Origin of the sequence: Micromonospora sp. NPDC048905 (genome assembly GCF_040649655.1) — a bacterium.
Classification (GTDB): Bacteria; Actinomycetota; Actinomycetes; order Mycobacteriales; family Micromonosporaceae; genus Micromonospora.
This window is the reverse complement of sequence record NZ_JBEZFV010000002.1, coordinates 1-227,818: the sequence shown is the minus strand read 5'-3', so window position 1 is coordinate 227,818 and position 227,818 is coordinate 1. Positions and strand designations below refer to the sequence as shown.

Genomic DNA, 227,818 nt, shown 5'->3' with positions numbered 1-227,818 from the left:
ACTCGTCCGCGGGGTGCGGAGTGGCGGCCACGAGACCTGAGCCGTGCCGACGCAGCGCGCAGGCCAGGTGTGTCGCCTCGACGGCCGCCTGCCGCTCCCGCGTGGTCAGTCCGGCCTGCTCGGCGAACTGCTCCGCCAGCGCCGTCACACCGACGTCGCTGTACGGGCGCAGCGCCAGGCGGCCGTCGCGGATCTCGGCCACCCGGCGGGTCAGCGCGTAGTCGATGTCGCGCACCGCCGTGAGGGGCCGGCGTAGGGCGCTGTCGAGTTCCAGTTCGGGCAGGGCCGCGATGAGGTCCCGCCAGAGCGGTTCCAGCCGCCGGTAGGAGCGGAAGTCCTCCCACCGTCGCGTGATCCGCAGGGTGGGTCCCCATGCCGGCATGGTGAGGCCGATCGTGATGAGCAGCGCGCCGATGGTCACCAGGACTGCGGCGATCTGCCGCTCGCCGGTGGGTTGGTAGCCGGCCCAGTAGGCGATGAGGTACACGATCTTGTTGGTGCTGTAGAGCAGCGCGAAGGCCGCCCCCACCGCGGTGATGCGCAGGCCGCGCCGCAGCCAGGGTCGACCGCAGATCTTCGCGAAGCCCCAGCACAGCCGGGTGATGTCGAAGCAGTAGGCGAAGAAGCCGAGCATCAGGAAGATCAGCAGGTAGGCGGTCACGACGGGGTCGGTCGCGTACTCGACGGTCAGGAGCACCGGGTCGTCGTAGCCGAGGGTGTAGGCGAAGAGGCCGGCCATGACGAGGAACGCGAGCCCGGTGACCCACACCCACACGCGGGCCCGGGCGGCGGCCTTCGTCGGGGGGAGCGCGAGGTGCAGGAGCATGATCTCGGCATTGGCGGAAATGGTCAGCGCGCAACCGTGAGAGATGACCTTGGCCAGGTTGGGCAGGCCGGACGCCTGATCAATCGCGGTCGCGATCGGTGGGATGGCGGCGGTGATCCCGGCGGCGAACGCCCCGAGGCCCACACAGATCGCACGGCGGGCACGGCTCGGGTGCCGGCGCTGGAGTCGCACCATGTAGCCGACGGCGATCCAGCCGGCCACGGCGCACACGGTGTACAGGGCGGTGTCCATCGTCGTGCCCTACCAGTGCGGGTGCTCGAGTGAGTGCCGCAACCGGCCGTACAGCTCGGCGTCCTGGCTGTCCAGCGGCTCGTCGTCCACGTCGCCGCGCCCGCCACGGAGCCGCCGCAGGAGCACCGAGCCGATCATCTCCGCCTCGCGTTCCTCGGCCGCGGCGTAGTTGCTGCGGCCGAGGCTGCGCTGGACCAGCTGCGGGTCGAGATCCGGCAGCAACAGTCGGGACGCGTTCGCGTCCAGTACCTCGGTCGCCTGGTGACCGGCGAGCAGGTGACCCAGCTCGTGGCCGATGATCAGCTGTTGGTGCAGCGGCGAGGTGTCCTGCTCGAAGAAGATGGCGTCGAAGTCGCCGGTCGGGACGCACATTCCGCACACCGTCTGCGCCGGCAGCTTGATCGGCACCAGGTGGATGGGCCGGCCGCGGCGTTCGCCGAGCGCGTCGCACAGTGTCTGGATGTCGAATGGCTCCGGCACCTCGAGCTCGGCGACGATCCGCTCGCAGCGCTTGCGCAATCGGTACAACTTCACGTCAGCGTTCCCCTGCTCGTCGACGTACTCCCACCGAAGGATGTGCACCACTATCTGCGCTCGCCGGGCGCGGATCCGTTTGCGGCAGCATTCTCGGCCACGGCCCGCAGGCGCACCACCATCTGCTCGATGAGCTGGGTGTCGGTCGCGGAGAGCCCGTTGTCGGCGAGCACCTGGCGCAGCGCCACCTGCTTGACGTCCATCCGACGCAGCTCGTTGAGGAGCGTGATCTGGTCCTGTATCCGCCGGGCCGCCGCGTCGTCGACGAAGTAGCCCGAGTTCACGCCGAAGGCGGCGGCCAGGGCGCGCACGTGCGAGGTGCGGGGATCACGTGCCACACCGCGCCGCAACTCTCCGATGTAGGCGGCGCTGATCGTGACGCCCGTCTCGGCCGCGGCGTCGTTGATCCTGTCGGCGATCTCTTTGTTGGTGTATTTGCGACCGGGCTCGTCGGAGTCACTGAGCTCATCCCGGGTGGGGCGGATCTCGTCGAACAGGTATTCGAGCCTCGCGGCCAGCGTGTCGAGGGGCGGCAACTCCCGCTCTGCGTGTCGATCGTCGGCCATGATTCTTCACCCTCCAGGCACCGAAACGACAGTGTCGCAGATGCATGCCGTTACAAAACAGATGTTGACACGTGCACGGAACGTGAGCGTATGCTCGCTCCTGTTTGGAGCAACGCGTGTTGAGCGCTCAGCCAAAATGCTCAACACCCGTTGCGTGGCGGGCGAACCCGAGGTCCGCCAGCCGAACGGGGAGGAGCCGTGGGAGGGGTCAGCTCCGCGAGGAGCAGGACGGGGGGACTCCTCCTGCAGCACTGCTGACGCGGCTCGCCGGTGGCGGAGGGGCGGACGCCACCGGCACCCGCACCCCCGGACGCCGGCCAGCTCATCCTGCTGCCGTGGCGTCAGATCCAACTCCAGGGACGGATCGCGGTCCGAGCCCGTCGGCGCCACCGGGTCCGGCGCGGGTGGAGGAACATCCCGATGTCCTCCAGGGCATCCTCGGCGGTGCCACTGATGTGGGGCAGTGCGAGCGCTCGGCGCAGGGCGGCGACCACCCGGCGTTCGTCCAGTCGACGATAGACCCTCGCGAGATGCCCGAGACACGTAGCGGCGAGGGCGCTGGCCTCGTGATCCTCGTGTTCGAGCAGCCGAAGATGCAGCTCCTGCGCCTCCCGCCAGTCTCCGTCGCCGTACAGCGCGGTGCCGACCATGGCGGCCAGCGCGGCGGGCAGATCACCACGGTCGAACGCGGCGTACACCTCGGCCGGTGTCGACGGCGGCGGATTGAGGAAGACGCGTTGCTCATCGGCCACCGCGACATCCTCCTACGTCCGCGCCGGGCGAGGCGGCCCGAGTCGATGGCCGGCCCAGCCGGGGCGTCGGGTTGTCGGAGGGTGCCATCAGGATGTGGGTCATGAGTTCACAGCTGGGCACGGTCGTGGTCACGGGTGCGGCAGGTCGGATCGGCTCCGCGGTCCGCCAACAGCTACGTGGCGATGTTCGCGAACTCGTGCTGGTCGACCGGGTTGCGGTGCATCCACTAGCACCGACAGAGCGGGCGCTTCAACTGGATCTGGCGGACCTGGACGCTGTCGTCGCGGCCCTGGCGGGGGCGGACGCCGTGGTGCATCTGGCCGGGCTCCCGGATGAGGCGCCCCTGGCCGACCTGCTGGACAGCAACGTGTTGGGCGCCTACCACGTTCTGGAGGCGGCCCGCCGGCAAGAGGTCGGGCGAGTGGTGCTGGCCAGCAGCAACCGTGTCACCGGGTTCTACCGGGTCGGGCAGGTCGTCGCACCGGACGCGCCGGTTCGGCCGGACGGGTTCTACGGGGTGAGCAAGGTCGCCGTGGAAGCGCTCGGACGCCTGTACGCCGACAAGTTCGGGGTTTCGGTGGTTTGCCTGCGCATCGGCAGTTTCGAGGACGAGCCGGCCGAGACCCGGTATCTGGCCACCTGGTTGAGCCCACGCGACGGCTGTGGCTTCATTCGCGCGGCCATCACCGCGCCCGACGTCCACTTCGCGACCGCCTACGCCGTTTCCGCCAACACCCGCGGGTTCTGGGACACCACCGCCGGAGCGCGGCTTGGCTATCTGCCGGTGGACAACGCGGAGAGTTTCGCCGATCAGGTGCCCGGTTCGGATGCGCCGATCGACGTGGCCGCCTTTCAGGGCGGTGCCTACACCAGCGCCGAATACTCCCTCCGCCACGTCGCGTCGTCCCCTGCCACGGGTGCGTACGATCAGCCGTCGTGAAGCTGGGCCGGTTCGGCCGACAGGTCACCAACCGTCCGTGCTCTCCGGCCGCGCCTGTTTCGCCCTGGCCTCGGTGAACGGGTCGAGATCCTGCAACGCGTCCTCCAGGTGCGCGACCGCGGCGATCGCGACGGTGTCGACACCGGCCCCGGTCAGGGCGACGATGCGTCGGGCGAGCCGGATCGCGTCATCCGGGCTGGCGGCCTGAAACAGCAGCGGCACCAGGACGCGGACGGCCGCGCACCGGCCGTCGACGTCCTCCAGCAGGCGGGGATGGCGCTCGACGAGTCGGGTGAGGCGGTGGTCGAGCACCGCGTCCAGCATGGGCCGGGCCCGCCGCCGCAGGGCGGCCCGCAGCTGAGCCCTGCCGTTCGGCCGGCGGAGCAGGTCGGCCGGGTCGGCGCCGGCGGCGAACTCGGCCACCAGCAGCGGGCCGGGCAGGGGCCGCTGCCGCAGCAGGCGCCAGGCCCGGTCCACGGCGCGGGAGCCCGCTTGGTCCGCGTCGAAAGCCGCCACGATGCCCTGCGCGGCGCCGGGCAGATTCCGCAGTGTCGCGGCCTGGTCGTCGGTCAGTGTGGTGCCGCAGGGCGCGAGGGCGACCGCCCCCGAGGCCCCCGACCGGGAGTAGGACAGCCACACCGCGAGGACGTCGGCCGGCCCTTCGACCAGGACCGGTGTCCATCGCGCGCTGAGACGCTCCTGCTGCTCGGCGATGCCGAACAGCAGGTGGCCCTTGTCGTAGATCGCGGTCCGAGGGCTGTTGATGTACTTGGGTACGCGCACCACCGAAGCAGGGCGGCATCGGCCGAGGAACGCCACGGCCTGCCCGGCGGGATTCCGCACGGGGAACATGATCCGGTCGCGGAAGACGTCGATCAGCCGGTTCGGGTCGGACCGGGTGCGCTGTGCCAGGCCAGCACTGACCAACTCCTTCGCCGTGAAGCCGGCGGTGAGCAGGTGGTCGGTCAGCGAACTCCACTCGGGTGGGGCGTATCCGACCCGCCACGGCCACTCCCGTCGCACGAGGACACCGAGGCCGCGTTGGGCGAGATAGGCGCGCGGGCCGTCGGTCTGTCTCAGTTGGGCGCGGTAGTACGTCACCGCGGCCTCGACGGCCGCCAGCAGCCGCGCGAACTCGGGACCGCTGCCGGGTACCGGGGGATGATGGGATTGAGGAGCACCCATGGCCCACCTCCGGCATCCACGCTAGCGTCAACCGGTCCTCGCTCGCCACGACCGCTGTGCGAGGCCTCCCGCGCGACGAGGTCACGGCGAGCGCGGTCTACTGCCGCTGGGGCACCCCGCCGGCCCAGAGCGCGGTGACGAAGTCGTCGGCGCTGATGCTCGTCGGTCGGTCGCTGACCTGGCCGTCGCCAAGTTCGATCACCCGCCAGACGCCGTCGTCGCGACGGGCGAGGTCGATGGTGACGAACGGCAGGTCGAGGGCGGCGACCAGGGGAGTGAGCGTGGTGAGGTCCAGGCCGGTGGGTGGGAGGTCGTCGGGGGTGTCGGGGTGAGCGCCGACGAGTACGCAGGCGCCCCCGATCCACCAGGTGCGTGCCTCGGCGGTGGTGAGGCGCTCGAAGGCGCGCAGGACGAAGCCGCCGGTGAAGTCGTCAGCGCGGAGTTCCCGGAATCGGGTGGCGACCTGCCAGGCGGCCTCGGGGTCGGTGAGGTCGGGGATGAACGCTGCCTCGTGCCAGTGGTGTTTCATCGACTTCGTGTAGTCGCGCAGCACGGCGGCGCCGCCACCGAGCCTGGTCCGGGCCTGGTCGAAGGCGGTCCGCTCCGCGCCTGTCGTCCAGGTGGAGGTGGGGGTGACCGCGGCGAGGCCGTCGTACCAGCCGGGAAGTTCGTGGGCGCGGCGGTACTGCTCCGCGCTGGTGCGCAGGGTCACGTCCCGGGCGGTGAGGGCGTCGGCGAAGCCCGCGTACCTGTCGCTGTGGAGCATCCACCCGCGGTAGACGGCGACGCCGCCGGCGGGCACGGCCGTGACCGCGGCCTGCGCATCGTCGCGGGCCACCGCGTCGTGGTCGACCACCGCGACGTCGATCCCGGCGGCGCGAGCCGCGTGCGCCTCGGGCGCGAAGTGGTCGTCGGGCCGGCGCGGCCGGAGGGGGTGCGCGGGGACCAGCAACATCATCCGGGCATCCTGCCGCAGCCACCACAATGAACGACACCCGATATTCGATCGGCATCACTGCGTGGCACCCCCCGACCGACCCACAAACCACACGCGCTCTGGGGCACAATTGCCGGATGATGCCCCCGAACTGCCTGGTCTGTGAATCGACCGGCAGCGCGACCGAATTCACTGTGGTGTACTTCGCCGTGAACGCTCAGGAGGAAGCAGGGTTGGCGGCCCGCGCGGCCGCAAGTTGGGTCGGCCACCCGGAAAACGCCTACTGGTTCTGCGCCGAGCACCTCCATCTCGGCACGGACCGCGAGGCGATGCACTGGCGCGAAGCCGTTGCCGAAATCATGGCCATCTCCACCAGACGAACACGTCTCCCACCCCAACGGTAGATGTCAGGAGTCCATCGGCCGAGTCCTGGGCAGTCAGGAACGGCGGCTGGCCCGCACGACGACGTCGTGGATCGAGACTGCGTGGCCGCCGTGCCCCGGCATGGCCCGGTGTGACTCCCGAGCCGTCACGACCTCCCAGACGAGCGGGTCGAGGCGCGCGGTGATGTCGGCGGCGGTCACCGAGGCCGAGGCGGGCGGCTCGGATTCATCGTGCCCATGCCCAGCGCCGGAGGCGTGATCCTGGTGGTGGAGGTGGCCGACGATGAGCAGGGTGCCGGCGGGGGCGACCCAGGACGCGATGCGGTCGTAGAAGTCCAACTGCGGTATCGCGGGATGCGCGTAGTGGGTGGTCACCAGGTCGTACCGTGTGTCCGGCTGCCACCTGGACAGGTCCGCCTCGACCCAGCGCACCCGGGCGGCGACGCCGCTGGCGGCGGCGCGCTCGGCCGCGCGGGAGAGTGCTGCGGTGGCGATGTCCGCCGCGGTGACCTGCCAGCCTTCGGTGGCGAGCCAGATGGCCTCGGCCCCGCCGCCGCAGCCCACGTCGAGGGCCGTTCCGGGCGGAAGGTCGCTGACCTCCCGCACCAGGTGCGGATTGGGTGGGCTGGTGGCCATGGCGGTGGCACGATCGCCGTCCCAGATCTGGTCCCAGTACTCCTTGTCGAACGAGTGCGTCATCGCGCGTCTCCCTTGGTGGTGTGGCCGGCGTGGCCGCAGCCGCTCAACAGTGACCAGGAGCGGACGGATCCGCAAAACTTTTTGCCAAATGGCAAACTGGGGCCATGGACGAGTCAACGGACCGCACCCTCGACGCCGTCGGGCCGCGGCTCAAGCAGCTGCGGCAGCGCCGCGACATCACGCTGACCGACCTCGCCGCGGAGACCGGCATCTCGACAAGCACCCTCTCCCGGCTCGAGGCCGGCCTCCGGCGTCCCACCCTCGAACAGTTGCTGCCCCTGGCCCGCGCGTACGGCGTCACCCTGGACGAACTCGTCGACGCGCCGCCGACCGGCGACCCACGCATCAACATGCGTCCGCTGCCCACGAGCGACGGCTCCACGATCCTGCCGCTGACCCGCCGGCCCGGAGGCATCCAGGCCTACAAGTTCGTCCTCCCCGCCGGGCGCGACGACGCCGAACCCGACCTGCGCACCCACGAGGGCTACGACTGGGCGTTCGTCCTCAACGGCCGACTTCGACTCGTGCTCGGCGAGCACGACCTCATCCTCGAACCGGGCGAGGCCGCCGAGTTCGACACCCGCACCCCGCACTGGTTCGGCGCCACCAGCTCAGGACCCGTGGAGTTCCTCAGCCTCGTCGGCAAACAGGGTGAGCGCGCACACGTCCGCGCCGCCCCCCAGCGGCACGAATCCAGTTAGCGACGCGTCCGCCGGCGTCCGCCGGCAACCAGCGCGGCGGGGCTGGTGGGCTCCGGGCGAGGGCGAACACCGCGATGCCGGGGTCCGGTTCACGCCACGTCACGCGGCGGACGACCGGGGTGTCACGCGTCGCGGCGACGGAACGTCAGCGCGGCCAGCGTGAGAGCGGAGACCGTCCATACGATCGTGGCGGCGGCGCCGTGCGGCGGGTCGAGGGCGGCCGTGTCCGGCAGGTAGGCGGCGCTGGCGGGGGATCCGGCCCGCAGCAGCGGGCCGGCGACGAAGTACAGACCGAGCAGCGCTATCGCGGCGGGCACGGCACGGCGGACGACGGTGGCGACTGCCGCCGCCAGCAGTGTGGTGAGCGTCAGGTACGCGGCCGCGGCGGGTATCCGGGCCGCCTCCCCGGCCGGCAGGGAACTGGTGGCCGCCGTCGCGGTGGCCACCGGGAGCGTCAGAGCAGCCAGCGCGAGGGCTTTCGCCGCCTGTAGTGGCAGACGGCGGGGCATCGCGAGCAGCGTGGTCCGGATCTGGTCGCCCTCCTGGTACTCGGACGTGGCGGCCAGCAGGCCGAGCACCAGGAAACCGGCCTGGGTGTAGCCGAGTGGGGCCAGGGCGGCGTCGCCGAGCTTCCCGCCGGAGGACTCGGCGGACGCGTACGCGTACGTCAGCAGGACGGTGGCGGCCCAGGTCAGCAGCGCGGTCCGCCGCAACGACGGCAGGGTCAGCAGTTTCCGCAGTTCGGCGCGGACGGTGTTCACGCGTCGCGCCGCTGGAACAGGACGGCGCCGACCGCGAGCAACGCGGCGATCCAGGCCGTCATCACCAGACCGGCGGTCACCGGAGGAACCTCGACGGGGAAGTCCGACCCGCGGATGAACATCTGCGCTCCGACGATGTCCGGCAGGTAGGAGGCGAGGTCGGTGACCTTTGTCAGCAGGTACGACACGGACACGACGGAGCTGTTGATGATCAGCAGGGTCAGCGGCACGATGCCGTTGCGGGTGATCAGCGTGATCGCGTACGCGAGGAGCGCGGTGAGCGTCCAGTAGAGGATCGCGGCGGCGACTCGCGCCGGAGCGGGTATCGGCACATGTTCGCCGTGCAGCGCCTGGGTGAGGGTGAGGGTGGCGGCGGTCGTGACAGCTGCCTGTGTCGCGACGACGAGCACCAGCGCGACAGTCTTCGCCGCGAGCAGCCGCAGCCGGTGGGGGACCGCGGCGAGCGTGGCGGTGAGCTGGCGGGCACCGGGGGCGTCCCGACTGGTGGACGTGTATTCGCTGCTCACCACGATGACGCCGAGGACCATCGGACCGATGAGGCCGATACCCAGGTCGCGCAGGCCCAGGTCGGATGTGTCGGTGAGCGTGCCGGCGGCGATCGCGCGGCGGGTGTACGGCGCGTTCAGCAGGACGACCACCGGTGCGACAAGTGTGCCCAGCACCAGACCGACCCAGGCGGTGGGCAGGCCGAGCAGCTTGCGGAGTTCGGCGCGGACCAGGTTCACCACGGGCCACCCGCCTCGGTGGCGGTCAGCGCGAAGAAGGCGTCTTCCAGGGTGCGGTGACCGCCGGTGACGTCGGCGAGTCTGCCGTGCGTCACGATCCGACCCTTGTCGATCACGACGACGTCGTCGGCGGTCTCCGCCAACTCGCCCATCAGGTGGCTGGACAGCAGGACGGTGCGGCCCTGTGCGGCGCTGTCGCGCAGGAATCCGCGCATCCAGCGGATCCCGGCCGGGTCGAGCCCGTTGACCGGCTCGTCCAGGACCAGCACCTCCGGGTCACCGAGCAGCGCGGTGGCGAGCCCGAGCCGGCGGCTCATGCCGAGGGAGAAGCGGCCGGCCCGCTTGCGCGCGTCGCCGGTCAGGCCCACGGTCTCAAGCACCTCGTCGGCGCGGGAGTCCGGGAGGCCGTTGCTGGCGGCCACCCAGCGCAGGTGGGCACGGGCCGTGCGAGCCCGGTGCGCGCCACTGCCGTCGAGGAGGGCACCGACAGTCGTCAGCGGGCGGTCCAGTGTCCGGTACGGGCGTCCGCGGATCAGCGCGGTCCCGCTCTGCGGCCTGTCCAGGCCGAGCAGGATCCGCAGCGTCGACGTCTTGCCGGCTCCGTTCGGCCCGAGGAAGCCGGTGACCCGGCCGGGTCGGGCCTCGAAGGTGACGTCGTGCAGGATCCGCGTCCCGTTCTTGGTCTTACTGAGGCGATCAATCGTGATCATGGGTCGAGTCAACAGGTGCTCAGGCCCGCACACATCGGACCGTCCTCGGATCCCGCCGGCCCGGTCGGTCCACGGACCGTCAGACCCTGGTCTGAGAACTACAGTCGGGGAGGTGAACGTCCACCCGCGCCCCTCCGGGCGGACCAGGACCGTACCGGTGGTCGCCGCGGTGGTCAGCGTGCTGGTGATGGCCATGTGCACGGTTGGCACGCAGGGTCCGCTCGCTGTCGTACTGCCGTCGTTGATCGTCGGCGGCGCTGTCGCGGCCGCGATTTGGGCGGTGCGGCGGTCCCGCGCCGACCGCACCGCCTACGAGTCGCGGTTGACCGCCTGGGCCGCCTCCGAGGCGGTGCTCGCCGAGCGGTTGCGGATCGCCCGCGACCTGCACGACATCGTCTCGCACGGACTGGGTCTCATCACGGTCCGCGCGGCGGCCACCCGGCACCTACCCAAGCCGACCGAGGTGCAGGTGGCACTCACCGACATCGAGGACGCGAGCCGGCACGCCACCGCCGAGCTACGCCGCATGCTCACCGTCCTGCGGGAGCCGTCCGCCGCCAGCCTCCGTGCGCCGGTGGACAACCTCGACGACCTGCCCGGCATCGTGCACGGGGCGTCGCTGGCCGGGGTCCGGGCGCGGCTGACGGTCGAGCCGCTCGGCCCGGTGTCGCAGGGCGTCCAGGTCGCTGTCTGCAAGACCGTGCGGGAGGCGCTCAGCAACGCCGCGCGGCACGCGGGGCCGACGGACGCGCGGGTACGGGTGTACCGGGACGGGACCCACGTGGTGGTCACGGTGGCGGACACCGGCCCGTCACTCGACGGTTGGCGGGCCTCGCCGGGCGCCGGACACGGGCTGGCCGGGTTACGGGAGCGGGTCGCTAGTCTCGGCGGCACCCTGTCGGCGGAGCGCGTCGACGGGGGTTTCCGCCTGACCGCGCGGATCCGGGACGAAGCGGCGTGAGCGACATCCGGGTGCTGCTGGTGGACGACCAGGCGCTGCTGCGCCACAGCCTCGCCATGATCATCAACAACGAGCCCGACCTGGCCGTCGTGGGCGAGGCAGGTGACGGCGCGCGGGCCGTGGCGTGCGCCCGTACCACCCGCCCCGACGTCGTCCTGATGGACGTTCGGATGCCGCACCTGGACGGCCTCACGGCCACCCGGCGCATCTGTGCCGACCCCGCTCTGTCCACCGCCCGCGTCCTGGTCCTGAGCATGTTCGAGCTCGACGAGTACGTCTACGAGGCGTTGCACGCGGGAGCGTCCGGTTTCCTGCTCAAGGACGCCCGCCCCGACGAGCTGATCGAGGCGATCCGTCGTACGCACCGCGGCGAGTCGCTGTTCGCGCCGTCGATCCTCACCCGGCTCGTCGCGCACTACGTCACGGCGCCCCGACCTGATCGACCGACGCCGGCGCTGCGGCGGTTGACCGGCCGTGAGGTGGAGGTGCTGACGTTGATCGGTGGCGGCCTGTCGAACGACGAGATCGCCACCGCGCTGGTCATCTCGGTGAAGACGGTGAAGACGCACATCACGCACCTGATGGCGAAGCTGGCCGTACGGGATCGGGCGCAGCTCGTGATCGCGGCGTTCGACGCGGGCCTGGTGCGGCCACGCCGCTGAATCGAGCTACGTCGGCGGCGCGAGGATCACCTGTCCGAGTTCCTGGGTGCACCGGGTGAGCGCGACGTAGAGGCCGTTCCAGCCGCGCGGTTCGGCGGCGATGCCCTGGGGATCGACGAGGAGCGTCGCGTCCCACTCCAGACCCTTGGCCTGGGTCGCGGTGAGCACCGGCACGTCGTTCAGCACGGCCAGGAGTTCGTTGACGCGGTCGGCGGGGGCGATGACGCCGACCGTGCCGCCACGCCACCGTTGCCGAAGCTCCCGCACCGCCTCGACGGCCGTGTCGGCAAGCTCGGCGGGGGTGGTGGTGAGCTCCCAGGGGGCGATGCCGGAGGAGCGTACCGCCCGCGGCGGCGCGTTGTGGCTGCCAGCTTTCGTCAGGACCGGCCCGGTGAGATCCATGACCTCCCGCGGGGTCCGGTAGCAGATGGTCAGTGTCGCGGCGGTCCACCGGTCTCCGAAAACAGCCTGTACCGCTTCCGCCCAGCTGCGGTGCCGGTGCGCCGCCTCCGCCTGGTCGATGTCACCGACCGCGGTGATGGAGCGACTGGGACAGCGTCGCACGACCATCTGCCACTGCATCTCGGACAGCTCCTGCGCCTCGTCGATGACGACGTGGCCGTACACCCAGCCGCGCTGTCGGCGGGCGCGCTCGGCGACGAACTCGCCCTGTGGTTGCGGGGCTGCGACCTCGCCCAGCAGGTCGGCGAGGGCGTCGAGCAGGGCGATGTCGCTCGGTGCCCACGGGGTCGGCTCGGCCGAGACGGCGGTGATCTCCGCCGGGGACAGCTGCGGGGCGAACCGGGCCAGCAGGGTGCGGTCGGTCAGAAGGGTGCCCAGCAGGGTTTCGGGGTCGAGGGTGGGCCACCAGGCCTCGACGAACCGGGCGATGCTGGCGCTTCCGGCGATCCGTGAACGAAGATCCTCGACCTCCTCCTCGGAGAACACGCCGTCGACGTCACTGCCGGTGGAGGCCCGGCCGGAGTGGTGCTCGCGCGCCATGCCCCGATCGACGCGGGCGAGGATGTCCTCGAAGCCCTCCTCCATCTCGTCCATCAGCGTCTCGCGCTGCTCGACGACGGCGTCGGCGAGGAGGTGGTGCAGCTGCTCGGCGAAGACCGCGCGGGCGCGATGGTACGGCCGGCCCTGCACGGCCGAGGCGAGCGCCTGCGCCACCGTCTCGGCGGGAATGGCGTAGAACTCGCCCTGCCAGCGCAGCTTCAGCTCACGGGGCCGGGGGAGCAGCGACGTGACGTAGCTTTCCAACGTGGACTGCCAGAGGGCGCGGCCCTTGATCTCGGCGAGCTGTCGGCTCTCGTCACGGCCCACCTGGATCCCCGGCAACAGGGTGTCGCAGGTCGCCGAGACGACGGCGGTCTCACCGAGCGCGGGCAGCACCTGGGCGATGTACTCGAGGAACCGTGGCGAGGGGCCGAGGACCAGGACCGCCTGGTCGGCAATTGTCCGGCGGGCGAACAACAGGTAGGCGACCCGGTGCAGGGCGACCACGGTCTTGCCGGTGCCGGGCCCGCCCTGAACGATCAGCGGACCGGTCGCCTCGGCCCGGATGATGTCGTCCTGTTCGCGTTGCAACGTGGCGATCGCCGTCGACATGCGGCCGGTGCGTCGCTGGTCAAGGGCGGCCAGGAGAGCGCCCTCACCGACGAGTTCCGCCGACAGGGTCCCGTCCAGTGGCTCGTCGTCGACCCCGACGACCGTCGATCCGCTCGTGCGGATGTGCCGGCGCCGGGCCTGGCCCTGCGGGTCGACGGCCGTCGCGGTGTAGAAGGGTCGCGCCGCGGCCGCACGCCAGTCCACCAGCAGGGGCTCATCGTCCTCGCCGTCGTCGCGAAGACCGATGCGGCCGACGTGTCGCACGGTGCCGTCGAGGCCGTCGAGGCGGCCGAAGACCAGCCCTTCCCGTGCTTGCCGCAGCTCTTCGTACCGCTGACCGAGCATGCGCTGCCGGGCCTGTTCCACCGCGTCCAAGGCTTCGGCCGAAAGCTCCACCCGGAGGTGGTCGGCCAAGCCGTCGCGCCGGGCCGTGGCCAGGTCGAGAAATGCCTGTTCCTCAGCGACCGCTGATCGCCGGGCGACGTCGTCCGTGGCAGTTGGTGATTCGCCCTCGGGTGTGCCTTCGCCTTCGCCAGCAGTGCCGTGGTGCAGAGCAGAATCCTGGCGCATTCGCAATCCCTGTGCTTGTGGCCCCGGGCCGCGGATGAGCCCGCAGCCTATTCCCGGGCGAGCATAGAACTCATTCTCATCCTCGGCCAGGAATCCTGTCACCAGAGACGGAAATCTCAATGCCTTGCGAATGCGGCCCCGGTGGCATCCTCCAATCCGTATTCGCTTATTGACAGTTCGGTCCTTATCTGATCTGAACGCGGACATTCCTATGGCCCCGTTGGTCACGCGGTAACCGGGGCACCCGCCGGTTGATCGATGTGACTACCATCCCCTCGTGATCGAGGAGCTGATCGAGAAAGCGGCCGTCGAGGATGACGACGCCCTCGAGGAGTTGTCCGCGATCGCGGACGCGGACCCGGGAACGCTGACTCCGCATCTCGGAGACCTGCTCGATCGTGACGTGCTGTGGCCGGCGACGTTGTACCGGACGGCGGAGGTCGACGTGGTCCGCCGGGTCATCGAGCGGATCGACGGCGGCACGACGCCGGACGACCTCAACGAGCTTCTCGTCATCCTGGCGCACACCGCTCACCCGCTGGCCGTGAGCGCCCTGCGTCGCTGGACGACACAACCACCGGCCGGCGCCGGGGAACTGCACGTCAGTGCACTGAGGTACGCCGAGGAGGGCGGCTGGACGGTCGGGCCGGACGGCAGCTGCCGGGACCTGTGCGGCGGCATCGCGTACCAGTGGGTCATGCGCGAGACACCGCGGCGCGTGGACGGCCCCACCTGTCCGTGGTGCGCGTCGCCGTTGTGGACGGCCGCGGAGCTCGACACCGCGGAACCTGCCGTCGGCGCCGCGCTGGCCCACACGGGTTGGTCCGGCCGGCTGGTCATCGAGACCTGCTATTGGTGCGTCGGCTACGCGACGCTGTACAGCCAGGTCACTCCGGCCGGCACCACCAAGTGGTGGCCCGGCAACACCCGCCCGAGCTACCTCGGTTCCACCGAACCGGAGGACCTGCCGACGCTGGTGCCGGTCCTGGGGTCGGCGCGGGAGAGTCCCTACCAGGCCAGCGCGTGGGGTCGGGGCGGTTCGACGCTGGGCGGCGCCCCCGACTGGATCCAGGACGCCGAGCACGCCGACTGCCCCGGTTGCCGCCAACCGATGGACTACGTGGGTCTGCTTGGCGGCGCGGACCTGGACGAGTACGGCGAGGGCGCCTACTACCTGCACCTGCACCAACCGTGCGGGTTCGCCGCCGTGAACTACCAGCAGAGCTGAATGCCGTTGGCGGCGGACGGTGGGATGCGTCGCGTCAGGTGGTCGGAACGACCGCCTGCGGACTCCGTGTCGGGTCGCTGGCCGTCGGACGGGAGGAAACCATGCTGGACAGACCGACGGCCAGACGGGTCAGGGCGAGTGCGATCGCCAGGGCGACCACGGCGATGGTGGCGTGGCCGATGTCGGGTGCCCACAGCTGGAGTTTGGCAAGGTCAGCGCCCTGCCAGAAGGACGGTAGCGTCCAGGCGACGCCGGCTGCCACAGCGGCGGAACCGCCGGTCCAGGCGGTGGTGGCGATGAGGGAACGGGCGCGTGAGCGGGCCGGCGGGATGGTGCCGTGCCGGAGTCGGCGGATGAGGCGGGTCCAGGACCAGGCCAGGACGGTGATCAGCAGCACGGCGACGCCGAGCAGGCCGGTCAGCGCCCAGCGGTGAACCGGGTCGGGGGCGGCGGCCGTGGGCGTGGCGCCGTGCAGGATCCGGGCGAGATTGAACGCTCCGGCGCTGAGCGGAGCATCCATCGGCAGACCGTAGATGTTGGTCATGATGATGACGGCCAGGTTCGACTCGGGTGCGAGCACGAGGTGGGCGAAGTAGTCCGGGGTCGCGCCGGCGTGCCAGACGATGCGGGTGCCGACGCCGTCGAGGGTGCTGTTCCTCCAGCCGAACCCGTAACTGCCGTGACCTGTGGACACGGTGCCGGTGTGCATCTGTGTCGTGCGGTCGGCGCCGAGAATCCGAGTGTTGCCGTAACGGCCGCCGTTGAGCTGCGCGATCGCGTAGTGGGTCAGGTCGTCGAGGCTGGCGGCGAGGAAGCCGTACGGCACTCCGGCGGTGTCGAACGGCGCGGCGAAGCGCCGTGGTTGGCCGAGGTAGTAGCGGTGCCCGGGCGGAATTCCGACCGCGCGGGCCTCGTCGACGGTGGCCGCGGAGTGCGTCATCTGGAGCGGGTCGAGCACGTGGCGGCGCAGGTAGGCGCCGAAGGTGTCGCCGGTGACGTCCTCGACGAGCGCGCCGAGAATCATGTAGTTGGCGTCGCTGTACTCGTGGCGCTGCCCGACGGCGGCGGTGGGTCGCAGGGTGGCCAGGTCCCGCACGGACCGGGTCAGGCCGCCAGGTCGGTTGTCGTAGCGGTCGGTCAGGCCGGTGCTCCAGACTTCCGGTAGGCCGCTGGTGTGGGTCAGCAGCTGGCGGACGGTGACCGTCCGCGCGGTGTGCGCGTCACCCAGTGCCAGCCAGGGCAGGTACGTGGCCGCCGGGGTGTCGAGGTCGACGCGGCCGGCCTCGACCAGTTGCGCCACGGCGAGTGCGGTGAACGACTTGCTCGTCGAACCGAGCAGGAATGGTGTCTGTGCGGTCATCGGGCGGCCGTCGCCGTCGACGCCCCAGGCGCCGCTGCGGAGGACCGTGTCGCCGCGCACCACCGCGTACGCCAGCCCGGGTGCCCTGGTCTGCTCCTGGTAGGCGCGCAGGTAGTCCTCGGCGGCGGCCAACTCGTCGCCGGGTGCGACGCGGTTGAGCAACGGGTCGGCGGCGACCGGCGCGGCCGTCGTGGCCAGCACGGTCAGGCAGCCGGCCACCGCGACCAGACGCCCGGCCTGCCGTCGTAATCGGATCCATCCGCTCATGTCGCACGCCCTTCCGCGTCAGCCGATCTGGCTCAGGAGCTTCTCCAGCGCGGACAACCGATGCCTGACCTCGCCGAGTTCTGCCCGCACGCGCGTGAGTTCGTCCGCCACGGCCTGGCCTCCGTCGGCGCTCCGTTCGGCCAGCAGCCGGTAACCCTCCTCCCGCGTCGCGGCGTAACGGGCGCGATAGAGGCCGAGCCCGACGAGACCGGCGACGACGATCACCGTCGCCACGATCACCGCCGAGGCGATGGTGGAGGTCTGCGCCATGTCCGACGCCATCAGCTGGGTCATTGCTCACTTCTCCTGTTCTCTGGCCGGCTCCGCGCCGGTCAGGGTCTGCGCGGCCAGCGCGACCGCCGCCAGGTCCAGGGACACCGTGAACGGCGTGGCCTGGAAATATTTCACCGAGCTGCCGTCCGGTGCGGTGACCAGTTCGCCGGTCACCAGATCGGCTGCCTCCAGTTTCTGCAGGTGCATGTAGAGCAGCGGTCGGTTCATCTGCAGCCGCCGTGCGAGCTCGCTGACGTAGGTGCGCCCCTGGCTGAGCGCGGCAAGGATCCGCAGTCGGTGCGGGCTGGCCAGCGCGGCCAGCAGCGACACCAGCTCGTCACCGGTCCGCAGGGTGCCGCTCATCCGGGGATCCTTCCTCGGCACTGGTGTCAGATTTCTCTGACACGGGGGTGTAAAGGAATTCTGACACCGCGCTTCGGTGGGTGTCAACGCCGTCCCGGGCACCGCGGGCACTCGCCGGCCCGGATCCGGCCTCGTCGGAGCGGGACGGAGCTCTGTGGGCCGGGGCCGCCAGATAGGTTGCCCACATGTCACCGATCCCGCCGCCGCTGCTGCCCGAGACCCGACGTGCGCTGGTTCACCGGCTGGCCACCGGTCAGGCGGCGGGTCGGGCGCCTTCAGTCGTCGCTGCCGTGGTGCGTGCTGGCCGTCCGGTGTGGGTGGACGGGTGGGGAACGGTGGACGGCCAGGTGCCGGATGGCGACCTCCAATACCGGATCGGCTCGATCACCAAGACCTTCCTGGCGGTGCTGGTGCTGCGCCTGCGCGACGAGGGGCGACTCGCGCTCACCGACCCGCTGGCCGAGCATCTGCCCGGCACGGCGGCGGGCCAGGCCACGATCGGTGCGCTGCTGGCGCACACCGCCGGGCTGATCGCCGAGGCGCCCGGCCCGTGGTGGGAACGAACCCCGGGCACGCTGCGACCCAACCTGGCCGACGTGCTGGGCAGCGATCCGCACGTGCATCCGGCTGGACAGCGCCTTCACTACTCCAACCCCGGTTACGCGCTGCTCGGCGCGCTGGTGGAACAGGTACGGGGTCAGGCGTGGGGCGAGGTGCTGCGGCGCGAGGTACTGGAGCCACTCGCGATGACCCGCACCACCCTGCTGCCGGTCGCACCGCACGCCACCGGCTGGGCAGTGCATCCCTGGGCCGATGTGCTCCTTGCGGAGCCCGCGGTGGACACCGGTCTGATGGCGCCTGCCGGGCAACTGTGGTCGACCGTGACGGATCTGGCCAGGTTCTCCGCGTTCCTCATCGACGGCGACGACCGGGTGCTACACCCGGACACCGTCGCGCAGATGCGCACTCCGGCGAGCCCACCGGAGGCGGCGGGCTGGGACAGCGGCTACGGGCTCGGCATGCAGCTGCTGCGCCGCGACGGCCGGCTGTTGGCCGGGCACACCGGCTCGATGCCGGGCTTCGTCGCGGCCGTGTGGGTCAGCCCCGAGGACGCTCTGGGCGCGGTTGTCATGGCCAACGTGACCGCCGGCCTGTCCGCCGGCACTCTCGCCGCTGATCTGCTGCACACGGTCGCCGAGCGGGAGCCGCGGATCCCTGCGCCGTGGCGACCGCTGCCCGCAGTTGACCCACAGCTACTGGACCTCGCCGGCCCGTGGTACTGGGGGCCGGCCCCTTATCTGCTGCGCCCGCAGGCTGACGACTTCGTGGAGTTGGTCCCGCTGGCCGGCGGGCGCGGCACCCGGTTGCGCCCCACCGGCGACGGTGGTTGGGAGGGGCTCAACGGCTACTTCGCCGGCGAACGGCTGCGAGTGCACCGCGACGCGGCGGGCGTCGTCACCCACCTCGATCTCGGCACCTTCGTCTTCACCCGGCAGCCCTACGACCCTGCGGCGCCGGTGCCCGGCGGTGTCGACCCGGCCGGTTGGCGGGCCGGCTGACCTCGCGAGCGCACCGACCTCGTGGGCGCTGCGGCTCCGCCGAGGTTGGCGAGAACGGCCGGCTCAGGATGTGCCCCGGGGGCCAAGCCACAGCCGCAGCGGGCGTCCGTCTTCGGTGTGCACCAAACCGGTCTCCTCCGCGTAGGCCAGCGCCTCGCCCAGTTCCACCTCGCTCACCAGCAGCCGTTGCGCCAGTTCTGCCGGCGTGGTCTCCAACGGAGTCCGGGGTGTCCAGCGCAGTACCGCTTCGAGATCCTGGGCGACAGCGTCGTAGCGGCAACGCAAGTCCCGCTGCCGAACCGCCGCAACCTCATCCGGAGGCAACGACAGAACCGTGTCGATCCGGGCGGGTTGGCCAGCCCGGTAGGCGTTTCCCTCGCACACCAGAATGCCGGCAGCGACCAGCAGCGGGAACACGTCCCGCTTGCGACGTACGGGAGGCACGCCCAGTTCGGCCACGATCTCGGCGAGCCGGCGCTGCTCCGCAGCCTCCCGGGCGCGGTACCCGGGCGCGACGTGGCCGGTGGCTGACGGACGCGGCCACAACGGTTCGTCCAGCCAACCGACCGGATACGACGGAGGCGAGTGGAAGCCGTCCTCGACCTGCTGCGGGGTTACCGGTCGACCGAGCCGCCGCGCCATGTTGGCGGCGATGTCCGCCACCTCCGTCACCCAGCGCGGCAGCGCCGAGTGCCAGCCGTTGTCCGGGCCTCCGATCGCCGACTGGCCGCGGGCCAGCCAGGCAGGCGGCTCAACTACCGGATCGGCCCAGAACCGCAGCACCCAGGTGTAGCCGGACGTGCTCTCCGTGCCCGCCTGCCCGCGCGCCACCCGCACCCGATACCACTGCGCAGCACCGAGGTCGAGGTCGGCGGGACCGACGCCGCCGGTCAGTGTGGTGACCGACAACCCACCAGAGCTCGAACGGTACGACGCCTCCAGGACATCGTCGAACTCCTCGTGATCAGTGGGCGGCGGACCGTCGTGCAGCTCGAGACGTACCGCATGATCAGCCAGGCCCGGCGCCTGAGCGGTGACCCAGCCGGCGCCGGTCCCGGCGAACGTCCCGGTCGGCCGACCGCCGCGATCACGGTGCCGGGGCACCTCCGGATCCTCGTGACCCCACTCCACGCTCGGATCCACCAGAACAAGGAGTGAATACTCGGGACGGTAGTCCTCGATCTCGACTGCCTGCACCAGTGTCACGATGCCAAAATAGTCGACGGTCGACCCCTGGCTCCGCAGGTGCGACCGCGAGGTACCGCAACGTCGTGGGTTCGCGAAGCACCCACCGCCAGGCGCAGGTCGCGCAGGTCCACGTCTGGCCACGGGGCAGAGGTGGGCTGGTCAGCCGTACTGGTCGGACTCTCCGGTGGTGGGTGGCAGGTGGGCGTCCGGCTCAGGCCGGGATCAGGCTGGCCATCTTGTCGGCGGACTTGAGCCCCGAGCCGGTGAGTACGACGACGGTCGTCTGATCGGGAGTGATGGTGCTGTTGGAGATGAAGTGGTCGAGTGCGGCGACCGCGACGGCGCTGGTCGGCTCGGCGTACAGCCCGCGGGCGGCCAGGGCGCGGACCGCGGCGTGGATTTGCTCCTCTGGAACGGCGACACCCGCGCCGCCGCAGCGACGTAGCGCCTCGACGGCCTCGGGGAGCCGTACCGGGGTGGCGATGGAGGCACCCTCGGCGATGGTAGGCACGCGCTCGCCGCGCCCGGCCCGGTCGACACCGTTGAGGGTGTCGGCGATGGTGGACCAGTGCTCGGGCTGCCCGACGAGCAGCCGGGGTAGTCGGTCGATCTGTCCCGCGGCGAGCAACTCGGAGAAGGCGATGTCACAGCCGAGGATCTGGCTGCCGGCTCCGGCGACGAGCACCACGTTGTCCGGGGCGGTGAAGCCGAGGCTCTCCCAGATCTCGTACGCGATCGTCTTGGTGCCCTGGAGGAACATCGGGTGCCAGTTGTGGCTGGCGTACGGGATCTGCTCCGCCTGTCGGACGGCCTCCGTGCCGACCTCGTCGCGGGTGCCACCAACAAGCTCGATCTCCGCGCCGAAGGCACGTGCTTGCAGGATCTTCGGTGCGCTCGTCGCCGCCGGTGCGATGATCTTGGCACGTAGGCCGGCCGCGGCGGCGTAGGCGGCGACCGCGGCACCGCCATTGCCGGAGCTGTCCTCGAGCACGCGGTCAGCACCCTGTGAGCGCAGGTGCGACACCATCACCGACACGCCGCGGTCCTTGAACGACGACGTGGGGTTGAACCACTCCAGCTTGAAGTGCACCCGGTGCTCGCCCCAGCCCAGCGCGACCATCGGTGTGAGGCCCTCGCCGAGGCTCACGCGGTAGTCAGGGTCGACGGGCAGGACGGAACGGTAGCGCCACAGCGACCACTCGCCCTGGTCGATCTGCTCCGGCATCAACCCGGACAGGGGTGACAGCATGAGAGGGCTGTCGTCGTCGCCGCGCCAGCGCCGGTCATGGAGCGGGTAGCTGTTGCCGCTCCTGTCCAGCAGCAGCGGTTCGCTGTAGTTCCCCATCACGTCCTCCGTGCACAGCGGTGCGGCGTTCCATCAAACCAGGCACGTCCGTCATTGGCTGCCCCAATGTCCTGATCCGGGTCGGCCTGCTCCTGATCAGGGAACCACTGCAACCACAAATCTCGGCCCTCCAGCGCCGTCGCGGTGCCAGCGGGCAACCGTCGACGGGGCGGGCTGAGGGTTGCGATATCCTGCAGGCGCCCACCCCGGCGTCGACCACAGTCGCGTCCGTCGGCTATCGATGGTCCATGGGGCGCCCCAGATCCAGGGAGATACCGATGCCGGAGCCTGAGCCCGCTCACGACGACCACGAGGCGGATGCCGAAACCACGGCCGAGGCCGACCAGCCTGCCGCTCCCGCGAATCGGGCTGCCCGACGCGCGAAGGGCAAGGTCGCCTCACCCCAACCGCATGGAAAGGGTCAGCACTTCGGCGGCCGGGGCTCGGTCCAGAGCCCGCGCCAGTGGGGTAACCGGCGAAGCGGCTGACCGTCGGCCTGTTTGGCCTGCCGGCGCCGGCCGGCTCTGCCGCGGCGCGCTGCCAGCGCGGGAGCGCGCGTGGTGGCGCGGCCGGAGCGCTGGGGGTATCTGCACCTAATGTAGGACTTCTTCGCATAAGACCGGTTAACGCGAGTCCTGCTCCACTACGTTCATGTCGGGAGCGACACCCGATTTGTCGCTGTCTGCGCGGATTGTTACGTGCGGAGACATGGTGTAGGGAGAAGGGCTAGGTAGCTCGATGTCCAACCATCGACACCCGAACGTCAGCGAGGTAGCGGCAGATCAACCACCTCCCGCCAGGAGGCGGCGGGCACGGTGGCTCGTCGCCGGAGTGGCCGGGGTGGCTGGGCTGGCCGCCGTCAGCGCGCCGACAGGGGTGACCGGAGCGCTCGGAGCGAGCGGCAGCAGCCTGGTGAACGCCGGGGAGCAGGTCCTCGCCGGCAGCACCAGCCGGCTGACCGGCGACGACAACAAAGGGCAGGACCGGGGCGGCACGGACCACAAGGACGACGACCACCGGGGCGGCGAGGGCGACCACGTCACGGACGTGCCGTGTGGCGCCAACGAGCTGATCGCGGCGCTCGTCCGCGCGAACGCCGGCAACGGGGCGACCCTCAAGCTCGCCGGGAAGTGCACGTACACGCTCAACGCGTCCGCACCTCAACCACCCGTGCCCCACGGTCCCATCGGCCTGCCGATCATCACTCAGCGGGTCGCGATCGACGGGAACGGCGCCACCATCGTCCGCGCGGCCAACGCCGCACCGTTCCGGATCCTCGAGGTGGGCGCCGGCGGCGACCTCCAGCTCCGCGACGTGACCATCAAGGGTGGCCAGGACACGAGCGGGATCGGCGGCGGTGGGGGTGGAATCCGGATCGACATCGGCGGCCGGGCCACCATCGAGAACACCGACGTGGTCTTCAACCGGACCAACGGCTCGGGCGGCGGCATCGCCAACTACGGCGATACCAGGATCCTCGGCCGCAGCGACCATGGCGAGGGCAAGGACCGCGACGGCAAGGATCGGGACGGCAAGGACCGGGACGGCAAGGACCGCGACAAGCACGGGGACGACGAGAGCAAGATCAGTGACAACGCGGCCCTGTACGACGGTGGGGGCGTCTACAACAACGGCAACCTCACCGTGCGGAACACCAGAATCAGCGACAACAACACGATCGGCGTTGTCACCGTCCTGCCGATCGGTGGCACGGGTGGTGGGCTGTCCAACTCCAGCGTCGCCGTGCTCGACAACGTGCGCGTGCACCACAACACCTCGGGCTTCCGGGGTGGTGGCATCCGCAGCGGAATCAACGCCACCACCACGGCGAGGAACATCGAGGTCAGCGAGAACGCGACAGGCAGCGAAGGCGGCGGAATCTTCAGCGACGGCATCTTCCACCTGGAGCACAGCAAGATCAGCCGGAACAGCGCCGGCCAACGCGGCGGCGGGATCTTCAACCAGATCGGCCGGTTCGTGGTCGAGGACAGCCAGATCAGCGAGAACGCCGCCAGCACGTTCAGCACGATCGAGCACGGCGGCGGCGTCTACGTCGGCAGCGGCATCGTCGTGCTGCGGCACACCCACATCAACCGGAACAAGGCCGTCGGCACGAACTCGCGCGGCGGCGGGATCTACAACAGGGGCACCGTCAACCTCACCGAGTCCACGGTGACGGAGAACGTCTCGGCCCTGGCGCCGGGCGGGGTCTTCAACGAGGGCGGTCAGGTCACCGTGGATGAGAAGTCGGTCATCAGCGCGAACCGGCCCACCAACTGCACGCCCAGCGCGCCGCCCGTCCCCAACTGCTTCGGCTGATCATCTGGCCGCTCGGCTCGTCGAGGGCAACAGCACCGACAGCGGTACGGGGCATCCGGTCCCGTCCGGGTTCGATCACCTGATCGGGTCCGTGGCGGGACCGGATGCGTGTGCTGTTCCGGTGGTTGGGGAGCCGGGGCCGACAGCACGTGGCGACGTGAGGTGTCGTCGGAGTCGTCGATCAAACGGACGGTAGCGCCTCGATCGCTGATCGTGTCACCATCTGGTGGCAGGGGTGGACCGCCTGACGGTCGGAGGTTCCATTGGCAGGCATGCGGCGGATCAACCAGTCACAGAACAACGACCGTTCCCTGATCCTCTTCCGGGCCATCGCGGTGGCACACCGCTACACGCAACGCGCCCAGGCGGTCAGTCTGTTGATGTCACTGGCCGTCGCGAGTCTCGGCGTGGTGGCGAAGGTGGCGCTACCCCCGCTGCAACCCGCTGTCTCGATCATCGGTGCGCTCTGGGCCGGCGTCTACGCGGTCGTACTGGCTCCCCTGATCGGTCGGCACCTGCACGTCAGCGCGACGTTGCAGGAGATGCTGGACACCGACCTGTTCGACCTGCCGTGGAACGCGGTCCTGGTCGGTGAGCGGCTGTCCGAGGACGAGTTGAGCCGTCTCAGCCGGCGCTTCCGCGGCGACGAGACGCGGTTGCGGGACTACTACCTCGTCGCGACCGTCGCCGCTCCGTACGACGTGCTCTTCTGTCTGGAGCAGAACCTGGCGTGGGGCTCGCGGGTCCGGCGACGCTTCGCTGCCGTGCTGCTCGGTGTCGTCGCGGTCTGGTGTGTCGTGGGCGTGACCGTGGGCCTCACGACCGAGAGCACGGTCGGTAGCCTGGTCGGCGTCTGGTTCGTGCCATCGCTGGGTCTGCTGCTGTCGTGTTCGGACATGGCCCGCGCGCAGATCCTGACCACCCGCGACCGCACCCGGGTCCTCGGCCTGGTGCGCGCGGTCACCGAGGAACCGTCGGACGTGATCGCGGACGACCAGGCGTTCGCCGTGTTCGCCCGGCAGGTGCAGGATGTGCTGTTCGTCGCCCGCCGGCAGCAGCCGCGGATGCCGCAGTGGTTCTTCCACCTCTTCCACGACGACGATCTGACCGACTTCCGCTACAAGATGCAGGTGCTCGAACAGCGGGTTGGCGCTCCTTCCTAGCGTCACCCCTGGTCCGTGGCACCGGCTCGGCTGCTGCTGAGGTGTGAGCTGGGTAACTGTCGTTCATGGGGGGCCGGGCCGTCTCGTCTCTGTTGACAGGTTCAAGTGGACGGAGACGTCATGAAGATCTTCCTCGCCGGCGCGTCCGGCGCGATCGGCCGCCAACTGGTCACCCAACTCGTCGCACACGGTCACGAGGTCGTCGGGACGACCCGCTCGGCCGCGAAACTCGACGCCCTGCGGACACTGGGCGCCGATCCGGTCGTCGTCGACGCGCTGGACCCCGGTTCGGTGGCGGATGCGGTGGCGAAGGCCGAGCCGGAGGTCGTCGTCCATCAGCTGACGGCGTTGAGTGGGCCGCCGGACTTTCGACACGCCAAGCGGATGGCCGCCGCCACCGATCGGCTGCGCACCGTGGGCACCGACCACCTCCTCGCCGCCGCGCGCGCCATCGGGGTACGCGCGTTCGTGGCGCAGAGCAACGCCTCGTGGATGGAACGCACCGGCGGGCCGGTGGTCGACGAGAACGGCCGGATCGAGCCCCGCCCGCCGGCCGACGCCGAGGAGAGCGTGGCGGCGCTACGCCACCTGGAGACCGCCGTCACCACCATCACCTGGGCCGAGGGGATCGTGCTTCGCTACGGTGGCTTCTACGGCCCGGGGACCGGTGTGGAACTCGCGCCGGACGCCCGCATGGCCAGCCTGATCCGCCGCCGGAAGGTCCCGGTCGTCGGCGGCGGCACCGGGGTGGTGTCGCTCGTGCACATCGTCGACGCCGCGACGGCCACGGTCGCGGCCGTCGAACGCGGCCGGCGCGGGATCTACCACGTCGCCGACGACGATCCGGCGCCGGTGGGTCAGTGGTTGCCGGAACTGGCCCGCGTGCTCGGCGCGAAGCCGCCGCGCCGCCTTCCGGCGTGGCTGGTGCGCGCGGTGGCCGGCGCGGCTCCGGTGGATCTGATGACGCGGGCCCGAGGCATCTCCAGCGAGAAGGCCAAACGGGAGCTGGGGTGGACGCCTCGGTATCCGAGCTGGCGCAACGGTTTCGTCGAAGGGCTGGGCTGAGCGGTGTCGTCCGCTGATCTCTACGGCGAGCTGCGTCCGCGGGCGTTCGCCATCGCGTACCAGATGCTCGGCAGTGTGAGCGAGGCCGAGGACGTGGTGCAGGAGGCGTTCCTGCGGATGCACCAGACGCTGGGCCGCAACGAGCAGCTCACCTCGCCGCGCGCGTACGTCGCCACGCTCGTCACCCGGTTGTCCATCGACCACTTCCGCTCGGCGCGGGCGCGGCGGGAACGGTATGTCGGGGAGTGGCTGCCGGAGCCGGTGGTCACCGACGCCTCACCCGCCGACCAGGCGGAGACCGCGGACGCACTGTCGCTGGCGTTCCTCGTACTCCTGGAGACCCTGTCGCCCCGGCAGCGGGCCGCCTTCCTGCTGCGGGAGGTGTTCGACTATCCGTACGTCGAGGTCGCCGGCATCCTCGGCACCGACGTCGACAGTACCCGGCACCTGGTGGCGAAGGCCCGTGTCCGCCTCCAGGAGCGTCGGCCTCGCTACCACGCCTCGCGGCGGCAGCGCGACGAGTTGGCTCGGCGGTTCGTCGCCGCCACCGAACAGGGTGACCTGCCGGCGCTGGAGGCGCTGCTGGCACAGGACGTGGTGCTGCACGGCGACGGGGGCGGGAAGGTTCCCGCGCTGGCGTCGCCGATCAACGGCCGGCAGCGGGTGGCACGGCATCTGGCGACCGCGATGTCCGTGGTGGCGCCGCACGGCGGGGTACGGATGCGGATCGCCGAGGTCAACGGCCGGCCCGGTGCGCTGATCTTCGACTCTCGGGACCGGCTCTTCGGCGTGGTGGGCCTCGACATCGCCGACGGTGCGATCCAGGCGATCCACTCCATCGTCAACCCCGACAAGTTGCGTCATCTCGACCCGGTCAGCGACCTCGGTGCGCGGATCCGCGCCGGCCGCCGTCAGCACTCCTGAAGCGGGGCGCCCGGTGTCACCCGGGCGCCCCTCGGCGACTGTCAGTACGGGTATCCGGGGATGTTGAGCCGCACACTGTAGAGGCCGGAGTCGTTGCGCTGGCCGGAGGTGATGTAGAGGGTCTGCCGGTCGGGACCGCCGAAGGCGACGTTCGTGGTGCCGGAGTTGCCGGCCCGGATCGTGCCGAGCTGGGTGCCGGTGGGGGAGTAGACGTGGACCTGGCCATCGAAACCCGACGTCCAGTACACGTTGCCGGCACAGTCGATCGTCCCGCCGTCCGGACCGCCGATGTAGTTCACGAAGACGCTGCGGGCGCCGGTGCTGCCGTCGGCAGCGACCGCGTACTTGTAGATCTTGTTCTCGGAGTACGCGCCCACGTAGAGCGCCGTCCCGTCGGGTGAGAGCGAGATGCCGTTGGGCTGGCGCAGCCGGTCGTCGACGAGCGACACCTGACCGCCGGAGACGCGGAAGACGCTTGTGCGACCGTTCATCTGGTCGGCGCGGTTGCCGCGCTGGAAGTTGGGATCGGTGAAGTAGGCGACGCCGTCCGACCGGACCGCGACGTCGTTGGGTGAGTTGAACGCCCGGCCCTGGTAGTTCGCCGCGACGGTGCTGCGGGAGGAGTCGCTCAGCCGGTAGGCGGACACGTTTCGCTGGTCGTGGGTGGCCGCGATGATCTGCTGGGAGTCGGCGCTGAGTGCCAGGCCGTTGCTGCCGGCGTTGGCGATGAACGTGTCGAAGGTCGCCGGCGGGGTGAACCGGCGGATCGTGGACGGCTGCACATTGTATTGACCCGTGCCGGCGGCCATGTCGGACATCAGCAGGTAGCCGCCGTCGGCGACCCAGACCGGCCCTTCGAGGAACGAGAACCCACCCTGGATCTTCGTGGCCGACAGGGAGCTCGCCGGCAGCGGTGATCCGTATCCGACCCCCGTCGGGCAGACCCCGGACGGTGCGCCGGGCGGGCCGGCGAGCGCGGCGTGAGCGCCGACCGGAGCGGCGTCCACGGCTGTCGAAGGTGTGGCGGCGGCGCCGGTGGCGAACGGCGCGGAGCCGACCGCGAGGCACAGTCCGGCGAGTGCGGCAATGGTGGGACGCCAGGTCATCTAATGCTCCAATCGGCGTCGGCCGTTTGCGTGGACCGGCGGTAGGCGGTGTGCGAGGACGCGGGGGACCAGCACGTTGCGGGTGCGGGCAGTCGATGTGTCACCCGGCAGCCTAGGTGACGATCGAGTGTGTCGCATCTGTTTCGCGGCGGTTAATTTGCACGCTATTACAAAGATGCTGGTCAATGCATAAACGATGGGCGGAATATTCGCCCGGTCGTACCGCGCTGGTCCCGGACTCTGGATCGTTTCAACGACCCGGGTCCATGGGTACGCTCCCACCCGCTGAACCCTCGATCAACGGAGACCTATCGTGATCATGGCATTGCTGCTCGACCTCGCCAACATCGTCGGCGGCTTCCTGCTCGCCGTCGCCGTGCTGCGGCTGCTGCCGCGGGTCGGCGACGACCTGGGACGCCTCGCCGGTCGGGCCGCCCCGATCGCCTGGGTGGTCGGCGTCGTGGCGCTCGTGACCGGCGGCTACTACCTCATCGTCCACCTGGTGTCCGGACCCCGGGTGTTCCACTTCGAGGTGGTGGGGATCGGCGTCGGGCTCGCCCTGCTGTGGGAGCGGCTGACCGGACGGCCGGCGCCACGTGGCGAGCAGCCGGCCGGAGCGACCGGGGTCCGCCTCCTGCTCGCGATCTTCGGTCTCATCGCGATCGTCGTCGGCATCCAGGGGCTCTTCACCCCGGACGGCTGACCGGGCCACCCGCGCCCGACGCGGCCGTGCGGTGGATTCGGCCGGTCCGTCGCTCGTACCGTGTCCCGGTCAGGAGCGGGACACGAGGCCGGATTCCCAGGCCCAGGCGGCGATGCGGACGCGCGTGACGCTTCCGAGCTTCAGGGAGATGTGGGCGACGTGGGTCTTGACGGTGCCCGGCGAGACGTGGAGTTCCGCGCCGATCTCGTCGTTGCTCAGCCCGCGAGCCACGAGCGTGGCGACGTCCCGTTCGCGGGCGGTCAGGGGCGGGTCCGCCTGGAGGGCTTCGCGATCGGTTCTGAGCCGTTCCAGCAAGCGGACAGTGACTTCGGGGCTGATCAGGGCATTGCCCGCCAGCGCGGCTCGGACGGCCTCGACGAGCAGCCCGGGTGCCGAGACCTTCAGCAGGAAACCGCTCGCCCCGTCCCGCAACGCCCGGCCGATGTAGTCATCTTCGTCGAAGGTGGTCACGACGATCACCTTCGTCCCCAGCGCGGGGGTGGTCGTGACGCGTCGGACGAGTTCGAGGCCGTCCATGCCGGGCATCCTGATGTCCGCCAGCAGCACCGCGGGGCGCAGGCGGCAGACCAGGTCCCAGGCCAGGTTGCCGTTGCCGGCCTCGCCGACGACGGTCAGGTCGGGCTGCGCCGACAGCACCATGCGAAAACCGTGCCGGACCATGTCGTGGTCGTCGGCGATCACCACTGTGGTCATGGCGTCGCCTTCCCGATACCCAGCCGCAGGCGCGTCAGCGTGGGCATCGACTCAGTGTAGGGGGAGGGTGACGCGTACCTGCCACGATCCCTGCTCGCGACCGGCGCGCATGGTGCCGTCGAGCGCGTCCACCCGGGCACGGAGGGAGGCCAGGCCGGTGCCCTGACCCTCCGCCCGTGGTGGCGTCGCTCCGGCCGTCAGTTCGTTCGCGACCACTAGGTCCAGGTGTCCCTCCCGTTGGGTCACCGACACCCGCACCGCGACGGCGGTGCGGGCATGCCGGGCGACGTTCGTGAGGGCCTCGACGATCACCCGGTACGCCGTGGCCTGGACCGCGGCGGAGATGTCGCCGTGTCCCGCCACCGCCATCGTCAGCTCGACCCGGATCGGGTGGGCGTCGACGAGGTCGGGTACGTCGGCGAGGCCGTACTGGTGGGTCGGGTGTCCGTCGTCCCGCATCAGCCGGATGCTGCGGTCGAGACGCCGCAGCGCCCGGGCGGCGGCCTGCTCGACCTGCGCGACGAGCGCTCCCGGGTCGCTCGCGCCGACCACCCGAGCCGACTGGGCCAGGACCGCGATGCCGGCGATGTCGTGCGCGACGTAGTCGTGCAGATCCGCGGCGAGCTGGCGGCGTTGCTCGGACCGCGCCTGCTCCACAACGGTCGCCCGCAGCTCGTCGAGGCCGCGGAGGTAGCGACCGAGCAGCGCTCCGGCCAGCACCGTGGAGGCACCCAGGGCACCCAGGAACAACTGCTCGCCGACGGCGGCGTCGGGCAGGAGTCGGAACCCGACCGCCGACCCGGGCAGCAGCAGGAGCACCCCGGTCAGCCGGCCGGCCCGGCCGGCGCCGCGGCTCAGCGCGACCGCGAGGGTGGTCAGCGCGCCGACGTCGATCGTGGTCCACAGCAGGAGCTTGCTGGAGTCGTTGCCGTCGTCGACGAAGTCGTAGCCGAGCCACCGCCACGCCCAGAGGCTCCCGCCCAGCGAGACGACGGCCGCCAGAGCGGCGAGCGGCACCCGGGGCAGTCGGGGCGCCCAGATCGCCAGTGTCGCGGCGAGGACCGACACCCAGGCGGTCAGCCGCAGCGGGGTCGGCTGGCCGTACCAGGGCGCCAGGACGGTGACGATCCCGGCGGCCAGCGCGGCGAGCCGCTTCACGCCGGTCAGCATCTCACGACGAGACCAGATCAACTGTCACGCCCGATTCCACGACGATCGTGCCGGCCTGCGCCCCGTTGACCCGGTGGTCGAAGAAGCTGACCAGCGCGCGGCGGACAGTGCGGTAGGCCAACGCGTGCACCTCCCCGACGTCCCGCCACACGACTGGTTCGACGCGGGGGTAGCGCTCCGCGATCTGTGCCAACATCACCCCGTCGTCGGTGAGCGACCGCGGAGACGCGCCGGGGATGGTGACCCTCGCCCGCCAGCCGGAGCGCGGGAGGTCGCGGCGCACGCTGATGGGCGAACCTCCGATGATGAGCAGGGGCACCATGCCGGTGTCGGTGACGTCGGCGGTGCCGGTCAGGTCCGCGACGGCGGAGACTCCGGGCAGCCCGGCGAGGTGCGCTCGTTGTCTGGCGTCCGAGCCGGTCCACCCGAAGAGGCCGACCCTCCGCAGGTCCATCACGCGGCTCACCGGCCGGTCCAGGCTGGAGAGTCTCCTCGTGACGTACTCGAGGTCGGCGATCCTGGTGGTGTCGGCGTCGAGACGCCCGACGGTGGCGACGGCGTCGGTGGGTTCGATCACCCGCCGGGTGGGATAGAGGTCGACCACCGGCGCGTCGAACGGGTGGTCGACGGTGACGACCACGTATCCGCGGCTCGCCAGTTCCTCGGCGATGCTGGTGTACGCCGACCGCATCACCCCGGGTGGTGGCGAGCCGACCAGGACGGGGAACGAGCCGGTGGCCGGCGGCGCCCACTCGTGGGAATGGGTGCGGAACATCCAGTTGACCTCGTCCGGTAGGAGTCCCAGGCGTCGCTCTTCGCCGGGCGCCCAGGCCAGGTGGCCGAACTCGGTCAGCGCGGGCGCCACCGCGTAGTGCGCCAACGGCCGGGACCCGGAGTCGGCCGGGTAGTGCACGTCGAGCATCAACGTCCGGTCACTGTCCGGGCGCCAGGGGTCGCGGCGGTCCTGGTCCACGAGCCGCATCCGTCGTACGCCCACGTCGTGCGATCCGGTCGGCGCTGGCAGGGCAGGGCTGAACGTGGCTCGCCAGCCATCGGTGTCGCCGTGGCGGGGTAGCACCATCATGGCGGTCCCGGCGAGGAGGAACCCCACGAGCGCGGATGTCAGCTGTCGCCTTCGCATGGGTCGATCCTGCACAGGCGACACGTGCCGGCGCCTCTCCCGACCGGTAGAGGTCGAGCGGTTCGAGGCCGCCGGCCCACCCCGTACGGCAGATGTCGAGCCCGTCCCCGGTGGCCGACACTGACCGGCATGACAGCATCGGTGGCACGCAACGGCGGGCGGCGGTCCTGGCGGCGGTGGGCAGCGGCCGCGGCGAGCGGATGGGCCTGGTTCCTCGTCGTGCTGGGCATCTTCTGGTCCTCTGGCGGGGCCGGCTACCCCTTCGGTCACAACGACCGCACCGGGCCGGACTACTCGTCGCTCCTGGCCGGCCTGGAGCGTGCCGTGGGTGGCCCGCTCATCACCGTGTTCGGTGTGGTGGCGCTCGTCGTGGCCGGGCGGCTCGACGGACGGGACCGCCGACCGACTCGACGTCGAGCCGGGATCGTCGGTGGTGTCGGCGTCGTGGCGGTCATCGTGTGCGTCGTGCTGGACGGACGGATGATCGTGATGTTGCCGCCGTTGGGCGTTCTTCCGATCGGTTGGCTGTGGGCGGACTGGCCGACGCTGTTCCAGGTCGTCGCGGCGGCCGGCGCGGCCCTGTTCGTCCTGGCGAGCGTCGCCTACGCCGACGCCACGAGCGACCACGACCCGGGTGCTCTGCGACGTCGTCGCGCCGCCTGGATCCGGGCGGGCCGGATCGCCACCTTCGTGGCGATCGCGTGCCCACTGCCGTACGCGGTGATCCGGGTGGCCTGGTCTCGGGGCTGGGCTCTCGGGGCACCGGAACCCTTCGTCAGGTCCCTGCTGCGCAACCAGCCGGAGAACGTGTACATCGAGCCGACCCTCGCGTCGTTCGCCACGGCGGGCGCTGTGCTGACCGCTGGACTGCTCTGTCGCTGGGGCAGGGTGTTTCCACGCTGGATCCCGGTGCTGCGCGGCCGCGTCGTACCGATGTGGTTCCCGCTGCTGCTCGGCGGGTCGGCCGTCGCCGGCATCTTCGGATTCGGCCGCGGGCTGCTGCTGGCGCAGATGGGCGTGCACCTGCCCGGTCAGCTCGATACGTTTCAGTTGTGGGGAGAACCGGTCCACGACTGGGCGTACTGGGGAGCCGGCGGCCTGGGCTGGTGCCTGTTTCCACTGTGGTCGATCTCGTTGGCGGTCGCACTGACCGGCTACTACCACCGCTACGCCCCGTCCGCGGGAGAGGTGCCGAGCGCCGGAGCCGATTTCGCGGCGATATCTGGGGATGGTGGCGGCGGGGACGCGGTGTCGCTCAGACGCCGGCGATGGTGAGCAGACGCTCCATCTCGGCAACGGGCAGCGTCGGTGCCGCGGCGGCTGTCCGCGCCACAAACTCGCTGTCATCCGCGAGGAGGGCGCGGCGCGCGTCAGCCGGTAGCCGCGGATGCCCGGCGACGGCCTGGCGGACCGTGCTGTCCGGGTCGGCGGCCAGGCGTTCGATCAGCTCGACGGGCAGGTCCGGATCTCGGGGAGCCAGACTGCGCATGCGAGGATCCGGGTCGCTGGCGAGCCGGCGCAGGGTCGATGCCGGGAGCGGGAGGACGTCGGCGGGACGCCAGTCGGTCTTCTTGTCCGACCGGAACCCGCGATCGATGCGCTCGGCGGTGGCCGGGTCGACCAGGTGTGGGGCGTGCCTGGCCATTGTCGTACGGACGCCACTGTCGTCGTCGTCGAGCAGGCGGAGGACCGCGTCGGCCGGCAGCGCCGGGCTGTGTGCCGCGGAACGCCGGAAGCAGATGTAAAGGGAGGACACGTGGGGCAGCGGGTCCGCGGTGACCCAGTCCAGCCGCAGGTGGCGCAGCTCGGAGACGGCCAGGTGGTCTTCGAACTGCTGCAACACCTCGTCGTCGTCGAGGTCGCCGCCGAGGACGTCGGTGAGCGGGCGCTCGCCGCGCTGGATGTCCGCATAGATGCCGTGACGCGTCGGCTCGGGCGTGTCCGGGCGTCGGAAGATCCCCACCCGCACGTTCGCGCTGGGATCATCGGCGAGCACGTCCCGCACCGACGGGGGGAGCTGCGGGTGCTCGGCCACCTGCCGGCGGACCTGGTGGTCGGGGTCAGCGGCCAGCCGGGCGGCCAGGGCCGGTGTCAGGATCGCGTGGCGTACGGCGCCGGTGCGGGTGACCGGATCGGCGAGCAGGCCCGGAACGAGGTCGGGCGGCGGCACCGGATGCGGTAGCCGTGCGTAGTAGGTCGAGCAGGCCGCCGCGCGAACGCTGTCGACGGGGTCGGTGAGCAGGACCCGCCGGACCGCCTCGGGTGCCTGCGTCCACCACCGTGCGAGCGTGGCCCGGACCGTCGGCTCGGGATCGGTGGCGAGGCGGGCGAGCAGATCGGCCGGTACGTCGTCGCGTTGCGCGAGGTATTCCCGTGCTCGCGGCCCCGGATCGTCGATCAGCCGTTCGTGCAGCTCGCGGGGCGCGTCCCAGGCGCCCACGACCAGGGCAGCTCGGACCGCCGGGTCGGCGTACGCCGTCAGCCGCATCCGGACGGCGTGCGGCAGGTGGCGGTTGAGTGCGAGTGAGTGCAGCAGGCGGTGATCGTCCGACGCGAGGATCTCCTCGATCACGTCCGGGGGCAGGTCGGCGTGCCTGGCCACGCCATCGGAGCAAGGGCGGTGGCGCACCAGCCGGCGGACCAGCTCGACCGGTAGCGCCGGGTTCTCGGCGAGACCGTCGAGCACCTTCGGCAGGTGGACCGGAGTCGGCCCGTCCTCAGCCACCCGCTGCCCTCCCCGGATCCGTCGTGCCGGCACGAGTCTCGCATGACCCGCGTGGATCGGGTGCCCTCGTCGAACCGGCCACTGTCACGGGGCTCAGCCGGCGTCGCCCGTCGTCGCCTCTCCGGCGGCTGGTCGCGGGGAGGGCCGGCGGAACGGGTCGTCCCGGTTTGGCACCGCCTGCTGGCCCCGATCGGTCGATCGCGCCGCGGGCTGCGACGGCATCCGTGGCGACTCGCCGGTCTCGGTGACCAGGCGCTCGGTCTCCTGCACCAGATAGTGCGGCCGGCGCTTCGTCTCGTAGTAGATCCGGCCGATGTATTCCCCGATCACCCCCAGGATGGTCATCTGGATGCCGCCGAGCCCGATCACGCTGACGATGATGGTGGTGTACCCGGGAACGTCGATGCCCTTTTCGATGGCGTCCGCGACCACCCAGGCCATGTAGACGAGTGCGATGAGGGTGAGGAACATGCCGCCGTAGATCGCCAGGCGCAGGGGCCGGTTGTTGAACGACAGCAGGCCGTCGAACGCGTAGTTGAACAGCTTGCCGAACGTCCACCTGCTCTGCCCCGTCTGCCGGGTCTCGTTGCGGTGGGCCACCACCACCGTGCGGAAGCCGATCCAGGAGAACAGTCCCTTGGAGAACCTGTTGTATTCCGGCATCGCCAGGATCGCGTCCACGGCCAGGCGGGACAGCAGCCGGAAGTCGCCCGCCCCGTCCTGCAGGCGCACGTCGATCCACCAGTTGATCACACGGTAGAAGGACCGCGAGGCGACCATGCGGACGAACCGGTCACCCCGCCGGTCCCGGCGGGCGATCACCTGGTCGAAGCCCTGCCGGTAGAGAGCCACCATCTCGGGCAGCAGCCGTGGCGGGTGTTGCAGGTCGGCGTCCATGATGACGACCGCGTCGCCGGTGGCCCGTTGCAGGCCGGCGAGCATCGCCGCCTCCTTGCCGAAGTTGCGGCTCAGCGACGTGTAGCAGACCGCCGGGTCGGCGGCGGCGAGCCGGCGCAACGCCTCGAGGGTGCCGTCCTCGCTGCCGTCGTCGACGTACACCACCTCGACGTCCAGGTCCGACAGCTCGGCGAGCGTGGCCGTGACGGTCTCGTGCAACCGCTCCACCGACGATTCCTCGTTGAAGCAGGGCACCACGATGGACAACCGCACCCTGCTCACCCCGCCCGGCCGGTGATCGGGCATCCGCCGTCCGGGCTCGCGGCGCCTTCCCGATCAGAGGCGGTAGAGCAGCGTGCCATCGAGATCCTCCCGAGTGATGCCCAGCCCGTCGATGGGCCGGGCCGCGATGCCGTCCCACGGCGTCCCCGCCGTGCGGTCCGGCACGGCCACCACCGACCGCACGCCGATCCCGCGCAGGTACGCCACACTGCCGGCGTCGGGGAACGATGCCACCGCGATCCGGGTCTGCGCCTGGCTGACCGGCTCGAACCCGGCCAGCCCGTTGGTCACCCGGGGGAACCCGTCGGTCGTCCACAACATGTACGTCAGATCGCCCACGCCGCCCGCGGGCAGCACCAGGATCGGGTCCTGCGCGGCCCGCATCGCGGCCGGTGGCGCCGTCACCGTCGGGTGGGGTGTCCGGTTGACGCCCTCCAGGGTGACCAGGGCCAGCGGCACCAGCAGGACCACCGGCATGAGCGCCCGCGTCCAGCGGCGGGCCGAGGGCTGGTCCGACGATGCCGAGGTCTGACCCGATGATTCGGCCAGTGCCGTCACCGCTCCGGCGGCGAGCAGCGCCAGCAACAGGCTGGTCCAGTGCATCATCCGGCCCGGGGTGCGCAGGGCGTCCCAGCCCGGCAGGGCGGTGGACAGGGTCAGGTAGCCCGGGTCTCCGTCACCGCCGAGGGTCGAGCCCAGGCCCAACAGCACCGTGCCGAGCACCCCGAGGCCCAGCGCGACCCGGTGCCGCGCCCGGTACGTCGAGATGAACAGTCCCGCCGCGGCCAGCGCGATGAGCGTGATCCCCGGCAGCAGCGCCATCTCCGGCGGCCAGGACAGCTGTTCGCGTGCGGCGGCGTGTCGCTCACCCCACAACCACGAGTCACCCGGTGCGGTCACGAACCCGATGAGGGGAGGGGAGAACATCTTCGTCCACTCCAGCCCCCGCTCGGCCTGCGGGTTGAGGTCGACGACGCGCAGGTAGACCAGACCGAGCAGCACCGTCACCGCGCCGAACACGGCACCGCCGCCCAGATCCGCGAACAGCAACCGCCGACCGAACGGCGGGCGCTCCCGTTTGCGCCACCAGGACCAGCCGTAACAGCCGGCTGCCACCAGCACCGCGGCCAGCAGGAAGTAGACAAGGGGTAGCCCGATGCCGAAACCGAGCGTGACCTGCCAGGCGGCGACGAGCCACCCGGCCAACGCCCAGCCGGGCCGCCGTCGCTCCGGCCGGTAACCGTGGCGCAGCGACCAGCCGTGCCCACGGGCCAGCATCGCCAGGCACAGCGCGATGCCCCCGCTGGACAGGATGTTGAGGTGCCCGGCGTGCGCCAACCGCCAGGGCGCGAACGCCCACGCGATCCCGGCGACCGCGCCGCCCCACCGGTTCGCGCCGAGCTGCCGTGCCAGCACGTACGCCCCGAAGGCCGCGAGCGCGTGCAGCAGCACGTAGAGCACGTTGTACCGGATCACGGCCGCCTCGAAGCCGGAGCCGAGCATCCCGATCGGGGCGTACCCGAGCAGGGTGTCGCTGTAGGCGTACGTGTATTTCTCCGGGAAGAACGTGTTCGAGTCCCAGAGGTTGGCCGGACTGTTCAGGAGAGCGTGGCCCGACCAGGCGACCTGCCACGCCTGCAACGTCGGGTCGCCGAGATCGTTGGGGATCGTGCTCGCCGGGTGTCGCATCGTCGGCCAGGTCAGCACGACCGACAGCAGCAGACTGCCCAGTGCTGCGAGGGTCCATTCGTGACGCGCCCAGCGCCACCGGCCCCGCCCGTCCGGTGTCCGGTCGTCGTCGGCGATCTGGTCCGGGCTCGCGTCTTCGGCGGTTCGCTGAGCGGCGGTGGAGCGGGTATTCACGGAATAGATCCTCTCCGATGACCTGGGCATTGTCCAACATGTGTCCGAAGCATGGTTCCACGGGGTGGCGTGGCCCGCCCATCGTTACCAACGCAATCGTGGCGGCGCACGACGCGATCGGGCCCGGCCGGCCGGGCGGTCGCCGGCTCATTTCGCACGGCGTCCGGCGAGGGCTGGCGGGCCGCCCACGATTGTCCTAATCTACTAGGCACCTAGTAGATTGAGGTGACGAGGTGATCGAGTTTCACCTGGACCTGCGATCCGGTGTCGCGCCGTACATGCAGCTCATCCAGCAGGTACGGCACGCGCTCCGGCTCGGTGTCCTGAACGAGGGCGACAAGCTGCCCACCGTCAAGGAGGTGGTGGCCCGGGTCGCGATCAACCCGAACACGGTGTCCAAGGCGTACCGCGAGCTGGAGTACGAGGGGCTGGTCATGGCCCGGCCAGGGCTGGGCACGTTCGTCACCCGCACGCTGGGCGGCGACTCGCTGAGCAAGCACGAACCGCTGCGGCAGGACCTGACGCGCTGGCTGACCGAGGCTCGGGAGGCGGGCCTGGACGACGAGAGCATCGAGGCGCTCTTCCTGAGCAGTTTTCGGGCGTTTTCGGAGGCCCGAGCATGACTAGCGCGCTGATCGCGGGCGGTCTGACCAAGCGGTACGGACGGCGTACCGCACTCAAGGACTGCACCCTGGACATCCCGGCGGGCCACGTCGTGGGCCTGGTCGGGCCGAACGGCGCCGGTAAGTCCACGCTGCTGCAGTTGGCCTGCGGGCTGCTCGATCCGACCGCAGGGCGGATCGAGGTGCTCGGTGCGCGGCCGGTCAGTGGGTCGCCGCGGGTCGGGTTCGTCGCGCAGGACACCCCGGTCTATCCCAGCCTGACCGTCGCGGACCACCTGCTGATGGGCGCGCACCTCAACCCGTCCTGGGACGCTGCGCTCGCCAAGCAACGAATCGCCCAGGTCGGCCTGGACCCGGCACAGAAGGCCGGCAAACTCTCCGGCGGCCAGCGCGCCCAACTGGCCCTGACCGTCGCCGCGGCGAAGCGGCCCGATCTCCTGTTGCTCGACGAGCCGGTGGCGGCACTCGACCCGCTCGCCCGGCGCCACTTCCTGCAGGGGCTGATGGAGCTGACCGCCGAGCAGAGCATGAGCATCGTCATGTCCTCGCACCTGGTCGCCGACCTGGAGCGGGTCTGCGACTACCTGATCGTGCTTGTCGAATCTCGGGTACGGGTGGCCGGCGACGTGGACGACCTGCTCGCCACCCACCACCGCCTGGTTGGCCAACGGCGCGACACCACCGACCTGGGCGTCGGGCGGGCACTGGTGGAGCAGAGCCACACGGACGTGCAGTCGACCCTGGTGGTACGCAGCACCGCGCCGATCGACGACCCGTCCTGGCAGGTCGACCGGCTCGACCTGGAGGACATCGTGCTGGCGTACATGAGCGGAGCCGCCGGCAACGGGCCGGACCGGGTGCTGGAGGGACAGCGATGATCTGGATGACCTGGCGACAGTTCCGGAGCCCGGCCCTGGCCACCGGCGCCCTGTTGGTGGTGGTTCTGGGCGGCCTGGCGCTGACCTGGTCGGAGGTGACGAACCTGGCCTCGCAGACCGGATACACCGGCTGCCAGGGTGATGCCTGCCGCGCCGCGGGCCGAGCCTTCCTCCAGGCGCTGCAACCGGGGTGGGCGAGCGAGTTCCACATCGCGGCCATCGCAGCCCTGTATCTGTTGCCCGCCCTCGTGGGCATCTTCTGGGGGGCGCCGCTGGTGGCCCGGGAGTTGGAGTCCGGCGCGTACCGAATGGTCTTCAGTCAGTCCGTCAGCCGTGGCCGCTGGCTGCTGGTCAAGCTGGCGGTGGGCGGCGGGGCCGCCGCGCTCGGCGCGGGCCTGCTCAGCCTGATGCTGAGCAGGTGGGCGCAGCCGATCGACGGAGCCACGGCGGATCGGATGAACCCGCTGATTTTCGGGGCCCGAGGAATCGTGCCGGTCGGCTACGCGGCGCTGGCGTTCCTGGTGGGTGTCACGACCGGGCTGCTGCTGCGCCGGACCCTCGCCGCGATGGCGGTGACCCTGCTGGTCGTCGTCAGCCTCCAGATCGCCGCGCCGTTCGTGGTGCGTCCCTGGCTGGCCCAGCCGAGCACGATGGTCACCCCGCTGCGGGTGGACGGGGAGTACGGGCTGTCGATGAGCCCCGACAGCGGGGAGATGAGGATCCAACTCGAGCCCGACCGCAGAGGCGACTGGGTCCTGTCGAGCACCACGATCACCGCGACCGGAGCGGAGTTCCGAGGTCCGGCGGACATGACCCAGTGCGGCCCGTTGGCCCCCCGGGACCGCGAGACGTGCCCGAGGTGGCTGGAGAAGCAGAACCTCAGACAGGAGGTGGTCTACGTGCCCGGCTCGAGGTTCTGGATCCTGCAATGGCGCGAGTTCGGCGTGCTGTTCGCGCTGACCGCCGCACTGTCGCTGTTCTCCCTCTGGTGGATCAGGCGCCGGCTGGTCTGACCGGCTTCAACCTATCCCTGGCAGGATGTGGTTGCGGCGAGGCGAGGTCGCAATACTTCGAGTCATGAACGCGAGAGGACAGCTCGGCGACTTCCTCCAGGCCCGACGCTCCCAGTTGAGCCCGGAGGACGCCGGCGTGGTGACGTACGGCGACCGGCGCCGCGTCCAAGGGTTGCGCCGGGAGGAACTGGCCCTCCTGGCCGGTGTCAGCGCCTCGTACTATTCGCGCCTGGAGCAGGGGCAGGCCGTCAACGCCTCACCCGAGGTCCTCGAGGCGCTCGCCCGGGCACTGCGACTCGACGAGGCGGAACGTCGCCACCTGAGCGAACTCGCGGCCGGGACCCGTCGCCGGTCCGCCGTGCGGCGTCCGCCGCCGGAGCGGGTGAGCCCTGCGGTACGCCAACTCGTCGCGACGCTCGGTGACGTACCCGTGCTGGTGCTCGGTCGTCGTGCCGACGTGCTGGCCTGGACCATCGGGGGCCATGCCCTCTTCGCCGGTCACCTGGACCACCGGATCCCCGAGCGGCCGAGCCAGCGCCCGAACATGGCACGGCTGGTGTTCCTGGACGCGCACACCCGCGACCTGTACGTGGACTGGCCCGCCAAGGCCCGCGCGGTGGTGGCGACGCTGCGGATGGTCTCCGGGCAGCACCCGAACGATCCGTTGCTGGCCGCGCTGGTGGGGGAGTTGACGGTGCGGAGCCCGGAGTTCGGCACCATGTGGGCTGACCACCGGGTCAAGGCCGGCGGCGGCAGCCGGTACGAGATGCGCCACCCGCTGGTCGGCGCGATGACCGTGACCCAGCAGGCCCTGCAGACCGAGGACGGTCAGACGGTCGTCGTCGCCACCACGGAACCCGGCTCGGCGTCGCACGCCGCGATGACGCTGCTCGTGCACGGCGCCGTCACCTCCCGCGCCGGCACGCGCCAGCAGCCGGTCATGCGCGACTAGCGCCCCTTCTTCCACCGCGCGAAACGAGGTGCTCCGAAAGGAGCGCCGGACCCTTCGCGCCCACGACAGCCGAATCAATTCGGCTATTTCGAAAGGAACAGAAATGCGCAAGAGAATGATGACCCTCGCAGTAGCTCTCGCGGCGGCCGGGGTCGGCGTCGTGACGGTCGCACCGTCGGGCGTCGCCCAGGCGGGGACCGCACGGCTGACCGCCGTCGAACTGGCGGCGCCGTCGACCGCGCCGCTGCCCTCGCGGATCGCGGTCCACTTCGATCTGGCGAACGGGCAGATGCCGGAGAACATCGCGCTGGGTCCGGACGGCACGGCGTACGTCACCTTCGCGGCCGCAAGACAGGTCGCCGCCGTCAGCCCGTCCGGTGCGACGCGGATCCTGGCGACCCTGCCCGCACCGGCCGACGGCGGCGTGAACACGCCGGTGCTCGCGTTCGCGTTGACCACCGGCATCGTCCGGATGAGCGACGGCACTCTCTACTTCCTCTACGCCAGCGGTGACGCCGCCACCACCGGCCTGTACCGGCTGCGCCCCGGCCGGGCACCGCAGCGCATCGCCGCCCTGCCGGCTGCCGGACTGCCCAACGGCCTGGCGTACGACGCGGTGACGCGCAGGTTCTACCTCACCGACTCGGTGCTCGGCACGATCTCGACAGTCCCCCTGGAAGGTGGCCGTGCCGAGACCTGGTCCTCGGCACCCGAACTCGCCTCGACGGGTTTCCTCGGTGCCAACGGCCTCAAGGTACGCCCCGACGCGATCTGGGTGACGAATCTCGACCAGGGAACGTTGCTGCGCATCCCGCTGCGGCACGGCCGTCCCGGACCCGTCCGGGTGGTGGCGACCGGCCTGGTCGGCATCGACGACTTCGCCTTCGTGGGCGCCGGCGACCACCAGGTCGTCGCCGCCCTCAACGGGCCGAACACGCTGGTGAGCATCGACGCCGCCGGCCGTTCGCGAACGCTGGTGAGCGGTGCCGACGGGTTGCAGAACCCGACCTCGGTGGCCGTCCGTGGCCGCACCCTCTACGTGCTCAGTGCCGCGTACACCACCGGCGTCGACCCCAACCTGGCGCTGGTCACCCTGCCGTCGTGCTGATCCGTCAGCCCTACTGATCATCGGGGTGCCCGCCACCGTCACGCGACGGTGGCGGGCGCTCGGCTTTCGTCATCGGCTCGGGTTGGTCGCGGGGCGCCAGGCCAGCCAGCCGCGGCAGAGCACGTAGGCCGCGGCGACCACGGCAACCAGCCCGATGTCGATGATGGCCGAGAGGCGTGCCTCGGCAACGTCGCCGATCGCCAGGCCGAACACCACGAGGGCGGTCTTGCCGGCGAGCACGATCTCCCAGACGCCGGCCGACTGGCGTGGCCGGAACGCGAGCAGGGCGAAGAGCCCGGCGAAGATGGCGAAGCTGGAGACTCGCCAGCCCTCGATGAACAGGCGGTCGTCGGGGGCGTCGAGGGTCAGCAGGAGCCCGTTGACGAACGCCACGACGGTGGCGAGGGCGGCGACGGCCGCGAGCCCACGACCGATGCGATCGGCGGGGCGGGCGAGGGCGGTGTGGTCGGTGCGGAGCGCGGTCGCGGTCGTCATGAGAATTCCCATCTCTGCGGTACGGATTTGAACTTACATCCGTTAACTTACATGCTCACCTAACAACTGTAAAGTTTTGAGCCGTGCCCTGGCGGGATGTCCACGGCTGTGGCGGCCCGCCACCGCCCACGGGCGGTTGGTCCGCCACTCGGCGCGACCCGTGCGTAGGCGGTGACGGAGGTCGGCCATACGCTGACATCGGTAGAAGGACGTGAAGCTCCGCACCTCACCGGGCGGCGCGACCCGCTCCGTCACGACTCTCAGGGCTGGGTAAGGCATGCGCGTCATTCCGGGTAGGACCCCGAAGTACATGGTCATCCGCGACGACCTGATCAAGCGGATCGGCAGGGGCGAGTTCGCTCCCGGCGACGCGCTGCCCGGCCAGCGACACCTGAGCGAGGAGTACGGCGTCAGCCTCATGACGTTGCGGCAGGCTCTGGACGAGCTCTGTGACCGGGGACTGGTGGAGCAGTTTCCGGGCAAGGGCACCTACGTCCGGGCGATGCCGGTCCCGTACTCGATGGGCAATCTGCGTAGCCTCGCCGATGACCTGCGCGCGCGCGGCATCGAGGTGCTGACCCGGGTGCTCGGCCGCAAGACCGTCGCGGTGCCCGACGATGTCGCCAAGCGGTTGGGCATTCCCACGGGCGACGAGGTGCTCCGGCTGGAGCGGATCCGGGTCGTCCGGGGCGCTCCGCTGATTCATCAGGTGTCCTACCTCCCACAGCCGTTCGGTGGTCTGCTCCGGGGCGTCGACTTCGAGAAGAACGAGCTGTACGCCGTGCTCGCCGAGCGGGCGGGCGCGGTGGCCGTGCAGGCCGAGGAGACGATCTCACCGGTGCTGATGCCCGAGCGCATCGGCCACCTGCTCGGACTACCCGAAGGCGTTCCGGCGATGCGGAGCGAGCGGATCACTCGCGACGCCGACCGACGCCCGCTGGTTGTCGACGTCGCGATCCTCGCGGGAAACAGCGTGGTGATCATGAATATTCGCGAGGTCAGCGGCCATCAGGTCAGTTACGCGGTCGGCGACGGCACCGGGCTGTCCGGAATCGGCAGCGCACCGCAGGGCTGACGGGAGGGGTGGCGGACCATCCCGCGCGCCCACCGAAACTGTTCTAGAACCATTTTCCAACAGATCTAGAACAGCGACCGGTTTCCCTGCTATACAGACCTTGTCGTTCTAGAACTGTGAGGTGATGTGTCGTGGACCAACTCCTGCGCTCCGCACGCCCAGCCGCCCAGGTCGACCCCCGTCGGCCCTCGGCGCTCGGCAGGTTCGGTGACTACGGTGGACGCTTCGTGCCGGAGTCACTCGTTCCGGCCTGTGTCGAGGTCGAGCGGGCCTTCGCCGAGGCCTGGACGGACCCGCTGTTCCGGGGCGAACTCAACCACCTGCTCTCCGTCTACGTCGGCCGGCCGACGCCACTGACGCCCGCGGTGCGACTCTCCGCGGAGTTGGGCGTCAACCTGTTGCTCAAGCGGGAAGACCTCACCCACACCGGATCCCACAAGATCAATAATGTGTTGGGTCAGGCGCTGCTGGCCCGGCGGATGGGTAAGCGGCGACTGATCGCCGAGACCGGCGCGGGCCAGCACGGCGTGGCCACCGCCACCGCCGGTGCCCTGTTCGGCATGCCGACCACAGTCCTGATGGGCGCGAAGGACATCGAACGGCAGCAGCTCAACGTCTTCCGGATGAAGATGCTGGGTGCCGAGGTGGTGCCGGTGACCTCCGGCAGCCGAACCCTCAAGGACTCCTGCAGTGAGGCGCTGCGCCACTGGGTCACCTCCGTCGACGACACCTACTACTGCTTCGGCTCGGTGCTGGGTCCGCACCCGTACCCCTGGATGGTCCGCCAGTTCCAGCGGGTGATCGGCGACGAGGCCCGCGCGCAGTGCGCGGCCGACCTCGTCGCCGGCACCCCCGACTACGTCGTGGCCTGCGTCGGTGGCGGGTCCAACGCCGCCGGCACGTTCGCCGGCTTCATCGACACGCCGGCCCGGCTGGTCGGTGTCGAGGCGGCAGGTGGCGCCGCGATCAGCGCCGGCACCCCCGGCGTGCTGCACGGCTTCCGCTCCCTGGTGCTCCAGGACCAGCACGGGCAGATCAGCGAGGCCCACTCGATCGCCGCCGGTCTGGACTACCCGGGGGTGGGACCGGAGCACGCGTACCTGGCCGATTCGGGCCGGGCCACCTACGTGACCGTGGACGACGCCGAGGTGCTCGCCGCCACCCACCGGCTGGCCCGCACGGAGGGCATCCTCTGCGCGCTGGAATCCGCCCACGCGGTCGCGTGGGTGATCCGTGCCGTCGGTGACGGCACGGTCCCCCCAGGTTCGACGGTGATGCTCACGCTCTCCGGGCGGGGCGACAAGGACATGGCCACCCTGATGGAGCTGTCGTGAACGCACTGGAGACCCGTACCCGCGCCGCCAGGGCGGCCGGCCGCAAGCTGCTCGTGCCGTACGTGACCGGCGGCGTCACCGGGAACTGGACCGACCTGTTGCGGGCCGCCGTGGACGCGGGCGCCGACGCCATCGAGATCGGCCTCCCGTTCTCCGACCCCATCCTGGACGGACCGGTCGTGCAGGAGTCGTCGCACCGGGCACTGCTGCGGGGCGTCACCACCCGGCAGATCCTCGACGAGGTCACCCGGCTCACACTGCCCGTGCCGCTCATCGCGTTCACCTACGCCAACCTGGTCCTGCACGCCGGAGCCGACCGCTTCTGCGCCGCGCTCGCCGATGCCGGAGTGGACGGTCTGATCGTGCCGGACCTGCCGGTCGACGAGATCGAGCCGGTCTCCACCGCGGCGGCGGGCAACAGGGTCGACCTCGCGCTGCTCGCCTCCCCGGCGACCACGCCGCAGCGCCTGCACGAGATCGCCACGCGCAGCCGGGGCTTCGTCTACGCGGTCAGTGTCATGGCGACCACGGGCGAGCAGTCGACGGTGGGCGCGGCCGGCGAGCGGTTGGTGACGTCGCTGCGACAGGTCACGGATCTGCCCGTGGTCCTCGGCTTCGGGATCTCCGGTCCGCAGCAGGCGGCCCAGGCCGGTGGGTACGCCGACGGTGTCGCGGTGGGCTCGGCCCTGATGCGTCGGGTGCTGGACGGGGCCTCGGCGGTGCAATTCGGTGACTTCCTGACGCAGCTCCGGACGGCGCTGGACGAGACCGGCGGCCGGTGGCGGGCCGCCCCCCAGGCGGTGCGAACGACTCCTGTTGCCCGATGATCGGTGCATGAGCGCGGCTACCTGGCGGGTGGCGGGTCGGACACTTCCCGGCCCGAAGATCCTGGCACTGTGGATGCTGGCGACCGTGCCGGCGCCGCTGGTCTTCTTCGAGTGGACACATCGCTGGGAGGAGGACCCGGGGGTCTCAGCGGCGTTGTGGTGGATCGTCGGGGCGGTGCCCGTGCTCGCCGCCGTGGTGGCCTCCCGGTGGACCTGGTCCGCCTCCCCGCGTCGCAGCGCCTCGGCCCCGATGGCCGCCGTGGTGGCGGCAGCGCTGGTCAGCGCGGTGTTCGTGGCCGCGACGATGGCCGTCTACCGGTGGGTCATCCCGCTCACCGGTGTCGCCCCGTGGCGAGGGGTGGTGATCGCCTGCGTACCGCTGGTGATCTGCGGCGCGGTGGTCGGCCACCTCCTTGCCCGAGGTCGCCCACGCCGCAGCCACCCGTCGGTGCGACACGGTCTGGTCACGGGCGGGATCACCGTCGTCGTGGGTGCCCTGCTGGCCCAGCTGACGGTGCAGTTGGGGGCCGAGGGCAGCACCGTGCGCTACGGCGAGTGGGAATACGGGGCAGTGGGGCCGTACGCGAGCTCAGCCAGCGAGTCCGGGCACCTGACGTTGCCGGCGGCGGGCCGGTACGCGATCTACGCGGTGGGTTTCGCACCTGCCGATCCGGACTGCGAGGTCACCGGCGCTGGCGCGAACGCCCGGCGGGCGCAGCCGGTGACGATCCCACCCGGCGGCTACGGAGGCGACGCGGCCTCCTACGCCTGGGTCGCCACCGTCGACGTGCCCAGCGCCGGTGCCTACTCGCTGTCCTGTCGAACGTCCGGCCCGGAGACGTCGTACACGGTCGGGGAGGTCCCGGAGATCCGCGGGGCGGTGGGTGCGCTGATCCACTGGCCACTGATCGCGATCTGGCTGCTCGGCGCCGCCCCCGGTCTCGCGACCATCGCGGCCACCGTCCGGCGACGCGCCGGGCGCCGCCCGGCGGGTGACGTGACCGTCGAGGTGTAGCGCGTCCAACGGCGGCGGTGCCGTCGACACCATCCGCTCGGCGGTCGTGACAGCCGACCTGGTCCCCGATGTCCTCCGGGATGCCGAATGGACTGCACGCGAGAGCGCTGCCTTCGCCGAGCTTCCGCCACTACCCGTCGCATGCTCGTGACGATCCGCGTGCGGACGCTCCCCGTACTCTTAAGGTTCTTTGAAGTTTCGTGGCTCAGCTTGGGAGTTGGCAAAACGGCTCACTAACCTCATCCCGTCCGGATCGTCGCTAGCTTGACGATCCGGGCAAAGTCCCCTGAGGAAGGTTGCCAACGCCAATGAGGCTGTCCCGCCGTACCCTGCTCGGCACCGCGGTGGCCGGCACCGCCGTCTCCGTCGCCGGAGTCTCGTTCGACGCCTACGCGGCCGAACCCGCCGCCGCTGCGGTCAGCCCGCCCGGCGATGTCGTCGGAAAGATCACCGTCGGCTACCAGGGGTGGTTCACCGGGGCCGGCGACGGGAGCCCTCTGGCGGGCTGGTGGCACTACGGCCAGGACTGGCAGAAGACGCCCTCGCCGGTCAACGAGGCCCTCAAGTCGTGGCCGGACGTGCGCGACTACGAGCGGGTGTACAAGACCGGATACCAGAACCTGGGCAACGGGCAGCCGGCCTCGCTGTTCTCGTCCTACGACCAGCAGACCGTGGACACCCACTTCCGCTGGATGCAGGAGAACGGGCTGGACACCGCGGCCCTGCAACGCTTCAACCCGGTTGGCGGGGAGGGCCCGATCCGCGACGCCGTGACGATCAAGGTGCGCAACGCCGCCGAGCGGTTCGGGCGCAAGTTCTACATCATGTATGACGTCAGCGGCTGGACGACGATGCAGCAGCAGATCAAGGACGACTGGGTCAACAAGATGAGGGCGTACACGACCTCCCCGGCGTACGCCAGGCAGAACGGCAAACCGGTCGTCGGGATCTGGGGTTTCGGCTTCAACGACGAGAACCACCGGTGGAGCGCGGCGGCCTGCCTCGATGTGATCACCTGGTTCAAGGCACAGGGCGTGTACGTCATGGGCGGCACGCCGACGCACTGGCGCAACAGCGACGGCACCCAGGACTCGCGGGCCGGATTCGCCGACGTCTACCACGCGTACGACATGATCTCGCCCTGGATGGTCGGCCGGATCGGCGACCAGGCCGGGTCGGACTGGTTCTACACCAACGTCACGCTGCCGGACGTGCGGGACTGCGTGGCGCACGGCATCGACTACCAACCGTGTGTGTTGCCCGGGGACCTGCAGGAGCGGCAGCGCGCACACGGTGACTTCATGTGGCGACAGTTCTACAACGTGATCCGGGCGGGCGCTCCGGCGATCTACATCTCGATGTTCGACGAGTACAACGAGGGCAACCAGATCGCCAAGACCGCGGAGAGCGCCGCGTTCGTCCCGGTCGGCTCGACGTTCCTGCCGCTGGATGAGGACGGCACGGCATGCTCGGCGGACTACTACCTGCGGCTCACCGGTGACGGTGGCCGGATGCTCAAGGGCGCGATCGCGTTGACCGCGAACCGGCCCACCGCCCCGGTGATCGGCGCGACCCCGCCCACCACCACGGCCGTCGGCGTCCGCTCCCGCGCCAACGGCCTCTTCGTGGGCGGCTCACCGTTGATCGCCTCGCTGACCACCGCGTCGGAGAAGTTCACAGTCGTCGACGCCGGCGGTGGTCTCGTGGCCCTCAGGTCCGCCAGAACCGCCAAGTACGTCTGCGCGGAGCAGGCCGGCGCGGCGGCGCTGGTGGCCGACCGGGACGTGGTCGGCGGTTGGGAGACGTTCACCCAGGTGGCGAACCCGGACGGCAGTGTCAGTTTCCGCAGCAGCGCGAACGACAGGTACGTCTGCGCGGACAACGCCGGCGCCGACCCGTTGATCGCGAATCGCACGGCGGTCGGTCCGTGGGAGTCCTTCGACCTCGTGTAGCCGTACCGGGACGCGCTGCGCCGACCTCGCCTGCTCGCCACCCATCATCCGATGTATACGGCGTTGAAGCGCCGCCAGCGGGCTCCTCTCCGCTGCCCCCGGCCTGTCGGGTCCCGTCGGTGCGCTGCCAACCTCCAGCGGAAGCCTGCCGGCGGGTGGGCAGCTCGCGCTGATCTCGTCATCGATCGATCGTTGCCGATTGTGTGGCGCCGGAGTAACCTTCGCGAAACACATCAGATGTCTGCCCGACTCGGGGCTCGACGCTGGCCTGCTGCCCAAGGTCGTGGTCGGTCCGGGCAGCGGACCCGTCTCGGTTACCACAGTTGTCACGCATCGGGGTGGCCGGATCGGTCACCGTTTGGAGGATCGATGTCAGACCTGACCCGACGCCAAGCCCTCAAGATCGGTGCGGCCGGTGCGGGCGGTGCCCTCCTGCCGCTGCCCTGGACGGCCGTGGCGAAAGCGGGCTCGGTGGCGCCGCCGCAGGTGCTGGCCGCCGGTGACCTCGCCCTCTGGTACGACGAGGGCGCCGGCACCGACTGGCTGCGGGCGCTGCCGATCGGCAACGGCCGGCTCGGCGCGATGGTGTTCGGCAACGTCGACACGGAACGACTCCAGCTCAACGAGGACACCGTCTGGGCCGGCGGCCCGCACGACCCCAGCAACACCCGGGGCGCGGCGGCGCTGGCGGAGATTCGGCGGCTGGTCAACGCGAACCAGTGGACCCAGGCTCAGGACCTCATCAACCAGACCATGATGGGCAACCCGGGCGGGCAGTTGGCCTACCAGACCGTCGGCAACCTCCGGCTCGCCTTCGGCTCCGCCAGCGGCGCGTCCCAGCACAACCGGACGCTCGACCTCACCACCGCCACGGCCACGACGTCGTACGTGCTGAACGGCATCCGGTACCAGCGCGAGGTCTTCTCCAGCGCGCCGGACCAGGTCATCGCGATGCGGCTGACCGCCGACCGCAGCAACTCGATCAGCTTCACCGCCACCTTCGACAGCCCGCAGCGCACCACGGTGTCCAGCCCGGACGGCACGACGATCGGCCTCGACGGCATCTCCGGGAACATGGAGGGCGTCACCGGGCAGGTCCGCTTCCTCGCACTGGCCAACGCCACCGTCACCGGCGGCAGCGTGTCCAGCTCCGGCGGCACCCTGCGGGTCACGAACGCCACCAGCGTGACCCTGCTGGTCTCGATCGGCTCCAGCTACGTCAACTACCGCAACGTCGGAGGCGACTACCAGGGCATCGCCCGGCAGCGCCTCACCGCCGCGCGGGCCAGCAGCTACGACCAGTTGCGCAGCCGGCACGTGGCCGACTACCAGGCGCTGTTCGGCCGGGTCACCCTCGACCTGGGCCGGACCTCCGCGGCCGACCAGACGACGGATGTCCGGATCGCCCAGCACAACAGCGTCAACGACCCGCAGTTCTCCGCGCTGCTGTTCCAGTTCGGTCGGTACCTGTTGATCTCGTCGTCGAGGCCCGGCACCCAGCCGGCCAACCTCCAGGGCATCTGGAACGATTCGCTGGCCCCGTCCTGGGACTCGAAGTACACGATCAACGCCAACCTGCCGATGAACTACTGGCCGGCCAACACCACGAACCTGGCCGAGTGCCACAACCCGGTCTTCGACCTGGTCCGAGACCTCGCCGTCACCGGAACGCGGACCGCCCAGGTGCAGTACGGCGCCGCCGGTGGCTGGGTCACCCACCACAACACCGACGCGTGGCGGGCCACCGCGGTGGTGGACGGCGCGTTCTGGGGCATGTGGCAGACCGGTGGTGCCTGGCTGTCCACGTTGATCTGGGACCACTACCTGTTCAACGGCGACATCGAGTTCCTCCGGACGAACTACCCGGCCATGAAGGGCGCGGCGCAGTTCTTCCTCAACACCCTGGTGACCGAGCCGACCCTCGGCTACCTGGTGACCAACCCGTCGAACTCGCCGGAGCTCAGCCACCACGCGAACGCCAGCGTGTGCGCCGGTCCCACGATGGACAACCAGATCCTGCGGGACCTGTTCGACGCGTGCGCCCGCGCCAGCGAGATCCTCGACGTCGACAGCACCTTCCGCGCCCAGGTCCGCGCCACCCGGGACCGCCTCCCACCCATGAAGATCGGGTCACGCGGCAACATCATGGAGTGGCTCTACGACTGGGTGGAGACCGAGCCCAACCACCGGCACATCTCGCACCTGTACGGGTTGGCGCCCAGCAACCAGATCACCAAGCGCGGCACCCCGCAGCTGTTCGAGGCCGCCCGCCGGACCCTGGCGCTGCGCGGCGACGACGGGACGGGCTGGTCGCTGGCCTGGAAAATCAACTTCTGGGCGCGGATGGAGGAGGGCAAGCGGGCCCACGACCTGATCCGCTACCTCGCCACCACCGCCCGGCTCGCGCCCAACATGTTCGATCTGCACCCGCCGTTCCAGATCGACGGCAACTTCGGCGCTACCGCCGGCATCGCCGAGATGCTGTTGCAGAGCCACGCCGGCGAGCTGCACGTCCTGCCCGCGCTGCCACCGGCCTGGCCGAGTGGGCGGGTCGCCGGTCTGCGGGGTCGGGGCGGGCACACGGTCGACGTCACCTGGGCGAGCGGTCAGGCCACCGAGATCCTCGTGCGGCCGGACCGGGCCGGCACCGTCCGCCTGCGGTCCCGGATCCTCACCGGCACCGTCAGCGTGGTCGACACCGCCGACGGTACGGCGGCCCGGGTCACCCGGATCGAGTCCGACCTGATCGAGGTCACCGTGCAGGCCGGGCGCACCTACCGGGTCACCAGCACGGGCGTCGCCCTGCCGACGCTGGAGCAGAGCTTCAGCAACGTCGGCATCACCAGCGACAGCAACACCAACGTCGGCAACTTCGACGGCGGTGGGGCGTCGCTGTCGGCGCAGGCCCTGGCCGCGGCCGGTGCCAGCCCGGGCGGCACGGTGAGCCGCAACGGCGTCAACTTCCGCTGGCCCAGCGTCAGCTCGGGCGCCGCCGACAACGCCATCGCCTCGGGCCAGACAATCAGTGTCACCGGCACGGGCCGGACGCTCGGCTTCCTCCTGACCGGCACCTATGGCGCCCCGTCGGGCACGGGCACGGTGGTCTACGCCGACGGCACCCGCCAGACGTTCACGCTGAGCACGCCCGACTGGTACGGCGGGCCGAGCTCCGCGGGAACCGCCGCCATCGTGTCCGCTTACCAGAACCGGCCCAACAACCAGCGGCAGAACACCGCCGCCTGCATCTACTACGTGGGTGTGGCGTTGCAGAGCAAGGCGGTCGCCTCGGTCGTGCTGCCCAACATCAGCGCCCGGCCGGCGACGAACGTATCGACGATGCACATCTTCGCCATCGCCATCGGGGGCTGACGGCGACGGAACCCGCTCGGGGGAGCGAGACCGGGCCCGTCCCACCTGGGGACGGGCCCGGTCGCGGCTTATTGCACCTCTCTCCGATCGGCGGCGTGGTTCATCGTTCGCCGTTCTCCGCGACGTCGGAAAATGCGGCGAGACGTAGCCGCGCGGCTACGTGGCCGGTGAACCAGGCGAAGAAGTCGCTGTTCAGGCCATGGCCCGCACGGACCGCGGCGTGCCACTCCGGCCGGTCGAGTACCGCGAGGTACTGCTGCACGATGTGGTCCCGCTGCTCGGTGGTGCAGCCGCACCGGTTCGGAGGCTTGGCCGTCAGATAGTTGGCGATGATCGCGGCGTCGACGTACCGGTTCGCTGTCGGCGGCTGCCGGGCGAGGTGAGCAGCGTGCGCCGCCAATACGGCAGGTGCCGGCGGGTAGTGCTCGAGAGTCATGCCCATGCCATCGCAGTCGGCCATGATCCTCAGTAGCCGGCCGGTGTGGTCGATCAGGTCGTCGTCGCCATCAGTGCTGGTGATCGCTTCGTGCAGGTGCGCTGTGGTGGCCACCTTGCCGGCGAAGTAGCCGTTGAGGTAGTCGCCGTCGCAGGCGCGACGCAGGAGCCAGGCCCGGGACTTTGCGGCGCCCTGTCGACACAGCGCCTCGACGACGTAGACCCGGCCCCAGCCGGCGACGCGCTCGGCGAGCCACTGCAGCGCTTCCGTACCTCCACGGCGGCGCTGCAACGCGTCGGCGGCCAACGGCCCGAAATGGTTCGACAGCAGGCCGATGGTTTGGATCAGCGGGATGTCGTCCTCGGCCCCGTCTGCGGCGAGCAGCGCGAGCCCGACCGTGGCGGCGTTGCGATCGTTGCCGTGCCGCACCAACCACCGGCCGGTCTGCCGCATGCGCTCCCGATCCGCGCGCAGGGCCGCGGCAACGATGTGGTCGTTGCGATGGATCGGGACGTAGACATCGCGGAGGGTGCCGACAAGTTCACTCGCCCGTGCGTCCGGCTGGCTGAAGTGCCGGTCGAGGATGACAGCGACATCGGCCCCATAGAGTCGTCGATCCCGCGCACGCCGGTATGACGGCCGCGAGCGGTGACGGTCTTCGTCCGGATACGGCTCGCCGTCGCGAGGCAGGACACCGTCCGGATGTCGCTGATGGAGACGGAGAGCATGTGCGAACAGAGCGATCTGGGGTCCGAGCAGTCCAGGCTCGGTCGTCACGCTCACCGGCGGACGGAGGACTCGATTCTTTCGATCACGGCCGCGATAATCCCACCCTCGCGGGCCTTCCAGCAAGCGGCGGCGCCCGTCAAGCGCCTTCGAGCCGATGGTCGACGCCGGAGGAGAGTGCGGATTAGCTGCGGCTCCCGAGCAGGTCACGCTGGTACGAGCCGCGTCCCGGGCCGGGTCCGGCATATCACCGGACCCGGCCGACGTGCGGAACACCTAGCGGATGCGCTCGCCCCGGCTCTCGATCCGGAAGTAGTCGAAGGCGACGTCGAGGTCGGTGGAGGTGCCGGCCCGGTTGAAGGCCAGCAGCCCGGCCTTCGTCGCCTCGACGGTCAACGTCGTGGAGCCGATGTAGCGGTAGACGCTCCCGTCACGCGAGTAGTAGGCGCGGTAGGTGTCCCCGACCTTGGTGAGTCGCAGCCAGATCGCGCCGTCGGCTCCGACGATCCGCTGGGCATCCGCGCCGGTGATCTCCACGGTCGACGTCGTGCCGTTCTGCTCACGCAGGAAGACGAGCCGGACCTTGTTGATGGCCGCGGTCGCGTTGCCCATCTCCCAGGCGAGCTTGACGTAGTTGTTGTCGTCGGCGTACCCGATGACACCGCCCTGTTCGTTGTTGGCGGCCAGCGGGCGGGAGAAGACGACCTTGGACTCGGCCGTCCAGTCACCCTCGACGTCCTGCAGGGCCAGGTTCTTCGCGGTGTTGGTGCTGGTCTGCAGATCACCCTGCTGCGCGGTGATGACCAGGGACCCGTCGGCCAGACGCCGCCGGCTCTCGTCCGGCCGGACCCACTGCCACTGCGGGCCGAGTTGGGCCGAGTCGAACTCGTCGCTGCCGGTGCTCGTGGTGTTCAGGTCCACGGTGTAGACCGACGATGCCGCGCCGTTGGTGACGGTGACCCGAGCCTGCCCGGTGGGGCTGGTCGCCTGCTCCACCGCGACCGTGGCGGCGGGGTCGGCGGCGCTGGCGGTGACCGTCGGGACGGTCGTGGTGCCGGCCGCCGTGAGGGCGTTGTACCGCAGCACCGTCGGCGTGAAGGAGGCCAGGCGCGTGCCGTCGACGCGTAGGGCCGTCAGCGTCGTGTCGGGCACCAGGTTGAAGACGTAGTTCTTCACCAGCGGGCCGAAGAAGCTCTCCGTCGTGACCTTGACGACCGCCTGCCCGGGAACGCTCGCCGCCTGGGAGACGATCTGGTAGCGCGCCTTCCGGTCGGCCGTCCGCACCTTCGTGATGGTGGGGGAACCTCCGGCCCGCACCGGAATGGTGTACGAGGTGTCGGACAGGTTGAAGCCGCCGAACGTCTTCCCGTTCACGACGATCGTCGCCGAGAGCGGCGCGTCGTCGACCGGGATGTCCCGCCCGCTGAACTCCTTCCAGTAGTTCACCGACGTGTCCCGCCAGTCGGCGGCGTCCGCCTCGTGGACGGCCAGCTTGGCGCGTACCTCCGCGAACCGGCGTGCGTCGATGTCGGCCTGGAGTGTCTCCCAGGTCTCCCGCATCCACGTCACGTACTGCACGCCCATCTGGTAGCGGTAGACCAGCTCGTCCCAGAACGGTCGGCCGCTGTCCATCCGATGGCCCCACGGCACGTGGTGGAACCACATCAGCAGGTTCTCCGGGACCGAGTCGATGTTGCCGTAGCGCTGCTGGAGTCGGGGGAAGTACTGGGCGGCCAGGTTGCTGCCGGTGGGGGAGCGGTCGTAGCCGAGGCCCACGCTGTCGGCCTGGTTGTAGTAGACCGGACTCCAGTCGTCGCGGCCCGCCCAGTCGGCCGGGTCGGGACGGTAGTGGACGCCCTCGGCGAACTGGTGGCCGATGCCCAGCGGCGTCTGGTAGCTCACCAGCGCCTCCCACGAGCCCATCATCATCTTGCGGATGGTGTCGACGACACGCCTGTCGTTGCCCCAGGTCATCCGGACCCAGTCGGTCGCGATGTCCGCCGAGTCGAGCGACCAGTTCCACGCCTGCCGGCCGAACGCGAACAGGTTCGCCTGGGCGAAGTGGTGCCCGGTCAGGTTGTCGGCGTTGCCGAGGTTGGCGACACCCACGATGGCGGTGTCCGGGTGGTGCTGGGCGCTCCCGTCGACGATGTCGCCGACCAGGCGCTTCGTGAGCAGCTTGCCGTTCGCGTCGGTCGCGTACGTGTCGGTCTTGAGGATCTCCTCGTACATGGGCCCGAGGTAGGCCAGCATCCAGTTCTGGCCCGTGTACTCCTGGGTGATCTGGAGTTCCAGGGCCTGGTTGGTGTTCTCCATCCGGCCGAACATCGGGTGGATGGGCTCCCGGGCCTGGAAGTCCAGTGGCCCGTTCTTGGTCTGCAGGAACACGTTGTCGGCGAAGCGCCCTCTGCTGCCGTCGGGTTGGACCTCGTCGTCGATCGGCCCGAACTCCAGGTAGGCCCGCTTGAGACGGTCGTTGTCGACCTCGGCGTTGTAGACGAAGGTCCGCCAGTGCACTGTCATTCCGAGTGGCGCGACCGCCGCGCCGATGGCGTTGGCGCCGTCGCCGTGGTCGTACCCGAAGTCCTGTGGCCCGGGCTGGCCCTCGGAGTTGGCCTTCACGGTGAAGCCCATGAAGTCCGGGATGGCGGCCTGGATCTGCTGCGCCCGGCGCTGCCACCAACCCCGGAAGTCGGCGCCGTACGGGTCGAGTTGGCTGTTGGTCAGCGTGTCCGGTGCGAATCGGCTGTCCGTGGGCGCGGTGTAGCGGATCGACAGGCCCAGCTTGATGCCGTACGGACGCAGCGCGTCGGCGAGGGCGGCCTCCTGCGCGATCCGAGCGCTCGTCAGGTAGGCGTTGTCGGCGTTGACGTTGTTGATGGTGATGCCGTTGATGCCCAGCGACGCCAACGCGCGGGCCACGACGACGTAGCGGTCGAGGATGACGGGCAGGTTGGCGCCGGCGCTCGCTCCGGTCGCCGCGAAGTTGAAGATCGCCCCGCTCTCGCCGTTCAACCCGCCGATGCCGGAGGCGTTGTTGCCGGCGTAGAGGCGCTCGGTCTCCCAGTTGTTCAGCAGTCGATGCTTGATCTTCGGTGACTCCGCGACACGGAGGTGGTCGATGGGCTTCTGCGTCTGCATCAGCCGCAGGAACGCGTACGTCCCGTAGAGAGCGCCGAGGTCGGTGTTGCCGGCGATGACGGTGAACCGGTCCCTGCCGCGCGACAGCGAGCGCACGAGGTAGCCCTCGTCGCCGACCCGGGCCAGGTCGCGGGCCGGGATGAGGCGGCGCACCAGCGGTGAGCTTGCCGGCGTGCCCACCACGACCGCACCATCCGGGACCCGGTCACCGCTGACGGTCGTCACGGGTGTCGAACGGCTGAGGAGCCCGCCGAGCCCCCGCACCAACTCGTCCCGGGCCGCGCCGAGCGTGGTCTCGGCCAGCTTCTCGGTGGAGCCGGGCGCCATGGCGAGGTCGGCGGTGTGCCGGTGGACCCGGTTGGCGTCGGCGTTCTCGACCACGATCGTCGTGACCGTGCGGAGGTAGTCGCGCAGCAGCTTCGCGTCGCTGACCGGCACGTATCGTAACCACAGGTCGGAGCCGCTGTAGTCGTCCGGCGACTCGGCGGCGGTGGCGGGCGTGGTGGCGACGGCGAGGGTGGCCGCGACCGTGGCGAGCGCCGTGCCGAGCACGATGAGGACTCGCCGCAGCCTGGGCACCGGACCTCGGTTCATTGCCTTCTCCTCTGTTGTCCGACGGAGACGTCGATCGGGACGGCACACGCACGTAGTGACGCAGTTGAATGGAAGGTGCGCCGATCCTGTCCGGGGTGCCCCGGCCTGGGCAAGGAGTTGTCGTTTCTTGTCGCCGGGTGGCCTCACCACAGGTGCGCCGCCGGGTTGGGCGCCGGCCGCTGCCGGACCCAGGGCGGTCGGGCTCGACCCGGGCTCGGGTTGCGGGCGGCCGTGGAGTGGCGGACCACGAGGCGTACCGGCAGGACCATCGGTCGACCGGTGTGCCCGGGTGCCCCCTCGATCATCGTGAGCAGGTGTCGGGTCGCGGCCGAGCCCTCCGCGTACATAGGTGCCGCGACAGTGGTCAGCCCGGGTGTGACGAGGTCGGCCGCGACGATGTTGTCGAAACCCACGATGCTCACGTCGCCCGGAATGTCGACGCCCCGCTGACCGAGACCGCGGATGAGGCCGATCGCCATCTGGTCGTTGAAGGCGAGGACGGCGGTTGCCGGCCGCGCGCACAACTCCTCGGCGGCCCGCTCACCGCCCGCGATGGTCGGGCTGAAGGGGCCGATCTGACGTACTTTGATCTCCAGCTCCATGCCGGCCTCGAGCAGCGACCGCCAGCGGATGCCGTTCGGCCAGGAGGCCTCCGGCCCGGCGACGTACGTGATGTGGTCGTGCCCCAGCTCACCGAGGTGTTCGACGGCCCGCCGCACACCCCGGGGGTTGTCCGTCACGACGCAGGGCACGTCGGCGATGGCGCGGTTGAGGACCACCACCGGCCGTTGCTTGGCGAACATCCGGATGGCCGAGTCGGACATCCGGCTGCTGGCCAGCACGATGCCGTCGACAGTCGACATGGTGCGTTCGATCGCTTCCCGTTCCCGCCGGTCGGACTCCTGGGCGTCGATCAGCACCGTGGTGTACTCGCCGTCGGTCGCCGCCTCCTGCGCGCCGCGCACGATCTCGGCGTACACCGGGTTGGTGATGTCGGCGATGACCAGCGCGATCATGTGCGTGCGTGCCGTGCTGAGGGTGCGGGCGAGGGGGCTGGTCCGATAGCCCAGCCGTTCCGCGACCTGCCGGACCCGCTCGGCGGTCTCGGAGTTGACGCGGCTCGGCCTGGAGAAGGCACGGGACACGGTGGACGGTGAGACGTCGGCTTCGCTCGCGACGTCGTAGATCGTGACCCTCTTGTCGGGCGGCCTGGTGTGGTCGGGCATCTGCATGCTCCTCCCGGCTACGCGCCGTGATCATGGTATGACGACGGTGAGTGCTCGGCAATGCCCTCGCAACAAACCGGTGTCTCGGACGCATTCGCGCGAGGCAATACATGGCAACCCATTGCCGTCGCGCCACGCCGGCTGCCTGAATCAGCGGGGATGACACCTGGCGGAGGGAACAGCTCATGGGTATGACGCGGCGCGGCGCTCTTGCGGTCACGGCATCGTCGCTCCTCGTGGGCGCGGTCGGGTGCGGAGCACCGGACGGTCCCGGCAAGGACACCGGCGACACCACGGGTGAGGTGCCGCAGCGACCCGGTCGGGCGGTGACACTCAACGTCCTCGACGTTGCCGGCAATCTGCAGCTGACGCAGGGGATGATCGACGACTTCGTCGCCAAGAACCCCGACGTGATCTCCCGGGTGACCTATTCGAAGGCGCCCGCACCGGAACTGTCCGGCAAGATCAAAGCTCAGCAGGGCGCGAACCGGGTGGACATCGGTCTCGTGCTGACCGGCGTCGACGGGCTGGCCGCGGGCATCGAACAGGGCCTCTGGATCGACCTGCTGCCGACGTTCCAGGACCGCCTCGGCGGCATGGGCAACTACCTGGCACCGGCCGCCGCGATGCAACAGCTCGCCGGCAACGCCGGGGTCACCGTCACCTACTACCCGTCCGGCCCGCTGCTGGAATATCTGCCGGCCCGCCTGGCCACACCGCCGAGCACCGCGGAGGCCCTGCTCGCGTGGGCCCGGGCCAACCCCAGGAAGTTCCAGTACGCCCGGCCGGCCAACTCCGGCCCCGGCCGCACCTTCCTGATGGGTCTGCCCTACATCCTGGGCGACGCCAACCCCAAGGATCCCACCGCGGGGTGGGACAAGACCTGGGCCTTCCTCAAGGAACTGGGCCAGTACGTCGACTACTACCCGTCCGGCACCACCGAGACGATGAAGAACCTCGCCAACGGCACGGCTCACCTGATCGTCAGCACGACCGGCTGGGACATCAACCCCCGCGTGCTGGGCACGGTGCCGAAGGAGGCCAGGATCGCCACGATCGCCGGCTTCCACTGGGTCACCGACGCGCACTACGCCGTGCTGCCCAAGGGCGTCTCGACCGACACCCAGGCGGCGGTCCTGGCCCTGCTGGCGTTCATGCTCACTCCCGAGCAACAGGCCAAGGCGTACGACGAGGGCTACTTCTACCCGGGCCCGGCGGTGAAGGACGTCGGGCTCACCTCGGCGCCGCAGAAGAGTCAGGACGCGATCCGGGAGTTCGGCCGCCCCGAGTACGAGGCGCTGATCGCCGGCAACCCGACCGAGGTGCCGCTGGACGCGAAGAGCCTCGTGGCGGCGTTCAACCGGTGGGACCGCGAGATCGGCGGCGGGAAGGTCAAGCAGGGATGAGTGCCTTCTCCCAGCTGCGGTTGGACGGGGTGTCCCGTCGGTTCGGCGGTCAGGACGCGCTCACCGAGCTGGACCTCACCATCGAGACGGGCGAGTTCATCGCGTTGCTCGGCCCGTCCGGCTGTGGCAAGTCGACGGCCCTGAACTGCCTGGCCGGGCTCCTGCCGTTGACCCGGGGGAGCATCTGGCAGGACGAGCGGCGGATCGACACACTGCCACCGGAGCGCCGGGGCTTCGGCATGGTGTTCCAGAGCTACGCCCTCTTCCCGCACCTGACGGTGCGGGCGAACATCGCCTTCGGCCTGCGCATGCGGCGGCTGCCGAAGGAGGAGACGCGCCGGCGTACGGCGGAGGCGGTGCGGCTGGTGCGGCTGGAGGACCACGTCGACAAGCTGCCCGGTCAGCTGTCCGGTGGTCAGCAGCAGCGCGTCGCCATCGCCCGTGCCGTCGTGTTCGAGCCGTCGCTGGTGTTGATGGACGAGCCGTTGAGCAACCTCGATGCCAAGCTGCGGCTGGAGATGCGGACCGAGATCCGCCGGCTGCACCAGTCGCTGGGGCTCACCACCGTGTACGTCACGCACGACCAGGAGGAGGCGCTCTCCCTGGCCGACCGGCTGGTGGTGCTGCGGGAGGGGCGGGTGCAGCAGATCGGGTCGCCGCGCGAGTTGCACACCCGCCCGGCGAACTGGCACGTCGCCGACTTCATGGGCTACCGCAACCTGTGGCGGGGCCGGGTGGTGCGGTGCGACGGCAATCGGGCCACCGTCGAGTCGTCCGGTCAACGCCTGCTCGGCGAGGCCGTCGGCGACCTGGCCGACGGTGCCGACGTGGTGGTCGCGGTACGCCCCGAGGACATCCGCGTCGGCGAGGCCGGCGGGACCGCCAACGCCCTGTCCGCGACGATCGAGGTGGTGGAGTACCAGGGTCGCGAGTTGGCGGCCGAGGCGCGCACCGACACCGGACAGTCGCTGCACCTGCGTACCGAGCAGCGGATCGCACCCGCTGACCAGGTCAAGCTCGCCATCGACCCGCAGCGGCTGCTGGTCTATCCGGCCGGCGCGACAGCGGAGACCGACCGCCTCGCCGACGCGTCGGTGGCGGCGCGGTGAGCGTCCCCGGGCCCGGCCGACCGTCGGCGCACTGGCAACACCGTCTCGCCGAACGGGGCATCGACCGTCAGCTCCTCCTCCTGGTCCCGGCGCTGGTCTTCGTCGTCGCCCTGTTCCTCTATCCGTTCTTCTACGGGTTGACGCTGTCGTTCCAGCCGACCAACGGCGGGCCGTTCAGCGACTACGCCCGGTTCTTCTCCGACGCCTACGAGCGGGGCACGATCTGGATCACGCTGCGGATCGCGCTGCCCGCCGCGCTCCTGAACGTCCTCGCCGCCGTGCCGATCGCCTACCGGATGCGCGGCCGGTTCCGGGGCAAACGGCTGGTCACCACGCTGCTGGTCGTGCCGATCACGCTCGGCACCGTCCTCACCGCCCAGGGGCTGCTGAACTTCCTCGGCCCGACCGGCTGGTTCAACCGGATCCTGCTCGCCACGCACCTCGTCGACGAGCCGGTACGACTGACCCACAACTACTGGGGCGTGTTCTTCTCGCTGGTGATCACCGGTTTCCCGTTCGCGTTCCTGCTGGTGCTCTCCTACCTCTCCGGGATCGACCCCACCCTGGAACGGGCGGCCGCGACGCTGGGGGCGGACTGGCGTCGCCGGTTCACCCGGATCACCCTCCCGCTGCTGATGCCCGGCCTCGCCACGACGTTCTGCCTGACCTTCGTGCTGGCGTTCAGCGTGTTCCCGTCGGCCGTCCTGGTCGGCAACCCGGCCGGTGAGACGCGGGTCATCTCCCTCGCCGCCTACCAGGCGGCATACGAACAGTACGACTACCCGTACGCGTCGGCGATCGCCATGATCATGGGCTTCGTCGAGTTGGTCGTCATCGCGGTGGTGCTGGCCGCGCGCAGTCGCTTCTACACCGGCGCCACCGGAGGCAAGGGCTGATGGCATCGATCACCCAGGCGCCACCGGCGCGACCCACCGCCACCAGCACCGACCGGCGTCGGCGCCTCGCCGCCCGGCCGGCCGCCTGGATCGTGTGGGGCGTCGTCATCTTCTTCTTCGTCAACCTGCTGGGCGTCGTGGCGTCCGTGCTGGTCAGCTCGTTCGGCAAGCGCTGGTTCGACACCTGGCTCCCGGACGGCTACACCACGAGCTGGTACGGCCGGGCCTGGGACGAGTTCGCGCTCCTCCAGGTCATCGTCGTGACGCTCGAGGTCTCCGTACTCGTCGTGGGCCTCTCGCTGCTGATCGGCGTGCCGGCGGCCTACGTCCTCGCGCGGCGGTCCTTCCCCGGCAAGCGGCTGATCTTCCTCGTGTTCCTGCTGCCCATCCTCATGCCCCCGATCACGTACGGCATCCCGCTGGCGACGGTCCTCTACAAGTTCGGGCTGGCCGGAAACATGTCCGGGGTGGTGCTCGCCAACCTCGTACCCTCGGTGCCCTTCGTCATCCTGACCATGACCCCGTTCATCGAGCAGATCGACCCGCGCATCGAGAGCGCCGCGCGGATGTGCGGCGCGGGCCTGCGTACGGTGTTCCTCCGGGTCCTCACACCGCTGCTCGTGCCGGGCATCCTCGCCTCGGCGATCCTCGTCCTCGTCCGGACCGTCGGCATGTTCGAGCTGACCTTCCTGACCGCGGGTCCCGACTCGCAGACCCTCGTCGTGGCGCTCTACTACTCGATGTCCGCGTCCGGCATCCGGGCCCAGCAGTCGGTGGACGCCATGGCGGTCATCTACACGTCGATGATGCTCGTGCTGCTCGTCGTCGCACTGCGCTACGTCAACCCGACCCAGCTCGTGGCCCAGGTCAAGGAGGACCCCGAGCACTGACGGCCGGCGACCGGCCCGGTCAACCGCCCACCACGTCCCGGTACGCCCCGGTGGCCTGCCAGCCGACGTCCGGGCCGGCCGCCACCTCGTCGAGGATCTCGCCCACGCGGCCCGCCACCGTGCGGAGTGCGGGCAGCTTCGCGCGCAGCCCGCGGTAGGTCGTGGCGAGGGTCGGGTCGACCGCGACCGGCTCGGCGCGGGCACTCGCAGGACTGAGCAGGGTGACGGCCTCGGTGAGATCGGCGGCGAGGCCGATCGCGTAGAGCCCGAGCGCGGCCGCGCCGAGGGCGGCGTCCTCGTCCTCGCCCGCCGCCTGGGTCGGACAGTCCAGGACCGCGGCCATCACCGCACGCCACAGCGGAGACCGGAACGCGCCCCCGGCCAGGCGAACGCTGCTGACCGGTGTCAGCTCGGCCAGGCGGTCCCGGACGCCGCCGAGGTGCAGGCACACACCCTCCAGCGCGGCGCGCACCAGGTGACCTCGGGAGTGCTCGCTCCGCAGGCCCAGGTACGCGCCCGGCGGGCCGGGATCCACCGCCGACGCCCGGTCGGCCAGCAGATAGGGCAGCATCACCAGGCCGTCGCTGCCCGGGGCGACCCGTTCGGCGAGCGCCAGCAGCTCGGGCGCGGCGAGCTGGTCGTCGGACGCCGGGCGAGGATCGGGTTCGAGGGCGCCACCGGCCCACCGCACCACGTTGCCGCCGTTGTCGACAGTCGCGCCGATCACCCAGGCGTCCTCGGTCAGCGCGGCGCAGGAGAAGACCTCCGCCGGGTCGACGAGCGGAGCCGCGACGACCGTCCGCAGGGCCCCGGTGGCCGCTAGCCGCAGACCGGCGACGGTGCTGTCGATCGCCGCCATGCCCAGGGTGCTCGACGGCCCGTCGGCCGCGCCCACGACGACAGGTGTGCCGGACGGCAGGCCGACCGCCTGCCCGGCCGCCGAGGAGAGCCGCAACACGCCTGTCGTGGGCAGGACCGGTGGCAGTTGGCTGCCGGACACCCCGACCAGATCGAGGGCGCCCGCACTCCACACCCGCCGGTGCACGTCGAACATGCCGGTGCCGGACGCCGACGACAGCTCGGTCACCAGCGTCCCGGTGAGCCGATGGACCAGGTAGTCCTTCAGGCCGATCCACCACCGCGTCGCGGCGCAGAGGTACGGCTCGTGGCGGGCGAACCAGATGAGCTTGCACAGCGGGCTTCCCGGGTGCACGGGCGTGCCGGTGATCCGGTGCAGCTCCCGGCTCTGGCCGGAGACCCGCAGGTCGCGGGCCACCTCCGCGGAGCGTGTGTCCCGCCCGGTCAGCAGCGGCGTCACCGGGCTGAGTGTCGCGTCCAACCCGATCACGCCGTACCTGGGGGAGCTGACCGCGAGGGCCACGACCTCCGCCCCGGCAGTGTCGGCGACACATGCGGACACCGCCGCCAGGGTGGCCGCCACCAGCACGTCGGGGTCCTGGACGTGCCAGCCGGGCAGCGGTTGGAGCAGCGGGTACGCCCGCGTCCGAACGTGTCGGGCCGAGCCGTCCAGCGCGAACGCGCCGGCCCGCACGGCGGTGGTGCCCACGTCGACCCCGAGGATGACACGACGCTCCAGCCCCATCAGCACATGGTCGAGCGGTGTTCGACGGGTGGGCAAGCGGTTGCGCACAGTTGTCGTGTCGGGTGGGCCGCCGAGTGCGGTGTGGTGCCGGTGACTGTTCGAGGCGCGGAGTGCTTCTGCTCCCCACTGGTGCCGGCGGTGGCGCCAGAGCCCGGGGTCAATGGCCGACGACGCGGCCGAGGAAGCGCTCACCAACCTCGGCGATGTCGTCGGTGGTCCACTCGAGGGCGGGGGTGGCGACGGTGACCTCGGTCATCGCCATACCCGGCACGGCGGTGTCCTGCCACCCGGCGACGAACCACACCTTGTCCTCCTCGGCGAGTGCGAGCGCGGCGTCGTTGAGCGCCTGCGCCGGGTGAGGCAGCCAGAGCCGGAATCGATGGGTGTGCGGCGGTTCTGGATACACCCGCGCGCCGGGAAGCGCGCTGAGTGCCGCGGCGACTGTTCGCGCGTGCCGCACGTAATCGGGGATGCGTGGCAGCTCCCGGTCGAGGCCGGCGAGTGCGCTCAGAGCGGCTGGCCACTGCTGGAACACCTCGCCGCCGCAGCGGTGCCGCCAGATGCGGGCGTAGGAGGCGAGCTGCGTGGTGCCCGCGAGCGCCGCCCCGCTGATACCGCCGATCGTCTTGTAGAACGAGACGTAGGTGCTGTCGGCGAGGTCGGCGATCTCGCTGAGGGTGTGTGCCAGGTGTGGGGTGGATTCCCAGATTCGGGCACCGTCGACATGTACGCGGGCGCCGATGGCGCGCGCTGCGGCGGATGCGGCGGCGAGCTCGTCCCAGGAGGGGAGGACGAAGCCGGCGTCGCGCAGCGGGAGTTCGATGACGACGGTGCTCACGGGTTCGGCGAGGGCGTTGATCTCCTCGGCCGTGGGGTTGCGGGGCGCGGTGGTCGGCCAGGTGCTGCGCAGACCGCTCAGGTGGGCGTAGGCATGCCGTTCGTCCATCTCCAGGTGGCCGAGCGGGTGGAGAGCGACCGTCGGGTGCCCGGTGCGGTCAGCGCCATAGCGCAGCGCGACCTGCTGGGCCATCGTGCCGGTGGGGAAGAAGACGGCGGCCTCGGTTCCCAGTAGTCCTGCCACGCGTTCTTCCAGCGCGTTCACCGGACCGTCGCCGTAGAAGTCGGGCTGACCGTCCAGATCACCGCCCGCGTCCATGTCCGCGAGCCGCTCCCTCATTGTCGTGGGCCGGATGCCGGAAAGAATCTGGTCACAGGCGCGCAGCGCGGCAAGCCGACGCTGCCTGGTGTTGGCAGACATCGGCGGATCGTCGCATGTCAGCGCAACAGGGACCAATCGGTTTTCGGCGGCGGGCAATCAGCGTCAACGAACGACCTGCCCCAGTCGGAATCGGCCTGGCTGGACGACATCGGCGTAGGTCCCGAAGCAGGCTGCCCGCCCGAGCCCGGCCACCGGGATGCGGTAGTGCCGGGCCAGGGCGCTCAGCACCGAGAGGTCAGCCGGTAGTTCGGCCTGGGAAAGCCCGGGGACGATGCACCTCGGGGTGGGCAGGACCACCCGGAGGACGACATCGCCCAGGCGAAGTTCCTGCCCCGGTTCCGGGTCACGCGGTGCGTCGATGACCAGGTTCGGACGAAACCGCGTCGCGGCCACACTGCCACCTCCCATGCGCCCACCCAGCAGAGACAGCGCGCCGGTGGTCACGATGTGAACGGCGCCGAAGTCGACGAACCGGCCCACCCGCCCCGCGCCCGCGATCGCCGTGATGGTGTCCTGACCGGGCCGGGCGCCGTCCATCCAATCGGGCACCATGCCTACGTCGTCAGGCAACGTCCGGTGCAGTCTCGCGTCGGGCGGCAACTCGCGGCTCGACCGCACCGGGCGGCCCAGGTGCTTGCTGAGCGCGGCATCTGCCGCCGCGCTTCCGGCTGGCACCGATGTGCCGTCGACGTGCAGCGTCAGGGTCGTCTCCGGGGCGTCGTCCCGCATGCTCGTGCCGACATCGAGCAGGCGCCCCCATCGTCGTGGGTGTTTGGCGCTGCCGACCGTCCCGTCGCCGCGGTCGATACAGGCCCACGTCCGGTCGCCGCGCAGACCGGTCTGCTCGACGTCGGCCGCGGTGAGTGCCTCCCCCCGGGCGCTCTTGAGCGGGTAACGCCGGATCGCGACAACCGTCTGCATGACGGTCATGCTGCCTCACCGCGTCACCACTCGGAGACGGGTGGCGCGAGGAATACCCGCTCCATGCCGGCGAGCGGGCGTTGCGGTTCGACATTCCGGTGGCCGCTAGCCGCAGACCGGCGACGGTGTTGTCGATCGCCGCCATGCCGAGGTCGTGCTGACCGGGGCGGCCTGCTCGGTGCAGTTCTCGGGGGACCGGGCGTTGATACTGCGTCTGGTGTCTGTCGGCGAGACCGACCCGTACAACGACTGGATCTGGCTCACCGGGTACGTGCTCGACGCGAAGGGGCTGGCCACGGCCAAGCGCGACCTCTACGTCCTGGGGGCCGGGTTGCGCGTCCAACGGCGTGTGCAGCCGGCGCGGTCCAGTTTGCGCGCGATGGCCTGAGAGCGTGCGGGTTCGCAACCGGGGATGGCTGCGCTCGACGTCTAAGAAGGAAGCGTGGAACCGTGCGCCAGGTGGCGGGGTTGCACGATGGATTCCGGATAGCCGGCGCCGGGCGTGAAGGGGATCGCTGTCATCGGGCGTAGAGGGGTGTCAGACGCATGACGCTCCCTGGAGGACAACGATCCATGACTGGAACCCTCTCGTGACCGGGCCACCCGTGTGTGCGGTCGCTCCCGGCTCCCGGGCCGGCACCGACCCGCCCGACGACCTCGGCGCGGTGGCCGACGTCGTCCTGATCAGGCTGTCGCGCGCCGAGCCGGAGAGGTTCGCGCTGCTCTTCGACAGGTACTACCCGGAGATCCACCGGTTCGCCGCGAACCGGCTCGGCCCGACCGCCGCCGACGACCTGGCGGCGGAGACCTTCCTGATCGCCTTCGCCAAACGGACCCGATTCGATGCGGGAGACCCCGCCGGCGACGGTGCCCCGGCCGAGCACGCACCGGGCGGGCACGTCCGGGCGTGGCTGTACGGCATCGCCACGAACCTCGTCCGCCGCCAGCGGCGTAGCGAGCAGCGGCGCTACCGGGCAATGGCCCGGGCACCGCAGGACCAGTCCGTCGTCGGTCACGACGAGCGGATCACCGCGATGGTCAGTGCGCAGAGCGTGCACCGCGATCTGGCCAGGGCACTGGCCTCACTCTCGGCCCGGGACCGGGACGTACTCCTGCTCGTCGCGCTCGGCGAACTCACCTATCACGAGGTCGCGGCAGCCCTGGAAATTCCGTACGGCACGGTCTGTTCCCGGCTCAGCCGGGCGCGTCGCAAGGTGCGCGAGGCGCTTGGCGACACCGATCCGAGCGGCCACGATCGAGACCTGGGGGACCTGTGATGGACGACGTGCGGATGATTCGCGACGTACTGGGGAAGGCTCCGGCACCGTCCGCCGAGGCGACGGCGCGGGCCCGGGCGGCCCTGCTCGTGCAGGCTCGGGCCGAATCCGTGGCGTCGCCGTGGCGTCGCCGTTTCGCAGCGGTGCGTATCCGGCCGGCGGGCCGCAGTGGCCGGCTCGGCGCCCGGTGGTGGCACGTGTCGCTCGGCGGGCTCGGCATCTCGGCTGCGGTTGCCACGGCGCTTGTCGTGCCGGCGATCCTCGGGCCGGCGACGGTTCCCGGCAGCCCGGACCGGGGTGGGGTGGGCAGCCTCCCCGCCACGGTCCCGATCGGCGACGGCGACGACGCCGGGACGGTGCTGCGGCTGGTCGCCGCGAACGCCCGGCTCGACCGGGCCGCCGAGGCCCGGCCGGGGCAGTTCATCTACCGGGTGGGCGAGGAACGGTCCCTGTCGCTGATCGGCGATATCGACGGCGCCGGGCCGCTGGCCAGGGTCTGGCTGGCTCGCCGGCACGAGATGTGGTCCACCGTGGAGGGCCTGCGGTCGGCGCGGACGCGCATCACCGAGGGGGTCAGCCGTACCCCGCTGACCCCGGCCGACGCCAAGCTCGCCCGCGAACTCGGGTACGACCTGACCGCACCGCCGGAGGTCGAGGAGTACGGGCCGGCGCCCGACTACCAGCCGCCCGCCGACTGTGCGAGCTGCCCGGCGGTCCGGGACCCGGGCGACGTGTACCGGCCGACGCCGGCGTACCTGGCGAGCCTGCCGACCGATCCGGCCCGGCTACTGGCCACCCTGCGGGAGGCGGTCGGCGACCAGAACAAGCACTCTCCCGACGGACAGGTCTTCACCAGGGTCCTGGACCTGCTCCGGGAGGTCGCCCCGATCGTGCCTCCCGACGTTCGGGCGGCCCTCTACCAGGCGGTCGCACTGATTCCCGGAGTCGAACGGGTCGAGGGCCGGGTCGAACTGGCTGGTCGGCAGGGTGTCGCGATCGGCCGCGACGGTGAGTCGACCGGGAACGATGCCCAGCGGGAGGAACTGGTCTTCGACGCCGCGGGGCGTGAACTGCTCGGCTTCCGTTCGGTGCAGATCCGGACGGAGCGCGGCATCCCGGCCGGGACCGTGGTGGCAGTAGAGGTGCCCACGTTCACCATCGTCGACCGGGTCGGTGAGGTCCGATGACCGCCGGGAGAGGCTGGTTCCGGGTCGGCGGTGGACGGCGACTACTGGCCGTCGCACTGTCCGTGGCGTCGCTCCTCACGGTTGTGCCGTCGTACGCGGCGGCCGGTGCCCCTTCCGCCGGGCCGACGCGGGCAGTCGGCGACGGCGCGACGGCCGGTGCCGGGCGGGGCGTGCCGAGGACCGCCGGCACGGTGACGCTGATAACCGGGGACGTGGTCCGGCTGGATCCGGAGGGCGAACCCTCGGTTGCGCCGGCTGCCGGGCGGGACGGGACCGCTCCGGTCCGGCCCCGGGCCGTCTCGTACGCCCGCTACCAGCGTGACGGCGCCTGGTACGTGGTCCCCACCGACGCCGTACCCCTGCTCCGGGCGGACCTGCTCGACGAGCGGCTGTTCGACGTCACCGGCCTGTTGGCGCAGGGCTACGACGACAACGCCAGTCCGGTGCTGCCGTTGCTGGTCCAGTACGCCGACCCCGGCCAGGCCCGGCGGGCGGTCCCGTTGGCGGGAACGGGGGCCCGCCGGGTGCTGCCCGGGTTGAACCTGACCGCGAACGACCAGCCGAAGGCGACGGGTGCCCGGTTCTGGGCGGACCTGGTCCGCCAGGCGAACCCGGCGGCCCGGAGCATCCGCGGCGGCGTCCGGAAGGTGTGGTTGAACGCCCGTTACCGGGCGAGCCTGCATCGGAGCGTGCCGCAGATCGGCGCACCCACGGCGTGGCAGGCGGGCTACACCGGCAGGGGTGTCACGGTCGCGGTCCTCGACTCCGGGTACGACACCGACCATCCGGACCTGGCCGGTCGGGTATCGGCGGCGCAGGACTTCACCGGGACGGGGAGCGTCGAGGACCGGTTCGGCCACGGCACCCACGTGGCGGCGACCGTCGGGGGCTCGGGGGCGGCCGGTCGGCATCGCGGTGTCGCCCCGGACGCGAAGCTGGCGGTGGGCAAGGTGCTCGACGACTCCGGCGATGGATCCGAGGAGTGGATTCTCGCCGGCATGGAATGGGCGGCCACGAAGGCCGGTGCGAAGGTGGTGAACCTGAGCCTCGGCGGCGGCCCGAGCGACGGCACCGACCCGGTCAGCCAGGCGGTCGACCGGCTCAGCGCGGAACACGGCACCCTCTTCGTGGCCGCGGCCGGCAACCGGGGGGCGTACGCGCCGGTGTCGGCTCCGGCCAGCGCCGACGCCGCCCTCGCGGTCTCCAGTGTGGACCCCGCCGATCGGATCAGTGAGTTCTCCAGCCGGGGACCCCGGGTCGGGGACGGGGCACCGAAACCCGAGCTGGCCGCGCCGGGGGAGGCGATCCTGGCCGCCCGGGCGACCGGGGCGTACCCGGGGATCGCCGGCCACCCCGACCACGTGCCACTCTCCGGCACCTCGATGGCCGCACCGCACGTTGCCGGGGCGGCGGCGATCCTCGCGCAGCGGCACCCCGAGTGGACCGGTGCGCAGCTCAAGGCGGCCCTGGTCGGCGCCGCCGCGCCGGCCCGGGAGTCCCGGGTCTTCGACGTCGGCGCCGGTCGGATCGACGTGGCCCGGGCTGTCACCCAGCCGGTGCGGGCCGAGGTGGCGTCCCTCGCCATGGATCTGCCCTGGGGGGCGCCGGGCGGCACCCGGCAACTGACCTACCGCAACGACGGGTCGACGCCTGTCACGCTGCGGCTGGCGCTGAGCCTGGCCGACACCGCCGGCCAGCCGGCCCCGCCACAGCTGGCCACGCTCGGCGCGACGACCCTCACCGTGCCGGCCCGGGGCAGCGCCGCCGTCCCGGTGCGGATCGCCGGGCGGCAGCGGGCCGGGACGTACGGCGGGGTCGTGGTCGCCACCGCCGGTGAGACAAGCGTCCGCACCCCGGTCGGGGTGCGGCAGGCCGCCGAGACGCACGAGGTCACCGTCCGACTGCTGGACCAGCAGGGCCGGCCCAGCGACAGCGGCACCACGATGGTCGTCGGCATCGACGCCCAGAACGCCGGTTTCCGGGACTTCGTGTGGGGATCGGGTTCGGTGTCGGTGCCCGCCGGGCGGTACGCCCTGCTGTCCAGCGTCTATCTGCCGCCACCGCCGAACGGCGGGCTCCGGACCGCCGTACTCGGTTATCCGGGTCTGACGCTTGCCGACGACACCACGGTGACCCTGGACGCCCGGTGGGCCCGGGCGGTACCGCTGGGCGTGGCCGACCAGCCGGCCGCGACCGAGGGGCTGCGCGAGATCGTCATCGGCGGGCGGTGGTTTGGCGACCCGACCAACACCGGCATGGGGAACATCGTCGAACCGGGCTTCGGCGAGGTGCTGGTGGGCAGCGCACCCGGGGTGAGCGCGGAGGAGTTCAGCCTCACCGACATGGCGGTTCTGGAACGGCCGATGCTGCAACTGTCGGCGACCGCACCGGAACGGTTCCCGGTTCGGGTCGGCTGGCTCTGGAAGCCCGGGCCGACACCACCCTTCGAGGGGACCGCGCGACTTCCGGTCGTCCGGCTCGTGGTCGGTCCGACCGGAGAACTGCCCGACGTGGACGTGGCAGACGCGCTCGCCGTGCTCACCTCAGCTAATGACGAGGCGGAACCGTTCGCGCTGGCCCCGGTGGTACGCCAGCTCCAGCAGCGGGGCGCCCGGATGGTGTTGCTGGCGACCGGGCAGTTCGGTTGGGCGGGCGATCCACTCGCCCTGCCGACCATCAGCTCGGGACCCGGATACCCAGGGATCGACCGATTCGTCGAACTCGCCGGTGCGGGGACACTCACCGCGACCGTGACCGGGCAGCCGGTCAGTCCATACCGTTACCAGCTTGGCTACCAGGTTCGGGGCGGGATCCCGGCGGACCTGGCGTACCGGCCGACGACCGGGGAACTGGCCGCCGTCCTGACCAGCTACCACGACGCGGGCGAGGGGGTACGGCAGGTCCGCGCGAGTCTCCGGCTTGGCGACGAGTACCACGGGTTGTTTGCGTCGAGCCCGGTGTTCGCGCCACTGCGACGTACCGAGTACTACACGCCGGGCAGTTGGCGAATCTCGCTCGGAAACGACATCTTCCCGGCGGTGGCGAGGACGGAGCTGAGGCTGCGGCCGGGAGCCAACCCGGCGACCAGTTGGGATAAGGCGGTGGTGGGGCCGGCGTTGACCGGGCCGACCGTGGACAACGTCGGCAAGCCGTGGGTGAGCCGACAGGGGGACGTTGTCGACGTGATGTTGCCGATGTTCAGCGACTCCAGCGGCCATCCGAGACCCGTTGACGCGTTCGATGACGGCACCACGGGCAGCACCAGCCTGTACCGGAACGGGCAGCTTCTCGGCACCGTCGCCGAGCCCGGCCGGGGGCAGTTCGCCGTACCGGCCGCAGCGGCGACGTACCGGCTCACCGCCTCGGCGACGCACCACTCGCCGACCTGGCGGTCGAGCACGACGGTCAGCGGGTCGTGGACCTTCCGGTCCGCCACGGCTTCGGGCCGGCTGCCGCTGCCGCTGCTGGGAATGCTCCTCGACGCACCTGTCGACCTGCGCAACACCGTGTCGGTCGGTGACCGCCGACCGGTGCGGATGTCGGTGCACCGGCAGGACGGGGTGGCCGGGCGGCCGGTGGTGACGGTGACTGTCGCCGCCTCGTACGACGACGGCCGGAGCTGGCACGCGGTGCCGGTCAGCCGGGACGGTGAAGGCTGGCTGGCGCTGGTGCCACACCGCCGTGCCGGTCACGTGTCGCTGCGGGCGAACGCCACCGACGCGGACGGCAACGCCGTGGAGCAGACGGTGCTCCGGGCGTACCGGGTCGGCGGCTAACGCGGTGGGTGGGGATTCCGTCGGTGCGGAATCCCCACCGTCTCCGGCCCGATACCCCGTGGGCAACGGGCCGTACGCGAACGGACTCGCTGGCAGGTCACGTAACGCCCGGGGGCGTTCAGACCAGGAACTCCTCCCGCATCCGCGCGCCCAGGTTGATGCCGCCGACGGCCCGTGGCCCGGCCGGATCGTGCACGGCGACCGTGTTGTTGCGGCGCATCAGCTCACGGACGGCGGGCGGCAGTCGCGGCGGGTCGTCCATGGCCACGAGGACCTGCCCGGCACTGGAGATCAGCCCATCGGCCAGGGCGGCGGCGTCGGTGTCCACCCGCACCCGGCCGTACTCCCAGCCGGCGGTGGTCAGGTCGAGCACCTCGAACACCCGGGTCAGCAGCGGGTTCGGGTCGGTCACCCGGTCGAGCCGGGGCGCCCGACTGCCGACCACCGTGACAGCGGCGGCCACCTGCGCGTACGGGTGGAAGCCGGACGGCAGTGCGAACAGCGGCCAGCGCAGCGCGGGACCGGCCTCCTTCCACAGCGGCCGGTAGTTGCGGCGGTGCACCAGCAGCCGCCGGCCCGTCCGTCGGTGGATCTCCTGTGCCTGGGACTGCAGGTCCACATGCGCCTCGTCGGCGACCTGACCCACGATCTGGGCTGCCACCACCAGGCCGTCGTCGCTGTCCAGTGTCGCGGTGAGCGCCTCGACCTGCTCGGTGAACCGGATCCGCGCGTGGGGACCGTACCGGTGCTGCACGTCGCGGAGCAGCGCCTGCTGTCGTGCCGGATCGAGCTGGACGCGCCTTCCGCCCAGCAACCGCCGGAGCCAACGCATGTCGCCTCGTTTCAGCAGAGCCGTCGTCGGTCGGCGGCAATGCTAGTGCGTCGGCCCCACCCCGTGTGCCTTCGGGTGCCCTCGAAGCGCGTTGACGATCATCGACGACGCGGCGTGACAAGCCCCGACTCGTACGCCCACACGACAAGTTGGGCGCGGTCACGGCAGTGCAGCTTCGCCATCGCCCGATTCACATGTGTCTTGGCGGTCAACGGGCTGATCACCATCCGCGCGGCGATCTCGTCGTTGGTCAGCCCGCCCGCGACCAGCTCGACGATCTCCCGCTCGCGAGGGGTGAGCACGTCCCGCCCCGCCGCCGGCTCGGCCGGCGGTGGGCCGGACACGAACTCGCTGATCAGCGTCCGCGTGACGGCCGGCCCGAGCAGTGCGTCGCCGCGGGCCACGACGGCGATGGCCTGTAGCAGGTCGGCGGGGTCCGCGTCCTTGAGCAGGAAACCGCTGGCACCCGCGCGCAGGGCGGCGAAGACGTAGGAGTCGAGCCCGTAATTGGTGACGATGAGGACGTGGACCGCGGCGAGGTCCGGGTCGGCGGCGATGCGGCGGGTGGCTTCGATACCGTCGAGCCCCGGCATCTGCACGTCCATGAGCACCACGTCCGGGCGCAGACGCCGCGACAGGTGGACGGCGGCGGCACCGTCGCTGGCCTCGCCGACGAGCTCCAGGTCGTCCTCCGCGTCGAGCAGAGCGCGGAATCCGGCGCGCATCAGCGCCTGATCGTCGGCGAGCAGGACCCGGATCATGCGGGCTCCAGCGGGAACGTGGCCCGTACCGTGAAACCGTCATCGTCGGCGGCGGCACGCAGGGTGCCGCCCAGCCCGCTCACCCTTTCCCGCATGCCACGCAGCCCCACGCCGGGTGTCACCGGGTGAGCCGGTGCTGCCCGGCCGTCGTCGGCGACCGAGATGGTGAGCTGCGCCGGGGCGTACTCGACGTGGACGTGCGCGGTGGCGGGGCCGGCGTGGCGGGCCACGTTGGTCAGCGCCTCCTGGATGACCCGATAGCCGGCCTGGTCGACCTCGTCGGGCAGCTCCCGGGGCTGACCGGCGACGTCCACCCGCACCGGCACGCCAGCCGCCCTGGTCCGCTCGGCCAGCTCGTCGACCCGGGCCAGCCCCACGCGGTCCTCGTCGGCGGGTGAACGCAGGACGTGAAGCGTGGTGCGCAGCTCCCGCATCGCGGCGCCGCTGGCCTCCTGGATCGCCAGCAGGGTGGCCGACGGCTGCTCGCCGTGTTTGCGGGCGAGGTGCACGGCGATCCCGGCCTGCACCTTGATCACCGAGATGCTGTGGGTCAGGGAGTCGTGCAGGTCGCGGGCGATACGCAGGCGCTCCTCCCCGGCGCGGCGCAACGCCATCTCCTCGCGGGTGCGTTCGGCCTCGATCGCCCGCTGCTCGACCTGCTCCAGGTACGCCCGGCGCTGCCGCGCCACGAGCCCCGCGATGTTGGCCGCCACGAACCAGCCAAGCATCAGGGCCGTCCAATCGACGATCAGCCGGGCGGGACCGGTGGTCGGCCTCGACCAGATGTCCCGGGCGAGGAACCCACCGAGGAAGGCGAAACTGGCGGTGGCGGCGGCCAGTCGGTGCCCCCGCCAGCCGGCGACGTACACCGCGCCGAGCACGGGGAACGCGGCGGAGACCCCCGGACGCACCCGGATGTGGACGGCCAGCATGGCGGCGGTGACGACGCCCAGCGCCACCACCGGATACCGCCGGCACGCCGCCACGGCTACCGCCATGGCCACCACCAGGGCGACATCGAGCGCCCCGACCGTGGCGTCCGGGGTGAGCGCGGCGTTGCCGAGCAGGAGGGCACCGAGGACCAGGCCACCGAGGGCGTACGGCAGGTCGCGACGCATTGTCGAACTGTAGAACGGGTTGTCCGGGTGGGGCATCCACCGACCGCGGTAACCGGACGTACCGCGGACGCGGTAGCGCCGCCCGGTCAAGTGTCTGCGACGGCACGACGTTTTCCCAGCTCGCCGGCACCAGCATCAAGTCCATGACATACCGCTTCACCACCCCAGTGAAAGCCTCGGCCGCGACCGGCCGGACCGCGGAGGTCTACCGGCAGATGTCGGACGACTTCGTCGGGCCACTGCCCACCTTCCAGGTGCTCGCCGCCGTGCCGGAGGTGCTGGCCGCGACCTGGGCACTGATGCGCGAGGCCCTGCTCGCCGGGGACGCGTCCCGGGTCGAGCGCGAACTCGTCGCGGCGGCGGTGTCCCAAGCCAACCGCTGTCAGTTCTGTGTCGACGCCCATGCGATGCTGCTGCACGCGCTGGGCGAGCCGAAGCTCGCCGAGGCCGTCGTCCGGGACGGGACACCGACCGGGGCACGGCATGCCGAGCTCGTCGGTTGGGCGCGGGCGAGCCGCAGCCCCAGGGCCACCGGCTGGACCAGCCCGTACCGCCCGGAGATCACCGGCACCCTGCTCGCCTTCCACGTCATCAACCGGATCGTGTCCGCGTTGCTCGAACCCGACCTGCTCCCCGGCGGACTGCAACGCTCCCCAGTGGTGCGGTCGGTCGGCGGCTGGCTCGCCGCCAGGGCGGCCCGGGAACCGAAGGAACCCGGCCGAAGTCTCGCGCTCCTGGACGCCGGCACGACGGCGTCACCCGGTTGGGCGGGGGACAGCCCGGTCGGCGTCGCGTATGCGGCCCTGACGGACGCCGCCGGGCGCGGCGGGGACCTGCTGGGCGACGTGGCACGCCAGACCGTCACGGCCACCGTGCGGTGGGAGGACGGGCGGTTCCCGGCCCGGCCCGCGGACTGGGCCGTCGACCTGGTCCGGGACGTACCGGGTGCCGACCGCGTCGGTACGCGGATCGCCCTGCTGGCGGCGTTCGCGCCCAGCGCGATAAGCGTCGGTGACGTCGCTCTCTGGCGGCTCTCCCATCCCGCCGACGCCGACCTCGTGCGGCTTGTCGCGTTCGGGGCGATCACCGCCACCGAGCACATCGCCCAGGCACTGACCTCGACGCACCCTCTGGGAGACCACCATGCGTAAGGCATTCGTCATCAGCAGCGCCCTGTTGCTCGTCTCCTTCGTCCTGCAGTTCCTCTTCGCCGCCGTGGGCGGGTTCGCCAGACCCGGGGGCGACGACGCGTACGTTCTGCACAGCGTCAACGGCATGGCGGTCATCCCGGCCCTCACCCTGCTCACCGCGCTGTGCGCGGCACTGGCCAGGGCGTCGGGCCGGCTCATCGGGTTGGCGCTTCTGCCGATCGGTCTGGTCGTCGTGCAGGCGCTCCTCGCCATGATCGCCAACGCGGCCACCGACGCCGCGGGCGTCAGCACCCCGCTCGGCCCGATCATCGCTGGGCTGCACGCCCTCAACGGGATCATCGCGGTACACGTCGTGGTCGCCGTCCTCCAGGGGGCACGGAAGCTGTCCGACCCTGAGTCGGCCGACTCCACCGGCGCCGTCGTCCGCAGCGGAGAGCCGGCATGACCACCGGCTCGCTGCTCGCGGTCGATCTCGTGCTCGCGGTCCTCGTGACCGCCGGTTGGCTGGGCGGCGCGGCCGGCGGCCGGCAGTCCGCTGTGGCGGGACTCGTTCGACGTCCGGCCGGGGAGGTGTGGGAGGTGGCGTTCCGGGCTGACAACCCGGGGGTGTGGGCCAACCACTGCCACAACCTGGCGCACGCCGACGCCGGCATGACGACGCACCTCAGGTACTCGTGATCCGCCGGGCGGCACCGGGGATCGAAGGTTGTGAGTTCAAGGTTGAGGGTATGGGAGCGCTCCCGTAACATACCTGTCGCGGCCTGTTAACGCTCACAAACGCGACCGCGCCAGCGACCGCCGCCAATGCATGGCCGCCGTCCCCTCAGGAAGGTGCTCTATGACCAGATCCAGATTCACCAATGTCGGTCTGGCGTCGGCCGGCGTTGCCCTGCTCGTGTCGGCGACGGTTGTCGCGGCGCTGCCGGCCGGTGCCGCAGCGGCCGGCTGTTCGGTCAACTACGCCGTCTCGTCGCAGTGGCAGGGCGGCTTCGGCGCCAACGTGGCGATCACCAACCTGGGTGATCCGGTGACAAGTTGGACGTTGACGTGGTCGTACGCGGCCGGGCAGACCGTCACTCAGTCGTGGAACACGTCGCTGACGCAGAGCGGCTCCGCGGTCACCGCGAGGAACGTGAGCTACAACGGCTCGATCGGCACCAACGCCACGGTGTCGTTCGGTTTCAACGGATCGTGGACGGGCAGCAACCCCGCGCCGACAAGCTTCGCCCTGAACGGCGTGACGTGCGGTGATGGCACGCCGCCGACGACCCCGCCGCCGACGAGCCCGCCCCCGACGAGCCCGCCGCCGACCACTCCGCCACCCACGACGCCGCCTCCGACGACCCCGCCGCCCACCCCGTGCGACCTTCCCTCGACGTACCGCTGGTCGTCGAGTGGCGTGTTGGCGACTCCGAAGTCGGGTTGGGTGTCGCTCAAGGACTTCACCGTCGCGCCCTACAACGGCCAGCAGTTGGTCTACGCCACCACGCACGACTTCGGGGACCGCTGGGGTTCGATGAACTTCAGCCTCTTCAACAACTACTCGCAGATGGCCTCGGCCACCCAGACCGGGATGAACTCGGGGACCGTCGCGCCGTCGTTGTTCTACTTCGCGCCGAAGAACATCTGGGTGCTCGCCTACCAGTGGGGTGGACCGGCGTTCTCGTACCGGACCTCGACCAACCCGACCAACCCGAACGGCTGGTCGGCGCCGCAGACGCTGTTCACCGGGAGCATCACCGGTTCGGGCACGGGGCCGATCGACCAGGCGCTCATCGCCGACGACACGAACATGTACCTGTTCTTCGCCGGCGACAACGGCAAGATCTACCGGGCCAGCATGCCGATCGGGAACTTCCCCGGCAACTTCGGCAGCAGTTACACGACCATCATGAGTGACACACAGAACAACCTGTTCGAGGCTCCGCAGGTCTACAAGCTGAAGGGTCTGAACAAGTACCTCATGATCGTCGAGGCGATCGGCTCGACCGGCCGCTACTTCCGCTCGTTCACGGCGACCAGCCTCAACGGTACGTGGACGCCGCAGGCCGCGACGCAGAGCAACCCGTTCGCCGGCAAGGTCAACAGTGGTGCCACCTGGACCAACGACATCAGCCACGGTGAGCTGCTGCGCACCAACGCCGACCAGACGATGACGGTCGACGCCTGCAACCTCCAGTTGCTCTACCAGGGTCGTTCCCCCAGCTCCGACGGCGTCGACTACGGCCTCCTGCCGTACCGGCCGGGTCTGCTCACCCTCCAGCGCTGACACTCCTGATCCCGGGCGGGCTCGGCGAAACGCCGAGCCCGCCCACCCCGTCCGCCGGCACGGGCGCGAAACGCCGAAGTCTTCATGAGGGGCGGACGCTGACGGGAGAGTTTGGGATGATGCGCCGGTCTACCTGCGACATCACCTGAGCTGAAGGGATTCCCCGCGATGGCAAAGGTCATCTCCACACTGTTCATCTCGGCCGACGGGGTGGCCGAGATCGACCCCGACTGGCACTTCCCGTACTTCGACGAGAACATGGGCCGCGCCGTCACCGAGGACTACGAGACCGCCGACGTGCTGCTGATCGGCCGGGAGACCTACGACAGCTTCGCCGGCGCCTGGCCCGAGCGTGAGGCCGCGGGCGGGGAGGACGCACCGTTCGCCAAGCAACTCGGGGACGTGCGCAAGGTCGTCGTGTCGCGCCAACCGCTGGAGTTCTCCTGGCGCAACTCCGAGCTGATCGCCGGTGACCTCGTCGGTGCCGTCACGTCGCTCAAGGCCGATGACGGGGTACGCGGCATCCTCGTCCCCGGGTCCATCTCCGTCGTGCAGCAGCTGCTGGCCGCGGGGCTCGTCGACGAGCTGCGCCTGCTGGTGCATCCGGTGGCGGCGCGGAAGGGCCGCAAGCTGTTCGACGAGGGTGACACGGCGTACCACCTGCGGGTGGTGGCGACCGAGGCGTTTCCGACGGGCGTGCTGCGCGTGATCTACGCGCCGGCTGCGGCACCGGGGAAGGCCGGCTACGACGACGTCAGGGACCAGGTGCCGGCCGGGCAGTAGCCACCGTCGCGGGAACGTCGTAGGCCCGTGTGACGATCGTCGTCGTGACTGGATGGACACACAACGACCGCCCCGAGGGCGCCCGGTTCCTGACCGATCGGATCCCCGAGCCGGGGCGCACCGCGATCGAGGACGCGCTCTGGGCCTGGATCGTTCGGGGGGTGACCGACGCCGACGAGTTCGTCCACGTCTTCGACGACGAGGACGAGCGTTGCGGCGCTACCGGCGAGGAGCTCGCCGCGGCGTACACGAAGGCGTTGGCTGCTCGGCAGGAGCAGAAGCGGGGGTGGGGTGAGGTGCGCGGCAATCTCACCCGCGCCTTCGCCGAGCTCAACGAGTTGGGTGTGGTTGCCCGGGAGGACTTCGGCTGTTGTGGCAGCTGCGCGAGCGCCGAGATCGATGACGAGTGTGACGAGTCCCGGCACTGGCACGGCTATCTCTTCTACCACCAGCAGGACACCGGGTGGTTGGTCGCCAGCGAGGACGGGGAGGTCTACCTCGGCTACGGCGCCTACCCGACTGTCGGCTTCGACGAGGCCGCCTTCGCCGAGCTGCCGGAGGCCGAGCAGCAGGCCAGCTACCGGGCCGACCTGGATCACCTGCTGGACGACATCGTGTTCCCGGTGCTGCGCAGGCACGGCATGCGGGTCGAGTGGGATCGCGACCCCGCCCGGCGGATCCGGGTCACCGGCGCCCAGTGGTACGCGCCCCTGGTCTGAGCACCACCGCGCCATCCCACACCTCGGAACGTCAATTAATGAGGGTCATCAATATTGACGTTCGTCGTCGTCGGCGACAGGATCTCGGCACCACCACCCCCGTGATCCCTCTGGGAGGCGTCATGACCCGTCCCCGCCTGCCCCGCCTGCGGGCAGCCACCCGGCTGGCCGCACTCACCCTGGCCGCCGCCGGCGTGCTGCTCACCGTCGCCACACCCGCCAGCGCCGCCGTCCCCGCCGGCCGGTACGTCGCGCTCGGCGACTCGTACACCTCAGGTCCGCTCATCCCCACCCAGGTCGACCTGAACTGTCTGCGCTCCAACCGCAACTACCCGTCACTGGTGGCCGCAGCCGCGGGCTCGTCGTCGTTCGCCGACGTGAGCTGCTCCGGCGCCACCACCGACGACATCCTCTACGGGGGCAGCGGCGCGTTGGGCGGCACGCTGCCACCGCAGCTCAGCGCGGTCACCTCCACCACGGCCCTGGTGACGGTGCAGATCGGCGGCAACGACATCGGCTTCTCCGGCATCATCGGCGAATGCGCGGAGGCGAGCCTCAGCAGCCCCCTCGGGTCACCGTGCAAGAACCGCTACACCGCCGGAGGCGTCGACCAGTTGCAGGCACGGATCACCGCCGCCACGCCGAAGGTGACGGCCGTGTTGCAGGCGGTCCGGCAGGCCGCGCCGAACGCGCGGGTCGTGGTCCTCGGGTACCCGGCGATTCTGCCGGACAGCGGTTACGGCTGCTGGCCGGTCGTTCCGATCGCCTACCAGGACGTGCCGTACCTGCGCGGCGTCGAGAAGTCGCTGAACGCGATGCTGGCGAGCACGGCGACCGCCAACGGCGCCACCTACGCCGACGTCTACGCCCCGTCCATCGGGCGCGACGCGTGCAAGAGCAGCGGCACCCGGTGGATCGAGGGGCTGGTGCCACAGAACTCGGCCGCCCCCTTCCACCCGAACGCCCGAGGTGAACAGGGCATGGCAACCGCCCTGCTCAACAGACTGAACAGCTGACCGCTCGAAACCGGGCGACCCGGCCCCGTCGCGCCGCGACGGGGCCGGCGTCGGCGATCGGGTGCTTGGGATCGGCGGATCCGGGGTACCGGAGGTCTCATGCCGGATATGGGGCAACTCGTCGGAGACCGTTACCGCCTGGTCGAAAGCATCGCCAGCGGCGGTATGGGGGACGTCTGGCGGGCCGTCGACGAAACCCTGGACCGCTGTGTGGCGGTCAAGATGCTGCAGGCCCGGTTGGTCAGCGACGCCGGCTTCGGCGAGCGGTTCCGCCGCGAGGCGCGCGCGATGGCGGCCCTGCGTCACCCCGGTGTCGCCCAGGTCTACGACTACGGCGAGGTGTCCCGGTCCGGAGAGCCGGTCCTCGCCTACATCGTGATGGAGTGTGTGCAGGGGCAACCCCTGTCGGAGCGGATCGCCGAGGTCGGCCGGCTGGACGTGGCCGAGACGATGTCGATCGTCGCGCAGACCGCCCGTGCCCTCCAGGCCGCCCATGACGCCGGGGTCGTCCATCGTGACGTCAAACCCAACAACCTGATCATTGAGCCGGACGGGCACGTCGTACTCGTTGATTTCGGGGTTGCCGTGACCTCGGAGGCGGCGAGCCTGACCGGGACGAACCAGGTCGTCGGCACCGCCCTGTACATGGCACCGGAGCAGGTCTCGAAGAACGAGACGACGCCGGCGATCGACATCTACGCGCTGGGGGCGGTCGCCTACCACTGCCTCGCCGGTCGGCCCCCGCACCAGGGCGAGAACGCCGTCGCGGTGGCACTGCGGCACCTGGAGGAGGAACCCGCGCCGCTGCCCGACGGCATCCCGGCGGCGGTCCGGCGGTTGGTGGCCACCGCGATGGCCAAGGACCCCTCCCGCCGATTCCCGTCGGCGGCGGACCTGGCCATCGCGGCGCAGCCCTTCGCGGGCGCCTCCGCGGAGGTGCTCCGGGCCGCCACCGAGGTGACGGCGATCCAGGCCGGTGTGGCACACCCGGCCGTGCGGCGGCCCGGTGTCGGTGCCGCGCCGAGTCGGGCGACCGGCCCTGGACCTCGGACGCTCGCGGTGCTGTTCGGCGCGTTGGCCGCCGGGGCTGCCGTACTGGTGCTCGCCGATCCCACCGGGATGATGTCCGGCCCGACCGGGCGACCCTCGACGCCTCCCGCGGTGCCGCGCTCGGTGGCGCCGCAGGGAGACCCCGGCCCCGGTGGCGGCGGTGGCCAACCGGCCACGAACAGTTCCGCCGGCGTGCCGGTTCGCGCCTCCGGATCTCCGACCCCGACGGCCTCCCGTCCCGCCGGCGCGGGGCCGGCAGGGCAGTCCGCACCGCCAGCCGACAGCGGGGTGGATGCCTCCACCCCCGCCACGTCCGAGAGCGCCGACGCGGAACCGACGGCGGATCCGACGGACGGACCGACGGCGGCACCGACGAAGGAGTCGACGGGCAAGCCGACGGAGGAGTCGACCGGCGGGCCGGCGGAAGAGTCGACGCAGGGGCCGACGGAGGACCCGTCCGGGGAAGCCGGGGAGGACCCGTCCGAGGGACCGACGGTGGGGGAGTCGGCAGCCGGCGGCACCACGGCGCCGCAGGGCTGACCGACGACGGCCATCGATCCCGCCGCCCGGCCCCACGTGGTACCCGGACGCGGACTGGCGTGGCGGCCGGAGCCGCCACGCCAGTGGTGTGCTGTCAGACTCTGATCAGGCTCAACTGGTACGGCAGGTGACCGTCGGCCAGTTCCAGTTGCCGTTGGCCATGACCGTTATCCCGAAGTTGTTGCCGTTGCCGTTCGGTGTCGCGGTGACGGTGCCGCTGGTGCCGCTGACCGAGGCGTTCCAGCTGTTCTGGATGCTCTGGCCGCCGCCCAGGCCGAGGCTGACGACCCAGTTGTTGGTGCCGCTGACCGCGACGTTGAGGTTGAACCGGTCACCCCACTGCTGACCGGCGGAGATCGTCGCGTTGCAGTTGCCGGTCCCCGGGTTGCCGGTGGTGGGTCCCGAGGTCGGGTTGCTGCCCCCGCCCTCCCGGACGGTGATGTCGGAGCTGCCGCTGCTCTGGTAGCCCTCGGTGGCCATGACCTGGTAGCTGTGGTTGGTGCCGAGGTTCAGGCCGGCGCGGGCCCAGGCGTCGAAGTGGTTGGCGGTGGTGATGGTGCCACTCGAACGCTTCTGCTGGCGGACGCTCCAGAACTGGTAGAACGTCTGGTTGCCGTCGATCGACGGGGCGTTGACCCGCTGGCTGCGAAGGATGTCGTACGTGCCGCCGTCAGTGGTGACCGTGCCCATCCGGGTGGCGCCGCTGCTCGGGTTGTAGCTGCCGAAGTTCTCCACCACGTAGTACTCGATGAGCGGGTTGCGCGTCCATCCGTACAGGGCGAGGTAGGTGTTGTTGTTGCCCGGGTTGTAGGTGCCCGAGTAGCTGACCGTCCGTCGGTTGCCGGTGGCCCAACCCTTGCCGCCGACCCAGTTGTTGGTGCTCCGGTCCCAACTGCTGGAGTATCGGCCGTCGGCGCGCAGCGTCATGCTGGCGTTGCCGCTGTCCTTCCAGAACGAGAAGTAGTACCCGTTGTGGGTGCCGGTGAGGCTCGAGGTGAGGGTCCGGTCGGCCTCGGCGTACGCGTTGGTGGCCGTCATCGTGCCGGTGACGGCCAGGACGACGGAGCATGCGGCGCCGAGAAGCAGCCGCATGCGGCCGCGCCTTCTCGGTGTGGTGTGGCTGGTGTCGGTCATGTAACTGTGCCTCCTGGTGACGGCTGGCGGGGGCCAGCAGTGCGGTACGGCCCGCGGGGTGTGTCGGTGGCCTGGGACGGCCCTCCGCGTCGTACCGCGTGGTGGTGCCGGTCGTTCTTCGCGACGACCGGAGGAGTGGGTCGCGGTGACTGTGCTGACGGCGATTGAGCCCCGTCGATGGCGACCGTATTTACCAGGCCGTCGACTTGTCAACAATTTTCGGAAACACAGCCGCAACCTCGCGGTGACCGAAGGTCTGCTGCGGACCGATGTCTAACCAGGTCAGTAATCGATCAGAAGCCCTGGTTCCCGTGGCTGAGTGGCACTGACCGAAGAGGCTGCCGGAAGCGGTGTTCGGAAACTTCCGGAGACTTTCCGGACCCCAATCGGTCCGGCGGTCGACAGGTGCCGAGCCGGCCGGGCACCCGGTCAGCCCCGGCGGGCGTTGAGCCGGGCGGCCTGGCGGGTCAGGTGGTCGCGCTCGGGCAGGTTGGACGCCTTCCGGGCCGCCTCGGCGTACAGCCGGGCGGCCGTCGCCACACTGCCGTCGCGCTCGTGCAGGTACGCGGCGACCGCCGTGAACCGGGGCAGCGCGTCGTCCAGCGCCGCGAGCGCCGCGAGACCGGCGCGCGGGCCGTCGGCCTCACCGACGGCCACCGCGCGATTGAGCCGGACGATCGGGCTGTCGGTCAGCCGCGCGAGTTCGTCGTACCACTCGACGATCTGCACCCAGTCGGTCTCCTCGGCGGTGGGCGCGTCGGCGTGCAGGGCCGCGATGGCGGCCTGGGCCTGGAACTCGCCCAGTCGGTCGCGGGCGAGTGCCGCCTGGAGGATCTCGACGCCCTCGGCGATCGACGCGGTGTTCCATCGGCCGCGGTCCTGCTCGGCCAGCGGCACCAGGTTGCCGTCGGGTCCCGTCCGGGCGGCGCGGCGGGCGTGGTGCAGCAGCATGAGGGCGAGGAGCCCCGCCACCTCGGGGTGATCGATGGCGGCCGCGAGCTGCCGGGTGAGCCGGATCGCCTCGGCGGCGAGGTCGACGTCGCCGGAGTAGCCCTCGTTGAAGACCAGGTAGAGGACGCGCAGCACCGTGGCGACGTCGCCGGGCTGGTCGAAGCGCACCCCGGAGACGGTGCGTTTGGCCCGGCTGATGCGCTGCGCCATGGTCGCCTCCGGCACCAGGTAGGCCTGGGCGATCTGGCGGGTGGTCAGCCCGCCCACGGCGCGCAGCGTGAGCGCGACCGCGGACGCCGGGGTCAGCGACGGGTGGGCGCACAGGAAGTAGAGCTGGAGCGTGTCGTCCACCGCCGGGGTGGGGCCGGGTGGGGGCTCCTCGTCGACGAGGTCCTCACGCCGACGGCGGGCCGCGTCCGCCCGGGTCGCGTCGAGGAACCGGCGCCAGGCCACGGTGACCAACCAGCCCTTCGGGTCCCGTGGCGGCTCGACCGCCCAGACGCGGACCGCCTCCACCAGCGCGTCCTGGACGGCGTCCTCGGCCGCCGCGAAGTCGGCTCCGCGGCGGACGAGGACCCCGAGCACGCTCGGCGTGAGACTCCGGATCAGCGCCTCGTTCACTCCGTGATGGTGGGCGGCTCGGTCAGGAACGGGCGCAGCTCGAGCCACTCGTGGATCGGCCTGCCGTCCTTGCCGGGGGCGGCGGACAGCTCCCCGGCAAGCTCGACGGCGCGTTCGTAGCTGTCGACGTCGATCGTCATCCAGCCGGCGATGAGGTCCTTGGTCTCGGCGAAGGGGCCGTCGGTGACCGGCGGGCGACCCTCGCCGTCGTAGCGAACCCAGGCGCCCTCGGGGGCGAGGGCCTGGCCGTCGACGAACTCGCCGGTCTGCTCGAGCCGTGCCGCGAAGTCCCGCATGTACGTCACGTGCGCCGTGATCTCCTCCGGCGTCCACTGGTCCATGGGTACGTCGTTGACCGCGGTCGGGCCGCCGCGGTAGTGCTTGAGCAGCAGGTACTTCGCCATCGTGTTCTCCTCGGTGCGGGTGCGGGTACGGCCGTTCGTGGCCACGTGCACCCCGGGGACGGAGCCGGTCGGCGGTTCTCGACACGGCCGCCCGGACTATTTTTACTCTCGCCGCGCAGCGCGGCGGAAATCGGTCGACACGGCGGCGCGGAAACCGGCGGAAACTTGATTGGTTCCAGAATAGTGGGCTAGTGTCGCCGGGTGATGGTCGACTTCGAGGCGCAACTGCGGGCCGCCTCGCTGCGCGTCACCCGGCCCCGACTGGCGGTGCTCGCGGCGTTGCGCGATCACCCGCACATCGGCACGGACGCGGTGATCGCGCTGGTTCGGGCGGATCATCCCACGGTCTCCCACCAAGCGGTGTACGACGTGCTGCGCGTGCTCACCGACGCTGGTCTGGTGCGGCGCATCCAGCCGGCCGGCGCGACCGCCCGCTACGAGTCCCGGGTCGCGGACAACCACCACCATGTCGTGTGCCGCTCCTGCGGCGCGATCGCCGACGTCGAGTGCGCCGTCGGTCACGCCCCCTGTCTCACCGCCTCGGTCGACCACGGTTTCGTGATCGACGAGGCGGAGGTCGTCTACTGGGGCATCTGTCCCGACTGCGCGACCGAACGCATGCCCCAGAGATCCGCAAGCTCGGAAGGAAGTACATGAGCGACACCCAGGACAACGGCCCCACCAGTGCGCAGGGCGTGGACCAGAAGGCAGCCGCGGGTTGCCCGGTCGCGCACGACTCGGTGACCGCGCACGGCAGCGAGAGCGAGAACCCGGCGATCGACTCGCCGACTCCGAAGACCGGCGGTCGTCCGCGCACCAACCGGGACTGGTGGCCCAACCAGCTCGACCTCTCGGTGTTGCACGCCCACTCGTCCAAGGGCAACCCGCTGGGGGAGAACTTCAGCTACGCCAAGGAGTTCGCCAAGCTCGACGTCGAGGCCCTCAAGCGCGACATCACCGAGGTCCTCACCACCTCGCAGGAGTGGTGGCCGGCTGACTTCGGCCACTACGGCGGCCTGATGATCCGGATGAGCTGGCACGCCGCCGGCACGTACCGCATCGAGGACGGCCGCGGTGGAGCCGGAGACGGTGGGCAGCGTTTCGCGCCGCTGAACAGCTGGCCGGACAACGCCAACCTGGACAAGGCCCGGCGGTTGCTGTGGCCGGTCAAGCAGAAGTACGGCCAGCAGATCTCCTGGGCCGACCTGCTCGTGCTCGCCGGCAACGTGGCCCTGGAGTCGATGGGCTTCAAGACCTTCGGCTTCGGCTTCGGTCGTGAGGACGTCTGGGAGCCCGAGGAGATCTTCTGGGGTCCGGAGGACACCTGGCTGGGCGACGAGCGCTACGCCTCCGAGAAGGAGATGGCGGCCGGCGTCGGCTCGACCGAGATGGGTCTGATCTACGTCAACCCGGAGGGCCCGCGCGGTAACGCGGACCCGGCCGCGGCGGCGCACTTCATCCGCGAGACCTTCGGCCGGATGGCCATGAACGACGAGGAGACCGTCGCTCTCATCGCCGGTGGTCACACCTTCGGCAAGACCCACGGTGCCGCCGTCGCCGACAACCACGTCGGCCCGGAGCCCGAGGGCGCCCCGCTGGAGTCGCAGGGCCTGGGCTGGCTGAGCACCCACGGCAGCGGCAAGGGCGCCGACACGATCACCAGCGGTCTCGAGGTGACGTGGACCGACGTGCCCACGCAGTGGAGCAACCGCTTCTTCGAGATCCTGTTCGGCTACGAGTGGGAGCTCACCACCAGCCCGGGTGGCGCGAAGCAGTGGGTCGCCAAGGACGCCGAGGCGATCATCCCGGACCCGTTCGACCCGGCGAAGAAGCACCGGCCGACGATGCTCACGACCGACCTGTCGCTGCGCGTCGACCCGGCGTACGAGAAGATCTCGCGTCGCTTCCTGGAGAACCCCGACCAGTTCGCGCTGGCCTTCGCCAAGGCGTGGTACAAGCTGTTGCACCGCGACATGGGTCCGATCGAGCGTTTCCTCGGGCCGTGGGTGGCCGAGCCGCAGCTCTGGCAGGACCCGGTGCCGGCCGTCGACCACGAGCTCGTGGGTGACGCCGACGTTTCCGCGCTCAAGGCGAAGGTCCTGGACTCCGGTCTGACGACCGCTCAGCTGGTCTCCACCGCCTGGGCGTCCGCCGCGAGCTTCCGCCACACCGACAAGCGCGGTGGCGCCAACGGCGCGCGGATCCGTCTCGAGCCGCAGCGCAGCTGGGAGGTCAACCAGCCGGAGCAGCTGGCGACCGTCCTGACCACCCTGGAGGGCATCCAGCGGGACTTCAACGCCGCCGGCGGCGCGAAGATCTCGCTCGCCGACCTGATCGTGCTGGCCGGTTCGGCAGCCGTCGAGAAGGCGGCGCGGGACGCCGGTGTCGAGGTGACCGTGCCGTTCCGGCCGGGCCGCACCGACGCCACCCAGGAGCAGACCGACACGGAGTCGTTCCGGGTCCTCGAGCCCCGGGCCGACGGCTTCCGCAACTACCTGCGGTCGGGCGAGAAGACCCAGCCGGAGGTGCTCCTCATCGACCGTGCCTACATGCTCAACCTGACCGCGCCGGAGATGACGGTCCTCGTCGGCGGTCTGCGGTCGCTGGGCGCCAACACCGGCGGCAGCCAGCACGGCGTCCTCACCGACCGGCCGGGCGTGCTCAGCAACGACTTCTTCGCCAACCTGCTCTCCCCGGGCACCCGGTGGAGCGTGTCGAAGTCCGACGAGCACGTGTACGAGATCCGTGACCTGGCCACCGACGAGGTGAAGTGGACCGCCACCGCGGTTGACCTCATCTTCGGGTCCAACTCGCAGCTGCGCGCGCTCGCGGAGGTCTACGCCAGCCAGGACGCCCGCGACAAGTTCGTGGCCGACTTCGTGGCCGCCTGGACCAAGGTCATGGAGCTGGACCGGTTCGACATCGCCTGACAGTCGGACACCGACGGGCCCCGCCGATCGCCATCGGCCGGGGCCCGTCGGGCTCTGGGCGGCGTCACCGCCACCTCGATGCCGGCGGCCCTATCGACGGGCGTCACGTGTGGCGGCTAACCTGTGGCCCCACAGACCATCGATGTGAGGAGATGCGATGGCGCGCCGCACCGGCCGGCCCTCCTACCTGTCCGACAACCCCGATGTGCGTCGCCGCCGGGCCACGCGCCTCGTGGCGGTCACCGGGGCGATCGCACTGGTCACCGCCCTGGTGGGTGGACTGATCGGCTACCAGGTGGGCCGTCCGGACGCCACCGAGGCGTCCATCGCGAGCATCAAACAGGCCGACGCGAAGCGGGACGCGCAGCAGATCGTGCAGCTGACGGAGACGGCCCGCACGGTCAGCGGCCAGGTGGCTCCCGTCCTGACCGCCCTCAAGGCGGACACGGCAGCCGGGCGGGCACCGGATCCGGCGCAGGCCCGGCGGTGGCAGGAGACCATGCGGGAAGCCGCCAAGCCGTTCGCCGACCCACCGTCGGGCAGCACCGCCACGAACGTGGCGCGCGGCGGGCTGCGCGGGGCGATCCAGCAGGCCGGCCTGGCCGTCGACTCCTACGCGCTGGCGGCCAGCGTGCCGGCGGCACAACGCGCCGCCCTGTTGGACCTCACCGCGCGGCAGGCGGCCGAGGCCGTGACGATCTGGTCGGTCGCCGCGACCCAGCTCGACCAGGTGAGCGTCGATGCCGGCCACGGCCATCAACACGTGTTCCTCAGCACAGATCCCGACGGCGGGGCCTTCACTCCGGACGGCGCGCCCGAGGGCACCGGCGGCTGACGCCTCGTTGCTGCCCGGGTGTCGGATTCTCCAACCGCCGATGCTCGCCCCACCGGCCGAACGACCCCGGCGCGATCTGGGCCTGACTCGCCGAATCAGGTACCGTCGCCTGTCTCAAGTCTCAGCACCAACCTGGCTTCCGGTGACCGGCGAGCCGAACCGGAGGGACACAGCAGTGAGGTTCCAGAGCGTTGTTCGGCAGGCCGGACTCGTCGTGGCGGTCGCCGCCCTCGCCGTAACCGCGGGATGCGCCAAGAAGGACGACAGTGAGGTCCAGGCGAGCGGGGTCAAGCTGGTCGAGGCGGGCAAGCTGACCGTCTGCACCCACCTGCCGTACCCGCCGTTCCAGTCCAAGGACGCCAGCGGCACGGTGACCGGCTTCGACGTCGAGATCATGGACCTGGTGGCCAAGGACCTGGGCGTGCAGCAGACGATCATCGACACCCCGTTCGAGGGGATCAAGTCCGGTCAGGACCTGAACACCGGCAAGTGCGACGCGGCGGCCGCCGGCATGACGATCACCGCGGAGCGGCAGAAGGTGATGAACTTCTCCGACCCGTACTTCGACGCCACCCAGGCGATGCTGGTGAAGACCGGCAAGACCTACAAGACGCTCGACGACCTCAGGGGCAAGAAGCTCGGCGTCCAGGCGGCCACCACCGGTCGGGACTACGCCAAGAAGTTCGAGGCGGAGAAGGGTCTCAAGCTCGTCGAGTTCGAGGACCTCGCCGCCGAGCAGCAGGCCGTCGCCAACGGCCAGGTCGAGGCGGCCATCAACGACCTGCCGGTCTGGAGCGAGTACCTCAAGAAGAACCCGGGCGGGTTCCAGGTGGCCGCCGAGTTCGACACCGGTGAGCAGTACGGCTTCTCGGTGAAGAAGGACGGCAACCCGGAGCTGCTCAAGAAGATCAACGAGGCGCTGGCCAAGGCCAAGCAGGACGGCACCTATGACACGATCTACGAGAAGTGGATCGGCAAGCGGCCGAGCGCCTGATCGAAGCTCCCCCCAGCAGGGCACGCGAACCGCGTGCCCTGCGCGTCGGTAAACCTCCGGGAAGGCAACGAGCGAACGTGAAGCTGCGACGCCGCCAGCGGGAGCGGTTGTCCCTCGGGCTCCAGTACCTGGTCTTCATCGCCGTCATCGCCGCGGTGCTCTTCGCCGCGGACTGGGACAGGTTGGCCGACGCGTTCTTCCGCGTCGACATCATCAAGTCGATGTTCCCGACGATCATCACCGTCGCGCTGCGCAACACCGTCCTGTACACGCTTGGCGCGTTCGCCTTCGGCCTCGTGTTCGGCACCGTCCTCGCGCTGATGCGGCTGTCCCGGGTCGCGCCGTACCGCTGGGTGGCGACGGCGTACATCGAGCTCTTCCGGGGTCTGCCCGCGCTGCTGGTGCTCTTCCTCGTCGGGTACGGCATCCCGATCGCCTTTCCGGAGCGGGAGATCCCGGGCGGGGTGTTCGGCTCGATCGCGATCGGTCTCGGCCTGACCGCCGCGGCGTACATGGCGGAGACCATCCGGGCCGGCATCCAGGCGGTCCCCAAGGGGCAGATGGAGGCGGCCCGTACCCTCGGCATGTCGCACTTCACCGCCATGCGCACGATCGTCATCCCGCAGGCGTTCCGGATCGTGATCCCACCGCTGACCAACGAACTCATCCTGCTCACCAAGGACTCGTCGCTGGCCTACGTGCTGGGCGTGACGGCGCAGACCATCGAGATCACGAAGTTCGGTCGGGACATGCTCAACGACCGGGTGAACGCGACCCCGCTGCTGGTGGCCGGTCTCGCCTACCTGATCATCACCCTGCCGCTGTCCCAGGTGGTACGCCGCCTCGAACTCCGCTACGCCAAGGCCCGGTGACCCGTATGACGAGCACTGCTCCCCGCCCGGCCGTCGAGATCCGCGACCTGCACAAGTCCTTCGGGTCCCTCGAGGTGCTCAAGGGCATCGACTTCGAGGTCGGCCAGGGCGAGGTGGTCTGCGTGATCGGGCCGTCCGGGTCCGGTAAGTCGACGCTGCTGCGCTGCGTCGACCTGTTGGAGGAGCCCACGGCCGGCCGGATCTGGGTCAACGGGGTCGAGATGACCGATCCGGACGTCGAGGTCGACGCGGTGCGCCGCGGCATCGGCATGGTCTTCCAGGCGTTCAACCTGTTCCCGCACCTGACCGTGCTGAACAACCTCACCATCGCCCAGCGGCGGGTGCTGCGGCGCGGCCGGGCCGAGGCGGAGCGCGTCGCCCGGGCCAACCTGGACCGCGTCGGGCTGACCGACAAGGCCGACGCGTTCCCGGCGCAACTCTCCGGCGGACAGCAGCAGCGGGCGGCGATCGCCCGGTCGCTGTCGATGGAACCGAAGCTGATGCTCTTCGACGAGCCGACCTCCGCGCTCGACCCGGAGTTGGTCGGCGACGTGCTCACCGTCATGCGCAAGCTGGCCGAGGACGGCATGACGATGATGGTGGTGACGCACGAGATGGCGTTCGCCCGCGACGTCGCCGACCGGGTCGTGTTCATGGACGGGGGCGTGGTGGTCGAGCAGGGGCCGCCGCAGGAGGTGCTCGGCAACCCGAAGCACGAGCGGACCCGTGCGTTCCTCTCCCGGGTCCTCGATCCGACCCGTGTCGCGCAGCTCGGTCAGCCCGACCAGGCGCCGGAGCCGCCGCAGGCGTCGGGCCTGCCGGCGGACGACCGCCGTCAGCTCTGACGATCCCTCCCGTACGTCTGTCCGCCGGGCCGCCTCATCGCTGAGGCGGCCCGGCGTCGTTCTGTGCGCCGTCGGATGGGCGACGGCAGGTCAGGATCATGTCAATCGAAAGACGTCGTAATGTCAAGGTAATCTTTTTGCAACCAGACCTGGACTTTCGTCGATGGACTACATAAGTTGCAGACATCCACCGAAAGCTCTGAGTCTTCCGAGCAAAGTCCGCGACGAGCCTCACCTCAGTCGTGCTGCCGCCCCCGTGCTCGGCGGTCGTTGCACCCTGTCCTCGTCGCGTCTTCGCCCGGTCGGGAACGGAGACCCATGGACGACCATGCCGTTGGCTCCCAACGTCATCTGTCCCGCAGATCCCTGATCGCCACCGGGGCGCTCGCCGCCGGTGCGCTGGGGGCAGCCGCCCCCGCGATCGGCACCGCGTTCGGCCCCAGCCCCGCACGGGCCGCCGCTGGTGTCACGAAGAAGGTCACCATCTACGCCGAGCAGTTGCCCGGCGGCCTGTTCGGCTACGGCCTGGCGCCCGGCCAGGCCACCGTGCCAGGTCCGCTCCTGGAGATGTACGAGGGTGACACCCTGGAGATCACCCTGGTCAACACCACGAACCAGCGGCTCTCCATCCACCCGCACGGGGTGGACTACAGCACCGAGTCGGACGGCAGCCCGTTGAACGCCTCGTTCAACAACCCGGGCGAGACGCGGACGTACGTCTGGCGCTCGCGGGAGATGGTCGCCGCGGCGGGCCGGCGGTTCATGCCGGGCAGCGCCGGCTACTGGCACTACCACGACCACGCCATGGGCACCGACCACGGCACCGCAGGCGTGGCCAAGGGGCTGTACGGCGCGCTCATCGTCCGCCGGCGGGGCGACATCCTGCCGGAGAAGCAGTTCACCGTCGTGTTCCACGACATGTCGATCAACAACCGGATGGCACCGGAGACGCCCATGTTCGAGGCGAACCTGGGCCAGCGGGTGGAGTGGATCGCCATCGGGCACGGCAACCTGTTCCACACCTTCCACCTGCATGCCCACCGCTGGGCGGACAACCGCACCGGAATGCTGGAGGGGCCGGCCGACCCGAGCCTGGTCATCGACAACAAGGACCTCAATCCGGGCAGTTCGTTCGGCTTCCAGGTGCTGGCGGGGGAGGGAGTCGGACCGGGGGCGTGGATGTACCACTGCCACGTGCAGAACCACTCGGACGGCGGCATGGCCGGGATCTTCCTGGTGCGCAACGCCGACGGCAGCATGCCGCCGGGCGCCGAGGAGGCGATCCACCGGTTCCAGGGCCACACCCACACGCACGGAAGCTGACCCAACCGAAAGTGGGGACGGGGATGACCAGACAACCACGACGAGTCCTTGCCGCGATAGCGGCCTTCACGGCACTGATCCCGGCATCGACGGCGGCAGCCGCACCGGGAGCGGCGGCCGCGCCACGACCGGCAGCCGCCCCGCAGGCGGCGCAGCAGACAGCGGTCCTCGTGTTCCATGGCCCGGCGGCCGAGCAGCAGGACCCGGTGGCGCGCGCGGTCGACACCATCAAACAGCTTGGTGCCGGTCATGACATCGATGTCACGGCCACCACGGATCCCGGTGTCTTCACCGCGGCCGGGCTGTCGGCGTACCGCAGCGTGGTCTTTCTCTCCGCGACGGGCGCCGCGCTCAACCGCGACCAGGAGTCGGCGCTACAGGGCTACCTGAAGGCCGGCGGCGGGTTCGTCGGCATCGCCGACGCCGCCCGCGCCCAGGTCGACTCGGCCTGGTTCACCGGCCTGATCGGCACCCGCCCGGCGGGCGCCATTCCGGCGGCCGAGCCGGTGGCGGCGGTGACCGCCAGCGGCGAGAACCCGCCGACCGAGACCAAGGAGAAGCTGACCGACGGCGACGCCAACACCAAGTGGCTGGTCCGCACCCCGACGGCCTGGGTGGCGTACCAACTGGCCGCGCCCAAGCGGATCACCGGGTACGCGTTGACGTCGGCCAACGACTTCGTCGGGCGGGACCCGAAGGACTGGACCCTGCAGGGTTCCACCGACGGGCAGAACTGGTCCGATCTGGACCGACGCACCGGGCAGACCTTCGGGGACCGGTTGCAGACCCGCCGGTTCGACATCGCCACGCCGCAGGAGTTCAGCCGCTACCGGTTGAACATCACCGCGAACAGCGGTGAGCCGCTGATCCAGCTCGCCGATCTGCGCCTGTTCACCGGCAGCACCAGCACGCCCGAGCCGCCCGCGGTGAACCGCGCGGTGGTCGACATCCTGGACCGGAAACACCCGGCCACGGCGTCACTGCCGTTGACCGTCACCCGCTCCGACCGCTGGGAGAACTGGGACCCGAACCCGATCGGCACGGTGCACACGCTCGCCCAGGTCGAGGAGCGGCACTACAACCCGGGGCCGGCCGCCAACGGCGCCTTCCACCCGGTGTCCTGGTGCCGGGACTACGACGGTGGCCGGTCGTTCTACACCGGCATGGGCCACACCGAGGGCAGCTACGGTGAGGAGGCGTTCCGCGCCCACCTCGCCGGGGCGCTCAACTGGACCACCGGCCGCGTACGCGGCGACTGCCAGGCCACCATCGCCGCGAACTACAAGGTGGAGCGACTCACCGCGGCCAACCAGACCGGGCAGCTGGACCAGATCGGCGAGCCGCACGGGCTCACCATCGCGCCGGACGGCACGGTCTTCTACGTCGGCAAGGCGGCGTGCCCGAGCGGACCGATCGCGGACTGGAACGACCCGAAGGTCGGCCTGGGCTGCGGCACCATCCACTCCTGGGACCCGCGGACCAAGCAGGCCAAGCTGCTCACCACCCTGGAGGTGATGGGCAACCGGGGCAGCGGCTCCGAGCTGGTGAAGAACGAGGAGGGCCTGCTCGGCATCGTGCCCGACCCCGCGTTCGCCGAGAACGGCTGGCTCTACGTCTACTGGATGCCGCACGAGTCGATCGACCGGGTCAAGCGGGTCGGGCAGCGGATCGTCTCCCGGTTCACCTACGACCGGCAGGCGCAGACCATCGACCAGGCGACCCGCAAGGACCTGTTGCAGTTCCCCGTGCAGATCCACAGCTGCTGCCACGCCGGCGGCGGGATGGCGTTCGACGCGAAGGGCAACCTCTACGTCGGCTCCGGCGACAACAACTCCTCCGAGGGATCCCAGGGCTACTCCGGCAACAACTGGACCCAGGAGTACCAGGGCATCTCCTTCCAGGACGCCCGCCGTACCTCGGGCAACACCAACGACCTCGCTGGCAAGATCATCCGGATCCACCCGGAGGCCGACGGCACGTACACCATCCCGGAGGGCAACCTCTTCCCGCCGGGCACCGAGAAGACCCGCCCGGAGATCTACGTGATGGGCGTGCGCAACATCGCCCGCCTGCAGATCGACCCGGAGCACCAGTGGCTGACCGCCGGCTGGGTCGGCCCGGACGCCTCGTCGCCCAGCCCCACACTCGGCCCGGCCAAGTACGAGACCGCCACCATCATCACCTCGGCCGGCAACCAGGGATGGCCCTACTGCATGGGCAACCGACAGCCGTACCGGGACCGCAGCAGCACCGACGCGAGCGTGCTGACCGGCTGGTACGACTGCGACAACCTGAAGAACGAGTCCCCGCGTAACACCGGCCTGGTGGACATCCCGGCGGCCCGGGACAACATGATCTGGTATTCGCCGGACGGCGGCGGCCCGGTCTTCCCGAAGCGCACCGACGGCAGCGACCTGCCCACCTACGTGGCGGCCGACGCCACCTACACGCAGCCGTACCTGCGCGGCGGCGGGCAGGCCATCATGTCCGGCCCGACCTACCACCGCGACCGGGTCGACCCGAACAGCACCGTGGCGTGGCCGGCGTACTGGGACGAGAAGTGGTTCATCGGCGACCAGTCGAACGCCGCCAACCGGGTCGCGGTGACCGTCGACCCGGCCGGCGTACCGACGGCCACGCCACCGGTCTACGCCGAGACGCTGCGCGCCATCATCCCGAGCGGTAACGGCGACACCCGGCTGCAGAGCTGGATGGACGCCAAGTTCGGCCCGGACGGCGCGCTCTACCTGCTGGACTACGGAGGCGGGTTCTTCAGCCTGCACCCCAACCAGAAGCTGATCCGGATCACCTACGCCGGCGGCGCGCCCACCCCGGCACCGGCGGCGACCTCGGTGGCCGTACAGAACAAGCCCCTGACCATCGCCTTCGACGGCGCGCGCTCCGGCGGCGTCAGCCACCGGTGGGAGTTCGGCGACGGCGCCACGTCCACCGAGGTGAACCCCCGGCACACGTACGCCAAGGTCGGCACCTACACCGCGAAGCTCACCGTCACGTACGCCGACGGCGAGAAGGCGACGGTGCAGACCACTGTCACGGTGGGCTGCGCGGTGCCGGACGACCGGCAGAACGTGTGGCTCGGCGACACGGACACCGGGGTGCCCAGCCGCACGGTCGGGCAGGGCTGCACGGTCAACGACCTGATCGACGACGAGAGCACCTGGGCCGACCACAACAGTTTCGTGCGCCACGTGACCACGGTGACCCGTGCGCTGCAGGACGACGGTCTGCTCAACGCCCGCGAGAGCGGCACGCTGACCCGGCTGGCCGCCGCGTCCGAGATCGGGCGCACCGGACACACCGGGTACGAGCCGCTCTTCGACGGCACCGCCGAGTCGCTGCGCGGCTGGCAGCAGGCCCCGACGGGATCGTTCAGCATCCAGCCGGACGGGTCGCTGCGCTCCAGTGGCGGCCTGGGCATGCTCTGGCACACCAAGGAGCTGGGCGACTTCTCGCTGAAGCTGCAGTTCCGGGACATCGCGCCGGGCACCGGACGGGCCAACACCGGAGTCTTCGTCCGGTTCCCGGACCTGCGAACCCCTCTCGACCAGCGGCCACCGGACAGTTGCGGCACGGTCGGGTCGGCCCGGACCTCGCCGGCCTGGATGGCGATCTACTGCGGACACGAGATCCAGATCTACGACGGGGAGACCGGTGAGCCGCAGAAGACCGGTTCGGTCTACAACTTCGACTCGGTGCCGCTCGCCCAGGCCGGCGTCACCCCGAAGAACGTGTGGAACGACTACGAGATCCGCGTGGTCGGCCAGCACTACACGATGATCCGCAACGGCGTGGTGATCAACGAGTTCGACAACACGCCGGGCAAGCAGTCCTCCCGTGCCGGCGATCCGCCGACCGATCTGCGGCAGTTCCTGCGCGGCTTCATCGGTCTGCAGAACCACGGTGACAACGACCTGGCCGAGTTCCGCAACATCCGCGCGCGGGAACTCTAGGAGAAACGATGACCCGACGACTCACGGCCGCGCTGTCGGCGCTCCTGCTCACGGTGATCCCGTTTGCCGCGCCGCCCGCCAGCGCCGCCCCGCGTGTCGCCGCGGACCAGGTGTTGACCTGGACCGCCGACGACAACACCACCCGCTACAAGTCCGTCCCCGCCCAGGCGGTGGCCGGCGCGACAACAATCATCTGGGAGAACAGCGCGGCCACCGGCAACACCACCGGGATGCCGCACACGCTGACCTTCGACACCAGCACCGAGGGCTACAACCACGACGTCACGCTCAACATCCTGGCCAACCCGTTCGACGCCAACGATGGCCGCCACCAGGCGACGGTGAACCTGACGCCGGGCCGGTACCGCTACTTCTGCGCGATCCCGGGCCACAGCCAGATGGTCGGCGAACTCGTCGTCACCGACGGCGGAGGCGGCGGCGACACCACGGCGCCGACCGTCGACGCCGTCGTCTCGGGCGACCGCGACGCCGACGGCAACTACCTCGGCGCGGCCACGGTGACCGTCACGGCCACCGACACCGACTCCGGTGTGGACACCATCGAGTACCAGGTCGACGACACCAGCTTCCAGCCGTACACCCAACCGGTGCCGGTGACCGCGGTCGGCGACCACTCGGTGCAGTTCCGGGCCACCGACCAGGCCGGCAACACCAGCGCGGTCGGCTCGGTGTCGTTCCGCATCGTCGAGCCGACCGAGGAGGACACCACCGCGCCGGTGGTCACGGCCGCGCCGGCCGGCGAGCAGGACGGCGACGGCAACTACCTCGGTACGGCCACCGTCACGCTGACCGCCACCGATGCCGGGTCCGGTGTCGCCACCATCGAGTACGCGCTGGACGGCGGAGCCTTCACCGCGTACACGGCTCCGGTCGTCGTGACCACGGTGGGCATGCACATGCTGCACTACCGGGCGACCGACGTCGCGGGGAACACGTCGGCCGAGCAGATGGCCCACTTCACCGTCGTGGAGCCGCAGGCCGAGGACACCACCCCACCCACTGTCGCCGCCACGGTGGCCGGTGACCGGAACGACGACGGCGCGTACGTCGGCGGCGCGACAGTCACCGTCACCGCCACCGATGACGGCTCGGGGGTGGCGTCGATCGAGTACGCCCTCGACGGCGGTGGCTGGACCGCGTACGGCAGCCCGGTCGTCGTCCGGACCGTCGGCGCGCACACCCTGCGGTACCGGGCGACCGACACCGCGGGGAACGCCGCCGCCGAGCAGTCCACCACGTTCACGGTGGTGGCCGACGGCAGCGACGGCTGTCCCGCCTCGGACACCCGGGCCACCGTGATCATCGACGGTGACGACACCGGAGTGGCGAACGTCGACACCGGCGACGGCTGCACCATCAACGATCTGATCGACGAACACGCCGACTACCCCGGTCACGCCGACTTCGTCCGGCACGTCGAAGCGGTCACCACCGCGCTCGTGACCGGCGGCACGCTCAACCGGCGACAGCAGGGCGCCATCGTCCGGGCCGCGGCCCGATCGGACGTCGGCGCATGAGTCCTCGAATCTCATCGACAGGGAGTACAACGATGCCCGGACGTACCGTCGCCAAGCTGGCCACCGTGAGCGCCGTCATCGCCGCCTCGGTGCTGGCGGTGGCGCCCACCGCACACGCCGACCTGGTCACCCACTGCATCGGCACCGGCGGTGCCGTGACCGTGCCCAACGACCTGCTCGTGCCGGCCGGCGAGTCCTGCGCCCTGACCGGCACCACGATCACCGGCAACGTCACCGTCGCGGCCGGCGCCAACCTGGTGGTTGCCGGCGGCCGGGTCAGCGGTGAGGTACGCGTCGCCGCGGACGGCTACCTCGACGCCACCGCGACGACGATCGACGGCCAGGTGGTGTTGGCCGCCGGCGGGTACGGCGTCTTCCTCAAGGATGCCAGCAGCGGCAACGTGACGGTGCGGCCGAAGGGCACCGCGACCGTCGACAGCTTCCTGTTCGTGGAGGAGTCGACGATCGTCGGGACGGTCACCGCCGGCGCGGGTGAGGTCCGGCTCGACCGGGGCACGCAGGTGCAGCGCAACGTCAGCAGCATCGGCACCTACTACACCGACGTGCACGACTCGTTCGTCGACGGCACCCTCTCGGTGCTGAACAGCGCCACCGGCAGTGTGGTGTGCGGCAGCGCGGTGCGCGGTCGGGCCACCTTCGCCGGCAACCTGGGTGGTGTGCAGCTCGGCCCGAACGGCACCCTCGACAGTTGCGCGTCCGGCGGCTACTGGGGCACGGACGTCAGCGTCACCAGCACCACCGGCGGTGTCACCGTCGACGACAACATCATCAACGGTCAGTTGACGGTGACGGGCAACGACCCGGCCGCCCAGGTGGCCGCGAACAACCGGATCCGCGGCGGCGTGACCGGTGACCAGGCGGCGGCGGGCACCAACCGGGCGGCCCGGGTGGCAGTTCCGGACCGCGATGAGGCGGGCGACGAGCGGGCCGAGCTGCGTCGTACCTCGGCGGTTCAGGAGGCCACCGCGGCCGGCACCGCCCGCCTGTAGCGGATTTCGCGCCGGGCCGGACGCCCTCGGCGTCCGGCCCGGCAGCGGAGGGTACGGGCTTGCTGTGCCTGTCTACCCTCCGGTCATGGCGTACGAGCCGATGATGGTGCCCAGCCCGAAGCCCAACCGCACAGCTCGGACGGTCCTGATCGTCGTCGCCGCGTTGCTGTCGGTGTGCTGCGTGGTGGGCGTCTGCGCCGGCTTCTGGATCTACCGCGGCGTCCGGGACAACGTCGAACCGGCCCGGGCCGCCGCCACGGCGTACGCGGACGACATGCAGGCGGGCAACTACCCGGCCGCGTACGGGCGGCTGTGCGCCAAGGTGCGCAAGAACCTGACGCAGGAGGATTTCGCCCGGATCCAGGCTGCGCAACTGCGGTTCAGCAGTTACGAGATCACCGGCCTGGTCGTCAACAACTACAACGGCCGGGTCACCGCGACAGCCACCGTCGAGGTGGTCCAGGAGGCCACGGGCGCGCGGTTCACGCAGAACATGGCGCTGGTCGAGGAGGACGACAAGTGGGTCGTCTGCCAGTGACGTCGCCGCTACCGCCCGGTCGGCTGGTAGAACTCGCTCGGGTCGTTGGCCAGGGACGCCTTGACGTACGCGCTCCACTCGTCGGCGAGGACGTCGATCCGAACCGGTGCCCTGCGTGATCGGTTGCCTCCTGGCAGGTTCACCGACGAGCCGTACGCGAGCTACGCTCAAACCTGACGCTGACGTGAGAGACAAGGTTGTGTGGCGGGTGTCACCGACCGGGGGGAGGGGCCGTGCGCATCGGTGAGCTGGCCGCGCAGACCGGGGTGTCCGTGCGGGCCCTGCGCTACTACGAGGAGCAGGGGCTCCTGACGGCCGCTCGCAGCAGCGGCGGGCAGCGCCACTACCCGCACAGCGCGGTCGACCGGGTCCACCTGATCCAGACGCTGTACGCCGCCGGCCTCGCCAGCCGTACCATCCTGGACCTGCTGCCCTGCGTCGACGCGAACGTCAACACCCCGGAGTCCCGGGCCATGCTGCGCGCCGAACGCGACCGCATCGATCAGCAGATCGCCCAGCTCCGGCAGGCCAGGGACCGGCTCGAGGCGGTCATCACCCTCAGCGAGAGCCCGGCGAGTGGCTGCACCCGGACGGAGGTCGACGCCCTCGTGTCCGCGACGGTGCACCACTGAGTAACCGGCAGCAGTCGCGGGGTGCCGTCGGCACGCTCAGGTCTGGGCCAGCTCGGGGATGCCGTAGTGCTGGTCGAGGACCTGCATGGCGGCGCCCGCGGCGATGGCGTCCGCGCCGAGACCGGACAGGCTCACCCGGGTCCGGAGCCAGTCCACGCGTCGCGCGTCCGCCTGGACGGCCTCGGTGACGGCCGCGAGATAGGTCTCCGGGTGCCGGAGGAGATCCGCGCCCGCCAGCACCACGTGGGCGAGGTCGAGGGTCTGGAGCAGGTTGACGACGCCCACCGCCACGACGCGGGCGGCACGTGCCAGGTCGCCGGCCTCGGTGGCGTGGCGGTGCACGATCTCCAGGCAGCCGCGCCGGCCGCAGACGCAGCGGGGACCGTCCAGGTCGACAACGGTGTGGCCGAACTCTCCCGCGTTGGTGTGCGCGCCCCGGTGGGCCGCGCCGCCCAGCCACAAGCCCCCGCCGATCCCAGACTCGATCATGATGAGCGCCGCGTCGCCGAACGTCGCGCCGTGTCGCCAGGCTTCGGCCGTGATCCCCGCGGTGACGTCCTTGTCGAGGTGGACGGGTAGGTCCAGGTGCTTCTCGGCGATCTCGCGCAGCGGTACGTCGTGCCAGTGCCGCAAACCGTGGGCGCCGCGGACCAGGCCGTGGGCGTGGTCCAGTGGGCCGATCATGCCGATGCCCACGCCGGTGAGTCGGTTCCGGACGTCGGTGCTGCCGATCATCGTGTCGATGCCGGAGCGCAGGGCGTCGAGCAGGTGCGGCGGGTTGAAGTCGCCGGGCAGCGGGCTGACCGCCGAGCGGCGCACGGTGCCGGCGAGGTCGACCAGGACCAGCCGCAGTGTGCGCCGGGCGACGTGGGCGCCGATCGCGTACCGGCTGTCGGGCACGAGTTCGTAGACGACGGCGGGCTTGCCGACGCCCGGCCGGCGGGCACCGGTGGGACGGATCAGGCCGTCGGCGCCGAGGCGGGCGATCACCTTGGAGACCGCCTGGGGGGTCAGGCCGGTGGCCTGGACCACCGTCGAGCGCTCGAAGCGTCGCGCGGTGCGACCCACGCCCAGCACCAGTGCCTGGTTGTAGCCGCGCAGGAACCTGACGTCCGCAGTGATGCGAGTCATCTCGACACCCTATTACGCAACGCTGTTGCTAAATTTTCTCGGTGATCGAGTTGAGCAGAGGTCGACGGATGGCGGCGCTTGTCGCCCTGGCACTGGGTGGCGTCGCGATCGGCCTGACCGAGTTCGTGGCGATGGGCCTGCTGCCCGACATCGCGCGCGGTCTGCTCTCGCGGGAGTACGCCCAGTCGTCATCCGGGGCGGTCGCCCGAGCGGGTTGGATGATCACCGCGTACGCGCTCGGCGTGGTCGTGGGCGCGCCCCTGATCGCCGCGCTCAGCGCACGCCTGCCCCGCAAGAAGCTCGTGCTCGGGCTGCTCGTCCTCTTCGCCGTCGGCACTGTCGGTTCCGCGCTCGCCCCCACCTTCGACCTGGTGCTGGTGGCGCGGTTCGCAGCGGCGCTTCCGCACGGTGCGTACTTCGGCGCGGCCGGCCTGCTCGCCGCGTCACTGATGGGCCCCGGTAACGAGGCCCGGGGCTTCGCCACCGTGCTCAGCGGCCTGACCGTGAGCAACGTGGTCGGCGTACCCCTCATCACGCGGCTCGGGCAGGCGACCAGCTGGCGCGTCGCGTACCTGGTCATCGCCGGTGTCTTCGTCCTCACCCTGCTGGCGGTGCTGGCGGTCGTCCCGGAGGTCGCCGCGGCGGTCGACGGCTCGCCGGCCGCCGAGTTGCGGTCGCTGCGCACCTCGCAGGTCTGGCTGGTCGCCGCCACGGGCGCGGTCGGGTTCGCCGGGTTCTTCGCGGTGGACAGCTACATCGCACCGGTCACCACCGACGTCGCCGGGCTCTCTGCCGCGACGGTGCCGTGGGCGCTGGTCGCGGTGGGTCTCGGCATGACCGTCGGCAATGCCCTCGGTGGGTGGTTCGCGGACCGCGACCTGCGGCGCAGCATGGTCATCGGATTCGTCGCGATGATCGTGAGCATCACCGCGTTCAGCCTCGTCGCGTCAAACCCGGTCGGCCTGTTCGTGGGCGCGTTCCTGGTCGGTGCGACGAGCCTCTACCTCGGTCCGGTCCTGCAGGCCCGCCTGATCACCGTCGCACCGGGTGCGCAGTTGATGGGTGCGGCGGTCAACCAGTCGGCCATGAACATCGCCAACAGCCTGGGCGCCGCCCTGGGCAGCGTCGCCATCGCCGCCGGGCTCGGTTACCTCGCGCCCGCCCGGGTGGGCGCGGTCCTCGCGGTCCTCGGGTTGGTCCTGGGGCTGGTCAGCTTCGCCGTCGGCCGACGGACGCGCGAGCGGGTCCCGGCCACCGTCTGAGGTGGCCGGGCGCCCGCGGCGGGCGGTTCAGAAGTCGTCGACGTTCACCGTCACCCGATGGGCGCTCGACCTCCAGTTGGGCACGTTGACCACCGCGTGACCGCCGCCGCGTTGACCCACGGTGATCCCGACGAGGCCGAGGTGCGCCGGGGCGGCCGGGATGAACACGTCCACGCCGGTGATGAACGTCTGGCTGAAGAACTCCGGCAGCGGAGCAGTCAGGTCGGTCACGCCGTCGCTGTGGTCGTCGAAGGCGAAGATGGCGATCGTCCTCTTGACGCGTGGCGTGTTCGCCGCGTTCAGGACATCCCTGCCGTTGATCCACAGGCGGTCGCCGGCGTCGCCCTGGTCGCCCCACCACTCCTTCTGGCGCTGGATCGTCAGCGCGGTGTGCCGGTCGCTGGTCTCGACGAGTGCGCTGAGGCCCTCGCCGGGCACGCTTGTCGTCAGGCGCAGGAACGAGTCCGAGCGGCGGAACGGCTGGACGTAGAAGTGGTGCGTCGCCGCGCCCGGGCGCACGACCGCGAACTCGTAGCGGGCCGTGGCGAGGACCGGGACGGGACCGAACGAGCCGTCGCCGCTCAGCGGCACCCGGTGCGCGGGCCGCTGCGACAGTCGACCGCCGGTCAGCGGGCTGACCGGGTAGACCTCCAGGGTCGCGTCCGTGACGCCCACGTTGCTCGGGAAGAGCACCGCGCGGCCGGACACCCGGGCGGTGCCGAAGAGTTGCGGCACGATCCGCGTCGTGTGCGGCGCTCGACCACGCAGAAATCGGAAGATCTCGTCGAACGACTCCGGCGACGACACGGTCTGGGTGTGCGACTGGTCGGGCAGGTGCACGTTCGTCGCGCCGACGATGGCGCGGGCCGGATCGCCCTCACCCCAGATCGCGAGGGTGGGCACCCCGCCGGGAGGGGTCGCCGCAGTGCGTCCGTCCAGGTTCACGTAGTGCGCCACCCGGGCGGCCCGCGCCGGTGAGCTGGTGAGATAGCCCTGCATGACGAAGGTGCCCAGGGAGTGCGCGAGCAGGTCGACCTGATCCGCGCCGGTCGCGGCCAGCAGGCGGGAGATCCGTGCGTCGAGTCCCGCGTACACCTGGGGCAGGATCGTGGCGATGTTCGGTGAGTCGTACTCGTGGGCCTCGATGATGTCGATCGGGTAGCCGTTGCTGGTCAGACGTTTGGCCTGGGACTGGAACTGCGCGGCCGACCCGGCGCTGCCGTGCACGAAGACCACCGGACGGTACGCCGGCGGGGGCGCGGCCTCGGCGGCACGCGGGACGGGGGCGACGGACAGACCGGCGGCGAGCGTGACCCCGGCCACCGTGGCGAGCAATCTCCGGCGAGACGTGTGCATCGGTCCTCCACCGTACGAGACGAAGTATTTGCACTGCTAGCGCAAGTATCGTGTCAGGGTGAGGTTCGGCGGTCCATACCTGCCGCCCGTGGTCAGCTGACCTCTCTGGCGAGCAGGTCGCCGACCGCGGCCCGGACCGGATCCGGATTGGCCCAACTCCAGTTGGGGTGCGCGCGGTTGGTGAGCAGGGCGAGGACGAGTTTGCGGTTGGGGTCGACCAGGAGCGAGGGGCCGGCGAAGCCGGTGTGGCCGAAGGTCCGGGCCGAGGCGAGTCGGCCCATGAACCAGCTCTGGTTGAGGACGACGCCGAGGCCGTGCGCGGCGGTCCGGTTGGGTCGCTCCGGGTCGACCGCGGGTTTCCCGGCGTTCTGGTTGGTGAGCATCCGGCGCACGGTCGCCGCGGCGAGGATCCGCTTGCCCTGGTGGGTGCCCCCGTCGAGGAGCAGTTGGCCGATGACCGCGAGATCGGTGGCGGTCGCGAAGATGCCGGCGTGGCCGGCGATGCCGCCGAGGTGGTTGGCGACGTCGTCGTGGACGGTGCCCCGGAGCAGGCCCCGCGACGAGCGGGCGTCGGTGGCCACGAGCCGATCGGCCTTCGCGGTGCCGGACAACCAGGTGTTGGGGTTGAAGCCGGTGTCGCGCAGGCCCAGGGGGCCGGTGAGGTTGCTCTTGAGCGCCTGGTCGAGCCGCTGACCGGTGGCCTTCTCGACGATCCGGCCGGCGACCATGAGCCCGACGCTGGAATAGCGGAACGTGTCCCCGGGCACGGCGCCGGAGACCAACCCGGTGGTGAGCACGGCGTTCCAGCGGGCGGCGCTGTCGGCAAGGCCGGTGACCTTGGCGCCGACCGGCAGGCCGCTGGTGTGGGTCAGCAGCATCTCGACGGTGACGCGTTCGGTGCCGGCTCCGGTGAAGCCCGGCAGGTAGTCACGGACGGGTGCGCCCAGGTCGACGCGGCCCTTGTCGACCTGCTGGAGCAGCAGGATGGCCGTGTAGACCTTGGTCACCGAGGCGAGGTCGAAGATGGAGTCGGGACGCATCGCGACCCGCTGGCTCGCCGTAAGAAGCTTCGGGCCCGCGCCGTAGCGCAGCGCCTCCCCGACGGCGGTGTGCACGGTCGTCTTCCCATCGACCAGGACGACGGCGACCGCACCGGGGAAGCCCTTGTGCGCAACGGTCTGCGAGGTGGCGGGGAGGTGTTTTCGGAGCAGCGCCGTCACGCCCTGCGCGTACCGGGCCTGGCCGGCTGGCACGGCACCGCCACTCGGCGACGCGGCGGCGCTCGGCGATCCGGACGGGGCGGTGGTGTCACCGGCCGAGCCGAAGCCCACCCGGTTTCCGGCGGCGTCCGTCGCGGTCACCGCGCCGCCGGGATCGCCCGGACCGGGCTTCGGCGGACCGTCGTCACCGCAGCCGGCGAGGGCGGAGGTCGCGACGGCCAGACCGGCCCCGAGCAGAGTACGACGCGCAATGGGCATGCCGGGAATCGTGACAGTTGACATCGACGTGCGCCAACCGAGCCCTCCAACCTCGGTCACGCCCCGCCACCGGCCAACAGATGGTCACCATGCAGACACGTTCGGTAAATGTGCGGTGGTTGTGCAACGATCGGCGGGCGCCACACCGACCGACCATCCATACCCTTGGAGAGCACGATGCCCCTCTCCCGCGCCCGGATCTTCGCCGAGCTGAACGCGGTGCGGCCCCCGGATCAGCCGTCCCCGGTACTGGGCACGGCAGTCGTGGTCGGCGGCAGTGTCGCTGGCCTGCTGGCCGCCCGCGTGCTCTCCGACTACGCCGACAGCGTCGTCATCATCGACCGGGACGACCCGCAGGTGAGCGGCGCGCGCCCCGGCGTACCCCAGGGGACGCAGCTGCACGCGCTGCTGCCCGGCGGCTCCCTCCAGTTCGAGCGACTGTTTCCGGGCTTCCGCGAGGAGGCCCTGGCGCGCGGGGCCGTCGAGGCGCCACCCGCGTCCCGGCGCAACTACCTCGACGGTCGCCTGCGGGTCGTCGTCCCCGACGACGCCGACAGCCTGGCCGGCAGCCGGCCGCTCCTGGAGGGACTGATCCGGCAACAGGTGCTGCGACTGCCGAACGTCAAGACGGTCACCGCCCGTGCCACCGGTCTCGTGTTCGACGGCACCGTGGTCACCGGGGTCCGTTGCGACGTCGGCGGGGTGCCCGGCGTGGAGAGCGGTGACCTCGTGGTGGACGCCATGGGACGGTCGAGCAAGCTGTCGGCCTGGCTGGAGCAGGCCGGCTGGGAGCGGCCGGCCACCCGGCGGATGACCGTGCACCTCAACTACGCGACGGCCCTGTTCCGGCGCCCGCCGACGGCCCCGGCCTCGACCGTCGCCCTGGCGCTGAACACCCCGAGGATGGCCTCGGACGTCGCCGGCGCCGCGTTCTTCGCCATCGAGGACGGTCGGTGGATGGCCATGATGGCCGGCTACGGTGCGAACCGCCCCGGCGCCACGGCAGAGGACTTCGTCCGCCGACTGCGGGAGCAGTTCCCCCCCGAGTTCGGCGACGTCGCCGACCAGGAGATGATCGGCGACGTCCAGACCTACCACCACGCCGACAGTCGACGGCGCGAATTCTCCGCGCTGCGGCGCTTCCCGGGCGGGCTCGTCAGCGTGGGCGACGCCGTCGCCTCGTTCAACCCGGTGTACGGGCAGGGCATGACGGCGGCGGCCCTGCACGCGGCCTGCCTGGCGACGTACCTGCGCGGTCGCCCGGATCTGACCGCCCCCGCCCGGGAGTACCTCGCGTTGCAGAAGGTCGTGGTCGACGCCGCGTGGTCGACGTCGACCACGGCCGACCTCGCGCTGCCCCACGTCGACGGGCCCTACCCGCGCGGACACCGGATCACCAGCTGGGCCAGCCGCCAGATCATCACCGCGACCGTCACCGACGTGGCGATCGCCCGACGGTTCAACCAGGTCGTCTCCATGCGGGAACACCCACTCACGCTGGCCCGGCCCGGCGTGCTCCTCGGCGCACTACGGGCCAACCGGCGTGCCCACTGACGAGCGGCCGCGCTAGCGGGGCAGCTTGCGCAGGATGTCGACGACGAATCGGTGGTCCTCCAGCTGGGGAAGCCCGGACACGCCGACCCAGCCCACCACGCCGGTGCCGCGTACGCGCAGCGGCACCGCACCGCCGGCCGCCGCGTACCGGGAGGCCGGCAGACCGAACTTCTCGGTAAGCGTCACCTGCTTGTCGTGACACAACCGCGCCATGTAGAGCGAGGAGTGCTCGAACCGCATCACCACCCGGCCCTTGCGGCGCAACCACCCGTCGTTGTCCGCCGTCGACCCGGGCAGGCCACAGTGGAACAGCTGGCGACCGGCCCGCCACACCCCCACCGAGACCGGCAACCGCTGGTCCCGGGCGGCGGCGACGGCGAGCTGCCCCAGCTCGTACGCGTCGGTCTCGGACAGGCCCGCGAGCTCCAGCTCGGCCTCCTCGCGGAGCAGCTCGTCGAGCGTCGGCCACGATTCACGATCGGCTGTCATGACTCTCCTTCTCGTCGCACCGGGTGGTCACCAGGCGCAGGGCGCGTAGTCCTTCAGGAAACAGCCGTACAGGTCCTCACCCAGCTCGCCACGGACGATCGGGTCGTACACCCGGGCCGCGCCGTCCACCAGGTCCAACGGGGCGTGGAAGCCCTCGTCGGCCAGCCGCATCTTCGTCGGGTGCGGGCGTTCGTCGGTGATCCAGCCGGTGTCGACGCTCGTCATCAGGATGCCGTCGGTCAGCATCTCCTGCGCGCTGGTACGGGTCAGCATGTTCAGCGCGGCCTTGGCCATGTTGGTGTGCGGGTGTCCCGGCCCCTTGTAGCCGCGGCCGAACTGGCCCTCCATCGCCGACACGTTCACCACGTACTTACGCCGGGCCGACGCGGCCGCCATCACCGGGCGCAAGCGGCTGACCAGCACGAACGGCGCGGTGACGTTGCACAGTTGCACTTCGAGCAGCTCCACCGGGTCCACCTCCTGCACTCGCTGGACCCAGCTGTTGACCGAGTCGAGGTCGGGCACGAGACCCCCGGCGTCGATGGCCGTGGACGCGGCGATCCGCTCCGGCGAGGCGGAGCCGCTGGTGAGTGCCAGCGCGGTGAGCGCGTGCGGGGTGAGCGCCGTCGACTGTGGCCCGGCGGTCAGGCTGCCCACCGGGCCGCCCGGACCGTCCGGCTTGGCGAACGTGATCAGCTCCGGCAGCGGGCCGTCCGGCAGGGCCGCGGCCTCGGCGGCGATGAGCTGCGCGTATGCCCCGGGGGACCGGCGGACGGTCTGCGCCGCGTTGTTGATCAGGATGTCGAGGGGACCCTGGCTGCTGACGTCGTCGGCGAGGGCGATCACCTGGGCGGGGTCGCGCAGGTCGATGCCGACGATGCGCAGCCGGTGCAGCCAGTCCCCGCTGTCGGGCATGGCGGCGAACCGGCGCACCGCGTCGTGCGGGAACCGGGTGGTCACCGTCGTGTGCGCGCCGTCGCGCAGCAGCCGCAGCGCGATGTACATGCCGATCTTCGCCCGGCCGCCGGTGAGCAGCGCGCGCCGGCCGGTCAGGTCGGTACGGGCGTCGCGGCGCTCCCGGTTGAGCGTGGCGCAGGACGGGCAGAGCTGGTGGTAGAAGGCGTCCACCTCGCGGTAGCGCTGCTTGCACACGTAGCAGCCGCGGGCGTTGTGCAGGAAACCCGCCGTCTCGCCCGCGGCGGAGGACGCGAGCGGGATGCCCTGGGTCTCGTCGTCGATCCGCCCCGGGGCGCCGGTGGCGGTGGCCTCCGTCACCGCGCGGTCGGCGGCGAGGATGGCGTCGCGCCGCTCCTCTCGCCGCCGCTGCTTGATCACCTTGTAGAGCCGGGCGGTGGCGCGCTGCACCCGCACCACGTCCGGGTGGTCGGAGGGCAGCTCCTCCAACGCCTCGAAGACGCTGAGGCAGGCCTCCAGCCGGCTTCGGTCAATGCCCTCTTGACCGTTTTCGGTAATGTTGTCCACCGTCATGCGTCTGTGTCTCGTCCCGTATCCCGTGCCGGCTCCAGCCGGTCCACCCCAAGTCCGACCCGAAACGGTACGCGCCTTGCGGCATTCGACGCACCTCGCGGCTGCCCGGCGTGGTGCGCCTCGCTGCCCGGCGTGGTGCGCCTCGCTGCCCGGCGTGGTGCGCCTCGCTGCCCGGCGTGGTGCGCCTCGCGGCGCGGTCAGTCCGCGTCGACGTGGCCGAGCCGCCAGTAGCCCATGAAGGCCACCGCCCGCCGGTCCAGACCTCGCTCGGCGACCAGGTGCCGGCGCAGGTGACGGATGACGCCCGCCTCCCCGGCCAGCCACGCGTAGAGCGGAGCCGAGGCCACCTCCTCGGGCACCTCCCAGAGGATCTCGGTGTCCAGGTTCACGTCCGGCACGGGCTGGGCGGCCGACGAGGCGTCGGGGGCCAGCAGCTCCCCGGCCGCGGCGACGACGGCGGGCACCAACCGGCTGCCGTACCCGTCGGTGCCCCGGGCCAGCCAGCGCATCTCGATGCCGGGGGGCGTCACCAGCGGCAACACGTCGGCGGCGTCGGGCACCTCCAGCACGACAGTGCCCCGGGCGTCGAGGGGTAGCCGCTCGCAGATGCCGCTGATCGCCGGCACGGCGGTCTCGTCCCCAGCCAGCAGCAGGGCGCCGCCGGTCGACTGTCGAAACTCGACCCCGCCGTGGTTTCCGTCGAAGCCGGCGTCCGGCCCGACCAGGGCGATCTCGTCGCCGACGCTGGCGCGCCGAGCCCAGCGCGTCGCCGGGCCACTGTCGCCGTGCAGCACCAGGTCGACGTCGACCTCGGCCAGGTGCGGTCGGACCGCCCGCACGGTGTAGGTACGGATCGGGTTGCGCAGGTGGTCCGGCAGCGCCCGCCAGGTGGCGTACCAGTCCGCGCCGTGCGGCAGGCTCGCCCGGCGCTGACCGGGCAGCGGCAGCGCCAGTTTGATCCGCTGGTCGTAACCGTTGTCCGCGAACCGGTCGAGGTCCGCCCCGGTGAAGGTCACCCGGGTGAAGGACGGGCTGAGTCGGCGTACCGCGCGGACGCTGACGGTGAATACGCGCCAGGGCGCGATGGGCAGGGTCTCGGTCATGGTGCCTCTCCGGGCTCGGGCCGGCATCTACCGGGGGTTGTTCGCCACGGCGCGGGAGCGCCACAGCAGCCAGACGAAGTACGGGGCGCCGATCATGGCGGTGACCAGGCCGGCGGGGACCTGGGCCGGTGCGATGACGGTCCGGCCGAGGGTGTCGGCGACGCTGACCAGCGCCGCGCCGAGCAGGGCGGCCACCGGGAGCACCCGGGAGTGCCGCCCGCCGACGAGCGCCCGCGCGGCGTGCGGGGCGACCAGGCCGACGAAGCCGATGACCCCGACGGCCGAGACCGCGGTGGAGGTGAGCAGCGCCGCCGCGCCGAGCGCGACCAGCCGGGTACGTTCCAGCCGGACGCCCAGCACCCGGGGGGTGTCGTCGTCCAGCGCCAGCAGGTCGAGTTCGCGACGGGCGGCGACCACGGCCGGGGTGAGCACCAGCAGGGCGATCAGCACCGGCAGCACCTGGGTGGGCGTCCGGCCGTAGGTGGAGCCGGACAGCCAGGTCAACGCCTTCCCGGTGTTCCACGGGTCGAAGGCGACGACCAGGTAGGTGATGACCGCCATCCCGCCCTGCCAGGCGCCGAACCCGATCAGCACCAGCCGGTCGGAGCTCAGCCCGCCGCGCCAGGCCAGGCCGTAGACCAGGGCGAACGCCAGCATCGCGCCGAGCCCGGCGACGCCGGAGACGGCCCACACCCCGGCCAGCGGCACGAAGGTGAGCAGGGAGATGGCCCCCAGGCCGGCGCCGGCGGTGATGCCGAGGATGCCCGGTTCGGCCAGCGGGTTGCGGCAGACCGCCTGGACGGTGGTGCCGGCCACCGCGAGCGCCGCGCCGGCCAGGACCGCCGCGGCGACGCGCGGCCACCGCTGGTCCAGCACGAAGGTGTACGCCGGCCCGGTGCTGCCGTTGACCCAGTTGACGACGTCACCCAGCAGCACCCAGGTGTCACCGGCCAGCATGCCGACCGCCACGGCGGAGACGGTCACCACGGCGGCGACGGCGACGACGCCGCGGTGGAACGCGGCGGAGCGGACGGCCGCGTGCCCGCCGGGTGGGCGGTGGGTGGGGCCCGCGTCGCGGTGCCGGCGGGCCAGCCAGATGAGGATCGCCGCGCCGAACAGGGTGGTGACGACACCGGTGGGGATGTCGACTCCGGCCTGCCCGCCCATGACGGCGCGCAGCAGTACGTCGGAGCCGAGCACGATGACGACGCCGGCGATGCCGGACAGCGGCAGCAGGATGCGGTGCCGGTGCACCCCCGGCACCACGGGGGCGAGCAGCCGGACGATCACCGGGGCGCACAGGCCGACGAAGCCGACCGGACCGGTGAGGGTGACGGCCGCGGCGGACAGCAGCACAGCGAGGACCATGACGGTGAGCCGGGTACGCCGCACGTCGAGCCCGAGCACGGTGGCGGTGTCGTCGCCGAGGGCGAGGATGTCGAGGCGGTGCCCGAGCAGCATCAGCACGACGATGGCGCCGACGATCACCGGCGCCAGTTGGGTCAGCGCGGTCAGGTCGCTCTGCACCAGCGAGCCGTTGCCCCACGCGAACAGGCCGATGGTGGCCTGCTCGAAGAGGAGCAGCAGCAGGGTGGTCACCGACCCGAGCGCCAGGGCCGTCGCCGAGCCGGCGAGGATGAGCCGGGTGGTGCCGGCCTGCCCGCCGGAGGACATCGCCATCACCAGGCCGGCGGCGGCCAACCCTCCGCAGAAGGCGAGGCCGCCGGCGGGCAGCGCGGGCAGCGAGACGCCGAACGCGGCCACCGACACGATCGCCAGGTGTGCGCCCGCGTTGACCGCGAGGGTGTCGGGCGAGGCGAGTGGATTGCGGGCGATCGACTGCAACGCGGCACCGGCGAAGCCGAGCGCGACGCCGATGGCCAGCCCCGCGAGCAGTCGGGGCAGCCGGGCGGCGATCAGGACGCGGGCCGTCTCGTCGTCGGCGCCGGTCGCGAGCCGCAGCAGATCCAGGGCGCCGACGTTCGAGGTGCCCTGGGTGAGGTGCACCGCGCCGACCACGAGCAGCAGCAGGGTCGCGGCGACGAAGACGACGGCGACGCGGGGCGCGGCCGGGCGGCCGTCCGGAGCCGGCCGGGTGGCCGGCTCCGGACGTGGGGGTGCGCTGAGCACGCTCACACCGCGTACGTCTTGACGAGTTCGTCGATGTACTGCTTGCCGGACAGCGGTCCGCCGAAGGTCCAGATGCCGTTGGGCATCTTGTGCAGGTTGCCCTGCCGGACGAAGGGCAGCGCCTTCCAGATGGCGTTGCCGGCGAGACCGTTGGCGAACACGTCGTCGCCGTCGGATGCGCTGTAGAAGAAGCGCAGGTTGGGATCCTTGAGCACCGTCATGCCTTCGACGTCGGTCTGGCCGAGGCCCCACACCTCGTCGGTCTTGCCGGTCCACGCGTTGGTGAGACCGAGCTGGATGCCGATCTGGGAGACGAGCGCGCCCTTGCCGAACATCCGGATGCTGACGGTGCTGCCCTCCTTCCAGCCGTCGGCGATGGCGAACGGCCGGCCGGCGGCGCCCGCGTCGGCGATCTTCTTCTTGCCGTCGGCGATGGCCGCGTCGAAGTCGGTGAGCAGCTTCTCCGCCGCGGTGGTCTTGCCGACGGCCTTGGCGATCATGGTGAGGTCGGTGCGCATCCGGCCGAGGTTGTCGGTGGCGTCACTGCCCTTGGCGACCACGACGGGGGCGTACTTCTCCAGCTGACTGATCAGGTTGGCGCCCCGGTCGTCCTCCATCACGATGAGGTCGGGTTGGAGGGCGACGATCGAGTCGACGCTGGGCTCACCGCGAGTGCCGACGTCCTTGACGCTCGGGTCGAGCTTCGCGGCGGTGACCCAGGTGCCGTACCCCTTCGGGTCGGCGACGCCGACGGGCATGACGCCGAGGCTGACCAGCATCTCGACCTCGCCCCACTCCAGCCCGACGACCTTGGTCGCCGGGGCCTTGAGGGTGATCTCCTTGCCGCGGCTGTCGGTGAGGGTGACCGGGCCGCCGGCCGCCGAGGAGGAGGTCTCGGGGGCCGCGGCCTTCTCGGTGGTGCCGCAGGCGCCGAGCGTCAGCGCGGCCACGACGGCGAGGAGGGCGGTGAAACGGGTACGGGTCATGACGGTCTTTCTCTGCTGAGGATGAGGGGTGTTCAGACCAGGGCGCGGATCGGGTGCCGCCCGACCGGGCGGGTGGTGACCAGTCCGCTGACCGGATCGGTGGTCACCTCGATGCGGATCCCGTAGGTCTCGGTGAGGGCGTCCTCGGTGAAGACCGTGGCCGGGGTGCCGGTGGCGCGCACCCGGCCCTGGTGCAACAGGACGATCTCGTCCGCCACGGCGGCTGCCTGGTTGAGGTCGTGCAGCACGACGCCGACGGCGACGTCGTGGTCGTTCGCGAGGTCCCGGACCAGGTCGAGGATCTCCACCTGGTAACGCAGGTCGAGGAACGTGGTGGGCTCGTCGAGAAGCAGCACCGGGGTGTCCTGGGCCAGGCAGGTGGCCAGCCACACGCGCTGCAACTCGCCTCCGGAGAGTTCGTCCACGGGGCGATCGGCCATCGTCGCGACGCCGGTGACGTCCATGGCGCGGGCGATCGCGGCGGGACCGTGCGGGTCCTCCGCCCGCCAGCGCCCCCGGTAGGGGTGGCGGCCGTACCCGACGACGTCGCGGACGGTGACACCGCTGGGCACCGGCCTGCTCTGGGCCAGCAGGGTGACCCGACGAGCGAACTCGCGGGCCGGGAGGCTGGCGGCCGTGACGCCGTCGGCGAGGTGCACGGTTCCGGCCTCGATCGGGTGTAGCCGGGCCAGCGCCCGCAGCAGCGTGGACTTCCCGCTGCCGTTGGGCCCCACCAGTGCGGTCACGGCGCCCGCGCGGAGGTTGATCACGGCACCGTGCACCACCGGCACACCGTGGTAGCCCAGACGGAGGTCGACGCCGGACAGGCTGCGACCCCCGTTGGCCGACGCCAACTCGTTCTGCATGAGGTTAGGCTAACCTAACCTCGTTGTGGCCTGTCAAGCCGGTCACGCTCCCGTCGACAGCCGGGCGGACCGGTGGTCGTCGGTCCCGTGGGCGCGTGAGGGATGCTGGGTCCGTGCACATCGCGACCCTCGGCCCACTCGCCGTCGACGGCCGGCCCGTTCGGGGTGAACGGCTCGTGGCGGTGCTCCGCGCGCTCGTCGACGCGCGTGGGCGAGCGGTCTCCGTGAACCTGCTCGTGGACGCCGTCTGGGACGGCACGCCACCCGACGACGCGACAGGCGCCGTCCAGGCGCTCGTGTCCCGGGTTCGTCGTCTCGGGCTGCCCGTGGTCGCGGTGCCGGGCGGATACCGGCTGCCCGCCGAGGAGGTCACCGTCGACGCGGTCGAGGCGCGCGCGCTCGTCGACCGTGCGCGGACCGTGTTCCACTGTGGCGACGTCCGGTCCGCCCGCGGCCTGGCCGATCAGGCGCGTGCCCTGTTCCCCGAGGTCCCGGAGCTGGTCACCAGCGAGGACACGCGCCTGTTCGCGGATGTCACGGCGCTGCGCGCGCAGGCGGCACTCGCCGGTGTGGGTTCGTTCGACGAGGTCGACCTGGGCCGGCTCGTCGCGCGTACGCCCCCGGACGAGCCGTCGGCAGCCCTGCTCGTCCGGGTGCTCGCCGCCCAGGGGCGGGAGGCGGAGGCGCTGGAGGTGGTCGAGCGGCTGCGCGCCGAGCTGGCCGACCGGTACGGCACCGACCCGTCGCCCGTGATCACGAGCGTCCACCTGGCGTTGCTGCGCGGTGAACTCACCGCAGCGCCCGTCGCGGCGCCGCCCCGGCAACCGGCGCGGATCACGCTGCCCACCGCGTGGCGCCGTCCCATGGCCCCTCTGGTCGGGCGGGAGCGGGACCTGAGGGCCGTCACCGACGCGCTCGCCGAGACACCTGTCGTGACGATCGTGGCGACCGGCGGGGCGGGCAAGACCCGGCTCGCCGCCGAGGTGGCGAGACGCGCCGCCGCGGCCGGGCGCTCGGTGCGCGTCATCGAACTCGCTGGCCTGCGCTCGCCCGACGAGGTGCTGCCCACGGTGCTCGCCGCGCTCGGCGGTGCGGACACCACGGCGACCGGCGGCAATCTGGGTCTGGAGCGGCGGGTGCTCAACCCCGAGGAGCGGCTGCGCGCGGTGGCGCCGGACCTGGACGGGCTGGTGGTGCTGGACAACTGCGAGCACGTGCTCGACGCGGTGGCGGCCGTCGTCGCGGACCTCGTCGCGGTGACGTCCCCCGAGGTCGCGGTGCTCGCGACGAGCCGCGCCCCACTGGGCCTGGTCGGCGAGGTGGTGCACCGGCTGACCGCGTTGCCGGACAGCGACGCGCTCGCGCTCGTCGAGTCCCGGGCCCGGGCTGGTGGCGCCGTGCCGACCTGGGACGCCGAGCGGGTGCTGGCCCTGTGTCACCGCCTCGACAACCTGCCGCTGGCACTCGAGTTGGCCGCCGCGCGACTGCGGCACATGCCGATCGACGACGTGCTCGCCGGCCTGTCCGACCGGTTCGCGCTGCTCGACGACGCCCTGCGCGGCCTGCCGGAGCGGCACGCGAGCCTGTGGGCGTTGGTCGACTGGAGCAGGGAACTGCTCGCCGCGGACGACCGCCACCTGCTCCAGCGGGTCGCGGTCATCCCCGCGCCGTTCACCGCGGACCTCGCCGCCGCCGTCGCGCAGACCCCGGACGTCCGTCGCGGCCTGGCGACCCTCGTCGAACAGTCCCTGCTGACCCTGGTCGAGGGGGACGGTCCGCCGCGCTACCGGATGCTCGAAACGGTCCGTGAGTACGGCGAGGCCCGGCTGGACGCGGCAGGTGACCGGGACCAGGCGATGGCCGGCCTGGTCAGCTGGGCACGGGAGCAGGCCGTCGCACTGGCCGGCCACTTCATCGGCCCCGGCCAGGTCGAGGCACTGCACCGGTGCGCCGCCGAGCAGGACAACCTGGTCGCGGGCCTGCGGTGGGCGATGGGAGCGGACGACGAGCCCGCCGCCGTCGACGTCGCCACCGCGCTGTTCCACCTCTGGTCGGTGCGGGGCCTGCACCTGGAGGTGCTGGCCTGGGCGCGCGGGCTGCTGCACATCGACGACCCGCAGCGACGGACGCGCTCGGCGATCCTGCGCGGCACGGCCAGCGGCCGGCCACTGCCCAACGCCGAGCGGCTGGCCTGGATGTGCGTGGTGATCAGCGTCAACGCCGGCGTCAGCGCCGACCTGCGGCCCGCCGTGCTCGCCCGCCGGGCGCTGCGGACGCTGCTGGCCGAACGTCCCGCCGAGGTGTCGTCGCGACTGACCGCCCTCGCGTCGGCGCTGCCCGGCTTCGACGCGTCCGATGTGGAGCAGAGCCTGAAGAGCGCGACCGAGATGGTCGCGCACCCGGACCCGTACGTGCAGGGGCTCGGGCTGTTCGCGCGCGCGGCGGTACGGGAGAACGGCGGCCTGCCGGAGGCGTCGATCGGCGACGCCGAGCAGGCGTACCACCGCTTCGAGGCCGCCGGCGACCACTGGGGCATGGCGATGGCGGCCGGTGCCGTCGGGCAGTTCCTCGTCCCGAGCGGGGATGCCCGTTCGGCCGAGTGGCTGACCCGCAGCGTGCACCACATGGAGTTGGTCGGCGCCACGCAGGACGCGCGGTCGATCCGGGTCCGGCTGGACGTGCAGCTGGCCCTGACCGGCGACGCGGACGCGGAGCGGCGACTGGGCGAGACGGCCGCGCTGGGTCAGGCCGAGCAGATCGACGCCGCGCAGGCGTTGCTCGGCCTGGCGCATCTCGCCTGGCAACGCCAGCGTTACGACGAGACGCTCGCCCACGCCGACGAGGTGATGCGCGTCCTCGCCGGCTGGGTCGGGCCGCACCCGCAGCCGCGCGTGATGCTCCGGGCCACGGCGGCGATCATCTACCTGCGGGTGGCCCAGGCCGGGCGGGTGTCGGGCACCGACGTCACCGTCCAGGCGGCCGCGATGCTGTCGCTCGCCCGCGACGACGCGCTGACCTCGCGGGACCTGCCGGTGATCGGGGCGTGGGCGTCGGGCGGCGCGGAACTCGCGGCGTACCGGGGTGACGCCGACACCGCCCGCGAACTGGCCGTGCTCGCGAAGCGGATCGGCACCCAGATCGAGATGTTCTTCCCCTTTGAGAACGGCGAACGGCTCAACGCCATCCTCGGGAACGAGGAGCAGCGTGAGCCGTTGCTGGCCGCGTGGCGCGAGCGGCCACCCGTCGCGGCCGTCAACCGGATCCGCGAGCTGATGGACGACCTGCTCGCGTAGGTCAGATCTTCTTGCGGTACGCGCGCAGCGCCAGCGGCATGAACACCGCCACGAAGCCGGCGCACCAGGCGAGCGTCCACCAGACGTGGTTGCCGAGTGGGGTGCCGAGGAACAGTCCGCGTACCGATGCCACCAGGTGGGTCATCGGGTTGACGTCCACGAACGCCTGCATCCAGCCGGGCAGGGTGTCCGCGCCGACGAACACGTTCGACGCGAAGCTCAGCGGCATGATCAGCGCGAACATCACGCCCTGCACGGCACCCGCGGTCCGCACCTTCATCGACACCAGCACCGGCAGCCAGCTCAGGCAGAGCGCGAACAGCACCGCGAGCAGGCACCCGGCGACCGCCCGGAACAGGTCGGTCTCGATCCGGAAACCCATCACGTAACCGATCGCGAGAGTCGACACCGTGACGATGACGTACCGGACGACATCGCCGAGAACCGCCCCGACGAGTGGTGCGGAGCGGGGGATCGGCAACGACCGGAACCTGTCGAAGATGCCCTTGGCGATGTCGGTGTTCAGGTTGACGCCGATCGCGATGGCGCCGGTGGCGATGGTCTGCGCCAGGATGCCGGGCAGCAGGAACTGCAGGTAGTCGTGGGTCGATCCGGCGACCGCGCCACCGAAGACGTACACGAAGATGATGAGGAACAGCACCGGTTGCAGGGTGACGTCGATGAGCGCTTCGGGCGTACGCCAGGTCTTGATCAGGCTGCGTTTGGCGAGCGCCAACGAGTGCCGGACCAGCCGGAACGGCCGCGGGTTCGGGGCCGTCGTCGACAGTGCGCGGCTCTTCGTGGGTGCCGTGTCGATCAGAGTGCTCATGCCGCGACCTCCGTGGGGCGGGTGGTGTCGTCGTCGGATGCCGTACGCCCGGTGAGGGTGAAGAACACCTCGTCGAGGCTCGGCAGGTGCAGGGAGAGTTCGGTGACCGCGATGCCGGCGGCGGCGAACCGCGCGACGCTCTCGGTCAGGGCCGCGTCGTCGCTGACCGGCACCGCGAGCACGCCCTTCCGGATCTCGTCGGCGGTCGCGCCGGAGCCGACCTGGGTCAGGATCTCCGCAGTACGGGGCAGGTGCGCCGCGTCGGTCGGCCGGACCTCGAGGGTCTGCCCGCCGACCACCCGCTTGAGCCCGTCCGGCGTGTCGTGGGCGATGACCCGGCCGTGGTCGATCACCGTGATCGCGTCGGCGAGCGCGTCGGCCTCCTCCAGGTACTGCGTGGTGAGCAGCACCGTCGAGCCGTTGCCGACAAGCGAGCGGACCACGTTCCACATGTCCTCGCGCTTGGCCGGGTCGAGTCCGGTGGTCGGCTCGTCCAGGAAGATCACGTCGGGGGAGCCGACGAGGCTGGCGGCCAGGTCCAGTCGTCTCCGCATGCCGCCGGAGTAGGTCTTCGCCGGGCGGTTCGCGGCGTCGGTCAGGTCGAACCAGTCGAGCAGTTCGGCGGCCCGCCGCCGGGCACCGGTGCGCCCCAGTTCCAGCAGGGTGCCGAACAGCTCCAGGTTCTGCCGCCCGGTCAGGTCCTCGTCGACCGAGGCGTACTGGCCGGTGAGGCCGATGCTCTGCCGAACGCGCTCGGCGTCCCGTACCACGTCGAAACCGCCGATCCGGGCGGTTCCGCCGTCCGGGGCCAGCAGGGTGGAGAGGATGCGTACGGCGGTGGTCTTACCGGCGCCGTTGGGGCCGAGCACCCCGAGCACCGTCCCGCGAGGAACCGCGAGGTCCACGCCCTGTAGCGCCCTCGTCTTCCCGAACGTCTTCACGAGGCCCTCGGCCTCGATCACCAGGTCAGCTGTCATGCGCCCAGCCTGCACGGCGCGGCTGACACCGCCCCGACACGCCACCGACACCGGCTGACACCGGCTGACACCGGCGGTTCCGGCCCGGCGGTTCCGGACCCGGCGCGGTGATCGACTCGACTTCCCGAAAGACGCGGTATCCACCCGCCCGCGACACCGCGACTTTAAGAAGACCGAGTCGATCAAGCCGCGTGCGCACGTACCAGGTCAGATCGCCGGACCGTCCGTGTTCCGGATCATCTGCCGGAGCACCTTCAGGGCCGTCACGTAGTCGGCGTCGGCTATCCCCTGGTGGATGCGGGCACGGATCGCCGGAGCGTGCTGCTTGAGGTCGAGGCGAGCCGCCTCGCCCGCGTCGGTGATCCAGAGTCGCTGCTGGTCGTCGCGCGTGAGCCAACCCCGATCCAGCAGAACGCCGGCCTCGGCCTCCAGATCGTCCTCGGACCTCAGGTAGGTGCTCATCGCCATCTCGAGTTCCGGAATGGTCATGCCGTGACCGTCCGGCGAGATGTCGTTGCCGGACAGGTTGCGAAGCAACCAGAACTGGGGCTGGGTGAAGCCGAACTCGGCGTGCCGGGCCCGCGTGAAGGCGATGAGTGCCTCGTAGGCCACGCCGGTCCAGTACGCGGCGGGCTGGGTCGCGAGTTCGACGTCGGACAGGGGCTGGGTTGCCACGGGTGGCCTCCTGGGAGTGCTCGACTGAGCGCGACCCTAGAACCTCAAGTCAGGACGAGGTCAATGAGGAGACCCGGCTGTTCCCGTGCACGAGCGCTACGGCGTAGGTTGCGGAAGTGACAAGAAGTGAGCGAATCGCGGACCAGTTGGACCGGCACTGGCAGAAGAACCTGCGGCCCCGGCTGGACGGTCTTGCCGACGAGGAGTACTTCTGGGAGCCGGTGCGCGGCTGCTGGAGCATCCGTCCACGTGGCACGTCGTCCGCGCCGATGTCGACAGGTCCAGGGGAGTGGACGATGGACTCCGCGTCCCCCGGCCCAGTGCCCGCGCCGGTGACCACCATTGCCTGGCGGCTGGCGCACATCATCGTCTCCTGCCTGGCCTATCGGGTCGAATGGCACTTCGGCGGCCAGGAGGCCGACTCGCTCGCCTACGCGGGGACCGCCGACGAGGCGCTGAAACAGCTCGACGAGATGTACGGGAGATGGAACGCGGGGGTCCGCGAGCTCTCGGACGTCGACCTGGAGAACCCGCCCACCGCGGGTCCCGAACGGTTCCCCATGGAGGGCATCGTCCTGCACGTCAACAGGGAGCTGATCCATCACGGCGCCGAGATTTCCCTGCTACGCGACCTCTACCGCTGGCAGGACGGAGCGTGACGCTCCGCTGGGCGATTGTCTACGGGTAAAGGAGGGCCCGATGGGCCGCACGGTGTTGAGCATGAGCGTGTCGTTGGACGGCTTCGCCGCCGGCCCTGACGTCACCCGCGAACAACCGATGGGCAGGGGCGGCGAGCGGCTGCACGAGTGGCTGTTCCAGGCTGACGGGGATCGTGCTGTGGCCGCAGACGGCGTCACCCCGGTCGGGGTCGACGCCGCGCAGGTACGAGAGCGTCATGCCACGACCGGCGCCGTGGTGATCGGCAAACGGACGTTCGACGTCGGTGTGGACCTGTGGGAGGACACCCCGTTCCCGGTGCCGTGCTTCGTGGTCACTCGCGAGTCACGCGACCCGTTGCGGATGAAGAGCGACGTCTTCACGTTCGTCGACGACGGACTCCACAGCACGCTGCGCCAGGCGCGACAAGCAGCGGGCGACCGGAACGTCCTCATCATGGGTGGACCCACCACCGGACGAGAGTTCGTCAAGGCCGGGCTGGTGGACGAGATCCACCTCCAACTCGTACCGGTGTTGCTCGGTGCCGGCACACGCCTGTTCGACCACCTCGGCACCGCCCACATCGAACTCCTACGCACCGCGGTGATCGAATCACCACACGTCACGCACCTGCGTTTCCACGTCCCGAGGTGACCGCTCGGCGTCGGCCGGCCGCAGGGTGGACTCGACGTCCGCCGTGCAGACCGGCCGGCGCTCGCACGGCCGCGCCGATTGTCGAAGTCGGGATATGCTGACGGCGGCAGAGCGCCTGCCCGTGCCCGATGTGGTGGCCCACGCCCGACCGCATGCTTGGGGCCAAGAGTCTCCGACTCCGCGCCGCTGTGTCGACTCCCGGCGTGCCAGCCACGCCGCCTGCTCGGTGGAGTGCGTGGGGCTGCACCGGAGGCATCATGTCCGATCACCAACCACGGCGGACCCCAACCCCGGGCCGTGCCCGCAAGCGCGCCATCCGGGAACACGCCGCCCAGGCCGGTGTCGCCTACTCGGTGGCTGCCCGTCACCTTGCGTCGGTGGGTCTGCGCCCCGGCGAAACCCTCGCCACGTACGGGCGGACGATCTATCCGATCGGGTTCGACCCGCATCGCCAACTGCTCGTCGAACGCCGTGAGCGGCGGTCGTTGGAAGAGCGGGTGTCGGACACCCGGCTGGGCGCCACCCTGCCGCATGGTCGCGCGCAGCACCTCGCCGAGCGCTTCCCGCCCAGCCGTGGGCGGACGGGCAGTGGGGTGGGATCGCTCTACCACGGCGAGGGCCGGGTGGAACTGCTCGCGATGCTGTACATCGTGATCGCGGCCGAGTCGCCGGGGCTGCTGCCCGAGGTGGGGGACCTCGCCTGGATCGCGGAGCTGGGCGAGGACACCGCGCTCGACACGGCCTGCGCCGAAGTGGATCGCGAGGCCCGCCGGCTACTCGATCGGGAGCCCCTGGCGCTCTGGCCGATCATCGAGGCGGCGCTGACCGTCTGCGAACACAGCACGGACTGGCAGGTCCGCCAGGAGGCGATCCGGCAGGGCGCGCTCCTCCGCACGATGATGACGCCGCGGGTCGGGTACGCCGGTGAGCCGTACGTGCCGGGGCTGCCCGTCGCCGGTGTCCGGCAGGTCCTCGACGCGCTGCTCATCGTCGCCGACGACGGACACGCGCCGGGCACCTGGGTACGCCTGCGCAGGTCGCCGGACGGCGCGGGGTTGGCCACGATCATCGGGGCCACGTGGGGGTCGTCGGGTCCGCCGGTGGGTTATCTCGTGTGGCCCGACGCGGCGACGGCACCGCTGGCGGCCCGCGCCGACGACCTGATCGTCCTGCCCGACCAGGAGTCGACGCCACGCTGAGCCTGGGCCGGCTCGGTGGTGGGCCGGGTGGTGAGGGTCGACGCGGCGTTCCAACGGTCGTCCTCATCGTCCCCTGCGGGACGGTTCGCACCTGTCCGCGCGGGAGCCTGTCCACACGTCGTTGCCTGGGCCGCCCTTGGGTGATCAGGTGACGGTCAGGCGAAAGCCCTGCCGGGAACCGCCCTGCGGACCGGGACCGACGACTTCGGCGGGGGCGGAACGAAGGCGTTCGTAGAAGGCGCGCCGCGAACAGCACCCCACCGATTGGGAGGCAGCATTATTCGATCTATGCGCTATCTAATGCGGCGGGTCTCGCTGATCGGTCCGGGACCGGTGCGGGGGCATGCTCCACGCTGAGTTCAGGGCCTGTGAAAAGCTCTCAGTATGAGTGAGTCGGCGTGGCCCGAGGTGGTCGCAGCGGTGGCAGTGGCGCCTTATCCCGTCGAGGTGTTGCCTACGAACCCGGGCAAGGCTGAGCTTTGCTTGACAGCGCTTGGGATGTCGGCGCGCTCATGGCTAGGTGCCGTCACGGAGCATTCAGGCGGCTTGTTGGTTGACCACGGCTGGCTGCGGGTGTTGGGAAGTGGTAGCGGCCGCTTGCCGGATATTGTCGCCGAGGCGGATCCCGCTGCCGGTGTACTGGTCGTGGGTTATGACGTTCTGGGCGGGCAATTTGCTTGGTTTCAGTCCCAGCCAGGGGAGCCGCCAACCGTCCACTACTTCGGACCAGATGATCTCGGATGGCAGGATCTGGAGCAGGGGTATGCCGACTGGCTACACGCCGTGCTCTCCGGATCGCTGACCCGGTTCTATGAGACTTTGCGCTGGCCTGGCTGGGAGGGCGAGGTCTCGGGAGTGGCCCTTGATGAGGGCATTCACACGTGGCCGCCGCCCTGGGCCGTCGAGGGCAAGGACCTGAGCGTCGTGTCGCGAAAGGCGATTCCGATTGCGGAGTTGGTGTCCTTTCACCACGAGACTGCGCGGCAGTTGAGCGAGCCGGGTCTGGCATGATGCGTTCGTCTGGCCGTGTGGCGCGATCGGTGGATGAAGGTCCAACGGACGGACGGCGTCATCAGGCGCGCGTCAGCGGCTGGCCGCCGGGACGCATTCCTCCGCTCCTCCGCGGGTCGACTATCTGAGATCGATCAGGTAGTCCAGTTCAACTCGGTCAGCACGCATCACGATGTGCGCCACCTCGGCTACCCAATCGTCCACGTAGGTTTGCCTGGTGATGACGATCACGGGCACTCCACCAGGGATGCGCAGCGCCTCGGTCTCGTCCGGGGTCGGCAACCTCCAGGCAGGACGTTCGCGAATGCTGGTGACCGTGTGCCCGAGGCTGTAGAGCTGCGACGTGTTGCCACCGGGCCAAGGCTCGTTCGCAGGGTCGGCTACCGGGGTGCCAGCGACCGTGTCCAGCAGTAGGCGTGAGACGGACATCTGTTGCGGAACACCATGGGTACGGAAGAGGAAGTGACGTTCGAGGAGCATCGTTCCCGGCTCCAGGTTGAACAGTTCGGCTACCGCCGCACTGGCTGGCACCTCCCGGAAGTCCGCATCCACGCTGTAGGCCGACCACGTCACCTGCTGGTCAACAGTGAACGACGTGCCGAGTTCTCCGCTTCGGACCTGTTCCAGCTCTTTGCGGTACCGCTCTGAGGCCACCCGGCGCACCGGCACGATCGGACGCGCGTATGTGCCCCGTCCCACCTCCGTCAGCACCAGGCCTTCAGAACGCAGCAATGCCAGAGCCTCACGAACGGTTCCGCGTGCGACTGAGAAGTCAACCATCAATGCCGACTCACTGGGTAGCAATGAGCCAGGCGGGATGAGGCCATCCTCGATGCGGCGGCGTAGCTCGTCGGCCACCTGACGGTATCGACGGGGCTGCTGGTGCGGGGTAGGCACGTTGGTCACCGTACTCCCGATCTTCCTGAGTCTGCCTTCATGCCACGACACGCGATCAACCTGTATAGACAGGCTGCACAGACAGGTCATAATGTGACATCAGGCCGGCACGGAGAGTGACCTAGGGGTAGGCGCCCGTGCCGGTCTCTCAGAAGCGAGGGAAGGCCACCGTGCGCCGATGGAAATGGTTCCAGAGACCTGGTGAGCCGATCGATGTGGTCGTCCGCTCCGCTGACCAGGTCGTGGCGTGCGGTACTCCTGCGCCGCCCCTGGAAACCGGAGATGGCGACCACCCGGATGCGGTTAGCGGTCGGCATGATGCTTGAGCAGCCTCGCCCGGAGCCCCCGTTCACCGTGATCATGCCGGCTTTGTCGTCGACCTCCACAATCGCGGTACGTGCCCGCGCTGCCAGCCCGATGGCTGTCCGAAGCTGAGGGCTGCCGGGCGGGCGCTGAAGGTGTGGCGCGCAAGGAAGCCGCATGAAGACAGGTGACATGCTGCGGCTGGACCGAGCTGTCAGCGTTCAGTTCCTGCACCCCATCACCGTACGAGTCATCAGGGTCCTTGATTGGATCACCTACGACGGATGGGCCTGGATCGACTGCTACCAGCTCGGCCCGAGCGGTGACGCCGTCGCGCGACGCTCGCTGTTCATCCAGCCGGCGCGAGTGCAGTACGTACCGTCTGCGCTGTTCCAGGGATGCCGGGCACGGACGCAGACCGGCCGGGCTCCTGGGGAGGGAGCCCGGCCGGTGCGGTCGGTGCCTCCGTAGCGCTGTCCGCTGCGCAGCGGGGGGAGGTGCTGCGGCGGAACAGCTACGGACGGCGCGACCGCTCTCCGCGCAGTGTCCGCCTGCTCAGCTCGGCAGGCGACCCCGCGTGGAGACGAAGTGGTACGACATGGCGGCGAACCCGGGGTCGCGCAGCAGCCGCCGGAAGGCGTTCAGTTGCTGGGGCGACAGCCCCGCCGCCAGCAGATCCGGCTCCAGTTGGCGGGAGTTGGTCTCGTAGAGCGACGTGCCGGTCGACCCGCCGGCCCAGCTCTGCGAGTGGGTGATGGTGTCGACGTCGGTCAGCCCGGCGAGGGCCATCTCGGTGTGCACGTCCTGCGCCCAGCCCAGGTCGGCGCCGTGGTCCTCCAGGACACCCATCATGGCGTCCATCACCTGAGCGAAGAGCTTCGCGGCGTCGTCACTGGGCGCGGTCAGCACCCGTTGTGGCGCGGTGCAGTCGAACTCCTCGACCACCAGCCACCCGCCGGGCGCGAGGGCGCCAGTGAGCGTGCGCAGGACCCGTCGTCGATCGGGGAGGTGCAGCAGCACCAGCCGCGCGTGGATCAGGTCGAACGCGTCCCCGGGCGGCGGTTCGGTGCGTACGTCGTGCCGGCGTACGTGCAGGTTGCCCTCCGCCGTGAGGTGCGTGGGGTCGATGTCGGTGGCCAGCACGTGGCCCTGGTCGCCGGTCGCGCGGGCGATCCGCCGGGCCATCGAGCCGCCACCCGCCCCGACCTCCCAGCAGGTCGCGCCCGGTCGCAGCACCGGGCTGGCCAGTCGACGTGTCGTGATCGGGTCCAGGAAGGACTCCAGCGCGTGCATCTGGGGAACGGCGTCGGGTGCGCCGTTGTCGAACGTGTACGCGCCATCGCTCGTCGCGGTTGTCATGGGTGTCTACCTCTCCGAGAAGGGTGACTACGGGGTGTCGGCCCAGAGCCGAGGGGCCGCTCGGTTGGGTGGGGGCGCCGGGGCGGCGGCGACGCTCAACATCGCCGCGAGCGGCGCCGGGTCGGCGCGAGCCTCGGCCGTCGGCCGGTCGTAGACCACCCGGCCGTACTCCAGCACCGCCACCCGGTCGGCGAGCTCGATCGCGTACTGGAGTTGCTGCTCCACGAGCAGCACGGTCAGACCGTCGGCGGCGAGACCGTTGACGAGTTCACGGACCCGCGCCGCCAGATCGGGCGAGAGACCCTCACACGGTTCGTCGAGCAGCAGCACCCGTGGTTGTCCGAGGAGAGCCCGGGCTATCGCCAGCATCTGCTGCTCGCCGCCGGAGAGTTCGCAGCCACGGTGTCGCAGCCGCACCGCCAACCTCGGCAACAGTTCGAGGGTCCGGGCCACCGTCCAGCCCTCGCCACCGGGGGCGGCGGCCCGCCACGGCGCGGCCGCCAGGTGCAGGTGCTCGGCCACGGTCAACCGGGAGAAGACCCGTCGGCCCTGCGGGACGAGGCCGACGCCGGACTGGGCGATGCGATGCGGTTGTCGGCCGGCGACGTGCACGCCTCCGATCTCGACGCGACCGCTGGAGGCACGTACCAGCCCGGCGATCGTGTGCACGAGCGTGCTCTTGCCCGCACCGTTGCGGCCCACCACAGCCTGGATGCTGCCCGGGCGTACCCGCAGGCTGACCTCGTGCAGCACCATCCCTCCGGCGTAGCCGGCACACAGCCGATCCACCGACAACATCAGGCCACCCCGTCGGCGTAGGCCTGCCGCACCAGCGGCGAGGTACGGATCTCGTCCGGCGTCCCGGCGGCCAACGTGCGACCGTCGCGCAGCACGGTCACCGTGTCCGACAGGGCGTACACCAGGTCGAGTCGATGTTCGACGAGTAACACGGCGACCGCGCGGGGCAGTGCCTGGAGCAGTTCGACGAGCCGGCCGACCTCGACGGCGGACAGCCCGGCCGCCGGTTCGTCCAGCAACAGCAGGCGGGGGCGACCGGCAAGGGCCATCGCGATCTCCAACTGGCGTCGTTGCCCGTGGGCGAGGTGCCCGGCGGGCACCGCCGCGACATCGGCGAGGCCCATCTGGTCCAGCAGTGGACCGGCCCGGTGTTGAGCGTCGCGCCGGCGTCCGCCCGGCCACCACCTGCGCTGAGGGATGAGCCGCGGCAGCGCGGCCACCACCACGTTCTCCGTCGCGGTGAGCGTCGCGAAGACCGCGGGGCGTTGGTGGATGCGGTTGATGCCCCGCCGCGCCCGGGTCGCCGGGCCGAGCCGGCCGATGTCCCGCCCGTCGAACCGCACCGTGCCGCGCTGCGGTTTCGTGGACCCGCCGATCACGTTGAGCAGGGTCGTCTTACCGGCTCCGTTCGGGCCGATCAGCGCGTGTCGCTGGCCGTCGTGCACGCACAGGTCCACGCCGTCGAGCGCGGCGAGCGAGCCGTACCGCACGCTGACCTCCTGGGCGTCGAGCAGGTTGGTCATCGGCGCAGCTCCCCGACGGTGGTCTGTTCCTGGGCGACGGACGGGTCCGGCTGGGGTGCCGGGGCGTCCGTCGGGCGCAGCCTGCCCCGGGCCCGGTTGACGCCGCTGGGCAGCAGGTAGACCGTTGCCACGAACAGCACCCCCAGCACCAGCGGCGCGTGGCCGGGCAGCACCCCGAACAACCAGTCCCGGGCCGCGATGACCAGCGCCGCGCCGACCAGGGCGCCACCGACCGAGGCGGTGCCACCGATGACGACACCGAGCAGCAGCAGCGCGGACGTGTCGAAGCCGAAGTCGGCGGGGGAGATGTACTGCTGGGCGACGACCAGGAGCGAGCCGGCCGCACCGGCGATCGCCCCGGCGGCGACGTGCGCGCCGGACACGTAGAGCGGCACCCGGTGCCCGCTGGCCCGCAGCCGCGTCTCGTCGTCCCGCGCGGCGCGCAGCAGCAACCCGGCGCGGGTCCGCAGCAGCACCAGCACCGCGCCGACAAGCGTGGAGACGACGACCAGCGCGTACAGGTAACGCGCCTGGTCGCTGGCGAGCGGCGGGAGCCCCCAGAACGGGCGGACCGCCGCGATGCCGGCCAGCCCGTCCGTGCCACCGGTCACCGACCGCCACCGGCCGAGGACGGTGACGGCGAGTTCACCGATGGCGAGCGTGATCATCAGGACGATCACCCCCCGGGCGTGCACGACGAGGGGCACGGTGAGCGCGGCCAGCACCGCCCCGGCGGCCGCCGCGACGGCGACCTGCACGACGCCGACGTCGGAGATCTGGCTGCCCACCACGGCGCAGGCGTAGGCGCCCGCCGCGTACGGCGCGGTCTGGCCGAGGGTGGGCATGCCGGCGACGCCGGTGAGCAGGGCCACGCTCACCCCGACCAGGGCCAACGCCAGCGTCCGGGCGAGGATCGCCGTGGTGTAGTCGTCGACCACCCAGGGCGCCACGACCAGGCCGACCAGGACGAGCGCCGCGACGGCGCCGCGCGCCCGCCGAACCACCGCGTCCCTCATGCCGCCCTCCAGTTCGCGGCGAGGCCTCGGGCCCGCACCGCCAGCACCGCCGCCATGGCGGTGAAAAGCAGGAACGGCGCGGCGGACGGCAGCAGCGCCACTCCCAGCGTCTGGATCTCGCCGATCGCGAGCGCCGCCAGCAGGGTGCCCCCCATCGACCCGAGACCACCGAGGACGACGACCACCAGGGACAGCAGCAGCACGGTGTCGGCGGTGTCCGTGCCGGGGCCGATGATCGGCGCGCCCAGGACCCCGGCCGCGCCGGCCAGCGCGCCGGCGGCGGCGAGCACACCGGTGCGGATCCGCGCGGGACTCACGCCCAGGCAGGCGACCATCTCCGGGTCGTCGACGGCCGCGCGGACCAGCATCCCGGCCCGGGTGCGCCGGACCACCAGGTAGAGCGCGGCGGCGAGCACCGCCGCGACGACGATGAAGACCAGCCGGTACGCGGCGTAGCGGTGCCCGGCGAGAACCACCGCCCCCTCCAGGACGGCCGGCACCTGGACCCGCGGATCGTCGGGGCCGAAGCCGGCGACGAGCAGGCTGCCGCCGGCCAGTGCCACCCCGAACGTCAGCAGCGCCTGACCCAGGTGGTTGCCGGTGGCGACCGGGGTGAGCAGCCCGGCCACCAGCGCACCCGCCGCGGTGGCGGCCAGCACACCGACCACCAACGCCAACGCCAGGCTGGCCCAGCCACCGTCGAGCAGCGCCGCGGCGGTGTAGCCGCCGATCGCGTAGAGCAGGCCGTGCGCCAGGTTGAGGATGTTGGCGACGCCGAAGCAGAAGACCAGACCCGACGCGGCGACGAACACGAGCAGCCCGTAGGCGACCCCGTCCAGCGCCGGGATCAGGTACGGGTCGATCCGGTTCAGGCCGGCCGCCACCGCGGTCACCGGCCGACGGTCGCGAGGTCACCCACGACGGTGTTGGACAGCGCCCGGCCGTCCTGGCGGACCTGCCGCAGGTACCACTTCTGCACCGGGGAGTGCGTGGTGGTGGAGAACTGCCAGGTGCCACGCGGGCTGGCGATCTGGCCGAGCTGGCCGATGGCCGTGTTGATGGCCTCCGGGGTCGGGTTGCTCCCGGCGGCGCCGATCGCCCGGTCCAGCACCGCCGCCGCGTCGTACGAGGCGAGCGCGTAGGTGGTCGGTGAGCCGTCGTGCTTGGCCTTCCACGCCGCCACGAAGGCGCGGTTCTCCGCGTTGTCCAGGTCGGGCGAGTAGTTGAGCACCGAGAAGATGTCCCGCGCGGCCTCGCCCTGCGCGTTGAGCACGCCGCCCTCGGTGAGGAACCCGGCCGCGTACAACGGGACGTCCTTGATCTCGGACTGCGCGTACTGCTTGACGAAGTCGACGGCGGCGCTGCCGGCGTAGAACGTGTAGACGGCCGCCGCACCGGAGGCCTTGATGCGGGCGAAGTACGGGGTGAAGTTGGTGGTGGCCGGGAACGGGGTGAAGGTGGTCTTGCCGTCGTCGTTGGCGAGCTTCCCGCCGATCTTTCCGAACGCGTCGGTGAACCCGCGCAGCTCGTCCCAGCCGCCCTGGTAGTCCGGGCCGATCGCGTACACCGAGCCCTGCACGTTGTCGCGGACGTGCTGGGCGATCGCCGCCCCGGGCTCGTCGGAGAGGTACGAGGTGTGCCAGACCCGGGAGACGTCCTTGAGTTCCGGTCGCCCGTTGGAGCCGACAAGCGGCACCTTGGTCTCGTCGAGCAGCGGGGTGACTCCGGCGACCGAGCCGCCACCGACGATGCCGGTGAGCGCGGACACCCGGTCCTGCTTGAGCAGCTTCGTCGCTGCCGGCACCGCGGTCTGGGCGCCGTTGCCCTCGTCGGCGACGACGAGGTCGACCCGTCGACCGCCGAGTTTGCCGTCGTGGGTATCCAGGTAGAGCTGGAAGCCGTCGCGGATCTCCGTACCGACCGCCTGGTACGTCCCGGACAGCGACGCGAGCAGGCCGATCTTTATCGAGCCGCTGGCGCTCGTGCCCGGCGCGTCGTCGCCGCAGGCCGTGTTGGCGGTCAGGACGACCGCGAGCAGCGTCGCGGCCAGGGCATGGCTGCGCCGAAAGGTGGTGTGAGGCATGTCTTCTCCAGGGGAAGTGGGTCTCCGGCGTGGGGGCGCCGGGGCGGTCAGCGGCTGCGGGCGAGTGCGGCCCGGGCCGCGGGGGTCAGGGCGTCCCCGATCCGGTTGGCCAGCTCGGTCATCTCGTAGGAGACCTTGCCGACGTCGCACTCGGGTGCGGCGAGCACCAGCAGCGAGGCGCCGTCATTGAAGGCCATCGAGAACATGAACCCGCCTTCGAGCTGCGTGACGTTGGAGATCACCGCGCCGGCGTCGAAGAAGGCCGCCGCCCCCCGCAGCAGGCTGACCAGTCCGCTGCCCGTCGCGGCCAACTGGTCGGCCCGGTCCGGGGGCAGGTCACGGGTGGAGGCCACCATCAGGCCGTCGCTGGAGATGGCGATCGCATGGCTGACCTCGGTCGCCCGCGCGGCGAAGCTGTCCAGCAGCCAGCCGAGATCCTGTTGGTCGCTCACGTGCTCTCCTGTCGCGTCATGAGTTGCCGAGGTTGATCGGGGTGCGCCTCCGGTTCGCCACACCCCGCGCGTACGCGGCCATCGCCGTGGCCACCTGGGCCGGATCGCGGTACTCGGATCGTTGCTGCTGCTGGGGCACGGTCACCGCGCCGGGCACGAGGTGCCGTTGCGGCTCCCGTTTGGGCAGGCCGGCCGTGGTGGTCGTGGCGACCTCGGGGGTGTGTGCCTGGGCGGCGGTGTGCCAGGCGTCGTCGGCGGGACTGGACCACTCTCGGCCGTCGGCGCCGTCGGCGGCATCCGTCTGGAACCAGTGGTTGACCTGTTCGAAGATGAGCAACTCCTCGGTGGGCGCGTCACCCCGGTCCGGGGGAGGGGGAGGCCGTCGGAACACCGGCGCCGCCGGCAGGGACCGCTCGGCCGGTGGGCGTCCGGCGGTGGGCTCGGGACGCGGCTGGTACGGCGGCGGCGGGTTGGTCGTGCGCGCCGCCCGCCGCGAGAGGCGGCCGGGCGCGAGCAGGTACTCCTCCGGTGGCAGCGACCGGATGATCGCCGCGGGCAGCGTCGCCTCGGCGAGGGTGCCGCGTCGGGGGCCGCGTCGCAGTTGGACGGTGGCGCCGAGCCGGGACGCGAGCTGGCCCACGACGACCAGTCCCATCGCCCGTACGGCCGCCACGTCGATGGCCGGCGGGCTGGCCAGGAGTTCGTTGAGCTGCTGCATCCGCTGCCCGGACAAGCCCATGCCCTCGTCGCTGATCTGGACGATGACGCGGTCACCCAGGCTTCGACCGCTCACCCAGGTCTCGCTGCCGGGCGGCGAGTACGTCGTGGCGTTGTCCATGAGTTCGGCGAGCAGGTGCACGACCTCGTCGACGCTCTTCGCCGCCACGGCGACGTCTCCGTCGATCATGCCGAGCCGGATCCGCGCGTAGTGCTCGATCTGGGACAGCGCCGCCTGGAGCACCTGTTGCAGCGGGATGTCGCGCTGGCGTACGCGACCGACACCGACGCCGCCGAGCACGAGCAGGCTGGCGTTGATCCGTCCCATCCGGGTCGCCAGGTTGTCCAACGTGTAGAGCTGGTGGAGCCGGTCGGGATCGGTCTCGTCCCGTTCCACCAGGTCGACCTGGGCCAGTACGGCGTCGACGAGTCGCTGTTCGCGGCGGCTGAGGTGGATGAAGATGTCGGCGGTGTTGGCGCGCATGACGGCCTGCTCGGCGGCGGTCCGCACGGCGGCCTGGTGCACCGCGCTGAACGCCTGGCCCAGCTCGCCGATCTCGTCGTCGCTGGACGGTTCGAGGGCTTCGGAGGCCTGTTGGCGGGCGAGCCTGTGCGGGTCGACGGCGGCGCTGCCCGGTTGCTGGAGCTGGGCCACCACGGCGGGGAGTTGTTCGAACGCCACGGCGTTCGCCGCGTCCCGTAGTCGCCGCAGCCGCCGGGTGATCTGCCGGGCGACGGCCCAGGTCACCAGGGCGGTGAGGACCAGTGCCAGCAGGACACCGACCGCCTCGGCCACGGCCCGGCGGCGCTGGTCGCCGTGCGCGGCCCGAACGTCGGCGCCGACCGCGGTGTCGACCCGTGCGCGCAGGTCGGCCAGGCGAGCGGCACGCGCCTGGGTGGTGGACACCCAGCCGGCGGTCTCCAGTTGCAGTCGTGACCCCGGCTGCGCCCGCGACACCTCGTCCTGCATCCGTTGCAGGGCGAGCGCCTCCTTGCCGGTCCCGGCCTGCTCCCACCAGACGCTCCACTCGGGCGGGGCCAGGGCCAGGAAGGACAGGCTCGACTCGGTGTAGCTGGTCCGGGCCGCGGTGATGTCCTGCTGCATGGCGGGGGTGAGGCCGCCGCCCACCGCCGCGCGCAGCACGGCAACCTGCTGTTGACCGATCGCCTCGGCCGTCTTCGACAGGGCTGCCGAGGCGCGGATCCCGTCGGCGAGGGTGGCGTCGACCACGCCGTGCGAGATGTTCTCCCGGAAGCTGATCAGGTCGGCGATCGCGATCCGGTAGCTGAAGGTCATCGCGGACACCGAGGCGTGCGCCGCGGTGCGTACCTGGGTGCGCAGCGGGGCGAGACTGTCCAGGGCCGCGTCGACGCGGCGCAGGAGGGCGCGGTTGGCACCGACGTCGGCGGGCAGCCGGTCGCGCTGTGCGCGGTAGCGGGCGACGGCGTCGTCGGTGGCGGCCAACTCCACGCCGAAGGTGTCCTGCTGCTCCGGCGTGGGGTAGGTGAGCAGGGCGGCGGCGGCGATGCGTTCGCGTTGCAGCCGGTAGGCCAGGTCACCGGCCTCCGCGCCGACCTGTGCCAGGATCCGCAGGTCGCTGGCGCGCATGGTCTGGCGTGCGCTCTCGGTCAGCGCGAGACCGGCGAAGCCGATCACGGCGACGAGTGGTGCCGCGACGATGAGGCGCATCCGCCCGGCGATCTTCCAGCCGCGACGGCGCGTCGGGTAGGGTCTGGCCGCGTGGGACCGGGTGCTCGACGCCAAGATTGACTCCCACGACTCGTCGATGACGGTCTATCCGCACGTTGCCGAATGCAAGTCCCATTCGGCCGGACGCCGCGCTCGTAGACCAGACCTGGCCGTGGTACAAACTGCCCGTACCAGCATCTGTACCCAATGTCAGCGGCCGATGACACCGCGAGACCGATCCGGACGGTGCGGTCAGCGCTGGTCGTCGAGGGGGTCCACCCGTTGCTGTCGCCGCTGCGCGTCGTCCGGCTCGGGTGGGCCGTTGAGTACCTGACCGATCAGTTCACGCAGCTCGTCGATCGCGTCCACCACGGCGCCCGGGTCGCGCGCGTCGCGTCGAGCCCGCTGGCGCGGCACCGGCGGATCCCGCCGAAGTGGTTGCGGGGCGCGGGGGCCGCGGCGGCCGTCGGCCGCCAACTGCTCGGCAGCCACCTGTGGCCACAGCGCCGCGAGCCGGCCGCCGGTGCCGAGCACGTCGTCGCAGCGCAGCGCGAACTCGTGACTGCCGAACCGGCGACCCGACTCGACAGCTGCCACCGTCTCCCGGCTGAACCGCACCCGATCCGCCAGGGCCCGTTGGGTCAGGCCCCGCCGAACGCGGCAGTTGCGCAGCTCCCAGCGGAACCGCTCGCTGGCCGCAGAGGGAGCAGCGCTCGACGGGGACGTGTGCTCCATGCGCTCACCTTCGTGGCTACGGGGAATCAGCAGCGGACACCAGATCGAGATTCGCCGATGAGCTGAACATTCATAGGTGGCAATTCTTAACCCAGGATGCGATGGGTGTGAAGACGTTCACCGTCCTGAATCGTCGGGCATAGCGGAAAAGGTGCGTGGCGGGGCCGAGCTGCGCCGGGTGCGGTGGGCGACGCCGCCCGGCCCGCACTCACCCAGGGCGCCGGCGAGCCTGCCGGCGCACACCCACGTCACGCGGCGGCCGCTTCCGGGGTCGCCGCACCGCGCGTCGCCGGAACGTCGGCGGGTGCCACGATATCGATTACCGCGAGCAGCGTGTGGTGGGCGCGAAACGCGACATTGGGCTTGTACGAGCGCTGTTGCGCGGTCGCCAGGCGGAGTCCGGGAATGGCTTCGGTGAGTCTGGTGATGGCGATCTGGGCCTCCAGCCGCGCCAATCCCGCGCCAATGCAGAAATGCGGGCCGTGGCCGAACGACAGGTGATTGCCCACGTCCGCCCGGTCCGGAGCGAACTGGTCCGGGTGGGCGAAAACCGCGGGGTCACGATTCGCCGCCCCGATCAGCAGCAGACAGCGTGCCCCGGCGGGAATCGTCACCGTCCCCACGGTGACGTCGCGGCTTGTCACCCGCAGCCAGCCGTCGATGGCGGGCGCGAACCGCAGGGTCTCGGCCACGAACGCGGGAACAGCCCTCGGGTCGGCGGTGAGGTCCGACCAGTGCCGAGGACTCGACAGGGCCTGGTCGAGGGCGTGCGCGAGCAGGCCGGCGGTGGTCTCGTGGCCGGCGACCAGGAGGTTGAAGGCCAGGCTCGCCACCTCCGGCACGGTCAGCACGGCGTCGTCGCCGTCCCGGTAGGCCAGAGCCCGGCCAATGAAGTCGTCACCCGGGTGCCCACCGTCGACGCGCTGGCGGACCAGCTCCTCGCAGTAGTGCCAGAAGTCCAGCAGGCCCTGCGCCAGGCGTACCTGCTCGGCCGGGTCCGGTTGCCCCCAGACGAGAGCGATCTGACCGTCCGCCCAGCTCCGGATCCGTGCGACGTCCCCGTCGGGCACCCCGAGGATGTCCAGGACCACCAGCAGCGGTAGCTCGGTGGCGAGCTCCGGGATCAGGTCGACCCGCTCGCCCTGGCGGGCGGCGAGCCGGGAGACCAGCTGGTCGACCCTCCGCCGGACGATCGCGCCGTACTCGGCCTCGACCCGCTCGGCGGTGTTCGCGAAGGTCGCCCGCAGGGCCCGGCGGGTGCGGGGGTGCACCGGTGGGTCCGCGGCGGCCGTGGTGGGTGGCGCGCCGAGCTGCATGAGCACGCTCGTCGCCTCGGGGCACACCTGGTAGACCGGGGCGAGGGTGAGGGCGTTGGTGAACGTCGTGGTGTCGGCGAGGGCGCGTCGGACGTCGGCGTGCCTGCTGATCAACCACAGGCCGAGGTCCTCGGCGTGGTGCACCTCGCCGGGGTCGTCGAGGATCCGCCGCCACGTGCTTGCCGGATCGGTGAGATAAACTCCGGCGAACGGATTCAGCCGCATGGAACGCCTCCTGGTGAACGCGGCGATAAAACCGGCAGCGCCTCCATGTGGTGATCCGCGTCAGTCGGGCCGATAATGGCGCGCATCTGCCTCTGGCTCTTTACGGTGCGCTGAGTGACGGCGCAAGTCAAGATTGGCAGACATCTATTTATTGTCGATCTGATTGCGTATTGCAATGGACCGCTGAGGTCGGCCGGATGCAAGTTGCGGCCCGGTCCTTGCCGCCGCTTTGCCGTTCTCCCTCCTGACCGGGGAAACGACCTCGGGGACGGCAGGTGACGCTCGCGTCCGGTCGCTGCCCGCGCGGGAAGGCCCGGACCCGCCACAGCGGCCCGCGCGTCGCGGGAGGCTCTCCGCCAGGCCGGAGCCTCCCGCGACGTCCTACCGCGACATGGTGGCCGCCGGCGCGGTCAGGGTGCCCACGGGGTGGCGATGGCCCAGGTGCTGTCGGCGGCCCACCACGTCGGTGTGTTGTACGCGTCACCGCCGGTGCCGTTGCTGAGCCAGATCTCCGAGTCGTAGTGCCGCAGGTACCTGCCCCGGAAGTTGTACGACTCCAGCGACACGCCCGTGCCGGTCAGTCCGACGCGTGCGCACCAGGTGGCGTCGGCCCGCAGGAGCGCCGAGCCGTCGTCGGGTGAGTTGCGGACCCGGGAGCTCTGGTGGCGCAGATACTGTCCGGGGAAGTTGACCGACTCGAACGAGTAGCAACCGGTGCCGGCCAGCCCGGCCCGGATGGTGTACGTGGCGTCGGCCTTCAGAAGGCTGGAGCTCGCGGCGTCGACCACCTCGGTGTAGGCCAGACTGTCCCGGTGCCGCAGGTAGCGGTTGGTGAAGCCGGGCGTGGTCACCTGCAACGACCGCCGGACGTTGACCGGCAGGGCGACCGGCGCCGAGCTGCCGACGGTCTTCGAGGCGTTGATCAGGGCGGTGTTGGCGGCGCGCACCCGCGCCTGATCCATCTTGATCACCTGCCGGTCGTAGGTGAGGAACCCGTTCAGCTCGCCCTCCAGATCGGTGATCTCGGTGTAGATCGACGCGCTGAGCCCCTTGCCGAGCATCAGGTTCTGACTGCCCTGCACCAGCCCCACGTACCGGTCGGTGAGGGCGCTCGAACTGGTCTGCCACTCGTAGGCGAAGAAGCCGCCGCTCGGGCTGTACTCGTGGCCCGGGGTGTGCAGGCCCAGGCCGCCGAACTCACCGAGCACGGCGATCCGGCTGCTCGACGGTACGGGGGAGTCCGGCCCGAGGTAGACGTGCCAGTCGTCGATGTCGCCGTTGGCGGGGTCGCCGAGGGACTGACAGCAGTTGTGGCCGCTGTGCGGGTTGACCAGCCGGGTCGGGTCCTGGTTCTTGATGTTCTGCGCGACCCGCCGGGTGTCGCCGAGGGATCGCTCGCCCCAGCCCTCGTTGTAGGGCGTGTACGCGATCACGGCGGGCGAGCTGCGGTGCTCGTCGACGATCTCGCGTGCCTCGGCCTCGAACTGCGCCTGCTGGACGTCGGTCGGGTCGATGTCCTGCGCGGTCAGCGACGGGATGTCCTGCCAGACCAGCAGGCCGAGGCGGTCCGCGTGGTAGAACCAGCGCTGCGGTTCGACCTTGATGTGCTTGCGCACCATGTTGAAGCCCAGGTCCTTGTGCTTCTGCAGATCGAAGGCGAGGGCGGCGTCGGTCGGCGCCGTGTAGAGGCCGTCCGGCCAGAAGCCCTGGTCGAGGGTGCCGACCTGGAACACGAACTGGCCGTTGAGCTTGGGGCGTAGCACCCCGTTGACCAGGCCGGTGGTGATCTCCCTCATGCCGAAGTAGTGCGCCGTCCGGTCCACTGTGGCGTTTGCGACGTTCCGCAGGCTGACTCGAAGGTGGTAGAGGAACGGGTCGTCGGGTGACCAGCGGCGCGCGTTCGGCACCGGGACGCTGAACTCGGTGAAGCCGCCGGTGGCCGTACCGACAACTGTGCTTCCGTTCAGCGCCTCGGCGAACACGCGGTGGCCGCTCACGTCGCCCCGGGTGAAGACCCGGACCCGCAGGGTGTTGGTGGCGAGGTTCGGGTAGACGTCCACGCTGCTGATGGACGCGGTGGGCACCGGCTCCAGCCACACCGTCTGCCAGATGCCGGAGCTGGGGGTGTAGAAGATCCCGCTTGGCGTCTTGGTCTGCTTGCCGATGGCCGGCAGGCTGCCGTTCTGTCGGGTGTCGGTGGGATCCCAGACCTTGACGACGATCTCGTTCGTCCCGGCGGTGAGCTGGGGGGTGACGTCGAAGGTGAACGCGTCGTAGCCGCCGGTGTGCGCGCCGACCCGGACGCCGTTGACCCAGACGGTGCTCTGCCAGTCGACGGCGCCGAAGTGCAGCAGGGTCCGCCGACCCGACCAGTTCGCCGGGATGGTGACGGTGCGCCGGTAGAACAGGTAGTTGCGGTTGTCGTTGGCGGCTCGCTGGATGCCGGAGAGGGCACTCTCCACCGGGAAGGGCACGTTGACCCGCTCGGGCAGGTTGACACCGAACTGCGGGGCGTCGTCGGTGGCCGACTGGCGCAGCTGCCACTCGCCGTTGAGATTGAGCCAGTCCGGCCGGGTCATCTGGGGGCGCGGGTACTCGGGCAGTGGTGTGCCGACCAGGGCCTGGCTGGTCCAGGGTGTGGTCAGTGGCGGCGTCTTCGCCGGTGCGGCGTGCGCCGGCCGGCTCGGCGCGGCAAGTACGCCGACGACCAGGGCGAGGATGAGCAGCAGCGGCAGGGCGGGGCGGATGGGGACCTGACGAGTCATGCCGTCTCCGGAGGGCGAGTCGCCGCGGGCGGTGCAGCCGGGCCCGAAGCGCGTGGGTGGTGGGCATCGGGTGGTCATTGACGAGGACGGGCGCCATCGACGGATGCCGGTGGGATCTCCATGCGCCGCCGCCGACGCGCGCATCGACATCCGCCATTGCGTCTGCCACGTTACAGGGCCGCGATGGGTCCACCGTCAACGCTTTTGCGCCGATCTGAGATCCATAGCCTCCGTGGTACGACCCAGAGAGGATGACCCCCTAGATCCATAGTTCTCAATATGATGACCGCTATCGCGAATAGGGTGCGCTCACGAGGCGTGCCATCCTGATGCGGAGGACTGCATGGTTCGCTGGCGTACCCTCACTGGCCTGTTGGCCACCGCGTTGGCCGCGGTGACCGCGGCCAGCCTCACTCTCACCGCGCCGGCCGCGGCGGCCGACAACCCCATGACGCCGAACGTCGTCGGCGGCACCCGCGCCGCTCAGGGTGAGTTCCCGTTCATGGTGCGGCTCTCGATGGGTTGCGGCGGGGCGCTGTACAGCCCCCGGCTGGTGCTCACCGCGGCGCACTGCGTGGGGTCGACCGGCACCAACACCAGCATCACCGCGACGCTCGGGACGGTCGACCTCCAGTCGTCCAGCCGGATCACCGTCCGGTCCAACTACGTCTACCGCGCTCCCGGCTACAACGGCGCCGGCCGCGACTGGGCGCTGATCCGGCTGGCCACCCCGGTCACCGGGCTGAGCACGCTGCCGATCGCCAGCACGACCGCCTACGACAGCGGCACCTTCACCGTCGCCGGGTGGGGCGCCGCACGGGAGGGCGGTGGCCAGCAGCGGTACCTGCTGAAGGCGAACGTGCCATTTGTCAGCGACTCCACCTGCAACGCCAACTACGGCGGCGACCTCATCCCCGCCCAGGAGATCTGCGCCGGGTACGCCGGCGGCGGCACGGACACCTGCCAGGGTGACTCGGGCGGCCCGATGTTCCGCCGTGACGCCTCCAACGCCTGGATCCAGGTCGGCATCGTGAGCTGGGGCAACGGCTGCGCCCGACCCAACTACCCGGGCGTCTACACCCAGGTGAGCTACTTCGCCTCGACGATCGCCTCCGCCGCGGCGAGCCTCGGCGGCTGACCGTACGACCGCTCGGGCGACCCGGACGACGATGTCCGGGTCGCCCGTCGTGCCGTCGGGGTGGGCGGCGAGTGGGCCACCCGACAGATTCGGCGGGCCGTGTGTGCGACACCGGCCGCGACGGCGATGATGGGCCGGTGAAGATCCTGTCCATCCAGTCGTCGGTCGCCTACGGTCACGTCGGCAACTCCGCTGCGGCCTTCCCCCTGCAACGCCTCGGGCACGAGGTCTGGCCGGTCCTGACCGTGCACTTCTCCAACCACACCGGGTACGGCGCGTGGCGTGGGCCGATGCTGCCGGCGGCAGATGTCGCCGAGGTGATCGCGGGCATCGCGGATCGCGGTGTGCTCGGCAGCGCCGACGCGGTGCTCTCCGGCTACCAGGGCGACCCGGCCATGGGCGCGGTGATCCTGGACGCGGTCGAGAAGGTCAAGGCCGCCAACCCGGCCGCGGTGTACTGCTGCGACCCGGTCATGGGCGACGTCGGACGGGGAATGTTCGTCCGTCCGGGCATCCCGGAGTACCTGCGGGACACCGTCGTACCGTGCGCGGACATCATCACCCCGAACCAGTTCGAGTTGGACTTCCTCGCCGGCCGGACGACGACCTCGCTGGCCGAGGTGCTCGACGCGGTCGACGTCGTGCGCGCGACCGGCCCCCGCCACGTCCTGGTGACCAGCGTGTTGCACAGCGACCTGCCGCCGGGCTCGCTGGAGGTGGTGGCCGTCTCGGACGAGGGCGCCTGGGCGGTGACCACCCCGCTGCTGCCGATCAACCCGAACGGCGGGGGCGACGTCACCGCGGCGTTGTACCTCGCGCACCTGTGCACGACCGGCTCGCCGGCGACGGCGCTGGAACGCACCATCGCCTCCGTCTACGCCGTGCTGGAGGCGACCCTCGCGGCGGGCACCCGGGAGATCCAGCTGATCGCCGCGCAGCACGTGATCGCCGATCCGCCGGCCCGGTTCACCGCCCGCCGGCTGCGCTGAGGCGGCGGGTCGGGAGACGCCAGCGGCGGCCCCGGGCCGCGACGATGGTCAGCGGGCCGGGACCGCGTCCCGAGCGACGTTCAGCGGCCCTCGGGTACGGCCATCTCGCCGAGCAGCGACCAGTCCTCCTGCGCCACGGTGGCGTTGACGATGCGCGGCGTCTCGGCCAGGTGCGGCGGCAGGGTCTCCTGCGCCGCGCGGAAGTGGGCGGACTGCACGTGGGCGGCGCCGGCCTGGTCATCGCGGAACGCCTCGACCAGCACGTACTCGGTCGGGTCGTCCACGCTGCGGGACCAGTCGAACCACAGACAGCCCGGCTCGGCGCGGGTCGCCTCGGTGAACTCGGCGGCGATCTGCGGCCACCGGTCGGCGTGCTCGGCCAGGACCCGGAACTTGGCGGTAATGAAGATCATGGGCTCAGGCTACCCAGCCGGATGGGCGCGGGCGACGACCTCCTCGGGAGTCAACGGCGCCTTCGGATGGTGGGTCAGGCACAGCGGGGTACGGACCTTGACGAACGAGAATCCCTCCCCGGCGGCGTAGAACTCGCCGCTGTTCAGCAGGCCGATGTCCGGAAGCCGCCCGCCCTTGGCCTCGGCGAGCTGCCGGGCCGCGTCGATCTGCGCGGGCGCGTTGAGCAGCCCGAAGAACTGCGTCGTCGCGTTTCCGGAGATCTGGTTGTGCAGACCCTTGGGCGCCTGGGTGGCGAAGACCAACCCGAGCCCGTACTTGCGGGCCTGCGAGGCCAGCGCGATCGTGCTGGCGGTGCAGGCCGTGGTGCCCGTCGACGGGGCGAGCGTCTGCGCCTCGTCCATCACGAACAGCCCACCCAACGGTCGGTCCCCGGCGGGATGCCGTTTGATCCACGCGAAGAGCGCCATCTGCAACTGGTTGACGAAGCTCTGCCGCTGGTGGTCGGAGGTGAGGCCGACGAAGCTGATCACCGACACCCGGGCCCGCCGCCCCGGCGACGGCGTCAGCAACAGCCCCGGATCTGCCGGTGCGCCGACCCCACCGAAGAGCGGATCGGTCACCATCGCCGCCTTGAGCGCCTCGGCCAACTCCTCGGCGAGCTTTCCGGCGCGGGCCAGCCGACTGACCCCCTCGGGCAGGTCGGTGAGGAACTCGGTGAAGCCGGGCAGACCGACCAACCCGCTTCGCGCGTACGCCTGGAGGGCCTCGGTGAGGACGGCCTTGCCCTGCTGGGCGAGCCTGCTCGACCGATCGACGCCGGCGCGGGGCGCGAGCGCCTCCACGGCGGAGCGGACCGCCTGGTCGAACTCGTCGGGCCAGTCCCGCAGTGAGGTGAAGTCGGGCAGTGGTTGGAAGCTCAGCGGCCGACCGGCGGTGACGCGGGGCGTCCACACCACCACCTCGGTGTGTGCCAGGTAGTCGGTGGCGCGTTCGGCGTCGCCGGTGCCCCAGCCGCTCGGCGGTGTGGGCCAGGCGTCTCCGAGCCGGGCGAGGTCGTTGTTGGGGTCGAGCACGATCGCGGAGACCCCCTCGCGGGCGCACTCCTCGACCAGGCGACGGATGAGCACCGTCTTGCCCGAACCGGACCCGGCGAACACGACGGTGTGTCGGCGCAACGATTCCAGGGACACCGTGAACGGACGGCCGCCGTCGACCGTCCGCCCGAGCCCGATGGTCGCACCGTTGGCGTCGACCACGAGGTCGCCGGAGTCAGCGGGTCCGGCCGCGGCGGTCGGGCCGGTCGACCACCCACCGGTCCCGTCGTCGACCGGCGCGCTGGTCGGGCCGGCCTCGCCGCCCGCCGGAAGCCCGGTGCCACCCGCCGGAAACGCGTCGCCAGCCGTCCGAGGCTCGACACCAGCCGACGGAGGCTCGGCACCAGCCGACGGAGGCTCGGCACCAGCCGACGGAGGCTCGGCACCTCGCGGCGGCGGCGGCCCGTCGTCGGGGGCTGCCGGCGGCGCGTCCTCGCGGGGCTGCTCGGGGCCGGGCAGGACCGCCCGGAACAAATCGGTGCCGCTGGCCGGACGACGCGACACCAGCCACTCCTGCAGGGCCGTGGACGGCTCGTTCGCCAGCACCCGCAGCGCCGCGAAGACCCGCAGGTCCGCCTCCGGCACCCCGCGCCGCACGCCGCCGGCCGCGTCGAAGCCGGTCAACACCTCGGTGGTACGCCTGCCGGTCGGCCACCCGCCGTTGCGCAGCAGGATCAGTCGCCGTTGGGGCAGGTCCCGGTCCAGTCCGGCGAGCGTGCAGGCGGCCTTGACCCGGGCGGTCACCGCGATGGCGTTCGGGTGCGCGACGGCGCGGAAGCACCAGTGCGCCTCGTTCTCGGTGGCCTCGTCGAGCACCTCGATCAGCCGACCGTGCAGAGCGGGCTTGCGCCCCGGCGGCGGGTCGTACTTGTAGGTGGCACCGGTCGGCGCCTGCTCGGCGATCCAGGCGGCCAGGCCGGCGGCGAGCAGCGGCGGCATGTGCTCGTCCTCGCCGGCCGGGTCGACGGCGGCCGACACATCCGCGGCCTCGACCAGTTCGGCGAACCGTTCGTCCAACTCGCGCAGGCGGCGTTCGACGGTCGTTGGATCCGCCGTCGCACCGCGCCCGGTGCTCGCCGTCGGCGTCGAGTCGGTGCCGTCGATAAGGCGGTCGAGTTCGACCATCTCGTCGTGGTCGCGGCACCAGGCCACATGCCGGTCCACCCGGCGCAGCAGGGCGCGTGGCGTCAGGGTGGGCGCGTCGGCGAAGGCGGCGGGGGCGATCGGCCAGGTGGGATGGGGTGGCACGAAACGCGGACCCCCGAACGCGGCGGCGAGGCGCTTCGCCACGATGGCCTGCCCGATCTCCGGGGTGGGGATCCGGTCGGGCAGGGTCGCCGTCCGGAACCGGTCACCGACCGGAGTGGGCACCGTACGCGTCATCAGCACCCAGGTGTCCGGCAGACACGAGACGACGACAAGCGTACGACGGGTGATGTCGCGGAGCTTGAGGAGGCCGTCGGCGATCGGACCGAGCACCCTGGCCTGCCCGTCCTCCAGCCCCTGATGGTGGTTGAGCAGTGAGGTGCTGGTTTGCGCGAACAGCGTGTCGAGCTGATCCACGGCGATCACCGTAGGGTCCAGGGTCAGGGCCATCAGCCGGGAGATGTCCTGCACGATCTGCTGCGGGGGGCGGATGGCGCCGCTCAACCCCCACGCCGCCCGCGCGGCCGGGTCGCCGGGTTCGGAGATCAGGTGGGCGTACCCCACGTCCTGTGCCTCGAAGTCGATGGCACCGTGCAGGACGAGCGCCCGAGCGGTGTCCTGGGCGTCCCGCCCGACCTCCCGGTCCCGGGCGCGCAGTGCCCGGATGAAGGCGTCGAGCTGCGCGCGGGTCACCGGTCGGGCACCGGCGACCGCGTCGCGGACCTCCACCGGCAGGCCGAGCTGTGGGGTGAGTCGGCGCAGGAACGTCTTCAGCTGGGTGCCCCAGCCGACGTGGGCGCGACCCATGCCCTCCACCAGGGCCAGGGCGACGCTTTCCCAGAACGTCTTGCCGCTGACCATGTCGACGAGGAAGAAGTAGCCGCCGTCACGCTGGATCCGCTCGCGCACCGCCCCGAGCAGGTGCGTCTTTCCCGCGCCCGCGCGGCCCTGCATGGCCACGCCGAGCGGCATGCTCGTGTCGTCGGTGCGGGCCCGCGCCACCCCGCGCAGGATCTCCGCGGCCACCTTCTCGTGCAGCTCCGGCACGTTGTGCGGGCTGGGTCGCCAGACGTCGTCCGGGGTGACCGCCGGGTTGAGACTCACCGCTTCCAGCGCGGCCCGCTGGTCGTCGGAGATCATGCCGGGCCGATCGCCAGGGCGTGGTTGTCCTCGTTCCCGATGCGAACGGCCGCGGCCCGGTCCCGTGCGGTCAGTGACTTGGTGTTCGCCACGGGGATGATGCGGACGTCGTCCCGGCCGACCATCGCCCGCAACGCCGCGTCCAGGGCGGCCCGGTCGGTGTCGGGGAGCCGGTCGCGGACGTCGGCGAGGCCGACCCAGTCGCCCGGCGCGGTGGCGAGATCCCGGTACGCCGAGCGAACCAGCGCCTCCACCTCCGCCGCTGCGGGTGCTGCCGCCGTCGCCACCGTCGTTGCCGCCGTGGGTGCCGTCGTCGCTGCCTTCGCCGGTGCTTCGGATCGCGGCTCGCTGGCCGCCGGGGCCGTTGCCTCGGTGTGCTTGAAGAAGTCGCCGTGGCTGACCCGGAGCCGGTCCAGCGAGCGGTGCAGGTTGGACAGCACGACGAACAGCGACCGGGTCGTCGAACCACCCTGCTTCGGCGGCGCGGCGGTGTGCAGCTGACGTGCCACCCGCCAGCCCTCGTCGGTCAGCTCGTGCGCGAACGGCCGGTGCGTCCGATCGGTCTCCACCAACCCCAGGTCAATGAGCTTCTTGTTGTCCTGGCCGGTCAGCGTGAAACCGGCCAGCTCCTTCAGCTCGACATTGGTGACTCGGCGCGCCTCGACCATCAGCACCACGAGGGCGTTGATCTGGTTCGGCGTCAGGTGCGGGACGTCCGCCGGGCTGGTCATGATCTCTCATCTCCATCGGTGTGCGTGCCGTCCGCGCGTCGCCGGGCCAGCAGCTGACGGATCCCGTCGACCACCGCCGGCGCGTCGGTGAGCACCTGCTCGTTGGTGAAGCGGAGCACGTCCAGCCCGAGGAGTTGCAGCTGCACGTCTCTCCGCCGATCGTTGGCGAAAGCGATTCGCCCACGATGCTCCGGGCCGTCCACCTCGACCGCAAGACCCTCGACGGGCCAAAAGAGATCCAGTCGGTACGACACACCCAGCACGTGCCACTCGTAGGTGTGGTTCCACCGCCGGCCCCGCGCCCACTCGTGCGGTGCGAGCGCGCGTTCCAGTGCCTGCTCGGCCGCGCTGTCGCCCCGCGGGACGCCGGCGATCGGCGGCCAGGCCAGCACCGTCGGGCCCAATCGTGCCGACGTGGCCGGCGGCCGGTCGGTCGAACTGGCCAGCTCGGCGAACCGTCTGGGCACCCGCACCGGCACCGACCGCACCCGGTCGGCATGGCGCAGGAACCCGCCGGCCAACCACACGGTGAAGCCGCCGTGCCGCACGAGCCACTCGGCGGCGGCCACGAGCGTCCGCTCGGCATCCGCGCCCAGGTCAGGCAGGGCGATGACAAGGAGACAGCCCTCCCTGTCGTACGCCTCGGCGAGCACGCGGGCGAGACCGGCGGCGCGTACCCCCGGGGCGAAGCGGGACCGGCCGGCGGGGCGGCGCGGACCGCGCAGCCCACGCTCGGCGAGGTCGGCGAGAAACGGGCCGAAGTGCCAGGACCGGGCTGCGGCACGGGAGGCGAGGGCGCGTACCGCCGCCACGCCGAGTGTGCCGTCGCTGTCGAAACGGTCCGCGCCGGCCAGCCAACTGGGGAACATGGCGAGCGCCGCGGTGTCCAACTGGTCGAGGAGGTCGTCCACCAGGTCGCCGAGCGGACCCACCACCGTGGGCCGGTAGTGCACGACTGCCGGCGCCTCCGGCGGCAACGGGTCGAGTGCCACCCGCAGCACCTCGGGGTCGACGGCCGGCAGGTGACTCACCCGCCGCATGGGCGGGGCCGCCCACCAGACCCCGTTGGCCCCGCCGCCGGCGCGGACGGGTTCCACCATGCCGGCACCTTATGACACCGGCGGGGCCGATCGGTGTCCCGTCGATGTGCCGGCCCGGGTGCCGCGACCGCAATCAGCGCAGTCGGCGGATGTCGCCGAACGCCCGGTAGAACCCGCCGCGGCTGGACTCGCGGACCTCGGTCACCAGGTAGCGGGCGCCCGGCTCGCGGATCCCCTTGGGGAACTGCACCGACCAGTCACGCCGGTAGCCGTCGGACAGCACCTGGACCCGTAGCCGCCCCCGATCGTCGAGGCACTGCACGATCACGCCTCCGCCCGCGTCGCTCGTCACCTCGACGATCGTCGGCTCGACGGGCCGTGGCGCCTGGCGGGGGGCCTTGACGTCGCGTACCTCGGGCACGTCCCCGGCCTGGGCCGCCCGGATCGCCGGTTCGCTGGCGTCGATGCAGGCGAGGTGGCCGCCGGTGGTGACGACGTAGAGCCGGTCGTCGTGATACTGCATCGAATACGCCGAGCCGCAGCCGGTGCCGAGCTTCCACAGCCGCGTGCCGGCGGCGTCGAAGCAGTAGATCGAGGACTGGCTGTCACCGGCGAAGACGTAGCGGCCGCCCTCGGCCGTGGCGCAGGAGAAGACGGGGGCATCGCACAGATAGGTGCGTTCGTGGCGACCCGCCTTGGACAGCCGCACCACCTCGCGGCTGCTGGTGCCGGCGAACACACTGCCGTGCTCCTGCCAGCCGAAGAGCACCGAACCGGTCCTGGTGTGCCACAGTTCGCTGCCGGTCCGCCACTCGTAGCCGGTCACGCCCTGCGAGTGGCCGTGGTAGATGGCGTCGTCGTCGCACCGCACCATCCAGGCCGAGCGCCCCCGCCCGGGCCGACGCCACAGGAACTCGTCCTCGTGGTCGACGGCGGTGATCCCGCCGTCGGCGTCGGAGACGCCGAGGACGCCGTCGTGGATGTCCAGCCAGTAGATGTCGATCTCCGGGGCGATCGCGTACGCCACCCGGGGGACCTTGCCGGAGAGGTCGTAGACGTTGCCGTCGTCGCAGCCGGCGTAGACCCAGGCGTCGTCGGCGACGATGCACTTCACCCCGTCGGGGAGGCGGACCTGGCCGCGCACCTGGGCGTCGTGGTCGAGCGTGGTGATCACACCGTGCTCGTTGCCGACCATGCAGTGCTGCCCGTCGACGAAGATGCCGAAGGCGGGAGCGCCGGAGTCGTAGCGCCAGAGCACCGGGGCGGTGTGGGCGGTGGAGCGGGTGCTGACGATCTGCCGCCGGGAGACGGTGCGCTTCTGTCGGACGCCGGGGACCGCCGGAGAGTAGCCCTTGCGGACCTTCTCCCCGATCTTCTTCGCCGCGGCCGCTCGGGCCCGGGCGTTGTCCGGGTAGGCGCTGGCCTTGACCTGCCCCTGGTCGCCGATCCGACCGTACCGCACGGTCAGCGTGGCGTCGTCGACGATGACCTCGTAGAACTTGTGCGCACCGTCCACTTCGGACAGTTCGAGGTAGGTCGTCTCCTGGGACATGGGGGCCTCCGAGGGGTCAGCGATCGGCCTGAGCGGCCGGCGCGGCGACAGTGCCCACACGCTAACGGCTGCCCCTGACAGAATCGGCGCCCGGCCACCTCAGTGCGTCGTCCCGGAGCACCGCGTGCGCACCGACGGTCTGGTTGACGATCTGCGTCACCCGTACGTCGACAGCGACGCTGGCCAGCGCCACGGCATCCGGGCGGCTGAGCCCGTGCAACCGCCGCATGAGGGTCAGCATCGAGTCCAGGGCCATGAACGTGGCGTCGTCGAGAGACGCGCCGACACCCAGGGTCAGCCAGGCGTCCGCGATCCGGGCCACCGGCCCGGTGACCGGAAAGTCGTGGCGGACGTCGAAGGTCAGCGTCACCTCGTCCATCGGACATTCGATCGCGGTGCCGCCCACCTCGCCGTCGCCCTGTGCGGCGTGTCCGTCCCCGACGGAGAACAGCGCGCCGTCGACCGGGATCGGCAGCAGCAGGGTGCTGCCGGCGGTGAGGTCCTTGCAGTCCAGGTTGCCACCAGAGGCGCGCGGCGGGATCGTCGAATGACGCCCGGACTCGGCGGGTGGCATGCCCAGCACACCCAGGAAGGGTCGGAGCGTGACGGTGTGGCCGTGCTGGTTGCGGCCGGTCATCGTCACAGGGTCCAGGTCCCAGGAATGCACCACACCTTCCTGCTCGATGCCGTACCGCCGGTTGAAGCCGCTGGGCCAGCCGCCGGCCACGGTGGTGCCCCAGGTGGCCGGGACGACCGCGTCGATGCGTACCGCAAGGGTCTGACCGGCGCGGGCGCCGCGGACGGCGACCGGACCGATCAGCGCGTGCCCGTGGTCGGCTCGGTGCTGCGGCGCCCGGGGCCGGTCCCGGTTGTTCCCGCCGGGATACGGGCCGGCCGACCACCAGCAGTCCAGGGTGCGGTAGGTGACGGTGTCGCCGGGGTCGATGGTGAGCACGGGGGCGAAATCGGGGGAGAAGTGGCCGTGCAGGGTGTCGTCCCCGGGCGTGAGGGTGTGTCGCATCAATGCATGCTAGTGACACCTGACCCGCGCTGCGGGGTGCGCCTGTGCGGCGGGTGCCGCGGCACCCGCCGCACGGCGAGGCGGTCCGAGTGGGGTCAGCCTGCGGTGCAGGAGCGGATCTGCGGACGGGCGCTGCTGTTGCCGTTGGTCATCGTGGTGAAGCCGAAGGTGTTGCCGCTGCCGTTGGACCGCATGGTCATGACGGTGCCGCTGCTGTCCCAGGTGGCGGTGCCGTTCCAGATGGTGGAGACGCGCTGCGGTGCGGTGATGGCCACCACCACGGTCCACGTGCTGGCGCCGCTGACCGTCACCGACGTGTTGTACCGGTCGCCCCAGACGTTGGGGGTCGTCGCCGTCGCGGTGCAGCTGCCGTTGCCGGGCGGTGGGGTCCCCGTGCCGGGCGGCGGGGTGCCGGTGCTCGGCGGCGGGGTCGTGCCGTCGGGCGCGACCGCCCGACCGGTGGACGGCGAGATCATGCCGGGGCACAGGTTGCGGCTGGTCAGATTGGCCATGATCTGGGGAATCGCGTCGCGGGTGTTCTGGATCCCGTCGTGCATGAGGATGACCTGACCCGCCTGGAGGCGGCTCGCGTTGGACACGATCTGGCTGACGCTCGCGCCGTTCCAGTCCTGTGAGTCCACGTCCCAGATCACCTGGCGCATGCCGAGCGACGACGCGACCGACTGGAGGGTCGAGTTGGTCTCCCCGTACGGAGGCCGGAACAACTGCGGGCGGACGCCGGTGGCCGACTGGATCGCCGAGCTGGTCTGGGACAGGTCGGACTGCATCTGGGACTGGCTCATCGAGGTCATGTGGGCGTGGTTCCAGCTGTGGTTGGCGACCCACATGCCGGCGGACACCTGCGCCTGCGCCGCCGACCGGTTGTTCTGGACGTTCTGCCCGACGTTGAACATGGTGGCCCGTACGCCGTTGCTGCGCAGCACGTTGAGCAGCGCGCCGGTACCGCCGGTCGGTCCGTCGTCGAAGGTGAGGCCGACGTAGCCGTTGCAGGTGGCGGCACTCGACGGGGCCGAGGTGGCGGCGAGGACGACGCCGCACATCGCGGCGGCGGTGGTGAGGGCGGCCAGTGCCGCGCGCAACCGCCTCGACCGCGGGGCCGTGCTGGGGGAGACCTTGCTCATCTGATGCCCCTTCTCGCCGGCCGGACGCGCCCGGAACGCGGGCGGCACGGTCCGGTCAGGTGTGGGTGAGTGGGGAGGCCAAGCCGCATTCGTCGTGAAGCCGATTGCATTGACCTCGATGGATCGGAGTATTACAGCGGGATTTCCGATGCGTCAACAAGTTCCGGAAATGCTCCGGAACCGGTCAACGACAGCGTTCGGGATCGATCCCATGTTCATCGGGCGGTAACGGCCGGGGCACGTCGTGCGTAGCCACAATGGATCATTCCGGCGGATGCGTTGCCACCCGGAATGATCCGGAAGGGAGGCCGGAAGTATCGGTGGTCCCTGATCGGTCTCGCCCCGCCGTGATCGACTCGGCTTTCTGAGCCTCGGTGTGTCGCGCCAACCCGGACACCGCGACTTTCTGAAGACCGAGTTGATCACAGCGCTCCACGGCGCACGGCGCGGCACGGCGCACGGCGCGGCACGGCGCACGGCGCGGCACGGCGCACGGCGCGGCACGGCGCACGGCGCGGCACGGCGCACGGCGCGGCCGTCGGCGTTCGGACATTGATCGGCTCGGTGTGACGGGAGTCGGGGCATCGAGACACCGTGGATGCCCCGACTTCCGCTGACGCGAGTGGGTCATGCCGGGGAGTGGGCGCGCGGCGCGCCCAGTCGGAGCTGCCAGCGTGCCCCCCGACCGGTGAGCCGGACGATCGCCAGCGGCTCCACGTCCACCTGCCGGTAGGTCGCCAACGGCAGGTCGAGGGCGTGCACGACCGCGACCCGGATCACCAGCGGGTGGGTGATCGCGGTGATCCGCCGACCGATGCTCCGTTGCCCGTCCAGCCAGTGACCGACCCGGTCCCGTACCGCGGCGACGGACTCGCCGCCGTGCGGCGCGCAGTCCGGTGCGGCCAGCCACTCGTGCAGTGCCTGCGGCTGCTCGACGGCGATCTCCTCGAATGCCCGCCCGGTCCAGTCGCCGTAGTCACAGTCGGCCAACGCCGGTTCGATGGTGGGGTGCAGGCCGAGGGCGTCGGCGGTCTGGGTGGCCGCCGCCGCCGGACTCGACAGGCAGGCGTCGCCGGCACTCAGGTGCCCGCGCCGGTCCTGGCCGGCGTCGGCCAGGGCGCGGACGGCACGCAGGCCGCCCTCGTCCAGGCCGTCGTCGGGCCCACCGAAGCGGGCCCGACGCAGGGCGACGGTGTGACCGTGGGCGACCAGCCGGAGGCTGGTGGCGGTCACCTGCTCGGCAGCGCCGTGGCGGTCCGGCGACGCAGCTCGTGGTGCATCAGGGCCGCGAACACCAGGCCGATCCCGGTCCACAGCACCACCTGCGTGCCGAGCGAGGCCAGCCGGAAGTCCCACAGCAGGGCCGCCGGGAAGTCCGCCGGGACCTCCTGGAAGGAGGGCATCACCACGTAGGACACCACGGCGACCAGCAGGAACCCGCCAGCGGCCGCGGCCGCGCGCTGCCACAGCGGCGCCGTGCTGCCGACCGCGCGATAACCGAGGGAGCCGGCCCACACCGCCACCAGACCGAGCACCACCATCAGCAGGTAGGTGACGGTGCGCTGGTTGATGGTGGCCGGGTCGCCGACGGCCGGCGGATTCGCCGGATATTTCACGAACGGCACGATCACCGCGCCGAGCAGCGCCGCGCCGGCCAGCAGCAGTCCGGAGCGGCCGTCGTCGTAGGTCCGTCGCCGGCGGGACAGCAGGACGTACGCGGTGGCCAGCAGGCCGCCCATCGCGGCGCCGAACAGGCCGGTGGCCAGGAACAGGCCTCCGCGCTGACCGGTGCGGCTGACCAGGGCGTCCTGGTGGTCGTGCCCGCCGGCCGCGGGCTCGGCGTGCGTCGCCGCCTCCTCGATCGCGATGGCCGCCTCGACGCGCGGTTCGCCGGCGACGTAGGCGAACGCCCCGGCGAGCAGGCCGGCGATCAGGCCGGCGAGCAGGCCGCGGACGAGGACGGTGACGAACGGAGGAGCGGTGGTGGACGTCAGTGGCACGGGACACCCAGCAGGTGCCGGCCGTCGTGCATCAGCTCGTGCAGGTACATCCCGCTGCGCGAGACTGCTCCCTGATCGAAGGCGACGAGGTAGGCCAGCAGGCTGAGCATCACGACGGTGGCCAGCACCGTCCACAACAGACGGGAATCGCCAGCGGGACGGACCAACGGCTGGCTGGACGTGGAAGTAGACATAAGATCACGAACCTCCCCAGGGATGACGCGTCCCCATCGCAAGGCTGCGGACGACCGAGCGTCCTGGCTCGCGGCCCCGTTGAGGCGGGACCGCTTACAGTGGCGCGACCGCGCCGGAATCACACCGGCTTCCCTCGCGTCTCCGCAGATAGTGGGTCGACGGTATCGGTGTCGCCGCAGGTGGTCAACCCGGGACCTGGGCGGCCCAGTAACTCGCAACGAGCTGCGGTATCGACAAGCTTGAATTCTAAAGATATGATGCTTGGTTGCGCCAAAGCATCCGCTCGGCGACCCCGTCGGCGTGCTGTTACCGCTAACATGGTCAAACTGCCGGATCGGTTCCGTAACAACGAGTCGAGCCGGACGTCAGACCAATGACTGGGCGGGGTGGGGGAGAGCACGTGAGCACGCCAGGACATGTCCGATGACGAGCACCGAGGCCGCGTCGGGCCAGGGCATCGTCGACGCGCACCACCATCTGTGGGTCCGGGCCCGGCACCCGCAGCCCTGGATCGATCCGCACACCATGGCCGCGATCGACCACGACTTCACCCCGCTCGATCTCGCTCCGGTGGCCCGAGCCGCCGGAGTCACCCAGACCGTCGTGGTGCAGTCCATCGCGGTCCGGACGGAGACGCCCGAGCTGCTGGGCATCGCGGCTGACGATCCCCTCATCGCCGGGGTCGTCGGCTGGGTCGACCTCGCTGCCGACAACGTCGGCGATCGCCTCAACCGGCTCCGGTCAGCGCGCGGCGGAGAGCGACTGGTGAGTATTCGCGACCTCGTCCAGTCCGAGCCCGACCCGGCGTACCTCGACCGCCCGGACATCCGGCGGGGCATCGCCGCGGTGGGCGCCGCCGGCCTGGCCTTCGATCTGCTGGTACGCGACCACCAGTTGCCGGCGGCCACCCGGCTCGTCCGCGACCTGCCCGAGATGCGGTTCGTCCTGGACCACCTCGGCAAGCCCTCGCTCGGGCACGCCGGCCTCGGCGACTGGCCGCGCGACCTGCGGGCGCTCGCCGCCGAGCCCAACACGACGGCGAAGCTCTCCGGTCTGGTGACCGAGGTGGACGGTCCCTCGTGGACGACGGCCGACCTCCGGCCCGCCGTCGAGCACGCGCTCGACGCATTCGGCCCGGACCGGCTGATGTTCGGCTCGGACTGGCCGGTGTGCCTGCTCGCCTCCTCGTACGCGCGCTGGGTCGAGGCCCTCACCGAACTGCTGGACCCGCTGGGCGACGACGAGCGGGCGGCGATCTGGGGGCGGACGGCCCGTCGGGCGTACCGGCTGGACCCGGCGTGACGCCGCCGCGGCTCGCCGACTGACGGGCCGCACCTCGGGCCGGGCCTGTCGCTGAGCCGCAGGTTGTGCCAGTTTGATCAGACGTATGCCGGGCCTGTGCCGGGTCACCCCGACAACATGCCCGTAAGACCTTGGCAACATGAGTCAATGCGTGGCAAGGTAACGCCTGATCGAGGGAAACATCCGACCTATCTCGACGGGTGTGCGGGCACGAGCCCGCGCACCCCGCCGAGGAGGCGCGGTGGCTCAGAGGTTGCCGGCTCGCCGGGGAATCCCCCGTCGCGCGCCGACGCCACGCTTGGGGAGGTCAGATCCGACGATGAGTACCGTCGAGGCATCCGTCGGCACGCGGCGCGGCGAACTCAGCGACTGGTTCCGCGAACGGATCTCCCACGCCGTCTCCGAGCTGACCGCCGCGACCGCGCTCGTCGTCCTGTTCGTCGCGCTGACCGTCGCCAGTCCCTACTTCCTCACCGCGGACAACCTCTTCAACATCGGAGCGCAGACCGCGGTGATCGCCATCATCGCCACGGCGCAGACGATGGTCATCATCACGAAGGGCATCGACCTGTCCGTCGGATCGGTCGCCGCGCTCGCCGGCGTCGTGGGAGCGATGGTCGTCCGCGACCTCGGCTTCTCGCTCTGGGCGGCGACGGTGGTCGCGATCGGCGTCGGCGCGCTGGCCGGCCTGCTGAACGGGCTGCTGGTGACCGTGGCCCGGATCCCGCCGTTCATCGCGACGCTGGGCACGATGTCCGTGGGCCGCGGCCTCGTCTTCATCATCACCGGTGCGGTCGGCGTCTACGGCCTGCCCCGATCCTTCCAGCTGCTCGGTAACGGGGAGATCCTCGGCATTCCGTTCGCCGTGGTGATCACCGTCCTGGTCGCGGTGGGGGTCGCCTTCCTGCTCTCCCAGACCCGCTTCGGCCAGTACACCTACGCGATGGGCTCCAATCTGGAGGCGGCCCGCCGCTCGGGCATCCGGGTGGGGCGTCACCTGACCGGCGTGTACGTGCTGGCGGGCGTCCTGGTCGGGCTGGGCGGCATGATCGCCGCGTCCCGGGTCAACTCCGGCCAGCCGAACTACGGGATCTCCCTGGAGCTCGACGTCATCGCCGCCGCGGTCATCGGCGGCGCCAGCCTGTTCGGTGGCCAGGGCCGGATCGTCGGGACCATCATCGGCGCGTTCCTCATCGCGCTGGTGCGCAACGGCGCTGTCCTGCTCGACATCAGCATCCACTACCAGCAGGTGATCGTCGGCCTGATCATCTGGGCCGCCGTCTACTTCGACCAGTACCGCCGCCGGCGGCTGGAATCACGGGGTTGACATGCCATTCCGAGGCTCCGAACGAGGAAGGACACACACCATGGCGCACACCACCACCAGCCGGCGGACGCGACGGTCGATCCTGGGTGTACGAGCGGTTCTGGCCGCGGCCGCGGCGACCGCTCTGCTCAGCGCCTGCGGCGGGGTCGAGGTTCGCGACGGCGGCGACGGCGCGACGAAGGACGCGAGCGGGCCGTTGAAGCTCGCCGTCGTGCCGAAGGCCGTCGGTGCCGACTACTGGAACACCGTGAAGGCGGGCGCGGAGTGCGCCGCGCAGCGCGCGGGGGACGTCACCGTCCAGTGGGACGGGGTGACCGCCGAAACCGACGTCGAGGGCCAGGTCAACCTGATCCAGAACTTCGTCACCAAGAAGGTCGACGGCATCGTGTACGCGGCGACGGACTCCAGCGCGCTGGCGCCCGCGACCGACAAGGCGCTCGCCGCGAACATCCCGGTCGCGATGATCGACTCTGGCACCAGCCCGCAGCCGTCGAACGTGCCGCTGTTCGCCACCGACAACCGCGCGTCGGCCACCGAGGCGGCGAAGCTGCTCGCCACCGAACTCGGCCCCGGCAACCACCAGGTGGCGCTCGTCGAGTTCCAGCCGGGATCGCAGACCAACACCGAGCGGGTGGACGGCTTCAAGGCCGGCCTCGCCCAGTATCCCAACCTCAAGCTGGTCGGCCAGCAGCCCAGCCGCAGCGACGTCAACGAGGCACGACGCGTCACCGAGAACATTCTCACCGCCAACCCCAACCTCGCCGGCATCTTCGCGGCCAACGAGCCGAGCGTGCTCGGTGCCGCGCAGGCCATCCAGGCGGCCGGCAAGTCCGGCAAGGTGGTCATCATCGGCTGGGACGCCGCCCCGGACGAGATCGCCGGGGTGCGCAGCGGCCAGATCTCGGCGTTGGTCGTGCAGAACCCGTTCAAGATGGGCTACTTCGGCGTCGACAAGATGGTCAAGCACCTGCGGGACAAGGCGCCGCTGGCGTCGGCCGACACCGGCGTCACGTTCGTCACCAAGGAGAACATCGACTCCGCGGAGATCAAGGCGGTGCTCGAGCCCAGCTGCGCCAACCCGCCGGTGCAGTGATGGGCGCGACCCCGACGGCTACCGCCGCCAGCGACACGCAACCGACCGCCGAGCAGCCACCGGTCCTCGAAGCCCGTGGCATCGTCAAGCGGTTCGGGCACGTCGAGGCGTTGCGCGGCGCCGACTTCACGGTCCACCGGGGTGAGGTCGTCGCGCTGATCGGCGACAACGGCGCCGGAAAGAGCACGCTGATCAAGACACTGTCCGGTGTGCACCCGCCCGACGAGGGCGAGATCCGGGTGGATGGCCGTCCCGTCCAGTTCTCCACGCCCGTCGACGCCCGACGTGCGGGGGTGGAGACCGTCTACCAGGACCTGGCCGTCGCCGACGATCTCAGCGTGGCCGCCAACCTGTACCTCGGTCGGGAGATCCTGCGCTCCGGACCGCTCGGCCGGCTGGGGCTGCTCGACAAGCGCGCCATGCGGCAGGGCGCTGCCGCGGCCCTCGACGAACTGGGCGTGCGGATCCCCCGGGTCACCACCCCGATCGCGATGTTGTCCGGTGGGCAGCGACAGTGCGTCGCGGTGGCGCGCGCGATCATCTGGGCGACGAACGTGGTCATCCTCGACGAGCCGACCGCGGCGCTCGGTGTCGTCCAGACCGGGCGGGTGCTCGACGTCGTCCGGCGGGCTCGGGACGCCGGCATGTCGGTGGTGTTGGTGAGCCACAACATGCCGCAGGTGCTCGAGATCGCCGACCGGGTCGAGGTGCTGCGGCTCGGCCGGCGGGCGGCCCGGCTGCGCGCGGACGAGGTCACCACCGACGACCTGGTCGCGGCGATGACCGGAAGCACCGGCGGAGAGCGGGACGACCGCTGACCTCGTCGGCCGGGGCGCGCGCGATCACATGATCGAGGGCGCGCCCCGGAGCCGCCGGGCCCCGGGCGGGTGCGCGGCGCGCCGTCGTACGCCGAGGTGGTTGCTCAGAACCGCGCCGGCTCGACGTTGGCGTCACCGTCGGCGGGTTGCCCGTACAGCGATTCCTCCACCCCGATCAGGTGGTTGGCCATCCGGATCCGGGCACGCTCGGGGTCCCGGGCCACCAGGGCCTTCAGGATCGCGACGTGCTCGTCGTGGGTACGCCGGTCCGCGCCCTCCTCGTGCAGGCTCCGCCAGAGCCGCCCGCGCAGGGTACGCCCGGCGAACGCCTCGATGAGACCGACGAGCACCGGATTGTCGGCGTGCACCGCGATGATCCGGTGGAACGCGATGTCGATCTCCATGATCCGTTCGTGCTCCTGCGGCGACCGACCGGCGATCCGCGCCGCCTCGTCGAGCAGTTCGCCCGCCTGGGCGAGGGCCTCGTCGGTGATCCTGGTCGCCGCCAGGCGGGCGGCCTCGCACTCCAACAGCCGCCGGACGATGTGCACGTGCCGTGGGTCGCCCTGGCCCTGGAAGTCGACCACGAAGCCCATCGGGGCCAACAGCTGCGGCGCGTCGAGGTTGGTGACGTAGGTGCCGTCACCCTGGCGGATGTTGACGATGCCGAGGATCGACAGAGCCGACATCCCCTCGCGCAGCGAGCCCCGCGAGACGCCGAGCGACTCGGCGAGGTCCTTCTCGATGGGCAGCCGGTCCCCGGGCTTGAAACGCCCTTCGAGGATCATCCGTTTGATGCCGTTCACCACCTCGTCGGTGCGCGACATGACATCCCCCTAGCGGCCGGCGGGGGTGGCCGTCCCACCCGCGATCACGTACGGCTCCGAAGATGACACCGTAGTCGGGTCCGTCGCCGCCCAGTAGCCGCCGTCGGGGAACCGGTAGAGCTCGACCGACTCCTGGCGCATCCGGGTGGAGTAACCGGGCTGGCTGGGCAGGACGTAACCGCTGCCCGAGCCGGTGTCCTGGATGATGCACGGGTCGGTGAAGTGCTCGTGCAGGTGGTCGACGAACTCGGTGACCCGGTTGGTGAGATCTCCCGAGATCGCGACGTAGTCGAGCACCGACACGTGCTGGACCATCTCGCACAGCCCGACACCGCCGGCGTGGGGGCACACGGGGATGTCGAACTTCGCGGCGAGCAGCAGCACGGCGACGATCTCGTTGATGCTGGCCAACCTGCCGGTGTCCAGTTGACAGAAGTCGATGGCCTCGGCCTGGAACAACTGCTTGAACATCACCCGGTTGTGGCAGTGCTCGCCGGTGGCGACTCTGATCGGAGCGACGGCGCGGCGCACGGCGGCGTGGCCCAGAATGTCGTCGGGGCTGGTCGGCTCCTCGATCCACAGTGGCTCGAACTGCGCCAGGGCCTTGACCCACTCGATGGCCTGACCGACGTCCCACACCTGGTTGGCGTCGATCATCAGGTTGCGGTCCGGACCGAGGATCTCCCGGGCGATGCCGCACCGGCGGATGTCGTCGTCGAGGTTGGCGCCCACCTTCAGCTTGACGTAGCCGTAGCCGGTGTCCACCGCCTCCTGGCACAGCCGGCGCAGCTTGTCGTCGCCGTAGCCGAGCCAGCCTGCCGAGGTGGTGTAGGCGGGGTAGCCGGTCCGGTCGAGCTCGGCGAGACGGGCCGCCTTCGTGCTCTCCTTGGCCCGCAGGATGGCCAGCGCCTCGTCCCGGGTCAGCGCGTCGGACAGGTAGCGCAGGTCCGCGATGTCGACGAGCTGCTCGGGGGACATGTCGACGAGCAGCCGCCACAGCGGCTTGTCGGCGACCCGGGCGACCAGATCCCACGACGCGTTGAGGACGGCGGCCAGCGACAGGTGCACGACACCCTTCTCCGGGCCGAGCCAGCGTAGTTGCGAGTCGGAGGTGAGCAGACGGTAGACCGCGCCCATGTCCGCCGCCATCGTCGCGACGTCCACGCCGACGAGGCGCTGTGCCTGATGGACGGCCGCCGCGACGACGATGTCGTTGCCCCGGCCGATGGTGAAGGTCAGGCCGTGGCCCGCGAGTGGCGCACCGCTGCTGTCGACGCCGTCGGTGTGCAGGACGACGTAGGCCGCCGAGTAGTCGCCGTCCTTGTTCATGGCGTCGGAGCCGTCAGCGGTCAGGGAGGTGGGGAAGCGGACGTCCTCGACAGTGACGGCGGTGATCTGCGGCATGCGCTCCTCGCCCGGTTAGGCTAAAGATCAGATGATCTCTGGGAGTATACGGAGGGTCGATCCGACGCGTCAACGACGTCGATCCGTCGGGTATCGAAGACATCCAATGTTTCTGCGTGCTGGAGATTCGTCGGTGCGCGGTCCCCGTGATCGCCGTACCCGATCCGCGAGCCCTGAATGCGGTGGTACCAACATTCGCCGCGCTGGTAGGCACCTTCGACGGGCGGCACCTCGTCGTCGGCCCGGGCACTGCTGCGGCACCGCCGGCCCGATGGGGACGGTGGTGCGAGATATGAGGAGTGGTTCAGAAGATTAGATGTCCACTCCGGATAACTACATTGACGCCTAAGTATAGGTAGGGATCCTTACATCTAAAGACTTAATACATCACACCTTTCCGAATGTCGACACCTGCTCGTGTACCGCGCGCCGCGCGGGTGTCGGTCCACCGCGCCCCGGCGCGACTCGGCCTGGTCGGCGTGGCCGGTGATGACCGTCACGGAGGTCGCCGTCGACACGCCCGAGACCGACATGTGGGGTGTGACAACCGCAGCGTCCCTATATATGGTGTCGAACGCAGCTGGTTCGGCCGCTCATCCGGAGTGGTCGAGGCAAGAGGGAACCCGGTGGAAATCCGGGACTGTCCCGCAGCGGTGAGTGGGAACGACAGCCGTCAGAAGCACTGGGCCACGAAGCGGTCTGGGAAGCGACGGCCAGTAGGAGACCGGCCAACCCGGTCGTGCCCACGAGTCCGAAGACCTGCCAGCGCGCCGCGTACCCGCACCCGGGTGGGCGGCGGTCCGAGGCCGCGTGGGACGGCCGACGCCACCTGACCCACGCCGTGCCGGCGTGGCGTCCGTTGGTGTCCGTCTCCACGCGTTCGAGGGGCCATCAGGTCTCGAACTCGCGAGGAGTGAGTGGTGACAGTCACCGAGGCAGTCCCGGTCAGCGGCGACGCGGCCGTCCGGCGCACGCCGATGCAGGTGCGCAAGCGCAACGGCACCACCGAGTCCGTGGACGTCAACAAGATCGTCCGTGCGGTCGAGCGGTGGGCCGACGACCTGGCCGACGTCGACCCGATGCGGGTCGCCACCCGCACGATCAGCGGCCTGTACGACGGCGCGACGACGGCCGAGCTGGACCGGCTCTCCATCCAGACCGCCGCCGAGATGATCGGTGAGGAACCGCAGTACTCGCGCCTCGCCGCCCGGCTGCTGTCCGGCTACGTCGACAAGGAGGTGCGTCGACAGGGCGTCACCTCGTTCAGCGCGGCGATCCGGATCGGCCACGCCGAGGGCCTGGTCGCCGACGACACCGCCGCGTTCGTCGCCGCCCACGCCCCGATGCTCGACCACGCTGTCGATCCCGACGGCGACCGACGATTCGAGTACTTCGGCCTGCGCACGGTGTACGACAGGTACCTGCTGCGTCACCCCACCAGCCGGCTGGTGCTGGAGACCCCGCAGTACTGGCTGCTCCGGGTGGCCTGCGGGCTGTCCCAGACGCCGGACGAGGCGGTCGGCTTCTACCGGCTGATGTCCAGCCTGGCCTATCTGCCCAGCTCGCCGACACTGTTCAACTCCGGCACCCGACACACCCAGATGTCCTCCTGCTATCTGGTCGACTCTCCGCGCGACGAGTTGGACTCCATCTACCAGCGGTACGCCCAGGTCGCCAACCTGTCCAAGTTCGCCGGCGGCATCGGCATCGCGTACTCCCGGGTCCGGTCCAGGGGTGCACTGATCCGCGGCACCAACGGGCAGTCCAACGGGATCGTGCCGTGGCTGCGCACACTGGACGCGAGCGTCGCCGCGGTCAACCAGGGCGGCCGGCGCAAGGGCGCGGCCTGCGTCTATCTGGAACCGTGGCACCCGGACATCGAGGAGTTCCTGCAACTGCGGGACAACACCGGCGAGGACGCCCGCCGCACCCACAACCTCAACCTGGCCAACTGGATCCCGGACGAGTTCATGCGCCGGGTCGAGGCCGACGAGATGTGGTCACTGTTCGACCCGCACGAGGTACCCGAGCTGCCCGACCTGTGGGGGGAGCGGTTCGACGCCGCGTACCGGCAGGCCGAGGCGCAGGGCCGCCACGTGCGGCAGGTCCCGGCGCGGGAGCTGTACGGCAGGATGATGCGCACCCTCGCCCAGACCGGCAACGGGTGGATGACCTTCAAGGACGCCGCGAACCGACTGTGCAACCAGACCGCCGAGGACGGCAACGTGGTGCACCTGTCCAACCTGTGCACCGAGATCATCGAGGTGTCCAGCGACGCCGAGACCGCCGTGTGCAACCTCGGCTCGGTGAACCTCGCCGCGCACCTCAGCGACGGCGGCATCGACTGGGAGCGGCTGCGCGCCACCGTCCGTACCGCCGTGACCTTCCTGGACCGGGTCATCGACATCAACTACTACCCGACCGAGCAGGCGGCGGCGAGCAACCCCCGCTGGCGGCCGGTGGGGCTCGGGCTGATGGGCCTTCAGGACGTCTTCTTCGCGCTGCGGCTGCCGTTCGACTCACCGGCCGCGCGGGAGCTGTCCACCCGGATCAGCGAGGAGTTGTACCTGACCGCGCTGGAGACCTCCGCCGACCTGGCGCGTCGCTTCGGCGCGCACCCGGCGTACCCGCAGACCCGGGCCGCGCGGGGCCAGCTCCAACCGGACCTGTGGGGTGTCGAGGGTACGCAGACCGCGCGCTGGGACGCGCTGCGCCAGCGGGTTGCGACGGACGGGCTGCGCAACTCGCTGCTCGTGGCGGTCGCGCCGACCGCGACCATCGCCTCGATCGCCGGGTGCTACGAGTGCATCGAGCCGCAGGTGTCCAACCTATTCAAGCGCGAGACCCTGTCGGGGGAGTTCCTCCAGGTCAACACCGCTCTGGTCCGCGAGTTGAAGGCCCGCGGTCTGTGGACCGAGCGGATCCGCTCGGCGATCAAGCGGGCGGAGGGGTCGGTGCAGGACATCGCCGAGCTGCCGGCCGGCGTCCGGGAGTTGTTCCGCACCGCCTGGGAACTGCCGCAGCGGGCGCTGATCGACCTGGCCGCCGCCCGTGCCCCGTTCATCGACCAGTCCCAGTCGCTGAACCTGTTCCTGGCCGCGCCGACCATCGGCAAGCTCTCCTCGATGTACCTGTACGCCTGGAAGGCCGGGCTGAAGTCCACGTACTACCTGCGCTCGCGGCCCGCCACCCGGATCCAGCAGGCCACCGTCAGTGCTGTCGCACCCGTCGCCGTCGCCGTCGACGCGGAGGCGCTGGCCTGCTCGCTGGAGAACCCCGAGTCGTGCGAGGCCTGCCAGTGACCGCCCGCACCGCCGACGCCAACACCACCGACACGAGGACCACGCACATGCTGCTCGACCCCGGGATGGACCTCACCCTCCGCCCGATGCGTTACCCGCACTTCTTCGACAGGTTCCGCGACGCCATCCGCAACACCTGGACGGTCGAGGAGGTCGACCTGCACGCCGACCTCGCCGACCTGGACAAGCTGTCGCCGGCCGAGCGGCACCTGGTCAGCCGACTGGTGGCGTTCTTCGCCACCGGCGACACGATCGTCGCCAACAACCTGGTGCTCAACCTCTACCAGCACGTCAACAGCCCCGAGGGTCGCCTCTACCTGTCCCGGCAGCTGTTCGAGGAGGCCGTGCACGTCCAGTTCTACCTCAACCTGCTCGACACGTACGTGCCCGACGAGACCGAGCGCTTCGAGGCCTTCGCCGCCATCGAGAACATCCCCTCGATCCGTCGCAAGGCCGAGTTCTGCTTCCGCTGGATCGACTCCCTGAACGACCTGCGGGAGCTGCGGACCCGGGACGACCGCCGGACGTTCCTGCTCAACCTGATCTGCTTCGCCGCGTGCATCGAGGGGCTGTTCTTCTACGGCGCCTTCGCGTACGTCTACTTCCTGCGCTCCCGTGGCCTGCTGCACGGTCTGGCCTCGGGCACCAACTGGGTGTTCCGCGACGAGTCGATGCACATGGCGTTCGCGTTCGACGTCGTCGACACCGTCCGCGCCGAGGAACCCGACCTGTTCGACGACGACCTCGCCGACCAGGTGCGGCAGATGCTCGTCGAGGCCGTCGAGTGCGAGGTGCAGTTCGCCGAGGACCTGGTGGGCCACGGCGTGCCCGGCCTGACGTTGGCCGACATGCGGGAGTATCTCCAGCACGTCGCCGACCGCCGCCTGGCCCAGCTCGGCATCGCCCCGCACTACGGGTCGAGCAACCCGTTCGGCTTCATGGAGTTGCAGGACGTGCAGGAGCTGTCCAACTTCTTCGAGCGGCGGGTGTCGGCGTACCAGGTCGGGGTGGAAGGCACCGTCGCCTTCGACGACGACTTCTAGGCGGCGACCGACCCACGGCCGCGGTCTCGCCGATCATGGAGTTGTGGTGCCTGATTTGGTGTCGTGCATGCACTTTGTCACCCACCACAACTCCATGATCGACGAGGCAGTGCGGGGTGGATGACAGTCACTCCGTCGCGGTCTTTGAGGATCGTCATGACCCGGTTGATGCGCGATGCGGACGCTTGATGCCCACTGGACTCGGGCACTTGACCAGCCGTGGCGTTCAGGCGGCTGCCTCGAGTGCACGAGTCAGAGCGAATGCGGTCAGCTCGATTGGTCGTTGGGTGTTGTGGCGGACGCCGCATCGATCATGTTGCAGAAGTAACGATGGACGCCGAGCAGTGCGGCTAGTTCGACGACGACTTCTAGGCGGCGACCGCGCCAGGGGCCTGGCGTCGCTTGGTGAGCCACCGCATCACGTGCAGCGGGTGCGACGCCGGGTCCGGAATCGGGTGGAAGACGTGTTCGACCTCGCCGTCGGCGATGATCAGCGTCAACCGCTCGTAGAGCGTCATGTCCCCGGCGGTGCGGGTGGGCAGCCGCAGCGCGTCGGCAAGCGTCAGCCGCGGGTCGGGGATCAGCGGGTAGGGCAGCCGCAGCCGGTGGGCGAGTTCCCGCTGGTACCCGGTCGACTGCGCGGACAGGCCGTACACCCGGGCCGCGCCGGCGGCGCGGAGCTCCGCGTGGTGGTCGCGGAACCAGGCGGCCTGCTCGGTGCTGCCCCGGGCGCCATGGACCTCCAGCAGCCCGTTGGGCAGGTCGACACCCGGCCGCCCGGTCAGGGGGTACACGAAGATGACGGTGCGCCCGGCGCCGAGCGCGCCGAGGTCGACCGGGCGGCCGTCGGTCCCGTAGAAGGACAGGGGCGGCAGGCGGGTGCCGACCAGCGCGGCGGGGTCGGTGCCGACCGCCGCGCTGCCGGGCACGACCTGGGTCGCGGCCGCGTCGAGGCGGGCGTCCAGCGCGTCCCGCTGGGCGGTCAGTTTGCCGATCCGCTCCTGCAGGCCGGTGATGGTGCTGCGGTACGTCGCCACCGCCGCCGCGCAGACGTCGGCGTCGTCGGCGCCACTGGCGATCGACTCGACGAACGGTCGGGTCTCCTCGACGGTGAGGCCGAGCGCCATCAACTCGCGGATCTGGGCCACCAGCCGCACCGCGATCGGGTCGTACTCCCGGTAGCCGTTGCCCAGCCGCCGGGGCACGACCAACCCTGCCGACTCGTAGTACCGCAAGGCCCGGACCGTGGTCCCGGTCCGTCGTGCCAGCTCACCCACCCGCATCCCGCGACCCTAAACCCGCACCCCGGGGTACGGGTCAACGTGTCGATCGTCGCGGTGCCAGGGCCGCCGTTTCCTGCCAGTCTGGCGGCGAAAAGGCAGCTTGAACAGGGAGTGTGTGATGACGGCAATCAGTCGGGTGTGGGCTCGGCAGATCCTCGACAGCAGGGGCAACCCGACCGTGGAGGCCGACGTGGTCCTCGCCGACGGGTCGACCGGCCGGGCGGCCGTGCCCTCCGGTGCGTCGACGGGAGCGAACGAGGCGGTCGAGCTGCGCGACGGGGACGACACGCGCTTTCACGGCAAGGGCGTCACGACGGCCGTCGCCGCGGTGAACGGCGAGATCGCCGACGCGGTGCTCGGACTCGACGCGGAGGACCAGGCGCTGATCGACGAGACGATGATCGCTCTCGACGGGTCGAAGGACAAGGGTCGGCTGGGTGCCAACGCGATCCTGGCGGTCTCCCTGGCGACCGCGAAGGCGGCGGCGTCGGCACACCGGCAGCCGCTGTACCGCTACGTGGGTGGCGTCGGCGCCCGTCTGCTGCCGGTGCCGATGATGAACATCATCAACGGCGGCGCGCACGCCGACAACCCGCTCGACTTCCAGGAGTTCATGATCGCCCCGGTCGGCGCGCGGACGTTCGCCGAGGCGGTCCGGATGGGCGCGGAGGTCTTCCACACCCTCCGGAGGTCCCTCGCGGCGGCCGGGCACAGCACCAACGTCGGTGACGAGGGCGGCTTCGCGCCGAACGTCACGGACGCCGAGGAGGCGCTGCGTTTCGTGCTGCGCGCCATCGAGGGCGCCGGGTACGAGCCTGGCACCGACCTGACGATCTGTCTCGATCCGGCCAGTTCGGAGTTCTTCCGCGACGGCGTCTACGACTACGTCGGTGAGGGGCGCCAGCGCACCGTCGAGGAGCACATCGACTACCTGGTGGACCTGCTCGCCCGGTACCCGATCAGTTCGATCGAGGACCCGATGGCCGAGGACGACTTCGCCGGGTGGAAGCGGCTGACCGCAGTGGCGGGGGAGCGGGTGCAGTTGGTCGGCGACGACGTCTTCTGCACCGACGTCGACCGGCTGCGCGACGGGATCGAGGGCGGCTACGCCAACGCGATCCTGGTCAAGGTCAACCAGATCGGCACGCTCACCGAGACCCTCGCGACGGTGGACGCCGCCCACAAGGCGGGCTACCGGGTGGTGCTGTCACACCGCTCCGGAGAGACCGAGGACACCACGATCGCCGACCTGGCGGTGGGCGTCGGCTGCGGGCAGATCAAGACCGGCTCGCTGTCGCGCTCGGACCGCACAGCCAAGTACAACCAGCTCATCCGCATCGAGGAGGAGTTGGGCGATCGCGCCGTCTACGCGGGGAGTCGCTGAGAGTACGACCTCGACATCCTCGTTACTCTGCGTCGATTGCACGGCAACGCCCCGGCCTCTATAACTGGAGGTTCGCTTCCGTCGATTCGACGGGCTTCCAACGGGGGTTCCATGAAGAGAACGTCAATTCTCGCTGCCAGTGTGCTCGGCGCGGCGCTTGTCGTCAGCGCCGCGCCGGCACCTGCCCAGGCCGCCGACCTCCTGCGGGTCAACAGCGCCTACGGGTCCTCGGAGGGTGTTCGGGGCAGATTGTTCGTCTCCATCACCTCGACGCAGCCGATCGCCGAGATTCGCGCGGAGATCGTCAGCGAGGCGCACGTGCCAGTCGCCCAGACCTCGGACTTCGTCGTCGACTCGGAGACGCCGGACGCCACCATCTGGGCGACGCCGGCGCCGTTGATCCTCGATGAGCTCGGCGACCACCGGGTCCACGTCGAGGTCACCGACACCGCGGGCAACCACGTACGAGAGGACTTCGCCGGTTGGCTCAACTACCGGGTCGCCACCTTCCTGGAGGATGTCACCATCGACCGCAGCACCATCGACTACGACCACCGTGAGGTGACCGCGCGAGGTGTGCTCAAGGGACGCTGGCCGGGCACCGGCGAGATCCGGCCGCTCGCCGACGTCCCTGTCGACATCAACGCGGGCGTCGGCTCTCCGCCGGTGCGTACGGGGGCCGACGGTTCGTTCACCGGGACCGTCACCCTGTACGCCTACAACTCGGAAGTGATGGTGCAGTACGCGGGTTCCTACGGCGAACTCGGCTTCGAGCAGTCTGAACCGGTCAACTTCCAGTTGCCGATCGTGCCCCGCAAGACGCGCGTCACCGCGACGGTGGACCGCACCCGCATCGTCGCCGGCGAGACCGTCCGGGCCAGCGGCCGGCTGTCCTGGCTCACCCCGTCCGGTTGGGCACCGCTCCCCAACCAGGCCTTCGCGATCCTGTTCGTGCTGTGCGACGACAACGGCTGCTACAACCAGTACGGGTTTGTGAACACCAATGCCAAGGGGCGGTTCGCACTCGACCTGGCGCCCTCCCAGACGGGATACCTGCACACCAGTTTCTGGTCGAGCGACCCCTTCATCGGCGAGAGCTCGACCCGGACGCAGGTTGTCACGGTGGTGCCCGCGAAGGCGCGGCGGTAGCGCGGCGAGGGCTTCGTCGGCAGGTGCGGTGATCGGCGGGCCGTCGAGGTGTGGCTCCCCGATCACCGCTGGCGCGGTCAGGCGGTGGGGCGCAGTTCGGCGAGGAGCTTCTCCACCCGGCCCCGGATCTCGTCGCGGATTCCGCGGACGGCCTCGACGTCCTTGCCGGCGGGGTCCTCCAGCTTCCAGTCCTCGTAGCGCGTGCCGGGGAAGACCGGGCAGGTGTCGCCGCAGCTCATCGTCACGATGACGTCGGAGGACTCCGCGGTCGCGTACTCCAGAAGTTTCGGGGTCTGGTCAGTGATGTCGATGCCGGCCTCGCGCATGGCCTGTACGGCGGCGGGGTTGATGGTGTCGGCGGGGGCGGAGCCGGCCGAGCGGACTTCGACGGTGTCACCAGCGAGGTGGCGTAGCCAGCCGGCGGCCATCTGGGACCGGCCGGCGTTGTGGACGCAGACGAACAGGACGCTGGGCTTGTCACTCACGGCGGGTGCCTTCCGGGTTACGGGGTTGCGGAGGTGGTGGGGGTGAAGAAGCGACGCGCCCACAGCGAGACATAGACGAGCCCGACCAGGACCGGCACCTCGATCAGGGGGCCGACGACTCCGGCGAGGGCCTGGCCGGAGGTGACGCCGAAGGTGCCGATCGCGACGGCGATGGCCAGTTCGAAGTTGTTGCCGGCGGCGGTGAACGCGAGGGTGGTGGTGCGCTCGTAGCCGAGACCGATGGCGCGGCCGAGGGCGTAGGAGCCGGCCCACATCAGGGCGAAGTACACCAGTAGGGGCAGGGCGATGCGGACGACGTCCAGGGGTCGGCTGGTGATCGCGTCTCCCTGGAGGGCGAACAGGATCACGATCGTGAACAGCAGCCCGTAGAGGGCCGCCGGGCCGATCCTGGGCAGGAAGCGGGCCTCGTACCAGGTGCGGCCCCTGGTGCGCTCGCCGAGACGGCGAGTGAGGTAGCCGGCGAGCAGCGGGATGCCGAGGAAGATGAGCACGTTGCGGGCGATGTCCCAGGCGGAGATCGTCAACTCGGCGCCGGACAAACCCAGCCACTGCGGGAGCACGGACAGGTAGAACCAGCCGAGCAGGCCGAAGGCGACGACCTGGAAGACGGAGTTGAGCGCGACCAGGACGGCGGCGGCCTCCCGATCACCGCAGGCGAGGTCGTTCCAGATGATGACCATGGCGATGCACCGAGCCAGACCGACGATGATCAGCCCGGTGCGGTACGCCGGCTGGTCGGCCAGGAAGATCCAGGCCAGGGCGAACATCACGGCGGGGCCGACGACCCAGTTGAGGACCAGCGAGGAGATCAGCAGCCGGCGGTCGCCGGTGACGGTGTCGAGCCGGTCGTAGCGGACCTTCGCGAGCACCGGGTACATCATGATCAGCAAGCCGATCGCGATCGGTAGCGAGATTCCGCCGACTGTCACCGCTTCCAGCGCGCTGTCCAGGCCGGGGATCAGGCGACCGAGGAGCAGGCCAGCAACCATCGCCAGCCCGATCCAGACGGGAAGGAACTGGTCGAGTCGGGAGAGCCGGCCACCGACGGCGCTCTCGGCGGGGTCGTTCCGAATTGTCGCTGTCATGTCGCCGGTGCCACGGTGAGCAGCGCGGCGAGTTGGCGCAGGAGGGCCGGCCGGGCGCGGTAGTAGACCCAGGTGCCTCGGCGTTCGGCGTCGACCAGCCCCGCCTCGCGCAGCGTCCTGAGGTGGTGCGAGATGGTCGGGCCGGTCAGGTCGAACGCGGGGGTCAGATCGCAGACGCAGATCTCCCCGCTGTCGGCGGAGGCGATCATCGACAGCAGTTGCAGCCGCACCGGGTCGCCGAGGGCCTTGAACGCGGGCGCGAGCACCGCGGCGGCCTCGGCGGGTACGCGCCGCTCGGTCAGCGAGGGGCAGCATTCCGGCGCTGCTTGATTCGACATTGCTCTAGGTTGACACTTCTCTAATCAGTGTGCAACTGTCTGATTCGACGAACGTCAAGACAGTCGTCTGATCTCCTCGGAAGGGAATCTGCCGATGGTCGACATCACCGTGCGACCCATGACCGACACCGATGCCGACCGGGTCCTGGCGATCTACCAGGCCGGTCTGGACGCCGGCAACGCCAGCTTCGAAATCACGGCGCCGACCTGGGCGGCCTTCGACGCGGCACGGTTGGCCGAGCACCGCTTCGTGGCCCTCGACCACGACGGCGGCATCGTCGGCTGGATCGCCGTCTCGCCGACCTCGACCCGCGCGGTCTACGCCGGCGTGGTCGAACACTCCGTCTACGTGGACCCGGCCGCCCAGGGCCGTGGCGTCGCCCGCCTGCTGCTGGACGCCCTGATCACCTCCACCGAGGCCGCCGGCATCTGGACCATCCAGTCCGGGATCTTCCCGGAGAACGTCGCCAGCCTCACGCTGCACCAGCGCGCGGGGTTCCGTGTCATCGGCGTACGCGAGCGGGTCGGCCGCCACCACGACCGATGGCGTGACGTCGTCCTCCTCGAACGCCGCAGCCCCGTCATCACCTGATGAGCCCACGCCGCTCCGACCCGACCACCACCACGAGGAGTCACCTGATGAACGCCCTGGACGGCCTTCCCGTCGTCGTCATCGGCGCCGGCCCGACCGGCCTCGCCGCCGCCGCGCACCTGCACGAGCGGGGCCTGACCTTCGTCGTCCTCGAAGCCGGCGACGCCCCCGGTGCCGCCGTCGCGCAGTGGGGGCACGTACGCGTCTTCTCACCCTGGCGGTACAACATCGACCCGGCCGCCCGTCGGCTCCTCGACGCGGCCGGTTGGGTCGCCCCCGACCTGGATGACCTGCCCACCGGCGCGGAGCTGGTCGGCGACTACCTACGACCCCTCGCGGAGCTGCCGCAGCTCAGGCCGCACGTCCGCTACGGGGCACACGTCGAGGCGATCAGCCGGCTCGGCCTCGACCGGCTGCGCACCGCCGGCCGCGACACCACACCGTTCCTGCTCCGCCTCGCCGACGGCGAGGAACTGTGCGCCCGCGCCGTCATCGACGCCTCGGGCACCTGGCGTACGCCAAACGTCCTCGGTGCGTCAGGCCTGCCCGCGCGGGGCGAAGCCGACGCGACGGCGTACCTGGAACACGCCCTGCCGGACGTGCTCGGCGTCGACCGGGACCGGTTCGTCGGTCGGCACACCCTGGTGGTGGGCGCCGGTCACTCGGCCGCGAACACCCTGCTGTCCCTGGCGGAACTGGCCGCCGCCGAGCCCGGCACCGAGGTGACCTGGGCCATCCGGGCCGCCTCGCCGACGCGTACCTACGGCGGCGGGACCGCCGACGCCCTCCCGGCGCGGGGCGCGCTCGGCTCGCGGCTGCGCGCGCACGTCGACGCCGGCCGGATCCGGCTGCTCACCGGGTTCTCCGTGCAGGCGCTCACCGCGGCGGACGGCCGCGTGAGCGTGGTCGTGCGCGACGCCGCCGGCGCCGACGAGTCGATCACCGTCGACCGCGTTGTCGCCGCCACCGGCTTCCGCCCCGACCACACCATCGCCGCCGAGCTGCGGCTGGACCTGGACCCGATCATGGGAGCCACCCGCGCCCTGGCCCCGCTGATCGACCCCAACGAGCACTCCTGCGGCACCGTTCCACCACACGGCGTGGACGAGCTCGCTCACCCGGAGCGCGGCTACTACGCCGTCGGCATGAAGTCCTACGGTCGGGCGCCGACGTTCCTCATGGCCACCGGCTACGAGCAGGTCCGCTCCGTGGTCGCCGCTCTCGCCGGGGACTGGGCGGCGGCTCGGGACGTCCAGCTCGACCTGCCGGAGACCGGTGTGTGCAACAGCAGCCCCGCCGACGCGGTGAACGGCGACAACTGCTGCGGGCCGGACCCGACGGGGCGTGGAGAGTCCACCGGCATCTCCGCAGGGCTGCGGTCCGCACCGATCAGCCTCATCGCCCTCGCGGCCGTGCCCGCAGGAGACTGTTGCAGCTGATCAACCGGGTACGACGGTGCCCGGCGCGGGCGCGGCTCCCGGAGTCATCAGGGCGAGGCGCCGGGCAGCCGGGGCAGAACGGCCCCGGACGTGAGCCTTCCTCCGGCCGGGGCATCGTGGGGCGGACCACCGCCCCGGCCGGCGGGCACCCGTCACCGCCGGCTGGCGCAGGCGACACACGTCCGCGCCGACGGGCGGGCGAGGAGTCGTTCGGCGGGAATCGGTCGGGAGCATCGTTCGCAGATGCCGTAGCTGCCGTCGTCGATCCCCCGGAGCGCGACGTCCAGCTCGGCCAGCCGTCGGCGGGTGGCGTCCAGGACGGCGGTGAGCTGGGCGCGTTCGAAGGCGATAGTGCTGCCCTCCGGGTCGTGCTCGTCGTCGGCGTTCGACGACCGGGACGCCTCGAAGAGGCTGCGCAGGTCGCCCTCCAGGGCGGCGGCCTGGGAATCGGTCTGCTCACGCAGCCGCAGCAGTGCCTCGCGGGTCGTGCTGGGGTCGCTGGTCATGGTCCTCCACGGTACTGCCGGGATGACCGTGGTCACATCACTGGCATTCCGAGACGACCGGTCATATTGTGGTGGACGTCAGCCAGCACCCGAGCGAAGGAGCGTCACGACATGCCACGACCCAAGTCGCCGGCCTCCGCCGGGACCAGGCAGCGGTTGTCCGACGCCGCGCTGGATCTGTTCCATCTGCGCGGCTACAACGGGACGAGCGTTCAGGACATCGTCGCCGCCGCCGGCGCGCCGAAGGGCACCTTCTACAACCACTTCGCCAGCAAGGAGGATCTCGCCCTCGACTCGGTGGCGAGATACTCGGCGGCGATGGGGCTGGAGATGCTGGACGAGAAGCGGGGCGGGACGCCGCGCGAGCGGATCGTCAACCACCTCCGTTACATCACCGGCCTCGGCGACACCATGGGGGATCGGGGCTGTCTGCTCGGCAACTTCGCCAGTGAGATCCCGGCGCACAGCGACGTTCTGCGCACCGCCGTCGACGCCGGCTTCGGCCGCTGGGTCGCCGCGCTCGCCGTGACGATCGAGCAGGCACGTGCCGCCGGTGAGCTGCACGGTGACGAGCCTGCCGCTGACCTGGCCGGCTTCATCGTCTCCAGCTACGAGGGCGCGGCAGCGCGGGCGAAGGCCTCCGGTGACCTGACCGCCCTCCACGAGTTCCTCACGATCACCCTGACGCGGATCCTCGCCTGATTCACGTCGGTCCCCACCCGCGTTGACGTGCGCGTCAGGCCAGCTGCCGCGGCGTCTACCGGTTCCAAGACGACCGGTCGTACTTATGCGACCGGAGAACCCAACACCCACGTTGAGGAGTGCGACATGAGCACCTACCTGATCAACCACCTGCGTATCCCCGGCGGTGTGCCGACCGAGGAGTCCCTGCGTTACCTGGAGCAGGTGCAGGCCACCACCGAGCCGTACGGCGCCAAGTGGCTCGTCCTGGACGCCGAGGTGCAGGTCATCGAGGGCAGTTGGCCCGGCTCGGTCGTGCTGATCGAGTTCCCGGACGCGGACACCGCCAGGACCTGGTACAACTCGCCCGAATACCAGGCCATCCTGTCGCTGCGCGTCGCGCACACCATCAACGACCTGATCCTGGTGGACTCCGTCGGCCCGGACTTCACGGTGGCCGGCTACGCGGGTCAGATCCGGACCCTGCTCGGCCAGTGACCAGCGCTGCCTGACCTGCCGTCCCGCGATCCCCGCGCACACCGTGGCCGTGCGCGGGGATCGCCTACATGAAGTTGCGGGTGTGCAGGGCGGAGAGGGCGGCGGCCTCGTCGGGCCGGAAGCCCAGCCGTACCAGCCGGCGTTGGCGGCCCTGATCCATCGCGTGTTGCAGGGCCTGCACCCGGTCGTGGCCGGCGGACACCTCGTCCGGGTGCCAGCCACCCGAGGCGAGCACCACGAGCGCGTCGAAGACGTCCGCGTTGAGGCCGGCGGTGTCGACGAGCGCGTCGTGGCGGCGGTGGATGGCCGCCCGCAGTCGATCTCGCAGCAGCGGGTCGAGCTGTGCCTGATGCTCCAGGTGCGCCATGCCGAACACCACGTGCCGGCGTTCGTCCTGCCGGGCGAGCCAACAGATCCGACGTGTCACCGGGTCCGGGGCGTTCTCGTGCAGGAACGAGAGCAGATCCACGAAGCTGCCCTCGCCGAGCACGGAGAGCAGGAAGGACGCCAGGGCGAAGTCCGACTCCGCGACGAGCGTGAACAGCGACTGCCGACCGCCAGCGGAGGACGTACCCAGGTCGGCCCCCCGCAGCAGCGCCCGCCGGCTGAAGACCTCCATGTGCCGGGCCTCGTCGGCCATCTGCACGGCCAGCAGCTGCACCACCTCCCGGAAGTGCGGGTGGATGCGCCCCACGAACCGGGCCGGTACGACGAGCGCGGCCTGCTCGTTCTCCACCAGGTAGGTCATCACCTGCACCACCGCGGCCTCGACGTCGGCCGGCAGCACGAACGGGTCGTCCCACGGCACCGCGGCCTGCGGGTCCCACTGTCGGGCGGCGGCCTGCGCGTACAGGTGGGGGGCGATGTCGGCCCACACCAGGTCGCGGTCGTCCAGGTCGAACCGGGCCTCCGGACCACCGGCTTCGAGGAGGGCGCCCCGGGCGCCGAGCCCCCACCGCGCCGGTGGACGGCTGCTGAGCGCCGACGGGAGGGCCGGGCCGGCCCGCTCCGCGCCGAACCAGCGGTCGTCATCCGCCGATCCGCGGACCACCACCGCGACGAGGCCGCTCCGGTCACCCGGATCCGGCCACTCGACCCGATGACCCCGGCCACGGCACCAGACCGGCAGGTGTACGCGCAGCGCCGGGTCACGGCCGTGCACCGCCACCCGGCCTCCCGGTCGCAGGCCGGTCAGAGCACGTTGCACCAGCAGGTGCGCGCCCCGGCCGAAGCCCAGGTCGCCGAGGTGGACCTCGACGTCGGCAGCCGGTGCTCCGCTCACGGCCGGTAGTCCGTGGCCGTCACCCGCCCGTCGGGAGAGTAGAACCCGCTGACGTCGACCGCCCTGGCGAGCAGCGTGTACCCGATCGTGCGGCCGTCCTTCCAGGCCGTCAGCCCCTCCAGGTCGAGCAGCGGACGCACCTGCGGATCGGCGTACGACATGCCGAGCAGCAGCGTGCCGAAGAGCTGGACCCCGGCGGACTCCGGCCCGCGGACCGTCATGTTGCAGTGGTCGTAGCGCGCGGTCTGCCCGACGATCCGGGTGCCCTCGGGAGGCAGCGTGCCCTCCCGCACGAACGCCAGATGGTTGGCGTCGATCATGCAGACGGCGTCGACCTCCCCGGCCACCAGGGCGCGGGCTGCGTCGCGCTCCCCGCCGATGTGGTCGCCGTGCAGGCCGACACCGACGTCGAACCGGCGAACGTCGACCTCGACGCCGGCGCTCGCGAGGTGCTCCAGCGGAATCAGGGTCGCCTGCGGACTGTCGACCGCGCCGACAGCCACCCGTTTTCCGGCGAGATCCTCGACCTGCCGCACCGGTGAGTCGGCGCGCACCACCACGACCGAGGTGAGGTCCTGGTCGGTGTCGCGCATGGTCAGCGCGTGGACGGCGGTGCCGGTGGCCGCCGCCAGGCGTTCGGCCCGCAACCAGGCCAGGGGCGAGTTCCAGGCCGCGTCGATCCGGCCGGCGACGAGATCCTCGACCTGCCGCTCGTAGTGCGAGTAGAGGACGAAGTCGAAGTCCAGGCCGCGCCCGCGCAGCCAGGCCCGGAAGCCCTCCCAGATGGTCACCACCTTGGGGTCGTACGCGACCGCGCCCATCAGGACGGCCGGCGCCGGCATCAGCGGTTGGCCCGGTCGAAGAGGGGCAGCCCGGCGGCGACCCGACCGACGAAGTCGAGCAGGGCGTCGGTGGTCGGTGCCATCACCCGGGCCGCGCGCGCGTCGCGGAAACGGCGCTCGAGGCCCAACTCCCTGCGGAACGCGCTGCCGCCGCAGAGCTGCATCGCGCCGTCGGTCACGTCGGCGACGGTCTCGCCGGCGAGGGCTTTGACCTGGAGCACCCGCAGCATGGCGTCGTCGCGGCCGGTCTCCAGCGCGGAGACGGTGTCACCCAGGAAGGCACGCAGGGCATCGGTGCGGATCATCAGTCGGGCGAGGTCGCGGCGGGTGACGGGCGCGTCGCGCAGGGCGGCGCCGGTGTGGGTGAGCGTCGTCGCGGTGAGATGCCGGCCAGCCTCGGCGACCGCACTGTCGGCCAGACCGAGACAGAACGCGGCATTGAGCACCAGGAACCAGGGCAGCCCCGCGCCGAGCGCGGTGTCCAGCCCCGCGCCGTCGGTCGCCATCATCGCTGTCGACGGGACGCGGAGCCCCTCGGCGGTCATCGGTCGGGAGCCGTTGCCGCGGAGGCCCAGCCCGTCGAAATCGCCGGTCACGGTCAGGCCGGGACTGTCGGCGGGAACGAGCCAGAGCGTCATCGGGCCGGCGTCGGGGGCCACCGGGAGGCTCGACCAGACGTAGCTGTTGGCCTCGCCGGCCGAGGTGACCCAGCTCTTGCGGGCGTCGAGGCGGATCGTGCCGTCGTCGGTGGTGCGCGCGGTGCCGGTCGGCGACCAGAAGTGGCTGCGGGAGCCGTACTCGGAGAAGGCCAACGTGGCGAGATGACCGCCGGTGGCGATGGCCGCGCGGACCTCGCGCGGGCCGTGCGCCTCGATGACGGCGGTCGCCGCGTAGTGCATCAGCACCACCATCGCGGTGGACCCGCACTCGGCGGCCAGCCGCTCGACGACCTCGGCGACCACGCGCATGCCGTGACCGCCGCCACCGACCTCGGTCGAGGAGGCAAGGCCGAGCAGGCCGGCCGCGGCGAGGGCGTCGACACCCGAGCGGGGGAAGGTCCCCTCCCGGTCGACGATCGTCGCCTGCGGTCGGATCACGTCGTCGATGACGGTGCCGAGGGTGCTCGCGACGTCGGTGCGGGAATGGGCATTGTCGACAGTGCTCGCCATGCTGGTGCCCCTTCGGCCGAAGCGGTGGGACCGTCGTCGACACTATCCGAACGGGAGCACGTAGCGCGAGCGTCGGATCACCGTCTGGCGCGGGCGCCGTCCCGGTGCGGCCGGCCGTGCCCGTCGTCCCGGTCGATCCGCAACTCGCGCTCCAACTCGGCGATGACCGCCCGCAGGTCGTCCAGCCGTTGGGTGAGCGCGATGCGGTCCACCTCGTCCGGTACGCCGTCGCCGTCCTCGTCGTAGTCGGGGGCCAGTCGTTCGGTCATCTCCAACCGGCGGGCCTCCTCCATCGAGTTGACGATGACGGCGATGAGGATGTTGAGCAGCAGGTTGACGGTGATGACCACGTAGCTGACGTAGTAGAGCAGCGTCCACGGCGAGATGGCCATGCCCTGCTCGATGAGGTCCGGCAGCGTCTCCAGCGACAACAGCACGAACAACGTCAGCAGCGACTTGCCGATGTCGCCGTACTCCTCCGGATAGCGGTTACCGAAGATCAGCCAGCCGGCCATGCCGTAGACGTAGAGGGTCACCACGGCCAGGGCGAGGAAGCCGGTCACGCCCGGGAGGCTGCGCCACAGCGCGGAGACGATGGTCCGCAGGCCCGGCGAGAACCGCACCAGCCGGACCATCCGGGCGACCCGCACGACGCGCAGCAGCGCGGGGTCGCCGTGCAGGCCCGGTATGAAGATCGCCGCGATCACCACGAAGTCGAAGACGTTCCAGCCGTGTCGGAAGAAGTCCTGGGGACGCCTGCCGTACGCCGCCAGCCGGACGCCGATCTCGACGACGAAGACGGCCCGGAAGAGCAGCTCCAGCCAGTGCAGTGCGGTGCCCGCCGGCGTCAGGTCGTCGTACGTCTCCAGGCCGAGGACGACCCCGTTGGCGAGGATGACCACCACGATGACGATCTCGAAGGGGCGCGACCCGGCGAGTCGGGCGCAGAGCTCGGCCCAGGCGGATCGGTGGTGCTCGGGTGGGCCCGGCTCACGCCGCTGGGTGGGCGCGGGGCTGGCAGGCATGCCCGCCAGCCTAGCCAAGATCAATGATCGCGGGTGACCGCGCGACCCGCTCAGGTGTGGCTCGTCCGCTCCGGCGTCACGGGGGCCGCGAAGAAGTCGGCGAGCGGGTCGACCATTCTGGGGTACGCCCGGTTGATGGCGTCATGGCCGCTGCGCGGAATCGTCAACGTCCGGGCCCGCGGCAACGCGTGGGCCAGCGCCGCGTTCAGGTCGCGGTAGTAGGGCGGGCCATCGGCACCGCAGGTCAGCAGCACTTCGGCGGTCACCCCGGCCCACTGGCTGGCCGGGCCGTCGTGCGCTCGGATCAGCGCCGATTCGTCAAGCGTCAACGGCAGCAGCTCGGCCATCGTCCGGCCGATCCGAGTGCGCATGAACGCGCGGATGATCGCGATCCGTAAGCCGAGCGGGAGCTTCGCCGCCGCCATCTGTGGGTTGATGCCAGCGGCCGTGATGGCGAGGCCCCGAGCGATGTCACCGGCCAGCAGTGCTGATTGGGCGGATGCTAGCCACGCCGACGGAAATCCGCCGTCGATGGAAACCGCAGCGTCGTAGAGGGCGAGTCGGTCGATCGGCAGCCGGAGCGCTGCCTCAAGCGCGATGAAGCCGCCGGAGCTGTGGCCGATGACATTGCCGGACCCGGTGTGCTCCAGCACCACGGCGAGGTCGTCGATCTCCTGCTGCAAGCTGTAGGGCATCGACCTGGGTGGTGCGTCGGCCCGTCCCCGTCGGTTGTAGAGGTGCACGGTGAACTGGCCAGCGAGCGCCGTTGCCAGCCGGCGGTAGACGTCGATGGTGACACCGCCGCCGTGCACCACGACGATGTCGGGCCCATCTCCCGTGGAGTGCAGCACGACGCTCGCGCCGTCCCGTGCACTGATCCGCTCCATGATCGTCCACCCTTCCGCGACAGTACAAACTGCGAACGAGGTTTGCAGTTTACAGTAGATCAGTGAGCGACGCATCCACCAGAGGCGACGATCGTGACTCCGCTCGGCAGCCGATCTGGAGCAGGCCCGAACGCGGCAGCCGTGGCCCCGTTCCGGCGCACAGCCGGGACGCCATCGTCGTGGCCGCCATCGCCCTGGCGGACAGCGAAGGGCTTGCCGCGGTGTCGATGCGCGCTGTCGCCGGCGCGCTCGGCACCGGCGCCGGATCCCTCTACCGCTACCTGTCGTCGCGCGACGATCTCCTGGATCTGATGACCGACCGGGTTGTGGGGGAGTTGCGGCCCTATCCCGAGGCCGAGGGGGACTGGCTGGACTCGATGCTGCTGCTCGGCCGCCGACAGTTGGCGCTGCACCATACGCACCCGTGGCTGATCGAGGTGAGTCACCGGACGTCCGGTATCGGTCCCGAGAGCCTGGCCTGGTTCGACAACTGCATTCGGATCCTGGAGCCGGTGCCGGCCGCTGTCACCGCGAAGTTCGAGGCGATCGCCATGATGAACGGCGTGGTGACACTCTTCGCCCGCAGCGAGGCCGCCTCGGGGGCCTTCCGCTTCGCCGGTGCCGACCTCGCGGCGTACCCGCACCTGGTCGCGGCGTTCCGTCAGCCCTCCGCGCCCGCGCCTCGAACGGACCTCTTCGAGCGTGCCCTGCGCAGTCTGCTGAGCGGTCTGCTGATCGCCGAGCCGTCCGAGGCGGGCTGACGGGGCTGGAGCACAGGTGGTGTCCCCCGTTCCGTCCTCCGGCGTGGCCTCAACTGGTCTAGGTTTTCGATGGCGGCGAGACCGGCCGGTGAGCGTCGACGGCGACGAGAAGATCGCGTGTGCGCTGGGGGAGAGGTGTGCGATGGCAGATTCTGATCTTGCTGACCTGCGGGAACGGGCCGCGAACGGTGACCGGGACGCGGTCGACCAGCTCGTCGAGCTTGCCGGTGAACGAGGTGACCTGGCGGAGTTGAGACAGCTCGCCGAGAGCGGCAACGCCGACGCGGCGGCTCAACTCGTCGAGCTGGCCAGCGAGCTCGGCGACATGGGCGAGCTGCGGCGTCTGGCCGATCGGGGCGACCGGGACGCGGTCGACCAGCTCGTCGAGTTGGCAGCGGAGCGGGTCGACGTCGGTGAGCTTCGACGGCTCGCCGACGCGGGCAGTCGCGACGCCGCCGACGTGTTGGCCGAGCTCACCGAGCAGGAGGACGAGGCAGAGTAGACGCCGTACGCCGGGCGGGTGACGGGGAAGCGCACCCCGCGGCGGGTGGCGACGGTGGACGGCGCTCTAGTTGACGTCCTGCGCACAGATCGTGGTCATCTCACTCAGGTAGCTGGCCAGCGTGGGAAGTCCGGCGTCGGCCCGGCGTCGCTCGACGCCCGGCTCGTCCCGGATCGGAGTCGCCGGCACGGGGCCGTCCGGACCGCAGCGGACCTGTGTCCCGTACACCTGGGGCTCGCCCTTGCCCGCCGCGACCCGGTCCTTTAGGTAGGCCAGGTTGCCCGGCGACGCCTGTCGGTCGGCCACCGCCGTGCGCAGCAGGTCCAGTGCCTGCTGCTGGAAGGCCGGATCCAGGTCGGAGTGCTGGGCGATCGCCCACGCGGCGTTGCCGCCGTCCTCGCCGACCAGCGCGAAGGTCGGCCAGCCGTGCGTGCCGATGATGTCCTTCAAGCGGGCGGTGCGGGCCTGGTCCGACTCGCTCTGCGGCGTGCCCTCGCGATCGGCCTGGTCGCGGTGCAGCATCGCGATCAACTCGTCGTGCAGCGCGCGGTCGTAGGCGACGGGGGAGCGGACGACGGGGGAGCGGACCGACGCGGACGGGGTCGCGGTGGGAGACGCCGGCGGCGCGCTGCTCGGTGGGTCGCCGGCCGACCTGGGCGAGGTGCCGCAGGCGGCGAGAGCCAGCAACGCCACCAGCGGCACCGCGACCGGCGACGGGAGCTTCACGTCGCCGATTGTCGTCGCGTCGTGGTGGTCCCACAAGGCGCGAGCCGGGCCTCAGGCATGGAGCGTCTCGCGGGGCGGCACGCCGTAGCTGGCGTGGTACCGGGCGGTGAACCTGCTGTGGCTGGCGAACCCCCACCGGCTGGCGATGGCCGAAACGGTCTCCTGCCGGGGGTCGGCGCGCAGCAGGTCGCGGTGTGCCCGAGCGAGCCGGATCCGACGCAGGTACGCCATCGGGGTGGTGCCGCGATGACGGCGGAAGGCCAGTTGCACCGCCCGCAGCGAGACGCCGGCGGCAGCGGCGATGTCGGCCGCGCTGATGTCCCGGTCGGCGAAGTCCTCCATGAAACTGATCGCCCGTCGCAACGTGGCGGTGCTGGCGTCGTGTCGGTCGGCGGCGGTCGGCTCGGTGAACGCGGTGTTCGGGAAGACCGCGAGCGCCGCCGCGGCGAGCATCCGCGCGGCGTTGCCGATCACCAGCGGTTGCGCGCTGACTGACGGATTGTTCAGTACGACGTCGCTGACGTAGCTGGTGGTGGTGCGCCACTGCCGGGCGAGGGCCTTGTCGGCGGGACCCAGGTCGGTGAATCGGATCCGACCGGGCCGGCGGGCCGGCGCGGTGGTGGCCACCTGCTCCAGAACCGCCAGATCCAGCACGCAGAGCTCCACCTCGCCGGGATACCACCGTACGGTGCAGGGCTCCTCCGGCTTGGTGACGAGGAAGACGTCGCCGGAGCCGAACCGGTTGACCGGTCCGTTGCAGACGCGGTCGACGCGGGCGGTGCGGGTGTGCCCGAGGACCAGCCCGTCGAGGGTGCTGGCGCCGATGTCGAGGTGCCCGGTCTGCCGCGTGGTCGCGATGGCGAAGGGGCCGGCGTCGACGCGGTGATGGGTGAGCCGGAACCGGTTCCTGCTGTCCAGGCGTAGCTTCGGGTCGTACGTCGCGGACAGGAACTCGTGGATGGCCACCGGGTCTCGGCTGTCGAAGTGTCGGGTCTGCACGGGTGTTGACGTCATCCGCTGTCTCCGTCCGGTGGAGGTGCCGCCGGGAGGTGAACTGGTGCCGGCGGCCAGATCGAACGTGCCGGGGTGCTCGGGGTCGTCTCGGCACGGCGGTGGCCGGCGGTGCAGTGAGGTGGTACGTCGCGAGCGGGACGGCAGCGACAGGTCGAGGTGGCGTCGTGACTGAGCTGGTCGGGGCGGAGATTGCAGTATGCAATATCCGCAGATGGGAATATCACCATACGACAATCGTCGTCGGTCGTCCTACCAATCACCGCAGTGTGTCGGCCTGCCGACTTCGCTTTCGGACTAGCCCGTCGGCGGGTTCTGCGCCTGCTGTCCTAGCCATCGCCGCGGGCGACAGCGAAATCTTGTTCATGATTTCCCCGGCGCGCAGGGCGATCGGGCCGCCGCCGGGCGACCGGCCTACGAAAGGGGTGCGCCTTGGACAGTACTGATCCCGACCGCGTCGTTCGACTGGCCGTGGCGGAGGCGCTGGCCCGGGTGACGGACGAGGACAGCCTGGGGCTGGGCGAGAGCGACGCGGTGCAGCGACTCGGGACCGATCTGCGCGCGGTGCTGCGCCGCGCACTCGACAACCGGGTGCCGCTGACCACGCCGAACTTCGTCGACCTCTGCCGCGACCTTGGTCTGAGCCGTGAGGCGTTCGACCTGCTGGGGCACTACCTGATGACCGCGCTACTGGCCCACCACGTCGGGCCGGACGCCCTGATCCGGGTGGGGGTACTGCTCGGCACCGTCGGGCGTTACCTGCCGGCCGCCCGCCCGATCGCACCCCGCAACGGACGCCCGATGCCGCGCCGACGCGACGTGCGCGCGGACAACAGCGTCGTCGGCCGGTACCGCCGCACGAAGCTGCCGGAGCACCTCCCCAACCCCCCGAGCTGGACCTGCACCGGATGTGGTGGGGAGTGGCCCTGCGCCACGAAGCAGAGCCAGTTGCTCGCCGAGTTCGGCGGAGCACGCGCCGCCCTCGCGGTCTACCTGGGCTCCTGCCTGGTCGCCGCCGCCCAGGATCTACCCAACGTGCCGCTGTCCCGGGTCCGGCTCCGATTCCTCGGTTGGCTGCCCCGCGCCCGGATCTGAGCAGTCCGTCAGGCCGCCCGGTCGTCCGAGGACTGTTTGTCCGGCACCGGGGTCCGCCGCGGGCACTAGGCTGGACGAACATCGATTCGATGAAAGCCGATACTCGTGTCGCTGCCCGGGAGGACATCATGACGTCCGCGCCGTTGTCCGTCGGCACCCGCGCACGGGTCGCCACGGTCCTGGTCGGCCTTCTGGTGGCCGCACTACCCGGGACCCCGGTGGTCGCGTCTGCCCGCGCAGTCGCCCCGACGGCGGCCACGGCGACGGCCCAGCCCCGCCCCCGTCCGCCGCACGTGGTGGGCGACCACACCGTCCCCGCCTACTCCTACGCCGACGCGATCCGGGAGAGCGTCTGGGTCCAGACCCGTGCCGACAGCGACGGTGACGGGGTGCCCGACCGGGTTGCCGTGGACCTCGTCCGGCCCCGGGAGGCCGCCGTCGCGGGGGTACGCGTACCGGTCATCATGGACGCCTCGCCCTACTACCTCTGCTGCGGTCGGGGCAACGAGGGCGAGCGGAAGACGTACGACTCGGCCGGCGTGATCGCCAAGGTCCCGCTCTTCTACGACAACTACTTCGTCCCCCGCGGGTACGCCTTCGCCGCCGTGGACCTGGCGGGCACCGCCCGGTCGACCGGCTGCGAGGACGTCGGCGGTCCCGCCGAGGTGGGCAGCGCCACGGCGGTGATCGACTGGCTCAACGGGCGGGCTCGCGCGTACGACGCCGCAGGGCGGCCGGTCAGCGCCGCCTGGAGCACCGGGCAGGTCGGCATGATCGGCAAGTCGTGGGACGGCTCGGTCGCCAACGGGGTCGCCGCCACCGGTGTGGCGGGGCTGGCCACCATCGTGCCGATCTCGGCGATCTCCAGCTGGTACGACTACATGCGCTACCGGGGGACGCTGGTCGCCACCGACTATCCCGGCTACCTGCACTCGGTCGTCAACGGCCGCCCCGAGGAGGCCTGCGCGCAGGTGTTGGCCCGGCTGCGGGCGCGCAGCGCCGAGGAGACCGGTGACTACAACGGGTTCTGGGCGCGGCGGGACTACCGGCCCTCGGCCGACCGGGTCCGGGCCAGCGTCTTCCTGGCACACGGCCTCAACGACCTGAACGTCACGACCAACCAGTTCGGCCGCTGGTGGCAGGAGTTGGCCGAGCAGGGTGTGCCCCGCAAGCTCTGGCTGCACCAGACCGGTCACCAGGACCCGTTCGACGTTCGACGCGCCGAGTGGGTGGCCGCCCTGCACCGCTGGTTCGACTATTGGTTGCAGGGGCTGCGCAACGGGGTGATGGACGAGCCGCGGGTCGACCTGGAGACCGCGCCGGGCACGTGGACAACGCAGCGCGACTGGCCCGCGCCCGGCACCCGGGACGTACGGGTGGCCCTCGGCGCCGGCGACGGTGTGACCGGGACGCTCGGCGGGCGCGGCGCGCGGCCGGGTCAGGAACAGGAGTACGTCGACGAGTCGTTGTTCGAGGACGAATTGGTCGCCACGCCGAACACCGCGACCGCAGGACGGTTGGTCTTCCTCTCCGGCGCGCTGCCCAGCGCGCTGCGGATCTCCGGCAGCCCGTCGGTGCGGCTGCGGATCCGCGTGGATCGGCCGACCACCCAGCTGACCGCCCGGCTCGTCGACTACGGGACCGCCGAGCGGATCCTGCTCAGCGGTGCGGGGGGAGTGCGGACACTGGACACCGAGTCCTGCTGGGGCGCCTCCACCGACGTCGACGACGCCTGTTACCGGGACACCGAGGAGGTCACCGCGGTCTCCGACCACGCCGTGCTGACCCGAGGGTGGCTCGACGCCGCGCATCACCGCTCGCTGCGGTTCACCACGCCGCTGCGACCCGACCGCTGGTACACGGTGACCGTCCCGATGAACGCGTACGACGCGGTGGTGCCCGCCGGGCACGTGCTCGGGCTGGTGCTCGGCCAGAGCGACCCGCAGTTCACCGAGTCCACCGACCAGGACGCCACCGTCCAGGTCGACCTCGGTCGCAGCGCGCTGCTCCTTCCGGTCACCGGATCTGCCGGGCTGCCCGCCGTCGATGTCGCACCGCCGGTGGTCACCGCGCCGACCGATCCGTCGGCCGCGCGGACGCCCCGGAACACCCGGCAGGTGCCCTGACCGGCCGGCCGGGCCGGGCACTACGTGCGGTCGAGGTGTGACCCGCTGCTATCGTCAACAGGTCTTTTGGCAGGTCACGCCTCGGTGTTCATCGTGGACCCGCACTCCGTACGACGGATGTTCACAACGTTCTTCAAGGCTCCTTGATCGAAAGAGCATTCGCTTGATCGAGGAGAGGCCCGCAGTGCGAGACAAGCAACCCGAAGAGACCGAACACGCGCAGCTGTCCCGGCGCAAGCTGGTCAAGTACGCGGGCGTCGGCGCGACGCTGGCCGCGGCCAGCCCGCTGGTCGGCGCCAGCGCGGCGTGGGCTGACGAGGACCGTCGGCCGGGCGACGACACGGGCGACCGGAGCAACTCCAAGAACCGCGTGTGGCGTGCCGGCGACCACCACATCCACTCGGAGTACAGCGGCGAGTTCGACACCACCAAGTCCCCGATCGTCTTCCACAAGGGCGCGGACGCGGTCTACCCGATCGTCACCAACGCCATCATGGCGAAGAACTTTGGTCTGACCTGGGCGATGTGCACCGACCACGGTGGACCGACCCACTCGAAGGTGAACATCGAGCAGGCGTACCCCGACCTGCTGCGGTCCCGCAAGCTGGTCCCCGAGGTGCTCCAGTTCTGGGGCATGGAGTTCGACGCGCCCTCGCTGGACCACCACACGCTGATGATCCCGCGCCACGACGACGAGGCGAAGCAGCTCTTCGAGCTGGAGAGCCGATTCGCCAAGTACGACGCGTTCCCCACCGACCCGGCACGGGACACCGAGGCCAAGATGGTGGAGTTCCTCAAGGTCGCCCGGGGCATGCCGCACAAGCCGCTGGTGATCGCCCACCACGCGTCGCGTTCGGCGCCCGGTCTCGGCGTCTACGGTCAGGACACCCCGCGCGAGTTCCGCAACGGCAACAACGCCGCGCCGGACGTCTACATCGGCTTCGAGGGAGCGCCCGGGCACCAGGCCGGTCCGCTCAACGGCGGCAAGCGGGGCGGGTACGGCAACCACCCCACCTACGGCGGCTTCGACCAGATGACCGCTCGCGTCGGCGGCCTGTGGGACTCCCTGCTCGGCGAGGGCCGGCGCTGGTGGATCACCGCGACCTCCGACTCGCACGTGCACTGGACCCGCGGCGGCTCCGACTTCTGGCCGGGCGAGTACAGCAAGACCTACGTCCACGCCCGCCAGGACTACGGCGACATCATGGACGGTCTGCGCAACGGCCGGATCTGGGTGACCACCGGCGACCTGATCCGCAGTCTCGACGTCACCGCCAGGTCCCAGGGCAGGACCGCCGAGGTGGGCGAGACCATCACGGTCAGCCGTCGTAGCCGCACCGATGTCGAGATCGAGATCACGTTCCGTCCGTTGGGCGGCGTGAACGCGAACGGGGACCGCCCCGAGGTCCGTCGGGTCGACCTGATCGTCGGTCAGATCACCGGCCCGAGCGCCAACCTGGACGCCGACACCAACCCCACCACGAAGGTGGTGGCCCGGTTCGGCCCGCGCGACTGGCGTCGGAAGGGCGAGGACTACGTCATCCGGCACACGCTGCGCAACGTCGAGGCCGACACCTACGCGCGGGTGCGGGGCACCAGCACCGACGAGGCCGAGCCGCTCGCCGACGGGCTGGAGAGCCCGTGGGAAGACCTGTGGTTCTACTCGAACCCGGTGTTCGTGCACGTGCGCTGATCCCACCGGCCAGCGGCACCGCGGGCCCGTCCGGCTGCGCTCGACGTACCACGTCGGGGGAGCCGGGCGGGCCCGCGTCGCGTTTCCAGCCGGCGGCCGTTGTCGGGGTCAGTCGGTGCTGCGGCGCCGGCCCCGGAGGGCGGCGCCGCGCCCGCGGCCGGCCGGGGCCTCGGTCTGGTTCGACGCTGGCGTGGGTTGCACCTGCGACACCGCCTCGCAGAGGTCACGCAGCGGGTCCATCGCCTGGGCCGAGCAGGCGACCCGCTGGAGCAGTGCCCGCAGCGTCGCCGACTCGGCCGGCGTGAGCGTCCCCAGCAGGTGCGACTCGACGTGTCGTAGCGCCAGACGCCGTTGCTCCCAGGCGCCGCGGCCAACGTCGGTGACGTCGACGAGCCGGTTACGTCGGTCTGCCGGGTCCGCCCGACGGGCGACGAACCCGGGCCGTTCCAGGTCGTCGATCAGGTACGTGAGGACGGTGCGGTCGATGCCGAGCTCCTCCGCGATCGCACCCTGGTTTCGGGCCGGCCCGGTGATCGCCGCAGTGAGCACCTGGTAGCCGCGGGGACCGCCGGGGAAGTCGGTGAGCGCGTGCTCGGCCGCCCGGACGTAGCCGCGGAAGACGATCCCGAGCATCCAGCCCAGGTCGTCGTCGAGCGGATCGGGCCGGTCCGGCCGGTGAGGGGCACCCGTCATTCCCCGACAATAGCGCAGTGACACAGATCTTGTTGGCAGGAGATGTTCTGTGTGACATAAGGTTGTTGTCACGACGCATCGTTCGAGGCGTCGCGTGAATCGGGAGGCTCGCAGATGAGCGACTACGGCCATGACCTGGTCTTCGGATCGTTCGTCACCCCCAGCGGTGACAACCCGGCCCGCACGGTCGACCTCGCCGTCCTGACCGAGCAGGTCGGGCTGGACCTGGTCACCTTCCAGGACCACCCGTACCAGCCCGCGTTCCTGGACACCTGGACCCTGCTGAGCTTCGTCGCGGCCCGGACCAGCCGCGTGCACGTGGCGGCGAACGTGACAAACCTGCCCCTGCGCCCACCGGCGGTGCTCGCCCGCAGTGTGGCCAGCCTGGACCTGCTCAGCGGCGGCCGGGTCGGTCTGGGCCTCGGCGCGGGAGCGTTCTGGGACGCCATCGAGGCGATGGGCGGACGACGCCTGACCCCCGGCCAGGGCGTACGCGCGTTGGAGGAGGCCATCGAGATCATCCGCCAGGTCTGGGACGCCGAGGCGCGCGGCGGCGTCCGTGTCGATGGTGAGTTCTACCGGGTGCGAGGCGCCAAGCGTGGACCGGCGCCGGCCCACGCGGTGCCGATCTGGCTGGGCGCGTACAAGCCCCGGATGCTCCAGCTCACCGGTCGCCGGGCCGACGGATGGCTGCCGTCGCTGACCTATCTCCAGCCGGGCGACCTGACCAAGGGCAACGCGACGATCGACGACGCCGCCCGGGAGGCCGGCCGGTCACCGCAGGACGTCCGCCGGTTGCTCAACATCTCGGGACAGTTCTCGGCCGTCGGGCGCGGAGCACTGAACGGACCCGCCGAGCAGTGGGCGCGGGAACTGGCCGAGTTGGCGCTGGAAGAGGGTGTCAGCACCTTCATCCTCGGCAGCGACGATCCCGACGACCTGCGCCGGTTCGCCGGCGAGGTGGCTCCGGCGGTTCGTGAACTGGTCGCGGCCGAGCGTGATCGCGGTGCGGCACCGGAGTCGGAGCGCGCGCCGGAGTCCTCGCGTGCGCCGGGGTCCTCGTCCGCGTCGGAGTCATCGCGTGCGTCGGAGTCTTCGCGTGCGTCGGAGCCGGAGCGCGAGCCGGAGCCGGCGGTGCGGCCGAGCCGGGCGACCGTGACCGGGGGAGCGTTCGCCGTGGTGCCGACCCCTGACGACGGCGTGCGGCGCAGCGACCAGCAGGTCTGGGACGAGTCGACCCGGCCGACCGGACCCACGCCCGACCCGGACCGCACCTACACCCCGCACGAGCAGGCCACCGGGGCGCACCTGGTGCAGGTCCACGACGGCCTGCGTGCGGAGCTGGCCCAGATTCACGATCTGATCGAGCAGGTGGCGGCCGGTGAGATTGACGCCGGCGCGGCCCGCTCCCACATCAACACCATGACCATGCGCCAGAACCGCTGGACGCTCGGCGTCTACTGCGAGTCGTACTGCCGGATCGTCACCACCCACCACACCATCGAGGACCAGTCGTTGTTTCCTCGGTTGCGGGCACGCGACCCCCGACTCGGCCCGGTCGTCGACCGGCTGGAGCGGGAGCACCACGTCATCCACGACGTGTTGGAGGGCGTGGACCAGGCCCTGGTCGCGTACGTCGGGTCCCCGGACGGTCTCGCCGAGCTGCGGGCGGCGGTGGACCTGCTGACCGACGCCCTGCTGTCGCACCTGAGCTACGAGGAGCGGGAGCTGGTCGAGCCGTTGGCGCGGTTGGGCATCGCCTGATCGTCACGGGTCCCGTGGCCCCGGCCCGTGGCCCCGGCCCGTGGCCGGGGTCCGGGGTTGCCGAGTCTGACGTGAGAGACTACTTTCGAAACATGTCTCTCACGAACCCGTACGGGGATTTCGAGATCACCGAGCCGCAGGCGTTGCGGGCACTGGCCCATCCGGTGCGGCTGGCGATCCTCGAACACCTTCAGCGGCACGGCCCGGCCACGGCGACCGGGCTGTCGCCGCACGTCGGCGCGACACCGTCGGTGGTCAGTTGGCACCTGCGGCACCTCGCGACGTTCGGGCTGGTCACCGACTGGGACGGCGCCACCAGCAAACGGGAACGCTGGTGGCAGGCCGTCGCCCGGGGCTTCCGTTTCACCGTGCCCGACAGCGTCGAGGGGCAGTCCGCCAGTCACCAGCTGCGCGGCGAGATGTTCGCCCGCAACGCCGACGCGCCACAGCAGTGGCTGTTGCGCGAGGAAGCCCGGCTGGACCCCGAGTGGCGTGCTCTGGCCGGCATCGCCGACACCCGGTTCGTGGCCACCGCCGACGAGTTGCGACAGCTTGAGGAGTCGATCGAGGAGCTGATCGCCCCGTACGTGCGGCGCAAGGAGGAATCCGCCCCGGACGGCGCGCGGATCGTCCGGATGCTGCGCTACCTCCTGCCCGAGGCCGGCGACGACGACCCGGCCCAGGCCGGCGACGACCCGGCCGCGTCGTGAACACCACCGGCGCCGACACCGAGCGCGCCGCCGGCCCCGAGACCGAGCGCGCCGCCGGCCCCGAGACCGAGCGCGCCGCCGGCCCCGAGACCGAGCGCGCCGCCGGCCCCGAGACCGAGCGCGCCGCCGGCGCGGTGTCCCCGCCGGTGCTGCGACGGGACCGGCGCTTCCGTACCTTCTGGATCGGTCAGACGATCTCCGATTTCGGTGACCGGATCAGCGAACTGGCCTTGCCACTGATCGCCGTCACCCTGCTCACCGCGACGCCCGTGCAGGTCAGCGTCCTCACCGCGTTGATCTGGCTGCCCAACCTGCTGGGCCTGTTCCTCGGCGCCTGGGTGGACCAGCGCACCCACAAGCGGCGACTCCTGATCATCGCGGACCTGATCCGGGGCGCCGTCCTGCTCAGCCTGCCGGTGGCCTACCTGTTCGGTGCGGTGACCCTCGCCCAGCTCTACCTGGTGGCACTGCTCACCGGTACCGGCGCGGTGCTGTTCGCCATGGCGCGTCAGGCGTTCTTCGTGGCCCTGGTGCCGCGATCGGCGTACGTGGACGCGAACAGCAAGCTGAGCATGAGCCGGTCACTCTCGTTCCTCGCCGGGCCGGCCGTCGGCGGTGGACTGGTCCAGGCGCTGAGCGCACCGGCCGCGATAGTCGTCGACGCGGTGTCGTTCCTCGGCTCCGCGCTGCTGCTCAGCCGCATCCCGGTGACCGAGCCGCCTCCGCCGCCACGTCGGACGTCCACTCTCGGCCTGGTCCGCGAGGGGCTCGTGCTGGTGGTGCGGCATCCGGTGCTGCGGGCCGCGCTCGGCTGCACCAGCACCGTCAACTTCTTCACCTTCATCTCCGGCGCGTTGCTGGTGCTCTACGCCAGCCGTGAACTTGACCTGTCGGCCGGCGCGATCGGCGTCGCCCTCGGATTCGGGGCGGTCGGCGGGCTCGCGGGCGCGGCACTCGCACCACGGATCTCGCGTGCCATCGGACTGGGGCGTACCGCCATGATCGGCGTCGTGCTCTTCCCCGCGCCGCTGGCGCTGACCGCGCTGGTGTCCGGCTCCACGTGGACGAAGGTCGCCATGCTGGCGGCCATCGAGTTGGTCTCCAGCTTTGGGGTGATGCTGATGGACGTCAACCTCAACGCCCTCCTCACCGCCGTGACTCCCGACGACGCGCGAGGACGCCGCGCCGGTGCGTACAGCGCGGTCAACTACGGCATCCGACCGCTCGGCGCGCTTGTCGGTGGCGCGTTGGGCACCACCATCGGACTTCGACCGACCCTGGTCGTCGCGGGCCTGGGTGGTGTGCTCGCCGTGCTCTGGCTGCTCGCGTCGCCGGTGCGCCACATCAGGACACTCGACGACCAGACGGCCTGACCGGCCCGGCTGGCTCGCCCGGACCGCCGGGGCCGTAATCGGCTGCGGGGGCGGACGTCCGGTGCGCCGGTCAGCTGGTTTGTGCCAGCAACAGCTCGGCCAACTCGGTGGGCTGGGAGATCATCGGCCAGTGACCGGTGGCCATCGTGGCGAGTCGCCACTGGTCGCTGGTCAGCAGCTTGGCCACGGTCTCGTTGGGCTCGGGCCCGTCGAGCAGGCACTTGATGTACGTCGCCGGAAGCTCGCCCAGCGGCCGGGTCAGCACGGCCGGCTCGCTCAGCGTGGCGCCCGGGTGCGGCGTGGAGCCGTCGACCAGGCGGGTGACCTGCTCGTCGGTGAGCCCCTGACCGTCGAAGTCGGCCGCACCGAGCGGCGGCCAACTGCCGCCGTTGTCGGCGAGCACCGACTCCAGCGCCGCCGGCCCCTGCCACCACGCGGACACGAACGACGCGCCGTCGACCGGCACCTCCGAGTCGACGAAGACCACCCTGGTCAGCCGGTCGCCGATCCGCCCGGCGGCCTGACCAACCGGGATGCCCGAGTAGCTGTGCCCGACCAGCACCACGTCGCGCAGGTCGCGGCGCTCGACCTCGTCGACGATGTCGCGTACGTGGGTCTGCTGGCCAGCGGCCACACCCTGCCGCTCGGCGAGGCCGGAGAGCGTCAACGGGTAGGTGTCGTGCCCGGCCGCACGCAGTGGTGGCACCACCTCGTCCCATGCCCACGACCCCAGCCACGCCCCTGCCACCAACACGAAATCAGCCATGGCCGGGACCCTAACGTCGGCCTGTGACAGCCCGGCTTCAGGGCCAGGTGCGGGACTCCGCCGCGAAGACCTCCGGCGGACTCGCCACCGGCAACACGCACAGGAGGTGCCCACCGGGTGCCCGCAGGACCCGACACTCAAGCCACTGCGACACCTCGGTGGCACCCAGACCGATCAACCGTGCGGTCTCGGCCGACACGTCGTCGGTCTCGATGTCGAGGTGGAAGCGCGGCGCGTCATCCACCGCCTGCACGGCGGTGACCAGCCCCGGCAGGGCCTCGTGCAGGTCGACGAACTGTGGTTCCGCCGGATCGGACCGGGTGCTGACGCCGAGTGCCGCCGACCAGAACTCCGCCGCCTGGGTCGCCTCCGCCTCGGGGGCGTCGATCAGCAGTGCGTACACGCGGCTTCGATGCATGGCGGACAGGATATCGAGGATTCCCGCGTGCCGCGCGACGCGGCACCTGGCACCCGACTGCCGGCGACCACCGGGCGATCACCCGCTGGCACCGAGGTGGGCCGCGATCGGCGTCGGCAGTGGATAGCTCCGTTCGACCGGCAGGTGCTCTGTCGCCGCGCGGACGTCAGCTGCCCGAACCAGGTCCCGTACACGGTGGACGGTGGCGGTGATGTCCGTGACGCTGACCGTCCAGTCGTCGACGTAGCGGGCGACAGCTTCGCCGGAGAGTCCCACCTGCAACGACCGGTACGGCAACGCGCTCAGGTGCAGTGTCCGTTCCGGATCCCACTGCACGCGTACCGGGCTGGTCCTGAGGTGTCGCGACCACGCCGCCCGGTCACCGTGCAGGCCCCGGTCGTAGTGACTCAGACAGGCCCGCGCCAGCGCCCACTCGAAGCCCTCTCGGGTGATGTCGATGGACAGCACGCGTTCCTGGCCGGGCTTGGTGGCCCAGCCGCACCGGTACATCATCCACCGGAAGGAGGGCTTGATCCAGGTCATCCGCTCCCGCTTGAAGGGGGCCACGAGCCGACCGGCCGCCACCGCCGGCAGCGCGATCTCCGGTGGGTACGCCTGGTACACGGTGATCGTGTCGGCCGAGTAACGGGCACGGATCTCGCGGACGGGAATGGACACGCCGCGATCGTCGTCCCTCGGACCGCACCCGCTCCACCTGATTTCGTCGCCAGGGCGGGGATCCCGGTCCGGCGGCAGCGCCTCGACCGGCCGGCCCCGATCGGCGAAACCGCTCGCCACCGGGTGCTGCCGGCGCTCAGCCGACCGGCGGCACCGGGGGACCGACCTGGGCGGCGAGCCGCTTCGGGGCCATGATGCGGTAGCTCTCGGTGAGCAACTCGCCCACCTCCTCCCAGTCGGTGTCGTCGCCCAGGATCATGCCCATCACGTTCGGACTCCACTCCGGTTTGTAGAAGGGGTGCCCGGCGCCGAGGAGCCCGGCGATCTCGTCGAGTGGTGACCGGAAGGTCAGCAGGCAGGCGGGCTCGTCGAGTGCGGCGGCAGGTGCGTGGACCGGCTGGCGATCGGGGTCGATGCTGCGCACGTGGGCGATGGTCCGCTTGCGGATCCGCCAGCGGATACCCACCCAGGCAGGCTCCTCGTAGGTCTCCGGCAGCCCCAGGCAGATCGGCCGCAGCCGGTCGAGGACCTCGGGTGGGACGTCTCCAGGTGCGGTCACGGGCACCGACACTAGGCGGTCGGTGTGACAAGTTCCGCTCGTGGAACCCCACCCGCGCCGGTGGTGCGCGCCCGGTCGATCGGCCAGGATGGGCCGGGGCGACCGTGGGCCGTCGCCCCGGCCCGACCCGCCCCCGTGCCCGCTGAGGAGTGCCGTGCCGTCCACCCTGCTCTCCCGCCGTGACCTCGACTTCCTGCTGCACGAGTGGCTGCGGGTGTCCGAACTCGTGGAGCGTCCCCGCTACGCCGAGCACTCCCGGGAGACCTTCGACGACGCCCTCGACCTCGCCGAGCGGGTGGCCACCGAGCAGTTCGCCCCGCACAACCGCGCCGCCGACCTCACCGAACCCACCTTCGACGGGCAGCGGGTGCGGCTGATCCCGCAGGTGCGCGCGGCCCTTGACAGTTTCGCCGAGACCGGCCTGCTCACCGCCGGGCTGGACGCCTCGGTCGGCGGCCTGCAACTGCCGCACGCCGTCGCGGCGGCCTGCTTCACCTGGTTCCAGGCGGCCAACGTGGCCACCTCCGCGTACCCGTTCCTCACCCTGGGCAACGCCAACCTGCTGCTGGCGCACGGCAGTGCCGACCAGGTGGACACGTACGTCCGGCCCATGCTCGACGGCCGGTTCTTCGGCACCATGTGCCTGTCCGAGCCGCACGCGGGCAGCTCACTGGCCGACATCACCACCCGGGCGGAGCCCCAGGCGGACGGCACGTACCGAGTGTTCGGCACCAAGATGTGGATCTCCGGTGGCGATCACGAGCTGGCCGAGAACATCGTGCACCTGGTGCTGGCGCGGATCCCCGGCGGCCCACCCGGCGTCAAGGGCATCTCGCTGTTCATCGTGCCCAAGGTGCTGGTCGGCGCGGACGGGTCGCTCGGCGACCGCAACGACGTCGTGTTGGCCGGGCTCAACCACAAGATGGGTTTCCGGGGCACCACGAACACCCTGCTCAACTTCGGCGACGGCGGGCACACCCCGGGCGGCCGCGCCGGTGCGGTCGGCCACCTGGTCGGTCCGCCGCACCAGGGGCTGGCCCAGATGTTCCACATGATGAACGAGGCCCGGATCGGGGTCGGGGCCGGCGCCACCGCGCTGGGTTACACCGGGTATCTCAAGAGCCTGGCGTACGCCAGGGAGCGACCGCAGGGCCGCCCGGTCGGCGCGAAGGACCCGGCCACGGCGCAGGTACCGATCATCGACCACCCCGACGTACGACGGATGCTGCTGGCGCAGAAGAGCTACGTGGAGGGAGCGCTGGCGCTGGTGCTCTACTGCGCGCGGCTGCTCGACGAGCAGCACACCGCTCCCGCCGAGGCGGACCGCGAGCGCGCGCACCTGCTGCTGGACGTGCTCACCCCGATCACGAAGAGTTGGCCGTCGCAGTGGTGCCTGCATGCCAACGACCTGGCGATCCAGGTGCTCGGGGGCGCCGGGTACACCCGTGATCACGACGTGGAGCAGCACTACCGGGACAACCGGCTCAACCCGATCCACGAGGGCACCCACGGCATCCAGGCGTTGGATCTGCTGGGCCGCAAGATGACCATGCGGGGCGGCGCCGGCCTCGCCGAGCTGACCGCGACGATCGGCGACACGGTCGAGCGGGGCCGAAAGGTCGGCGGCGAGGCGGCCGATCTGGCGGACCGGCTGGCCGCCGCGGTGGACCGGACAACCGCGGTCACCCGTCGGCTGTGGGCCGACGGTGACCCGGTGTCCGCCCTGGCCAACGCCACCGCCTATCTGGAGGCGGTCGGGCACGTCGTGATCGCGTGGATGTGGTTGGAGCAGGTGCTGGCGCTGCCGCCGGAGGAGGCCGGCGACGCGTTCCACGCCGGCAAGCGCCAGGCGGCGCGCTACTTCTTCCGGGTCGAGTTGCCCCGCACCGGTCCGCAGTTCGACCTGCTGGACAGCCGGGACCGCACCACCCTCGACATGCGCCCGGACTGGTTCTGACCGGGTCAGCTGTCAGCGTCGGCGGTTCTGGTGCTGCATCGCCTGCCGGCCCTTGACCACACCCAGGATGATCACGATCACCAGCGCGATCAGGCCGATGATGATCAGCCAGCGGACGGCCTCGAGGATCAGCCCGAGCAGGATCAGCACGCCGGCGACCACGCCGACGACCCAGAGCAGCGCACGCATGTCTACCTCCGGTAACCGGCCGCGCCTGGTGCGGCGGGCACGGTGTGACCTTTCCCGATCTGGCCGCCACCATGCCCGCGCGAGGTGCGATGCGTTGCTGCCGATCGACTCGGGTTCCGTGCTGTCGGGGTGTCCAGGACGCAGGGATGGCCCGATCGCCGGAAAACCGAGTCGATCAAGGGGGGCTGGGCCGGTGGGCATGTCGGCCCGGCCGGTTCAGCCCTCGGTGCGCGCCACGTAGACCGTGTTCGCGGACTCGCCGCCGGTCAGCGGGTTGGCGAACGGCACGACGTGCGCCTGCACGTCCACGAACACCTCGGCGAGCGCCGCGGTGAACTCGGTGTCCGGCGGGTCGTCCGACCAGAGCGAGAAAATCCCCTCGGGCCGCAGCAGGGCGGCCAGCCGACGCAGCCCGGCCGGCGGGTAGAACGCCGCGTGACTGGGGTGCAGGACGTTGCGCGGGGAGTGGTCGACGTCGAGCAGCACGGCGTCGAACCGCCGCCCGGGTGCCTCGGCGTCGAAGCCGACGTCACCGGCCACCGCGGCGAAGAAGTCGGCCTGCACGAACCGGGTCCGGGGGTCCTCGGCGAGCCCCGCCGCGAACGGCAGCAGACCCCGACGGTGCCAGTCGATCACGTCCTCGATCGCCTCCACCACCAGCAGCGAACGCACCCGTGGGTCGCCCAGCGCCGCGCAGGCGGTGTAGCCCAGCCCGAGACCACCGACCACCACGTCGAGCGAGTCGCCGGCCACCGCGGCGAGACCCAGCCGGGCCAGCTCGATCTCCGCGACCGGGAACAGGCTGGACATCAGGTACTCGTCGTCGAGTTTGACCTCGTACACCTCGACCTGGAGGGCCGGATCCCGGCGTCGGCGCAGGCTGATCGCGCCGATCGGGGTCTCCCGCCAGGCCAGCTCCTCGAAACGCGCGCCCACGGGTGCCCTCTCGCCGCCGGATTCGTCCCCGGATGGTACCGGTTGCCCCGAGCCGGACACGCAGGGTCCCGAGACATCGACGCACCGCATATTCTGTGCCCCGGCCGACCCACCGGAAGGGACCTCATGCCGTCGCGGCAGGACCAGCTGCACTCCTACCAGTTCAGCGTCCAGCGGGCGGTCGCCGCTCTGGTCATGCGCGAGACCGATCCCGCGCAGTCGCCGTTTCGGCGGCTGGCCGGCGCCGGCCTGGCCAGCGTCCTGGTCGCGGCGATCGGGCTCGGCGGCTTCGCGCTCTACGGCCTGTTCGCCGGGGGCGGCAAGGGTTGGCGCGACCCGGGTGCGGTGATCGTGGAGAAGGAGTCCGGCGCGCGGTTCGTCTACCGCGAGCAGAAGCTGCACCCGGTGCTCAACTACGCCTCAGCGCTGCTGATCGTCGGCGCGGACCAGTCCAAGACCGTGCTGGTCTCCCGACGCACGATCGACGGCGTCCCGCGCGGGCTGCCGCTGGGTATCGCCGACGCGCCGGACTCGCTGCCCGCACCCGGTCGGCTGGCCACGGCGGCGTGGACCGTCTGCTCGACGGCCCCGGCGGGCGAGGCGCCCCGCTCCGCTCTGCTGATCGGCACCGAGCCCGACGGCGGCCGACTGCTGGGCGACGAGGCGTTGCTGCTGCGGCACCCCGACGGCGGGCTGCACCTGGTCTGGCACCAGCGGCGCTACCTCGTCCGCGATCCCAGCCGGGTGCTGGCGGCGCTCGCCACCACCCGCGCGCAGGCGGTGGCGGTGGCACCCGCCCTGCTCAACTCCCTGCCCGCCGGCAGCGACCTCGCCCCGCTCGAACTGCCCGGGCTGGGCCAGCCGGCCACCCAGGTGCCGGACGCCGCGATCGGCACGGTCTACCTGGTGAGCAACTCCGGTGGCGGTCGGCAGTACGCGGTGGCCGTCGACGCCGGCCTGGCCGGCATCACCGAGTTGCAGGCCGGGCTGTTGCTGGCGCGCACCGGGCAGGGTGAGCCGGTGCCGATGACGTTGGGTCGTTTCGCCGCGCTGCCCACGGTGCCCGACCTCGCACCGAGTGGCGCGTACGCCCCGCCGCCGACCCCGCCCCGGCTCGCGGCCGGCGACGGGGGGGACCTCTGCGCCCGGGTCGCCGACGACGGCGGGGTTGCCGAGGTGCGCTGGGGCGTACCGCTGCGGGACCTGGCGGCCACGCCGCGGACCGCGCCCGCCGACGGCGCGGTCCTGGCCGACCACGTGGTGGTGGAGCCGGGTCGCGGCGCGGTGGTCGAGGCCGCCGCGGCGCCCGGCGCGTCCGGCGGCGCGGTGTCCGTGGTCACCGACCTGGGCCGACGGTACGTGCTGGCGGACCGGGAGGTGCTGCCGATGCTCGGCTATCGCGGGGTACGCCCGGTGCGGCTGCCCGCGGGGCTGGTCAGCCTGGTGCCCGCCGGCGCCACCCTGGACCCGGCCGCCGCTCGGGCCGTCGCCGCCCCCGACTGACGCCGCCCGACCGGGGCCGGGTCGGGTGTCAGTCGGCCGGACGGCGCAGGATGCTGACCGCGAACGGCGCGTCGTCGCGCCACGGGCGCAGGTCCCAGGTGGCGAAGCGCTGCTCCACCCGCAGGCCGGCGGCCACCGCGTCGGCGTCGAAGGCGGTGAGGGGGTAGCCACGCTCGGTGCCGAAGCCGACGGTCAGCACACCGTCGGGCCGCAGGTGCAGGGCGACCCGGCGCAGCACCTCCGGTTCGGTGCCGACGGCGACGAAGGCGAGGACGTTGCCGGCCAGCACCGCCGCGTCGAACGGCTCCGCCTCACCCATCGCCGGCAGGTCCAGCTCGGCCAGGTCGGCGACCAGCCAGGTCGGGCCGGGATAGTCGGCGCGGGCGGCAGCCACCAGGGCGGGGTCGGCGTCCACCCCGACCACGGTGTGTCCGCGCTGGGCCAGCGCGGCACCGACCCGGCCCGTGCCGCTGCCGGCGTCGAGGATCCGGGAGCCGGGCGCGACGAGGGTGTCCACCAGTCGGGCCTCGCCGGCCAGGTCGGCGCCCTCGGCCGCGAGTTTCCGAAACCGGTCGATGTACCACTGCGAGTGCTCGGGGCCGGTGTCGGTCGCCCAGCGGGTCGGGTTGGCCATGAGGCCACCGTATCCGGGCCGGTGGGGGCGCGGCCGGTGACCCGGGGGAGACGGTCATCCCTTCTCCGCGCCGCTGGTCAGGCCCTCGGTGAGCAGCCGCTCGCTGGCGAAGAAGAGGATCACGATGGGCAGGGTGAGGACGACGGACCCGGCCATCAGCACCGTCTTGGGCACCTCCACCCCGTCGGAGAGCAGCGACAGCCCCAGCGACACCGTCCACCGGTTGGGTTTGTCGATCAGGAACAGCAGGGCGAAGAGAAACTCGTTCCAGGCGATCATGAAGTCGTAGAGCGCGACCGCCATGATCGACGGCATCGCGAGGGGCAGGCTGACGCGGCGGATGATGCCGAGTCGACCGGCACCGTCGATGGCGGCGGACTCCTCCAGACTGACCGGGATCGTCTCGAAGTAGTTGCGCAGCATGTAGACCGACACCGGCAGCGTCTGCGAGATGTAGACCAGCACCAGGCCGAACAGCGAGCCGCGCAGGTCGACGAGGCTGAACGCCACGAACAGGGGAATCGCGATGACGATCGACGGGAACAGGTAGACCGCCAGGAACAGGAAGTCGACCTGCCGCCGGCCGAAGAACCGCAGCCGGGCCACCGCGTACGCGCCGGGGATCGCCACCAGCAGGGTGAGCACGGTCGCCGCGACCGCGACCAGTCCGCTGTTGCGGATGAAGGTGAGGAACCCCTGGCCCCCGTCGGCGGTGGCCTTGAGGACCTCGGCGTACGTGGCCACGGTCAGTTCACCGAAGCCGACGAGCAGCGCGCCGGGGTCGAGCAGCAACTGCTCGATGGGGCGTACCGAGAGCACCAGCATGTAGTAGAAGGGGAAGACGGTGACCACCAGGAACACGGCGATCACCAGGCGGCGAAGCCAACGCAGGCTGACCGTCTCGACCATGTCCCGGTCCATCAACTCACCCTCCGTCCGAAGAAGCGCAGATAGATCACCACGAACACGATGAGCACCACGGCCAGCACGACCGCCTGCGCGGAGGCCGCGCCGATGTCGGTGCGCGCGGTGAGGAACTCGTACACCCGGACGCTGACCACCTCGGTGCCGGCGGCGCCACCGGTGAGCAGGTAGACGTCGTCGAACTTGTTGAACGTCATGATGAAACGCAGCACGCCCAGCAGGGCGATCACCGGCAGCAGTTGGGGCAGCAGGATGTGGCGGAACCGCTGGGTGGGGGTCGCGCCGTCGACCCGGGCGGCTTCCTCCAACTCACCGGGCACCGCCTGGAGCCGGGCCAGCAGGAACAGGAACGCGAACGGGAAGTACCGCCACGCCTCGAAGGCGATGACGGTGGTCAGGGCGGTCGACTCCTGCGACAGGAACGGAACCGGAGCGTCCCAGCCCAGCAGGCGTTGGCCCCACGCGTTGACGATGCCGAGCTGCGGGTCGAGCATCACCTGCCACACGAACGTCACCGCGACGACCGGTGCCACGTACGGCAGCAGCATGGATGCCCGGACCAGCGTGCGGCCCCGGAACGGTCGGCGGACGACAAGCGCGGCCACCAGTCCGAGCAGGATCGACCCGACGGTGCCGCCGATGCTGTAGATCAGCGTCACCCACAGCGTCTCGGCGAAGCCGGGGGTGTGCAGCACCCGGTCGAAGTTGTCCATGCTGAACTCGCCGAACAGGCCGGTCTTGCGCAACGTGGCGAGCCGGACCCGCTGGAAGGCGAGCACCACGGTCCACACGATCGGGATACCGATGACCGCGAGGGTGACGAGCAGTGTCGGTGCGACGAGCGCGAGCCCGGCACGGGACTCGCGGCGGCGCAGGGTCAGTGGGCGACGGCGGCCGGCCCGTCCCGGCCGCTCCCGGTTGGGGGAGCGGCCGGTCTCGGGCGCGGTGGTGGTCAATTGACGCCCGCCTTGATGGCTTCCACGTCCTTCTTGGCCCGGCCGGCGGCGGCCGCGGCGTCGGACTTGCCGGAGTAGACGTCGGTCAGCGCCTTGGGTACCGGTAGCTCACCGAGCATGGCGCCGACCAGCTTGCCCTGCCCCTGGGTGAGCCCCCACCGCTGGAAGGTGTCCGGACTGCGGCGCAGGGTGGCGAGCACCTCCTCGCCGAACACGTCGGCGAGGGGCTTCTTCGCGTCCACGCCGGCCTGGCTGGTGTTCCAGGCCGTCAGGTACGCCTCGGGCTCGGCCGTGGTGCCCTTGCGCACCGGGAAGCGCCCCTCGGGGGACATGCCGAACCATCGCGGGTAGCCGTCGCTGAGCATGTACTCCACGAAGGATTTCGCCGGGTCGGTCACCGCGCCGTCGAGCACCGCCCACGAGCTGATCTCGCCGTACTGCGCCGGCTCGGTGCCGTTCGGACCCTTGATCGCGGTCACGAACCCGCTGTTCTTCGCGAGGAACGCAGGGTCGGTCTGACACTGTGGGCAGGTCGGCTTGGCGTCGTTGCGCAGCCCGGCCAACTCGTCGAGGATGAAGGGCGACCAGATGACCATGGCCGCCTTACCGGCGAAGTAGGTGGCCCGGGTGGTGTCCACGTCCTGGGCGCCCTTCACCGAGCTGGTGCGGATCAGGTCGCCGTAGAAGCGGATCGCCTCGACGCACTGGGGTGAGTCGAGGGTGACCTTTCCGGAGTCGTCGGTGAGCTGGCAGCCGTTGGCCAGTGCCAGGTGCTCGAAGGTCTGCTGGGTGAACACGTCGCTGGCGGAGGTCGCCGCGGTGATCCCGGCGACGCCGCCGGTGTTGAGTTTCGTCGCGGCGTCGGTGATCCGCTCGTACGTGTCCGGGGCGGGCAGGCCGGCGGCGGCGAACAGGTCCTTGCGGTAGACGAGCAGCTGACCCCACCCGTCACTGGGGACGGAGAGCTGCTTGCCGTCGTCGGAGGTCAGCTCCAACGCCCGGGGGGAGAACGTCTGCTTGCCCAGCTTGTCGACGACCTCCGCGTTCGCCGAGGCGTGCAGCAGCTCGTTGCCGGCGAGCGTACGGATGCCGGCCAGGGAGACCGACCCGACCACGTCGGGCAGGTCGCCGGCGGCGGCGTTGGCGGCGATCAGGGAGGGGAACTGGTCCTCGTTGACGGTCACGAGGTCGACCTGGATCCCGGTCTTGGCGGTGAAGTCGGCGATGATCGCCTTGGTGGCGGTGACCCGGTCGGCGACGTCTTCCAGGCTCCAGACGGTGATCTTTTTGCTGTTGCTGTCTGATTGGTCGTCGCCGCAGGCCAGCAGGGTGGACGCAGTCAGTGCCATGATCAGGGTGGTGGCGAGTATCCGCCTCGGAGGTGCTGACATCGGTGGCACTCCTCTCGAAGGGTACATGACTGATTCAACACGATCGATAGATTAATGACAAGACATATGGCGATTTTTTGCTATCCTGGAGCCCAGTGCAACCGGGATGTGACACATGGGCAACTGGGTCGTCTCACTCGCCGGGCCTCGACGGATCAGCCTCGAGCCCTGCCCACCAGATCCGCTCGGCCCCGGTCAGGTCCGGGTCCGCACCCGCTACTCGGGCATCTCCGCCGGCACCGAGCTGACCCTCTACCGGGGCAGCAATCCCCGGCTCAGCAAGGACTGGGACGACACCGCCCGGATGTTCGTCCCCCGGCAGACCCCGGTTCCCTACCCGCTGATCGGCTTCGGCTACGAAGAGGTCGGCGAGATCGTCGAGGTCGCCCCGGAGGTCACCGACCGGCGCCCGGGGCAACTCGTGTGGGGCATCTGGGGTCACCGGGCCGAGGCGGTGCTCGCCGCCGGCGCGGTCCGTCCACTCCCCACCGGGCTGGACCCGCTCGCCGCCGTCTTCGCCCGGCCCGGCGCCATCGCGCTGACCGCCGTACTCGCCGGTGACCTGCACCTCGGCGACTGGGTCGGCGTCTTCGGGCAGGGTGTCATCGGGCTGCTCGCCACCCGACTCGCCGTGCTCTCCGGCGCCCGGGTGGTGGCCGTCGACCCGGTGCCCAGCCGGCTGACACACGCCACCGACTACGGGGCGCGATCCACGGTGGACGCCCGCACCGAATCCGCGGCGGCAGTGCTACGTCTGGCCACCGACGGTCGGGGCGCGGACGTCTGCCTGGAGTTGTCCGGCGCGTACCCGGCGTTGCACGAGGCGATCCGGTCCACCGCGCACGCCGGCCGGGTGGTGGCCGCCGGCTTCTACCAGGGCCAGGCCGACGCGCTCGGCCTCGGCGAGGAGTTCCACCACAACCGCATCCAGTTGGTGGCCGCCCAGGTCTCCGGTCCCACCCCCGCGCCGAGCATGGCCGGCCGGTGGACCGGTGACCGGGTCGCGCAGACCTTCATGGATCTGGTGGCTGAGCACAGCCTCGACCCGATGCCGCTGGTCAGCCACATCGTCGACGCCAGCGCCGTCGCCGACGCCCTCGCGCTGCTCGATCGCGGCGCCGGTGACGTCCTCCAAGTGGTGCTGAGGTTCTAAATGACCGCCATCGCGCTGGCCTGTCAGGAACAACTCCTGCCGGGCACCGACCTGACCCAGAAGTTCGCGCTCGCGACCGCCCTCGGTTACCAGGGCATCGAGCTACGCGGACGCGGAGACCTCGCGTTCGCCCACCGGCTGCCGGAGCTGCGCCGGGCCCGCGCCGACGGGGTCGTGCTGCCCACCGTCTGCGTCGAGATGGATCACTTCATCGGCGACTTCGACCCGGCCCGTTCCGCCGACGCCGTCCGTAACCTGCGCTCGCAGCTCTCGGTGATCGCCGAGCTGGGCGGCGTCGGGGTGATGACCCCGGCGGCCTGGGGGATGTTCTCCCGACGGCTGCCACCGTTCGAGCCACCGCGTCCGCGCGCCGGCGACCGGCAGGTCCTCCTCGACACCCTCGGCCAGTTGGGCGAGCACGCCAGGGCCGAGGGGGTCACCCTCTTCCTCGAACCCCTCAACCGGTACGAGGACCACATGGTCAACCGTCTCGACGAGGCGGTCGCGCTCTGCGCCGCCGTCGGGATGCCGTCGGTCCGGGTGGTCGCCGACACCTTCCACATGAACATCGAGGAGGACGACATGCACCGCGCGCTGCGGGGCGCCGCGCCGTACCTCGGGCACGTGCAGGTCAGCGACTCGAACAGGTTCCAGCCCGGCGCCGGGCACCTGGACTGGCCGGCACTGGTGCGGACCCTGCTGGAGCTGGACTACCGGGGCTGGCTGGCGTTGGAGTGTCGGCTGCGCGGCGACCCGGTCCGTGCCCTGCAACAGGCCGCGACGGTCCTGCGACACGCGCTGCCCCGCGAGGCCGCCGCGTGACCGCCGGAGGTGTGACGGCCGATGCCGACCCCGCCCGCACCGGTGGGCCGGCCGACGTCGCCGGGCTGCGCCAACTCGCCGTCGACACCCTCGACGCCAACTGGGAACGGGACCACACCGTGCCCTCACGCACCCTCTACCCGCACCAGTGGAGCTGGGACTCCGCGTTCATCGCGATCGGGCTGGCCCAGGTGCGCCCCGAGCGCGCCTGGCGGGAGCTGACGAGCCTCTTCCGAGCGCAGTGGGTCGACGGGAGGGTGCCGCACATCGTGTTCAACCCGGCGATGCGTGTCGGCACGTACTTCCCCGGCCCGGAGCTGTGGCGCTCGGCGAGTGTCGAGGGCACGCCCACCGTGGACACCTCCGGTCTGGTCCAGCCACCGGTGCACGCGCTCGCGGCGTGGCTGGCGTACCAGCGGGCGCCCGACCCCACCGGCCTGGCCGCGCTGCGCCGGCTCTATCCCGCGCTTGTCGCCCAACAGCGTTACCTGGCGACGCGACGGGACGTGGCCGGTGACGGGCTGGTCTGCATCGTGCACCCGTGGGAGTCCGGGTTGGACAACAGCCCGGCCTGGGACGAGCCAATGGCCGCGGTCGCGGCGGAGGCGGCAGTCATGCGGGCGTACCGTCGGCACGACACCGCGCACGCCGACGCCGCGCACCGCCCCACGGACCTGGACTACGCGCGCTACCTGGCGATCGTCGCGGCCTACCGGGACCACGGGTACGCCGACCGCCGGCTGGCCGACGACCACCCGTTCCTGGTGGAGTGCCCGCTGTTCAACGCGGCGTTCGGGTCCGCCGAGCATGCCCTCGCCGAGATCGCCGTGCTCGTCGGCGCCGACCCGGGGCCGCACCGGTCCCGCGCGGCCCAGATCACCGAGGCGCTGCTCCGACGGCTCTACGACCACGGCACCGGGACGTTCCAGCCCCGTGACCTGCGCACCGACCGGTTGGTCGGCGCCCGTACCGTGCTCGGGTTGACGCCGCTGATCCTGCCGGACCTGCCCGCGCGGCAGGCCGACGCGTTGGTCGTCGAGGCCCGGTCGGCGCGGTTCGGGGTTGCCCAGCGCATGGACCGGCCGTTGCCCACCTACGACCGCACCGCGCGTGACTTCGAGCCCCTGCGCTACTGGCGCGGGCCGAGTTGGCTGAACATCGGCTGGCTGGTCCGGCGCGGGCTGCTCGCGCACGGGCACCCGGAGCTGGCCGCCGGGCTGCGTCGCTCGATGATCGACCTGGTCGGCGGGGCGGGCTGCCACGAGTACTTCCACCCGGACACCGGCGCCGGGCTGGGCTCGCCGGCGTTCAGCTGGACCGCCGCGCTGCTGCTCGACCTGCTGGCCGAGTGATCGCACGGCGGCCACCTGCTGGTAGCGTGCCCGATCTTCGACCGGGAGGGGTGGCGTGCGCGAGATCGACAAGGTGGCCTGGATCCTCATCGAGGACGGGCGGGTACTGAGCACCCGGTCGGCGGGCAAGGACGTCTGGTACCTGCCGGGCGGCAAGCGGGAACCGGGAGAGACCGACCTGGAGACCCTGCGCCGGGAGATCGACGAGGAGTTGAGCGTCGAGGTGGACGTGCGCCACGCGGTGCACCTGGGTACCTTCACCGCTCAGGCGCACGGGCACGCGGGTGGTGTCACCGTGCGGATGACCTGCTACCGGGCCGGTTACCAGGGACAGCTGAGGCCGGCCAGCGAGATCGCCGAGATGGCCTGGCTCGGCTACGTCGACCGGCACCGCACCTCGCCGGTCGACCACCTCATCTTCGACCACCTGCTGGCGGAGGGCCTCCTCCGCTGACGGCGCCGTTTGTCCCGGCCGGCCGGGGGTAACCGCCCGGACGTGACCGACCCCGACGGGTTCCCGTACTTCACCGACGCGGTGTCCCGCCGGTCCGGCCTGCCGCCCGAGCAGGCCGCCGCCCTCGCCCGCGCCGTACTCCAGACGTTGGCCGAGCGGGTGACCGGCGGCGCGACCGACGACCTCGTCGGGCACCTGCCGAACGAGGTCGACGGCTACCTGACCGGCCCGGCCCCGGACCCGGCGGGGACGGTCGACCCTGTCCTGGATCCGGCCGGGCTCGGCGGACCGGATGGTGGCGTGGACGGGTTGGACACCGGGGTGGGCCTGGATGTCGGTGGGACCGCCGCGGTTGCGCCGCCGGACGCCGGTCCGGTGGAGTTCCTGCGCCGGGTGGGTGAGCGCGCCGGGGTGGACCCGGCCACCGCCCGAGCGGGCACCGGCGCCGTCTTCGGCACGTTGCGGTCGGCGATGACCGTCCGGGAGTTCCGGCAACTGGTGGCGCGACTGCCACGCGGTGGTGAAGGCGGACTCGCGTCCGACCCCTACCGGCCCTGAACGGGACCGCCGCCCGGCCGGTCCGGTCCGGCGAGATCCACTCGCGTTCCTTGAAGTCGGGGTATCGCGGCGACCGGGACACCCCGGCTTCCGGTAACCCGAGTCGATCACGGCTCCGCCAGCGCCGCCGGTGTCGGGAATGTCCGGACCGGCCGGGCCGCCGCGTGGTACGAGTGCTCGGTGGATCCCGATGGCCGCCGCCGGCACGACGTCCGCCCACGGCGCGATCGTGTGGGGGAACGGGTCAGGGTCGCCGCTGCCCGGGTCCGTGGTCGAGGTGGCCGGACGGGTCGGCTGCGGCTGAGTCAACTGGAAGCCGCCCTGGTGATCTCGGTGCAGGCGGGACTCGCCGCGGCTCTGGCCTGGTCGATCGGGCACGATCTGCTGGGCAACCCGGCGCCGATCTTCGCCCCGTCCGCCGCCGTGGGCACGATTGTGGCCGCGCTCGGCCAACGTGCACACCGGACCATCGAACTGCTGGTCGGAGTGGGCCTCGGCATCGCCACCACCGACCTCCTGCTGAGCTTCCTGGGCACCGGGTTCTGGCAGACCGGATTCGTCGTCGGGTGCGCGGTCCTCGCCACGCTCGTGCTGTTCGGGCGCAGCGGAGCGGCCGTTGGCCAGGCCGGCGGTACGGCGGTGCTGCTGGCGACCCTGGCTCCGGCTCAGCAGGACCTGGAATGGCCGCGGATCGTCGAGGCGATGGTCGGCGGCGCCGTGGGCCTCGTGGTGGTCGCGTTGCTGGTGCCGCTGAACCCGATGCGCATCCTCGATCGGGACGCGGCCCCGATCTACCAGCGGCTCGCCGGTCAACTGCGGGAGGTGTCCGCGGCGCTGGCCACCGGCGACCAGCAACGGGCCGTTCGGGCCCTGGACGCGCTGCGCGGGATGGGCCCGGCCCTGGACCGGATGCACGAGGCCCTCAGCGGCGCCGAGGAGGTGGTGAGCCTCGCCCCTGCCCGCTGGCTGCGCCGGCAGGATGTGGAGCGGTTCGCCAGCGCCAGTCAGCACGTGGAACGCGTCATCGAGCACAGCCGGGGAGTTGCGCGCCGATCGGCGATGGCGTTGCAGTACAACGAGCCGGTACCCCCCGACCTGCCCGCCGGCATCGGACGGTTCGCCGACTCGGTCGAGCTGCTGCGCCGCGAGCATCGCGCTGGGCGTCCCACCGAGAAGACCCGCCACGCGGTACGCGAGGCCGTCTACAAGGCTGGTCGCGCCCGCGCGCTGGGGGTCGACGAGTTCGGCGACGCGGTGGTGACCCAGTTGCGTACTGCCGCCAGCGACCTGCTGCGCGCCACCGGCTACGACCCGACCTCGGCCAACGACGAGGTACGCAAGGCGGCGGAGGAAGGCGAAAACTCGGTCAGCGCGGGATGATCAGGCCCCTGTCTCGAACTGGTCGTCGGGCCGTCCGTGCGATGGGTCGGCGCGCCCCCCGACGTCGTCGCCGAAGGCGGCGGTGAGTGCCGTCGAGATCAGTGCGGGCAGATCGGTTCGTCCGTCGTCCTCGGCCCAGCGCACCACCGCCGTGTGCAGGGCGGCGAGACAGGCGCTCGCCGCCGCCTGGACCCGGAACGCCGCGTCGGGGTCGGCGGCATCGTCCCCGACGGCGGCGACGATGGCCTGCTGGAGGGCGTACTGGTTGTCCAGGTGTTTTGCCCGCAGCGCCGGAGTGGAGATCATGAGGCGGAGGCGGGCCAGCAGGAAGTCCCGGTGGCTCCCACCGGTCAACGCCGCGGCCGATTCGATGAGGGCGCCGCCGATGCGCCGGACCAGAGGCTGGGCGGCCGGTGCCGCGGCGATCCGTTCGGCGACGAGTTGGCCGCGATCATCGAGGAGGACGAGGTCCTCCTTCGTGGGGAAGTGCCGGTAGACGGTCATCGGGGAGACCCCTGCGGCCTCGGCGACGTCGTGCACGGTCGTGGCGTCGTAGCCGCGCTCGCTGAACAGCCGTACCGCCTGCGCCTGGATCGCGCGCTGCGTGTCAGCTCGTCGTTGGTCTCGCAGTCTTGAACGTTGGTCGGGCACGTGTTAGACACTACCTTGGTGATAGTCACTACCAGATTGGTGGCGACTACCAGATCTGAGGTGGCGACATGGGTGATCTGACCGGCCGGACGGCTCTCGTGACCGGGGCATCGCGCGGCATCGGCCAGGCGATCGCGGCACTGCTGGCGGCGCGGGGGGCGATGGTCTTCGTGCACTTCGGCACCGACCAGGACGGTGCGACGGCGACGGTCGACGAGATCGGACGTGCCGGCGGCACCGCGCTCGCCGTCCGCGCGGAGTTGGGGGTGGACGACGACGTCGAGACGCTCTTCGCGGGGGTCGAGGCCGGTCTGGCCGGGCGACCACTCGACATCCTCGTCAACAACGCGGCGACCGCGCCGGCCGGTCCGCTCGGTGTCACCTCGCGGGCGGAGTTCGACCACCTCTTCGCGGTGAACGTGCGAGCGCCGTACTTCATCACCCAGCGGGCGCTGTCGCTGCTGCGCGACGGCGGCCGCATCATCACGATCTCGTCCGTGGCGACCCGGATGGCCAACCCCGCGCAGACCTCCTTCGCCATGACGAAGGGCGCGGTCGAGACGATGAGCATGACCCTGGCCAACCAGGTCGGTGTCCGGGGCATCACGGTGAACGCGGTCGCTCCCGGCGCCACCCGGACGGCGACCAACGGGTCGGTCTTCGACACGCCGGGCCTGACCGACCTCATCCGTGGGACGACCGCGCTCGACCGCCTGGGCGAGCCCGACGACGTCGCCGAGGTGGTCGCGTTTCTCGCTTCCGACCGGGCGCGTTGGATCACCGGCCAGGTCATCGACGCGAGTGGCGGCCTGTTCCTCGGACCGCGCCTCTGATCGCGGGCCTCACGTCGCGGAGTCGGACAGCTCCTCCGGGTCGGTGATCCAGGCGGAGAACACCGGCACCCCGTGCCACGGCCCGGCGGTCCCGTCCGGCCGGGCGTCGCTGGCCACGGCCACCACGGCGTACGGGTGGCCGAAGCGTAACTCCGCGGTGCGGGCCACGCCCTCCGGCGGCAGGCTGACCACCCCGAACATCCCGGTCACCGCGGCTGCCTCGAAGCCGTACCGGCCGTAGCGGGCCAGCGCCGTCTGTCGTGCCTCGAAGCTCCGCACCGGTTGGTCCAGCGCCTTCGCCAGCGCCACCGTGGCCGCCGGAAAACCCAGCGCCGGAGCGGTCAGGTCGTGCTCGCTGCGGGCCGACCAGCAGGGGAGCACCGCGGTGTGCCGCTCCTCGCGGCCGTCGCGGGCCCGGGTCCGGACCCGTTCCTCCGTCAGCATCCACAGTGGGGTCTCGCCCAGCGGCAGGTCGAACAGCGATCGGCCGCCGGCCGGTGGTGTGCCGTCGGCCGCACCGGCGCTGAGGTCGTACGCAACGGCCAACACCTCGGCGGGCGGCACCTGCGGTGCGGCGGCCACCGACAGGACGACCAGCCCCGCACCGTCGCTGCTCGGGGCCGGTGCGGCGTGCACGATCACGTCACCGACCCGTGTGCCGGACACGATGGCGCACCGGTGGCCCTGGCTCGGACTGCGCAGCACCTGGCGTAGCCGGCGCGCCCAGGCGCTGCCGGCACCGAGCGCGCGGGCGTCGGCGCGGTCGAACGGAGTCGCCCAGGAGATGCGGGTGGCCAGCGCGCTGGCCAGGGCGAAGACCACGTCCGGGCCGACCTTCAGGGGGAACGTGTCGATCAGGCCGTCGGTGTGCTCGCGCGCCCAGGCGTCCAACCCGGCCTGGTCGGGCAGCGCGCCGACCTCGGTCGTCGCGGGCAGCGTGGCCCGCCAACCAGGCGACCCGCCGCCGCCCTGGCCCGCCCGGTGCCAGAGCGCGGTGGCGGAGGCGACAAGCGGATGCGGCGCGTCCAGGAGCGTTCGGGCGACCTCCGCCGCGCTGGCCAGGTCGGTGCCCAGAGCACGGACCAGGTCCTCGGCGGCCGGGTCGGAGTCGGCCGCGGTGGCGCAGACCGCGAGCAGCAGCCAGGCGCCGAGCGGGGAGGCGACGTGGTGCCGGTCGCCGATCGTGGCGTGCAACCGCGCGGCGTACGCGGCGAGTGGCCCGTGCAGATCGGTCGTCATGCCCCCACTCTGCCCGCCGGCCCGGCTCACGACCACAACTCGAACGGCTCGTCGATCTCCTCGCCGGCCAGGAAGGGCGTGATCAGCCGGGGGAGTTGCCCGGGGTAGAACCGCTCCGGGCTGGCCACCACCTCCGGCAGCGGCCACCAGCGGAAGTCGAAGTAGTCCTCGCGCTCGTAGTCGAGGCGGTGCGCCTCGTCCACGTCCGGGCCGGGGCCCGCGAGTCGTACCGTGACGACCACCTCGTCCTGCATGTGGCGCACCTGACGGTGCAGGAAGCTTGCCCGCCGACGCCAGATCGGCGCGCCCACCTGGTCGGCGGCGACCACGATGCCGGTCTCCTCGCGCAGCTCGCGCACGGCCGTGTCGCGGTAGGCCTCTCCGGGGTCCATGCCGCCGCCCGGCAGCTCCCACCAGGTGCCCAGCCGGGGATGGTCCGGGTCGTGGGTGTGGAACAGCAACACCCGGTCGGCGTGGTCGATGACCACCACCCGTACCGCACGCCGTTCGAGGATCGGCAGGTCGTCGGGTATGGCACTCATCGGCCCAGTCTGCCGCAGCAACTCCCACGCCGGTGGCTGGTGCGGTGGCGGGTAGGCTGCCCGCCGTGGCTGGTCTGTTGAGGAATGTCGCGGCTCGTATCTCCCGGGTGGGCGCGGTGCTCCCGTCGCCCCGACGTACCGGGCCGGCACCCGCGCAGGTGGCCCGTCGCCGTCAGGTGAGCGCCCTGCAACGGCGGGAGCTGACCTACGCCCCGGAGCGGGACGGTCAGGCCGACCCGGGCGAGATCGTCTGGACGTGGGTGCCGTACGAGGACGACCCCCGGCAGGGCAAGGACCGGCCGGTGCTCGTCGTCGGACGGCACAGCCGGACGCTGTTCGGGCTGATGCTGTCCAGTCAGAGCGAGCGGGACGGGCAGCGGCACTGGTTCGCGCTCGGGCCGGGTGAGTGGGACCGGGACAACCGGCCGAGCTGGGTCCGCCTGGACCGGGTGCTCACCATGCGCGAGGACAGCATCCGCCGCGAGGGCGCCGTGTTGGATCGGCCCCGGTTCGACCGGGTCGGGCAGGCGCTGCGCGCCGGCTACGGCTGGCGCTGACCGCGCGCCCGGCGGGCTGCCCCTGTCGAGGCGGCCCGGGAGTGACGCACCCGGTGCTCATGCCTGCTCGCGGCTCGGCCCGACCGCCGCGCCCCGCGCGTCCGGCGGCGGGTACGGCTGGTCGGCGAGCAGCCGGGCCAGGTGTGCGGTGTTGAGCGCCAGGGCCTTCGTGGTACGACCGGTCGTGTCGGGCTTGGGGCCGACGTCGCGGTAGTCCACCGTGTGCAGTGCCTCGCCCACCCAGTAGGTCGCGGCGGCGGCGGCGAGGGTGAACCCGACCTCGTTGAGCGCCTGCTGCACCTGGCCGATGGTGTGGTGCGCACCGTCCTCGTTGCCGACGACCGCGACGCCGGCAACCTTGCCGTAGGTCAGGAGCCGACCCTCGGCGTCGGTCTCGGACAACTCGGCGTCCAGGCGTTCGAGGACCATCTTGCAGACGCTGGCCGGCTGACCGAGCCAGATCGGCGTGGCGATGATGAGCACCTGGGCGGCCAGCAGCTTGGCGCGGATCGCCGGCCAGCCGTCGCCGCTGCCCTCGTCCGTGGACACCCCGAAGCGCACGCCGTGGTCGACGACCCGGACGAGTTCGCCCTCGACGCCCTGTGCGGCCAACTCGGCGAGCACCTCCCGACCGAGTTGCTCGGAGCTCGACGGCGCCGGTGAGGGCTTGAGGGTGCAGTTGAGCACGAGGGCGCGAATGGTCGCCACGTCGGTTCCTCCGGGTGGTCGGCGGGGATGTGGCTGTCCCATACCCGGACAGTGGCCCCGACATTCCTCTCGCAGCAGGCGGCGAAACCATTGACGAGAGGTCGCTGAGCTGTATATTCAACCGGCAGGTTGATTAACTCTCTGGTGGAAAGCGACAGATGACAGCAGATCCTGTCGACGCCGTGTTCGCCGCGCTCGCCGACCCGACCCGCCGCGCCATCCTGGCCCGGCTGGCGACCGGTGCGGCGACGGTCAACGAACTGGCGGCACCGTTCCCGATCAGCGTCCAGGCGGTCTCCAAGCACCTCGCCGTGTTGGAGCGGGCGGGCCTGATCGTGCGGACCCGCGAGGCACAGTGGCGTCGCTGCCGGCTGGACCCGGCGCCGCTGCGGACGCTCGCCGAGTGGCTCGACCAGTACCGCCGGCTCTGGGACGACCGTTACGACACCCTGGACACCTACCTCCGCGACCTGAAGGAGACCCACCATGAGCACGCTCCCTGACCTGACGGTCGACCTGCCGTCCGACCGGGAGGTCACCCTCACCCGGTCCTTCGACGCCCCGCGCGAGGTGGTCTACGCCGCGCACACCCAGGCCGAGCACCTGACGCAGTGGTGGGGACGGGGCAACCCGCTGGATGTCGACATCGACTTCCGCACGGGCGGGCACTACCGCTACGTCGAGCACGCCACGGACGGCAACGACTACGCCTTCCGCGGTGAGTTCCGGGAGATCGTCGTGCCGGAGCGGATCGTGCAGACCTTCGAGTTCGAGGGCATGCCCGGCCACGTGGCGGTGGAGACACTGGTCTTCACCGAGCACGAGGGACGCACCACCGTCACCGTCACCGTTCGGTACGACACCACGAAGGAGCGCGACGGCGTGGTCGACTCCGGCATGTCGAAGGGCGCCGCCGAGTCGTACGCCGCGCTGGACCGGCACCTGGCCACCCTGCGCTGAACGTGGGCGCGGCCGGCACACATCGGTGGACCGGGAGGGCTGGCATGCTGTCCGCATGACCGAGGATGTCCCGCGGCAGGTGGCCGAGCAGGTCCGGGCCGCCTTCGGCCTGCCACTGTCCACGATGGGGCAGGTGACCCACGGCGCGGACGAGCACGCCCGACTGTGGCTGGCGTCCACCGTCGACGGCGCTCGGTACGCGGTCAAGCTGAGCGGCGGCGGCACCGCGGCCGGTCTGGCCGTGACGGCGTACCTGGCCCGACAGGGCGTGCCGGGCATCGCCGCGCCGCTGCGCACCCACGACGGACAGCTGTCCGTCGACCACGGCGGTCACCGCCTCTCGGTGGTGCCGTGGGTCTCCGACCAGCGGGCGCTCGACGGGGCGATGACCGAGGCGCACTGGTACGCGTACGGCGAGGTGCTGGCGGCCGTGCACGCGGTGCCGGTGACCGACGAGCTGAGCCGGCTGCTGCCGCCGGGCGGAGCGGCGTACCCCTCGATCGTCGCCGCGACCCGCGCGATGGCCGAGCGGCTGCGCGACCCGGACCGGTCCGACCCCGCCGGTCCGGTGCTCGCCGACCTCGCGGCGGTGTGGTCCACGGTGGCCGACCGGGTGCGCACACTGACCGGCGGGGTGGAGCGCATGGCTGCCGACCTGCGCGATCGCCCCGCGCCGGTCGTCTGTCACGGCGACCCGCACCTGGGCAACCTGTTGCTCGGCGCGGACGGGCAGGTGTGGCTGATCGACTGGGACGACGCCGTGCTCGCGCCGCCCGAGTGTGACCTGATGTTCGTCCGGGGTGGGGTGCTCGCCTTCGCGCCGGTCACTCCCGGGCAGCAGAGGGCCGTGCTCGCCGGTTACGGTCCGGCGGACATCGACCCGGCTCGCCTGGCGTGGTTCCTCGCGGTCCGCGCGCTCGACGACCTCAGCGACTGGACCCGCCAGGCGTTGGACCCGGGCGCCGACCCGGCCGAGCGGGATCGAGCCGCGGTGATCGTGCGGGGGCTGGTGTCACCGGTCGGCCTGGTCACCCTCGCCGACGCGGCGATGCGTGACCTCGCGCCACCGAGCCGTACGCCGCGCTGGACCGACGCCTGACCACGCGGCGCTCTCCACCAGTTGTCGGGGCGACCGGGCGCCGCCGAGGCTCTTCGCCTGGTACATGAGCGCGTCGGCACGGCTGAGCGCGTCGGTGAGCTGGGCCGGTCCGGTCACCGGGGCGAGCCCGACGGACGCGGTGACCCGGACGCTGCATCCGCTCAGCCGGATCGGCGCGGCGACTGTCTCACTGAGGCGGCGGGTGGCGTGCTCGATCCAGCGCCGGTCGACGGTGGGAGTGGAGAGCAGCCCGGCGAACTCGTCGCCGCCGAGGCGGGCGACGAGGTTGTCCCCGGCGAAGCCGGCGAGCCGCTCCGCCACGCTGATCAGCACCTGGTCGCCGGCGGCGTGCCCGTACTGGTCGTTGATCTGTTTGAAGTCGTTCAGGTCGAGGACCACGGCGATCAACGGCTCGCCGGCCGCGTCGGTGAGCAGGGTGGCCGCGAGGCGGTAGAAGGCGCGGCGGTTGGGCAGCCCGGTGAGGGGGTCGTGACTCGCGGCGTGCCGTTCGGCGGCCAGCTCGGCGTGGAGGTGCCCGATCTCGGTCTCGGCGCGCAACGCCCGCCGGCGTAGTTGCCAGGAGGAGAGCAGCGCACCAGCGGCACAGATGCCGGACGCGACACTCATCGGATCGGGCACGATCCCTCCCATCGCCTCGACCGCCTCCTGCCTCGGTCGACGCGGCGTGCCGCGTCGGGGCCACGTTTTGCCTGATGGTTGCCCCTGTGGGGGTAACTCAAAGTGAACGGATGGCCACCGGTCACGTGCGTTATCATGCTCGCCGTCCGGTGCAGATGCAATAGCAGATGCACGTGCATGACCGTCCACCGTCGATATGACACCCCTCTCGCCGTCACCGCTCCTCCCACGGCCACCGGCGGGCTCGTGAGCAGAAAGACGCCTCCATGCAGCAGCCACCCAATGGCGTACCGATCCACCAGTTGCCTCCGTTGAGCTGGCAGAAGAGCCGCCGCAGCAACCCCAGCGGCAACTGTGTCGAACTCGCCGAACTGCCCGAAGGGGCGGGCATCGCGGTCCGCAACTCGCGGCATCCCGAGGGGCCGGCACTGATCTACACGGTGGACGAGATCACCGCCTTCGTGCTCGGCGCGCGCGACGGCGACTTCGACCACCTCATCAACTGACCGTTCGCCAGTGGGAGCGTCCCGGCGACGGGACCGAAACACCGGTCCGGATGAGTTCACCTCACTGTCGGTCCATGGCATGCTTACTCGTCGGCCGGGCTGGGGTGTCTGGCCATCACGGGTTGGTGTCCGGAGGTCTGCACGTGACGATGGTTCCTGCCGAGGGTGGTCCGACGACCGGGCCGACGGTGCTCCGGATGCTGCTCGGCGCCCAGTTGCGCCGCCTGCGGGAGTCCAGCGGGGTGACCCGGGAGGGCGCCGGCTGGGAGATCCGCTCCTCCGAATCCAAGATCAGCCGTATGGAGCTGGGCCGGGTCGGTTTCAAGGAGCGTGACGTCTCCGACCTGCTGACGCTGTACGGCGTCACGGAGGAACACGAGCGTGACGCCCTGCTCAAGCTCGCGCGGGACGCCAACAGCCCCGGCTGGTGGCACCGCTACGGCGACGTGTTGCCGACCTGGTTCCAGTCGTACCTCGGCCTGGAGGCCGCGGCCGCACTGATCCGCAGCTACGAGGTGCAGTTCGTGCCCGGCCTCCTGCAGACCCGGGAGTACGCCAGGGCGGTCGTGCTGCTCGGACACGGCACGGCCGGGCCGGGCGAGATCGACCGACGCGTCGCCCTGCGGATGCAGCGTCAGCAGTTGCTGCACCGGGAGAGCCCGCCACAGTTCTGGGCCGTGGTGGACGAGGCGGCGCTGCGTCGGCCGATCGGTGGCCCCGAGGTCATGCGCGCCCAGCTCACCGCCCTCATCGAGGCGACCAAGTCACCGAACATCCGGCTCCAGGTCATCCCGTTCGCCGCAGGGGGTCACGCCGCCGCCGGGGGCGCCTTCACCATCCTGCGCTTCGGTGACCAGGAGCTGCCCGACATCGTCTACATCGAACAACTGACCAGCGCGATCTACCTCGACAAACGCGACGACCTGGACTACTACGCGGTGGCCATGGAACGGCTCTGTGTCGAGGCCGAGCCACCCGAGCGTACGGCGGAGATTCTCGGCCAACTGCTGGACGACCTCTATCCCGCCTGATCGTCGAGCGGGGCCACGGGGCCACCCGCCCTGGCACTACCATGGTCGACGAACGGCGACAGTGGACAGATCATGCGGGGGCTGCCTTGACCACAGATGCTGCGGGCACGACAGATGCTGCGGGCACGACGGCCGGGTCGCCGAGCGACCGGATCGACACCTCGGTGCCGCACCCGGCCCGCCGCTACAACTACTGGCTGGGCGGCAAGGACAACTTCCAGGCCGACCGGGAGTCCGGCGACGCGATAACCGCCGCCTTTCCGACCGTCCGCACCGCGGCCCTGGAAAACCGCCGCTTCCTGCAGCGGGCGGTGGGATACCTGGCCCGTGAGGCGGGCATCCGGCAGTTCCTCGACATCGGCACCGGCATCCCGACCGCCAACAACACCCACGAGGTCGCCCAGGCCATCGCTCCGGAAACCCGGGTGGTCTACGTGGACAACGACCCGATCGTGCTGGCCCACGCCCGCGCGCTGTTGAGCAGCTCGACGGCGGGCGCCACCGCCTACATCGACGCCGACCTGCGCGACCCGCAGCGGATCCTCGCGCACCCGGAGTTGAGCCGCACCATCGACCTGTCCCAGCCGGTCGCGCTCATGCTGGTCGCGGTCCTGCACTTCCTGCCCGACGAGGACGAGCCGTACGCGTTGGTGCGGCAGTTGCTCGACGCGCTGCCGGCCGGCAGCTACCTGGCCGCCTCGCACGGCACCCACGACTACCTTCCGCCGGCGGTCGCCGCGGACTTCCGGGCGAAGGCCCGAGAAGGTGGCCCGCACGGGCTGATCAACCTACGCGGCCGTGACGAGTTCGCCCGCTTCTTCGCCGATCTCGACATGGTCGAGCCGGGCATCACCTCGGTCGCCGAGTGGCGGGCGGAGAGCGAACCGCCGCCCCGTCCCTCGCCCGTCGAGGTGAGCGTGTTGGGCGCGGTCGCCCGCCTGTCCTGAACCGGCTGGCTCAACCCTGCGGCTGGCCGGACGGCTGCCGCTGAGCGACGTGGCGGCAGCACTCAGCGGCTGGCCGCCGGGGGTTGCGGCAGCCCTGAGAGGCATCGCCGACCTCCGAGTCGCATCCATCTATTGACCGACGCCGACTGGTCGAGCTAGTCTCTGTATCGATACAGACTGGATCGATACAGAGAGGTGCCGGTGAAGCCGACCCTGCAAGCCGTGGCCGACGCCGTGGGCGTCTCGCGCAGCACCGTGTCCAACGCCTACAGCCGCCCCGACCAGCTCTCCGCCACCCTGCGCGAGCGGATCCTGGACGCCGCCCGGCAACTCGGCTACCCCGGCCCCAACCCCACCGCCCGGTCCCTGCGCCGGGGCTTCGTCGGGTCGATCGGCGTGCTGTTCACCTCGCACCTGTCGTACGCCTTCACCGACCCGTTCGCGGTCCGCTTCCTCGCCGGGGTCGGCGTGGCCGCCGAGCGGCACGGCACCAGCATGCTGCTGGTGCCGCTGCCGCCGGCCGTGACCGACGCCCGGCGGGCGGTGGAGAACGCCGCGGTCGACGGATTCTGCGTCTACTGCGTGGCCGACGAGGAATGGGCGTTGGACGTGATCCGCGCCCGCGGACTGCCGTACGTCAGCACCGCCGCCCGCGACGACGCCGGCCCGGACGAGCGGTTCGTCGGCATCGACGAGCGTGCCGCGGCGCATGGCGTCGCCGCACACGTGGCCGGCCTCGGCCATCGCCGGGTGGCGCTGCTCGCCGATTCCGTCGTCCCCGACGCCCCCGCCGGCCCGCTGCGCCTGACCGGCGTGCACGAGGTGGGGCACCCCACCACCCGGGGCCGGCTCGCCGGATTCGCCGACGCGTTCGCCGAGGTCGGCGTCGAGTGGGCCGAGCTGACCCTGGTCAACGCCCCGGGCAACAGCCGCCAGGCGGCAGCCGCCGCCGTCGCCGGCCTGTTCGACTCACCGACGCCGCCGACCGCCGTGCTGGCCGGCTCGGACGTGCTGGCCCTCGGTGTGCTGGACGCCCTGGAGCAGCGGCCGGACGGCACCCGCTCGGCCGTCTCGGTGACCGGTTTCGACGATGTCCCCGAGGCCGCCGCCGCTGGCCTCACCACGGTCCGGCAGCCCGCCGAGGAGAAGGGCCGGATCGCCGCCGAACTCCTGCTCGACCCGCCCGCGGACGCCGCGGCCGGCCATGTGTTGTTGCCCACCGCACTCGTCGTCCGGACCTCCACCGGACCTGTCCCGAGGAGTTGACCATGGAACTTCCCACCGGATACGTCACCGCGCTCGACGCCATGAACCGGCACGTCAACTCGGCCCGACCGGATGCCCCGGTCCAGGTCGAACGCGTCCGTCCGGCCGTGCTCGCCCCGACCCGGCACGTCGTCGCCGTCGCCCTGCGCCGGCTCGCCGACCGCATCCAGCCGCGACCGCTGCCCGCCGCGCCGCGCTGCTCCTGACCCGACCGAAACTCATTTCCGGTACGCACGGGACGAACAGTGTGGGTCCGGGCAGGGTCCGGGCACGGAGGGTGGTCGAGTGAGGCTCGGCCAGGCAGACTGGTGAGGCCATGTCACCTTTCACGCCCACCCTCCGTCTCCACGACCGCTACGTGCTGCACGAGCGGATCGGGCTCGGTGGCATGTCCGAGGTGTGGCGGGCCGACGACGACGTGCTCGGCCGACCGGTCGCGATCAAGGTCCTTGCCGGGCAACTCGCCGCCGACCCGCAACTGCGGGCCACCATCCAACGCGAGGCCCGCGCGGCCGCCCGGCTGACCCACCCACACGTGACCCAGGTGTACGACTACGCCGAGGCGACACTGGCCGGCGGTGTCGTGGTCCCGTACCTGGTGATGGAACTCGTTGACGGTCACAACCTGGCCGACCGCCTGCGGGGCGGGCCATTGCCCTGGCCGGAGGCGGTCCGGGTGGCCGGGCAGATCGCCGCCGCGCTCGCCGCCGCGCACCGCATCGGCGTCGTGCACCGCGACGTCAAGCCGGGCAACGTGATGCTCACGGACACCGGGGCCAAGGTGCTCGACTTCGGTATCGCCGCGCTCGGCGGGCTCGACGGCCAGTCCGGCGAGCCGTTGATGGGCACCCCCGCCTACTTCGCCCCGGAGCGGCTGACCGCCGGCCCGCCCGATCCGGCCAGCGACGTGTACGCCCTCGGGGCGCTGCTCTACCGCACCCTCACCGGCCAGGCGCCGCTGCCCGTGCAGAGCTGGGAGGACGCCCTCGAGGTGCACCGACGCGGCACCCCGGTGCCGCCGCTGCGGGTGTCCGGCCTGCCCGCCGACATCGCCGAGCTGACCCTCGCCTGCCTGGCCGCCAACCCCGCCGACCGGCCGAGTGCCGCGCACCTGGCGCGCCGCTTCGGCGCCGGCCAGCCGGTCGAGCCGCCCACCGAACTGCTGCGCGTCCGGCCGGTGGCGCACCCTCCCACCCTGATCGACCGCTCGGCGGCCCGCCCTGCCCCGGTCGCCGCCGCCCCGGCCCGCCGCCGGTCGCGTCGGCCCCTCGTCGTGCTGGTCGCCGCCGGACTCGCCGTGCTGGTCGGCGTCGGTGCCCTGCTCGCCGAGGGTCCGTGGGGCACTCCGAGCGCGCCCACCTCGCCCCAGGTGGCCGCCGCCCCGCCGTCGTCCTCCGCTCCGAAGCCCGCACCCACGACGCACTCGCCGTCACCGGCGGCACCCTCCTCGCCCCGACCCAGCGCCAGCACCGCGCCCCCGACCACCGGGCAGGTGCCGGTCAGCTTTCGGGAGGTGACAAGCGAGTTCGCCGCCGTCCTCGCCGGGGCGGTCGCCCGCGGCGACGTCGACCCCAGGACCGCCGACGATCTGCGCGACGACCTCGACGACCTGAACCGGCGCACCAGGGACCGGGCCAAGCGGGTCGCCGAACTGCGCGAACACCTCTCCGAGCTGGTGGAACGCGACCGGCTGCCAGCGCAGACGGGCGCCCAACTGGACGCGCTGCTGACCCGGGCCAGCAGCTTCTCCATGGGCCGTACGGACGACTGATACCGCTGACGAACCCGCTGGCATGATGTGCCGATGCGGACACGTCTGATCTTCGTGCGACACGGCGAGTCGCTTCACCAGGTCGAAGGAATCGTGGGCGGGCCGCGTGGCTGCCGGGGCCTCACCGCCCTCGGCCACGAGCAGGCACACGACCTCGCCAACAGGCTCACCCGTGACGTTGCTGCCGACGGACCGGTGGCGGTCTACTCGTCCGTCCTGCGCCGAGCCGTCGAGACCGCGCAACCCATCGGCGCGGCGCTCGGCGTCCGACCGGTGGCCGACTGCGGTCTGTGCACCTGGCACACACCCCCGTACGCCGACGGTCTGCCGACCGCCCGCTTCCGCACCGAACACGCGGTGGCCGGTGGGGGTGTGTTCCGGCCGTTCGAGGAAGGCAACGAGAGCTGGGCCGAACTGGTGGTCCGGGTCAGCCGCGCGATCATGGAGATCGCGCATCGACACCGGGGCGGCACCGCGGTGCTGGTCGGCCACAGCGAGACCGTCGAGGGCGCTTTCCACGCGCTCGCCGCGCAGCCGATCTTCCGGGCGTTCGACCTGGACGTCGCCCCGGCCTCGATCACCGAATGGACCACCGATCACGACCCCGGCGGTTGGCCGCCGGCCCGGTGGACGCTGCGCCGCTTCGCTGACACCGGCGGGTGGGCCAAGGCGTGATCCAGCACCGCCGTGCCGGGGGAGGCGCGTGCCCTGGATGTCCTCCAGGACGCGCCGGCACGGCGTACTCGCCCACCGGTTTGCGCCGGCCGTAGTCTCACCGGCATGACGACAACGCAGACACACACCCTCGCCGTGCCCGGCGTCGACCTGGTCTACGACGTCCGCGGTCCGCTGCCGCCGTCCGGCGGGCACCCCGTGCTGCTCATGATCGGTCAACCGATGACGGCGGAGGGCTTCACCGCGCTCGCCCCGCACTTCACGGACCGAACCGTCGTCACCTACGACCCGCGCGGCCTCGGCCGCAGCGTCCGCACGGACGGCCGCACCGACCACACACCGCAGCAGCAGGCGGCCGACCTGCACCACCTGATCGAGGTGCTCGGCGTCGGTCCGGTCGACCTGTTCGCCAGCAGCGGCGGTGCGGTGACGGCCCTCGAACTCGTCGCGGCCTACCCGGGCGACGTCGTCACACTGGTGGCGCACGAGCCGCCGATCAACGCGGTGCTCCCCGACGCCGGGGCTGCCGAACGCGCTCGGGCCGACTTCTACCAGGCGTACCAGACGAAGGGCGCCGGTGCGGGCATGGCCGCCTTCATCGCGATGACGTCGTGGCAGGGCGAGTTCACCGACGCCTACTTCGCCCAGTCCGCCCCCGATCCGGCGATGTTCGGACTGTCCACCGAGGACGACGGCAGCCGCGACGACCCGCTGCTGTCGGACCTGTCCTGGGCGATCAGCGACTATCGTCCCGACGCGAGCCGGCTCACCTCGGCGCCGACCCGGATCGTGGTCGCCGTCGGCGAGGAGTCGGCGGGCACGTACACCGCGCGGACGGCCCTCGCCCTGGCGGCTCTGCTCGGCCAGGAGGCCGTGGTGTTCCCGAGTCACCACGGCGGCTTCCTCGGTGGCGAGTTCGGCTACGCGGGCAAGCCGGAGGAGTTCGCGGCACGGTTGCGGGAGGTGTTGGACGCCGGCTGACCGCCGTACTACTCCTCGGCCAGGAGTTGCTCGCGCAGGATGTCGGCGTGCCCGCAGTGCTGGGCCAGCTCGCGCAGCACGTGCAGGTACACCCAGCGCAACGGCAGCGGACCGCGCCGGTTGCCGCGCAGGATGTCGTCCAGGCCCAGCGAGGACGTCGCGCGGCGGGAGGCAACGCACGCCTCGCGGTGTGCGCGCTGGATCGACGCGATCGTGTCGTCGTCGTCGAGGATGAACGACTCGTCCGGTGTGGCGGGGATGCCGATCTCGGCGCGGGACCGGCACGTGATGGCCTCGTCGAACCAGACCTTCTCCACGACGGTGGCGTGCTTCACCAGGCCCAGCAGCGTGGTCCGGGACGGCACCAACGAGCGGCGCGCCTGCTCCTCGGTCAGCCCGTCCAGACAGCCGTTGAGCGCTCGGCGATGCTCATCGATGAACGTCTCGATCTGCGTCCGCGCCGGCTGGTCGATGACATCGTCGGCGAAGGTCTCCGGTAAGGAAGTCACCCGCGGAGCATTCCAAGGTCAGGGTCGAGGCGCAAACACAGCCCCTCAGCCAAAGGAGAGAAGAGCACCACGCTCGTCGAAGCGGGCCGTGCCCGCCCAGGCAATCTCCCAGCGGTTGCCCTCCGGGTCGGCGATGTAACCGGAGCGCCCACCCCAGGGCCGGCCGGTCGGCGCCGCCACCACCGTCGCACCCGCCTCGACGGCCGCGGCGAAGGCCGTGTCGACCTCGTCGCGGCTGTCGACGTTGCACGCCAGGGTGACGCCGGACCAACCTCCCGCCGGATCGGGCACGTCCGGCGCCGCCTCGGCGGCCAACTCGGGCAACGGGAAGAGCGCGAACAGGACGCCACCGAGCAGGAAGGCCGCCCAGCCGTCGTCGCTGGCCGGCAGCTCGGGCCACCCCAGGGACCGGTAGAAGGACCGCAGCGCGCCGATGTCACGTGCTCCCAGCGTGACCACGGACAGGCGGGAGGGGACGGTGCTCATCAGCTGATCCTGCCCGAGGCGTACGACACCGGTCGTCGTTCAGTCGGGGCGGCCGGCGAAGTGCTCTGCAAGCACCGGCGCCAGCACCTCGTCCGAAACGCCGTGCCACTCACCGGGCAGCGTGCGGTGCCGCCCGGCGGGCAGCATCTCGGCCACCCCTCGCGCCCAGCCGCGCAGCCGTGCGTCGCTCTGCTCACTGTCGAGCACCAACGTCGGGATCGTGAGCGTGGTCAGTGCCCCGGCCGGCAGGGCCGTGAGCAGGGTGAGGTCGTAGACCAGAGTGTGTGCCAGGGCTTGCAGGGCCGGCCAACCCGGCCTCTCGCGCATGCCGTCGATCATCTCCGCCGGCACTCCGATGCTGCGCTGGAAGTGCAGCACCGCGTCGCCGCGCCGCCCGTCGGCTACCAACCTGGTGATGTCCGCGGCCAGGTCCGGCTCGTCGGGCGACTGCTCCCGCTGCTCGAACGGCGGCTCCAGCACGGCCAGCCGGGTGACCGGCAGGCCACCGGTCGCGGCGAGCAACGCCAGCACCGCGCCGGAGGAGAAGCCGTACAGGGCGGCAGACCCGCCGGCCGCGTCGTCGATCAGAGCCCGCAGATCCTCGACCTCCCGCTGCGGGGCATACGGCGAGGTGTCGGTGCTCTGCCCCCGGCCCCGCCGGTCATAGGTCAGCACGGTGAACTCCTTGGCCAGGTGAGCGGCCAGTGACCTCATCGGACCCATTTCGCGGAATCCGCCCGCCGCGTCCACCAGGATCACCGGCGGGCCGGTGCCGCTGCGCTCGTACGCGATGCTGGTGCCGTCCGCCGAGCGGACCGTGCCGGTCATCACGGCCTCGCCCATGGGGCCTCCTCGTGTCGATGACGTGGCCCCCACGGTAGGCGGTGGGTCCGACGTCGGCGGCCCGTTCAACCGAGGCTCGCGCCGACCGACTCTCCCGGCTCGGTGCCCGCGCGCGCGACGACCTCGCCCTCCGGCGTCCACACCCCGGACCGTCCGGCCGCCTCGGTGAAACCACCGCCGGTCGAGCCGGCGAAACTCGCCACCGCCACCCAGACCCGATGCGCGGTGGCGATCCGGTGCGCCCGCTGGTCCATCACGGCGGCGTCGCGTGCGGACTGCGCGACACCCGCCGCGTAGACGTCGATCCCGAGCGCCGCGGTCCGCTCCGCGTGCGCGGTGACGCCGGTGTCCTTGCAGACCGCCAACCCCACCCGCCAGCCGTCCACATCGAGCACGGCCGGCGCGTCGCCCGGCCGGAACCGGCGGGCCTCGGCGGCACCCAGGCACATCTTCCGGTACGCCAGTGTCACCCCGGCGCCGGTCACCGCCAGCACCGCGATGTGGTCGCCGGCGACCGGTGCGCCGGCCAGGGCCAACGTGCCCGTCTCGGCGCACGCCTCGACCAGAGGCGCCAACCGCGGGTCGTCGACCGGCATGACCGGCGCCTCCAACTCGTACCCCGTCAGGGACAGTTCGGGAAAGACCACCACCCGGGCACCCGCCGCGCGGACCGCGGCGGCGTGCGTCCGCGCGTTCTGCGCGACATCCAGGGGTACGCACAGCGGCTGCGCCACCGCGAGCCGCAGCGGGGTGCGGTTTTCCCCACCTCCACCGGTGTGGTCGATTCGCGCAGCCGGGCGGTCAACCGCATGGTCGGCTCTCAGGTTTACTTCGTACGGTGGGCGCATGATTCGAACGTCCCACGCCCTGCTCGCCACCGGAACCCCCACCGCCGCAGCGGAACCACCGCAGGGCGGCCTCGTCGGTTACGTCAGTGACCTGGTGGAACGACTCGGTGGGCCGGGCGCCGGTCTGGCGGTGGCGCTGGAGAACCTGTTCCCGCCGATCCCCAGCGAGGTGATCCTGCCGCTGGCCGGGTTCGTCGCGGCGCAGGGCCGGATGAGTCTGGTCGGTGCGATCTTCTGGACCACGCTGGGCTCGGCGGTGGGCGCGCTGGCGCTCTACCTGGTCGGCGCAGCGCTGGGCCGCGACCGGATGCGCGCCATCGTGGCCCGGCTGCCGCTGGTGAAGCTCAGCGACGTGGACCGGACCGAGGCGTGGTTCCTCCGGCACGGTGTCAAGGCGGTCTTCTTCGGCCGGATGATCCCGATCTTCCGGAGCCTGATCTCCATCCCGGCCGGGGTGGAGCGCATGCCGGTGGGCACGTTCCTGCTCTACACCACGCTGGGCAGCCTGATCTGGAACACCACATTCGTCCTCGCCGGTTATCTGCTCGGCGACAACTGGCACCTCGTCGAGGGGTACGCGAGCACACTCCAGAAAGTGGTGATCGTGGTTTGCGTGGCGGTGGCCGCCTGGTTCGTCGGGTCCCGCGTGCTGCGCGCCCGCCGTGCCGCCCGCAACCCCGAACCGGCCGGTCCCGGTGCCCCCGCGAGTGACGAGGCGGTCCTCGGAGTGCCTGATCCGGGTGGGCGCGGCACTCTCTACCGAAGCGGTTCGTGGACCTCGAACGCGCGCTGACCCAGCCCGCCGCGATCGGTGCCGTCTCGCACCCTCCGGCGTACAAGATGCTCAACGTTGGGCTTCATATCCCTTGGCCGCGGTTTGGCCGATTCCTGGCTGATCATCGCCAACTGGGGCGTTCGGTCCAGGTGTGCCGGGCGCGCTCGGGCTGAATGTCCGCTTATGGGTGGTATCTGGCTGTGGTCGGGCGCACCCGTGGGCCGGAATCATGGCGGGGCCGGGGTCGTTACATACCCTGACGATCGCAGGACCACCGCCCCGCCGCCCGGCCCGCCGGGGGTGGGAATGCGGGACCCGGTCGGGTCGTTGCAGTCCCCACGAACGACCGCGCGCACCGCCTTCACGTGGGTGCCGATGGATGGGCCGCCCCCCGGAATGACCCCGGCCCCCCGGTCGTTACACCTGGACCCCGGCGCCCTGAGCCCTCCGCTCGGTAGGTCGCCGACTCCGACGCCCGACAGGGTGTCACCCCTTCAGACTTCCCCCTTGTGAACGTGCAGCGCCGGACGAGGTGCTCACACCCTGCCGCCGTTCCCCCCTTTTGGCGGTCGGGGTGTCCTACCCCCGAAGGAGCTACCCCCATGAACACGATCATGCGTAAGAGCGTCCTGTCCGTTGCTGGTCTCGCGTTCGCCGGTGGAGTGTTCGCCGGCCCGATCGCCGCCCACGCCGCCACCCCGGTCGAGGGCAAGCCCGTCGCGGCCGCCGTGCAGACCACCGCCCCGAAGCCGCAGGGCGCCCAGTCGCACATCGACCTCAACGACGAGAAGACCGCCAACGTCAAGGCGATCATCGCCGCCACGAAGAAGGCCGGCCTCCCGGAGCGCGCCGCGGTGATCTCGATCGCGACGAGCCTGCAGGAGTCGAAGCTGGACAACCTCGGCCACCTCGGCGACGCCAACGACCACGACTCGCTGGGCCTGTTCCAGCAGCGCCCGTCCAGTGGTTGGGGTACCCCGGAGCAGATCACCGACCCGGCCTACTCGACGACGGCGTTCCTCAAGGGCCTCAAGCAGGTCGACGGGTGGCAGGACATGCCGCTGACCGAGGCCGCGCAGACCGTCCAGGTCTCCGCCTACCCCGACGCCTACGCCCAGTGGGAGCAGCAGGCCACCGACCTCGTCGCCCAGCACTGGAACAGCTGACACCAGCACCACCGCACCAGCACCACCCGCACGACACCGACCGCTGGCCGGCGCCCCGCAACTCGGGGTGCCGGCCAGCGGCGTATCCGCCGCCCGGTCGGGGCTCCGCGCTAACCACCGCACTGGCCGCGTCCCGCTCCGCCGAGATCGAACGCGGCTGAGCGGTGAGGTGCCCGACGCACCTCTCGGGCGTGCCAGGGAGTTGATTGCCCGGCCTGATCGGTGGTTGTCCGGAGATCTTGGACAGTTTCCGTTCGCGCGAAACGGTAACTGTCCAAGATCTCGCCAACCGCCGACCGCCACTGCGCGACCGTCCACCGATCGTGCTCGATCCTGGTTGTAGTCCCCTCGGTCGGCAACGGTGGCCACTACAACCAGGATCGAGCACGATCTTGTAAGCAAGGGCAAGGGCAAGGGCAAGGGCAAGGGCAAGGGCAAGGGCAAGGGCAAGGGCAAGGGCAAGGGCAAGGGCAAGGGCAAGGGGCACGCGACTACCGCCGCGCGACCGCCCGCCGTGACCGCGACTGCCACCGCGACCGTTACCCCCCACGCACCGTCGCGTCCGCTCCGCCGCCGTCACCGTCGTGTGGCGGCTTGGCGGTGGGTATGGGCGTGGGGAACATCGTGGGGATCCGGCTGGTTGTGCAGGGTGTCGGTGTGACTCAGTGTCCCCGGGCCTCACCTAATATCGCCTTCGCGGAATACCGTTCGGCTGGAGCCGCGTCGCGCCACTCGCCGCGA

At 71.2% G+C, this 227,818-nt stretch carries 209 protein-coding genes, 1 pseudogene and 2 riboswitches (1 of these 212 cut by a window edge); of the genes and pseudogenes, 105 read left to right on the top strand and 105 right to left on the bottom strand.

Going from position 1 to position 227,818, the window contains the following annotated elements; translation table 11 throughout:
- From AB0C01_RS05955 to AB0C01_RS05940, 4 genes are all read right to left on the bottom strand, one after another.
- Positions 1 to 1,078, bottom strand: partial view of an MAB_1171c family putative transporter gene (locus tag AB0C01_RS05955; RefSeq protein WP_357570380.1) — the 5' portion only. The gene continues 137 nt to the left of window position 1, outside the view; the window shows 1,078 of its 1,215 coding nt (coding positions 1-1,078); its start codon is at positions 1,076 to 1,078; the stop codon falls past the left edge of the window.
- A gap of 9 nt (positions 1,079 to 1,087) precedes the next feature.
- Positions 1,088 to 1,612 carry a hypothetical protein gene (locus AB0C01_RS05950; protein ID WP_357240016.1) on the bottom strand — a complete coding sequence of 175 codons (525 nt, stop codon included), beginning with the start codon at positions 1,610 to 1,612 and terminating at the stop codon, positions 1,088 to 1,090.
- Positions 1,613 to 1,662: 50 nt separating this feature from the next.
- Positions 1,663 to 2,178, bottom strand: a complete 516-nt coding sequence (locus AB0C01_RS05945) for a hypothetical protein (protein WP_357240013.1) — start codon at positions 2,176 to 2,178, stop codon at positions 1,663 to 1,665.
- Between the two features lie 341 nt (positions 2,179 to 2,519).
- The gene (locus AB0C01_RS05940) at positions 2,520 to 2,930 is read right to left on the bottom strand and encodes a hypothetical protein (protein ID WP_357570379.1); all 411 of its coding nucleotides are present in this window, start codon (positions 2,928 to 2,930) and stop codon (positions 2,520 to 2,522) included.
- 125 nt (positions 2,931 to 3,055) lie between these two features.
- Between AB0C01_RS05940 and AB0C01_RS05935 the strand changes: the two genes are divergently transcribed.
- The gene (locus AB0C01_RS05935; RefSeq protein ID WP_357240007.1) at positions 3,056 to 3,871 is read left to right on the top strand and encodes an NAD(P)-dependent oxidoreductase; all 816 of its coding nucleotides are present in this window, start codon (positions 3,056 to 3,058) and stop codon (positions 3,869 to 3,871) included.
- 24 nt (positions 3,872 to 3,895) lie between these two features.
- On the opposite strand, the gene AB0C01_RS05930 is transcribed toward AB0C01_RS05935, so the two are convergent.
- Positions 3,896 to 5,056, bottom strand: coding sequence for a toprim domain-containing protein (locus AB0C01_RS05930; RefSeq protein ID WP_357570378.1), 1,161 nt, complete (start codon positions 5,054 to 5,056; stop codon positions 3,896 to 3,898).
- 97 nt (positions 5,057 to 5,153) lie between these two features.
- Positions 5,154 to 6,014 carry an ATP-grasp domain-containing protein gene (locus AB0C01_RS05925; RefSeq protein ID WP_357570377.1) on the bottom strand — a complete coding sequence of 287 codons (861 nt, stop codon included), beginning with the start codon at positions 6,012 to 6,014 and terminating at the stop codon, positions 5,154 to 5,156.
- A gap of 116 nt (positions 6,015 to 6,130) precedes the next feature.
- Here AB0C01_RS05925 and AB0C01_RS05920 point away from each other — a divergent pair, with 116 nt between their 5' ends.
- The gene (locus AB0C01_RS05920) at positions 6,131 to 6,397 is read left to right on the top strand and encodes a hypothetical protein (protein WP_357570376.1); all 267 of its coding nucleotides are present in this window, start codon (positions 6,131 to 6,133) and stop codon (positions 6,395 to 6,397) included.
- A gap of 33 nt (positions 6,398 to 6,430) precedes the next feature.
- Here AB0C01_RS05920 and AB0C01_RS05915 read toward each other — a convergent pair whose 3' ends face one another.
- Positions 6,431 to 7,075 carry a class I SAM-dependent methyltransferase gene (locus AB0C01_RS05915; RefSeq protein ID WP_357570375.1) on the bottom strand — a complete coding sequence of 215 codons (645 nt, stop codon included), beginning with the start codon at positions 7,073 to 7,075 and terminating at the stop codon, positions 6,431 to 6,433.
- Positions 7,076 to 7,179: 104 nt separating this feature from the next.
- Between AB0C01_RS05915 and AB0C01_RS05910 the strand changes: the two genes are divergently transcribed.
- Entirely contained in the window at positions 7,180 to 7,776 is a 597-nt protein-coding gene (locus AB0C01_RS05910) for an XRE family transcriptional regulator (protein ID WP_357570374.1), read from the top strand.
- A 122-nt stretch (positions 7,777 to 7,898) separates the two neighbouring features.
- Here AB0C01_RS05910 and AB0C01_RS05905 read toward each other — a convergent pair whose 3' ends face one another.
- The 3 genes from AB0C01_RS05905 to AB0C01_RS05895 are packed head-to-tail and all read right to left on the bottom strand — an operon-like array spanning position 7,899 to position 9,993.
- Entirely contained in the window at positions 7,899 to 8,537 is a 639-nt protein-coding gene (locus AB0C01_RS05905; protein ID WP_357239990.1) for a hypothetical protein, read from the bottom strand.
- Entirely contained in the window at positions 8,534 to 9,283 is a 750-nt protein-coding gene (locus AB0C01_RS05900) for a hypothetical protein (RefSeq protein WP_357239988.1), read from the bottom strand. Before AB0C01_RS05900 ends, AB0C01_RS05905 begins: the two co-directional genes overlap by 4 nt.
- Positions 9,280 to 9,993, bottom strand: coding sequence for an ATP-binding cassette domain-containing protein (locus AB0C01_RS05895; RefSeq protein ID WP_357570373.1), 714 nt, complete (start codon positions 9,991 to 9,993; stop codon positions 9,280 to 9,282). The genes AB0C01_RS05900 and AB0C01_RS05895 overlap by 4 nt, the downstream gene beginning before the upstream one ends.
- Before the next feature lie 112 nt (positions 9,994 to 10,105).
- Between AB0C01_RS05895 and AB0C01_RS05890 the strand changes: the two genes are divergently transcribed.
- The gene (locus AB0C01_RS05890) at positions 10,106 to 10,954 is read left to right on the top strand and encodes a histidine kinase (RefSeq protein WP_357239982.1); all 849 of its coding nucleotides are present in this window, start codon (positions 10,106 to 10,108) and stop codon (positions 10,952 to 10,954) included.
- Positions 10,951 to 11,616 (top strand): response regulator transcription factor, encoded by a 666-nt coding sequence (locus AB0C01_RS05885; RefSeq protein WP_357239979.1) that lies wholly within the window; start codon positions 10,951 to 10,953, stop codon positions 11,614 to 11,616. Before AB0C01_RS05890 ends, AB0C01_RS05885 begins: the two co-directional genes overlap by 4 nt.
- 6 nt (positions 11,617 to 11,622) lie before the next feature.
- On the opposite strand, the gene AB0C01_RS05880 is transcribed toward AB0C01_RS05885, so the two are convergent.
- The gene (locus AB0C01_RS05880) at positions 11,623 to 13,800 is read right to left on the bottom strand and encodes a UvrD-helicase domain-containing protein (protein ID WP_357570372.1); all 2,178 of its coding nucleotides are present in this window, start codon (positions 13,798 to 13,800) and stop codon (positions 11,623 to 11,625) included.
- 277 nt (positions 13,801 to 14,077) lie between these two features.
- Between AB0C01_RS05880 and AB0C01_RS05875 the strand changes: the two genes are divergently transcribed.
- Positions 14,078 to 15,028 carry a hypothetical protein gene (locus AB0C01_RS05875; protein WP_357570371.1) on the top strand — a complete coding sequence of 317 codons (951 nt, stop codon included), beginning with the start codon at positions 14,078 to 14,080 and terminating at the stop codon, positions 15,026 to 15,028.
- 34 nt (positions 15,029 to 15,062) lie between these two features.
- Here the strand turns inward: AB0C01_RS05875 and AB0C01_RS05870 are convergent, their stop codons facing one another.
- From AB0C01_RS05870 to AB0C01_RS05860, 3 genes are read right to left on the bottom strand one after another with little or no spacing between them, the layout of a single operon-like run.
- A complete protein-coding gene (locus AB0C01_RS05870; RefSeq protein WP_357570370.1) occupies positions 15,063 to 16,655 on the bottom strand; it encodes a serine hydrolase domain-containing protein in 1,593 nt (530 codons plus the stop codon).
- Positions 16,656 to 16,673: 18 nt separating this feature from the next.
- The gene (locus AB0C01_RS05865) at positions 16,674 to 16,949 is read right to left on the bottom strand and encodes a hypothetical protein (RefSeq protein WP_357239967.1); all 276 of its coding nucleotides are present in this window, start codon (positions 16,947 to 16,949) and stop codon (positions 16,674 to 16,676) included.
- 3 nt (positions 16,950 to 16,952) lie between these two features.
- Positions 16,953 to 17,291 carry a winged helix-turn-helix domain-containing protein gene (locus tag AB0C01_RS05860; RefSeq protein WP_357239964.1) on the bottom strand — a complete coding sequence of 113 codons (339 nt, stop codon included), beginning with the start codon at positions 17,289 to 17,291 and terminating at the stop codon, positions 16,953 to 16,955.
- A 185-nt stretch (positions 17,292 to 17,476) separates the two neighbouring features.
- Between AB0C01_RS05860 and AB0C01_RS05855 the strand changes: the two genes are divergently transcribed.
- The gene (locus AB0C01_RS05855; RefSeq protein WP_357570369.1) at positions 17,477 to 18,850 is read left to right on the top strand and encodes a serine hydrolase domain-containing protein; all 1,374 of its coding nucleotides are present in this window, start codon (positions 17,477 to 17,479) and stop codon (positions 18,848 to 18,850) included.
- A gap of 63 nt (positions 18,851 to 18,913) precedes the next feature.
- On the opposite strand, the gene AB0C01_RS05850 is transcribed toward AB0C01_RS05855, so the two are convergent.
- Together AB0C01_RS05850 and AB0C01_RS05845 are read right to left on the bottom strand one after the other, a co-directional pair.
- The gene (locus AB0C01_RS05850) at positions 18,914 to 20,056 is read right to left on the bottom strand and encodes a hypothetical protein (protein WP_357570368.1); all 1,143 of its coding nucleotides are present in this window, start codon (positions 20,054 to 20,056) and stop codon (positions 18,914 to 18,916) included.
- A gap of 193 nt (positions 20,057 to 20,249) precedes the next feature.
- Positions 20,250 to 21,383 carry a pyridoxal-phosphate dependent enzyme gene (locus tag AB0C01_RS05845; RefSeq protein WP_357239955.1) on the bottom strand — a complete coding sequence of 378 codons (1,134 nt, stop codon included), beginning with the start codon at positions 21,381 to 21,383 and terminating at the stop codon, positions 20,250 to 20,252.
- Positions 21,384 to 22,121: 738 nt separating this feature from the next.
- Here AB0C01_RS05845 and AB0C01_RS05840 point away from each other — a divergent pair.
- The 4 genes from AB0C01_RS05840 (at position 22,122) to sigJ (ending at position 26,854) form a co-directional block, all read left to right on the top strand.
- On the top strand, positions 22,122 to 23,702 hold the full coding sequence (locus AB0C01_RS05840) for a right-handed parallel beta-helix repeat-containing protein (RefSeq protein WP_357570367.1): 1,581 nt from the start codon (positions 22,122 to 22,124) through the stop codon (positions 23,700 to 23,702).
- Between the two features lie 272 nt (positions 23,703 to 23,974).
- Entirely contained in the window at positions 23,975 to 24,865 is an 891-nt protein-coding gene (locus AB0C01_RS05835; protein WP_357239949.1) for an S-4TM family putative pore-forming effector, read from the top strand.
- A 120-nt stretch (positions 24,866 to 24,985) separates the two neighbouring features.
- The gene (locus tag AB0C01_RS05830) at positions 24,986 to 25,930 is read left to right on the top strand and encodes an NAD(P)-dependent oxidoreductase (protein ID WP_357239946.1); all 945 of its coding nucleotides are present in this window, start codon (positions 24,986 to 24,988) and stop codon (positions 25,928 to 25,930) included.
- Positions 25,931 to 25,933: 3 nt separating this feature from the next.
- On the top strand, positions 25,934 to 26,854 hold the full coding sequence (gene sigJ, locus AB0C01_RS05825; RefSeq protein ID WP_357239944.1) for an RNA polymerase sigma factor SigJ: 921 nt from the start codon (positions 25,934 to 25,936) through the stop codon (positions 26,852 to 26,854).
- 41 nt (positions 26,855 to 26,895) lie between these two features.
- On the opposite strand, the gene AB0C01_RS05820 is transcribed toward sigJ, so the two are convergent.
- Positions 26,896 to 27,960 (bottom strand): SMP-30/gluconolactonase/LRE family protein, encoded by a 1,065-nt coding sequence (locus AB0C01_RS05820; protein ID WP_357239941.1) that lies wholly within the window; start codon positions 27,958 to 27,960, stop codon positions 26,896 to 26,898.
- A gap of 319 nt (positions 27,961 to 28,279) precedes the next feature.
- Between AB0C01_RS05820 and AB0C01_RS05815 the strand changes: the two genes are divergently transcribed.
- On the top strand, positions 28,280 to 28,663 hold the full coding sequence (locus tag AB0C01_RS05815) for a hypothetical protein (RefSeq protein ID WP_357240667.1): 384 nt from the start codon (positions 28,280 to 28,282) through the stop codon (positions 28,661 to 28,663).
- 69 nt (positions 28,664 to 28,732) lie between these two features.
- On the opposite strand, the gene AB0C01_RS05810 is transcribed toward AB0C01_RS05815, so the two are convergent.
- The 3 genes from AB0C01_RS05810 to AB0C01_RS05800 are packed head-to-tail and all read right to left on the bottom strand — an operon-like array spanning position 28,733 to position 31,688.
- Complete coding sequence (locus AB0C01_RS05810; RefSeq protein WP_357570366.1) at positions 28,733 to 29,377, bottom strand: response regulator transcription factor; 645 nt, start codon at positions 29,375 to 29,377, stop codon at positions 28,733 to 28,735.
- Between the two features lie 51 nt (positions 29,378 to 29,428).
- Complete coding sequence (locus tag AB0C01_RS05805) at positions 29,429 to 30,547, bottom strand: histidine kinase (protein WP_357570364.1); 1,119 nt, start codon at positions 30,545 to 30,547, stop codon at positions 29,429 to 29,431.
- 1 nt (position 30,548) lies between these two features.
- A complete protein-coding gene (locus tag AB0C01_RS05800; protein WP_357570363.1) occupies positions 30,549 to 31,688 on the bottom strand; it encodes a hypothetical protein in 1,140 nt (379 codons plus the stop codon).
- A gap of 129 nt (positions 31,689 to 31,817) precedes the next feature.
- Between AB0C01_RS05800 and AB0C01_RS05795 the strand changes: the two genes are divergently transcribed.
- Positions 31,818 to 32,963: a hypothetical protein gene (locus AB0C01_RS05795; protein ID WP_357570361.1), complete on the top strand. Its 1,146-nt coding sequence runs from the start codon at positions 31,818 to 31,820 to the stop codon at positions 32,961 to 32,963.
- Here AB0C01_RS05795 and AB0C01_RS05790 read toward each other — a convergent pair.
- The 3 genes from AB0C01_RS05790 to AB0C01_RS05780 form a co-directional block, all read right to left on the bottom strand.
- Entirely contained in the window at positions 32,944 to 34,413 is a 1,470-nt protein-coding gene (locus AB0C01_RS05790; protein WP_357570359.1) for a hypothetical protein, read from the bottom strand. The two genes, AB0C01_RS05795 and AB0C01_RS05790, sit on opposite strands and share 20 nt — an antisense overlap.
- Before the next feature lie 93 nt (positions 34,414 to 34,506).
- Positions 34,507 to 35,592, bottom strand: a complete 1,086-nt coding sequence (locus tag AB0C01_RS05785; RefSeq protein WP_357240664.1) for a glycosyltransferase family 2 protein — start codon at positions 35,590 to 35,592, stop codon at positions 34,507 to 34,509.
- 54 nt (positions 35,593 to 35,646) lie between these two features.
- Positions 35,647 to 37,398, bottom strand: coding sequence for a hypothetical protein (locus AB0C01_RS05780; RefSeq protein WP_357570697.1), 1,752 nt, complete (start codon positions 37,396 to 37,398; stop codon positions 35,647 to 35,649).
- 290 nt (positions 37,399 to 37,688) lie between these two features.
- Here AB0C01_RS05780 and AB0C01_RS05775 point away from each other — a divergent pair, with 290 nt between their 5' ends.
- From AB0C01_RS05775 to AB0C01_RS05755, 5 genes are all read left to right on the top strand, one after another.
- The gene (locus AB0C01_RS05775) at positions 37,689 to 38,078 is read left to right on the top strand and encodes a GntR family transcriptional regulator (RefSeq protein WP_357570358.1); all 390 of its coding nucleotides are present in this window, start codon (positions 37,689 to 37,691) and stop codon (positions 38,076 to 38,078) included.
- Positions 38,075 to 38,956: an ABC transporter ATP-binding protein gene (locus tag AB0C01_RS05770; protein ID WP_357570357.1), complete on the top strand. Its 882-nt coding sequence runs from the start codon at positions 38,075 to 38,077 to the stop codon at positions 38,954 to 38,956. Before AB0C01_RS05775 ends, AB0C01_RS05770 begins: the two co-directional genes overlap by 4 nt.
- Positions 38,953 to 39,969, top strand: a complete 1,017-nt coding sequence (locus tag AB0C01_RS05765) for a hypothetical protein (RefSeq protein WP_357570356.1) — start codon at positions 38,953 to 38,955, stop codon at positions 39,967 to 39,969. The genes AB0C01_RS05770 and AB0C01_RS05765 overlap by 4 nt, the downstream gene beginning before the upstream one ends.
- Positions 39,970 to 40,033: 64 nt before the next feature.
- Entirely contained in the window at positions 40,034 to 40,921 is an 888-nt protein-coding gene (locus AB0C01_RS05760; RefSeq protein ID WP_357570355.1) for a helix-turn-helix transcriptional regulator, read from the top strand.
- A gap of 103 nt (positions 40,922 to 41,024) precedes the next feature.
- The gene (locus AB0C01_RS05755) at positions 41,025 to 42,029 is read left to right on the top strand and encodes a hypothetical protein (RefSeq protein ID WP_357239920.1); all 1,005 of its coding nucleotides are present in this window, start codon (positions 41,025 to 41,027) and stop codon (positions 42,027 to 42,029) included.
- A gap of 69 nt (positions 42,030 to 42,098) precedes the next feature.
- Here the strand turns inward: AB0C01_RS05755 and AB0C01_RS05750 are convergent, their stop codons facing one another.
- On the bottom strand, positions 42,099 to 42,524 hold the full coding sequence (locus tag AB0C01_RS05750; protein ID WP_357570353.1) for a hypothetical protein: 426 nt from the start codon (positions 42,522 to 42,524) through the stop codon (positions 42,099 to 42,101).
- Positions 42,525 to 42,801: 277 nt separating this feature from the next.
- On the opposite strand from AB0C01_RS05750, the gene AB0C01_RS05745 reads away from it, so the two are divergent.
- From AB0C01_RS05745 to AB0C01_RS05720, 6 genes are all read left to right on the top strand, one after another.
- Positions 42,802 to 43,599 carry a GntR family transcriptional regulator gene (locus tag AB0C01_RS05745; RefSeq protein WP_357570352.1) on the top strand — a complete coding sequence of 266 codons (798 nt, stop codon included), beginning with the start codon at positions 42,802 to 42,804 and terminating at the stop codon, positions 43,597 to 43,599.
- A 143-nt stretch (positions 43,600 to 43,742) separates the two neighbouring features.
- Positions 43,743 to 44,933, top strand: a complete 1,191-nt coding sequence (trpB, locus tag AB0C01_RS05740) for a tryptophan synthase subunit beta (protein WP_357240659.1) — start codon at positions 43,743 to 43,745, stop codon at positions 44,931 to 44,933.
- Positions 44,930 to 45,760, top strand: coding sequence for a tryptophan synthase subunit alpha (gene trpA / locus AB0C01_RS05735; protein ID WP_357570351.1), 831 nt, complete (start codon positions 44,930 to 44,932; stop codon positions 45,758 to 45,760). Before trpB ends, trpA begins: the two co-directional genes overlap by 4 nt.
- 7 nt (positions 45,761 to 45,767) lie before the next feature.
- Positions 45,768 to 46,775, top strand: a complete 1,008-nt coding sequence (locus tag AB0C01_RS05730; RefSeq protein ID WP_357570350.1) for a hypothetical protein — start codon at positions 45,768 to 45,770, stop codon at positions 46,773 to 46,775.
- A gap of 308 nt (positions 46,776 to 47,083) precedes the next feature.
- Positions 47,084 to 48,727, top strand: coding sequence for a lectin (locus AB0C01_RS05725; RefSeq protein WP_357570349.1), 1,644 nt, complete (start codon positions 47,084 to 47,086; stop codon positions 48,725 to 48,727).
- Between the two features lie 369 nt (positions 48,728 to 49,096).
- The gene (locus AB0C01_RS05720; RefSeq protein ID WP_357239903.1) at positions 49,097 to 52,096 is read left to right on the top strand and encodes a glycoside hydrolase family 95 protein; all 3,000 of its coding nucleotides are present in this window, start codon (positions 49,097 to 49,099) and stop codon (positions 52,094 to 52,096) included.
- A 100-nt stretch (positions 52,097 to 52,196) separates the two neighbouring features.
- Here AB0C01_RS05720 and AB0C01_RS05715 read toward each other — a convergent pair whose 3' ends face one another.
- The 3 genes from AB0C01_RS05715 to AB0C01_RS05705 form a co-directional block, all read right to left on the bottom strand.
- Positions 52,197 to 53,315: a hypothetical protein gene (locus AB0C01_RS05715; RefSeq protein ID WP_357570348.1), complete on the bottom strand. Its 1,119-nt coding sequence runs from the start codon at positions 53,313 to 53,315 to the stop codon at positions 52,197 to 52,199.
- Between the two features lie 219 nt (positions 53,316 to 53,534).
- Entirely contained in the window at positions 53,535 to 56,993 is a 3,459-nt protein-coding gene (locus AB0C01_RS05710; protein WP_357570347.1) for an alpha-glucuronidase family glycosyl hydrolase, read from the bottom strand.
- Positions 56,994 to 57,136: 143 nt separating this feature from the next.
- Positions 57,137 to 58,219, bottom strand: coding sequence for a LacI family DNA-binding transcriptional regulator (locus AB0C01_RS05705; protein WP_357570346.1), 1,083 nt, complete (start codon positions 58,217 to 58,219; stop codon positions 57,137 to 57,139).
- 236 nt (positions 58,220 to 58,455) lie between these two features.
- Between AB0C01_RS05705 and AB0C01_RS05700 the strand changes: the two genes are divergently transcribed.
- The 4 genes from AB0C01_RS05700 to AB0C01_RS05685 are packed head-to-tail and all read left to right on the top strand — an operon-like array spanning position 58,456 to position 62,520.
- A complete protein-coding gene (locus tag AB0C01_RS05700) occupies positions 58,456 to 59,625 on the top strand; it encodes an extracellular solute-binding protein (RefSeq protein ID WP_357570345.1) in 1,170 nt (389 codons plus the stop codon).
- Positions 59,622 to 60,734: an ABC transporter ATP-binding protein gene (locus tag AB0C01_RS05695; RefSeq protein WP_357570344.1), complete on the top strand. Its 1,113-nt coding sequence runs from the start codon at positions 59,622 to 59,624 to the stop codon at positions 60,732 to 60,734. The genes AB0C01_RS05700 and AB0C01_RS05695 overlap by 4 nt, the downstream gene beginning before the upstream one ends.
- Positions 60,731 to 61,630: an ABC transporter permease gene (locus tag AB0C01_RS05690; protein WP_357570343.1), complete on the top strand. Its 900-nt coding sequence runs from the start codon at positions 60,731 to 60,733 to the stop codon at positions 61,628 to 61,630. The genes AB0C01_RS05695 and AB0C01_RS05690 overlap by 4 nt, the downstream gene beginning before the upstream one ends.
- Positions 61,630 to 62,520, top strand: a complete 891-nt coding sequence (locus AB0C01_RS05685; protein ID WP_357570341.1) for an ABC transporter permease — start codon at positions 61,630 to 61,632, stop codon at positions 62,518 to 62,520. Before AB0C01_RS05690 ends, AB0C01_RS05685 begins: the two co-directional genes overlap by 1 nt.
- A 19-nt stretch (positions 62,521 to 62,539) precedes the next feature.
- Here the strand turns inward: AB0C01_RS05685 and AB0C01_RS05680 are convergent, their stop codons facing one another.
- From AB0C01_RS05680 to AB0C01_RS05670, 3 genes are all read right to left on the bottom strand, one after another.
- A complete protein-coding gene (locus AB0C01_RS05680; RefSeq protein ID WP_357570340.1) occupies positions 62,540 to 64,123 on the bottom strand; it encodes a gluconokinase in 1,584 nt (527 codons plus the stop codon).
- A gap of 157 nt (positions 64,124 to 64,280) precedes the next feature.
- Positions 64,281 to 65,381: a beta-eliminating lyase-related protein gene (locus AB0C01_RS05675; protein WP_357239876.1), complete on the bottom strand. Its 1,101-nt coding sequence runs from the start codon at positions 65,379 to 65,381 to the stop codon at positions 64,281 to 64,283.
- A 63-nt stretch (positions 65,382 to 65,444) separates the two neighbouring features.
- A complete protein-coding gene (locus AB0C01_RS05670; RefSeq protein WP_357239874.1) occupies positions 65,445 to 66,263 on the bottom strand; it encodes an MOSC N-terminal beta barrel domain-containing protein in 819 nt (272 codons plus the stop codon).
- Between the two features lie 217 nt (positions 66,264 to 66,480).
- Here AB0C01_RS05670 and AB0C01_RS05665 point away from each other — a divergent pair, with 217 nt between their 5' ends.
- The 4 genes from AB0C01_RS05665 to AB0C01_RS05650 all read left to right on the top strand — a co-directional run bounded on the left by AB0C01_RS05665 (position 66,481) and on the right by AB0C01_RS05650 (position 72,503).
- Entirely contained in the window at positions 66,481 to 66,651 is a 171-nt protein-coding gene (locus tag AB0C01_RS05665) for a hypothetical protein (protein ID WP_357239871.1), read from the top strand.
- A gap of 277 nt (positions 66,652 to 66,928) precedes the next feature.
- A complete protein-coding gene (locus AB0C01_RS05660) occupies positions 66,929 to 67,540 on the top strand; it encodes an RNA polymerase sigma factor (RefSeq protein WP_357240656.1) in 612 nt (203 codons plus the stop codon).
- Positions 67,540 to 68,727, top strand: a complete 1,188-nt coding sequence (locus tag AB0C01_RS05655; RefSeq protein WP_357570339.1) for a CU044_5270 family protein — start codon at positions 67,540 to 67,542, stop codon at positions 68,725 to 68,727. Before AB0C01_RS05660 ends, AB0C01_RS05655 begins: the two co-directional genes overlap by 1 nt.
- Positions 68,724 to 72,503 (top strand): S8 family serine peptidase, encoded by a 3,780-nt coding sequence (locus AB0C01_RS05650; protein ID WP_357570338.1) that lies wholly within the window; start codon positions 68,724 to 68,726, stop codon positions 72,501 to 72,503. The genes AB0C01_RS05655 and AB0C01_RS05650 overlap by 4 nt, the downstream gene beginning before the upstream one ends.
- 118 nt (positions 72,504 to 72,621) lie before the next feature.
- Here AB0C01_RS05650 and AB0C01_RS05645 read toward each other — a convergent pair whose 3' ends face one another.
- The 3 genes from AB0C01_RS05645 to AB0C01_RS05635 all read right to left on the bottom strand — a co-directional run bounded on the left by AB0C01_RS05645 (position 72,622) and on the right by AB0C01_RS05635 (position 75,214).
- The gene (locus AB0C01_RS05645; RefSeq protein ID WP_357239862.1) at positions 72,622 to 73,335 is read right to left on the bottom strand and encodes a hypothetical protein; all 714 of its coding nucleotides are present in this window, start codon (positions 73,333 to 73,335) and stop codon (positions 72,622 to 72,624) included.
- A gap of 98 nt (positions 73,336 to 73,433) precedes the next feature.
- Complete coding sequence (locus AB0C01_RS05640; RefSeq protein ID WP_357239859.1) at positions 73,434 to 74,096, bottom strand: response regulator transcription factor; 663 nt, start codon at positions 74,094 to 74,096, stop codon at positions 73,434 to 73,436.
- A complete protein-coding gene (locus tag AB0C01_RS05635; RefSeq protein WP_357239856.1) occupies positions 74,093 to 75,214 on the bottom strand; it encodes a sensor histidine kinase in 1,122 nt (373 codons plus the stop codon). Before AB0C01_RS05635 ends, AB0C01_RS05640 begins: the two co-directional genes overlap by 4 nt.
- A gap of 143 nt (positions 75,215 to 75,357) precedes the next feature.
- Here AB0C01_RS05635 and AB0C01_RS05630 point away from each other — a divergent pair, with 143 nt between their 5' ends.
- The 8 genes from AB0C01_RS05630 (at position 75,358) to AB0C01_RS05595 (ending at position 82,742) form a co-directional block, all read left to right on the top strand.
- Entirely contained in the window at positions 75,358 to 76,365 is a 1,008-nt protein-coding gene (locus tag AB0C01_RS05630; protein WP_357239853.1) for a carboxymuconolactone decarboxylase family protein, read from the top strand.
- Positions 76,358 to 76,810 (top strand): DUF6220 domain-containing protein, encoded by a 453-nt coding sequence (locus AB0C01_RS05625; protein ID WP_357239850.1) that lies wholly within the window; start codon positions 76,358 to 76,360, stop codon positions 76,808 to 76,810. The genes AB0C01_RS05630 and AB0C01_RS05625 overlap by 8 nt, the downstream gene beginning before the upstream one ends.
- The gene (locus AB0C01_RS05620) at positions 76,807 to 77,043 is read left to right on the top strand and encodes a multicopper oxidase domain-containing protein (protein ID WP_357570337.1); all 237 of its coding nucleotides are present in this window, start codon (positions 76,807 to 76,809) and stop codon (positions 77,041 to 77,043) included. The genes AB0C01_RS05625 and AB0C01_RS05620 overlap by 4 nt, the downstream gene beginning before the upstream one ends.
- A gap of 160 nt (positions 77,044 to 77,203) precedes the next feature.
- Positions 77,204 to 78,634 carry a non-reducing end alpha-L-arabinofuranosidase family hydrolase gene (locus AB0C01_RS05615; protein WP_357570336.1) on the top strand — a complete coding sequence of 477 codons (1,431 nt, stop codon included), beginning with the start codon at positions 77,204 to 77,206 and terminating at the stop codon, positions 78,632 to 78,634.
- A 168-nt stretch (positions 78,635 to 78,802) separates the two neighbouring features.
- Complete coding sequence (locus AB0C01_RS05610; protein ID WP_357239840.1) at positions 78,803 to 79,417, top strand: dihydrofolate reductase family protein; 615 nt, start codon at positions 78,803 to 78,805, stop codon at positions 79,415 to 79,417.
- A 44-nt stretch (positions 79,418 to 79,461) separates the two neighbouring features.
- A complete protein-coding gene (locus AB0C01_RS05605; RefSeq protein ID WP_357570335.1) occupies positions 79,462 to 80,136 on the top strand; it encodes a hypothetical protein in 675 nt (224 codons plus the stop codon).
- Between the two features lie 122 nt (positions 80,137 to 80,258).
- Complete coding sequence (locus AB0C01_RS05600) at positions 80,259 to 81,152, top strand: SGNH/GDSL hydrolase family protein (RefSeq protein WP_357570334.1); 894 nt, start codon at positions 80,259 to 80,261, stop codon at positions 81,150 to 81,152.
- Between the two features lie 99 nt (positions 81,153 to 81,251).
- Complete coding sequence (locus AB0C01_RS05595) at positions 81,252 to 82,742, top strand: protein kinase (RefSeq protein ID WP_357570333.1); 1,491 nt, start codon at positions 81,252 to 81,254, stop codon at positions 82,740 to 82,742.
- Positions 82,743 to 82,853: 111 nt separating this feature from the next.
- Here the strand turns inward: AB0C01_RS05595 and AB0C01_RS05590 are convergent, their stop codons facing one another.
- The 3 genes from AB0C01_RS05590 to AB0C01_RS05580 form a co-directional block, all read right to left on the bottom strand.
- Positions 82,854 to 83,876, bottom strand: a complete 1,023-nt coding sequence (locus AB0C01_RS05590) for a glycoside hydrolase family 11 protein (protein WP_357239828.1) — start codon at positions 83,874 to 83,876, stop codon at positions 82,854 to 82,856.
- Between the two features lie 429 nt (positions 83,877 to 84,305).
- Positions 84,306 to 85,448: a sigma-70 family RNA polymerase sigma factor gene (locus AB0C01_RS05585; protein WP_357239825.1), complete on the bottom strand. Its 1,143-nt coding sequence runs from the start codon at positions 85,446 to 85,448 to the stop codon at positions 84,306 to 84,308.
- Positions 85,445 to 85,852 (bottom strand): YciI family protein, encoded by a 408-nt coding sequence (locus AB0C01_RS05580; RefSeq protein WP_357240653.1) that lies wholly within the window; start codon positions 85,850 to 85,852, stop codon positions 85,445 to 85,447. Before AB0C01_RS05580 ends, AB0C01_RS05585 begins: the two co-directional genes overlap by 4 nt.
- Positions 85,853 to 86,053: 201 nt before the next feature.
- Between AB0C01_RS05580 and AB0C01_RS05575 the strand changes: the two genes are divergently transcribed.
- The 11 genes from AB0C01_RS05575 to AB0C01_RS05525 all read left to right on the top strand — a co-directional run bounded on the left by AB0C01_RS05575 (position 86,054) and on the right by AB0C01_RS05525 (position 100,708).
- Positions 86,054 to 86,509: a Fur family transcriptional regulator gene (locus AB0C01_RS05575; RefSeq protein ID WP_357239822.1), complete on the top strand. Its 456-nt coding sequence runs from the start codon at positions 86,054 to 86,056 to the stop codon at positions 86,507 to 86,509.
- Positions 86,506 to 88,782 carry a catalase/peroxidase HPI gene (gene katG, locus AB0C01_RS05570; protein ID WP_357239819.1) on the top strand — a complete coding sequence of 759 codons (2,277 nt, stop codon included), beginning with the start codon at positions 86,506 to 86,508 and terminating at the stop codon, positions 88,780 to 88,782. Before AB0C01_RS05575 ends, katG begins: the two co-directional genes overlap by 4 nt.
- Positions 88,783 to 88,939: 157 nt before the next feature.
- Positions 88,940 to 89,617, top strand: coding sequence for a hypothetical protein (locus AB0C01_RS05565; protein WP_357239816.1), 678 nt, complete (start codon positions 88,940 to 88,942; stop codon positions 89,615 to 89,617).
- A 175-nt stretch (positions 89,618 to 89,792) separates the two neighbouring features.
- Positions 89,793 to 90,611 (top strand): basic amino acid ABC transporter substrate-binding protein, encoded by an 819-nt coding sequence (locus tag AB0C01_RS05560; protein WP_357239813.1) that lies wholly within the window; start codon positions 89,793 to 89,795, stop codon positions 90,609 to 90,611.
- A 77-nt stretch (positions 90,612 to 90,688) separates the two neighbouring features.
- The gene (locus AB0C01_RS05555) at positions 90,689 to 91,483 is read left to right on the top strand and encodes an amino acid ABC transporter permease (RefSeq protein ID WP_357239810.1); all 795 of its coding nucleotides are present in this window, start codon (positions 90,689 to 90,691) and stop codon (positions 91,481 to 91,483) included.
- Between the two features lie 5 nt (positions 91,484 to 91,488).
- Positions 91,489 to 92,328, top strand: coding sequence for an amino acid ABC transporter ATP-binding protein (locus tag AB0C01_RS05550; protein ID WP_357239807.1), 840 nt, complete (start codon positions 91,489 to 91,491; stop codon positions 92,326 to 92,328).
- A gap of 318 nt (positions 92,329 to 92,646) precedes the next feature.
- On the top strand, positions 92,647 to 93,651 hold the full coding sequence (locus tag AB0C01_RS05545) for a multicopper oxidase domain-containing protein (protein ID WP_357239804.1): 1,005 nt from the start codon (positions 92,647 to 92,649) through the stop codon (positions 93,649 to 93,651).
- Between the two features lie 23 nt (positions 93,652 to 93,674).
- Positions 93,675 to 97,622, top strand: a complete 3,948-nt coding sequence (locus tag AB0C01_RS05540) for a ThuA domain-containing protein (RefSeq protein ID WP_357570332.1) — start codon at positions 93,675 to 93,677, stop codon at positions 97,620 to 97,622.
- Positions 97,623 to 97,630: 8 nt separating this feature from the next.
- Positions 97,631 to 99,160, top strand: a complete 1,530-nt coding sequence (locus AB0C01_RS05535) for a plastocyanin/azurin family copper-binding protein (protein ID WP_357239798.1) — start codon at positions 97,631 to 97,633, stop codon at positions 99,158 to 99,160.
- A 32-nt stretch (positions 99,161 to 99,192) separates the two neighbouring features.
- Positions 99,193 to 100,170, top strand: coding sequence for a hypothetical protein (locus AB0C01_RS05530; protein ID WP_357570331.1), 978 nt, complete (start codon positions 99,193 to 99,195; stop codon positions 100,168 to 100,170).
- Positions 100,171 to 100,255: 85 nt separating this feature from the next.
- Positions 100,256 to 100,708, top strand: coding sequence for a hypothetical protein (locus AB0C01_RS05525; RefSeq protein WP_357239793.1), 453 nt, complete (start codon positions 100,256 to 100,258; stop codon positions 100,706 to 100,708).
- Between the two features lie 8 nt (positions 100,709 to 100,716).
- On the opposite strand, the gene AB0C01_RS05520 is transcribed toward AB0C01_RS05525, so the two are convergent.
- Positions 100,717 to 100,851, bottom strand: coding sequence for a hypothetical protein (locus tag AB0C01_RS05520; RefSeq protein WP_357239791.1), 135 nt, complete (start codon positions 100,849 to 100,851; stop codon positions 100,717 to 100,719).
- A 90-nt stretch (positions 100,852 to 100,941) separates the two neighbouring features.
- Here AB0C01_RS05520 and AB0C01_RS05515 point away from each other — a divergent pair, with 90 nt between their 5' ends.
- Positions 100,942 to 101,340 (top strand): MerR family transcriptional regulator, encoded by a 399-nt coding sequence (locus tag AB0C01_RS05515; RefSeq protein ID WP_357570330.1) that lies wholly within the window; start codon positions 100,942 to 100,944, stop codon positions 101,338 to 101,340.
- A gap of 36 nt (positions 101,341 to 101,376) precedes the next feature.
- Here the strand turns inward: AB0C01_RS05515 and AB0C01_RS05510 are convergent, their stop codons facing one another.
- On the bottom strand, positions 101,377 to 102,471 hold the full coding sequence (locus tag AB0C01_RS05510) for an ROK family protein (protein ID WP_357570329.1): 1,095 nt from the start codon (positions 102,469 to 102,471) through the stop codon (positions 101,377 to 101,379).
- Positions 102,472 to 102,512: 41 nt separating this feature from the next.
- On the opposite strand from AB0C01_RS05510, the gene AB0C01_RS05505 reads away from it, so the two are divergent.
- Positions 102,513 to 103,733: an MFS transporter gene (locus AB0C01_RS05505; protein ID WP_357570328.1), complete on the top strand. Its 1,221-nt coding sequence runs from the start codon at positions 102,513 to 102,515 to the stop codon at positions 103,731 to 103,733.
- Positions 103,734 to 103,760: 27 nt separating this feature from the next.
- Here the strand turns inward: AB0C01_RS05505 and AB0C01_RS05500 are convergent, their stop codons facing one another.
- Positions 103,761 to 105,089, bottom strand: a complete 1,329-nt coding sequence (locus AB0C01_RS05500; protein ID WP_357570327.1) for an alpha/beta hydrolase — start codon at positions 105,087 to 105,089, stop codon at positions 103,761 to 103,763.
- Between the two features lie 92 nt (positions 105,090 to 105,181).
- The gene (locus tag AB0C01_RS05495) at positions 105,182 to 106,567 is read right to left on the bottom strand and encodes a serine hydrolase domain-containing protein (protein WP_357239776.1); all 1,386 of its coding nucleotides are present in this window, start codon (positions 106,565 to 106,567) and stop codon (positions 105,182 to 105,184) included.
- 177 nt (positions 106,568 to 106,744) lie between these two features.
- Here AB0C01_RS05495 and AB0C01_RS05490 point away from each other — a divergent pair, with 177 nt between their 5' ends.
- Positions 106,745 to 108,121, top strand: a complete 1,377-nt coding sequence (locus tag AB0C01_RS05490; RefSeq protein ID WP_357570326.1) for an FAD-dependent oxidoreductase — start codon at positions 106,745 to 106,747, stop codon at positions 108,119 to 108,121.
- Positions 108,122 to 108,133: 12 nt separating this feature from the next.
- Here AB0C01_RS05490 and AB0C01_RS05485 read toward each other — a convergent pair whose 3' ends face one another.
- From AB0C01_RS05485 to AB0C01_RS05460, 6 genes are all read right to left on the bottom strand, one after another.
- Positions 108,134 to 108,610, bottom strand: a complete 477-nt coding sequence (locus AB0C01_RS05485; RefSeq protein ID WP_357239770.1) for a heme-degrading domain-containing protein — start codon at positions 108,608 to 108,610, stop codon at positions 108,134 to 108,136.
- Between the two features lie 27 nt (positions 108,611 to 108,637).
- Positions 108,638 to 110,098, bottom strand: coding sequence for an SDR family NAD(P)-dependent oxidoreductase (locus AB0C01_RS05480; protein ID WP_357570325.1), 1,461 nt, complete (start codon positions 110,096 to 110,098; stop codon positions 108,638 to 108,640).
- A gap of 197 nt (positions 110,099 to 110,295) precedes the next feature.
- A complete protein-coding gene (locus AB0C01_RS05475) occupies positions 110,296 to 111,201 on the bottom strand; it encodes a siderophore-interacting protein (RefSeq protein WP_357570324.1) in 906 nt (301 codons plus the stop codon).
- A 27-nt stretch (positions 111,202 to 111,228) separates the two neighbouring features.
- Positions 111,229 to 113,331 carry an iron ABC transporter permease gene (locus tag AB0C01_RS05470; protein ID WP_357239762.1) on the bottom strand — a complete coding sequence of 701 codons (2,103 nt, stop codon included), beginning with the start codon at positions 113,329 to 113,331 and terminating at the stop codon, positions 111,229 to 111,231.
- Between the two features lie 2 nt (positions 113,332 to 113,333).
- Positions 113,334 to 114,317 carry an iron-siderophore ABC transporter substrate-binding protein gene (locus AB0C01_RS05465; RefSeq protein ID WP_357239759.1) on the bottom strand — a complete coding sequence of 328 codons (984 nt, stop codon included), beginning with the start codon at positions 114,315 to 114,317 and terminating at the stop codon, positions 113,334 to 113,336.
- A 32-nt stretch (positions 114,318 to 114,349) separates the two neighbouring features.
- On the bottom strand, positions 114,350 to 115,183 hold the full coding sequence (locus AB0C01_RS05460) for an ABC transporter ATP-binding protein (protein WP_357239756.1): 834 nt from the start codon (positions 115,181 to 115,183) through the stop codon (positions 114,350 to 114,352).
- Between the two features lie 113 nt (positions 115,184 to 115,296).
- Between AB0C01_RS05460 and AB0C01_RS05455 the strand changes: the two genes are divergently transcribed.
- Positions 115,297 to 118,476 (top strand): BTAD domain-containing putative transcriptional regulator, encoded by a 3,180-nt coding sequence (locus AB0C01_RS05455; protein WP_357570323.1) that lies wholly within the window; start codon positions 115,297 to 115,299, stop codon positions 118,474 to 118,476.
- Position 118,477: 1 nt separating this feature from the next.
- Here AB0C01_RS05455 and AB0C01_RS05450 read toward each other — a convergent pair whose 3' ends face one another.
- The 3 genes from AB0C01_RS05450 to AB0C01_RS05440 form a co-directional block, all read right to left on the bottom strand.
- Positions 118,478 to 119,305, bottom strand: coding sequence for an ABC transporter permease (locus tag AB0C01_RS05450; protein WP_357239750.1), 828 nt, complete (start codon positions 119,303 to 119,305; stop codon positions 118,478 to 118,480).
- Positions 119,302 to 120,282, bottom strand: coding sequence for an ATP-binding cassette domain-containing protein (locus tag AB0C01_RS05445; RefSeq protein WP_357239746.1), 981 nt, complete (start codon positions 120,280 to 120,282; stop codon positions 119,302 to 119,304). Before AB0C01_RS05445 ends, AB0C01_RS05450 begins: the two co-directional genes overlap by 4 nt.
- Positions 120,283 to 120,489: 207 nt before the next feature.
- Positions 120,490 to 120,957: a MarR family winged helix-turn-helix transcriptional regulator gene (locus AB0C01_RS05440; RefSeq protein ID WP_357570321.1), complete on the bottom strand. Its 468-nt coding sequence runs from the start codon at positions 120,955 to 120,957 to the stop codon at positions 120,490 to 120,492.
- A gap of 116 nt (positions 120,958 to 121,073) precedes the next feature.
- Between AB0C01_RS05440 and AB0C01_RS05435 the strand changes: the two genes are divergently transcribed.
- The 4 genes from AB0C01_RS05435 to AB0C01_RS05420 all read left to right on the top strand — a co-directional run bounded on the left by AB0C01_RS05435 (position 121,074) and on the right by AB0C01_RS05420 (position 124,478).
- A complete protein-coding gene (locus AB0C01_RS05435; protein ID WP_357570319.1) occupies positions 121,074 to 121,616 on the top strand; it encodes a DinB family protein in 543 nt (180 codons plus the stop codon).
- A 40-nt stretch (positions 121,617 to 121,656) separates the two neighbouring features.
- Complete coding sequence (locus AB0C01_RS05430; protein WP_357570318.1) at positions 121,657 to 122,268, top strand: dihydrofolate reductase family protein; 612 nt, start codon at positions 121,657 to 121,659, stop codon at positions 122,266 to 122,268.
- Positions 122,269 to 122,525: 257 nt separating this feature from the next.
- Complete coding sequence (locus AB0C01_RS05425; RefSeq protein WP_357570317.1) at positions 122,526 to 123,467, top strand: hypothetical protein; 942 nt, start codon at positions 122,526 to 122,528, stop codon at positions 123,465 to 123,467.
- A gap of 384 nt (positions 123,468 to 123,851) precedes the next feature.
- Positions 123,852 to 124,478, top strand: coding sequence for a DUF2625 family protein (locus AB0C01_RS05420; RefSeq protein WP_357570316.1), 627 nt, complete (start codon positions 123,852 to 123,854; stop codon positions 124,476 to 124,478).
- A 120-nt stretch (positions 124,479 to 124,598) separates the two neighbouring features.
- On the opposite strand, the gene AB0C01_RS05415 is transcribed toward AB0C01_RS05420, so the two are convergent.
- Positions 124,599 to 125,336, bottom strand: coding sequence for a GntR family transcriptional regulator (locus AB0C01_RS05415; protein WP_357570315.1), 738 nt, complete (start codon positions 125,334 to 125,336; stop codon positions 124,599 to 124,601).
- A gap of 519 nt (positions 125,337 to 125,855) precedes the next feature.
- On the opposite strand from AB0C01_RS05415, the gene AB0C01_RS05410 reads away from it, so the two are divergent.
- Entirely contained in the window at positions 125,856 to 126,149 is a 294-nt protein-coding gene (locus AB0C01_RS05410) for a hypothetical protein (RefSeq protein ID WP_357570314.1), read from the top strand.
- Between the two features lie 84 nt (positions 126,150 to 126,233).
- On the opposite strand, the gene AB0C01_RS05405 is transcribed toward AB0C01_RS05410, so the two are convergent.
- From AB0C01_RS05405 to AB0C01_RS05355, 11 genes are all read right to left on the bottom strand, one after another.
- Entirely contained in the window at positions 126,234 to 127,037 is an 804-nt protein-coding gene (locus AB0C01_RS05405) for a methyltransferase domain-containing protein (protein WP_357239732.1), read from the bottom strand.
- A 27-nt stretch (positions 127,038 to 127,064) separates the two neighbouring features.
- The gene (locus AB0C01_RS05400) at positions 127,065 to 127,835 is read right to left on the bottom strand and encodes an ABC transporter ATP-binding protein (protein ID WP_357239729.1); all 771 of its coding nucleotides are present in this window, start codon (positions 127,833 to 127,835) and stop codon (positions 127,065 to 127,067) included.
- Complete coding sequence (locus AB0C01_RS05395) at positions 127,835 to 128,578, bottom strand: ABC transporter ATP-binding protein (protein WP_357570313.1); 744 nt, start codon at positions 128,576 to 128,578, stop codon at positions 127,835 to 127,837. Before AB0C01_RS05395 ends, AB0C01_RS05400 begins: the two co-directional genes overlap by 1 nt.
- A complete protein-coding gene (locus AB0C01_RS05390; RefSeq protein WP_357570312.1) occupies positions 128,575 to 129,594 on the bottom strand; it encodes a branched-chain amino acid ABC transporter permease in 1,020 nt (339 codons plus the stop codon). Before AB0C01_RS05390 ends, AB0C01_RS05395 begins: the two co-directional genes overlap by 4 nt.
- On the bottom strand, positions 129,591 to 130,487 hold the full coding sequence (locus AB0C01_RS05385; protein WP_357570311.1) for a branched-chain amino acid ABC transporter permease: 897 nt from the start codon (positions 130,485 to 130,487) through the stop codon (positions 129,591 to 129,593). The genes AB0C01_RS05390 and AB0C01_RS05385 overlap by 4 nt, the downstream gene beginning before the upstream one ends.
- Positions 130,484 to 131,677, bottom strand: a complete 1,194-nt coding sequence (locus AB0C01_RS05380) for an ABC transporter substrate-binding protein (RefSeq protein ID WP_357239717.1) — start codon at positions 131,675 to 131,677, stop codon at positions 130,484 to 130,486. Before AB0C01_RS05380 ends, AB0C01_RS05385 begins: the two co-directional genes overlap by 4 nt.
- 47 nt (positions 131,678 to 131,724) lie before the next feature.
- Positions 131,725 to 132,129, bottom strand: a complete 405-nt coding sequence (locus AB0C01_RS05375; protein ID WP_357239714.1) for a roadblock/LC7 domain-containing protein — start codon at positions 132,127 to 132,129, stop codon at positions 131,725 to 131,727.
- A 16-nt stretch (positions 132,130 to 132,145) separates the two neighbouring features.
- Complete coding sequence (locus AB0C01_RS05370) at positions 132,146 to 134,536, bottom strand: nitrate- and nitrite sensing domain-containing protein (RefSeq protein ID WP_357570310.1); 2,391 nt, start codon at positions 134,534 to 134,536, stop codon at positions 132,146 to 132,148.
- A 252-nt stretch (positions 134,537 to 134,788) separates the two neighbouring features.
- On the bottom strand, positions 134,789 to 135,271 hold the full coding sequence (locus AB0C01_RS05365; protein WP_357239708.1) for a helix-turn-helix transcriptional regulator: 483 nt from the start codon (positions 135,269 to 135,271) through the stop codon (positions 134,789 to 134,791).
- 248 nt (positions 135,272 to 135,519) lie between these two features.
- Positions 135,520 to 136,812 carry a cytochrome P450 gene (locus AB0C01_RS05360; RefSeq protein ID WP_357570309.1) on the bottom strand — a complete coding sequence of 431 codons (1,293 nt, stop codon included), beginning with the start codon at positions 136,810 to 136,812 and terminating at the stop codon, positions 135,520 to 135,522.
- A gap of 410 nt (positions 136,813 to 137,222) precedes the next feature.
- Positions 137,223 to 139,577, bottom strand: coding sequence for an AbfB domain-containing protein (locus tag AB0C01_RS05355; RefSeq protein ID WP_357570308.1), 2,355 nt, complete (start codon positions 139,575 to 139,577; stop codon positions 137,223 to 137,225).
- Between the two features lie 343 nt (positions 139,578 to 139,920).
- On the opposite strand from AB0C01_RS05355, the gene AB0C01_RS05350 reads away from it, so the two are divergent.
- Both AB0C01_RS05350 and pdxY read left to right on the top strand, forming a co-directional pair.
- Positions 139,921 to 140,715, top strand: a complete 795-nt coding sequence (locus AB0C01_RS05350) for a serine protease (RefSeq protein ID WP_357239699.1) — start codon at positions 139,921 to 139,923, stop codon at positions 140,713 to 140,715.
- A 137-nt stretch (positions 140,716 to 140,852) separates the two neighbouring features.
- A complete protein-coding gene (gene pdxY / locus AB0C01_RS05345) occupies positions 140,853 to 141,704 on the top strand; it encodes a pyridoxal kinase PdxY (protein ID WP_357570307.1) in 852 nt (283 codons plus the stop codon).
- Between the two features lie 80 nt (positions 141,705 to 141,784).
- Here pdxY and AB0C01_RS05340 read toward each other — a convergent pair whose 3' ends face one another.
- The 10 genes from AB0C01_RS05340 to AB0C01_RS05295 all read right to left on the bottom strand — a co-directional run bounded on the left by AB0C01_RS05340 (position 141,785) and on the right by AB0C01_RS05295 (position 153,178).
- Positions 141,785 to 142,117: a putative quinol monooxygenase gene (locus AB0C01_RS05340; RefSeq protein WP_357239693.1), complete on the bottom strand. Its 333-nt coding sequence runs from the start codon at positions 142,115 to 142,117 to the stop codon at positions 141,785 to 141,787.
- 9 nt (positions 142,118 to 142,126) lie between these two features.
- A complete protein-coding gene (locus AB0C01_RS05335) occupies positions 142,127 to 145,498 on the bottom strand; it encodes a DUF87 domain-containing protein (RefSeq protein ID WP_357570306.1) in 3,372 nt (1,123 codons plus the stop codon).
- On the bottom strand, positions 145,495 to 146,229 hold the full coding sequence (locus AB0C01_RS05330) for a hypothetical protein (protein ID WP_357570305.1): 735 nt from the start codon (positions 146,227 to 146,229) through the stop codon (positions 145,495 to 145,497). The genes AB0C01_RS05335 and AB0C01_RS05330 overlap by 4 nt, the downstream gene beginning before the upstream one ends.
- Positions 146,226 to 147,329, bottom strand: coding sequence for a DUF559 domain-containing protein (locus AB0C01_RS05325; RefSeq protein ID WP_357570304.1), 1,104 nt, complete (start codon positions 147,327 to 147,329; stop codon positions 146,226 to 146,228). Before AB0C01_RS05325 ends, AB0C01_RS05330 begins: the two co-directional genes overlap by 4 nt.
- Positions 147,330 to 147,402: 73 nt before the next feature.
- On the bottom strand, positions 147,403 to 148,821 hold the full coding sequence (locus tag AB0C01_RS05320; protein WP_357239681.1) for a PQQ-binding-like beta-propeller repeat protein: 1,419 nt from the start codon (positions 148,819 to 148,821) through the stop codon (positions 147,403 to 147,405).
- Positions 148,822 to 148,882: 61 nt separating this feature from the next.
- Positions 148,883 to 149,842, bottom strand: a complete 960-nt coding sequence (locus AB0C01_RS05315; RefSeq protein WP_357570303.1) for an acetamidase/formamidase family protein — start codon at positions 149,840 to 149,842, stop codon at positions 148,883 to 148,885.
- Positions 149,843 to 149,937: 95 nt separating this feature from the next.
- Entirely contained in the window at positions 149,938 to 150,984 is a 1,047-nt protein-coding gene (locus tag AB0C01_RS05310; protein WP_357570302.1) for a polysaccharide deacetylase family protein, read from the bottom strand.
- A 627-nt stretch (positions 150,985 to 151,611) separates the two neighbouring features.
- Positions 151,612 to 152,217 (bottom strand): histidine phosphatase family protein, encoded by a 606-nt coding sequence (locus AB0C01_RS05305; RefSeq protein ID WP_357570301.1) that lies wholly within the window; start codon positions 152,215 to 152,217, stop codon positions 151,612 to 151,614.
- A complete protein-coding gene (locus tag AB0C01_RS05300) occupies positions 152,214 to 152,984 on the bottom strand; it encodes a CbtA family protein (RefSeq protein ID WP_357570300.1) in 771 nt (256 codons plus the stop codon). The genes AB0C01_RS05305 and AB0C01_RS05300 overlap by 4 nt, the downstream gene beginning before the upstream one ends.
- Complete coding sequence (locus tag AB0C01_RS05295; protein WP_357239669.1) at positions 152,975 to 153,178, bottom strand: CbtB domain-containing protein; 204 nt, start codon at positions 153,176 to 153,178, stop codon at positions 152,975 to 152,977. The genes AB0C01_RS05300 and AB0C01_RS05295 overlap by 10 nt, the downstream gene beginning before the upstream one ends.
- A 34-nt stretch (positions 153,179 to 153,212) precedes the next feature.
- Positions 153,213 to 153,363: riboswitch (cobalamin riboswitch) on the bottom strand.
- Between the two features lie 239 nt (positions 153,364 to 153,602).
- On the opposite strand from AB0C01_RS05295, the gene AB0C01_RS05290 reads away from it, so the two are divergent.
- The 4 genes from AB0C01_RS05290 (at position 153,603) to AB0C01_RS05275 (ending at position 157,719) form a co-directional block, all read left to right on the top strand.
- The gene (locus AB0C01_RS05290) at positions 153,603 to 154,481 is read left to right on the top strand and encodes an amidohydrolase family protein (RefSeq protein WP_357570299.1); all 879 of its coding nucleotides are present in this window, start codon (positions 153,603 to 153,605) and stop codon (positions 154,479 to 154,481) included.
- Positions 154,482 to 154,800: 319 nt separating this feature from the next.
- Positions 154,801 to 155,808 (top strand): ABC transporter permease, encoded by a 1,008-nt coding sequence (locus AB0C01_RS05285; RefSeq protein ID WP_357239663.1) that lies wholly within the window; start codon positions 154,801 to 154,803, stop codon positions 155,806 to 155,808.
- A gap of 40 nt (positions 155,809 to 155,848) precedes the next feature.
- Complete coding sequence (locus AB0C01_RS05280; protein ID WP_357239660.1) at positions 155,849 to 156,901, top strand: ABC transporter substrate-binding protein; 1,053 nt, start codon at positions 155,849 to 155,851, stop codon at positions 156,899 to 156,901.
- Positions 156,901 to 157,719, top strand: coding sequence for an ATP-binding cassette domain-containing protein (locus AB0C01_RS05275; RefSeq protein ID WP_357239658.1), 819 nt, complete (start codon positions 156,901 to 156,903; stop codon positions 157,717 to 157,719). Before AB0C01_RS05280 ends, AB0C01_RS05275 begins: the two co-directional genes overlap by 1 nt.
- Before the next feature lie 104 nt (positions 157,720 to 157,823).
- On the opposite strand, the gene AB0C01_RS05270 is transcribed toward AB0C01_RS05275, so the two are convergent.
- Both AB0C01_RS05270 and AB0C01_RS05265 read right to left on the bottom strand, forming a co-directional pair.
- Complete coding sequence (locus AB0C01_RS05270; protein ID WP_357239655.1) at positions 157,824 to 158,546, bottom strand: FadR/GntR family transcriptional regulator; 723 nt, start codon at positions 158,544 to 158,546, stop codon at positions 157,824 to 157,826.
- Between the two features lie 9 nt (positions 158,547 to 158,555).
- On the bottom strand, positions 158,556 to 159,950 hold the full coding sequence (locus tag AB0C01_RS05265; RefSeq protein ID WP_357570298.1) for an enolase C-terminal domain-like protein: 1,395 nt from the start codon (positions 159,948 to 159,950) through the stop codon (positions 158,556 to 158,558).
- Between the two features lie 564 nt (positions 159,951 to 160,514).
- A riboswitch (cobalamin riboswitch) is annotated at positions 160,515 to 160,732 on the top strand.
- A 195-nt stretch (positions 160,733 to 160,927) separates the two neighbouring features.
- On the opposite strand from AB0C01_RS05265, the gene AB0C01_RS05260 reads away from it, so the two are divergent.
- Positions 160,928 to 163,252, top strand: a complete 2,325-nt coding sequence (locus tag AB0C01_RS05260; RefSeq protein WP_357570696.1) for a ribonucleoside-diphosphate reductase subunit alpha — start codon at positions 160,928 to 160,930, stop codon at positions 163,250 to 163,252.
- A 47-nt stretch (positions 163,253 to 163,299) separates the two neighbouring features.
- A complete protein-coding gene (locus AB0C01_RS05255) occupies positions 163,300 to 164,295 on the top strand; it encodes a ribonucleotide-diphosphate reductase subunit beta (RefSeq protein WP_357240648.1) in 996 nt (331 codons plus the stop codon).
- A gap of 368 nt (positions 164,296 to 164,663) precedes the next feature.
- On the opposite strand, the gene AB0C01_RS05250 is transcribed toward AB0C01_RS05255, so the two are convergent.
- Positions 164,664 to 165,578, bottom strand: a complete 915-nt coding sequence (locus AB0C01_RS05250; RefSeq protein ID WP_357570297.1) for a MerR family transcriptional regulator — start codon at positions 165,576 to 165,578, stop codon at positions 164,664 to 164,666.
- A gap of 118 nt (positions 165,579 to 165,696) precedes the next feature.
- On the opposite strand from AB0C01_RS05250, the gene eno reads away from it, so the two are divergent.
- Positions 165,697 to 166,962 (top strand): phosphopyruvate hydratase, encoded by a 1,266-nt coding sequence (eno, locus tag AB0C01_RS05245; RefSeq protein ID WP_357570295.1) that lies wholly within the window; start codon positions 165,697 to 165,699, stop codon positions 166,960 to 166,962.
- 111 nt (positions 166,963 to 167,073) lie between these two features.
- A complete protein-coding gene (locus tag AB0C01_RS05240; protein ID WP_357239645.1) occupies positions 167,074 to 168,111 on the top strand; it encodes a hypothetical protein in 1,038 nt (345 codons plus the stop codon).
- Between the two features lie 77 nt (positions 168,112 to 168,188).
- Here AB0C01_RS05240 and AB0C01_RS05235 read toward each other — a convergent pair whose 3' ends face one another.
- From AB0C01_RS05235 to AB0C01_RS05225, 3 genes are read right to left on the bottom strand one after another with little or no spacing between them, the layout of a single operon-like run.
- On the bottom strand, positions 168,189 to 168,596 hold the full coding sequence (locus AB0C01_RS05235) for an arsenate reductase ArsC (RefSeq protein WP_357570294.1): 408 nt from the start codon (positions 168,594 to 168,596) through the stop codon (positions 168,189 to 168,191).
- 17 nt (positions 168,597 to 168,613) lie between these two features.
- The gene (gene arsB / locus AB0C01_RS05230; protein WP_357570293.1) at positions 168,614 to 169,702 is read right to left on the bottom strand and encodes an ACR3 family arsenite efflux transporter; all 1,089 of its coding nucleotides are present in this window, start codon (positions 169,700 to 169,702) and stop codon (positions 168,614 to 168,616) included.
- On the bottom strand, positions 169,699 to 170,040 hold the full coding sequence (locus AB0C01_RS05225) for a metalloregulator ArsR/SmtB family transcription factor (protein WP_357239636.1): 342 nt from the start codon (positions 170,038 to 170,040) through the stop codon (positions 169,699 to 169,701). The genes arsB and AB0C01_RS05225 overlap by 4 nt, the downstream gene beginning before the upstream one ends.
- Positions 170,041 to 170,134: 94 nt before the next feature.
- Here AB0C01_RS05225 and AB0C01_RS05220 point away from each other — a divergent pair, with 94 nt between their 5' ends.
- Together AB0C01_RS05220 and AB0C01_RS05215 are read left to right on the top strand one after the other, a co-directional pair.
- Entirely contained in the window at positions 170,135 to 170,632 is a 498-nt protein-coding gene (locus tag AB0C01_RS05220) for an N-acetyltransferase family protein (RefSeq protein ID WP_357239633.1), read from the top strand.
- 47 nt (positions 170,633 to 170,679) lie between these two features.
- Entirely contained in the window at positions 170,680 to 172,071 is a 1,392-nt protein-coding gene (locus tag AB0C01_RS05215; protein WP_357570292.1) for an FAD-dependent oxidoreductase, read from the top strand.
- A gap of 152 nt (positions 172,072 to 172,223) precedes the next feature.
- Here the strand turns inward: AB0C01_RS05215 and AB0C01_RS05210 are convergent, their stop codons facing one another.
- Entirely contained in the window at positions 172,224 to 172,577 is a 354-nt protein-coding gene (locus tag AB0C01_RS05210; protein WP_357570291.1) for a TraR/DksA C4-type zinc finger protein, read from the bottom strand.
- A gap of 111 nt (positions 172,578 to 172,688) precedes the next feature.
- Here AB0C01_RS05210 and AB0C01_RS05205 point away from each other — a divergent pair, with 111 nt between their 5' ends.
- Together AB0C01_RS05205 and AB0C01_RS05200 are read left to right on the top strand one after the other, a co-directional pair.
- Positions 172,689 to 173,279, top strand: coding sequence for a TetR family transcriptional regulator (locus AB0C01_RS05205; RefSeq protein ID WP_357570290.1), 591 nt, complete (start codon positions 172,689 to 172,691; stop codon positions 173,277 to 173,279).
- Between the two features lie 126 nt (positions 173,280 to 173,405).
- Positions 173,406 to 173,756, top strand: coding sequence for a DUF1330 domain-containing protein (locus AB0C01_RS05200; RefSeq protein ID WP_357239622.1), 351 nt, complete (start codon positions 173,406 to 173,408; stop codon positions 173,754 to 173,756).
- A gap of 64 nt (positions 173,757 to 173,820) precedes the next feature.
- Here AB0C01_RS05200 and AB0C01_RS05195 read toward each other — a convergent pair whose 3' ends face one another.
- From AB0C01_RS05195 to AB0C01_RS05175, 5 genes are all read right to left on the bottom strand, one after another.
- Positions 173,821 to 175,038 (bottom strand): ferritin-like domain-containing protein, encoded by a 1,218-nt coding sequence (locus AB0C01_RS05195; RefSeq protein ID WP_357239619.1) that lies wholly within the window; start codon positions 175,036 to 175,038, stop codon positions 173,821 to 173,823.
- A complete protein-coding gene (locus AB0C01_RS05190) occupies positions 175,035 to 175,880 on the bottom strand; it encodes a PhnD/SsuA/transferrin family substrate-binding protein (RefSeq protein ID WP_357570289.1) in 846 nt (281 codons plus the stop codon). The genes AB0C01_RS05195 and AB0C01_RS05190 overlap by 4 nt, the downstream gene beginning before the upstream one ends.
- Positions 175,880 to 177,049: an acyl-CoA dehydrogenase gene (locus AB0C01_RS05185; RefSeq protein WP_357570288.1), complete on the bottom strand. Its 1,170-nt coding sequence runs from the start codon at positions 177,047 to 177,049 to the stop codon at positions 175,880 to 175,882. The genes AB0C01_RS05190 and AB0C01_RS05185 overlap by 1 nt, the downstream gene beginning before the upstream one ends.
- Before the next feature lie 77 nt (positions 177,050 to 177,126).
- On the bottom strand, positions 177,127 to 178,074 hold the full coding sequence (locus tag AB0C01_RS05180) for an ion transporter (protein ID WP_357570287.1): 948 nt from the start codon (positions 178,072 to 178,074) through the stop codon (positions 177,127 to 177,129).
- Positions 178,075 to 178,124: 50 nt separating this feature from the next.
- Positions 178,125 to 178,961, bottom strand: a complete 837-nt coding sequence (locus AB0C01_RS05175; protein ID WP_357570286.1) for an alpha/beta fold hydrolase — start codon at positions 178,959 to 178,961, stop codon at positions 178,125 to 178,127.
- A 62-nt stretch (positions 178,962 to 179,023) separates the two neighbouring features.
- Here AB0C01_RS05175 and AB0C01_RS05170 point away from each other — a divergent pair, with 62 nt between their 5' ends.
- Positions 179,024 to 179,722, top strand: coding sequence for a helix-turn-helix domain-containing protein (locus tag AB0C01_RS05170; RefSeq protein WP_357570285.1), 699 nt, complete (start codon positions 179,024 to 179,026; stop codon positions 179,720 to 179,722).
- A 142-nt stretch (positions 179,723 to 179,864) separates the two neighbouring features.
- Positions 179,865 to 180,224 (top strand): hypothetical protein, encoded by a 360-nt coding sequence (locus AB0C01_RS05165; protein WP_357570284.1) that lies wholly within the window; start codon positions 179,865 to 179,867, stop codon positions 180,222 to 180,224.
- A 66-nt stretch (positions 180,225 to 180,290) separates the two neighbouring features.
- Here AB0C01_RS05165 and AB0C01_RS05160 read toward each other — a convergent pair whose 3' ends face one another.
- Together AB0C01_RS05160 and AB0C01_RS05155 are read right to left on the bottom strand one after the other, a co-directional pair.
- Positions 180,291 to 180,950, bottom strand: a complete 660-nt coding sequence (locus AB0C01_RS05160) for a DUF6624 domain-containing protein (RefSeq protein ID WP_357570283.1) — start codon at positions 180,948 to 180,950, stop codon at positions 180,291 to 180,293.
- Positions 180,951 to 181,001: 51 nt separating this feature from the next.
- Positions 181,002 to 181,964 (bottom strand): helix-turn-helix transcriptional regulator, encoded by a 963-nt coding sequence (locus AB0C01_RS05155; protein WP_357239601.1) that lies wholly within the window; start codon positions 181,962 to 181,964, stop codon positions 181,002 to 181,004.
- A gap of 429 nt (positions 181,965 to 182,393) precedes the next feature.
- Here AB0C01_RS05155 and AB0C01_RS05150 point away from each other — a divergent pair, with 429 nt between their 5' ends.
- The 3 genes from AB0C01_RS05150 (at position 182,394) to AB0C01_RS05140 (ending at position 186,875) form a co-directional block, all read left to right on the top strand.
- On the top strand, positions 182,394 to 183,056 hold the full coding sequence (locus tag AB0C01_RS05150) for a hypothetical protein (protein ID WP_357239598.1): 663 nt from the start codon (positions 182,394 to 182,396) through the stop codon (positions 183,054 to 183,056).
- Positions 183,057 to 183,145: 89 nt separating this feature from the next.
- Positions 183,146 to 185,182 (top strand): Xaa-Pro dipeptidyl-peptidase, encoded by a 2,037-nt coding sequence (locus AB0C01_RS05145; RefSeq protein ID WP_357570282.1) that lies wholly within the window; start codon positions 183,146 to 183,148, stop codon positions 185,180 to 185,182.
- 184 nt (positions 185,183 to 185,366) lie between these two features.
- Complete coding sequence (locus AB0C01_RS05140) at positions 185,367 to 186,875, top strand: phosphoesterase (protein WP_357570281.1); 1,509 nt, start codon at positions 185,367 to 185,369, stop codon at positions 186,873 to 186,875.
- 108 nt (positions 186,876 to 186,983) lie between these two features.
- Here AB0C01_RS05140 and AB0C01_RS05135 read toward each other — a convergent pair whose 3' ends face one another.
- Entirely contained in the window at positions 186,984 to 187,568 is a 585-nt protein-coding gene (locus AB0C01_RS05135) for a MarR family winged helix-turn-helix transcriptional regulator (protein WP_357239589.1), read from the bottom strand.
- 114 nt (positions 187,569 to 187,682) lie between these two features.
- Between AB0C01_RS05135 and AB0C01_RS05130 the strand changes: the two genes are divergently transcribed.
- From AB0C01_RS05130 to AB0C01_RS05120, 3 genes are all read left to right on the top strand, one after another.
- The gene (locus tag AB0C01_RS05130) at positions 187,683 to 189,332 is read left to right on the top strand and encodes an LLM class flavin-dependent oxidoreductase (protein WP_357570280.1); all 1,650 of its coding nucleotides are present in this window, start codon (positions 187,683 to 187,685) and stop codon (positions 189,330 to 189,332) included.
- 92 nt (positions 189,333 to 189,424) lie between these two features.
- Complete coding sequence (locus AB0C01_RS05125; protein ID WP_357239583.1) at positions 189,425 to 190,042, top strand: helix-turn-helix domain-containing protein; 618 nt, start codon at positions 189,425 to 189,427, stop codon at positions 190,040 to 190,042.
- Positions 190,039 to 191,415 carry an MFS transporter gene (locus AB0C01_RS05120; RefSeq protein ID WP_357570279.1) on the top strand — a complete coding sequence of 459 codons (1,377 nt, stop codon included), beginning with the start codon at positions 190,039 to 190,041 and terminating at the stop codon, positions 191,413 to 191,415. Before AB0C01_RS05125 ends, AB0C01_RS05120 begins: the two co-directional genes overlap by 4 nt.
- 70 nt (positions 191,416 to 191,485) lie before the next feature.
- Here the strand turns inward: AB0C01_RS05120 and AB0C01_RS05115 are convergent, their stop codons facing one another.
- The 4 genes from AB0C01_RS05115 to AB0C01_RS05100 all read right to left on the bottom strand — a co-directional run bounded on the left by AB0C01_RS05115 (position 191,486) and on the right by AB0C01_RS05100 (position 193,836).
- Positions 191,486 to 192,181 carry an alpha/beta hydrolase gene (locus AB0C01_RS05115; protein ID WP_357570278.1) on the bottom strand — a complete coding sequence of 232 codons (696 nt, stop codon included), beginning with the start codon at positions 192,179 to 192,181 and terminating at the stop codon, positions 191,486 to 191,488.
- 37 nt (positions 192,182 to 192,218) lie between these two features.
- Positions 192,219 to 192,599: a VOC family protein gene (locus AB0C01_RS05110; RefSeq protein ID WP_357239573.1), complete on the bottom strand. Its 381-nt coding sequence runs from the start codon at positions 192,597 to 192,599 to the stop codon at positions 192,219 to 192,221.
- A 78-nt stretch (positions 192,600 to 192,677) separates the two neighbouring features.
- Positions 192,678 to 193,277 (bottom strand): DUF4291 domain-containing protein, encoded by a 600-nt coding sequence (locus AB0C01_RS05105; protein ID WP_357570277.1) that lies wholly within the window; start codon positions 193,275 to 193,277, stop codon positions 192,678 to 192,680.
- 136 nt (positions 193,278 to 193,413) lie between these two features.
- On the bottom strand, positions 193,414 to 193,836 hold the full coding sequence (locus AB0C01_RS05100) for an MmcQ/YjbR family DNA-binding protein (protein ID WP_357239567.1): 423 nt from the start codon (positions 193,834 to 193,836) through the stop codon (positions 193,414 to 193,416).
- 154 nt (positions 193,837 to 193,990) lie between these two features.
- On the opposite strand from AB0C01_RS05100, the gene AB0C01_RS05095 reads away from it, so the two are divergent.
- Entirely contained in the window at positions 193,991 to 195,793 is a 1,803-nt protein-coding gene (locus AB0C01_RS05095; RefSeq protein ID WP_357239564.1) for an acyl-CoA dehydrogenase, read from the top strand.
- A 12-nt stretch (positions 195,794 to 195,805) separates the two neighbouring features.
- On the opposite strand, the gene AB0C01_RS05090 is transcribed toward AB0C01_RS05095, so the two are convergent.
- Together AB0C01_RS05090 and AB0C01_RS05085 are read right to left on the bottom strand one after the other, a co-directional pair.
- On the bottom strand, positions 195,806 to 195,982 hold the full coding sequence (locus AB0C01_RS05090) for a hypothetical protein (protein ID WP_238644885.1): 177 nt from the start codon (positions 195,980 to 195,982) through the stop codon (positions 195,806 to 195,808).
- Between the two features lie 216 nt (positions 195,983 to 196,198).
- Positions 196,199 to 196,918, bottom strand: a complete 720-nt coding sequence (locus AB0C01_RS05085; protein WP_357570276.1) for a spermidine synthase — start codon at positions 196,916 to 196,918, stop codon at positions 196,199 to 196,201.
- A 126-nt stretch (positions 196,919 to 197,044) separates the two neighbouring features.
- Here AB0C01_RS05085 and eccB point away from each other — a divergent pair, with 126 nt between their 5' ends.
- Entirely contained in the window at positions 197,045 to 198,421 is a 1,377-nt protein-coding gene (gene eccB, locus AB0C01_RS05080; protein ID WP_357570275.1) for a type VII secretion protein EccB, read from the top strand.
- Positions 198,422 to 198,449: 28 nt separating this feature from the next.
- Here the strand turns inward: eccB and AB0C01_RS05075 are convergent, their stop codons facing one another.
- The 4 genes from AB0C01_RS05075 to AB0C01_RS05060 are packed head-to-tail and all read right to left on the bottom strand — an operon-like array spanning position 198,450 to position 202,326.
- A complete protein-coding gene (locus AB0C01_RS05075) occupies positions 198,450 to 199,055 on the bottom strand; it encodes a class I SAM-dependent methyltransferase (RefSeq protein ID WP_357239555.1) in 606 nt (201 codons plus the stop codon).
- A gap of 54 nt (positions 199,056 to 199,109) precedes the next feature.
- Positions 199,110 to 199,976, bottom strand: a complete 867-nt coding sequence (locus AB0C01_RS05070; RefSeq protein ID WP_357239552.1) for a carbohydrate ABC transporter permease — start codon at positions 199,974 to 199,976, stop codon at positions 199,110 to 199,112.
- A complete protein-coding gene (locus tag AB0C01_RS05065; protein ID WP_357570274.1) occupies positions 199,976 to 200,935 on the bottom strand; it encodes a sugar ABC transporter permease in 960 nt (319 codons plus the stop codon). The genes AB0C01_RS05070 and AB0C01_RS05065 overlap by 1 nt, the downstream gene beginning before the upstream one ends.
- Complete coding sequence (locus AB0C01_RS05060; RefSeq protein WP_357570273.1) at positions 200,932 to 202,326, bottom strand: extracellular solute-binding protein; 1,395 nt, start codon at positions 202,324 to 202,326, stop codon at positions 200,932 to 200,934. Before AB0C01_RS05060 ends, AB0C01_RS05065 begins: the two co-directional genes overlap by 4 nt.
- A 115-nt stretch (positions 202,327 to 202,441) precedes the next feature.
- Between AB0C01_RS05060 and AB0C01_RS05055 the strand changes: the two genes are divergently transcribed.
- The 6 genes from AB0C01_RS05055 to AB0C01_RS05030 all read left to right on the top strand — a co-directional run bounded on the left by AB0C01_RS05055 (position 202,442) and on the right by AB0C01_RS05030 (position 208,045).
- Positions 202,442 to 203,479, top strand: a complete 1,038-nt coding sequence (locus AB0C01_RS05055) for a zinc-binding dehydrogenase (protein ID WP_357239544.1) — start codon at positions 202,442 to 202,444, stop codon at positions 203,477 to 203,479.
- Complete coding sequence (locus AB0C01_RS05050) at positions 203,480 to 204,301, top strand: sugar phosphate isomerase/epimerase family protein (RefSeq protein WP_357239541.1); 822 nt, start codon at positions 203,480 to 203,482, stop codon at positions 204,299 to 204,301.
- Positions 204,302 to 204,366: 65 nt separating this feature from the next.
- Positions 204,367 to 205,653 carry a hypothetical protein gene (locus AB0C01_RS05045; protein WP_357240645.1) on the top strand — a complete coding sequence of 429 codons (1,287 nt, stop codon included), beginning with the start codon at positions 204,367 to 204,369 and terminating at the stop codon, positions 205,651 to 205,653.
- A gap of 55 nt (positions 205,654 to 205,708) precedes the next feature.
- Positions 205,709 to 206,107 (top strand): NUDIX domain-containing protein, encoded by a 399-nt coding sequence (locus tag AB0C01_RS05040; RefSeq protein ID WP_357570272.1) that lies wholly within the window; start codon positions 205,709 to 205,711, stop codon positions 206,105 to 206,107.
- A gap of 42 nt (positions 206,108 to 206,149) precedes the next feature.
- Positions 206,150 to 206,665, top strand: coding sequence for a DUF2267 domain-containing protein (locus AB0C01_RS05035; protein ID WP_357570271.1), 516 nt, complete (start codon positions 206,150 to 206,152; stop codon positions 206,663 to 206,665).
- Between the two features lie 180 nt (positions 206,666 to 206,845).
- On the top strand, positions 206,846 to 208,045 hold the full coding sequence (locus AB0C01_RS05030) for an FUSC family protein (RefSeq protein ID WP_357570270.1): 1,200 nt from the start codon (positions 206,846 to 206,848) through the stop codon (positions 208,043 to 208,045).
- On the opposite strand, the gene AB0C01_RS05025 is transcribed toward AB0C01_RS05030, so the two are convergent.
- Positions 208,046 to 208,696 carry a helix-turn-helix domain-containing protein gene (locus AB0C01_RS05025; RefSeq protein WP_357570269.1) on the bottom strand — a complete coding sequence of 217 codons (651 nt, stop codon included), beginning with the start codon at positions 208,694 to 208,696 and terminating at the stop codon, positions 208,046 to 208,048.
- 68 nt (positions 208,697 to 208,764) lie between these two features.
- Between AB0C01_RS05025 and AB0C01_RS05020 the strand changes: the two genes are divergently transcribed.
- On the top strand, positions 208,765 to 209,529 hold the full coding sequence (locus AB0C01_RS05020) for an SDR family oxidoreductase (RefSeq protein WP_357239526.1): 765 nt from the start codon (positions 208,765 to 208,767) through the stop codon (positions 209,527 to 209,529).
- Between the two features lie 9 nt (positions 209,530 to 209,538).
- On the opposite strand, the gene AB0C01_RS05015 is transcribed toward AB0C01_RS05020, so the two are convergent.
- Together AB0C01_RS05015 and AB0C01_RS05010 are read right to left on the bottom strand one after the other, a co-directional pair.
- Positions 209,539 to 210,768: a hypothetical protein gene (locus AB0C01_RS05015; protein ID WP_357570268.1), complete on the bottom strand. Its 1,230-nt coding sequence runs from the start codon at positions 210,766 to 210,768 to the stop codon at positions 209,539 to 209,541.
- A 26-nt stretch (positions 210,769 to 210,794) separates the two neighbouring features.
- A complete protein-coding gene (locus tag AB0C01_RS05010) occupies positions 210,795 to 211,310 on the bottom strand; it encodes an NUDIX domain-containing protein (protein WP_357239520.1) in 516 nt (171 codons plus the stop codon).
- A 65-nt stretch (positions 211,311 to 211,375) separates the two neighbouring features.
- Between AB0C01_RS05010 and AB0C01_RS05005 the strand changes: the two genes are divergently transcribed.
- On the top strand, positions 211,376 to 211,867 hold the full coding sequence (locus tag AB0C01_RS05005) for a type II toxin-antitoxin system PemK/MazF family toxin (RefSeq protein WP_357239517.1): 492 nt from the start codon (positions 211,376 to 211,378) through the stop codon (positions 211,865 to 211,867).
- 57 nt (positions 211,868 to 211,924) lie between these two features.
- On the opposite strand, the gene AB0C01_RS05000 is transcribed toward AB0C01_RS05005, so the two are convergent.
- The gene (locus tag AB0C01_RS05000) at positions 211,925 to 212,575 is read right to left on the bottom strand and encodes an NAD(P)H-dependent oxidoreductase (RefSeq protein ID WP_357239514.1); all 651 of its coding nucleotides are present in this window, start codon (positions 212,573 to 212,575) and stop codon (positions 211,925 to 211,927) included.
- Positions 212,576 to 212,733: 158 nt separating this feature from the next.
- On the opposite strand from AB0C01_RS05000, the gene AB0C01_RS04995 reads away from it, so the two are divergent.
- From AB0C01_RS04995 to AB0C01_RS04985, 3 genes are read left to right on the top strand one after another with little or no spacing between them, the layout of a single operon-like run.
- A complete protein-coding gene (locus tag AB0C01_RS04995) occupies positions 212,734 to 213,078 on the top strand; it encodes a metalloregulator ArsR/SmtB family transcription factor (protein WP_357239511.1) in 345 nt (114 codons plus the stop codon).
- The gene (locus tag AB0C01_RS04990; RefSeq protein WP_357239508.1) at positions 213,062 to 213,535 is read left to right on the top strand and encodes an SRPBCC family protein; all 474 of its coding nucleotides are present in this window, start codon (positions 213,062 to 213,064) and stop codon (positions 213,533 to 213,535) included. Before AB0C01_RS04995 ends, AB0C01_RS04990 begins: the two co-directional genes overlap by 17 nt.
- Positions 213,536 to 213,590: 55 nt before the next feature.
- Entirely contained in the window at positions 213,591 to 214,634 is a 1,044-nt protein-coding gene (locus AB0C01_RS04985; RefSeq protein ID WP_357570267.1) for a phosphotransferase, read from the top strand.
- Positions 214,635 to 214,640: 6 nt separating this feature from the next.
- On the opposite strand, the pseudogene AB0C01_RS04980 reads toward AB0C01_RS04985, so the two are convergent.
- Positions 214,641 to 215,273: pseudogene (locus AB0C01_RS04980) on the bottom strand (GGDEF domain-containing protein); the annotation flags it as partial.
- 266 nt (positions 215,274 to 215,539) lie between these two features.
- On the opposite strand from AB0C01_RS04980, the gene AB0C01_RS04975 reads away from it, so the two are divergent.
- The 8 genes from AB0C01_RS04975 (at position 215,540) to AB0C01_RS04940 (ending at position 222,450) form a co-directional block, all read left to right on the top strand.
- The gene (locus AB0C01_RS04975) at positions 215,540 to 215,779 is read left to right on the top strand and encodes a DUF397 domain-containing protein (RefSeq protein WP_355031495.1); all 240 of its coding nucleotides are present in this window, start codon (positions 215,540 to 215,542) and stop codon (positions 215,777 to 215,779) included.
- 143 nt (positions 215,780 to 215,922) lie between these two features.
- The gene (locus tag AB0C01_RS04970) at positions 215,923 to 216,810 is read left to right on the top strand and encodes a helix-turn-helix transcriptional regulator (RefSeq protein ID WP_357239501.1); all 888 of its coding nucleotides are present in this window, start codon (positions 215,923 to 215,925) and stop codon (positions 216,808 to 216,810) included.
- Positions 216,811 to 216,896: 86 nt separating this feature from the next.
- Positions 216,897 to 217,757 carry an SAM-dependent methyltransferase gene (locus tag AB0C01_RS04965; RefSeq protein WP_357239498.1) on the top strand — a complete coding sequence of 287 codons (861 nt, stop codon included), beginning with the start codon at positions 216,897 to 216,899 and terminating at the stop codon, positions 217,755 to 217,757.
- Positions 217,758 to 217,958: 201 nt separating this feature from the next.
- The gene (locus tag AB0C01_RS04960) at positions 217,959 to 219,023 is read left to right on the top strand and encodes a LacI family DNA-binding transcriptional regulator (RefSeq protein ID WP_357570266.1); all 1,065 of its coding nucleotides are present in this window, start codon (positions 217,959 to 217,961) and stop codon (positions 219,021 to 219,023) included.
- 2 nt (positions 219,024 to 219,025) lie between these two features.
- The gene (locus AB0C01_RS04955; protein ID WP_357239492.1) at positions 219,026 to 219,229 is read left to right on the top strand and encodes a hypothetical protein; all 204 of its coding nucleotides are present in this window, start codon (positions 219,026 to 219,028) and stop codon (positions 219,227 to 219,229) included.
- A 110-nt stretch (positions 219,230 to 219,339) separates the two neighbouring features.
- Positions 219,340 to 220,794 (top strand): serine/threonine-protein kinase, encoded by a 1,455-nt coding sequence (locus AB0C01_RS04950; RefSeq protein WP_357239489.1) that lies wholly within the window; start codon positions 219,340 to 219,342, stop codon positions 220,792 to 220,794.
- Positions 220,795 to 220,827: 33 nt separating this feature from the next.
- On the top strand, positions 220,828 to 221,469 hold the full coding sequence (locus AB0C01_RS04945; RefSeq protein ID WP_357239486.1) for a histidine phosphatase family protein: 642 nt from the start codon (positions 220,828 to 220,830) through the stop codon (positions 221,467 to 221,469).
- 105 nt (positions 221,470 to 221,574) lie between these two features.
- Positions 221,575 to 222,450: an alpha/beta hydrolase gene (locus tag AB0C01_RS04940; RefSeq protein WP_357570265.1), complete on the top strand. Its 876-nt coding sequence runs from the start codon at positions 221,575 to 221,577 to the stop codon at positions 222,448 to 222,450.
- An 8-nt stretch (positions 222,451 to 222,458) separates the two neighbouring features.
- Here AB0C01_RS04940 and AB0C01_RS04935 read toward each other — a convergent pair whose 3' ends face one another.
- The 4 genes from AB0C01_RS04935 to AB0C01_RS04920 all read right to left on the bottom strand — a co-directional run bounded on the left by AB0C01_RS04935 (position 222,459) and on the right by AB0C01_RS04920 (position 225,034).
- A complete protein-coding gene (locus tag AB0C01_RS04935; RefSeq protein ID WP_357239480.1) occupies positions 222,459 to 222,959 on the bottom strand; it encodes a DinB family protein in 501 nt (166 codons plus the stop codon).
- A gap of 45 nt (positions 222,960 to 223,004) precedes the next feature.
- A complete protein-coding gene (locus tag AB0C01_RS04930) occupies positions 223,005 to 223,445 on the bottom strand; it encodes a VOC family protein (protein WP_357570264.1) in 441 nt (146 codons plus the stop codon).
- Between the two features lie 39 nt (positions 223,446 to 223,484).
- A complete protein-coding gene (locus AB0C01_RS04925) occupies positions 223,485 to 224,288 on the bottom strand; it encodes an alpha/beta hydrolase (RefSeq protein WP_357570263.1) in 804 nt (267 codons plus the stop codon).
- 65 nt (positions 224,289 to 224,353) lie between these two features.
- Positions 224,354 to 225,034 (bottom strand): carbon-nitrogen hydrolase family protein, encoded by a 681-nt coding sequence (locus AB0C01_RS04920; RefSeq protein WP_357570695.1) that lies wholly within the window; start codon positions 225,032 to 225,034, stop codon positions 224,354 to 224,356.
- Between the two features lie 100 nt (positions 225,035 to 225,134).
- On the opposite strand from AB0C01_RS04920, the gene AB0C01_RS04915 reads away from it, so the two are divergent.
- Positions 225,135 to 225,929: a DedA family protein gene (locus tag AB0C01_RS04915; protein WP_357239469.1), complete on the top strand. Its 795-nt coding sequence runs from the start codon at positions 225,135 to 225,137 to the stop codon at positions 225,927 to 225,929.
- Between the two features lie 584 nt (positions 225,930 to 226,513).
- Positions 226,514 to 227,077, top strand: coding sequence for a hypothetical protein (locus AB0C01_RS04910; RefSeq protein WP_357570262.1), 564 nt, complete (start codon positions 226,514 to 226,516; stop codon positions 227,075 to 227,077).
- Positions 227,078 to 227,818: the final 741 nt, after the last annotated feature.

Coding starts and splice junctions, on each gene's coding strand:
- AB0C01_RS05295 (WP_357239669.1), bottom strand. CDS start 153,178: ATGTCTACTTCCACGTCCAGCCAGCCGTTGGTCCGTCCCGCTGGCGAT.
- AB0C01_RS05075 (WP_357239555.1), bottom strand. CDS start 199,055: ATGGCCAACCCGACCCGCTGGGCGACCGACACCGGCCCCGAGCACTCG.
- AB0C01_RS05590 (WP_357239828.1), bottom strand. CDS start 83,876: ATGACCGACACCAGCCACACCACACCGAGAAGGCGCGGCCGCATGCGG.
- AB0C01_RS04990 (WP_357239508.1), top strand. CDS start 213,062: ATGAGCACGCTCCCTGACCTGACGGTCGACCTGCCGTCCGACCGGGAG.
- AB0C01_RS05360 (WP_357570309.1), bottom strand. CDS start 136,812: ATGCGGCTGAATCCGTTCGCCGGAGTTTATCTCACCGATCCGGCAAGC.
- AB0C01_RS05465 (WP_357239759.1), bottom strand. CDS start 114,317: ATGACCCGTACCCGTTTCACCGCCCTCCTCGCCGTCGTGGCCGCGCTG.
- AB0C01_RS05275 (WP_357239658.1), top strand. CDS start 156,901: ATGGGCGCGACCCCGACGGCTACCGCCGCCAGCGACACGCAACCGACC.
- AB0C01_RS05255 (WP_357240648.1), top strand. CDS start 163,300: ATGCTGCTCGACCCCGGGATGGACCTCACCCTCCGCCCGATGCGTTAC.
- AB0C01_RS05535 (WP_357239798.1), top strand. CDS start 97,631: ATGACCCGACGACTCACGGCCGCGCTGTCGGCGCTCCTGCTCACGGTG.
- AB0C01_RS05805 (WP_357570364.1), bottom strand. CDS start 30,547: ATGCTGACCGGCGTGAAGCGGCTCGCCGCGCTGGCCGCCGGGATCGTC.
- AB0C01_RS05010 (WP_357239520.1), bottom strand. CDS start 211,310: ATGAGTGCCATACCCGACGACCTGCCGATCCTCGAACGGCGTGCGGTA.
- AB0C01_RS05725 (WP_357570349.1), top strand. CDS start 47,084: ATGAGGCTGTCCCGCCGTACCCTGCTCGGCACCGCGGTGGCCGGCACC.
- AB0C01_RS05310 (WP_357570302.1), bottom strand. CDS start 150,984: ATGAGCAAGGTCTCCCCCAGCACGGCCCCGCGGTCGAGGCGGTTGCGC.
- AB0C01_RS05380 (WP_357239717.1), bottom strand. CDS start 131,677: ATGCCTCACACCACCTTTCGGCGCAGCCATGCCCTGGCCGCGACGCTG.
- AB0C01_RS05185 (WP_357570288.1), bottom strand. CDS start 177,049: ATGGCGAGCACTGTCGACAATGCCCATTCCCGCACCGACGTCGCGAGC.
- AB0C01_RS05335 (WP_357570306.1), bottom strand. CDS start 145,498: ATGATCTCCGACGACCAGCGGGCCGCGCTGGAAGCGGTGAGTCTCAAC.
- AB0C01_RS05265 (WP_357570298.1), bottom strand. CDS start 159,950: ATGCCGCAGATCACCGCCGTCACTGTCGAGGACGTCCGCTTCCCCACC.
- AB0C01_RS05200 (WP_357239622.1), top strand. CDS start 173,406: ATGAGCACCTACCTGATCAACCACCTGCGTATCCCCGGCGGTGTGCCG.
- AB0C01_RS05425 (WP_357570317.1), top strand. CDS start 122,526: ATGTCCGATCACCAACCACGGCGGACCCCAACCCCGGGCCGTGCCCGC.
- AB0C01_RS05600 (WP_357570334.1), top strand. CDS start 80,259: ATGACCCGTCCCCGCCTGCCCCGCCTGCGGGCAGCCACCCGGCTGGCC.
- AB0C01_RS05165 (WP_357570284.1), top strand. CDS start 179,865: ATGGCAGATTCTGATCTTGCTGACCTGCGGGAACGGGCCGCGAACGGT.
- AB0C01_RS05795 (WP_357570361.1), top strand. CDS start 31,818: ATGACAGCATCGGTGGCACGCAACGGCGGGCGGCGGTCCTGGCGGCGG.
- AB0C01_RS05445 (WP_357239746.1), bottom strand. CDS start 120,282: ATGACAGCTGACCTGGTGATCGAGGCCGAGGGCCTCGTGAAGACGTTC.
- AB0C01_RS05475 (WP_357570324.1), bottom strand. CDS start 111,201: ATGACCGAGACCCTGCCCATCGCGCCCTGGCGCGTATTCACCGTCAGC.
- AB0C01_RS05595 (WP_357570333.1), top strand. CDS start 81,252: ATGCCGGATATGGGGCAACTCGTCGGAGACCGTTACCGCCTGGTCGAA.
- arsB (WP_357570293.1), bottom strand. CDS start 169,702: ATGACAGCGACAATTCGGAACGACCCCGCCGAGAGCGCCGTCGGTGGC.
- AB0C01_RS05755 (WP_357239920.1), top strand. CDS start 41,025: ATGCGCAAGAGAATGATGACCCTCGCAGTAGCTCTCGCGGCGGCCGGG.
- AB0C01_RS05820 (WP_357239941.1), bottom strand. CDS start 27,960: ATGACCTGGCGTCCCACCATTGCCGCACTCGCCGGACTGTGCCTCGCG.
- AB0C01_RS05655 (WP_357570339.1), top strand. CDS start 67,540: ATGGACGACGTGCGGATGATTCGCGACGTACTGGGGAAGGCTCCGGCA.
- AB0C01_RS05175 (WP_357570286.1), bottom strand. CDS start 178,961: ATGGAGCGGATCAGTGCACGGGACGGCGCGAGCGTCGTGCTGCACTCC.
- AB0C01_RS05895 (WP_357570373.1), bottom strand. CDS start 9,993: ATGATCACGATTGATCGCCTCAGTAAGACCAAGAACGGGACGCGGATC.
- AB0C01_RS05405 (WP_357239732.1), bottom strand. CDS start 127,037: ATGACAACCGCGACGAGCGATGGCGCGTACACGTTCGACAACGGCGCA.
- AB0C01_RS05070 (WP_357239552.1), bottom strand. CDS start 199,976: ATGGACCGGGACATGGTCGAGACGGTCAGCCTGCGTTGGCTTCGCCGC.
- AB0C01_RS04995 (WP_357239511.1), top strand. CDS start 212,734: ATGACAGCAGATCCTGTCGACGCCGTGTTCGCCGCGCTCGCCGACCCG.
- AB0C01_RS05355 (WP_357570308.1), bottom strand. CDS start 139,577: ATGACTCGTCAGGTCCCCATCCGCCCCGCCCTGCCGCTGCTGCTCATC.
- AB0C01_RS05945 (WP_357240013.1), bottom strand. CDS start 2,178: ATGGCCGACGATCGACACGCAGAGCGGGAGTTGCCGCCCCTCGACACG.
- AB0C01_RS05610 (WP_357239840.1), top strand. CDS start 78,803: ATGGCAAAGGTCATCTCCACACTGTTCATCTCGGCCGACGGGGTGGCC.
- AB0C01_RS05055 (WP_357239544.1), top strand. CDS start 202,442: ATGGGCAACTGGGTCGTCTCACTCGCCGGGCCTCGACGGATCAGCCTC.
- AB0C01_RS05845 (WP_357239955.1), bottom strand. CDS start 21,383: ATGGGGAACTACAGCGAACCGCTGCTGCTGGACAGGAGCGGCAACAGC.
- AB0C01_RS04950 (WP_357239489.1), top strand. CDS start 219,340: ATGTCACCTTTCACGCCCACCCTCCGTCTCCACGACCGCTACGTGCTG.
- AB0C01_RS05635 (WP_357239856.1), bottom strand. CDS start 75,214: ATGCGTCGCGACCTGCCGTACGCCCTCGGTGGCCTGGTCCTCGGTGCC.
- AB0C01_RS05630 (WP_357239853.1), top strand. CDS start 75,358: ATGACATACCGCTTCACCACCCCAGTGAAAGCCTCGGCCGCGACCGGC.
- AB0C01_RS05135 (WP_357239589.1), bottom strand. CDS start 187,568: ATGACGGGTGCCCCTCACCGGCCGGACCGGCCCGATCCGCTCGACGAC.
- AB0C01_RS05545 (WP_357239804.1), top strand. CDS start 92,647: ATGGACGACCATGCCGTTGGCTCCCAACGTCATCTGTCCCGCAGATCC.
- AB0C01_RS05190 (WP_357570289.1), bottom strand. CDS start 175,880: ATGCCGGCGCCGGCCGTCCTGATGGGCGCGGTCGCGTACGACCCCAAG.
- katG (WP_357239819.1), top strand. CDS start 86,506: ATGAGCGACACCCAGGACAACGGCCCCACCAGTGCGCAGGGCGTGGAC.
- AB0C01_RS05680 (WP_357570340.1), bottom strand. CDS start 64,123: ATGGGGCTGGAGCGTCGTGTCATCCTCGGGGTCGACGTGGGCACCACC.
- AB0C01_RS05865 (WP_357239967.1), bottom strand. CDS start 16,949: ATGACCCAGCTGATGGCGTCGGACATGGCGCAGACCTCCACCATCGCC.
- AB0C01_RS05920 (WP_357570376.1), top strand. CDS start 6,131: ATGATGCCCCCGAACTGCCTGGTCTGTGAATCGACCGGCAGCGCGACC.
- AB0C01_RS05215 (WP_357570292.1), top strand. CDS start 170,680: ATGAACGCCCTGGACGGCCTTCCCGTCGTCGTCATCGGCGCCGGCCCG.
- AB0C01_RS05580 (WP_357240653.1), bottom strand. CDS start 85,852: ATGGCGAAGTACCTGCTGCTCAAGCACTACCGCGGCGGCCCGACCGCG.
- AB0C01_RS05410 (WP_357570314.1), top strand. CDS start 125,856: ATGAAGACAGGTGACATGCTGCGGCTGGACCGAGCTGTCAGCGTTCAG.
- AB0C01_RS05060 (WP_357570273.1), bottom strand. CDS start 202,326: ATGTCAGCACCTCCGAGGCGGATACTCGCCACCACCCTGATCATGGCA.
- AB0C01_RS05500 (WP_357570327.1), bottom strand. CDS start 105,089: ATGCACACGTCTCGCCGGAGATTGCTCGCCACGGTGGCCGGGGTCACG.
- AB0C01_RS05015 (WP_357570268.1), bottom strand. CDS start 210,768: ATGACGACCGATCTGCACGGGCCACTCGCCGCGTACGCCGCGCGGTTG.
- AB0C01_RS05125 (WP_357239583.1), top strand. CDS start 189,425: ATGTCTCTCACGAACCCGTACGGGGATTTCGAGATCACCGAGCCGCAG.
- AB0C01_RS05260 (WP_357570696.1), top strand. CDS start 160,928: ATGCAGGTGCGCAAGCGCAACGGCACCACCGAGTCCGTGGACGTCAAC.
- AB0C01_RS05220 (WP_357239633.1), top strand. CDS start 170,135: ATGGTCGACATCACCGTGCGACCCATGACCGACACCGATGCCGACCGG.
- AB0C01_RS05325 (WP_357570304.1), bottom strand. CDS start 147,329: ATGGTGGAACCCGTCCGCGCCGGCGGCGGGGCCAACGGGGTCTGGTGG.
- AB0C01_RS05925 (WP_357570377.1), bottom strand. CDS start 6,014: ATGATGTTGCTGGTCCCCGCGCACCCCCTCCGGCCGCGCCGGCCCGAC.
- AB0C01_RS05765 (WP_357570356.1), top strand. CDS start 38,953: ATGATCTGGATGACCTGGCGACAGTTCCGGAGCCCGGCCCTGGCCACC.
- AB0C01_RS05400 (WP_357239729.1), bottom strand. CDS start 127,835: ATGTTGTCGGTGGATCGGCTGTGTGCCGGCTACGCCGGAGGGATGGTG.
- AB0C01_RS05340 (WP_357239693.1), bottom strand. CDS start 142,117: ATGATCTTCATTACCGCCAAGTTCCGGGTCCTGGCCGAGCACGCCGAC.
- AB0C01_RS05350 (WP_357239699.1), top strand. CDS start 139,921: ATGGTTCGCTGGCGTACCCTCACTGGCCTGTTGGCCACCGCGTTGGCC.
- AB0C01_RS05205 (WP_357570290.1), top strand. CDS start 172,689: ATGCCACGACCCAAGTCGCCGGCCTCCGCCGGGACCAGGCAGCGGTTG.
- AB0C01_RS05390 (WP_357570312.1), bottom strand. CDS start 129,594: ATGAGGGACGCGGTGGTTCGGCGGGCGCGCGGCGCCGTCGCGGCGCTC.
- AB0C01_RS05365 (WP_357239708.1), bottom strand. CDS start 135,271: ATGGAGCACACGTCCCCGTCGAGCGCTGCTCCCTCTGCGGCCAGCGAG.
- AB0C01_RS05280 (WP_357239660.1), top strand. CDS start 155,849: ATGGCGCACACCACCACCAGCCGGCGGACGCGACGGTCGATCCTGGGT.
- AB0C01_RS05180 (WP_357570287.1), bottom strand. CDS start 178,074: ATGCCTGCCAGCCCCGCGCCCACCCAGCGGCGTGAGCCGGGCCCACCC.
- AB0C01_RS05745 (WP_357570352.1), top strand. CDS start 42,802: ATGCGCGTCATTCCGGGTAGGACCCCGAAGTACATGGTCATCCGCGAC.
- AB0C01_RS05625 (WP_357239850.1), top strand. CDS start 76,358: ATGCGTAAGGCATTCGTCATCAGCAGCGCCCTGTTGCTCGTCTCCTTC.
- AB0C01_RS04955 (WP_357239492.1), top strand. CDS start 219,026: ATGGAACTTCCCACCGGATACGTCACCGCGCTCGACGCCATGAACCGG.
- AB0C01_RS04930 (WP_357570264.1), bottom strand. CDS start 223,445: ATGAGCACCGTCCCCTCCCGCCTGTCCGTGGTCACGCTGGGAGCACGT.
- AB0C01_RS05750 (WP_357570353.1), bottom strand. CDS start 42,524: ATGACGACCGCGACCGCGCTCCGCACCGACCACACCGCCCTCGCCCGC.
- AB0C01_RS05480 (WP_357570325.1), bottom strand. CDS start 110,098: ATGACGGTGGACAACATTACCGAAAACGGTCAAGAGGGCATTGACCGA.
- AB0C01_RS05490 (WP_357570326.1), top strand. CDS start 106,745: ATGCCCCTCTCCCGCGCCCGGATCTTCGCCGAGCTGAACGCGGTGCGG.
- AB0C01_RS04945 (WP_357239486.1), top strand. CDS start 220,828: ATGCGGACACGTCTGATCTTCGTGCGACACGGCGAGTCGCTTCACCAG.
- AB0C01_RS05720 (WP_357239903.1), top strand. CDS start 49,097: ATGTCAGACCTGACCCGACGCCAAGCCCTCAAGATCGGTGCGGCCGGT.
- AB0C01_RS04925 (WP_357570263.1), bottom strand. CDS start 224,288: ATGGGCGAGGCCGTGATGACCGGCACGGTCCGCTCGGCGGACGGCACC.
- AB0C01_RS05915 (WP_357570375.1), bottom strand. CDS start 7,075: ATGACGCACTCGTTCGACAAGGAGTACTGGGACCAGATCTGGGACGGC.
- AB0C01_RS05880 (WP_357570372.1), bottom strand. CDS start 13,800: ATGCGCCAGGATTCTGCTCTGCACCACGGCACTGCTGGCGAAGGCGAA.
- AB0C01_RS04910 (WP_357570262.1), top strand. CDS start 226,514: ATGAACACGATCATGCGTAAGAGCGTCCTGTCCGTTGCTGGTCTCGCG.
- AB0C01_RS05705 (WP_357570346.1), bottom strand. CDS start 58,219: ATGCCCGACCACACCAGGCCGCCCGACAAGAGGGTCACGATCTACGAC.
- AB0C01_RS04975 (WP_355031495.1), top strand. CDS start 215,540: ATGCAGCAGCCACCCAATGGCGTACCGATCCACCAGTTGCCTCCGTTG.
- AB0C01_RS05225 (WP_357239636.1), bottom strand. CDS start 170,040: ATGTCGAATCAAGCAGCGCCGGAATGCTGCCCCTCGCTGACCGAGCGG.
- AB0C01_RS04985 (WP_357570267.1), top strand. CDS start 213,591: ATGACCGAGGATGTCCCGCGGCAGGTGGCCGAGCAGGTCCGGGCCGCC.
- AB0C01_RS05830 (WP_357239946.1), top strand. CDS start 24,986: ATGAAGATCTTCCTCGCCGGCGCGTCCGGCGCGATCGGCCGCCAACTG.
- AB0C01_RS05840 (WP_357570367.1), top strand. CDS start 22,122: ATGTCCAACCATCGACACCCGAACGTCAGCGAGGTAGCGGCAGATCAA.
- eccB (WP_357570275.1), top strand. CDS start 197,045: ATGCCGTCGCGGCAGGACCAGCTGCACTCCTACCAGTTCAGCGTCCAG.
- AB0C01_RS05395 (WP_357570313.1), bottom strand. CDS start 128,578: ATGACCAACCTGCTCGACGCCCAGGAGGTCAGCGTGCGGTACGGCTCG.
- AB0C01_RS05430 (WP_357570318.1), top strand. CDS start 121,657: ATGGGCCGCACGGTGTTGAGCATGAGCGTGTCGTTGGACGGCTTCGCC.
- AB0C01_RS05020 (WP_357239526.1), top strand. CDS start 208,765: ATGGGTGATCTGACCGGCCGGACGGCTCTCGTGACCGGGGCATCGCGC.
- AB0C01_RS05460 (WP_357239756.1), bottom strand. CDS start 115,183: ATGCAGAACGAGTTGGCGTCGGCCAACGGGGGTCGCAGCCTGTCCGGC.
- AB0C01_RS05370 (WP_357570310.1), bottom strand. CDS start 134,536: ATGCGCCTCATCGTCGCGGCACCACTCGTCGCCGTGATCGGCTTCGCC.
- AB0C01_RS05115 (WP_357570278.1), bottom strand. CDS start 192,181: ATGGCTGATTTCGTGTTGGTGGCAGGGGCGTGGCTGGGGTCGTGGGCA.
- AB0C01_RS04940 (WP_357570265.1), top strand. CDS start 221,575: ATGACGACAACGCAGACACACACCCTCGCCGTGCCCGGCGTCGACCTG.
- AB0C01_RS04915 (WP_357239469.1), top strand. CDS start 225,135: ATGATTCGAACGTCCCACGCCCTGCTCGCCACCGGAACCCCCACCGCC.
- AB0C01_RS05320 (WP_357239681.1), bottom strand. CDS start 148,821: ATGTCCCAGGAGACGACCTACCTCGAACTGTCCGAAGTGGACGGTGCG.
- AB0C01_RS05250 (WP_357570297.1), bottom strand. CDS start 165,578: ATGCGGGTGGGTGAGCTGGCACGACGGACCGGGACCACGGTCCGGGCC.
- AB0C01_RS05615 (WP_357570336.1), top strand. CDS start 77,204: ATGACCAGATCCAGATTCACCAATGTCGGTCTGGCGTCGGCCGGCGTT.
- AB0C01_RS05450 (WP_357239750.1), bottom strand. CDS start 119,305: ATGAGCACTCTGATCGACACGGCACCCACGAAGAGCCGCGCACTGTCG.
- AB0C01_RS05290 (WP_357570299.1), top strand. CDS start 153,603: ATGACGAGCACCGAGGCCGCGTCGGGCCAGGGCATCGTCGACGCGCAC.
- AB0C01_RS05800 (WP_357570363.1), bottom strand. CDS start 31,688: ATGCGAAGGCGACAGCTGACATCCGCGCTCGTGGGGTTCCTCCTCGCC.
- AB0C01_RS05670 (WP_357239874.1), bottom strand. CDS start 66,263: ATGCAGACGGTTGTCGCGATCCGGCGTTACCCGCTCAAGAGCGCCCGG.
- AB0C01_RS05090 (WP_238644885.1), bottom strand. CDS start 195,982: ATGCGTGCGCTGCTCTGGGTCGTCGGCGTGGTCGCCGGCGTGCTGATC.
- AB0C01_RS05270 (WP_357239655.1), bottom strand. CDS start 158,546: ATGTCGCGCACCGACGAGGTGGTGAACGGCATCAAACGGATGATCCTC.
- AB0C01_RS05910 (WP_357570374.1), top strand. CDS start 7,180: ATGGACGAGTCAACGGACCGCACCCTCGACGCCGTCGGGCCGCGGCTC.
- AB0C01_RS05240 (WP_357239645.1), top strand. CDS start 167,074: ATGAAGAGAACGTCAATTCTCGCTGCCAGTGTGCTCGGCGCGGCGCTT.
- AB0C01_RS05495 (WP_357239776.1), bottom strand. CDS start 106,567: ATGCCCATTGCGCGTCGTACTCTGCTCGGGGCCGGTCTGGCCGTCGCG.
- AB0C01_RS05810 (WP_357570366.1), bottom strand. CDS start 29,377: ATGACCACAGTGGTGATCGCCGACGACCACGACATGGTCCGGCACGGT.
- AB0C01_RS05650 (WP_357570338.1), top strand. CDS start 68,724: ATGACCGCCGGGAGAGGCTGGTTCCGGGTCGGCGGTGGACGGCGACTA.
- AB0C01_RS05835 (WP_357239949.1), top strand. CDS start 23,975: ATGCGGCGGATCAACCAGTCACAGAACAACGACCGTTCCCTGATCCTC.
- AB0C01_RS05210 (WP_357570291.1), bottom strand. CDS start 172,577: ATGACCAGCGACCCCAGCACGACCCGCGAGGCACTGCTGCGGCTGCGT.
- AB0C01_RS05420 (WP_357570316.1), top strand. CDS start 123,852: ATGAGTGAGTCGGCGTGGCCCGAGGTGGTCGCAGCGGTGGCAGTGGCG.
- AB0C01_RS05645 (WP_357239862.1), bottom strand. CDS start 73,335: ATGCGTTGGCTCCGGCGGTTGCTGGGCGGAAGGCGCGTCCAGCTCGAT.
- AB0C01_RS05050 (WP_357239541.1), top strand. CDS start 203,480: ATGACCGCCATCGCGCTGGCCTGTCAGGAACAACTCCTGCCGGGCACC.
- AB0C01_RS05565 (WP_357239816.1), top strand. CDS start 88,940: ATGGCGCGCCGCACCGGCCGGCCCTCCTACCTGTCCGACAACCCCGAT.
- AB0C01_RS05770 (WP_357570357.1), top strand. CDS start 38,075: ATGACTAGCGCGCTGATCGCGGGCGGTCTGACCAAGCGGTACGGACGG.
- eno (WP_357570295.1), top strand. CDS start 165,697: ATGACGGCAATCAGTCGGGTGTGGGCTCGGCAGATCCTCGACAGCAGG.
- AB0C01_RS05860 (WP_357239964.1), bottom strand. CDS start 17,291: ATGAGCGGCACCCTGCGGACCGGTGACGAGCTGGTGTCGCTGCTGGCC.
- AB0C01_RS05540 (WP_357570332.1), top strand. CDS start 93,675: ATGACCAGACAACCACGACGAGTCCTTGCCGCGATAGCGGCCTTCACG.
- AB0C01_RS05110 (WP_357239573.1), bottom strand. CDS start 192,599: ATGCATCGAAGCCGCGTGTACGCACTGCTGATCGACGCCCCCGAGGCG.
- AB0C01_RS05130 (WP_357570280.1), top strand. CDS start 187,683: ATGAGCGACTACGGCCATGACCTGGTCTTCGGATCGTTCGTCACCCCC.
- AB0C01_RS05525 (WP_357239793.1), top strand. CDS start 100,256: ATGGCGTACGAGCCGATGATGGTGCCCAGCCCGAAGCCCAACCGCACA.
- AB0C01_RS05695 (WP_357570344.1), top strand. CDS start 59,622: ATGAGTGCCTTCTCCCAGCTGCGGTTGGACGGGGTGTCCCGTCGGTTC.
- AB0C01_RS05285 (WP_357239663.1), top strand. CDS start 154,801: ATGAGTACCGTCGAGGCATCCGTCGGCACGCGGCGCGGCGAACTCAGC.
- AB0C01_RS05855 (WP_357570369.1), top strand. CDS start 17,477: ATGTCACCGATCCCGCCGCCGCTGCTGCCCGAGACCCGACGTGCGCTG.
- AB0C01_RS05315 (WP_357570303.1), bottom strand. CDS start 149,842: ATGCGACACACCCTCACGCCCGGGGACGACACCCTGCACGGCCACTTC.
- AB0C01_RS05710 (WP_357570347.1), bottom strand. CDS start 56,993: ATGAACCGAGGTCCGGTGCCCAGGCTGCGGCGAGTCCTCATCGTGCTC.
- AB0C01_RS05145 (WP_357570282.1), top strand. CDS start 183,146: ATGAAAGCCGATACTCGTGTCGCTGCCCGGGAGGACATCATGACGTCC.
- AB0C01_RS05930 (WP_357570378.1), bottom strand. CDS start 5,056: ATGGGTGCTCCTCAATCCCATCATCCCCCGGTACCCGGCAGCGGTCCC.
- AB0C01_RS05675 (WP_357239876.1), bottom strand. CDS start 65,381: ATGTCTGCCAACACCAGGCAGCGTCGGCTTGCCGCGCTGCGCGCCTGT.
- AB0C01_RS05730 (WP_357570350.1), top strand. CDS start 45,768: ATGAGCGCGGCTACCTGGCGGGTGGCGGGTCGGACACTTCCCGGCCCG.
- AB0C01_RS05485 (WP_357239770.1), bottom strand. CDS start 108,610: ATGACAGCCGATCGTGAATCGTGGCCGACGCTCGACGAGCTGCTCCGC.
- AB0C01_RS05550 (WP_357239807.1), top strand. CDS start 91,489: ATGACGAGCACTGCTCCCCGCCCGGCCGTCGAGATCCGCGACCTGCAC.
- AB0C01_RS05530 (WP_357570331.1), top strand. CDS start 99,193: ATGCCCGGACGTACCGTCGCCAAGCTGGCCACCGTGAGCGCCGTCATC.
- AB0C01_RS05330 (WP_357570305.1), bottom strand. CDS start 146,229: ATGACCAGCCCGGCGGACGTCCCGCACCTGACGCCGAACCAGATCAAC.
- AB0C01_RS05870 (WP_357570370.1), bottom strand. CDS start 16,655: ATGAGCGGATGGATCCGATTACGACGGCAGGCCGGGCGTCTGGTCGCG.
- AB0C01_RS05620 (WP_357570337.1), top strand. CDS start 76,807: ATGACCACCGGCTCGCTGCTCGCGGTCGATCTCGTGCTCGCGGTCCTC.
- AB0C01_RS05760 (WP_357570355.1), top strand. CDS start 40,034: ATGAACGCGAGAGGACAGCTCGGCGACTTCCTCCAGGCCCGACGCTCC.
- AB0C01_RS05685 (WP_357570341.1), top strand. CDS start 61,630: ATGGCATCGATCACCCAGGCGCCACCGGCGCGACCCACCGCCACCAGC.
- AB0C01_RS05815 (WP_357240667.1), top strand. CDS start 28,280: ATGGCATTGCTGCTCGACCTCGCCAACATCGTCGGCGGCTTCCTGCTC.
- AB0C01_RS05510 (WP_357570329.1), bottom strand. CDS start 102,471: ATGACTCGCATCACTGCGGACGTCAGGTTCCTGCGCGGCTACAACCAG.
- AB0C01_RS05155 (WP_357239601.1), bottom strand. CDS start 181,964: ATGACGTCAACACCCGTGCAGACCCGACACTTCGACAGCCGAGACCCG.
- AB0C01_RS05640 (WP_357239859.1), bottom strand. CDS start 74,096: ATGATCCGGGTCCTGCTCGCCGACGATCAGGCGCTGATGCGCGCCGGA.